Consider the following 230686-nt stretch of genomic DNA (forward strand, 5'->3'; position numbering starts at 1 on the left):
TATAAATCTGCGCCGCCGCAAACACGTCCCCGCCCGGAGAATTGATCCAGACCGTGATATCCCCCGTCCCCGCATCCAGCTCTTTCCGGAACAGCGCCGGCGTCACCTCGTCCCCGTACCAGGTCTCATCCGAAATCTCCCCGTTCAATACCAAGGTTCTCTCCCCGTCCGTCTCATTCCGTATCCAGTTCCAAAACTTCCGCTTCATCCCTGCACCTCACTTTCCGCTTCTTCCAATACTTCCCACCGATTCTCATAAACCGGCGAACAAAAAAGCCAGCAGATACATTCACCTGCCAGCTCCCAAAACACCTTTATCCAGCTATTATGCTTTTATACCCTTATGCCTTTATGCTTTCATGTTCCCATGCCTCACAGCCCCAATCCGGAGCCTCCCTGCCGAAACTGCCTCCCGTCCGGCGGCTCCTGCTCTTGCAGGCCCTTCCCCGCAAACAGCCCCGCATCTTCCAGCCTGCAAAGATTCCCGTTCACCAGATACAGATCCCCGCCTTCCTCCGCAGGAATCGGGTTCATGTCCTCCATCTCCCTGATATCATTCGTGGACAGCCACCCATTCTGCCGCCCCACAGAATACCCGTTCATACGGCTCTGGTAATCCCCCCGCAGAAGCCCATCCACATTCAGCTTCACGAAATACTCCCGCTTCTCCTGGGGCAACAATAAGGCTTTCTGTAAAGACTGCTCCCACCGGATCACCCACGGGTCCAGCGTATACTTCACAAACTCCAGCGACTGCTGCTCAATATTGCTAAAGCTGCTCTTATCCAGATCCCCCACCATATGCGGCGGAATCCGGTACAGCCTGGCAATCTCGTCCACCTGGAACTTCCTGGTCTCCAGAAACTGCGCCTCCTCCGGCGGAATCCCGATCTGCTGGTACTTCATGCCCTCTTCCAGAACAGCCACCTTCCCCGCATTCTTAGAGCCCCCGTAGACAGCGTGCCAGCTCTCCCGCACCTTCGCCGGGTCCTTCAACACCCCCGGATGCTCCAGCACGCCGCCCGGCGTGGCCCCGTTCTCAAAGAATCCCGCCCCGTATTCCTCACAGGCCAGCGTCATCCCCACCGCATTCTTCGCCATGGCAATGGGAGAATACCCCACCAGACCGTCAAACCCAAGCCCGGGGATATGCAGCACATCCTCCCGCGGAAGATACACCCTGCCGTACTCCCCAAAGTTCGGGTTCTCGTCACCGTACCGGTTATAGACATAATAAAGCTCCCCCTTACCGTCCCGGTCAACCTCCACCTTGTCCGGCAGCAGCGGGTACAGCCCCAGCACCCGGCCCCCGCCGTCCCGTATGATCTGCGCATAGGCATTCCCCCAGATCAAAAGATGGCTCATAAGCGTCTCCCGGAACACAAAAGAAGTCATCTCCGGGTTCGGCTCGTCATGCAGGAGATAATACAAAGGATGGTCATACACCCGCTCCTTCCCCCTCCCCGCATACCGGTACAGATGCACCGGCAGGGAAGCAACCGCCTCCGACAGAATCCGCACACAGGAATAGACCGCCGTGGTCTGCATGGCCGTCCGCTCATTCACAACCTTCCCGCTGCTGCTCCGCCCAAACAAAAAGGAATAAGCCGTACTCCCGTAACTGTCCCTCGGCTTATCCCTCGCCCCCCTGATACCCAAAACAGACGCCAGCTTCATACACACCTCCTAAAAATACGCAGAAGAAAAGCACCTCCAAAGAGATGCCTACTTTCCTAAAAGTCAATCTACTAACAAGTATTCCTTTGTAATTCCCTTTTTTTCAAGAGATTCTAAAATTTCTTTTTTTAATTCCTTACTAATCACTATTTTCACCAAACCATTTCCATTTTTCAACCCTTCTGGGACTTGCACTGAATGGGGATAAAATTTATTATATCCTGCATGTGAACTAATTCGTGCCACACCATCCAAAGGATGTTCAAATTTTACCCCACATAAATAAAAACATCCGTTCTGCCTTTTTAATCTTAAATTATTTTCTTTAGTAGTTTCAGAAGGAACCGCCATAAAACCATGATCTAAAAAAGAAACGATAGCAGTGTTTAAGTCTATAGCCTCCTTGAATGTATCGTTAATCTTTGGATATTTTCCAAGTATTATTTCAGATAAATCCTGTACTGACATCACGGAATCCGTCTTTATCCTGACCAACTCTGTCAAAATACATGCTGTATACCATTCTGCCTTATGTGGTGGATAACACCACATAAACAACGCACCGTCTTTATCCATATTTCCCGAACATGCAAAATAAAGTGCTACATCTTTATCGGTAGTAAAATCTATAAACCTGGTGCCAGTTTGGTAATGCTGGATATACGCAATGGTATCAAATAAATTCATATCATGCTTCGGCTTATAATCAGCCAATATATCATATTCTTGCTCTTTCGCATCTTCTATGCTGGCACGTATTTTCCATGATTCATCACTTTGTCCTCTAAAAAAGGTCTGTAAACGGTCCGATGGGTCATCATCAGCAGTTCTTCCTTGTCTCGGCAAATTATAAAAACAATTATAATCGGCAATAATTTTATCAATATCTCCAACTGTATCTATATGGATTTCCTGATATTCAAGTTTTTTCTCATACAATGACATGCTGTTTTACCTCCGGCTTCTTTGCTTTCAGTATATCATGAAATCCAACAGACTAAAAGCTCAAAATCCCCCTCTCATCATACACGCTCCCCGTGCTCCCGCCATTCCGCACCGCCCGGTCAAGCGCCATAACCGCCGCCACCGCGCCGTCAATCTTCTCCGTGGACTTCTCCTTGTCCGGCTTGATATTCCCCGCCGGATCCGTCCGCACAAAAATATTGTCCATCATCCACCGCAGCACCGGATGCCCGCCGTGGGCAACATTCCTCTCCAACACCAGCTCCATCAACCTCTTTGTAGGCGGCGACATATCCTTGAACCCCTGCCCGAACGGAACCACCGTAAACCCAAGCCCCTCCAGGTTCTGGACCATCTGCACCGCTCCCCACCGGTCAAAGGCAATCTCCTTTATGTGGAACCTCTTCCCCAAATCCTCTATAAAACTCTCAATAAACCCATAATGGATCACATCCCCCTCCGTAGTCTCCAGAAACCCCTGCTTCTCCCACACATCATACGGCACATGGTCACGCCGCACCCTCCGCACCATATTTTCCTCCGGTATCCAGAAAAACGGCAGGAACACATACCTCTCCGTATCGTCCCTGGGCGGAAACACCAGCACAAAAGCCGTGATATCAATAGAGCTTGACAAATCCAGCCCTCCGTAACACTCCCGCCCCAGAAGCTCCCCCTCGTCCACCGGGAAAGCACAGGCATCCCACTTCTCCATCTGCATCCAACGTGTGGACTGCTTCACCCACTGGTTCAGCCGGAGCTGCCGGAAAATATTTTCCTCCGCCGGATTGTCCCTGGCGCTCAAACAGGCATTCCGCACCTTCCCGATATCAATCGTATGCCCCAAAGACGGGTTCGCCCGGTACCACACTTCCTCCGAAGTCCAGTCCGCATCATCCGAAGCCCCGTAAATCACCGGATAAAACGTGGGGTCCGCCTTCCGCCCGCACAGAATATCCTCCGCCTTCTGATGCTGCTCAAAACAAACCGAATGCCGGTCCGTCCCCGCCGTAGTAATCAGGAAGAACAAAGGCTGTGTCCTGGCATCCCCGGAGCCCTTCGTCATCACGTCAAACAATTCCCGGTTCGGCTGGCTGTGCAGCTCGTCAAAAATCACCGCATGGACATTCAGCCCGTGCTTCGTATAAACCTCCGCAGAAAGCACCTGGTAAAAACTGTTCGTCGGCTTATACACCAGCCGCTTCACCGACATCACCGGCTTGATCCGCTTCTTCAACGCCGGACACTGCTCCACCATGTCCACCGCCACGTCAAACACAATGGAAGCCTGCTGCCGGTCCGAAGCGCACCCATACACCTCCGCGCCCCACTCATTGTCCCCGCAGGTCATGTAAAGCGCCACCCCCGCCGCCAGCTCCGACTTCCCGTTCTTCTTCGGAATCTCCACATAGGCCGTATTATACTGCCTGAACCCGTCCTCCTTCACCGTCCCGAACACGTCCCTGATAATCGTCTCCTGCCACGGCAGCAGGTCAAACGCCTGCCCCCGCCATCTCCCCTTCGTATGTTTCAGGCAGCGGATAAACTCCACAGCCCTCTGCGCCTTCGCCTCGTCAAACACTATCCTCCGCCTCCCTTGAACAGCAGGATCTCCATAGCGTCGCTCTCCTTATCCTCCCCGGCATCCGCCACGATCCGGCTCCGGGAAGAAGGCGTAAGCCCGAACTGCTCACAGAACCGGTTCATGATCTTCAGGTAAGTCTGCGCAATGGACACCTGCGGGACCTGCTGGCAGTACCCCGAAGGCGTCTCCATGATCGCCCCATGCTCTGAAATATATTCCTCCGCTTCCTTCCACCTGGCATACGCCTGGCAGTACCCCGCAAAAGCCGCCATGTCAATCTCCGTCAGAATCCCAAGCCGCTCCATCTGCTTCGCCATCCGCTTCCATTCCTTCTTCGCCTCCGCTTCCAGCCACGCCGGACACCTCGGAGCCTTATTTTCCGGCTTCGGCTCCCCGGCATTCAGCCCCCGCTTCCCAGGGTTCCCCTCCAGCATTTTCACCGCCGTAGGCTTCGGCTTCCGCCCTCTCTGCGCCACCGCACTCACCTCCCTCCGTACCGGCTCACGCACTTTTTAATCCAGAAAATCAAAATCCTCATCAGGCCCCGTCCCGGAATCCCCGGACAGGCCGCATGCCGTATCCCCAAAGTCCTCCCATGCCGTCCCCGGCACAAAGCCATCAGCGCCTTTCCATTCAGCCTCCCGCACGGAATCCCCAAACTCTTCCCACACAGCCTCCATCTGCGCCAGAAGCTCCCGGCTCTCCGGCAGTGCCATGGCGACCGCATAAGCCACCGTTGCCGTGACCGCATTTCCGGCCTGCTTATAAAGCTGTGTCTCCGAATTGACAGCCGCCGCCCGCTCATACAGCTCATCCGGGAACCCCTGCAGGCAAAAACACTCACGGGGAGTCAGCCTCCGGATCTTCCCGCACTTCGTCACCGTCCCCATCATGCACCCCGTATCCAGCGTCTGCGAACAGCCCTTTCCAACCCGGCCCCGCCGGGATTCACTCTTCGGGTACGACAGGCACACGCCGTCCCCCGGATAAGCCAGGTCATACCCCTGCTTCGTGCCGTTCCTCACCGGCAGCGCCGGCTCCGCATCCCCGGATACCTCTTCCGTCAGATAAACCCCGTGCTGATCCTGCGCCGTCAGCGTGAACATCGGCTCCCCGGCCTCCTTCATCCGCCTGCCGTTCTGCCGCTTCTCCATCCTGTCCGGCGTCAGTACCGCCCTGGCTTCCTGCACCGCAGAATCAGTCTCCAATATTCCGGAATTGCCATAATTCGTCAGCCCGCCATTATACTGTGCAATCAGACACCGGGCAACCTCCGTAACCTTCGGATGGTTCAGCGTCTGGTCCACAAATATCCGGCCGCCTGGCTCTGCATCGCCTACGCAGTACAGCCCGGTCTTCGCGCCCATACCCCCGCCGTTCGCCCCGATACTCACCGAAACCCCGGACGGGTCATACACCCGGTATCCCTGCATCCCGCCTATAACCTCTTTAAGAGCTCCACCGTCTTCTCCGAAGACAGGTAATATTTCCCGTCCACCTCTGCTTCTAAGAACTGCGATAAGGAATACCCTCTCCCGGTTCTGCGGGACTCCGAAGTCTTTAGAATTAAGCACCTGCCACCGCACGTCATACCCTGCCTCGTCCATTTCAGAGAGAACGGCGGCAAAATCGAATCCTGCATTGACTGATAACAGGTTCTTAACGTTCTCAACAAGTAGGTATGTGGGCTTACCGCCTTCCTCTTTGCCTTTGATGAGGTCAATAATGCTGTAATAGATTCCACTTCTTTTTCCTCTAAGCCCCCTCTGCTTTCCTGCGATGGAGATATCCTGGCAGTTGTGGGCTGCCAGCCCTCCTGCTGTGTATGAATTGTCATCTTCCACCTCCATGTTGTAGACATATCCATCAAACGGGACCTTCCTGCTGCCCCTGAAACGGCACCAGACATATCCGTCCATGAAAAAAGAGCCGTCCCTTTCAGACCGCCCTTCCTTGAACCTCACCGTATAAAAATCATGCTGCCGTACCGTCCTGCCCTCGATCACGCAGGTCTTTGGCATCTTATTTCTGTAAACCGCACAGGGCATACGGTACGCCTTATGCACACAGTCCCGGATTCCATAAGCAAGCTCCCTGGAAATCGTGGATGCCTGATGGTATTTCCCAACCATGCACCCGTCCGTCTCAAAATACCCTTCCAGAAACGCCCGCAGCAGATCCTCCGGCAGATTGAAGACCGTCTCTGTCAGCCGCTTTCCTCCCGCACCCTTTCCAAACTGCATCAAAAATACCGTCAGCTCTTTATTCGTAAAATGCACCTTATAAGCCGTCCGCTCCTTCGCCACGCTGTAACGGAACATTCTGTCCACATGCCTTTTCAGCCGTTCCAGCTTTTCCTCATTGCAGGCAATCACCACCCGGTAATTATCAGACGCATTCTTCCTCTTGGTAACACGATACCAGCCGTCACCCATATAACAGCCCACGAACCACCAGAAATCCCGGCTCCCAAGGTCAAGACCGTCCAGCCTGTACTCCCTCCCACGCCGCTCATAAGTAATCCCGTCCCACTCCGGCAGCTCCGCCTTGTTATTCACCGGAACCGCGATCAGATCACCTGCCTCCAGTTCCTGTACGGCTTTCCATTTGGCAGAATCCCCGTCTTTTACCAGAAACGGATGCTTCCCGGTCACTCTTAGATTCTCTACGCCGAAAACGTCCAGCTCATAAATCTCCCCGGCCCTATGTTTCATGGGCCTCACCACCGGGTGGAACCTGTTCTTATGCGTCAATACCCGGTCCCCGGCCTGGATATGCTCAATACACTTATATCCCCGGTCCGTCATCACCAGCGTCCCGGCCTCAAAGCAGGGGAACCCAAAGCACCACGCATCCGCATAGGGGATCTCTTCCGGCGTCAGCTTCGTCACATCCTCCGCCTTCCATTCCCCTTCCGTGTCATACATGGCCTCATAGGAAGCCCTCGCAAACTTATCATACTCACAATACCCAACGCATTTATGCCCGGCCCATTCCAGCCCCAGCCGGAACCCGCCGATCCCCGAACAGATATCCAGAAATGTAAGCCTTCCCATGGTCACTCCGCCTCCCCGTTTCCCTTTCTTCCGTCTCCCTCCGGCTCCAGGACAACGCTGCTCTCCACCTCGTTCCCCCACGCTTCCCAGCCGGGGACACGCTGCCTTGCGAACAGCTCCACTCTCGGAAGGTCTCCCATCAATTCCACGATCTTCTCCCTCGTCTCGTCCGGCTTCTTGCTGTGCGCTTCCAGTGGGGAGATGATAAACTGGTGGACACGGGCAGACCTGCGCCTCGGATGCCCTTTCACTCCCAGCAGGCAGATCTCCGCGTTCCCCCTGGTCCAGAACCCCAGCCCGTAAAACCAGCCCGGAGACTTCCGGTTCTGTTTCAGCCACACAAAAGCCACCGTCTTGTACCGGAACCCCCCAGCTTTCCATCACACGCAGGGCCTCCGGCAACTGCGGGAACGTAACCCATAAAAACAACGTACAGTCTTCCGCGCAGATATCCGCCACGGGCAGCGCACAGATATCCTCCGTGCCCATCGTCCCGTAATGCTTCTCTGCTCCGCCCTGCACCCGTTTGTTGTCATACCGCCACGGGGGATCGGCATAGACGATATTATATTTCTGTTCTGTCTCCATCCCTGCCTAACCTCCCATACAGCTCCTTAAAAAATTCCTTCCCCCGGATACGCTTTCCTTCCCGTATCCGTTCTTCCTCAAACCGGAACCTGACTTCCAACTCCTGCACGGAAAAATCCTTCCGGAAATCCCGCCATGTCTGCGTTTCCCATTCCAGAAGCCGCTCCCACAGCTCCGGAAACTCCCGGCGCAGCGTCCGCAGTTCCTCCAGCCCCTGCAGGGGGCAGCACCAGCAGGACACCCGGTCAAACAGCCGGTACAGCCCGCCCCAGTCGTACCCCCGCTCATAGCAGTAATCCAGGCAGTCCTTCTCCGTCATCCCCCATTCCACCAGAGGATACCGGTACTCCCTCACCCTCTGCGGCTCATCCGCCGCTATGCCGATATACTGCACAATCTCATATTTCTTCCTAAGCCCTGACAGATACCTGTTGATCACCGCCGTCTTCAACACGGAAGTACACCAGCGGTTCCTAGGCCCCGCCCAGCTCATGCCCGGCTTACCCGCATAGGGGGAATCCGGGTCCTTCCGCTCCGGCGTATAATGGAGCAGGTAATACTCAAAACCCTTTCCCTCTTTCAGACGCACCACCGGGACCGGCAGGGCCTTTTCCAGCCTTTCCACATGCTCATACATCTGGGGAAATTCCAGCCCCGTGTCACAGAACATCACAAAATCCAAAGGCCAGCCTTCCTCCACCAGCCGCAGGACCATAGCCGTGGAATCCTTCCCGCCGGACAGCGAAGCCGCATACAGCTTTTCCTTTCCGCCGTCCTCATGCACCCGGTTTGGCGATATCTTCCGCCATCTCTCTCTGCAAGTTCAACTTCACCGCTTCCCCATAGCCTTCCATCCCGTTCGCCCTGCAGTAATTCCGCACAATGTCACGGGACAGCCCCACGGCAGAGGCAGCGGCCTTATAGCCCTTCCCCTGCATCCGAAGCTCTTTAATCCGCTCCGCCTGTTCCTTCGTCATACCTTCACCCCCAAATAAAAAGAGCCGCAAAACCACCTTTTTCCGATAGTTTTTCAGCCCCATAATACAGGATTTATAAAGGTTCCCTGAATGACTTTATCCCCGGAAATCCTTATAAATCCTGCATTTATGTATGCCGGGATCATGCGCCGCCTATCCCCCCTGTCAATTTCTGCGAAAATTCACGTTTGAGGGGGCGGCGGTGTCCATGGATACGGCTTCTGGAGATTTCCACCGCCTCTCCCCTCCGGCTATATGCAGAACCCACAGCTCACGGGAAAAATCTTTGTGGAGATCACCGGCCAGATTTCACTGGAGATCCGCACGCTTCCACAGTAAAATAGTAGCCAGAACCACACCAAATCTAAAGGAGGCACACGTCTATGAAATCAAAGCTGATCAAAGTAATCACATCCTCACGCCTTACCTATCCCAAAAACCCTTTTGATGACACCAAGTACATCCGGACACCCAAAATCCAGATAGAGGGAAACTGGCTGGAATCCCTCGGCTTCCACATCGGGGACCGCCTGCAGGTGGACTATGAAGAAGGCTCCATACATATCCACCCCGCGCCGCCGGAATCAGAATGTCCCGCAGAACCCGCATGACAAAAAAGCATATACCGCAGAAAAGCCCTGGTAACTCCCAGGGCTTTTCTGCCGTCAGTACCTGTATTCCTGATACCGGTCCTCTGTCATGGTCTTGCTGTCATGGCATCTCTTACAAAGCGCCTGCCAGTTCCCTTCGTCCCAGAACAGCCTTCCATCCCCTCTGTGCGGCACGATATGGTCAACCACTTCCGCTTTCACGAACTGCCCCTGCTCCTTACACCTCTCACACAGCGGATGCTGTTTCAGAAAAAGTTTCCTCGCTTTCCGCCATCTGCTGCCATACCCACGCCCGGATGCATCCACACGGTCCGCCCTGTGCAGTGCCGCATGTCCCTCACAGAAATCACCGTCCGTCAGCTTCGGGCATCCCGGATGCTTACACGGCTTCTTCGGCCTTCTCGGCATGGTCACCACCGCCTCACTCCGCCGTAATATTTATCCGCTATGGCATCCTGCTGATGCTCCGGCAGGCTCCTGAGCCTCTCCCTTGCTTTCTCCAGGGATCGCTCCTGCTCCTCCTTCGTCTTATGGAACCCGCAGGACTTCCCCTGGCACATCCCGCTGCCTAAAATGCTGCATTTCCCTCTGTCATTCACAGCAAAACAATCCATCATGATCTCCCTTCCATCCTCTCAATCGCAAAAAGGGCAGCGGTGAAAGGATAAAGCCCGCTGCCCCGCAAAGACAAAAGAAAAAGCCCCATGGACATATCCACAGAGCTCCTTACAGTTCTTCGCATCCTAATCATAGCACAGACGCCGATAAACTTTCAATAAACCTTCCCTATACTCTTACTCAACCTTTACTCAACCATCACTCAACCGTATCACAGAATCAGTCCAGAAGATACTGCCCAGCCGTCCTCTCCCTCATCAGGTACAACTCCCTCATCTCCGCCAGCGCCCTCTTCCGGTACTTCCCGATCATGGCCTCGCTCACGCTGTACTTCTCGGAAAGCGCCCTCCACGTCATATCCTCCATCACCATATCCCGCACCACCTCCGGCAGCCTCCCGCTCAACTGCCCCACGGCATACTCAAAAAACTCCAGCTCTTCCTTCACCGCCTGATACCGCCCCAGCAGGTACTCAAACCAGTCATCGTCCAGACGCTCCTTCACCTGCCGGTACTTCACCGCCGCATTCCCGGTCTTATCGGAAATCCCGCCGCCCTGCACCCGCTCCCCCTGGGGCTGCCCCAGGCACATGCTCTCTATCACATCCTCACACGGCACGCCCTCAAACCGGGACAGCTCAAACTCCAGAAGCCCCATATCCTTCTTCCAGTTCCGGTATTCCTTAAACAGCTTCTCTGTCTCCATCCTTTCCGCCTCCAATCCTCGCCCTCACCGCTTCCACAAGCGCCGCCTGTCCGCAGTCCTTCCTCTCCAGGGCCGCCAGCACCCGTTCGTCCAGCGTCCCCTTCGCAATCAGATGGTGTATCACCACCGTATCCTCCTGCCCCTGTCGCCACAGCCTCGCGTTCATCTGCTGGTACAGTTCCAAAGACCAGGTAAGCCCGAACCATACCAGCGTGGAGCCTCCCGCCTGCAGGTTCAGCCCGTGCCCGGCAGATGCCGGGTGGATCACAGCCACCGGAACCTCCCCGGCATTCCACTTCCGCATATCCTCCGCCGTATCCAACTCCACGGCTTTCACCCGCTCCACAATCCTCTGTAAATCATGCTTATACCAGTAAGCCACCAGCACCGGCTTCCCGTTCGCCGCCTCTATCAAATCCTCCAGGGCTTCCAGCTTCCGGTCATGGATGCGCCTCACCCTGCCGTTCTCGTCATAGACCGCCCCGTTCGCCATCTGCAGCAGCTTGTTGGAGAGCCCTGCGGTATTCACCGCGTCAATATCTCCCTCCGCAAAAGGCAGCAACATATCTTTCTCCAGCTTCCCATACAGCTCCATCTCCCTCCCGCTCATGGCAACCTCCACCCGGTTATACACACACTCCGGCATATCCAGATAGTCACCCGCCCTCATGCTGATACAGATATCGGAGATCAGCCCGTATATAGCTTCCTCCGCCCCGTCCCTGGGCTTATAGGAGAACACCATCTGCCTGCTCCGCTTATCCGGCAGGAAGAACCGCTCCCGGTATCCGCCGATGAACCGCCCAAGCCTCTGCCCCATGTCCAGCAGCCCGATCTCCGCCCATAAATCAATCAGCCCGTTCGGCGCCGGCGTCCCAGTCAGCCCCACTATCCGCCTCACCTTCGGCCGCACCCTCTTCAACGCCTTAAACCGCTTCGCCCTGTTGGACTTGAAAGAAGACAGTTCATCGATCACCACCATGTCAAAATCCCACCTGCAGGAATCCACCAGCCACTCCACATTTTCCCGGTTGATGACATACACCTGCGCTTCCCGCTCCAAAGCCGCCAGCCGCTCTTTCTCCGAACCCAGCACCTTTGACAGCCCGATCCCGGACAGATGCTCCCACTTCTCCAGCTCGCCGCCCCAGGTATCCCTCGCCACCCGCAGAGGCGCGATCACAAGCACCTTACGAATATCAAAATAGTCAAACAGAAGCTCCCACACCGCCGTCAGCGTGATCACCGTCTTCCCAAGCCCGCAGTCCAAAAACAGCGCGCCCACCTTCTCCCTGATGATAAACTCTTTCGCATACTCCTGATACTCATGCGGAACATATCTCATCCAGCACACCTCCAATCTGTCCCAGGCTGTCTATCACATAAACCGGAAAGCCCAAACCCTCCAACTGCCTCTTCCTCTTCTCCTGCAGGGGTCTTGGCTTCTTCCCAGGGGCCTTCAACTCCACAAAAGCAATCTTCCTTCCCGGCAGCAAGACAATCCGGTCCGGCACCCCATCCAAGCCGGGGGAAACGAACTTCACCGCCATGCCTCCCATCTCCTTCACCGATACCGCCAGCCGCCGTTCAATCTCATTCTCTCTCATCCAGACACCTCCGTCCTGTCCTGAAATCCCGTCCGGAACATGGATACAAAAAATCCCTTATACCTTATACGTGTATATAACACGTACATATATGCTTCTTTTTCTTATTACCCATACCCCACTAAGAGATTCTTATTCCCTTGTTCCAGACCGCCCCGCAACCCTTGATTTTACGGAATCCCCTGTACGGGAACTACCGTCAGAACAAACTCCCTCTTGTTCCGCTCGTTCCGTTCCGGCTTGTTCCCATACAGGCAGACTTGTTCCGTCTATTTCCTGTCTTGTTCCCGCACATATGCCCGCTGTTTCCCATAGATTGAAAAGCCGGACATCCCGTTCTTCGTCTCCGTATATTTCCCCCAGCCCTCAATCTTCCGCATGATGCCGCTGATCTCATAGGAATCTATCTTTTTCAGCGCAGAGGACTCCCGCCCGAAACATTCGCACCAGATCTCCATGTTGCACACCATCATCCGGCGCACCGTACCCGTCTGCCGTTCCTCCCCAAACTCGCTGCCGCTCAAAAAATTCCTCCGGTCATATAAACTCATGGAATCCCAGTTCTCCGGCAGGAGCGTGTCAAGGTACGTCCGCACCAGCCCCTCCCGGTCATCCGTCTCCATAGCCTCCGCCTGCTCGGACGTTGCCATGGCCGCAACGTCCCCTTCCAGGTACAGCCGCTCCCCGCTCTCATAGACGGCCTTCGCCTCCGCCCATATCTGCAGCACGTCCTCCCCGGAAATCTGCCACGGCTTCCTCACACTCTCACCGTTTACCCGCACCGGCCAGAAACGCCTGTTCCCGGTAATGTCACGCAGGAACCCGCTCTCCGTATTCGTGCTCCCCACAATCACGCACTGCCTTGGGTGGCTCTCCACGTTCAGCCCATAGCTGGCGCGGTACTTGTCATCCACCCTGGACAAAAAAGATTTCACTGTCTCCACATCCGTCTTCTTCATCCCGGCAAGCTCCCCCAGCTCCAGAATCCAGTACCCCTGCAGCTTCTCCGGCCCGGACTTATCCCGCATGTCCGTAAGCGTCAGGCTGTCCGAAAACCACGCCCCCGCAAGCCTCGCAAACAGCGTGGACTTCCCAATCCCCTGCGGCCCGTTCAGGATAAGCACGCTGTCAAACTTCGTCCCTGGCTGGTAAATCCTAGCCACGGCCGCCGCCAGCGTCTTCTGGATGACCGCCCTCGTATATGCGGAATCCTCCGCCCCCAGATAGTCCGTCAGCAACGTGTCAACCCGCTTCACCCCGTCCCACTCCGGCAGGGCATCCAGATACTCCTTCACCGGATGGTATGCCCGCTCCGAAGCCACAGCCAGAAGGGCATCCTTCGTCTTCGTGGGCGCATATACCCCGTACCCTTTATTCAGATAAACCTTAAGCGACGCAAAATCCGAATCATTCCACCCCGGCTTGATCTGCTTCCAGGGCAGGCTCTCCCCGGCATCAATCCCGTCCCGGTGCAGATTAAAAGCGATGGACTGTAAACCTTCATCATGCCGGATTGCCAGCACCAGATTGTCCAGCGTGTCCTTCACCTTCCCCTGCCGGTCCAGTTCCAGCCCCTTGCGCCAGTCATCTCCCGAAGAAAACTCTTTACGGGCAGACTGCGCCCTCTCCTCCGCCAGCGTCAGCTTCACCTTTTCGTCACTGACCGCAAACTCACTCATCGCCTTAAAAGACGGCAGCCTGGAAGCCTCCGCATCCTCCGAAGCCCTCACGTCCAGCTCCCCAAACTTATGGATACGCACCATGTCAAAAGCGTTCATCAGCTTCCCGCAGGCCGGGTCCGTGGCATGGTGGGAATAGGCAAACTTCCCCTCATAGACCACCACCCCCGCCTGGGAATCCGCCGGAATATAATCATACCGCCCCTGCATGGCGCTCGGCCTGTACACGTCCGCCAGAAACACCTCCGCCGCTTCCTCAATGCTGTACGTCCGGCAGAACGCCCCCACCACGCCCTCCTTAGAAAGCGGGTCCGCCTGCTTCTTCATCTCCCTCAAGACCACCGCCTGCTGCCGCCCGCTCACCGGCCACTCCGAAGAATCCCGCCAGTCCTTATACCTGGAAAGAACCGTGTCCGGGTCCAATATCTCCCCCTCGATATCCCGGAACACAAACTCCCCGTCCGAAGACGTGGACGGCCAGTACATCAGGCGGGACGGCTCATAAGTGGTATCGTCGAACATCTCCATGCCGATGTCCTCCGCCACCTTCCGCGCCACCGCCGCGTACTCGTCCGGCGACACATTCCTGGACAGCGGGACCACCAGCCGGAACCTGGGACCCTCCGGCGTATGCTTATGCGTGGAATAGATCAGGCACCGGAAATCAAAGAACATCTCCATCCGCTCCGGGATATCCGCCTCGGCATGGTCCATGTCCAGCGTCAGGGCGGACCGGAACACCACGCAGTCCTTCTTCCGCCTGCCGCCCTTCAGCTTCCCCATCACAAAGCCGCCCACGTCCTTAATCGAATCCTGCCTCGCCTTCGACAGCTTCCGGTACTGCTCCACCGTCTCCGCCGTCCGTATCGTCCGGGAAATACGCCGGACAAAATCCTCCAGCTCCATCTCCCCGCCGTTCCACCGCTTCTCCATCCTCGAATTGCCCGTAGAAACATAAACCTTCATACACACATACCCCCTGTCCCTCTTCCTGCATCATTGTACCCCATGAAAACGTCCTCCTACTGTTTCTGATAAAACGGACACTCATACCCGTCCGCCCGCAGCGGCAGCCCCTCCGCCCAGAAAGGCTGCACCGCCATCACCTCACACATCTCTTCCACGGAACCGCTGCCCTCCGGCACCTCCGCAATGATCTCATCATGGCAGTGCATCACAATGGAATAACCCTTCCTCTCCACCCGCAGCATGGCTTCCGCCAGCAGGTCCCTGGCCGTCCCCTGCACGATATTCTCCACCAGCTTCGGCCCGTAGGTCTCAATCCGGCCCCACTTCTTATTTTCAGAAATCCCTTCATAAGTCAGGCCCTCCCGCCCGAACTTATTCACCGCCAGCCTGGGCTTCACATATGCCAGCTTCCTGCCGGACGGCAGCATGACAAACAGAATCCCGCTCCGATACTCAAACGTGATCCTCCCTGCCCGTGTCCCCGTCCTCTTCGTCACAGCCTCCACAGCCGCCTTATCCACATCCCACCAGAACTGCGTGATATGCGGGTTCGCCCTGCGCCATGCGGCCACCAGAGACGGCAGCTCATCCTCCGAAAGCCCCATCTCCAGCGCGCCCATGGAAACCAGCGCCCCCGCAGCCCCGCCATATCCCAGGCCAAGCTCCGCGATCTTCCCCTTCTGCCGCAGAGGGGAACCCTTCGTCACTTCCTCAATCGGCACATGGAACATAGCAGACGCAGAAGCCTCATAAATCTTCCCATGGGAAGAAAACACCTCCAGCCTCCACCGCTCCCCGGCAAGCCACGCCAGCACCCTTGCCTCAATGGCAGAAAAATCCGCCACCACGAACCGGCACCCCGGCTCCGGCACAAACGCCGTCCGAATCAGCTCCGAAAGCACGTTTGGCGTGGAATCATAAAGCATCTCCACGTCCTCAAACCTGCCCTCCCTCACAAGCCTTCTCGCCAGCTCCAAATCCTCAATATGGTTCTGCGGAAGATTCTGCACCTGCACCAATCTCCCCGCCCACCTGCCGGTCCTGTTCGCCCCATAAAACTGCAATAAACCATGTACCCGCCCGTCCGAACAGACAGACCGCTCCATGGCCTCATATTTCTTCACGGAAGTCTTCGCCATCAAAAGCCGGAGCCGCAGAAGTTCCTCCACCTCCCCGTCCGATTCCTCAATCAGCTCCGCCACCGCCTTCTTAGACAGGCTCTCCGCCTCCACCCCGTTCTCCCCCAGCCAGCCCTTCAACTGCGCCACGGAATTGGGATTTTCAAGCCCCGTCAGCTCATACGCCCGCCTCGTCACAACCTCCTTATGCAGCCGCTCACAGACAACCGCCTGCCGCACCAGCCCCATATCCACCAGCACGCCCCGGTCATTGATCCTCTGGTCCAGCCGGTACAGCTCCATCTCGTCCTCCGGTATCGGGAACTTACACAGCTTCCCCCGTATGGCCTTCTCCACATCCACGTCCCTCATACAGTAAGCCTTAAACAGCTCCCACTTCTCCGGCGCATGGCAGGGCAGGTTCCGCCTCCTGCCCCCGTTGGCCTTCGTCGGCTTACAAGGCACGCAGAAATACCGGATCAGCTCCTTCCCCTCCTTCATCTTCCGCTCGTCCAGCCCCAGCACCGCGCCCACGTCCTCCAAAGACCGGGGAAGCGCCAGAACCGCCGCCTGGACCGCGCTGCAGTGCCAGGACTCCGGCGGAAGATACCTCCCGAAATACTTAGAAAGACACGTCCGCTCAAAATTCGCATTGAACGCCGTCTTCACCACAGAACCGTCAAAAACCGCCTCCGCAACTTCCCCCGGCAGTTCCTCCCCCTGCGCCAGATCTATCACCCTGGTCTCCCCACCGTCAAAAGAATAGGCAAACAGCAGGACTTCAAAAGCAGGGCTGTCCGCATAAGCGTAAACCCCGCACTTAATCAAATCCACATCACTGAACGTCTCAATATCCATCTCTAAAATCCGTCCCATAACGCCACGGCTCCCTTCCTCCTGTATTTCTCCCCGCCGGGAAACAGGCGGCAGTCTCCCGCCGCCCTGATACATCTACCCAAGGAAATCTTCCTCTCCATCCATTTCCACCGCGTCAAAATCATCCTCCGCGCTGGTCCTCCCGCCCAGGGATTCCCCGTCACGCAGCTTCTGGATATTCCCCAGGCCGGCCGCAATCCCACGGTTCCCATTGCTGTTGAATCCGTAAAAATTCACGCTTATCCTACCATAGCACCCGGAATACACCTCCGACTGGTCCAGGATCGGCTGCACGTTCTTATCCACCACCTGCGGCGCCTGCCTGCTGTTGGCATTAAAGAAATAGCTGTCCGCATAAGCCTCATCCTCCGGGCGGTCAATATCCCCGTCCCGCAGCGGCAGCTTCAAATTCGCCGGGACCTTCCCGCCCCACTTGGAAACCGAATCCTTCTTCGCCTGCTCAATGGCCCTCTTGATCTTCCCAATGGTCTCCGTGTCCGACTTCGGGATGATTGCCGACACCGAATACTTCGGGTCCCCGTCGTTCACCGCATTGGGCTCCCAGCAGTGCAGATAAGAAAATCTGCAAGGTACGATCACTTTTGTCAGGTTCACATTCTCATTGCTCATGTTATTCTTCCTCCTTAAAATCCGCCTCTGCGGTTGCTGCCATTACTTCCTGCCTCTTGTCCGACTCCGGCACCAGCGTGATCTTCCCCCGGGGCTTATACACCAGCTTCCCAAGAACCTCCGCAAACCTCTTCTTTCCAAGCAGCTTCTCCATCTCCGTAATCCCGATCAGCGACTTCTTATAGATATCCGTGTACCCGGCAGCCACAGCCGCCTCCGCCGCCTCTTCCTCGTCCGTATACTTCCGATTGCTCCTGCCCTCCACCAGCTTAAAACCGTTCCATTTCTTCCCCCTGGACACCGCTTCGTCCTGGGCATAGGCATACACGTCCGCAGACCACCTGGCAAGCTCGTCCGCCACCTTCAAGACCTCCGCGATCTCGTCATCCGTCAAAAGCGCCGGAGCCTTAAACTCCATCTGTGCCAGCCTCAAATATTCCTCTGCCCTGGCCCTGCAGGTATCCTTCGCCTTGCAGAACCGGCACCAGGAACCACTCCGGAACTCGCCCTCACCATTGATGGCAAGCGCCGCCTTCGGCTTCAATTCCTTCTCCACCCACTCCATCAATTCCGGTACGGAAATCTCCCAGGTGCTCACCGATTCCAGCCGCGGCTGGTAAATCGCCATACGCACCACGTCAATATCATAGATAGCCCCGAACAGCTCCAGCGCCCCCAGGCCATACAGCATCATCTGCGGGTTCCATTCCGCCTCCACGGCAACGCCCTTCCCGTACTTCAAATCAACCACCGTCAGCACCCGGTCCGCCACGATCAGCAGGTCCCCCGTGCCGAACCCCTCCGGCACATAGGCCGAATAATCCAGCCTCTGCTCGATCAGCACCACCGGGTCCTTACACTCCTGCCCGGCAAGCTCCACCTGCTCCATGGCATAGGACACATACCCGTCCGTGCATTCCTCCATCTCGTCACACTGGTAATCCGACACCGGACGCTTGGAACGCCGTTTCAGGCTCCGTTTCAGCTTATGCTCCGCAAGGGCATGGGCGGCAGTCCCTTCCTCCGCATACACGCTGTTCCCCGCCTCTTCTGCAAACTGCTCTTCCAGCCGCGCGGACGGCGTACAGTTCAGCCACCGCTTAGAAGAAGACGCCGACAATAACGCATGTCTCCCCATATCAAAGCACCCCCGCTTCCTTCAAAAGCGCCGGGTAATGCGCCGGGTCCACCGCCGACAGCTTCACCGCCCCGTACTTCTGCAGCAGCTCCTTGATCTCCTTCGACTTCCCCTCCTGGGTCTTCTGCGCCATCACAGCCCGCACGTCCTCAATGGCAACAGCCTTCTTGGAATCCGCTGCCTTCTTATCCACCTTCTTATCCGCTTCCCCGGCCTTCTGCCCCTTCCCGGAGCCAGAATCCCCGGCCTCCGCAGCACTGGTCTCCACGGCATCCCCGGCCGCTTCCCCTTTCCCGTCTCCGTCCACGGCAACGCCGTTCTCCGGCACAGCCACATCCTTCTCCGCCATATCAGCAGCACCATTCCACTCCATACCGGCAAGCCCTCTAATCCCGTCCGCCACCATGGAAAACCCGTCCGCAATCCTCAACCATTCATTGCCCATATTACAATCCCTCCATATCTTCCAAACGCTCTATCAGTTCCTCGGAATACATAGCGCACACCAGCAGCTCCTTCCCAATCTCCGGATGGCTGAAATACTGCGCCTTCTCCCCGTACATCTTCCGTACCTTTGCCTCCATCAGCCTGCGCCGCTCGCCCCTCTCAAAGCCGAACACCCAGATCCCGTCCGCCTTCTCCATCAGCCTGGAGACCAGAATCCCCTCCACTGCGCTCCCAAGCTCATCCCTGAAAATGCCGTGGAAACATAAAAACGGACTCACCGGAATCTTCCCCTTATGGGCCGCATACCGGCAGTATTCCTCCGCCCTCTGCCGGTCCAGCTCATCACTCCCCGTCAGATGCGTCAACACCAGCACCATCTCCATGCCCGCTCCCTCCTTCCATGCTTTCTGGCTCCATGAACCGCACCTCAATCCCATGCTCCACGGCAAAGGCAATCTCCGAAGCCATCCCTTCCGTGGCCTCCCCGAACACCCACACCCCGTCACAGCAAAGGAGCAGTTCCAGCCCCATGGCAAGCCCCGCCTGCCGCTCCGCCTCGATCCCCTCGTTCAGAAACTGCGGGAACAACAGATGCGGCGCAACCGGCAGTACCCCCTTTTCCCAGGCCGTCCGGCAGTACCCGGCCGCCCTCCTCGCATTCCCCTCCATGTCCCCACGGAATGGGCTGCAGATAAACACCTTTTTCCTTTCAGCCATACCGTCACTTTCCTTTCTTCATTTTCCTTCTGCCCCGGGTCCCTTCCCCGGCGGACTCATACGCCCTGACCTCACGGTCAATCTTCATCAGCTTCACCGCAAGGCTCTTCGCCACAATGCTGATCGCCTGCAGAATCCCGATCAGCTCCTGTGAATTTTCCATAAATCCCGGCCTCCTTCCTTCCCATTTTGAAAGGCAGTAAATTTACCCCTCTACTTCCCGTAATGACACTTTTTTCAAATGTGACGAATGATTTCAAAAACTTTTTCAAAAACCATTCGACAAGCCTGTCCTTTATTGTCGAACCGCCGGCCCGCTCACACATCCAGCCCCTTCCCCCGGAAAAACTCCCGCAGCTTCCCCAGCACCGACACCTTCCGGGAAGACACCGTTGTCCTTGGCTCGCCCCGCTCCTTCGCAAACTCGCTCACCGGCACCTGCTCCCCGAACACCTTCAAGGCCAGCTCCCGCTCTTCCGGCATCAGGGAATCCAGCGCTTCCTCCAGCACCCCAAGCAGCATCTCCTTCTCCAGCAGCTCATCCATATCCGGCTGCTTCGTATCCGCAACCCCCATATCCTCCGCCGCATCGTCCCTCCACGCCTCATAAGACTCTTCCGTATACCCCTTTTCCTCCATCGCCTCACGGTTCCTCTGCTCCCTCTTCTTCTGCCTCCACCACGGGCGGAAATACCGCTGATACTCTTCCTCCGTGACCTCCATCCATACCTCTTCCCTTCCTGACTGAATCCTGATTCTCCGTTTTGACATACGGCTTCCCTTCCTTTACCCTACGGTAAAGCCAGGAAAAACCGGCTGCCACTCCTTCTAACACAAAAAAAGACCGCAAAAAGCCGGAATCCAGCCTCTTACGGTCTTCAAAACACATCTCTCCGCACGGGTGACGCCCCGGCGGAAGCATGATTCGATTCTTAACTATACTGTGACATTCAAGACAAAACTTCAAAAACACAACACTGCTTTTTTCATTGGCGATTATTCGTATGCTCACCAGCCCTTTTCCGGATGATGAAAGCAAAGGGTCAGGCATCGTCTCTCCTTCCTGGCAGCACCGCTCGTATTCATGACTTTTCATGTACTAATGCAATCTGCCCTGGGCCTGTCTTCTACGACGCAATCCCACTTTCCATAATCTACCATGTATATAAAGTCTTCCCCAAAAAACATCTCATAGTCATATATGTAAAATAGTCCAAAGAAAAACAGCCAGAATAACCTGACTGTTTCTCCCCTGACATTCCTATATTTCTTCTACTCTCTCCCTTTAACACATATCATTATTTTTGTTTCTCACCATATGGCACAGACTCTTCTGCCACCATGGAAAGCCCCGTTCCTGTCTGAAACTCATAAACTGTAGCCCTCGGTTTTATATTGCTGCTCATCAATTCCGCCTGTTTAATCACAATATCAACAGCACCCCTGGCTTTCTCCGGCGGATATTTATATTTCCTCAAAAGATGCTTCACCTGCGTCCTCATATAAGCACGGGCAGACTCCTTCTTATCCCAGTCAACCGTCCTGCTCCTACGGATCAATTCCGTCAATTCTTGCGCCATTTCAATCAAAACCTTATCCTGCATCTTTCTAAGAACTTCGGGATCTGACACCAACGCATCATAAAAAGCCAGTTCCTCCACAGACAATCCCTTTTCATCCCCAGCCTTATAAGCCTCTGTCATCTCTTTTGACAGATTCAATAATTCCTCAATCACCTCCGCACTGGTAATCAGTCTGTTATTGTACATCTTTAATAATTTCTGCATCTTCTCCGAAAAAAGCTGTGATTTCACAACCCCGGTCCTTGCAAATACACGGATATTATCCTCCAGCAGTTTCCGCAGCATCTCCGCGGCAATATTCTTGTGCTTCATCCTGCGGATTTTCTCCATATATTCCTCTGACAAAATCGAAATCTCCGGATTCTTTTTCCCCGCCTCTGCAAAGATATTATAAACGCCATCCTGCTCAATCGCCTGCTCCAGCAATTTCATAATCCTTGCGTTTATCTCATTTGTCGTAATCCCCATCCGTCCCGCAGTTTTGCAAATTCCAGCCTTCACACATTTAAAAAATTCAATTTCCTGTTTTATCCTGGCATCAAGCATACTCCGGCAAAGCGTTTCCGCCTGACTAAGGGCTGTAGCCTCCCGGATAAAACTTTTCTGTTCATCCTCTTCCATCCCAAGGGAAAAATTAACCCCGTTTGCTATCACAGCAAGACGCACCGAATCGTCTACTCCAAAAAAATCAGAATAATCAAATCCGTAGAACATATCCCGCATAATTTCCAGCTTCTCTATTGCTATAGACAATGCCTGTCCCAAATCCGGGATCTTGTCCTGGTCACGCTTGGTATACTGGCTTAACGCACTTTTCAACTCTGCCGCCATACCTATGTAATCAACAATCAATCCTGCCTCTTTATCCCTGTATACACGGTTGACACGAGCGATTGCCTGCATCAGATTATGCCCTTTCATCGGCTTATCAATATACATAGTCGCCATAGATGGAACATCAAAACCCGTCAGCCACATATCCACCACAATTGCAATTTTAAACTCACTGGTATCATCCTTAAATTCCAGCATAAGACCATCCCGATACGCTTTGTTCCCAATAATATCATGCCAGTCCTCATCATCCTGATTGCTGGATGTCAAAACCACCTTCACTTTCTGTTTCCATTCCGGCCGCTTTTCCAGAATAATCCGATAAAGATTGATAGCAATCCTCCGGCTCATACACACAATCATAGCTTTGCCCGTAAGCACATACTGTCTGTCTTCATAATGGGCAATCATATCATCCGCTAAAAGGGACAGCCTTTCCTTAGAGCCTATAATTGCCTCAATGGTAGACAAGTCTGATTTCGATTTCTCAATCGCCGTCTCTGACGCCTCACCTGCCATTTTTTCATATTCCGCATCTATCTGTTTCAGCAGTTCCTCATTCAGCTTTATCTTCGCAGTACGGTTTTCATAATAAATCGGCACAGTTGCCCCATCCTCTACCGCCTGCGTCATATCATAAATATCAATGTATTCCCCAAAAACTTCCACAGTTGACCTGTCATCAAAGTCAATGGGTGTCCCGGTAAATCCGATAAACGTGGCGTTCGGCAAAGAATCCCTCATATACTTTGCCATACCATATTTCCACTCACCTGTTTCCCTATCAAGTTTCCCATCCAGGCCATATTGAGAACGGTGCGCCTCATCTGCCATAAATATGATATTGCTCCGCTCACTCAATACTTCACTGCTTTCCTCAAATTTTTGAATCGTGGTAAAAATAATACCCCCAGCCTTTACCCGTAACAACTCTTTCAGATGCTCCCGGCTTCTTGCCTGCTTCGGTGTCTGCCGCAACAACAGCTTAGAACTGGAACAAAACGTGTCAAAAAGCTGGTTATCCAGATCATTCCTATCTGTCAAAACTATAATAGTAGGATTATTAAATTCCGGATTGCTGACGATACAGCCTGTATAGAACACCATGGACAAACTCTTCCCACTGCCCTGCGTATGCCACACTACCCCGACCTTCCTACTGTGTTCCTCCAGGGCATTCCTTGTACGCTCCACTGCTTTTCTCACCGCAAAATACTGATGATACCCGGCAATGATTTTGATTGTCCTGCCCTTACTATTCTGGAAAACAATAAAATTCCGTATCAAATCCAAAAGCCTTGCTTTGGGAAATACACCATTCAAAAGAACCGAAAAATAGTTAAGTCCTCCCTCTTCCGGTTTTTCTCCATTTTCCGATTTCCACACCATATAACGGGTAAAATCTGACGTGATTGTCCCCATGCGGGTATCCAGACCGTCACTGATTACATTAAAAGCATTATAATAAAACAAAGAGGGAATATCCATTTGGTAGTTTTTGACCTGCTTATATGCGTTTTCAATCGTAATCTCTTCATTTGTAATATTTTTCAGTTCAAACAATACCAACGGAATACCATTCACAAATACCAGAACATCCGGTCTCTTATTCTTATACTCAATCACGGTATATTGATTGACGACATAAAATTCATTTCTTTCTGGTTCTGCAAAATCAATCAACTTTACCGTATAAGTACGTAGCTCCCCACTTACACGATAATTAATAGGAACACCTTCAATCAAATACTTATGGAAAGCAGCATTCATATCCTCTAACTTAAGCAAACCAAGGTTTTTAATAAATTTGTAGGCTTCTTCCACCATGTCGGCCTTAATCCCCTGATTTATCTTAAACATAGCAGCTTCAAAAGAATCTCTAAGTATCACCTCATGATAATCTCTATTGATATCCGGCCCATAGAAATATTCGTATCCATTTTTCCGTAATTCTGTTATAATTACCTGCTCTAACGTATTTTCATTAATAGGCATAAAATCACATCTTCCTTTTATCTTTTCTTAGACATACGCCAAAAAGCAATCTTTATCTGCAAATACAGATACCAATCATCTAACAAATAATCAAACTCCACAGTATTTGCAAAATATGGCTCTATTATTTTCAGTAGCACCCTCGCCCATTCCGAATTAGTAACCTTAAATCTGTAGTTAATTTCTCTTGCAACATCCATCATTTCTTCTTCCGATAAATCAGAAGCCTGAGCTTTGGAAATAATTGAAAGCATTGAATTTAACCTATCATTTATAAAAGGCTCTCCACCTTTTTCAATCAATTTGTAGGCTTCTTCATCTGGCATACCCATAAATATATCTTCGAGATAATGCAGTTTTTCCAATGCATATCCATTAGGGATAAAATTTGTGCGATATCGAACTGGATTTTCATTAAAACAGTCATGTATATCCATATTCTGCAATTTATGGTGTATTTCCTTTATTCCCTCTTTCATTGTCTCCTGAAATTCCTGCAACTTGGATTGCATCTTTTCATCAGCAAAATGCGCCTTCATGATACCAATCCATTCTTTAATTTGATAGCATTCCTTATCGCCACATCTCTCTGCAAACGCCTCCTTCAATCCCAACAAATAACTAATATATGTATCAGATTCTTCCGGTAAGGGAATATGTTTTTCAATTAAATCTGCAATTTTAGCATCATTATATCTATCAATGGCCTGTACAATTTTCTCAATATGTTCGTACCGTTTACTCAAATACTGTATTATTTGTGACACTCTAATTGGAACATATTTATTGAACTCCATATCATTTCTATACACTACCGCATAATAATCTGCATTTTTTAATTCGGGATTTATATTCTCAAGCATTCGCATTACTACACCGGAACCTGATATATAAGGGCACCATTCTGGTTCATCCCCCTGATATATCTTATGCTGGCTTGTTTCAACCGGATGTACAGAACAAAGCGAACGGAGATATTTGAAATACTTCTCATCATTACCACTACCATCGTTGCCTTTTTGGTTAAAACACGATATATCATTCTCTGCTTCATACGGAACATTATAAATTTTTGAAATCATGCTTATGCAGTCAATTAATGTCTGTCCATAATTAAAAATATCATACAATCCAAATAGCGATTTAAGTTCCAAAGCATTGCAATGCTCAACCAGTTCATCAATACGATCCAGACAAGCACAAATACAATTATATGCTTGCGTCTTTATGCATTTCCCCCTTTTTTCAGGTGACTTAAAATTTGACGTTTTTTCACAAGTAAAGTTATCCCATTCATTTATCTTTTCACGCAAGCGCCTATTTAGTTCTGGATTTAAAGCAAGTTTCATAACACTCCTTCTATCATAAACGATAATTTAGCGGCTTAGAGTTGGATGGCAGACACATCAATCTCACCGGACATCAGCTTTGGCATAAGGGTATCCCGTAAATCTGTAAGCCTTTTGTTTTCAGCTCGATTGCAAGCAATTTGTTCAAGCATCGGTAGTACGGTTTCATTATATATGGTGAGTGACTCTTTCGATGGAATGACAATAGGATAATTCATTATCTGCTGTTTATCTCCTCGTGGCATCTTGGTTCCTTTTGAACCAGCCACCATATAATCGAAAAACCGATCAAGATAGAGGGTTCCAAAAAGAAACGCCGACAGGATGTTTTCTTTGGGAGAAAAACACAGTACATCTGTTGAGCAGCCACATTCATTAGTTGCATAGACTATTTTCTTAAAATAAGGCCTAATATTAGATATAAGAACATCACCCTTATGGCACTTAGTAGTTTGTGACATTGAGGGCAAACTCGTAGCATCTACAGCACCCAATTTATTAGGCTGCATATTCTCGGTCGAATAGTATGTCGATACTGAAAGGTCAGATACAGGCACCTTATCTGTTGAATAATGGCATATATCAGCTAAAATACCAGACGGTTTATATGCTATTGAATCATAGCTGTTACAGTAGATAGCCTGAATTTGATTCGCTAAATTATCGTTTATCTCATTATTCACTGCAATCTTCTTATCTAAATTCGCTAACAATTTTGCAATTTTTCTTTGTTTTATTAATTCTATTATAGGAATCTGTAGTTTTTTTAGATGAGGTATCCGCAAATTACTCACTGTTGTTCCGGTTCCTTCACTCCATGATATTTGATTTTGAACATATGGAGATTGCAGGGCATAAAGTAAGTAATTATTATCTACCAAATCCTTATTCGGTTTCAATAAAACCATTCGTTGTCCTAAGCAACATTCTAAATTATCAGGAATCATACATACTTCTCCCATAGGAGCTTCCCGAGTAATTATGATATCACCTACATTGGGCAATGCTCTTTTTATCCGCTTATCATAATCTTCCTGAGTGGTATATGATACTGATGATGTATCTAATCTTCCGTTTCTGATATTCTGATTCCGTATTACAATTTTACCAGCATTTGTCCATTTAGGAGTTGAATGCGGGCAATCCGTCACTGAATAACATAACTCTATTAAAGAAACTGTTTTCATAACTGTTCTTCCTTTAGCTTTAAATATTGTTTCCTCCATGATGCAGATGGTCTTTTACAAATATTATCATTTCTAACAAATGCACAAATCTCTTCCAAATTAGCATTCCCACAAATATCCGGATTAGAATGCCGACACCCATATGTCTGGTTCTCCGTATCCCCTATATTAAGCGGTGACCGAAACTTAAAACACAATTCTTTTTCAGATTTCATACCCAATCGCTCCCAAACTTTTCCTTATTTCATTCTGTAACTCCAAAGATTTATCAAACAATTGCGATAGTTCTGCAGTAAATCTTTTCATTTTTTCATCAAACGCCTCTATGTCATCTTCCTGCTCTTCTATCCCTACATATCTCCCCGGAGTCAAAATATAGTCTTGTCCATCTATCTCTTTTAATGTTGCTTCTTTACAAAATCCCTGAATATCCTCATATTCTTTCCCCTGTCTCCAATTCTGGTATGCATCCGCAATTTTCCTAATATCATCTTCTGATAATTCCCGAACCTTTCGGTCTATCATATGTCCTAATTTTCTTGCATCTATGAAAAGTACTTTATTTTGGGATTGCTCTGTTTTTCCTTTCCTCAAAATCCAAAGAGATACCGGAATCCCAGTGGAATAAAACAATTGACCCGGCATTGCCACAATACATTCGACAACATCACCTATAATCATATTTTTCCTGATATTTCCCTCATTGGATGTATTAGAACTTAAAGAACCATTTGCTAGTACTGTCCCACATACTCCGCCTGCCGGACTTAAATGATGAATCATATGCTGCAACCATGCAAAGTTAGCATTACCAACTGGCGGGACTCCATATTTCCATCGGATATCATCCTGCAGCCTCTCTCCTCCCCAATCCGATACATTAAATGGTGGATTAGCCAAAATATAATTTGCCTTTAATGTCTTATGCTGGTCATCATGAAATGAATCTGCATTATGCTTTCCAAGATTTGCCTCCAATTGCCGAATCGCCAAATTCATCTTTGCCAATTTCCATGTTGTTGGATTACTTTCTTGGCCAAAAATAGAAATATCTCTGACATTTCCCTGATGTTCTCTTACAAATCGGGCTGACTGACAAAACATACCGCCGCTCCCACATGCCGGATCAAAAATCTGCCCTTCAAATGGCTCAATCATCTCTACCAAAGTCCTTACAATGCAGGATGGTGTATAAAACTCTCCCCCTAATTTGCCCTCCGCACTTGCAAACTTACTTAAAAAATATTCATATACACGTCCCAAAACATCTCTTTCCTGCGCTGCTGTTGAACCAACCTCTATATTGGTAAACAAAGTTACCAGTTCTCCCAAGCGTGTTTTATCAAGTTCTGCTCTTGAATAATTCTTTGTCAAAACGCCTTTTAATGAGTTATTTTCATTCTCTATCGTTTCCATTGCATGGTCAATTACACTGCCTATATCCGCACTGGTAGCATGCTTCTGAATCTCTGACCACCTTGCCTCCTTTGGAACCCAGAAGATATTATCCGCCAAATACTCATCTCTGTCTTCTTCATCACCATATCCTTCCTCCAGCAAAACCTGATACTTTTCTTCAAAAGAATCCGATACATATTTCAAAAATATTAGCCCCAAGACCACATGCTTATACTCTGCTGCATCCATATTAGAACGCAACTTATCTGCCGCCTGCCATAATTTTTCTTCAAATCCGATATTAGTAGTTCCCGCTGCCATATCTACCTCCGTATTTTTTTAATCTCTATATTCCTTTATATAAACCTACTTACCTAGTTTTCTTAATCATCATTTCTTCACACAAGCTAACATTCCACACTATACCAGATACTGGTCTCATCCTATTTGATATCTTTATACACATCAAAAGAGAGAAAATATGCCCAAAAACATTCAAATATAAAATCCCAAAATATATTTTACCACAAGACCTTTTTTTCTTCAATTCACAAATAAACAAGAAGCCCACCAAATATATTCGATGAACTCCTTGTTTCCGTCATACTATCATTTTCCACAAAACATTTTACTATAATCTGCCTCTTCTTCGCCCATTTATCTGGAACACATCATGCCCCATAATACTCCGTACCGCCTGCCCCAGACTCCTGGCCCTCCCATGCTGATGATAAGGCTGGGAAGCCCTGTGCTTATGGAAAATAATACACTCCCCCTCTCCCGGATACTCCGGATTATGGATATACCAGATATGCCCCGTATTCCTGGACTGGATCGTCACATCATATTCCTCCGCCAGAATAATATTAAAATAGGACCTATCCAGCTTCTCTATCTCTTCCGCCCGGAACATCAGCCACTCCCCCTTTCCCGAACCATGCCGCCAGCGCTTCCTCCACAATCCCAGCCACATCCGCAGGCTTCACACCGGCAAAATACCTCTCGTACACATCCGCCGGCAGCCTGATAGGCTTTCCAGCAGAACCCTTCTTCCCTCTCCCGCCGTCAAGTGCCTCCAGCACCCTCTTCTCCGTCACATTTCCGGCCATGCCCCTGACGCACTTCGCCGTCTTCGCCTCCAGCTTTATCTTCCCCTTCTCCGCCAGCCCGGACACCACCTCCTGCTCCTTCCCTGACAGATAAGACAGATCCACCGCCGCCACCAGAGGCAGCGCACCCTCGTCCAGCCGCTCCTTCAAAGGTTCCTCCAACTGCTGCACCCGCATATACCTGGCAATGTTCCTCCCGGTCATCCCGTACTCTTCCCCGATGGCATCCCGGCTCTTCAACTTGTGGACATCATGTCCACAAGTCCCCGCCGTGTCCTGCCCGTTCAGCCTGGCGATCTCCTCCAGAATGTCATTCCGCCGCCCCTGGCTGCTGACCTTTTCATACCGCTCCGCCAGCACCGACGCCTTCTCGGACGGCAGAAGCTCCGCAAAACCCCTCTGTATCACATTGGTCTCAATCACATACACATAAGCATCCTCTTCCGTCAAATCCGTCTTCACAATCGCCGGAATCTCCGCCAGCCCCGCAAGCCTTCCCGCCATCTGCCGGTTATGCCCCGCAAGCATCTCATACCCGTCCCCTTCCTGCCACACAATCACCGGATTCAGGACCCCATGCTCCTTAATGCTCTCCACCATATCCTCCAGACGCTCCCCCTCATACAGCCGGAAAGGATGCTTCCGGAACGGACGGATACTGTCAATGGGCAGCATCCTGATCCCGTTCTCCACAGCAGAAACCTCTTCCGTCCCCGCCAGAAGGTCCACAGCGTCACTAAAAATCTTCCTCTTCGTCCCATTAGCCTTCATACGAAACCAGCTCCTTTGCAAACTTTCTATAAGCCACCCCTGCGCTCGCCTTCGGGCTGTACTCCGCCACCGGCAGGCTGTAATAAATACTCTCCCCCACCTTCACCGTACTGGGAATCTTCGTCTCAAACACCCGAATCTGCTCCTGGAAATTCTCCGCCACTTCCTCCGTCAGAACCCTGCACAGCTTCGTCCTGGACTCGCACATGGTCATCAGGATGCCCGCAATCCCCAGCCCCGGATTGATCCGCTTCCTTATCTTCACCACCGTCCGCAGAAAGTCCTGCATCCCCATCATGGCCAGAAGCTGGGGATTCACCGTGATAATCACCTCATCGGCAGCCGCCAACGCATTTATTGTCAAAGTCCCAAGGGACGGACAGGTATCAATCAGGATATAATCATACTTCTCCCGCAGCGGCTCCAAAATCCCGGACAGCATCTTCTCCGCCCCCATCTCCAGCCGCAGCTTCGCATCCACCACCGACAGATAAATAGACGATGGGATAAAGTCCACCCCGTCCTTCGTCCGTATGTACTTTTTCGGGGACGGCAGCTTCATATCCTCAATCTGCGCCATCATCAGATGCCCGATAGTATCATCCAAACCCCCCGTATCCTCCACGCCGAAGCACGTTGTCAAATTTGCCTGGCTGTCAAAATCCACAGCCAGAACCCTCTTCCCCATCTTCCGCAGGCAGTACGCCAGATTGAACGTAGTTGTTGTCTTCGCCGTACCCCCTTTTTGTGAACCAATCATATAAATCTTTCCCATATATCAAAACCTCACTTTCCTCTCTGCCACCATGCTTAACTGCTGTTCCTCAAACACATCAATGTAATCCACCGACTCCCTCGGCTCAATGACCAGCTTCCCTTCCTCACACCGGACCGTCAGGAGCGTCCCCGCCCCAAAGCCCAATTCCTCCAGCCAAAGCCCCTTTAACGTGATCGTAGGCGTCGGCTTATAATTATGGCCGCTCTGCTCATATACCTTAAATTTTCTGACATCCTTCTTCATCTGCTCCCTATCCTTTCAACGACCCCAGACCGGACCTGCCACTGATTCTCTGTTACTGAACTTCCCTATGGAATTTTACAGGAACCGCTCCCAGGCGCACCGGCCCGTGCCTTTCCCTGTAAAAAAGAAATATTTGTTTCCGAACGAAACGATAAGCTAATCTATAAAAAACCATCACAACAATATGGGCGCTGTAAGTTCCCCGGCTTTCCGTAAATAAATCTCATTTGTTCCCATGGTACAGAAACACAGGTTTAACCCTCCCATGGCGCCCGGTTCACATTAAACCCGGCCGAAACCTGTCAACCAATATTACAACGCCCCCGTTGCAACCCGTCAGCATTTATAAGGACTTCGGACCTTCAAATCCATCACCAGAGGATGGTATGGTTGCTTTAATCGCTATCAGACTTTCATACTGCTGGCCAGCAATATATGTACGGCTCCCGGACGGAAACCAGAAATGCGGTGATTCCGTTTGCCCTTTTAATGGCAAAAAAATAAGGGGACAAGTTAGTGCAACCCCTTGATTTTACTGGGTTCCTCTAACTTGTCCCTATTATAACACGGTCATCTGCGTCTAAAGCGTCTGGCTCTTTAATGATATTGATTTGTAAATTCTTAACATCAATCAATGTTTCTTGTTTACATTTTGGGCAAAAAAGAGGATATTTTTTTAATTCTGTATCTTCTCGTATCTTGGCACGGGTCTTACCGCCACATATAGGTAAGCGATTCAAAACCTACCGTAGTGCATAATCTCTCTTTCCCTGCTATACTGCTTCTAAAAGAGCAGAAGGAGGAATCAGTCAGTGAATGTACATTACAGCCATGAGGAATGGAGGATGATCTTTAGCCAGCGGCTCCAAAGTGGTCTCTCCGTTCGTAAGTGGTGTGAGAAGAACAACTTCAAATATGATACCTATAAATACTGGGAGAAAAAGATCCGGAGGATGGACACCGAACCAGAATCCTTTCCTGTTGCAGAACAGCCTTTCATAGAGCTCCCGCTCTTCCACCAGGAATTGCCAACGATACCGGAATCCCTTTCCCTAGAGGTCCGATACCACGAATTTCATGTGGGCATCCACAAAAACGCAGATATGGGACAGGTTTCAGGAGTACTGCGGCTCCTGCAGTCCCTATGCTGAGCATGATCACCCAGGGGGCGGAACATATCTTCCTCGCCTGTGGTGCGACGGATTTTCGAAAACAGATTGAGGGGCTCGCAGCCCTCGTTACTTTGAAATACCATTTGGATCCCTATTCCCCGGTCTGTGTATTTTTGTTCTGCAATAAAAAACGAGATTGTCTGAAAGCACTCCGTTTTGAAGGTGGAAACGGATTCCTCCTGGCAACAAAGAAGCTCCTGCCGGACATGCGTTTCCAATGGCCCAGGACACCTGACGATATCAAAGACATCACTGCGCAGCAGGTACGCTGGCTCCTGGAGGGGCTGTCTATTGAACAGAAATATGCGCATAAGCCGGTAAAGATACAGCCGGAGGATACCTGCTTCTGAGCAGAAAAAATGACGGATAACCCACGGATTATCCTTAAAAAATCAGCATTTTTCAGGTCAAAAAAAAGCCTGGAATGCTGATTTTTTCATAAAAAGATGTTAAAATGAAGGAAATGCGGGGAGGGAGGAAGAGCCATGCAGACAGCAGCACAACAGGAAGAAGTAACCAGACTGCGGGAACAGGTGGAATCTCTGAAAAAGATGCTGGGAGAACGGGATGCACAGATCGAAAGACAACGTATCCAGATCGAGAACCTGACCCAGGCAGTTTTGCATGCGCGTAAAAAGATGTATGGCCCATCCAGTGAGGCCACCCAGGTTACAGGACAGCTGAACCTGTTTCCGGAGCAGGAGCAGCTCCTGCAGGAACTGGCAAAACAACAGAAAGAGATCACAGTACCGGAGCATACACGGAAAGTACGTCAGGCAGGTGTGCGCTCAGAAATGCTCTCTTCTCTTGAAACAGAGATCGAACGCTGCGTAGTAAGTGAAGAAGAAACCTGCCCTGTATGCGGTGCACAACTGACAAAAGTAGGAGAAAAAGTAGTACGGACCGAAGTGGTATATGAACCAGCGAAGCTGAAAGTAAAACAGTATGTGCAGGAGATAAAAAAATGTACAAAATGCGGCAGCCAAGACAGTGAGAAGCTGTCCCCCACATTCGTAGCGGCCAGAGTCCCCAAAGGTTTGCTCCCACATTCGATCGCAAGTCCATCCCTGGTTGCAGGGATCCTATACCAGAAATATGATATGGGAATCCCCCTGGCAAGGCAGGAGCGGGACTGGTACCGCATTGGGCTTAGTATCTACCGTTCCACCATGTCGCATTGGGTGATCCGATGCAGTCAGGAATGGCTGGAGCCGATCTTCCTGAGGATGCACCAGGTCATCATGGAGACCTGCTCCGTATTGATGGGTGACGAAACCCGGATCCAATGCAACAAGGAACCGGGAAAGAAGGCCAGCAGCGAATCCTTCATGTGGGTGGTGCGGACCGGAAGCTTTGAAAAGATCCGCGCAGTGCTCTTCCACTATGCAAGGACCCGTTCCGGAGCAGAAGCAAAACGGCTGTATACCGGATTTGCTGGATATCTGGTAACAGATGCCTGCGACAGCTACGAAAAAGTAGAAGGAGTCAGCCGGGCTCTGTGCTGGTCGCATCTGCGTCGCTACTATATAGAGAGCATCCCGCTGGACTCTGCGGGAAAGGAGCTAAAGGGGAGCAAAGGAGCGGAGGCGCGAGAATGGTGCGACCAGCTTTTTAAAATCGAAAAAAAGATTCAGGGCCTAGAACCGCAGGAGCGGCTGGAGAAACGCAAAGAACTGAGCCAGCCGGTACTTGAGGCTTTTTGGTCATGGGTAGAAGAAACGAGCGAAAAATATACTGCCAACGAATCTTTGAAAAAGGCGCTGCAATACAGCCGGAACCAGAAAAAATATCTGAATACCTTCATGGAGGATGGAAGGCTTCCGATTTCGAATAATGAGTGCGAAGCCTGTATACGTCCCTTTGCAACCGGCCGTAAATCCTGGCTGTTTGCGGACACACCGGAAGGGGCGAGAGCCAGTGGGATTGTCTATTCACTGGTAGAATCATCGAAATTGAATCAATTGGATGTATTCCGATATCTGTCTTATCTGTTGGAAAAGATGCCGGAAATTGATTACCAGTATCAAAATGATCCAAGTATTTTGGATCCATATCTGCCATGGTCCAGGGAACTCCCGGAATACTGTAGAATTCAGAAAAAGATGAAATGATCTGTTATGGAAGTATTACCATAGCAGATCATTTTTTACAATACGGTTTCTTTTGCATCGCTTACCACATATAGGGCATAATATCCATTTTTCTTTTTTCATAATTATAATTTTTTGTCAAACAAAGCTTTCAGAAATCGTGAAGCGTATATTTTATTATTTCTCTTACAATACACGCTTCACATTGTCACATCATTTTTGTTTATTCAAACCTAAAATTTTGCTCTGGATAGACTTCGGAACTGCCTCATACCTGTCAAAAAACATAGAATAACTTCCTCTTCCTTGTGTCCTTGAACGTAAATCCGTTGCATATCCAAACATTTCAGACAGCGGCACAAACCCCCGTACCTTCTTTCCCGTTCCAATATCATCCATTCCATCGACACGCCCTCTCCGTGATGTAATATCGCCTATTACGTCCCCCATATTTTCAGTCGGGACGAAAATCTCAATCCTCATAACTGGCTCAAGCAAAATTGCATCTGCCTGTTGTAATGCTTTCTTCAAAGCCATTGAACCTGCCACATGAAAAGCCATTTCAGAAGAATCCACTTCGTGATAAGAACCATCATATACATTAGCTTTAATACCTATGACGGGATAATTGCCAAGCATTCCACATCCCATAGCTTCTTTTATCCCTTCATCTACTGCTGGTATATATTCTTTTGGAATAGCGCCGCCAACTACAGTCGATACAAATTCATAAGATTCTTCACCATTTACATCCATTGGCTCAAACCGTACTTTGCAATGACCATATTGCCCTCTGCCACCAGATTGTTTTGCATATTTACAATCTATATCTACCTGTTTTGTAATCGTTTCTTTATAGGCTACTTGCGGCGCACCTACATTAGCTTCCACTTTATACTCACGGAGCAGTCGGTCAACCATAACGTCCAATTGCAATTCGCCCATACCAGCTATAATTGTTTGTCCTGTTGTAGCATCTGTATGTGTCTGGAAAGTAGGGTCTTCTTCACCCAATTTTGCTAATGCTTCCATCAGTTTCCCTTGACTTGCTTTCGTTTTTGGCTCTATTGCCAGCTCAATTACAGGTTCTGGAATTTCCAGTGACTCCAATATGATAGGTTTACTTTCGTCACAAATTGTATCACCCGTCGTTGTATATTTACATCCTATTACAGCCGCAATATCACCCGCATATACTGCATCTAACTCTTGGCGTTTATTTGCGTGCATCTGCAAAAGCCGCCCTACACGCTCCTTTTTATCTTTTGTTGAATTCAGCACATAGGAACCCGATTTAATACTTCCAGAATAAACTCTGAAATATGCCATCTTCCCAACAAATGGGTCAACCATAATTTTGAATACCAAAGCGGAGAATGCCGCATCATCAGATATTTCTCTGATAATTTCGTTTCCATCCATGTCTGTACCAGTCATAGCAGCAATATCTGTTGGAGCTGGCATATATTCAATAATCGCATCCAACAATTTCTGCACACCTTTATTTTTATATGCAGAACCACAACAAACAGGCACGGCTTCGCAATTACATGTCCCCTTACGCAAGGCAATTTTTAATTCCGCTTCGGAAGGAATATTATCTTCCAAATATGACATCATTAAATCATCATCTAACTCACATATCTTTTCGAGCATTTTTTCATGATATTCCTTTGCCTCCTCTTTCATATCTTCAGGTATATCTGTAACTGAAATATCTTCGCCTTTCTCATCCGTATAGATATATGCTTTCATTTCAAACAAATCTATAATCCCTTGAAAATCATCTTCCTTTCCTATTGGCAACTGTATAATAACAGCATTTTTACCAAGACGATTTTCAATTTGTTCTACCGTGCCAAAAAAATCTGCTCCTAAAATGTCCATTTTGTTAATGAAAGCCATTCTCGGCACATTGTAAGTATCTGCCTGCCGCCATACATTTTCTGATTGTGGCTCAACACCGCCTTTGGCACAAAACACACCTACTGCTCCATCTAATACCCTCAAAGAACGTTCTACCTCAATGGTAAAATCAACATGCCCCGGTGTATCAATAATGTTGATTCTATGCTCTAAAGCATCTTCCTTAGTCTGATTATATTTTTGAGGCGTCCAATGACAGGTTGTAGCAGCGGAAGTTATTGTAATACCCCTTTCCTGTTCCTGCTCCATCCAGTCCATCGTTGCCGTTCCCTCATGTGTGTCACCGATTTTGTAATTAACACCTGTATAATACAAAATGCGTTCTGTCAGAGTTGTTTTACCTGCGTCTATATGAGCCATAATACCGATATTTCTTGTTTGTTCTAACGGATATTCACGTTTACTCAAAGTATTTACCTCCTATTTCTTGTTTCTGGCACACTTCTCCAGAAATTCATTTTTTTTACTTACTACAATCCCTTTATTATTAGCTGCATCAACGATGTTTCTTGTTAGCCGCAAATCAAAAGATTCCTCCATAGAATAATTGATAATCCATCGCAATGCGATTGCTTCTGCACGCTCTTTATTTGTTTGAGAGGTGCTGTCAAATAGAGGTGTGCTGTTTTTAACTGCTTTTGCATAAACCTCCAAGGCGGAATTTCCTGTCTGTGCTTCAATCTGAATCATAGCTTTTAATACAAGATTTCTTATGTCTTTTTCCTTTTTGCCTGTTATCATGACTGCCTTTTTTACAAGTTTCTCGACATCCTGATTGCCACAAATAGACTTTTTCAAATCAGAATATCTTTTATCACTCATATTATAAATATTGTGAGCCATCTGCTTATCCTCCTTTTTATTACCAAAACTCTTTTGCACATCGCTGTTCAAATTACTGTTATATTTTATATTTCTGGTTCTAATCCTCAAAGTCCCCAGAATGGTTTTAATTGTTTTTTCCGATAAAAAAAGGACTTTACTTCACCAGTAAAATCCTTTTCCTTATTCTATGCTTTAATTATTTTTCTTACGGAATCATATGACAGACTATATTTTTCCGCCACTTGACCCATAGTCATTCCATCTTTGTAATCAGACTTAATCTTTTGATTCCGCTCTTGATAATAAATCCTAGAGCCACTATTTTCACCCCATTTATGTTTATTTCTCATTATTGGGATATAAAGCAACTCGCCATTTACATATTTTAAAACTTCTATTAACAGCTTCTCTGGAAGCACATCTGCTGCATTGATATATTTCATATCTGTCCACTCCTTTACTTAATTTATTAAATAAAGTGCAGAACCAGCAGATGATGCAACTATTTTTATTTGAATCCCATACAGACTGTTGCATCTCCGCTATTCTGCATGGGACTTTGCATTATCTTTGCTATTTTTCATCTGGTGAGCCATAACAAATTTCACCTCCCTATAAATATAACAAAACTACTCCTACTTAAATTATAGATTCCTTTTAAAATCCGTCTTGATTATATCAAAAATCTCTCTTTAATTCAACTGAAATTATTGCAACACAAAACGGAAAAAATAGATATAATTGTTTTTTCCTACTCATCCTAAGAAAGAATTTATGTATGTAAAGCAAAAGAAACCAGAGAATTAATCTCTGATTTTCCTTTGCTCTTGTCCTAATATGCTGGACATCCGTAACCGTAGATAGAGCCGCTCCCGACTGGATAGCTCTGCTGTTTGCAGGCATCCCCAGAATTGCCCTCCACGGTGTAGACCGTGCCATTCTCGCTTTTCTCCACGATTCCCACATGGTCGATTGAGCCGTCGCTCCCCCAATCAAAGAAAATAAGGTCGCCTGCCTGCGGCTCATAGTTCTTGTCCTGCCACTGTCCTTTGCCCTTGAACCAGTTCACGCCGTCCGAGCAGAGGGAGAATTTCGGGATAATGCCGCTTTCCAGATAGCCGCACTGGTCGGCACACCACGATGCGAAGCAAGCGCACCATTCCACACGCCCGCCAAAGCCGTACCAGCTCCAATAAGGCTGCCCACCCTCGTTGCCGAGCTGCGTTAAGGCAACCTCTACAATGGCTTGGTTTCCTCCGCTTGTAAATGCCCGTCCGTATGGGTAGTAGCGTAATACATGGGCGGGGTACTGTGTGTCGCCGTATTTTTCCCAACCTAACCTCTGTGCCTGCATTGCGGAAAACTCCACCGCATTTGCATAGGAATAGCCGCCGTATTTGGTCTTTGCCCATGAAATATACCCATTGCCGAAGTTGTAACCCTGCAAGGCGAGCTTGATACGCTCCATGTCAATCGGGCTTTCCACTTCGGCTGATGTGAGAGCGGCTTTTAATTCCTGCACGCCGCACTCAATGGAATATTCGGGGTCTTTGATGCCGTTCGGCTCATGGGGGTACTTTTTGTTAAAGCTCCCCTCCGCCGCCTGCATCGGGTCGCCGCCCTTTCCCCCAGATTCCTGCATCATCACCGCTTTGATAAGCTCCACATATTCGGGGATGCCGTACTGCTTCGCATACTTCTGTATCAGCGGCGTGTAGGCTTCCACCTCCGCACTGACTGGGGTATAGGAAGTGCTTTCGCTGCCGCCCCCAAACAAGGAAACAGCACACCCAAGCAGGACAACGATAAGGATAATCACAATGGCAACCCAACCGCCTGCAATAAGTGCGGAAATCAACGCCTTAGTCCCTGCGATAATCGCCTTGACCGCCACAATGGTGGCTCTGACTGTCGCTTTCGTTGCTTCGGCTGTCGCCTTTGCCGTAGCTTTCGTCGTCTGTGCTGTTTTCTGGGCGGCTTTGGCAGATGCTTTTGCTGTTTTCTGTGCCGCCTTTGCGGTCTGCTCTGTGGTCTTAATCACTGTCTTGGATGTCGCCTTTGCAGTTTTCACGCCTTTTTCCGTCGCCTTGACTGTGCCTTTGGCTGTGGTCTTGACGGATTTTTCCGCATTTCTGGCGGTCGTCTTTATCGTCCGCTTTCCCTGCTGTCTGGTCTTTATCAATGAGTTTGCCGCCGTCTGGGGCGTTTCGGTCTTGGCAGGGGCAGAAACAGCGGGACGGCTTGCAGTCCCCTGTATTTCCTGCAAGCCGTCCTGTCCCATTGTACGCATGGCGTTTTGTCCTGCTTTATTCCGCATTGTTTTCTGCTCTGCGGCTTTCTTCACCCGTTTTGCCTTAAAATCGGCGATTTTTTCTTTCGCCTTACCGATGTTTTCTCTTGTAATCTGGGCGTTTTTCTGCCCCTGCTTATTGAATTGATGGATGCCCTCGTCCTTTATACGCCCCGAAGCATGTGAAACCTTGTCAGCGGCATATTCCGTAGGGGAATTTTCCTCTGCATAATACCCCTGTTCCGCCTTGTCCTTTGTCTTAGCGTAAGCAGATTTCATGCGTCTGCCTGCTATGGCGGCTTTATCAAGGGTCTTTATCGTGCCTTTGACCGCATCTCTGGTCTTAATGTCAGCCATACAAAACCTCCTTTCCCAGAGGATTTGCGGTCATGTCAGTCTGCCTTTTTCGCCACGACTACGAGCCTGCCGTTCTGTGCGGAGTATTCGCAGGTGGAGAGGGTAATGAGCTTATCACCGTATTCAGCGGTCACGCCCGTATCATACAAAGCAAGCTCTTTGCACTTCCCGACATAGGCATCAAACTCTTTTTCATTTTCCGCATTGACAAAATCATAGTAGCGGTAGCCCTGTGAGCTGTACGCAACCGTCTTAAACACGGCAATGATTTCATACTCCGCCTGCTCTGTGAGGGTATCAAATTGAATCGTCTTTTGCTTCTCATAAAAGCCCTTAGATTTGTAATCTTCCAATGCACCGAACATCCTGCCGCCTTTGATGTGGTGTCCGTAAATAATCAGATTGTCGCTTGTGAGAATGTCGCAGTCCTCTTGGATATACGGCACTCCCAAATCGCTGTATTCCTTTTCAAAGCTGTGCTTCAGATAGAAATTGGGGTTGTTCCTGCTCTGCATGACGGGGTAATTGATGGTTGTTCCACCAATGGAAATCCAACCGACCATATCCTCATTCTGCAAATACAGCTCTTTGTATTTCGCAAGAATATCCTCGCCCTCGCTGACAGGCGTATCTTTATCTCTGGGCGGTTCTTCCTCTGGCTCGGCATTCTCCACGACCTCTGCAATCTCCGCAAAGGCTTCGGTCTGCTCGTTTATCTGCTGGTAATGGCTGTAAATCTGAAAGCCGCAAAAAACCGCCGCTCCTAAAAAAGCGACAGCGGCGGCGATACAGAGAATGGTTTTATAGTTTTTTACATTCATAGGCATTTCCTTTCCTTATTTCTGCCCTGCTTCTTGGACATTTTCTTAACTTTATTTCTACCGTGTATGCTCCGTCTGTTTCTTAGGGGCAGGTAAATCCCTGCAATATTCGGGATACCTAACCTTGATGCCCTCCATGAAATACGGGGCAAACTCGCAGCAAAACAATTCTTCTGGTGTAAAGAGTTTCTCACGCCCTTCCTCGGCGTAACCGTTCCAGAGGTTAAAGGCAAGGTGGCAGACCTTGACCGTGCCGCTTGTCTGCCATCCTGCGTGCATCCCCTCTGGCTTGATGCAGTCCGTCTTAAAGTCAAACATTGCGTTGATGTTCTGCCTTGTTTCCCCCGCAATCCCCATCACATAGAAAAACGCCCTGTGGTAACAGTCGTTTACCCTGCATTTCATCATGTTCTCCAAAAAGAAATCACGGTGAGCCGCATTGCGAAATCTTATCTCTGACATAGATTTACACCTCCCCAAATTTCGTCGTCATCAGCTTATACAGCTCCGTATTGCGTGGGAACTTGTTGACGAACGGCACAAGGGAGCTGCCCACTTTCAAAAGCCCCTGCCCCGCACCGACATTCGTGATATAGCTCATCTGCAAATCGGAGATGTTAAGGAGCTTCGCAAGCTCGATACGGTCTGTGGATGCCTGGTTCAGCATAATGATAAATTCAGAGTTGGCAAGCATCGTCCTCGCCGTATGGCTCTGCAACAGGTCGTCCACGTTCTGCGTGATTCCAGTACAGTACGCCCCGTACTTACGCACACGCTTCCAGAGGGTAAAGAGGAAGTTAGCGGAATACTCATGCTGGAACAGCAGATAAATTTCATCAATGAAGATAAATGTGTTCCTGCCTTTCGCCCTGTTCTGGGTGATGCGGTTTAAGATGCTGTCAAGCACCACAAGCATACCGATAGGCTGTAACTGCTTACCCAAATCCAAAATATCGTAGCAGATAAGGCGGCTGTGGGTGTCCACGTTGGTATGCTTGGCAAAGGTATTGAGTGAGCCGTCCGTGAAAAGCTCAATCGCAAGGGCGATTTCCTGTGCTTCTGGCTCATCCTGCTTTAACAGCTCTTCACGGAAGTCCTGCAAAGTCGGCGGCGTCCCCATATAGTTCCCCTGCTGATAATAGCGGTACACACTCGCCGTACAGCGGTCAATGATGGATTTCTGCTTTGCCCCAAGGCTTGCCCCGCCGATAAGCTGCTCGCAGAGGGATAAAATAAACTCTGATTTCAAGATGACAGGGTTTGCACCGTCGCCGTAATCAGAGTTCATATCCATAGCGTTAATGTGGTTTTCGCTCGTCGCCGAGATGTGGATAACCTCACCCCGCATCGCCTTTACAAGAGGGGCGTACTCTCGTTCGGGGTCTATTACTAAGACATCGGCGTTAGGGTCAGTCAGAATGATGTTCGTCATTTCCTCCTTTGCCGTGAACGACTTGCCCGCACCAGACACGCCGAGGATAAAGGAATTGCCGTTCAAAAGATGGCGGCGGTTTGCAATAATCATGTTTTTTGAGATTACATTCTGACCGTAATACACGCCGTCCTTATGGTAGATTTCCTGCACACGGAACGGGATAAATACCGCAAGGCTCTCCGTGGTGAGGGTACGCAGGGCATCAATCTTCCTTACGCCGAACGGCAGGGCGGTATTCAGACCGTCCATCTGCTGAAATTTAAGCACGGCAAACTGGCAGAGATGCTTTCTCGCTGTCGTGAGTAATGCTTCCGTATCATTGTCAAGCTGCTCTTTGGTGTCTGCGGTATGCACCATCGTAAGCACGGCGAACATCATCCTCTGGTCGCGGGTCGTCAAATCATCGAGGAACTCCTTGCTTTCCTTTCTCTGCTGCTCCAAATCATAGGGGATAACAGCGGAAAAGTTATTGTTCTGGTTCTGTTTCCTCTGCCAGTTCGTGATATTGGTTTCCACACCTAAAAGACGATTCTCCACTTCCCTTACGGCTTCATCCGTAGGGACAGGGACGACATCAACAGAGAGCATCATGTTACGGTTCAGCTCACAAAGCTCCGCCACCATGCTGTCCTTGATATATGCCGCATACTCACGCAGGAAAATCACACGCCCGTAACGGTTGCCGATACGGAAATAGTCTTTTTCAAACTCAAAAGAGTCGGGGCAGATATAATCCTTGAAGTCGTGACCTTTCCGCATGGTCTGTGCCATGTCAAAGGAAAACGCCGTTTCTTCGCCTGTGCGGTAAAAATCATGGAAGATACGCAGCTTGTCACCCGCATCCAGTTCCGTACACTTTGAGCCAAGACGGTTAAAATGCCCGATAAGGTCAGCACCCACACGTGCAAAATAATTCCTCGCTTCCTCGATATTCTTCTTGCAGACGGAGATTGTCACATACTTATCCTGCACGATAGAATTAGCCCCCGTCGCCTTATCAAGCAGCATTTTGTTATACTCTTTACGGTATTTATCCAATTCGTCCCCCGCCATCGGGATAAGGATGGTCTGCTCAAAATCCGCCTTGTTGAGCCTGCGGTTGTTGATGGTGATTTTCGTGGTCGCCCCGCTGTCGAGGGCATTGAGAAGCTCCGAGTATTCAAGGAACATGGCTTCCTTGTCCTCACGGCTCGCCACGGCATAGTTGATGTCCTCAAACTTAAAGGTCTTTGCGTATTTGTTTCTGCCCACGAGGAAAATGCCGTCCTCCCACATGGTCTTTAACGGTATGACCGCCTGCACCGATTTCGGCACGACAAACCTTTCCTTATCCTGCTTGAACAGATTTCTGAGCGTCTTAATCATGGTCTACCTCCTTACGCTTCCTTACTTTTTTATTCTTCTTTCCTGCCTTTTCTGTTTCCCCCGTTTTTCTGCTTCTTTTCGCCCTGCGTTTCCGCTTCTTCCGCTTTTTCTGCACGGCGGGCGTTCCCTTTTCATGGGCTTCAATGGCGTTCTTCACCGCTTCGTAATATAGATTCTCTGGCACAAACAGGAGTTTCTTCGGCATAATGAACTCCGATTTTATCCACGCCCACACAAACTGCTCTGCGGTCATGCCGTTGTACCTTACAAATCCCATCACCGCAAAGGGCGAAGCACCCAGAACGCACATCCAGCTTACGGTTTCCATCCCGAACCTGCCACGGAGCAGGAAAAACAAGCCCACCGCCACGCCGCAGGCAAGGACAGAGAAAAGGAACTGCCGCATCGACAGCCCGAAAAACATACTCTCCGTGTAATTACGGATTTCCTTATTTATCTTTACTTCCAATCATAAACACCTCCTATCGTTCCAAATCCTTATGGCTTATTGTACGTTCCGATTTCGGGTTATAAATACCCATCACATCCATACCTAAATACCCGACCTTTTTTTCCAGTCGTTCTTTCGTAATACCGTTCCGCTTACAATATCCAAGATATTTCTGCATCCCTTTCTCATGTTCTATGCCGCCATCATGCCAATCCTCAATGGTATACCATACGCCCGCATGACAGTCCAATGTCATGCCTGCAATCTCATAGCCTGCCTGCAGGTTTTCAAACAGGTCACGCTCGAAATTAAATCCCCAAAGGTCAATTTCCCCACTATCTGCAATCGGATTGAACTGAATTGCAACATCTTCACATCCTGCAACAGCTATTACATCTTTGGCATGGGGATACTTCCCTTTGGCAAGGACATACATCAGCCCATAGTTTTTTTCCTTCCCCAATTCCCTGTTTTGCTGATACCCATTTGTACGCTTCAAGGCTCTCTCTGCTAAACGCCACATTTTTTCTTTGCTTAAATTCATTTGCCAGTCCCCACTTTCCTTTTTTACAAGCCCATCATTTCACGCACAACACGGTCTGCCATCTTAACCGCACCGACAAGGACGAGCATATTAAATACCAGTTCCCCGATATAACCCCATACCATTGTGACCGCTGCCGCATCGGGATTGACGACGGGCGGGGAAGCCGCAAACACCGAAAAGATGATACAGGCAAGCACGATAATCGCACCCTCTAGGCACACGGCACAATAGCTCTTGATGAAGCTCCTGCCTACACTCTGGCTCGGCTCTCCCGCAAAAGAGGAAAGAGGGACGGGAGCGATGGCAGTATAAAGGTACAGTTTGAAAAACCTGCCGTACACCGACATTATCATAATAAACGACAGCACTGTAATGAACAGCCCGCCGATAAGCGTAACCGCCCATAGGGGAATGCTCTCAAAAAAGCCGCAGTCCTCCACGGCTGTCACTATCTCCTGCGGCAATACCGTCTTTTGTGCCGTGCCGAAGCCTGCGGCTTTCATAATCGCCCCAATTACCCCCTGCACTATCTGGAACAGTGCCATCATCAGCTCCAAGCCGTAAGTCACCGCACCTTTGGCAAGTGCAAAGCGGATAAACAACTTCAATGCGTGTTCGGGCTTCTTTACGCTTGCAAAGTCGCCGCAGGTACGCATCACGCCCACGACAAAGAACAGCACGAGCAGGGCAAGCCCGATTGCCTGCAATGCACCGTGGATGTCAACGATGACTTTCCATATCGCACCGCCTTTGAAGTTCTCTGGGGATTGGGTAATGAGCTGCCATATCTCGGCTAACTTCCCATTCCAAGTGTTAAGGGCATTCTCCAAGTTCTGGACTACCCAGTTATCTGACATTCGACCACCTCCGTTCTTAAAATTGGATAGCGGGGCAAGTTCCGCAGAGCGGATCTGCCCCCGCTATCCCTGTCTTATATCAGTCTATTGTTTCTGTCTGCTGCCTTACTCTGCCTTAACCTGTGATGAGGGTCAGAATCTCTTTTGCAAAAGTAATCACAACGCCGCCTGCAAGTGTCAGAAAACCGTTCGCCCTCTGGGACGGGTCGTGGGATTTCAGCGACAAGCCCACCTGCACGATGCCGAAGCCGAGCATAATCATCCCGACCGCCTTAATCAGACCGAAGATAAAGTTTGACAGGTTGTTGACCACGGCAATCGGGTCATTGGCGGCAAAAGCTGTTGTCGTGCCAAAGACCATGCAGCATACTAAAGCGGCATACACGGCAAACGCTTTTCTTGCTTTTCTTCCCATCGGCAGTTTTACGGTTTCTTTCTTCTCATTCTTCTTAAAAAGTTTCATAGGGTAAATCCTCCTTATAAATTGAATATTTCTTCCAAGTCCTCATCGGACAGAAGCTCGTAGGATGTGCTGACCGTTTCCATGCTCTTTGCATCCATCAGCAAAGCATCGTCAAACACAAGGGTTGCGACCGCCTGTGTCGGCTCGCCGTGGAGATACGGCGGCTTCCCTCCGTCAGCGGTCAGTTTCACATTCGGGTGTTTTAGGATGTCATACTTTAAATCCATGACAGGGCGTTCCCCACGCACAAAAAGAAGTGCGTATCGGTTGTCAAGCATACGCACTTCGTCTGGGGTTAAAAGCTCACGCCCCGAAATCTGGTAATTGGTGGAATAGTTGCCGCTCCGTCCAGAGCTTTTCCCGTAGGTGTTCGTGTCGATGGTCGCCTTGCCTAAAAGCTCCGACACAAACTTATGGGTACTCTGCTCGTTGCCGCCCAGATAAAGGAACTCATCGGCATTGCCGACGATGCTTTCCCATTGTTTCTCAAACAGGGCTTTGAGCTGTGCCAGATTTTGCAGGATAATCGAAACGGACACGCCCCTTGACCGCATGACCGACAGTATCTTGTCAAAGTCATCGGGCAAACTGACGTTCGCAAATTCATCCATGATGAACTGGCAATGGACAGGCAGGCTCCCGCCGTACTTATGGTCGGCGAGGTAAAATAATTGTTGGAATAGCTGCGTGTATAATAGTGACACAAGGAAATTAAAACTGGTGTCGTTGTCTGGTATCAGAGCGAACAGTGCGACTTTCTTCTCGCCCAAAGACGGCAAATCAAGCTCGTCCGTGGCGGTCAAAGATGCAAGGCTTTCCAAATTGAACTTTTCAAGCCTTGCGGCAAGGGTTATCTGGATGCTCTTTAGTGTCTTGGCACTCCCGCTGTGGTAATCACGGTAGTATTTGAGGGCGATATGCTCTGGGTTTACCATTTCCAGACGGTCAAACAGTTCATCAAGCGGGCTTACATAGCTGTCGTCGTCCTCACGGACTTCCCCTGCACGAAGCAGCTCCATCACCATCGGGAAATTCTGTTCCTCTGGCGGGGCTTCGTATTTCAGATAGAACACAAGGGATAAGAGCAGCATACTTGCCGCCGTGTCCCAGAACGGGTCTTGCGACTGGCTTCCTTTCGGCGTGGTCGCCTTAAAAAGATTCGTCACAAGCCGCTGCACATCGTTATCATTCCGAAGATACACAAATGGATTGTAGCAATGGCTTCTGTGCATATTGATTAAATCAAGCACACGCACCTCATAGCCTTTCTTTTCCAGAAGCCCGCCCGTGTCACGGACAATCTCGCCTTTCGGGTCTAAGATTACCATTGAGGTGTTGCACTGCATCACGTTCGGCTTACAAAAAAATCTGGTCTTTCCTGCACCAGAACCGCCCACCACAAGGATATTTAAGTTTCTCCTGTGCTTCTTCCCGTCAAGCCCGATGCGGACGCTTTGGGTCAGCAGTTTGTTTTCTGATGCGTTTTTATCTCGGTACTTTTTATTGAGCGTACCTGCGTTGCCCCATTTTGCAGAGCCGTGTTCCTCCCCTTTGCGGTAGTTCCTGCGTGTGGAGAAATAAACGCCGATTCCCATGCCGTAGGCAAGCAGAAAAATAAGGACAGTCCTTATGCTGTCCTTACACACCGTTATGGAAAACGGATTCTCGATTGCCACGGATAGATTCTCTATAATCTCCACAATGCCGCCGCTGACATAAGGGGCAGTCAGCAGGGCAAGCCACACGACAGGGATAATGCCAAACAGGGAGAGGATTAGGCTCACTTTGTAATCGTCACCGTTCTTCATGGCACTTGCATGGGGCGACCTTTACTTTCTTGGTCGGGGCGTATGCCACCCTGCGTATCAGCTCGTCAACAGGCTCGGTGGGGCGTTCCTCCTGTATCTGCTGCGTCCGCAGGGTATTGAGGGCATTAAGGACAATATTTTTATCATATTTATCCAACGCCAGATGGTATCGTTCTTCTTTCATGGGCTGCACCTCCGATTAGCGTTCCTGCCCTTTGGATTTGGGCGGCTTGTTCTTCTCAAGGCTCTTATACATATCCGACTGGATTTCTCCGAGGACGTCACGCATCGAGCCAAGCTCGCCCTTGAACGCCTGCGTTTCCATGCCCTCAAATTCTTTCGGGAGCTTGTCAAAATGAAATCCCTTTGTGTCCACGCCGTAACGGGAGCTTACCATATAGGCGACGCAGAATGATTTGAAATCGGAATCATCACGGCTTTCCTTATGCTTACAGTCAAAGACCGCCGCCGACACTTCCTTTGCCATGCTGACAAAAAGCTGCTCCTCGGAAAGTCCCGTCTTGATGAAGATGGTCTGCTGTGAGCTGTCATAGAACGCAGGCAGCTCAAGGTCGTCCATTGGCACAAAGGAAACGGGGCTTGCATCAATCATCGCCGATACAAGCTCCCGCATGGTTTTAGCTTCCTGCGGCTGCTGCCTGTCCTTTGCCGAAGTCTGGGAAACGTCATATACTACTTTTGCATTGTAGCCGACCGCCTTTGAGCCGTCCTCCCGCTGGTATTCTTTCCCTGGCTCAAGGATGGTGACTTTCTGTGCGTCCTTATCCACATAGACACGGCTCTGTTTCCAACTCCCATAATCTTTTAACTGTGTCGCTTCGGGCATCTGTGCCGAAACTAAGATTGCATTGTTGACGGAGTAGCGGTCAAAATGCCCCTGCACGTCAAGATACTGACGGAAGCTGTCGCCATTTACCATCATTTCCGAGCAGGCATTATCTATCAGCTCGTAGGCTTCTTTCCGCTGCTCCTGCTTTTGGGCAGCCCATTCCTCTTTGTTAAAGACTCTGCTGCTGCCGCTGAATACATCATAGATGCTCATGCTTATCTTGCTCCTTTCGATTTTGGTTTCCGTTTCCGCTTCTGGGGCTGCTTATGCTCCGTCTTTCCTGCGGGCGGTTTCTTCGCCCTGTCGGAAGATTTTTCTTTTGCAAGGGAAACGTCCGCTTCCTGCTCCTTTCTTCCCTCCTTTATCTTCCGCAGTTCTTCCCTGACTGACGGCTTTTCTGCCTTAGTCATAGTAGCCCCCTCTGCGGGCTTCCTTTGCTGCTTTAAGGTAGGCTCGGACAGAGGGGATTTTTCTGTCTTTGCCAATGAGGGGTTTGGGGCATTTTCCTCCTTTTGGAGCGGCTTTCCCATCAAAGCATCCATGAGCCTGTCTTTCTCCGCTTTTTCCTGCACGCCGACGTCTGGCTCTGGCTGACCGTCCTTTACCCCTGCATCTTTTTCCCTTGCGGTCTTGGCATCTTTCGGCTTGCTCTTTTCCCCTTTCGATTTCTCCGCTTCGGTCACGATAGAAGCGGTGTCCACCAACGCAAGGCTGAACCGCTCCACAATACGGCTGATTTTCGATGCGTCCTCCGCACGGGCAATCACATCCACCTCCGCATTGGGGTCTTTGTTCTTACGGTCTGCCAAAACACAGTAGAGTACGCCGTATTTCTTTGCTTCCTGCGTAAACTTCTTCAAGTCGCCGCTCTTTACGGTAAAGACTTTCAGCTCCTTTCCAGAGCGGAGCATATTTGTGAGCCTTACCTTTCCTTTGGTTTTCTGTTCTTCTTTTAAGATGGAATATAAGAGGATGGCGATATTCTTCGCACCTGCCCCCGTGATTTTGGCTGCGACCTCAAATCCCTCCAAGCTCATCCTTACGATTTGCTCTGCCGCTTCGCCGCCTGTGTTCATGCTTCATCAGCTCCTTTCCTTTCTGTTCTTTTTCATCTGCCCGTATGGTCTGTAACTTCTCCTTGAGGGTATCGCTTCGGGCAAGGACACCATCGCACAATCTGACCTCCTTTCGCAAGGTTTCCATCCGCTCTGTGATTTCCGACAATCGAGCCTTGACCGCTTCTTTTTCTTCCCCGACTGATTTTCGGGATTGGGAGTAAAGCCCCTTACGCTGTTCGGTCAGCTCCTGCATCTCGGATTCCAGAGAGTCTTTATACGACAAAAGCTGCTCCGCCGTATCTATATGGCAGCGGCAGAGCAGCCTTGCTTCGTTTGTGATGGCGTCCATCTTCATCAAGTCGTCTTTCAGAAGATAATGAAGCCTTGCATAGTTCTGTTGTTTCTTCTTTGGCAGGATGCCGAGCTTGTAACAGTAATGGAGATACAGCCCTCGCAAGCCGCCGATTTTCTTTGTGGCTTTTAATGTGCCTTTTACCTTTATCACTCTGACCTGTGGCTGCTCTTTGGAAAAGCTCTGGAACTTGACTGCATAGGAGTTTTCCCGTATGCGTTCCGTTATCCGCTCATTGGTGTAATCATCGCCGAGCTTGTAGAGCCGCTTCGGTCTTTGCCATCCCTTGCCGATTATCGTCCAGTATTTTCTGTTAGGGTCAAAATTGATACAGTATCCCATTTCCGCTAACTGACGGTCAAAGTCTTTCAGCGTAAATGATTTTGAGATTGCTTCGTCCACCGCCTGCCGTGCCACGCTGTCCCTTGTAGGCAGACCGTTCTTCTCGGCTTGGTATAAAACATAAGGCTTCTTCCTGCCGCTTGGGTGTTCAATGACTGATAGGGAATACTCACGGCACAATTCATCCGAACGCTGACGGAGCAGCCGCAGGTTCTTTTTGTTATCGTGATAATGCTTGCCGTCCACATAGGAAACAGAGTTGACAACAAAATGGTTATGCAGGCACTCCGTATTCAGATGGGTCGCCACAATCACTTGAAATCTGCCGCCCCACATCTTCTCCGCCAGCTTCACGCCGACCTCATGTGCCTGCTCTGGCGTGACCTCGCCTGCCTTAAAGCTCTGGAAGCCGTGGTAGCAGACAATCTCGCTCTGGTCGTTCCATTGTGCTTTGGCTATCATCATCTCGTCCCTTGCCGTGGCAGGGTCACAATTTACGCCCGTGACAAAAAACTGCCGCTCGGTCTTGTCGCCGTTGGTGGCGTACTTCATCACATCGCCCATCGCCTGCAAGTCCGCATCCGTATATTTGGGGTTGGCGGTCTTTTCTGGATTCTCGGCATAGTCGATGGGGTGGTCGAGCCTGCCCTTTACGTCCCAGATTTCACAGACCGCCATCAGCCAGACATCTTCCTCGGAACAAGGTAGCATCTGCCCACGTCCAGACGGAAGTCCCGCCACCGCTTGGCTTCATCATAGAGCATCGGTGTGTCCACAAAGTTCAGGGCATTCGCCTTTGCCGCAAGCTGGTTGATGCGGTTGCCGATTGCGGACAGCTCCCGCATGATTTTATAAAACTCTGGGTCTGGCTTCTCGCAGAGCCGATAGCCCATGACCATCGACTGGAGCAGGGCTTGTCTGGAACGCCCCGCCCTCTCTGCAAGGGAGCAGAGGTATTCAGCTTCTTCCTCGGTCAGTCGGAACAGTATCTGCACATTCCGTTTCCGCATTGGCATCCCCCTTTCCCTCAGACAGCCTGCTAATCTGCAACACGCACATACAAGAAACGCCACACATCCCTCCGAGCGTTGTGCCGAGGATAAAATATAAGAAATTACTCATTCTTGGATTCCTTTCTGTGACCGCCGTGCCGTATACGGCAATGCGGCATACTTTGGCATTATTCTTTTTATAGGGTATTAGGGGAGCTTTCCCCTAACAAGCGAATTTTGTTTCCATCGGCAGATGGATAACCAAATTCAGTGCTTGGTAAGACGTGTCTTTAATCCCCACCCTCTTGACAGCATCCTTTACATACCATTCTGAAGCACGGACATTCCGAACAACAGCCGTCCTCAAAATCCTCTCCCTCGGATTCGCTTTCTTCCCCTGCGTCCTCCATAGGGTCGTTAATCTCGGCTTCTCCGCAGACAAAATCCCCGTCGGAAAACCTCACAAGGTCGGTGTCAAACAGGACGGTCTTTAACTTCTCCGCCGCCTGTTCGGGGCTGTCGGCATAGATGGAAACGGTCTTTGCATAGTGGGCGACAAGGGTCGCTTCATAGTTTTTCAATCGTTCTTTCCTCCCTTTCGGTCTGAAATTTTGTGATAGTTACGGTTGTTTCCAACAGAAAAATCCTCACGCAGTCAACGGGCATCCCTCCTTTCACGGCTCGGTTTCTGCCTTGCAATCCCCAGATAAGACATTAAAAAATCGTTGAAGTCTTTGCCGACTGGCGGCGGTTCATCAACGATTCGGTAGTCTTTCTGCAATAATTCTTTCAAAGCTGCGGTACATAGCCGACCTGCTTTGTCCTTATCCAGATGCAGAAATATTGTTTTAATTTGTGGGTTTGATTTTAAAAAAGTCGTGAGGGCAACGGGGATTTTGCTGTCTTTCAGCTCTTTCTTCGGCTGGTACACGCCCGACAGTGAGAGAAGATTCTCTGCCTTATAATCCCTGCCCTCGCATTTTAAATAGGTGGCATAGGAGAGTAAATCAATGGCAGCTTCAAATAAATGCACCGAAGCACACGGGCTTTCCGCCAGAAGCCGAAACGAATACCGCTTGTCGCTGCCCGATGCGTCACGCTTGAAGCTCCCCATTGTGCCACGGCAGGCGGCATACTTTGGCGTCCCGCTTTCATCTTTTCCGATAAAAACGGCGTTGTGGTAGTCGGCACTCTCGAAAATAATCCCCTCGGCAATGCACTCTTGGATAATCTGGTAGTCAATGCCACGCTCAAAAAGATACTCGGTCACCCTGTCGCAATTTTGTTCTTCGGCGGCAGGAGCAGCACCTTTGGCTCGTCTTTCTTCATGGCAGGGGGCGGCGGCTTCCAGTCCGCCATCGTCTGCCCCGTGAGGATTTCCACGGCTTCCACAAAGCCGTATTCCTTAACTTTCATCAGATAATCAAGGGCGGAATAGCCGCCGAAGCCCCTCGACCACCAGTACCATTTGCCGTTGGAAATCTTTAGGCTGTCATGTTCGGCGGTACAGTACACGTTTGTTGTGCCTTTGACCTTGACAAGGTTGCTCGGCTCGTAGGCTCGAAGATAGGAAAGCAGGTCTATCTGCCTTGCCCTCTCAAGCACGTCTGGGTCAATCTGCACATAGGGTCTACTGCTTCTCAATAGGCAATCACCTTTCTTTCCCAGACAGAATCTTTTCCGTCTTAACCATATACGACTTAAAATCAGCAACGGTCTGGCGTAATTCGTCCATGTGGGAATCCTCCCTCTCAATCCATTCCTCATAAATATCCTGCAAAAGATTCGGGGATTTCATAAGGGCTTTTGCCGCCTGTGGGGAATAATCTGCATCTGAAAAGCACTCTGCAATATCATTCTTCAAGATAATCTGATATGCAGCATCGTAAATCTCCTGCGGGCTTTTGCTTAGGATGTCCTCACGGAAATCGGCAAGCTCACGCTCTACTCTTTCAGCCAGTTTTTGATTAAGGGACTGCCTGTACTCTTGGTAATCCAATCACACACCTCCTTGAAAATAAAATAAGCCGAGGGATTTTCGTTGTGAAAACCTCTCGGCTATGTAAAATTGTTATATGTTATCTATTTGAATTTATCATCTTTAAATATTTTTCTATTTCTGGATGTTCCTTTCGCATTTTAATCTGCATCTCAATCCATTCTTTAATTTCTTTTTGTGTAGCCTCCTTGTATTCAACAGTTATTTTATCAAAATCGTATTGTGCTAATTGCATTTCCAGAGATGAAAATTCCGCTATATCCCTATAAAAATTCCAATAACGACAGATAATTTCTTCCCCATCCAAACTTTCTTCCTTATCTTTAAAATTTTGTATTATTTGATTTAGAAAACTTGAACTTCTTATTTTGCTTAACAACTCAATAAGTTCAGATGATGCTTGTACCACTGTTGCAGAAATCGCATCCATATCTTTATAAACTTTTAGAATTGATTTACCACTATTTCTAATTTCTTTAGCTCCATGAAAAACCGCCATATCCGAACGATTACTTATACCATTTCTATAAGAAATTTCTATAAAAAATTTGCTTTCATTTGTGAAATAGAAATCATCAATTTCCTCTATTTTCTCTTGCGATACGGTCGAAAAGTCTGTAACATTCATTACACACTTAAAATAACTATTAATCTCATTCATCCACATAAAAAGCGAAACAAGGTGCGGTTTAAGCAACTCAAATGCCTTTTCTTCTGCTTTCTTCTTAGGCACAAAATCTACTACCAAATAAAATATTAAAGATGCAATATACGCCAAGCTAAGACTTTCCATAATGCGGAAAAGCTCAAAAGCCATTGTTTCTTCTTGTGGTCTAAGAAAAAATGCCATCCATTTAAATAAAAGTGGTGCAGACGAAAATTTACAAATCAAAAAGATTGATATAATTAGCAGTATAATTTGAATTTTTAATTCTTTTATTGTTAATACTATTCTTCTTTTCATAGCTCTCTCTCTTTTTTATTGCAATCATATCACAAAAAGTCATTATTTTCTACCTCATATAAATATAATAACCATGAAAAGACGGCATCAGCACTCATGCCAACACCGCCTTTTTCTCGGTCAGTCCGCTATAAAATCCCTGCCTTTTTCAGATACCCCACACTGTCATAACAGCCACGGAAGTAAACCGACTGCATCTCCATATCCGTAAGTTTGTTTCTAAGCTCCATTACCTCAATCAATGCTGCACATTCTTCCTCGGTCAGTTCCGCCGATGTTTCCGTATCAAACACGCCCAAGACTTTCGGATATTTCCCATAAAGGCTCTCAATCTCGGCTCTCACGGCACGGTATTCCTCGTTTTCTCTGGACAGCTTTGCCACGACAGAGCCGAGGTATTCATTAAAAACATTGTCATGAACATCTACAAAAGTTTCAAATCTGAACGTATCAGACATTCTTCCTCACCTCCGATTTTTTCTAATCGTCCTTTATTATAATACCCCAAAAACAGCAGTACAAATGTGCAAACTGGATTTACCGCTCCCTGTCCCCACTTTTTTTCTCTGCCGGCTCATCGCTCTGCTCTGGCTCATCGTCAATCACAGCATTGTCCTTTTCATTCAGATTCAGTTCGATATTGAGGGCGTTGAGCCTTTCTGTCTTTTCTTTCAGCTCATTTTCAAAGGCAAACGGCTTCTTTACTTCCTCTTTTGCAGTTTCAAGCTGTGCAATGGTTTCCTCCTTTCTCGTCTTGGCGGCTTCCAGTCTTGCAGGGAACTTGGCAATCTCATTCTCAATTCTGGTGAGGTTGCCCAGAGCGTCCATGCCTAAATCCACCTTATATTTCCTCATTCCGCAGAGGTTTAAACAATAGTGTGCATTGACGGTATCATAGAAAACCTCCATCTGAAAGCCACGGTAGCTGCCGATTTCTATCGTCTGTGACATTGGATTTTCCCTGCAGATAGCTAAGAGCATCTCGCCTGCATCCGCCTTTTCTTTGTAGGTCACGCCGTTTAAGGTCATCGGGCAGAACTTATCCTCGCCCTGCGGCTTATGCTGACTGGCAATCTTGGCATCATTCCCATAGCCTATAATGCGTTCCTCGTAGTCTTTAATCTCCTGCGGATAGTGCTTTAATATCCTGTCCTCAAGGTCGTAATGCTCGGAAAGATAGCTCTGCTTCAAGACTTTCAGCTTCGCCACCTGCATATCCAAATCCATTTTTTCCTTGAAACGCTCGTCGCCTGTGGCAAGCATTTTCACCTCCGCAAAAGAAAGAGCCACTTCGTCCACATCCTCGGCAGAACGGACGGGGCTTTTGCTCGTCATTATCTGGGAAATAAATTTCTGCTTTCCCTCCACCAACTGAAAGAGGTAGGCATCAAAGGTCTGTTCCGTCACATAGCGGTAGACTTCCACCTCTGGGAACATATTGCCCTGCCTTTCAATTCTACCCTGCCGTTGCTCTAAGCATGATGGCTTCCACGGGCAATCCAGATTATGAATCGCAATGAGCCTGTCTTGACAGTTCGTGCCTGCACCCATTTTCTGGGTAGAGCCGAACAGCACACGCACTTCACCGCTTCTAACCTTTGCAAACATTTCTTTTTTCTGTGCGTCGGTAGTCGCTTCATGGATAAAACGAACCTGTTCCGCAGGGATTCCACGCTGTATGAGTTTCTTCCTCATGTCATCATAGACATTATCAAACTGGTCGGGCAGCATTGCAAAAACATTTTCACTGACTTCCTGCGTTTCTATTATCTTTTTATTGGTCGGTGTCGATAAATCACAAAAGACGAGCTGTGCCGCCTTTGTGTCGACGTGTCCCTCCCAGATGCGGTACACATTGTCCACGCAGGCGTTGACTTTGCTGTTCGGGTCGTCTGGCAGCATCGGGTCAATCAATCTCTGGTCGAGTGCCAGTTTCCTCCCATCGTTTGTCACTTTCAACATATTATCTGTTTGTGGTTTTACCAGTCTTGCACGGATTTTCTCTGCCCGTTTCGCAAGTCCCGCCACCATTTCCGTCTGGATTTGGCTCGGCTTTGTCTTGATGTTGTGGTAATTGACCTTTGGCACGGGCAGCTTTAACATATCGGCGGTCTGGATGTCCGCCACCTCACGGAACATCTGCATAAGCTCTGGCAGGTTATAGAACTTGGCAAACCTCGTCTTGGCTCGGTAGTTCGTCCCCTCTGGGGAAAGCTCCAGAGCCGTAACCGTTTCGCCAAATGTGGAAGCCCAACTGTCAAAATGCTGCAACCCATTCCTTACAAGGGTGTCGTACTGCAAGTACCGCTGCACGGAATACATCTCGACCATCGAGTTACTGATGGGCGTCCCCGTTGCAAAAATCACGCCACGGTTGCCCGTGATTTCATCCAGATAGCGGCACTTCATAAACAAATCGCTTGACTTCTGGGCTTCGGTCTGGGCGATGCCGCCCACATTCCGCATCTTGGTGTAAAGGTAAAGGTTCTTGTAAAAATGGCTCTCATCTATAAAGAGCCTGTCAATGCCCAATTCCTCGAAGTTTATCACGCTGTCTTTCCGCTTGGTGTCATTGAGTTTGTCGAGCTTTGCCTTGATAGCTTTCCTTGTTTTCATGAGCTGCTTGACCGTGAACTGCTCCCCGTGGGATGCCTGCACGTCGTCAATGCCACGCTCTATATCGTCAAGCTGACGCATGAGCTGTTCCCTCTGGCGTTCCTCACTAATGGGGATTTTCTCGAACTGCGAGTGACCGATAATCACCGCATCGTAAGCCCCCGTCGCAATCCTGCCGCAGAATTTTTTGCGGTTTCCCGTTTCAAAATCCCGCTTGGTCGTCACAAGGATATTAGCACTCGGATAGAGCCGCAGGTACTCCGATGCCCACTGCCCGACAAGGTGGTTCGGCACGACAAACATGGATTTCTGGCATAGCCCCAGCCGCCTGCTCTCCTGTGCGGCGGCGACCATCTCAAAGGTCTTGCCCGCCCCTACTTTATGGGCAAGGAGCGTGTTGCCGCCGTAAAGGATATGGGCGATGGCGTTCACTTGATGCGGTCTTAATTTAATCTCTGGGCTGATGCCGCCGAACGTGATGTGGCTCCCGTCATATTCACGGGGTCTGATGCTGTTAAACGTGTCATTGTAGCAGCGTACAAGCCTGTTCCTCCGCTCTGGGTCTTTCCAAACCCAGTCCCCAAACGCCTGCTTTATCACCTCCTGCTTTGCCTGCGCCGCCGTGGTTTCCTTATGGTTCAGCACCGCTTTTTTATTGTGGTGTTCATCATAAACATAGTCAAAAATGCGGGTGTCACGGAGATTCAAGGTGTCCTCCATGATGCGGTAGGCGCTCGCCCGTTTCGTTCCATAAGTGCTGTCCGCCTTGACATTCCCCACGTCAGAACTCTTATTCTCAATGAACCAGTCGCCGCTATGCGGCGTATAGCGTACTTGCAGCCTGCCCATTGCATGGCTTGACGGCGTTAAAAGCTCCACCATGAACTGCTGTATATCCTCCTGCGGTATCCACGTCGTCCCCAGACGGACGGAGATTTCACTTGCAGGCAAATCCTTTGGGATGACTTTTTCCAAAGCTGATACGTTGGCTGCAAGCTCTGGGTCTGCTTTTGCCGCTATCCCTGCGATTTTCAGTTTTTCCCGCACGTTGCCCGATAAATACTCGTCTGCGGTCACATACCTTGCAGGCTCGGAAGATGGCATTTTGAAGATAACGCCCTGCAAATCCTTTATGATTTCCTCCTGCGTCCTGCCTGTGAGCCGTGCCATATATTCTAAATCAACACGGGCTTTCTCCCCGATGGAAAGGGCAAGGGCTTCGCTGGCGGTTTCCACAAAGGTCACTTCACGGTGGGGTTTTATCGTCCGTTTCGTGAACATATCCGCCTTGCGTTTGAATTTCCCCTCATCGTCAAGCACTTCCAAAGAGCATAACAGGAAGTAGCTTTCGTCTGCCGCAAAAGCAAGGTAGTTCCCCCTGCTGTTAATCAGACCGTATTTTTTTGTAAACGCATCGTATAAGCGGTTCAGATTTTTCTGCTCGGTCTGTATCATTTCCTCTGGGTAATCGTCGGTCTGGTACTGGATGAGCTTTCTCACACAATCACGGATTTCCAACAATCCCTTAATGCGGTTCTCTGCGGTCATGGACGCCTTTGCAGGGGTCATGGTGTTATTCTCTCGGAAGTAAACCCTGCCGTCCACAAGGGCAAAAGAGAAATTCCGCACGTTCGGGTCGGCGGGGATGGATTTCTCCTGCCCGTCAGAGATTCGGTCAATCTCATCCTCCTGCTCTGGGATTTCCCCGCTTATCTGCTGCATGGCTTCATGGAGAAGCCCCGCAAGCGGCATATCGGGATAGGCTTTGCAGGCACTGTCCATGCCGAACCTTGTGCTTTCCATCTTCATCTCGCCCAAAATCATCTCTGGATTCTGGACAAAATAGCTGTTCATTGTGATGCCGTTTTCATCTGTATCAAGGTGTACCCACTCTGGATCAATGTCAATTACGCTGTCACGCTTTTGCAGGATAAGGATGTCGCTCGTGACCTCCGTGCCTGCGTTTGCCCGAAACGTGTTGTCTGGCAGACGGACAGCCCCTAAAAGTTCGGCTCTGTGTGCGATATATTTCCGCACTTCTGGGCTTGCCTTGTCCATCGTCCCCTTAGAGGTGATGAACATCACAACGCCGCCTGCCCGCACCTTGTCCAGAGCCTTTGCGATAAAATAATCATGGATTAAAAACTTCTGGGCATTATAGCGGCTGTCGTTGACTTTGAACTCCCCGAACGGGATGTTGCCAAGCACCACGTCAAAATGGTTGTCTGGGAGCTTCGTGTCCTCAAACCCCTCAATGGCGATGCTGGCTTTCTGGTAGAGCTGCTTCGCAATCCTGCCAGATATTGGGTCAATCTCAATGCCGTGCAGCTTTGATTTTTCCATGCTGTCGGGCAGCAATCCTAAAAAATTGCCCGTGCCGCAGGACGGCTCTAAAATATTCCCCTGTGAAAATCCCAGACGGTCAAGTGCTTCATACATCGCCTTGATAACGACGGGCGGCGTATAAAAAGCGGTCAGCGTGGATTCCATAGCTGCATGGTATTCCTCGTCGGAGAGTGCGGCTTTCAGTTCCTTATATTCATTTGCCCATGCCGCATTATTGCTGTCAAACGCCATTGACAGACCGCCCCACCCCACATACTTTGCAAGGGTTTCCTGTTCTTCGGGCGTGGCAAGTCGGTTTTCTATCTGAAGGTCGTGGAGAAGTCGGATTGCTGCCATATTGTTTCGGAACTTTTCTTTTGCACCGCCAACGCCTAACGCATCGTTGGCAATGCGGTAGTTGCGGCGGTCAGTGGAGAGGGCAGGGGCGGGCGGTTTCGCCGTAACGGGTGTTTCCCTCGGTTTCCCATGCTCTGGCTCGTCAAAGCGTATCTTCTCCACCACAATGTCATAAGGAAGCCCGTTCTCCACGGCGGGATATTCCGCCACGGTTTCCGTGGTCGGCTCTGTGGGAGACTCTGTTTTTTCTTCGGGCTGTGGTTCTTTTTCTGCCTGCTCCAAGAGCCTGCGGACATAGCCGACTTTCTCCACACGGTTTATCGGGAAGCCCACGTTGTCCTGAAATGTGACGTCACGCATGGAAACGTCGCCGCTGATTTTACCGACGCTTTCTATTACATAGCGGCGGTTGTCAATCATAAGCTCCTTGCCGATAAGGTCGGAATTATCCTGCTTTTCATCTGTTCCAGACGGGACAGGCTTTAACCCCTGCTTTTCCTCACGTTCCGCATGGTTCAGAGCATTAGCATATTCCTGTGCTTCCTCCTCAGTTTCAAACGTCTGATAGACACCGCCAACATCATAATACCTGTCAGCACTATCCTCTGGGACAGTGTTATCCCGTATGATAAATGGGTCGGCAAAGGCATCGGAAGTCTGCTCTACCGTGTAATGCGGCACTTGCTCTGGGCTATCAGAAGTAAGGTCTTGGCTTGGTTTTTCAGCCGCCTTTATGCTTCCCTCCCGATAGAATGGCTCAAGCTGTTCCTCTGTCAAGGACACTAAATCGTGGTAATACAGATTGGAAAGTGCGTTCTCGATAAGGTCGGCAAGGTCGCTGTACTGCGTATATTTTGCAAGAACGCCGTCCACATACGTTTCCATACGGCTCTGCAAGAGGTTGACGGATGCCTGTATCCCGTGCAAGCCATCCTCGGTAGTCTTAAAGGCAATCTTGACATTGGACAAATCCGTATAGTCCGCTTCTGCGTCAAACCCAAATTCCATATCACAATATGCGTCAATACAGCTTATCGCCTGTTTCAGAAGTTCTTCCTCGGCAGGCTCTTTTGTCCTGTGAAACCAGTCATCCCCGGTAGCCATTATCTCGTCAAACCGCTTCTCGTCCTCTGGGGTCAGCTCGGTGTTCCGCTCCAAGAATGGGATGAACACGTCATGCCCCAGACGCAGGGATTCCATTTTCTTTCGGTAGTAATCTTCCCCCTGCCGTTTCCATTCTGGGATAAACGGGCAGGCAAGGGAGAGGGAATATTCATAGAAATTTCGGATATGGGCGATTAAATCCCCCTCGCCATCGCCGATGTCAAACCTCCCCTCATAGTTAAATTCCTCGCCGCCGATGACTGCATGGATTTCAAAATCGGTCTTATGATACCAGCCGACATGGTTATCCTCATTCTCCCTTTCCCGATGCTGCTTTTCGTCCAGAACGCCAAGCAGCTTATTTCCCAGGGCGAAACTCAAATCCGTAAATCGGTCGTTCAGCTCCCTGTCATAAAAGGCGGGATGCTCGGAGAACCCGATGGAAAATGTGATGCTGTCGGGCTTTCCCTCGACAGGCGTTTCCGTTTTCTGCCTTTCGGTGATGACCGTCTTTAAATGGTCGTTAGCAGGGTTTTCACGGAGCTTTTCTTCAAAATCGGCTCGGCTGAACTCCTTGCCAAACAATGGGAACTCCGTATTTCGCAATGACACGGCATTTTCATCAAAGGCGATGACCTCATATTTATCCGCACCAATATAAACCACATCGCCCTCATGGTAGAGGTAGTGGAGAGGGTACAGCTCCGTAAGCTCCTGTGAAAAACGCCACGCATTGCTGCGGCTGTAAACATCGCTTGTCTTGCCCTGCACCAGTTTAAGGAACTCAAGGAGCTGCTGCACGGTTGCAGGCTCGGAGAAAAGCTGTTCCATCCGCCCCTCGGTCACATCGGCAAGGTCGCCACGCCCCACATTTTCAAGCAATGATTTTTCATAGCCGTCCAAGTCACGGATAAAATCAGAGAGCCGCAAAGCGAGCGTGTCCCGCTTGTCCGCAGGGGGCAGTTCCCTTTTTTCCTCAATAAAACGCTGCCTTGCCAGTTTCCTCTGGGTGTCGATTTCATACTGTGGGGCAGACACGCTTTCCAGATAATCGGCATAATGGTCTTTCTCTTTGGGATTGAAATAGCGGTTATCCTTTATCAGCTCACGCAGGCGTTTTTCTATTTTTGCCCAACTAAGCACAAGGTCGTGTTCGTTGGAAATGCCGTCACGGTCAATGGAGATGCCTTTACTGTCATGCCATGCATAACCTTTTGCCCCGTTTGAAAAAGTAACGGGAGTGCCGCCGCTGACACCATATTCTTTTTTAAGAAATTCAATATTGCTCTTTTTATCTTCCTGTTTTTGGAACTGGCGGTAGATACGGTATTTACCATCTGCGTAGCCGCTTCCTTTTACAAGGACGGCATCAATGTCCTCCTGTGAAACGGAAAAAGCAGAGGATTTTTCGTCCTCTGCTTCAGCTATCATTTCAATCTGTTCGTCCACGGTCGGGAGATTGGCGGCAACTTCTTCCTCATTGGCAACGCTGCCTTTTTCATTTTCCGTCCGTTCCTCTGGCTCTGCGGTCTGTTCCGCGGCTGCTTTTTCTTCCTGCTCGCCGCCGTCCGATTGCGGCTCTGGTTTTTCTAATTGTAAATCAGTTCGCTCAAGATGGCTTCCTCCGCTTGGCTGCGGATATTGTTCATCATGCCGAGCCACTGCATCGGGGCTTTCTCTTTCAGCTCCTCCGTCACTCCCTGCTCTTTGGCTAACTGCTTCGTCAGAAGCTCCAACCTCTGCAATGCCGTCTGCTCGGTCTGGTAAAGGTGTCCGTTCAGCCTGCCCGACGTCAGCAGGTTGAGATACGTCACCCTCTTGTGGTTTTCCAGATAATCCCTGTGCATCAAAGCGTACCTGCCAAGCGGAAGCTCTGGCTCTGTCGGTAATGTTAGGTCGGGAATAAGGTAATCCGCCTGTTTCGTGTAAGTGATTTCGCCCATTGTATTCGCTCCTTTCGGGTTGTTTCCTGCCTTTATCATACTGGCTTATAGTGTCCCTTGCAAATGTGCGGTTCTGACCTCTAGCTTCGATTTGCACATTTCGGACTGCCGCAGAGATTTCCCTTAACGCCATCTCGGAAATGTCGCTCGTGGCAATGCCGATGGCGTTTAAGGTGGCGGGCGTGTTGAAATTTGTGATGTCAGCAAAATCCTCACGCTCAAAATATCCGTCCGCATCCAGACCGCAGCGGCTCAAAAGCATATAAGCGACACTGTTTGCGGCAAGGCGTTTGTAAATCACTTCTATATTATAGTCGTCCAGTTCCTCTAAAAAGCTGTCTTTCGTACAATCCTTAAGCTGTGAAAGATAATCGGGTAAATTATCCTCCACGGCGTTCTCCGCTGTCTGCATTAGGAAATTGGCAAGGTCGCCGCCCTCCGTGCCGCCGAACCTGTCCGCAAGCCGTTCCATGACGGGCTGCTCGTACCGCTTATCCATCCGCCATATTGGGACGGGTCGGCTGCCATAATAGCCCTCATGGGTGTCGGAAACGTCAAAATAATATTTCAGCGTGTTCCTGCGTCCTTTCGGGTCAAAGACCGCTATGCCCTTGCTGTCCTTATTTACCCAACGCTTAAAGAGCCTGTTCCAAGTGCCAATCTCGGCAACTGCGACAGCGTCTGGGCGTTGGGCATAGATTAAGAGCTGCTCGTCAAAGCGGCACTTGTAATTGCGGCAGGCAGAGGATAAAAAGCCCTGCCATGCCTGCGGGTTTCTCGTGACGTCCCTACCCGTGCGGCGGTACAGCTCCGTGATAAGCTGGTACTTTGCAGCCATAGGCTCACACCTCCTTATCGTTCCAAATCTTTGTTTTTCTGCTTCCTGTCGTATTTCCCGCACCGCTCGGCAATTTCGGAATACATCTTTTCCCTCATGTCCCGCTCATAGGCTCGGTATTCCTTTGCCTTTTCCGTGGGCTTGTACCACACACTTTTCTGGTTAGCTTCATCCATCTGCCCATAGCGGTCGTCTATTTTATCCATATATTTCTGATAGACGGCACGGGCGGCGGGAGCGTCCTTTGCGTATCGGTAGCGTTCAAGGCTCTTATGCGAGCCACACAGCTCGGCATACTCGTAGAGCATACGGATAACTTCACGGTCAAGCCCTTTCTGCCCCTCGGCATCATAGATTTCCGACAAGCCCTTACATCTCCATGAATGGTAGGGAGAGGTGTCGTTGGAGCTGTGGGAAGATACATACACGCCGTCTTTCTTTACCGTGATGCGGTTGATTTGCTCCGTACTCATTCCATCCCACCTCCCAGAAATGAGATGACCTTGTTCCCCTTGATGCTTTTTTGCAGCTCATTGATGAGCGTGATGTCCGCTACCGTGATGCCCTGCATGGAGAGAATGTCGTCCATCGTCATGGCAGCAATGGCTTTTTCCTCGGTAAATCCTGCGTCCAGAACCTTGTTTAAGACTCTGACGGCTTTTGGGTTGACTGGCATATCCCATACCTCCTATCGTTCATGGTCTTTTTGCTTCGGGGCTTTCTGTGCGGACGGCGGCTCCTGCGGCTTCGGCTCATACGTTGCCCCGTTTTTCTCCATGCGCTCGGCAAACTCACAGATGTGGTAAATGTCGCCGCCCCTGCCAGAACTTAACTCTAAATGGGTTTCGTCGATATAGCGGCAGGCATGTTCAAATTTTTCTTTCCACGCCGTCGTAATGATGATTTTCCCGCCGTCTGGGATGCGGAACAGTTCTTTGTAATGGGGGTCAATAAATCGGATTCCCTTTTCTGCTCTGGATATATGCCTGTCGAGCCATTCTTTCACATAGCAGTAGCAGTAAAAGTTATAGTCGCCCTTTGTCGGGTTGCAGCGGAGCAGGAAAGCGTGTTTCTCTGTATCCACACGGAAGCCGTACTCCGTGCAATAGTTCCCATTAAAGCCACTATCGGGAAATTCCTTTGTAAATGCACCCATGTCATAGCGGTTATGCAGAAGCCCCTTATCTTCACGCAGGGCGTTGATAATATCGTCCAGACCTGTCTTGAACTCGTCCGTTTTCCATTGTTCTCTGGTATCAAACCAAGTGGTATGAAAGCCATATCCAGAGGGGGCAAAATCACCTCGGAGATGCCCAATACATCCCGTCTGCCCCTCAAGCTGCATACTCTGGGCGTAGGTGTATTTCTGTTCGGATTGCATCAAAGCCCGTACCTCCATCAGCGTTCCTCCCTGCTCTTTGATTTCTTCGCCTTTTCCTGTTCCTTGATTTTTGCGAGTGCTTCCTTTGCCCAGTCGGGCATCTTCTCTGGCTTGATTTCCCCAAGCAGGTCGCACCGTTCCCATCGGGCGTGCTTTCCGTCCGCAAGGGAAGTGCCGAACACCGCCTGCCCCCTGCCGCCCAACGCTCCGTGACCGCCGTCCGCCAATACAAGCTGGTAGGCAGAATGTCGGTATTCGTGGCGGTTGACTTCGGCATTGATGACAACGACCTTTCCCACAATGCTGCCGCATTTATTATCTGGGATGCAGTCGTCTATGGTAAACGGGGTCATGTCAAACTTGAACTGTTCCTGCTCGGCTCTTACACTTTCTATCTGTTCCTGCACCCTGTCGGTAAACATCTGCATGGCTTCCAGATAGTCGTCAGAGCCGACCGCATCCGTCACCCATTCTGCGGACAGCGGGTTATCGTAAGTGCAACAGCAGACAAGATACGGGTATTCTTCTTTCTCATCTATGCCGAACACGACTTCCTTTTTTCCGATGTGGATGCTCTGCGTGACCTCGTAGGAGCTAATCATCCGTTTTTCTTCGTTCTCCATCGGGATTCTCCTTTCTTTGCTTTTTCTCCCTCTGCCAGTCTAAAACCTTTCGGATGCAGACGTCGCAGAAGATGACACGGCTGTCCTTATATCGGGGATAAGGACAGTCCGTGCAGTCATATTTCTTGTCATTTTCATTGTTTCCCGTGCTACCGCTCACGCCCATCGTGCTGCTTCGCCTTTTTATCGTGCTGTTGGTTGTATGGCATCTGGCACTCCGACTGGTAGCGTTCGTTCAGCTTTTCCCTCGCCGCTTCAAGGGTGTTGCAGTAGCAGCCCCAATAATAGTTGTCGCCGCCCTTGCAGTACCAGCATACATAAGGGTTCGGGGCTTTCGGGTGATGCCCGATGACAAGCTCCGTGTTCCCGATAGTGCAGCCCTCTATGATTTCATAGCCCTGATTGGAGCGTGTTTCACCGTCCATAGGCGTTCCTCCTCTCTTTAAATTTTTTATTCACTTCAAGATTCTTTCGCATATCTACGGTATGCCTTTTCCCCTTTGGCTCTGATTTTCTGCATCCGCACGCTCCCTAAAAGCTCTGGGTATTTCTCCTGCAACTTGCGGCGTGTCCTGCCCACGCTCTCAAAGCTCGGCAAGCCAAGCCCCTTATGGTTCAAAAGTATCTGGGCAAGCGGCATAGCTCCCGCATCTTTCAGATACAGGTTGCAGAGGGCAAGGTACAGCACCATGTCGTCATTTCTGGCGTCCTCATTCTCTTGCAGGACAGACTTCACTTTCCCCTCTATGGTTTTCAGATTTTCCATATCTACCTCCATACATGGAAAGAGGGCGGTCATTGAAAACCGCCCCAATCCACATCAGTAAAATATTTCTCAAACTATTTCCTGCGGAGATGCAGCCACGCAGCCGCACCGCCGATAAACGCCACAAGCACAATGGCGATGATGGTTTTTCCCCTCATCCTGCTTAGTCCTCCTTTTTCTTTCTTCCGCACTGGTAGCCTGCAAACCCGAAGATTCCCGCACCGACTGTAAATGCCGCCGCAAGGCTTACCCAAAAACCGAGGCTGAAGTCGTCGCCCGTTTTCGGGGTGTCACGCAGCTCGTTGTGCATGGTTACGGTTGCCGTTTCGTCCGTCTTGACGGTCACTTTCTGGTCGGCGGGCAGGATATAGCCAGAAGATGCCTTGTCGCTGACCTCAGACACGGTGTACTCGCCGATACGCAAGCCGTCAATGACGATTTCTCCGTTCTTGTCGGTAGTAAAGGTCTGGTCGTAATCTTTGCCGATGACACGGAAAGAGAAGCCCTCCACCTTACCGTCAGAGGATGTCTTGACGATTTTGAGTGAGCCTTTCTGTGCTTCATTTAAGAAGCCCTTGCCCGCTTCATTCTCCACGTTGTAGGTCTTGCCGTTTTCCTCAATGGATACGGGATAGACGTTTTCATCAAGCACGAAGCCTGTCGGGGCGGTTTTCTCACGGACAAGGTACTTGCCGTATCTGAAGTCGTTCATCTGGTACACGCCTTTCTCCACCTCGCCCATCTCGCCGAGCAGCTCGTCCTTTTTGTCCAGTTTTCCATCTTCGTTTGTATCCGAGTAAATTTCAAATACCGCACCCGTGAGCTTGTTATCGGGATAGTCTTTATCTACCTTAGTCAGAGCGATATTTCCCGTAATAAAGTAATTGACAAGCTCTACTTCAACAACCTCGTCAACTTCACTGATTGTCACGTTGATTTCTTCCTCGGAGAGTACATATCCTTTCGGGCTTTCGATTTCACGGATAACCCATGTGCCATACGGTACTTTTTCAAAAGAAAAACTGCCGTCATCTTCGGATGTGGCAGTCGCAATCGCAGTTTCCTTTGTATATTCAGTTGTGCCTGTCTTAAAGATGCCGATAACAGCACCGCCTAAATCCTCGCCGTCCTCATTGGATTTCTTACCGCTGACCGAGCCGTAAATCAGTTCGTTTTCAATGGCTTCGCCCTCGTTTGCCGTGATGTTCACGACGGCTGTTTCCTGCCCTGCGTACTCGAAGTCAACAGGGTATTTCTCGTCGCTGACAAGGTAGGCGGCATTTGTGCTGATTTCCTGCACATAGTAGCTGCCCATCGGCAGGTCGCTGATTGCCTTTCCGTGACCGTTCTCATCAAGGAAAATAACTTCAATCAGTCCATCCGCAGGGATAGAAGAACCATCGGCGGCGGTCAGTTCCTCGGCGGCATACAGACCAAACGTAACGTCTTTGATTTCTCCGTTATTGCCTACGCCGTATGCTTCGTCAACCTCAAGGCTCTTGATTACGTCGATTTCCACACGCTGACGCTCGTTGTAAAAATCCATGCCTGCTTCCGTCACTTCGATTTCCTGTCCCGCATATACAAGCTCCACGGCGTGGACTTCCTCGCTTAATACCATGCCATACGGGGCGGTCACTTCCTTAACCTCATATCTTCCCAGATACAGTTCTTTTGATTCTGCCGTGCCGTCCTCTCCTGTGGTAAGCGTGTCTACAACCTCGCCTTTCTCGGCTCTGACCGTCCCATCCGTTGTGATAATGTCCTCGGCTGCTGTAATCTCATAAAACGCACCCTCAAGGCTGTCTACTGCAAAAATCGGCTGATACAGCCCCTTGTTTCCTGATACCCTGCTGAATACTTCGCCAGACTTTTCTACCGTGATTTTCCCTTTCTGTGCCACGTTGGAGCGTTCCACCTTGACAATCGTGATGCCGCTTTCATCCTCGGAGTTTTCCTGCTCCACGTCAAAATAAACTGGCTCGGAATCCAGCACATAACCATACGGAGCCTGCACCTCAACCAGAGAGTATCCCTTGCCATATTCCAGAGTCTGCGGCGTGATAAGCTCACCGTCTGCCGTGGTGTAGAACGTGTCAATCTTTGTCACTTCTGGATAAGTGAACGTCATCGTCACAAGCTCGCCGTTCGGGTCGTAAATCTGGAAGCCTGCACCTGCATACGGGATAGCCTTGCCTGTTTCTATATCCTTTTTCACAATCTTGATATAGCTCTCAAAATTGGCATTGTTGATAAGGTAGCGGTAGGTCTGGCTGTCTTTGCAGATGAACACGTCAAAATCTTTCATCAGCTCACGCCCGTCCCATCCCGAAGTCTGGTGAACCGTATAGATGCCGTATGGCATATCCTTCGTCTGGGCAAAGCCGTTCTCATCACAAATGAGCGTGTCACGTTCCGTTTCTTCTGCCGCATCAAAGCTGCCTGCGGATTTCAAGAACACTTCAAAAACAGCCCCCTCCTCTGGCGTTTCAATCTGGGTTTCTCCGTTGTCGGTGTGCTTGATGATGGCGATATTGCCTTTGATGACCTGCTCGTTTACATCATTCTTGGCAGAATTATATTCCACGGTGTAAAGCTGCGGCTCTGCCCCTACATGGTGTATGGTCGTGTCCAGAAGATAACCCTCGGACGGGGCAATCTCACGGATGCTCCAGTCATCGCCGCATACATAATATTTTGTTGTGAACTGCCCGTTTTCATCGGTGGTGTAAGTGTCAACCAGTTCCTCGCCCTTATAGATGCCGTAAACCGCACCTGCAAGGGAAGCATCGCCCTGCGGCTTCTTTCCTGTTTCCACGTCGGTCTTTAATACCGTGACATTGAACTTCTTTAAAATGTTGTGGAAGCTGCGGTTTGCGACCTTTTTCCACTCAATCGGGGCGGTCTGGGATGCAGGGACGACATAGCGGACTGCCGTGTCCACTTCCTCAAGGGTATAAGGCGTGCTGCCGCTGATAAGGACGTTCTCAAACTTTGCCAATCCATTCTTATCGGTTATGGCATATTCATCAACTGCCAATCCGCTTAAAGAAGTGCCGTAAAGGTGGAACTTCACGCCCTCCACAAGATTATCCTCGGATATTTTCACAACTTCCAGACTGCCACGCTTCAAGGTATTGCTGAATGTGACTGTCGATGTTTTTCCTCCGATAATCGTCACGGTCTGGGTTTTCTGTGGCTCATAGCGGTCAATGGACTGCTCCGTGACAGTATAAGTGCCAGGGAATAAGCCCTCCACCGTGATGTTTCCGTCTTTATCTGTTTTTACGGTCTTGTTGAAACCGTCGCCTTTGATGGTAAAGGAAATCCCCGAAACAACGCCGTCCTCGGAAGTCTTTTTCAGTGCGACCGTGCCTGTCGGCGTTTCCACGTTGATATACGCCGTCATGGTATCCATGTTTTCCACACCCGTAATGACGTCCTGCAAGTTGGGGTCGCCGTAGGCAATCATCATCGCACCGCTGCTGACCGTCGGCGTGTTGTTCCTCGTTGCTGTAATCCTTGCCTTGCCGTCAACCGCCTTTGATGATGTGACAGTCAGCTTGTTCCCAGACTTGGACACTTTCACGTTGCTGTCGGAACTGGTAAAGGAATACTCGGATAACACGCCGTTGCTGTCGGTCAGCGTAAGGCTGTATTTGCCGTCCTTATAGGCAAGCTCCTTTGTAATGTCTTTCTTCCCTGCCGACATGAAGCTCGGAATTGTGCTGTGCCTTGTCATCAGCGACACAATCTGGTCGTAATCCGCCACCGCCCCGCTGTTGGCATAGTTTGAGCCAAAGTGCAGGCTGTAAACGGTCGTGCTTGTCTGGCTGTACGGGCTTGTGGAATTGCGGCATCCCGTGACGAACTCCCACACAAGGGTCTGGGTGGCAAGCCACTTCTCGTCATCGCTCCCAGACAGATTCCCGCTGTTCCCCTGATACCCATAGAGCAGGGCAAGCCCCACCGCCTTCCTCTGTTCTGCGGAGAGGGCGTTCCAAGCGTTGGAAGAAGCCTTTGCCAATGTGTTCCCCGTTTTCAGCGGCACGCCTGGCTGAAGGCAGAACGCCGTTTCCCCGTCCACATACATACGGTATTTGTATTCGCCTGTCCCTCCTGCGGTGTGACCGCCGATATTGGCACTGGAATTATACCTCATGGCGTTCCCTGCACCGTCGTAGGTGTGGGTAAAGCTAATCGTTCCGATGTCACCTGCTGCAAACGCTGTCGTGGCAGGGACGGCGGACAATGCCGTGACCGCAGCAAGGGCAAACGCCGCAGCCCTTTGAAATAATTTACGAATCTTCATCGTTACCTCCTGTTCGTTCTCGTGTTGATAGTTGCTGACTGATTTTCTAACAGAAAAAGCTGCCCATCTGGACAGCCTTTAATATTTCTTTTCTCGGATAGTTACTGGCAGTATCTAGGGGGTGAGGTGTGGAGAGGGGGAAAGAGAAAAAAATTTTTTGTGTCCCAAAGGGCAGACTTCTCCCCAAGTGTACGATTATCTTTCCTGCCCCCGCTGCCTTTGCAGGTGGCGGTTATAAAACTCCAACGCCTTTACGACAAAATCCGTTTCCTGCCCTCTGGGGATGGATTTTGGTATGAGCTTGGTTATCCGCTCGTCCTTAAAGGCAGGCTTCTCTTTCTGGTTTGGCTTATCCTCCTGCATGATGGACTGGATAACCTCGTCCGTGAGTTTTCCCTCCTGCATAAACTTTTTCATTTTGATAGCCTGTGCAAGTGAGGGTGTGGCATCGTTGTAGCCCATCGCTTCTAAAAGCGTGTACTGCTGTTCCTCGGAAAGATAAGAGATTTCCACCGCAGGGCGGAAAGCAATCTGGCGTTCATCTACCATTTGCAGGATTTCGGGTACAAGCTCAGTCAAACGAATATACCTCTGGATTTGATTACGACTTTCCCCAACCTTTTCAGCAAGTTCCGCATCACTCCGTAAATGTGTCCCCAATGGGGACGAATTATCTTTCGGGGGTCTGCCCGCCTGTCTTTTCATAGCTTCAAGCCGCATCTTATACGCAAAGGCTTTCTCACTTGGCAAGATAACAGAGCGTTGGAGATTGCTCTCAACCATGACAATAATCGCTTCATCATGGGTCAGCTCCTTAACCTCGCATTTTAGTGTTTCAAGCCCTGCAAGTTCACAAGCCTTTTTCCGCCTGTGACCGCTGATAAGCTCGTACCGTCCGTCCTCTTTTTGCCGAACTGTCGCAGGGGTCATTACGCCGCTCCGACTGACACTTTCCACAAGCTGTTCCATATCCTCATTCATCAAAACCTTGAATGGGTGGTCTGGGAACTCATCAATTTCGGAAATGGGTATCTCCCTTATCTTGCTTAGATTCGCTTCTGCTCGGCTCTCGTCTGTTTCAAAGAGGTCATCGTATGCGGTCAGCTCGATTTCTGTTCTTTTGTTTCTCGCCAATCTCTGCTACCTCCTTTCCGAATTGCTCATAAGCAGCGGCTACCTTGCCGCCTTTGTCGTAGGCAAAAATGCTTTTTCCCTCTGCGGTGGCTTCTACTGCACGGATGGAATGGGGTATCTGGGTATCAAACACCTTGATTCTCTGCCCATATGCACTTTTCACCGTAGCGGTGATTTCTTTTGAAATATTTGTGCGTGGCATTACCATTGTCATTAAGATACCGTCAATCCGCAGATGGGGATTGATTTGCCGCTTGACTTTAGACACGGAGCGAAGCAACAGCTCTAAGCCCTTTGCAGAAAGATAATGGGGCTGCGTCGGGATAACCACGCTGTCAGCCGCCGCAAGAGCATTGATTGTCAGCATACCCAAGCTCGGCATACAGTCAATAAGGACAGTATCGTAATTCTTTTTTACATCATTGATGCAGGTTTTCAGCACACTTTCACGGCTTATGGCATTGATGAGCCTTACTTCCAGTCCCGACAGTTCAATGTTGGACGGGAGCAGGTCAACGCCCTCATCATGGTGCAGGATGCTTTTGGAAACATCGACGGGTTTATCGTCAATAATGTCCTGCATGATAGTGGAGAGCGTATCGGGCAAGTCGTCTGGTCGGCTGTAACCGAGCGACATGGTTAAATTTGCCTGTGCATCGGCATCAATGAGCAGGACTTTCTTACCCTGCTGTGCCAGAGTTACGCCCAGATTGACCGCCGTAGTGGTCTTGCCGACACCGCCTTTCTGGTTTGTCAGAGCGATTACTTTGCAATTTGACATAGGGTGCGTCCTCCTTTCGCATAGATTTAGCCACTTTGTCAAGGTGGCTATGTAAAGGATTCATGGCAATAAAAAAAGCCGACTGGCTGTTTTGTTTAAAACTACACCAATCGGCTATGTAAAAATTTATTCTGTTTTTTTATCCGTCTTATCTGCTCTTTCGTGATAAGGCTTCTTTTATTCTCTCTGTATCCCATTTCTCTGGGAATAATACCGCCATAATATGAAACGCATCCATCAGCCCTGCAATATACGCATGAGTGCCATATTCAAAATCCTGCTTATCCCTGCAATCTAAAAGATGTTGGCAAACCGCCCTCTGCTTCTCCGTCAAATCAAGCTGATGAAAAGCATCCTCTGCACTTCCCTCGCTATTACTATCTTTTTGATAACTTGCATCGGCTTGTAACAGTTTCAATACAGATTCGTCTTTCAATTTCTCTACTGCTATCTTCACCAGTTCTTTAAATTCCTTATCGCACATCACTTCCCCCTGCCAGTTCTACTCTTAATTTTTTTATAGGTGCATGGACAACCTTAAAAATAAGTTCGTCAACACAGTCTGTATATCTGCCTTGCTGAATGAGTTGATTTTTCAATTCCACAAGGCTATGTAATAAAATACTCCGTTCTTGGCTATCCACATATAAATGATTTTTCTTTTCTCTCATAAATGCCACCGTCCTTTTTGCTTTAATTATATAAACAAATGGCAGAATGTTCAAAGATGCAAATGGGCGAAAAAAATAAGCGTACCACTATTTCTAATGATACGCTCACAGCTTTAGATAACTTCAAAATGTTTCAAGGCATCCTTTATTGCTTCCGCTTTCTCCGCTGTCGGATGTTTCCTCGGCTGTTTCAATTCCTCTACCGCATTAGGGGCATCATACATTGGCAATCCTAACTCCCTTTTTACCTCTGCGATATATGCGGTATGTACTTTGAAGCCATACTTCGCTTCTATGTACTCCTTAATCATCTTATATGTAACCCGCTCTTTTGGCTTATACGCTTCGGCTCTCTTTGCGATATTATCAAGCAGCACTTTGCCCTCACCCTCGCCAAACTCCACTTTTACGTTGATTACGCTGTCGGGTTTTTTGTGGGAAAGCATTACAACCGTCTCAACATGAGTATCAAATTAGAACATATCCCCACGAAATCACGGAAATATGAGAAATTTTTTTACAATACTAAGACCGTTCGTGCAACCCTTTTCCCACAAAATATAAGCTCCATCAATTTTGCACCACCCTGATGCAAAATTTCAATTAATCCTTTTTTCAATATCTTCAATCGATGGCAACTTGTCCTGTAATTCCTCTGAAACATGATTGGAAAGTTTGTATTCACTTACTCCCATTGGTTTGTTTACATCTTTCAAAGCATATTCCGCTACCATTTTATCTTTACCTTTACATAATAACAATCCAATCGTAGGATTATCATTCGGAGATTTCAATTCTCCATCGACTGCTGATAAATAAAAAGATAACTTTCCAGCAAACTCCGGCTCAAATTCCACTGTTTTTAACTCTACCACAAAATAACAATGCAATTTCACATTATAAAATAATAAGTCGATGAAAAACTCTCTTTTTCCTACTTGAATCGGATACTGCCGTCCCATAAAAGCAAAGCCTGACCCAAATTCCAACAGTAACTTCGTTATTTGTTGGACAAGGGCATCTTCTAACTCAATCTCCCTAAGTTTTTTCGCGTTCGGTATAAAATCAAAAATATATGGGTCTTTAATAATTTCTTCTGCTTGCTCACTGAATGGATTAGCTAACTGTTCCTTAAAATTTGTTGTTTTATCTGCTAATGCCTGTCTGTAATACAAACCGCTTTCTATCTGATGTGAAAGAACTGTACTAGACCATCCATTTTCCAGACATTGCTGTGTATACCACATATGTTCCTCTAAATTATCCGTCTTATCTATCAGCAATTTTATTGCACGCCAACTAATTTTTGCACCACCCTGATGCAAAATTTCTTCAGATGGTATTCGTCGTGCGAACTGCTTCATATAATTAAGATTTCTAACGGAATATCCTTCTCTGCTAGGATAAGTCATTCTCAAATCTTTTGATAATGTTTCAACAAATTTATTACCCCATTGGCTGTACTGAAGAATTACCTTTCCAATGTTCCAAAACAAAATATTACGTTCAATATTTGCATTTGTCATCACCCGATACTGTGCTTGCGTAATTCGCTCTTTTATCTTTTCCAAAACACCAATATATTCGTCCATGACTATCTCTGTTCTCTTCGGCATTTTATTCACCTCCATATCCTGTTCCACTTCTTATCATCCCCCACTACAAGCTTGCTCAATATTTTTATCTTCTCCACCTCTCCAAAACATCATTTAATGTGACTGATTCATCCCTATCAATTTCTTTCCAATCTTCTTTCCAGACATCGTAAACATCAACATTTTTCGATTGAGGCTCTGGATTCGGCTTTTCTAACTGGACAATTGCTGGTATTGGGCTGGCATCTCCTACCATAAGACATTGTCCCGGTTGTAATGTAGGCAAAATTTCTGCAACTGCATTAGTATTATTAGGCAATAAATTCTTTATATAGGACTGATCTGATATATTAGTCAGTCGTAAAGCTATGAAATTATTGCATTGTGCAAAAATCGTGTTCGACACCTCACTAGTGTGCTGACCGCATTATATCCGGTAAAACTCCGCAGGATCATTTTTCATCGGCAAGGCGGCTGAATGAGGCGTAGCCGGTAGCTACGTCGATTGAAGCCAACGCAGTCCGATGGAAAATTAGACAAGGAGGTTTGTTGGAATATAATGCGGCCAGTACACTAGGTCTCTGACTAACCACCATCAAACTAATTCCGTATTTTCTTCCCTCTTTAGCAATACGTTCAATGGACTTTCTAGATGCAGCATAATCTACACTTCCACTTCTAGGTACATAATTATGTGCTTCTTCACATACAATCATAAATGGAACATCATTTACTTCATTCCTCTCATGTTTCAATTTCGAAAAATGAAAGCAAAAATCAAAAACAATACGCGAAATAAGACTAATTGTAATAGATAATACCTCAAATGGCACTCCACTTAAGTCAATAATACTAACATTCGCTTTATTTAAATATCCCAAAAATTGCTTTAATATTTCATCAAAATCATCTGAAGTATAAACATTTCCGTTTTCTTTTTGTGGTTTCATTAAAAATTCTAATCTTCGGTCATTAATTTTGTTATCTAATCTGGAAATGAATCTGTTAAATTCTCCATTAAACGGTCCATTAGATGCTTTAGAAGCAGCAGCTGTTGAAGTTGGAATAAATGTATATCTTTTTTCAAAATATCGCTTCCTATCACGAATTGCCTCCTGTTCTTTTTTATCATTAATCATTTTCGGAACCTGTTCTTCATTAGCAATTTTACTTATAACTTCATCATTCATATTGCTAATGTAATTGTATACTTCTTCTATACTGAAATAAACAGGAGTATCATATGTTACTTTCGATAATGATGGATTATATTTTTCTTTATTCAGAATTACCGCTCGTCTAAACTGTGAAATTTGATTATGTGAATTTGATTCATTACTTTCAATAAAAATAGACTCCAATTCTTCACTATTCATTAACCAATATGGCAATTTTAACTTTTCTACATCTAAATAATTCAGTGAAAATTTTTGTTCATCTGCTAACGTAAACGCAGATTTATATTCCGAATGAATATCAAAAATTATAATATGTGCATTTTTCTGCTGCATAATATTTACATTACCTGCTTCTTGTATTCCCACTACTTCCTGCAAAATTTTTGCAACTGTACACGACTTACCAGAGCCTGTGGAACCAACAATACCTATATGCTTACTAAAAAAAGTATTTCCATCAATGTTCAATTTAACTTCCTTATTTTGAACCAAATGACCTAAGGGGAAAGAATATTTCTTGTTGTCTTGAAATATTTTATCTAATACATCTTGTCCTGCAATATCAACCGGTTCCGTTGGTGATGGTAATAATGTGCTACCCGGCGAAAAACCATTATCATCAATTATTCCTATTGGTTCCGCTACCATTATATATTTTTCTTTATTATCATTGTCTGCAATAGCTTTAATTCCTTTTATAGAAGCAATCAAAGATTCATGATTTCCAATAGAAATTTGAAGATATTTTCCTATTTTCAAATTATCTTTATTCTTTTCAAAATCTTCAAACTCCATGCGCGTCGTAATTTCTAATGCAGAACTTTCTAATACTTTACCAATCATATCTCCACCTCATCCTTTATTCTTAATAAATATTCTATTTGACTAAAGCTATTTACATCTAAAATTTCCCGATTAACATCTCTTGTAGAAAATGCGTCAGATAAATGCTCCGTTATTTGAAAAATGTCATCCTGTTTATTTCTATTTATAGCCTCAATACATTCTTCATTATCAGAACAAATCTTAATTTTAAACTGTAACCAGTTTTCACTAACCTTTCTTTCAGGCTTTTTAATAAATGCTTCTGGATAAAAAACACTACCTCTGTATCCTGTTTCCGCTTCTATTCCCTTCTCATATAATCTGCTTATTAACCCATCCATTTTTTCTTTGTCGTAGCCTAGTATACAGAAAATCGCTGGAATATGTAACTTTGGCTTACAACAATATATGTCGATATAATTTTTTATAAACAGTACTATTTCTTGCTCAAAATTTTCAATTTGCGTGGGTTCAAAAACAAAACACCGCTTTCTATAATTCACATTCAAACTTTTCCCCAATTGTTTTCTTCTGCTAATTAAGAGTTCCTTATAATTTGATAACTCTCTTGTCCATCTTGAAATAGCTGTTTTTCTTATACCTTTTAACTCTTCCAACAATTCCTTTTTTGTTATGTTTCTATCTTCGTCTTCTTTCAAAATACTTAATGATGCTATTTTCTGTATTGCATTTGGAAAAGCAATGTCATTTACATCATCTTGAGAAAAACCACTCTGGCATAACAACATTTTATTTTCTTCTTCCAATTCATAATATTCTCTCCCCACAACAAAACGAAATCTATTATTAAGGAAATCATCAATATCACACAAAACTTCCAACTCATTGGCAATGAAATACTGCCTAATTTTTTCTTTTTCCTCTTTTGTTTTTCTTTCTTTTCGTACTAGATTTTTAATTTCTGGATTTTCTATTTTCTTTATATGTGCAATATAATCACATATATATTCTATATTTTTACTATTCAGCATCTCATTTAATTCATTTTTTGAAACTGCTTTCTCTCCTAATTGCTCAGATGGGAAAAACGCATACAAAACAAATGAGATATTATTTCCATCAGAATTTGTATATGTCTTTAACATTTGCAATATAGGCTTACTCACCTTTGACCATTGAAATTTTTCAACTTCCTCATGATACTTACATTGGATAGCCGTAATATTTTCCTCATTAATCCTATCAATATCTTCGATTATTCCTTCGATTTTTACAATTTCATTTGTTGATTTTAATATTTCATTCAACGACAAATTAAACTGATACATAAATCCTTTAATTGTTGAATCAGCTATTCTTCCCATCAATTTACCTTCTTTTATAATCGCTTCTTTTAGTAATTCCAAAATACTTCAAAGCATCTTTTATCGCTTCCGCTTTCTCCGCTGTCGGGTGTTTCCTCGGCTGTTTCAATTCTTCTACCGCATTAGGGGCATCATGCATCGGCAATCCTAACTCCCTTTTTACCTTTGCAATATATGCGGTATGTACTTTGAAGCCATACTTCGCTTCTATGTACTCCTTAATCATCTTGTATGTAACCCGCTCTTTCGGCTTGTACGCTTCGGCTCTCTTGGCAATATTATCAAGCGGCACTTTGCCCTCACCCTCGCCAAACTCCACTTTTACGTTGATTACACTGTCGGTTTTTTTGTGGGAAAGCATTACTACCGTCTCAACATGATTATCGTTGTCCAAACCAAATCACATACCTTTTTATTTCTTATCTGTCTTTTGTTCCAATAGTTTTATAGAGTTCAAATAATCTTCTTCTACATCACTGATGGTTCTTGCTTTATACTTTTTATATTCATCTGTCGCCTTATCAACAGCTTGCTTATGAGAAATATTTCCATTTCCCTGTAACAACTGTTCTCCACTCATTGTAAGTATACGATCCAGATGTTCTGCCCAATCCCTCATAGTCATTACCTGTTCACGTTCTGCCTGACGTTCTGCAAAATCCAAATACCCAGACACAAGCTGCCCCATTGCCCGAAGTTCCTTTTCACTCAAATAATTCTTGGCTATAACAGCTTCTTTCAAAGTTGGTTGATTTCCCACAAATGTTGTAAGCCCCATGAAATCTTTTTCAGCATCTGCCCGTGTATAAATAACCTCAGCTGCCGTTTGTCCATGAATGGCATAATGAATTTTGTTCTGTACTTTTTTAAAGAATAAAATAGATATTTCTGCTTTTGGGTCGTAATCAATACTGGTAGCGTAAATTTCCAAAACTTGTCTATAAAATACTTTTTCAGAAGCACGTATGTCTCTGATTCGTTCAAGTAATTCTTTAAAATAGCCACCGCCCCCCAGATTTTTCAACCGTTCATCATCCAGTGCAAAACCTTTTCGCATATATTCTTTCAATACATTGAGCGCCCAAATTCTGAACTGCGTACCACGCTTGGATTTCACACGATAACCCACAGAAATAATGACGTCCAAATTATAATAATCAACCTGATATGTTTTTCCATCTGCCGCAGTTGTTGCAAAATTTGCAACAACTGATTCTCTCACTAGCTCTCCTTCAGAAAAGACGTTTTTTATATGCCTCGAAATCGTTGATTTGTCTCTTTGGAATAATTCAGCCATCTGGTCAATGGATAACCATACGGTATCTTCATCAAAAGTCGTTTCGATTTTTGTTAAACCATCTTCTGTTGTATAAATGATGATGTTCGATTTCTGCTCCATAGTCTCCCAGTTATTCACCTATACACCCCATTTCTAAATTATACAACACTCGTTACACTTTTATCATATAATTACTTCTCTGTGTCTTTCGTACTCTAATATTTATGCAATTAGCAATATCAAAGATTGTACTCTTTCAATATAGTAATTTAATATAAACTTACTTTAATTCATTTAAAAACTTTTCTGTTGTATAATCGGCAGGTGTTTTTTGAATAATAGAAAAAATTCTAGATATTCTCTTAAATTCTTCCTGCCTATTATTTTGAAGTTCTTCTACAGAAATCTCAAAAAGAATTGCCCATAAAAAATAAAAATTTTGATCTGTCTTATATTGAATTCCTTTATTTGAATGATTAAATAAGGCTCTCAATTGTTCGGGATTATTCTCTATCAACATTAATATTTTATCAACAAAAATTTCTACATTTTCCAATGCCTTCACAAAAACTTTTGGATTGCTATTTGATAAATCACTTAATGTTTTTGTAACATTATCTTTGCTCATTATTCTGGCACACATTCTATCATTTCGTTTATATATATTTAAAACATTTATAATTTCTGTGTGGGGCTGATTCATCCTATAATCAATATATGCTAAAGAAGTTATTAATTCTTCAAGTTTCATTCGAGTATCTCTACCTCTAAAAACCTTCTTTTCATATCTGATAGCTATCTCTTTTACCTTAATAACTATATCTTTATCTATATATGCGTTCCACATTTCAAAAGTATTTTCTTTAATCGGATAAGGTTTTGTATTTAATCTTAGAAACAAGTCTATCTGACTAAAATCTGGATTTTGTTCCGAATCTATTTCTATTATATCCATAGGAAATTCTAAAATCTTTTCTTCAAATTCATCGTCTATTGTATCTATCGTTTTCCCATTTAATTCGGACAGAATTTTTAATTTAGATAGCTTAAACTTATCCTTATCAGAACATACACTTTCTCCACGTTCATTTATATATGTCTTTCCCAAAAAACCTAAAATTGTAAGTAAACGCTGTTGTCCATCTACAACTTCCTTTATCCTATCCTTTTTTTTATAAATAAAAAGTGGAGGAATATTGATTCCCAACAAAATACTTTCCATCAGATATGAGGCCTTTTGTAAATTTTTCACCTCTGATCTCTGATAATCTGGTCTAATTAAAAATCTAGATTTTTTCATATCAGAAATAATGTCCTCAATCGTTAAAGTTTCTGGTAAGGGTTTATTAATTTTATAATGTGAAATTTGATCTTTTTCACTTCTGCTTTCCATCATCTCTGAAAAAGCTTCTGAATTCTTTATATACTTTTGATAATCAATTTTAAATATATCTTGAAATATATTGGCTATAAATCTATATCTGTTATTGATTGCCGAATAATAATGACTGCCTGTAGACTCAAAAATTTGTTCTACACTTCTTTGTGGATTATTTATTATATTATCCCATAATTTATGATTTCCACTGGCATTACTTATATAATCAAAAACCAGTTCAATTTTATTGTCTTCAATTTCTCCTCCATTTTGTAATACAATACTTATAGCCCAATAAAGCACCTCATAAAATAATTTGCTATCATATAGATAATTGTTTCGTTCTTTACATACAGAATTGAATTTCGATATACAATTAATAACAGTCTCAAATTCTTCCATTATCTCTTCTGCGCTTTTATTTTCTAATATAAAATAATAGTATTTACAAATTATATCAGCTTTTGAACTCCCTTTCGAATAACTAAATATAGGAACAAAGGGAAGTGTTACTAAATTTCTTATTAACGAAACTATAATATTTACTTTATCCCGTTTACTTGCTTTTTTCTTGCTTCTGGGAAGAATAATTTCACACAAAAAATTATAAAGTCCAGTATTATTATATATTTTACTATATAATAAGTTCGACAACTTATCATTAATATAAGCAGCTCTATCAATATCATATTTTTGTAATGGTGTAATTCCCGAATTATATCGTCTAAATATTTCTTTTTTTATTTTTTCTTCTTTTTCTTCATCCAATTTAGGTTCATCAACTACGTTAAATTGCAAAATACGAATTCTAGTATCTTCAAATAATTCTTTTGTGTCTGAATCTAATTGACTGTATCTTTTTCCAGCAAGAACCTTTAAACTATGTAATCCTTTGTCTTTTAAAACAAGTTTATCCTCCAAAAAACGTTTTATAGTTTCATATCGCTGTCTTCCATCAATCACCTCATTCTTATCTTTAGTTTGAAATAAGACAAGCGGCGGAATTTCCGTTCCCAGCAAAATACTCTCTATAAAATATGTAGCTTTCTCCTCATCCCAAACATAATTCCTCTGAAAATACGGCTTATAATTTATTTTTCCTGCATACCTTTGATTCAGAAAAATAGACGAAACTTTTTTTACTATATTATCTATTTTTAGTTTTTCTTTAAAAATATCCATTATATCTGAATAATCTAACTGTATATTCGACATTGTAAATTTCCTCCTTAGTCTCAATTTAAATATTAAGTCACTTTTACTCTATCCTGCAACTTTTTACTTGAAAACTGTTCTACAGTATTTGAAACAATAGATCCTTGAAAAAAAAATTCATTATTATAATTTTGTCTCATTTTTACCAGTCCGTCTAATGCAAAACGAAAAACATACTGCCATGACATATTTTCAAAAGATGATACAATTTGATGAAATCCTGGTAACCATTCATAAATATATCTGCATTCATCATATACCGTAACATCTGTAAACATACAATTCGTCTTTGCAATATATTGAAATCGTTTGTTGTGTAAAATGTTATTATGCATTGGATATGATAACTGATTAAGAACAATATCAAAAAACAAATTACTATGAGGTTTATCAAGAAATTGGTATAAATTTCTATCTGAATCAAAATATTCTTTTATATTTTGTACATCTTCCTTTAATTTAATTTTTCCGTTTCTCAGCAAAACAATTATTTTTAATCCCTTTAGTAATAACTCATAGCTTCCAATCTCTCCCAAAAAGCATTGGCTCTTCTCTCCTAATAAACCACACTGTAATAGCTTTCTTGCAGTAAAGAAATACTTAGCCACAGAATTCCCATTCGATATATTCATAAACTCCTCATCATCTTTATTTATATCTGTTAAGTCAAATAGTTGATTTAAGTATGGGTTTTGTGCAATCCTTTGTAATGGTATAATAACTGCTGGTATATCGCGCAATATTGCAGATAAAAATTCGCCATAATATAATTCAAAATTCTCGGTTACTTCCTCTAAAACTTCATGATATTCCAGATTACTTATCCCATTTTCATCTATTTTTACTTCTAATGATGGATACTTCTTAAAAAATAAGTAGTGAGATACTATCTCATAATAATCATCTACAGATTCCTTCATAATATCTGGCATAGCAAAATTTGTTATTATAACTCCCGGAGAATTCAAACGGTGATTTTGACATATTGTTGACACACACCTCAATCCATGTTGTGTGGATGGGATACTTCCGCAAGCATCTATGTATATAATATCAAATTTTTTTGGGGTCTGTTGAAAAAAAGTTTCTATATTCTGTTTTAAGATTCTTGGTTGTGGATATTCCCCTTGCTCATAAGTTGCAATTGCTTTTTTATATACTTGATTATTTGACTCAAATCCCCAAATATTTTGAGGAAGTATACCAAGATTAATCAGTTCCTGAAAATCATTGTCTGGCTCTGGGCCACTCAAAAAACAAACCATTAAGTCTTCTGGTCTTTTTGTTTCCACAAAAGAATCATGTAATTTTTCCCAATTTGTTATATACGAAACATTAATTTTTTGCGCCTCTGCTTTATTCTGGCTTATGTCTTCTGATAAAGTAAAATAATCATATAATCTACGCACATAATTTCTTTCAACACAACATGACTGCCCTCTTTTAGAAGTTAAAATCTCTACCGCTTTAAATAGTGCCGAATGTCTTACATTTTGCTTCGTATATTGATTATATTTATAATGTTCTTTCGTATTGACCCACTCCTTTACAAATTTATTCAAAATTAAGTTTTTCTCCACCCAGTAGCACAAATGCCAACTCATATCACGCAAATAATTTTTCTTTTATAAAGCCACCGTCCTTTTATAGTTTCCTTACTAAGAAACTGGCGGTAACACTCAAAGGTATAAATCAAAGAAAAACCCCCACCATTCCTAATCTACCATCAAATCATCCGAAAATATTCCAACGCATCCCTTATCGCCTTTTCTTTCTCTGGCGGACATTTCGACTGTCTGGAATTTTCCGATTTTGGCAGATTATAGTTCACCCTCTTGATAATCCCACATTTCTCTTTTACTTGTGCGATATACAAACTGCTGACTTTCAATCTCGTATGCCCCAACACATAATCCTTGATTTCTTCATAAGTGGCTTTACTCTCTGCAGCCGTCAAATCCATCTCGCTCATTTCCAATTCCACTTCTATATTCTGTTTTGTATGAAGTTTTGAAAGCAACACGATACTTTCCGTATGCACACTCATCCCAAACTGATCCACAACTCTCCCCTTCTTCACCTCATACCCCCGCTCGCACAAATACCTCAAATCCCGTGCCAGCGTCGCCGAATCGCAGCTCACATACACAATCCTCTCCGGCCGCATATCCGCCATCGTCTTTAACAGCCCCTCATCGCACCCTTTCCGAGGCGGATCCACCACGATCACATCCGCATGCGGATGCTCCTTCTCATACCGCTGATAATACCCCGGCAGCACTTCCTCGGCTTTCCCGACATAAAACTCCGCATTCTCAATCCCATTAATTTCCGCGTTTCTCCTGGCGTCCTCCACCGCCTGGGGTACGATCTCCACTCCGTACACTTTCCCCGCCTTCTGCGCCAAAAACAGGGAAATCGTCCCAATCCCGCAGTACAGATCCCACACTGTCTCCTCGCCCTTCAGATCTGCATATTCCATCGCAAGCCCGTACAGCTTTTCCGTCTGCACCGGATTCACCTGGTAAAAAGACAGCGGGGAAATCTGATATTTCACCGCTCCGATATAATCTGTGATAAACGGCTGTCCCCACAGAACTTCATACCGCTCCCCCATAATCACATTCGTCTGTCTGGGGTTGGGACTCACCGTGATACTCGTCATGCCGGGAATCCGGGCCAGTTCTTCCACCAGAACCTCCTGATGCGGAATCCATCTGAGACCCATCACGCTTCCTCTCTCCAGCCCCTTCGTCCCCCTATTTCCTCGATTCCCGCAATCCAATTCCTCACAATTCCCAAACTCCGCCTTCCCCCGGTTCACCACCACGCACACCATAATCTCCTTCGTAGCAAACCCATACCGGATCAGCACATGCCGAATCAACCCTTCCCCGGTCTTTTCATCGTAGGAACGTACCCCATACTTTTTCATAAATGCAAGCACAATCTCCAGAATCTCCCGATTCACTCCTACTCCCAGTGCACAGTCCGTATTCGCTATAATATCATGCGTCCTCCCGGCATAAAACCCGGTGATGGGCTGTCCGTTTTTGTCCGTGCCGAAGGGAAACTGCGCCTTGTTCCGATAGCCGAAGGGCTTCTCCATCCCGATGATCGGCCCGAATACCTCCGACAGCAGTTCCCTGGAAAAGCCACCGATCCGTTCCAGGTTTCCCAGAACCTTGTTCTGCTTGAACTCCAACTGCTTTTCGTAGGACATTTCCTGGATCTGGCAGCCGCCGCATTTTCTGGCAAATTTACACACCGGTTTGACCCGGTGCTCAGACGGTGTAATAATATTCATCAATCTTGCATATCCGTAATTTTTCTTTGCTTTCGTCACCCTGGCTTCCACCACGTCTCCGATGACTGCATCCTTAATAAATAAGGTATAGCCATTTACTCTGCCTATACCTTCTCCATTGACGCCCATATCCTGGATCGTCACTGTCACTGATTCATTTTTCTGCATATTAATACCTCAAACCGATGTTTTTCTCAGGTTCGACTCGAACAGCCGGTTATACCCCAGCCATTCCGTCCCGCTTTTATCTTTAAAAACTTCCTTCAGCGTCTGCAGCTTTGCGTCCGCATTGTCCGCCAGGTTCAGCGCAAGCGCCTCTGCCAGCGCCGGTTTTTTCGGCGAGCCAAATTCCAGTTCCCCGTGGTGCGCCAAAATACAGTGCTTCCACTCATTTGCCAGCATAACCGGAAATCCCGGCACAGAACGGATGGCCTCTGCAAGCATCTCCGAACCGATCACGATATGTCCGATCAACTGGCCCTCGTCCGTGTAATCGTTGTCCGGAAATTCGGACAGCTCCCGAACCTTGCCGATATCATGGCAGATTGCGGAAGCAACCAGCAGATCCTTGTTCAGAATCCTGTATGCCCCTGCGAAATATTCACACAAATGCACCACGCTCAGCGTATGCTCCAAAAGCCCCCCGCAGAAGCCATGGTGCACGGTCTTGGCCGCGGAATGGGACTTAAACGCCTTGATAAACGCCTCATCCTTCACGAAGTAATATTCCACCGCCTGACGCAGATATTCATTGGAAATATTTCTGATGCAGGAGAGCAGCTCCTGGTACATCCCATCGATGTTCCGTTCCGAAACAGGCATGTAATCCGCGGGATCATACTCGCCCTCGGACGCCTTTCGGAGCTGTTTGATGTTCAGCTGCAGGTTGTTGTTGTAGGTGATCACTTCACCGTACACCTCGATAAAATCCTTTTCCTCATAGTCCGCGATCCCCTGGGAATTGGGATCCCATACCTTCCCGTCCAAAGTCCCGGTCTTATCCTGCAGAAGCAGGTTGTCATAAGGCTTCCCATTCCGCGTCTCCGCAGAACGTTTCCCTCTGCACATATAAATACTCCTGATCGTTTCGCCTCCGCGCAAATCCTTAATATACATACTGTTTGTTTATCCTCTTTCTATATAAATTTTGCAGCAAATCAGAACATGAGACATTTTTCGATCCTGCTATTCCGATTCGTTCATTTAAAAATCACCGTATCAGGTCTTTTACTCCATGCTCCCCATCGTCACCGTAAAATCCACTTCCACATAACCGCCGCTGCCCAGCCGCTGCCCTTTTACCTTCACAGCCTCCCCTGCCTTGCATTCCAGCACGGCCTTCTCATAGGAAACAATCCCGGTGACACTGTTTGCCCCTACCTCCAGGATCACATCCCCGTTCTGAATCCCGGCTTTCATGGCCGGGGAATCTGCCTGCACGTTTGTCACATACAGCCCCTTGGGAATCTTCTGTTCCTCGGAAAGCTCATCGGTTACGGCAGTGCCGAAAATACCGGTGTAGGGGACGGTTTCCCCGTTGAGCAAAAGCCCCATGACCTGTTTCATGTCCGAGACTTCAAGTGCATTTACCAAAGTGGACGCGCCTTCACCCAGGATGCCGCCCTTCACCAGTCCGATGACCTGGCCCTTCTGGTTAAATAAAACGCCGCTTGCGCCAGGGGATGCGGAAATGTCCGTGGCGATCACGCCGCATTGCCCGTCCGCATAATCGTGATCCCACTCCTTGGCGCTGATGATCCCGTATCCCAACCCGTTTTCATATCCAAACATCTGGCCCACAGCGATCACCAGGTCACCCCTTACGGAAATGTTGGAATTTCCCAGTTCTGCCACCCGGACCACATTCCACGTGCTTTCCGAAATGGACGCGCGGTCTATGCCGAACACCGCCAGCCCCCGGTTGCCGTCCTGTTTGACCAGCTTGGCCGTGTACCGCGTATGGTCGGGAAATATCACCGCCCACTGTTCCGTGCCCTCGCAGACCGAATTATCCGAAAGGATCAAAAGCTCCTGCCCGTTGTCCGCGGCCACGATTCCGGTGGTGCCGGTATGGGCGCCTGCCCCTCGCTGGTTCTCGCCCTCTTTAGCCTTTCGGACGTAGACCACACACCGATCCGCTTCCTTTGCTACGGCATACATGCTCTGCATGATCTCCCTGTAGCTGTCCGCAGTCAGCTCCGGAAAGACCACCTCCGGCTCTGGCTCCGGTTCCGGCTCCTCTTCCTTCTCCGTCAGCTCCGGTTCCTCCTCTTCGTCCCCCGGAAGCGTGACCTCCTGGGCCTCCTCGTGAAATGTCTCTTCTGCCCAGGGCCGCAGCGCATAAAAGCCGCAGCAGGCAGTCACCCCGATGATCAGGCCGTACACTGCCACTTTCACAAGCTGCAGCGCGATCTGTCCTCCGGTGACCGGTTTCGGCTTAATGGTTTCCTGTAAAAATGAAAATACTTCCCGCTCCTCTTCCTCAGAGCCGGACGGCGGCTCATCTCCCGCCGCAGATTTTTCTTCCTGCTCTCCCTGACCATAATTCGTCGAATCAACTTCGCCCGTCCCGCAGGGACGTGTATTCTGGGATTCCCTTTGGGAATACTCATCCAGGCTCTTTTGCTCTTCCGGTTTCCGCTCTTCCATACAATCCTCCGGCTCCACAATCCTTTTTTCAAACATACTGCCGGCCACCAGTCCGGCATCATTCCAGCTACAGTTCCCACCCTGACCGGGTGTAAAAAGTAACCCGTTTTTGTATACCTGCTTATCACACGCCACAATGAAAAGGGTCGGATACCCCTTTTGCTATAGTATACCTGATTCTCTGAAATTGTTCAATATATATCCTTTTTCATTAACGGTTCGTTCACGATTCGTTCACATTTTAATCCGTTTGTCACTCCCTTCATTCCGTCCGCCGTCTCAGCAATTCCATTCCGCCCTCCCATCATTTTAATCCCCCAAAAGCACTCCCCTCGCAAAGGGGACACAAAAAGAAGGGAACTGTACCGCTTTCAGGCACATTTCCCTTCCCGTTCTGAACCAATCTGCTGTTTTATATCCCCCCTGCCCCCAGGCCGCACGCCCGGGCAGAAGTGGCATTTCATAATCCCATCGTCCCTGTGCCGGTTCTCACTGCAGCGATCCTCAGCCCATAAATCCAAAAGGCTTTCGGTCAGATCAGGCTTGCCGCCCCGATCATCCCTGCATGGCTGCCCAGCACCGCCGTCCTGATCTCGGGAATCCCGCTTTTTTCTCCGCCGAAGCACCCCTGTCTAAGCTGCTCCTCCAGCGGTTTGATCAGTACATCCCCCTGTTCCGAGATCCTGCCGCCAAGGATTACCAGCCGGGGACGGAAAATATTGACCGCATTCACGATGCCTGTCCCCAGCCTGCGGATGTAGGTATCCACCACCTCTTTCACCACAGGGTCCTCCTTTGCCGCCGCAAAAATCTCTTCCGGCGTCAGCTCCTTTCCTGCAGCGGCCAGGGCTTCCCGGATCAGAGCCGGGACGGAAACATAAGCTTCCAGGCAGCCCCGGCGGCCGCAGGTGCAGGGTTCTCCGTTTTCCACGATGACCATGTGGCCCAGTTCGCTGCCGCTGATCCCGCTTCCCTCATAAATGCTGCCGTCCAGAATGACGCCGCCGCCCACGCCGGTTCCCAGGGTAAACAGGATCACATCCTCACAGCCCCGTCCGGCGCCTGCTGCCGCCTCACCCAGCGCGGCGCAGTCCGCGTCATTGGCAATATAGATGGGAATGGGCAGGCAGGCGCCCATCTCTTTTGCGATGTCCACATCTTCCCATTTGATATTGTTCGAATAACGGACAACCCCGTTTTTTCTGTCCACGGTTCCCGGCACTCCGATTCCTGCCCCGACACACTGCTCCATGGCAATGCCCTGCTCCTCCAGAAGTGAAAGCGCAGTCTGGCCGATCTCCTGGATCACTTCCTTTGCCGGGCGCATGGCATTTGTCCTGACCGTTTTCCATGCGATCAGCTTCTGATGGACGTCCACCAGGCCGATCCTCGTATCAGCGCCGCCGATATCAATGCCGATCCGCACCTGGGCCGCCTTTTCCCGGATTGTTGTGACCAGGGCGTCGCAGGAACCTTCGATGGTATAGGTTCCGCTCCCGGCCGAGAGGAAAAAGCTGTCCCCCTTGTGATAAGCCAATTCCTCCCTTTCGTCGGAAATCGTGCCCTCCCCGTCCAGGATCAGGATGCTGGCAAAGGATTCTTCGGAAACCTTTCCGCTCAGCTTCTGCATCACCCTTCCGTCCAGGTTCAGCTTATCCACCGTAAAATAATCGCAGTCCGCTGCATGGGGATAGCTGCTGTTCTTTCGGACAATGGGAATCCGGTTGGTAACGGCAAGCGCCTTTTCGATGTGCAGATCCCGCTTTTTTCCGTCCTTTCCCACCCGTCCGTAGTCATAGACCCGGTAGGTCACGTTGGAATTTTGCTGGATCTCCGCGATCAGAATGTCCTTTCCGATGGCGTGGATCGTGCCGGATTCGATGAACAGCACATCCCCTTTCTGCACCGGAACCGCATTCAGCACTTCCAGGAGCGTATCCTCCCTGATCCGCTGCGCAAATTCCTCCTTTGTGATCTCCCTCTGGAATCCATAGTACAAAAATGCGTCCTTTCCGGCATCCATCACGTACCACATCTCGGTCTTTCCGTATTGTCCTTCATTTTTCAGGGCATAACGGTTGTCAGGATGGACCTGGATGGACAGGTTGTCCCTTGCGTCGATGAATTTTGTCAGGATGGGGAAATCCCGGAATCTCCGGCAGTGCGTTCCCAGCACCTGCCGCCCCTCTCCGCTGATATATTCCGGAAGCGTCTTCCCGGCATATGCTCCATTTCGGATAACAGACGGGCCGTCCGGATGGCAGGACAGCTCCCACGTCTCCGCCAGCACTTCCCCTTCATATTCTTTTCCATATTCCTTGATCAGCCTGCTGCCGCCCCAGAGGTAATCCTTGCAGCTCGGCTTTAATTTTAAAATACTCATAACCCGGCTCCATTATTTTGAATCACACCGCGGTACCAATACGCGGAATCCTTCATGATCCGTTCCTGCGTCCGGTAATCCACGTACACCAGCCCAAAACGCTCCGAATACCCCTTTGCCCACTCAAAATTGTCCATCAGCGACCATTGGAAATATCCCCGGAGATTGATTTCCTCTGCCGCCCTCTTAAGCTGGCCCAGATACCTGGCCAGAAAGTCGATCCGGTTCGGGTCATGCACCATGCCGTCCAGCGAAACCACGTCGTGGCAGGACAGCCCGTTCTCCGTGATGTACAAAGGCTTCCGGTACCGTTCATACAAAAACTTCGGCCCCCAGTACAAAGCCTCCGGGGTCACCGGCCAGGAGGAGGCCGTCTTGGGGAATCCCTCCCCCCGTTTTACCTCCTCCGGCTTTCCCTCTGCCCCCATACGGACACAGCGCCCGTTGTAAATATTCTGTCCGTAGACATCAATGGGCTGGGCGATCAGCTTCATATCTTCATCCGTTATGTTCGGAAGCCAGGGCTCGTACCGCTTTAGCCCTTCCTCCGGATAATGCCCCAGTATCACCGGATCGGACCACCAGGCCACATTCCAGGTCCAGTTTCTGTCATCCGGATTCATGGAAAATAACATCTGCTTTGCGGCCTCCACGTCCTCCGGGCTTTCTGTTTCAGGATAGCACATCCCGCATGTGGGCGCATAGCCGATGGTCAGCGGCTGCTTTTGGTACTGACGCAGCATCTGCACCGCCCGGCCGTGGGCCTTCAATGCATTGTGGGCCATCTCAAAGGTATCCCGAAGCGGCATTTTCAGCCCTGGCGCATGCTCCCCGGTCAGAAAACCCAGTCCTACAAAGCACTGCGGTTCATTCAGGGTAAAGAAATGGCTTACACGGTCGCTGAACCTTTCTGCCGCCAGTTTCGCAAATTCCCCGAACCACTCCACAATCTGCGGGTTCATCCAGCCGCCCCTTTTATACAGCTCATAGGGAAGCTCCCAGTGGTGCAGGGTCACATAAGGCTCAATCCCCGCCTCTGACAATTCATCAATCAAGGCGTTATAAAAGGCGATCCCCTTTTCGTTGACCGCGCCCCGCCCTTCCGGCAGAACCCTGGACCAGTCGATGGAAAAACGGTACGCTTTCAGTCCCATTTCCTTCATGATCTTCACATCCCCGCGGAACCGGCGGTAATGGTCACAGGCCATATTTCCATGGTGCCCTTCATAGATGTGTCCCGGCTCCTCAGCATACACGTCCCAGATATGCAGGCCCTTTCCGTCTTCCTTCGCCGCGCCCTCGATCTGATACGCGCTTGTCGCCGCTCCCCATACAAAATTTTCTGAAAATCCCATGCTCTCCTCCAAACCATGAATCGTAACTTTCATATTTTACTGGAATCCCATCAGGCGTCAGCTCCCGAATCCCTGTACCGCCTCCGTCAGCTTCTGCAGCATCATTTCCGCGTCTTCCCCGCTTTCCCCTTTTACGCCGATGTAAAATTTGATCTTCGGCTCGGTTCCGGACGGGCGGACACAGCACCACGCAGCCTGTCCCATTTCAAAGTACAGCACATTGGATTTGGGCAGGCCGGTTTTCCCCTTTTCTTTTGTCACAGTGTTCAGCAGGACATCCTCCCTGTAATCCCGGAACTGCGTCACAGGGAAGCCTCCGATCTGCTCCGGCACGTCCTTCCGGATACGTTCCATGATTGCCGCGATCTTCCTTACGCCCTCCTGCCCTTTTAGCGTAATCGTAGACAGTCCTTCTTTAAAATAACCATATCGCCGGTACAGCGTTTCCATCTGATCCTGGAGGGTCATTCCCTGATGCCTGCACCACGCAGCCGTCTCGCACAGTGCCATCACAGCCACCACCGCATCCTTGTCCCGGGCATGGGTCCCTACCAGGCAGCCGTAGCTTTCCTCGTAGCCGAATACATACTCGTGCTCATGGTTTTGTTCAAAAAACTTGATCTGCTCGCCGATATATTTAAAACCAGTCAGCGTTTCGATCAGGTCTGTCTGATATTCTCTGGCAATCTCCCGGGACATTTTCCCGGAAACAATGGTCGTCACCACGGCGCCGTTTTCCGGCAGTGTTCCCATCGCCTTCTTCTGGGAAAGGATGTATTCCAGAATCAGCATTCCAGACATATTTCCGGTAAAGCCCACGTATTCCCCTGTGCGGGAATCCTTCGCATAGACGCCCAGCCGGTCCGCATCCGGGTCTGTGGCAAGGATGAGATCCGCGTCTTTCTCCCTGGCAAGCTCAAGAGCCAGAGTAAATGCGTTTTTGTCCTCCGGGTTGGGATAGGAAACGGTGGGAAATCTGCCGTCCGGAAGCTCCTGCTCCTCCACCACATACACCTGTGAAAATCCAAGCTCCGAGAGGACTCTGCGGACCGGGAGATTGCCGGTTCCGTGCAGTGGCGTGTAGACGATCTTCAAGTCTGCCGCTTCCTCCCGCAGGATTTCCGGATGGATCACCAACTTTTTCAGGCTCTCAATGTATGCATCGTCCATCTCCGGGCCGATCACCCTGTACAGCCCGGCCTTTTCCGCATCCTGCCGGGACATGGTCTTTACCTGCCCATAATCCTCGACAGCGTTGACCTCGCTTATGATCTCCTGATCTCTGGGAAATGTGATCTGCGCGCCGTCCTCCCAGTATACCTTATACCCGTTATATTCCGGCGGATTGTGGCTGGCCGTCACCACGATCCCGGCCGTACATCCAAGCTGACGCAGGGCAAAGGACAGCATCGGCGTGGGACGCAGGGAGGGAAAAATGTATGCCCTGATCCCGTTTGCCGCCAGGCAGAGCGCCGCTTCCTCCGCAAACTCCGGGGACATATTCCGGGAGTCAAAGGCAATGGCAGCGCCTTTTTTCTCCCCCTGCTCCTTTAAAATATAATTCGCAAGGCCCTGGGTTGCCCTCCGCACGGTGTACAGGTTCATGCGGTTTGTGCCTGCCCCGATGATCCCCCGGAGCCCGCCGGTCCCAAATTCCAGATTCCGATAAAAACGTTCTTCAATCTCAGCCGCGTCGTCTTCGATTGCCCGCAGCTCCTGTTTCGTCTCCTCATCGAAATACGGATCATTCAGCCAAAACTCATATAACTTTCTTGCATCCATTTTTTTGCTTCTCCTTCTATTTTGATCCATCTGCATCCCAGACAGGACATCGGTACTACGCGGTGATCAGCGACACCAGATAGAACGGTACCGCAGTCTCTGCCCCGTCGTCCAGGATTTCCAGTTCAATACTGTGCTTTCCATGATCCCCGTGGTGGAGGATTGGTTCCAGATACAGGCAGTCCCCCCAGTCCTCCTCAAAATTTCCGTCCAGAATGCGGGCCTCCCCGCGGTTTCCGTCCAGAACCAGCTTTGCCCGCAGAGCCGGCTTTGAGACGGATTTCCGATACTGGAGGGCAATGCAGGAGGCCGTCACCTGGAACCGGATCTTGTCCCCCGGACGCTTTCCAATCCATCCGTTTTTGAACAAATCCAGATGCCCTGTTTTTTCCTCCGTGTCTGCCCGGAAGCCTGCAAGCTCCGGTGAGATCTCACGGATCGTCAAACGGCTGGCAAATTCATACGCATTCTCTGTCATCGGAGGCGGGAGCGGGCTGTCCTCTTTCTGCGCATCCGCTTCCTGCAGACCGGCTTTTTGAGCGGCTTCTTTCTGCACGTCTTCTCTGCGCAGACCGGCTTCCTGAGCGGCTTCTTTCTGCACGTTTCCTTCCCGCGCCCGCGTCTCCTCCCAGACCTGCCGGAAAAAGGCGATGATCTCCTCTGCCACCAGTTCGTGCCCCTGATCGTTGGGATGTAGCGCGTCCCCGGTGAGTTCCTCCATGGCGTACTCCCCCGCCTCCACCTTCCGGTACAGGGTATCCCTCATGCTCACATGGGGCACATGGTACCAGTCCGCCGCCGCATTGTGGTACTGCTGGGCATTTTCCCCGGTGTCATAAAACACATGGTTCAGCACAAGCACCGCCGGCTTCGACTTCCATTCCAGAATCCTCCGCAGTATTCCTTCGTATGTCTCCTGAAAAAAATCATCCGCTCCGTCGTTTACGCTGAAATCAATGACCGCCAGATCCGGCTGGTACATCAGCAGATCCGGCACGATCCTGGCCGCCCCGAAGTGGGAGGTGGTGCCGCCGATCCCTGCATTTACATAACGAAACTCCGCCTTTGGAAATGTACGTTTCCACCATTCAAACACCCGGTATGAATAGGTTTTCTCGTGTACGGACGCGGCGCAGCCCTGGGTGATTGATCCTCCGAAAAAAGCAATCGTCAGTTCTCCGCCTTCATCGGCTCTTCGCATACATTCCCTGATCCTTGTAAGGTCTATCCTTTCCATGTGTCGCTCCATCCCTCTGTTTTCTTAATATAGGCAGCCAGTTCTTCCGCCATCTCCTCCGCTTCTGGAATCCGCAGATGCCCAGGCGTGCCTTTCCCGTTTCGCCGGAACATGTACTGCGTCACTTTCGCGTCTCCCAGCTCCTCCACAACGCGTCCAATGGCGCAGTCCCATGCCGGGTCGTGGTTTAAAAGCGTGGTGCAGCAGATGATCCGGGCATCCGGATAAGTTCCCCGCAGCTTCCTGAGAAACGCCCCGTACCGGGTACGCCATGTCCGCGCCTTTTCTCCGTCAAAATCTTCCTTCATGTAGTCCTCCGGGTGGCTGTCATTCTGACCCAGTGCCACGATCACAACCTGGGGAACATACCGGGAAAAGTCCCATTCCGATGTTTCAGCCAGCTCGGGATGGTAATGCACCTTGTCCCACGCGGTTTCCATCCCGATATAATCCGGCCCGTGAAACCACCCTGTCCCGTCCAGCAGGGCCATGCCGCCCTGTGCGATATCGTGAATCCGGGCATTCAGCTTTCTGGCAGTCATCCATGCGTAGGAATACCAGCTGTTGGAGTATTCCCCGTTGTGCTCCGGATCCTCTTTTCCCGCATATTCCACCGCTTCCGAGACTTCCCCGGCTGAGACAGAATCCCCGTAGACCTCGATCTTCCTCTCCGGCTGTTCCGGCATATCCAGAAGCTCTGCGCCGTCCTCCAGCTCCACGCCTAAAAATGTCATCTCATGGCAGGCATCCTGCCGTTTGAAAAGAAGCAGCTCATGCACCGCTTTCTCTTTTTGCTCCACCTGGATCTCCAGCTCTGCACTTCCGTCTGGCGGAAGCGCCAGGGCCGTCTGCCTGCCGTCCAGTATGCACCCGAGATAATTGTCCCAGTACGCGCTTCTGTTTCTCACATACACCTTCAAAGTATTTCCGGTAAAACGCATCCCTACCGAGGTGCAGGGATATACAAAAACCGGTTCCTTTGGACTGCGCCGGTCAATCCTTCCGCAGTAAGATAATTTTTCGTGATCGGGTTTGATCCTCATACCTCTTCTCCTTCTATTTTCTGAAAGATCCTCGTCAGCAGCAGACAGTTGATCCATACAATACAGGAAAAACCTGCCACACAGAAAAGCGGCATTGCAACCATCGTATAAAATGCCCCTGCCGCGACGCACACTGCCGGCAGACTGTTCAGCGCCGCCATCACCAGCGTCGCAGGGAAATTGCGAAACGCCAGCCGCAACGCGTTTGCCAGCGTATTCCTTACACTGTTTTGAAATCTTGCCTGCAGGGGGAAGGCATAACTGATCGTAAAGCACCACAGCGCTGCCAATATCCCGACCCCAATGTTCAACAGCCTTCCCAGGTTTTTGCCGTACAGGATATCGAACAGCAGAACCGAGCCTGCGGCCAGGAAGAACAGCCACAGCTTTGTGCCCTGCTTCCATTCCTCCCGGCACGCCTGCAGGTACTCCCTGGCCGCGTACCGGCTCTCCCCCCGCACACGGCGCAGGCCCACCCGGTAGAACGCCGTCGCGGACATTCCGATCGTAATGACCGGCAGCGATGTAAGGAGAAACAGGACATTTAATATCATCCAGTCGCCGATCCTTCCCATAAATTCAAAAAACGGATGCTCGATTGTCAGCTTTTTCATTCGCTTCCTCCCTCGTATACCGACCTGTACGGTTGGATGCCCTAAAAAGCCTCCAACCGACTCAGCCTTTCAGCAGCGCCAGATTCCGGCGGATCATTTCACACCTCTGCTTCACGCAGTCCGCGGACCGCAGCGGGTCCTTCGGTGTGGAAAACAGATATTCCTCCAGCCGGTCGATGGTTGTGGCTGCCACATGCAGCCTGGTGTCGCAGGAGGCATAGTAAATGTATACATCCCCGTTTTCCCTGACCGCGGCCCCGTTGGTGAATACCACATTGGACACGTCCCCGACCCGCTCCTCTCCCAATGGAACGAGAAAGACGCCGGAGGGCTCCGCCACGACTCTGGAGGGATCCTTAAGGTCGGTTCCGAACGCGTACAGGACATAGCGCAGCCCTGCCGCCGTATTCCGGACGCCGTGGGCAATGTGTATCCAGCATTTTTTTCCCCGGATGGGAGGCGCGCCGGCCCCGTTTTTGGACTCTGTAAGGGTATGGTAAATCCGTCTGCTGATGATCCTTTCCTCTCCGATCACCGCGTGCCGGATGTCCTCACACAGTCCGAACCCGATGCCACCGCCGCTTCCGGTCTCAATGAAACCGTCCATGGGGCGTGTATAGAACGCGTATTTCCCGTCCACAAATTCCGGGTGGAGGGCAACGTTCCTCTGCTGGGGCGACTGCAGCGTTTTCAGGTTGTCCAGCCGTTCCCAGGTCTTGAAGTCCTTCGTCCGGACGATCCCCGCCGCGGCCACCGCCGCAGACAGATCCGGGTTTTCTGCATCCTTACTTTCCGAGCAGAACAGGCCGTAGATCCAGCCGTCCTCATGCAGGGTCAGACGCATGTCGTATACATTGGTCTCCTCCGGGCAGGTATCCGGCAGCACCACCGGCTCGTCCCAGAAGCGGAATCCGTCGATTCCCGTCTTGCTTTCCGCCACCGCAAAAAACGATTTCCTGTCATTTCCTTCCACCCGCACGACCAGATAATATGTTCCGTTCAGGCAAATGGCCCCGGAGTTCATCACTGCGTTGATGCCAAGCCGTTCCATAAAATACGGGTTCGTTTCCTCATCCAGGTCATATCTCCAGTGAACCGGGGCAAACTCCCTGGTCAGCACCGGGTACTCGTATCTGTCGTAAATCCCGTTGTAAAAGCTGCTTTTCCGGTTTTTCCCGGAAACCAGCCGATCCACCTTCGCCTGTTCGACATAATATTGTTTGTGAAGCATCTCTGCATTGCCTCCTTATATACTAATCTTTTCACCTGTACGGTTGCAATCCGAAGTCACATTTTTATGCAATTTAATGCAATGAAAATGCGGCTTCGGATTAGCAACCTACCTATGATCGTTCAAACCCGCTTCATGACCTCCAGGCACATCCGCCCGTTGTGGTACGGGCATTTCCACGGGTCAACGATGGCCTTCTGAATCGGCCTGTGTTCCTCGTCCAGACCGGAAAACCACTCCGACCCCGGACGCCGGTCGATCAGATGATCCCGGATGTAGCCCCAGATGTCCTCTGCCGCCGCCAGGTACTCTTTCTTCTCCTGATGTCTCTGATATCCGTTCAGGAAACCCACTACGGCCTCTGCCTGGACCCACCAGACCCGGGTCCTATCTACCACGCCGTTTTCCGCCTCGTTGACCAGGGAATGGTCTGTGTATGCCCTGTGGAAAATATGGTCCGTGATGGTTTCCGTGATGGGCGCAAGCCGTTCCGTATAGGCTCTGTCGCCCAGTATATCCAGCCCCCGGTCTATGAGCCATGCGGCTTCAATATCGTGGCCGTAGGAGTACAGATCGATCAGCGGGTTCCAGAAACGGTCAAAGAATACTTCCTGCCGTCCCAGCCGGGGATTGTAGACCTTGTCCGCCACAATATCCAGCATTTCCCGGAGCCGGTCCGCAACCTCCCCGTCCCCGGTCACACGGTAAAGCTCCGTGTACGCTTCAAATACATGCAGCAATGTGTTCATGGTCTTCTCGGCCATAACGCCGTTTTCGGAAAGCTTGTCATTCTCCGCCGGGACAAAGTCCCTGGTGAACGCTTCCCGGTAGCCAATCCCCGGCGCAGCGTTCCTTCCCTCCGGCATAGCAATCTCCCTGTCCGGCGTTTTCACCGTCCCGTCCCCGGCCGGGCTGCTTCCCGGACCGGCTGTCCCGTCCCATACGTCCTTACATTTTTCTTCCGCCACACGGTACAGGCCGCGCGCAATCTCCAGAGCCTCCGCATCCTTGGACGCATCATAATAGGAAGAAAGCGCGTAGATGGCAAATGCCTGGTTATACGTGTGTTTCGTCTCGTCCTGGGGCTCTCCCTTGTAATCCAGCGACCAGTAGACGCCGCCGTATTCCCGATCCAGGCAGTGATCCCTCAGAAAGCGGAAGGCATGCCCCGCGCTTTCCAGAAGGTGCTCCTCCCCCAGTGCCAGATAAGCATTGGAGAAAAACCAGAGAATCCTGCTGTTCAGGATACAGCCCTTGACCGCCTTACGGTCCAGCTCCAGGCCGTAGCTCAGATAGCCGTAAAACCCTCCGTTTTCCCGGTCCGTCATGCCCTGCCAGAAGGGAATCAGGGTTTCTGTCAAATGTTGTTTCACTTCTGTTTTCAGCATGATTTTACCTGACTCCAATCTCCGTATCTTCCGGGGAAACGACACTGTGTTCTTTGATGTAAGCCACCACCTCGTCTGCCTTTGCAAACGCAAGCCCCACATACGTATCGGCAGCGCCGTAGTAGATGGCGATCCTTCCGCTTGGGGCGTCCTGGACCGTAGCGCAGGGGAAGGTTACGTTGGGCACAAACCCCCGTTCCTCATACCATTCCTCCGGCGTCAGCAGGAAGGTGCTGCAGCGGTATTTCACGATGGAAGGCTGCTCCAGATCCAGGATCGCTCCGCCGATGCTGTATACATAGCCGTTGCAGGTCCCGGTCACGCCGTGGTAGAACAAAAGCCACCCTTCGCTTGTCTCGATGGGCGCCGCTCCTCCGCCGATCTTCACATTCTGCCACCACTCGTTTCCTTTTCCCATCACATGACGGTGCCTGCCCCAATATTCCATATCCCTGCTCTCGGAAATGAAGATATCCCCGAACGGCGTGTGCCCGCTGTCACTTGGACGGGACAGCATCAAAAATTTCCCGTTCACCTTTCTCGGAAACAGCACCGCGTTTCTATTAAATGGAAGAAACGGGTTCTCAATCCGGACAAATTTTTTAAAATCCTGTGTCTTAGCGGCCCCGATCGAAGCGCCGTAAAAATCCTGGCACCAGATGATATAATACGTGTCCTCCACCCTGACCAGCCTGGGGTCGTAAGCATACCTGGGCATAAATTCATTTCCCGCTTCATCCTCAAAGCGGAGCTTCTCCTTTTCAAAATCCCAGTGGATGCCGTCCCCGCTCCGGCCGAGATAAATGTATGGAATCCCGTTGGTCTGCTCCCCCCGGAATACGCCGATAAATTCCCCGTTGCAGGGCATCACCGCACTGTTGAATATCCGTGCAACGCCCTCTGCCGGATTGCGCCCGATGACCGGATTCTCCGTGTACCTCCATACCGGCATCCCTGCTTTTCCCTGCTCCTGCCTTTCCTGCCAGGGCATATTGGGCACTGCTGCCCCGATGATCTTTACTTCACTCATATTCTTCCTCCATAATCCATATTCACTTCCCAAATCGGTGCTCCCGCCGCGGCCTCTCTGCGGTTCACGCCGCCGGTCCGCGGCGGACCTCCTCTTAACCCTTCACGGCCCCTGCTGCCAGTCCGCCGTAGATCTGCTTCTGGCAGAGGATAAATACGATCAGGGCCGGGATCATCGTGATGATGACGCCCGCGCAGATATAGTTATACTGATTTCCCAAAGGCCCTGTAAACTTAAACAATGAGGTAGCAACCGTAACCAGCCGGTTTTTATCCTGCAGATACAGGTTCGCCGTATAGTATTCGTTGTACACCCCCACGCCTTTCAGGATCATGACCGTCACGATGGCCGGTTTCAGGAGCGGGAACAGGATCCGGAAAAATACGCCGAAGTAGGTGCACCCGTCCATGATCGCCGATTCGTCCAGGGAATCCGGGATATTTTCAAAAAACTGTATAAAAATGTAGATGGAAATGATATCTGTCCCGCACATCATGATGATATATCCCGGCAGGAAGTTGATCCATCCCAGGCTGTACATGATCTGGTATACGGATACCTGCATGGCGATGCCGGGAAGGAGCGAGGCAAACAGGAACATATTGCGGATCAGTCCGTTGCCTTTGAATTTGAAACGGCTCAGCACATATGCCAGCATGGAGCCGGTCAAAATCGACCCGGTCAGCACGCACACCAGGATGATGGCGGAATTGCGGAACGCGACCCCCATATTGGCCTGCTTCCACGCCTGGATAAAGTTTTCAAAATAAGTCCAGCTCTGGGGCAGCGTCATGACATTCGTGGAGGCGTATTCCTCCGGCGTCTTAAATGCTGTGATCACGCAGACGACGATGGGAAGCACCGATACGAACGCCCCGAATATCAGTGTCATGTATTTCAAAACAGAGAGAACGTTTCTTTTTACCTTTGCCTTTGACATCACTGTGCACCTCCTCTGGCTTCCGCTTCCAGACGTTTTTTACGCTTTCTGACCTCACGGATCGACTCTGTTTCTCCCACGCCGAAGTAATACTTTTCGATGCCCTTCTGGATCAGCGTGGCGATCATGATCAGGATCAGCAGCACCACAGCCATGGCGGACGCCAGTCCTACCTTCTGGCTTTCATGGGCCAGCCTGTTCATGATGACGAAGTAGGTTCCTGTCCCGAAGTCACCGCCGGTAATAACGTAAGGCGGTTCGAATACGCTCAGGGAGCCGGTGATCGAAAGGATCATGTTCAGCACGATGATCGTCTTGATGTTCGGCAAAATGATGTAGACAAATTTCTGGAAGCTGTTCGCCCCGTCAATATCTCCTGCCTCATAGAGGGAAGCATCCACCGACATGATCGCCCCGATAAACATGACCATGCCCTGTCCCATGTACCTCCATATGGAAGTGGCCGCAACGGAAATGTTGTTGATGCTTGTATCTTTCAGCCAGTAAGGAAGCTGCTCCAGGTTGAAGCCGCACCACTGCAGGACCGTATCCAGAACGAACCCCCTGGTATAGAAAAATTTAAAAATAAATCCCACCGCGATCCCGCATACCAGGTAGGGGAAAAACATCAGCCCTTTAAACACCCCGCTGCCTTTTACCCGGAAGCTCAGCACTGACGCGAAGTACAGCGCCAGCCCAAGCTGGATAAAGGAAGCAGCAATATAGTACAGACTCAGCTTAAGCGCCTGGAAGCAGTCTTTTCTTGTGAATACCTCCACATAGTTCTGCAGCCCCACAAATTCCCGGTCGCCGATGTATTTCATATCATAAAAGCTGAATCCGATCATCTTGATAAACGGTATGTATGTAAAGATTACAAGCAATGCCACCGGTACGAGCATGAATGTAAAAATGCAGAGCTTCCGGTTGACCTTTCCCGATTGAACCCACGCTTTCAGACTCTTCTGATTACTCATTGATCCCACACTCTCCTTTCCTTATCATGTCATTCCATGCCGGCTTCTTAAAATTCCACACCGTTGGATTCCTGGGCTGCCGTCCATTTCTCATTCCATTCCGCGGCCAGCTCTTCCATGGTCTTGTTCCCGGATACCGCCTCTTCTACGATCTGTGTCGGAACCGCGCCGGATACATTGATCCCAAGCTCAGAATCGTTGTTGACGTCGTTGAACAGGTTTTCTTCTCCTGCTGCCGCGGGGCTATTGACCACCAGCTCGATTCCCTCCAAAGCCTGCAGCGCTTCCGGATATTCATCGCCCTTTACAATAGAAAGGCCGCCTTCTCCCTGCGCAAAACCTGATTCTTCCACCAGCCATTTGATATAGCACATTGCTGCGATCTGGTTATCCCGGGAGCTGTTGCAGTTGATTCCGTAGTTGTAGTCCGGGCCTGCCGCCGCATACTGTTTTCCATCTACAGTGATGGGGAATGTCATATATCCGATGTCGTCCGCATTGCTGCCCGCCTGCTGGATCTGAATGACTGACCAGGAGCCCAGCGCCATACAGCCGATCTCGCCGTTGTTCAGCCTGCCCTTGCTGCCTTCCCAGTCCGTGGTGGTCGGGTCGTCCTCCGTCAGCCCCCGCTTGACCGCCTCATACAGGGTGTTGTAGACTGCATACGGGCCGGTTCCGTCGCCCCGGTCAGCAAATGGGTCTTTTCCTTTTGTAAGCCCTGTATTGGCAAAATCCGGATCTCCCGTTGCCCCTCCGTCGATGTACGCGTCCCACGCCGTCATCGTCCAGCCTGCCGCAAAGTTTGTATACAGAGGAATGGCATCTGTTTTCTCCTTGATCGCCTCCAGCGCGTCCAGGAACTCATCCGGAGTCTTCGGCAGCTCCGTGATGCCGGCCTCCTCAAATACCGCCTTGTTGTATATCACGCCCTGTACATTTGCCATGGACGGAACGCCGTATACCGCGTCCTGGTACGCAAAATTGTTCAGCATGTTCTCCTCATAGTTCTCTGCCAGAGTTCCCTTGTCTCCCAGCTTGGTAAAATAATTTCCCAGCTCGTCCTTATCCACATTCGTAGGCACCATACAGATATCGCCCCAGTCTCCGGTCGTCAGGCGGGTGGTGATATCATTTGCATAGTCGGTGATTCCCTCATACTCAATATTGATATTGGGATACAGCTTCTGAAATTCTTCGATATACCCTTTGAAGGTCGTATCCACCACATCCGTCTTGTGGGTCAGGAATTTCAGATCCGCCTCAATATCCGTGTAGTCCTCACCCAGCTTGATCTGATCCAGAGTCACGTCCATCTCCTGCTTCTCTGCCTGTTCTGTTTCTTTGGGTCCGCACGCAGATAATGAAACTACCATTGCCGCAGCCAGTGATACCGAAAGCATCCTCCTCATTACATTGTTTTTCATTGCTTTTTCTCCTTTTTCTTTTTTATTTTAAGACCTGGTGCAGTGTCTCATTTATATTGCGCCAAATGAACTTGCCTGAATTTCCATCTGCTGCGTTGGCTTCCATCGACGATACCACCGCATCGCCTTATTGTTATTTGGCTGAAGTGGATGAGACACTGCACCAGCGGCCTTAATATCATATTTTCAGTATTTTCTTCGAATGCATCATGAAATTAATTTAATCATTGTTTTAAATTAATTTAACTATACACCAGTTAACTAAATCCGTCAATACTTTACCCCCCCCCTATATATTTTTCGTTGTTTTGTCTAATATTCACATTATTTTTTTGTATAAAGTGCATAATGAGTGATTTTTAAAAATAAAAAAACAGGAGTTAGAAATGTTTGTTAATTAATTTTAACTTCATTTTAATTAATCTAAGACTATTTTAAGAGTATTCTAAGAGTTGTGTGCAGAAACATTCAAAGGTGTTTTTAAGAATTGTGTACAGAAGCATTCAGATTGCATACAGAAATATTCAGAAAAGATTTATTCAAAAAAACGCAGTGCGCATCCCCCGGAGGGTTTTGCCGCACTGCATAAAAACGGATGCCGAAAGATCAGATTCTTGACTGAACCGTCTTTTTTTCAACGATTCTTCCGGTTATGATCTGAACTCCCTCCACATATTTTTCGTGCCGGATCTTTTTGATCAGGGACGTGACGCAGGTCTCCGCCATCCGTTCCAGATCCACGCTGTAGGAAGTGATCCGTCCCGGATCCATCCCCATACCGATGGGCAGGAAGTCATCGAAGCCCACCACCGATACGTCGTCCGGCACCGAATATCCCATGTCCTCCAGATTTTGAATCAGAATATTGGCCGTAAAATCACAGTTGCATACATAGGCGTCCAGATCCCCCTTCTCCGTCAGGATCTTATCATGGGTCTTCCCGTACTTACTCCGGTCCGAGATTTCCCATTCTTCCCTGTAGTCAATGCCGTTTTCCCGAAGGGCCTTCCTGTAGCCCCAGAACCGATCCGCAATACTGCTTGTGGCGTCAATATTTCCCACATACCCGATCCTTTTGTGCCCTCGCCGGATCAGATAGTCGGTCAGCAGGTAGGTTCCGTAATATCCGTCGGAAATAACGGTGTCAAACGCGATGGACGGCATGTAGGTGTCCAGAAAAAACACCGGCAGCATGGACTGGCTGACGATGGCGTCGATATATGTTTCCCCAAGCTGTCCCACAAGGATCAGTCCGTCTACCTTTCCGTCCTGCAGCACCTTCGGAGTATTGTTTTCCTGCTCGTCCTCTTTTTTCAGCAGCTCCAGGATGCCGTAGTAATGGTTGTCGTACAGCGCCCTGACCACCTTTTCATAAAGCTGCCCGTAAAATGAGACCGAATATCCGTAGTAATTTTCCGGCATGATCACGCCGATGTTCCCTGTGGCTGCAGGCGCGGATCTGCCTGAAGAGCCGGAGATATACCCCATCTGCTCTGCCACCTGTTTGATCCGGCCCCGCAGTTCCTCGCTGACCCCCGGCTTTCCCGACAGCGCTTTCGACACTGCAACATTGCTCACCCCGACTTTTGCTGCTATATCTGCCAATGTTACACCTTTAGCCATATTTCCCCTCCATAGGTTTATTTAATCGCTTTTATGATTAATTCTAAATATACTCAAATTTGCTGCGGTTGTCAATGTCATATATTGAGAAGGAGAGGATTCGGCAGGTCATTTGTTACTGTTCACACGGTGCTGTGCACTTGCTGCACGGCGTCGCGCACCCTGTAACTCGTTTCACGCAGTCATTACCTTTCAATAGGGCCTCCTGGTCGGATAACCGCTTTATTATATAACACTTTGCAGCGTTTCTTATGGCAGGCAATCCCAAACTTATGAATCACCTGAATCCCCTCCTGTTCCAAAGCTGCTGTATACCCTTCATCTTCAATCTGCTTCATTGCCTTCTTACATGCGGTCTCAAATGTACCGTCTTCCGCATATTTCACTTCCATAATGCATCCAATCTTTTCTGCGGGAATCCTGATCATGATATCCATATATCCAGTACCGGATTCTGCATTGGACTTCACAATCCAGCTTTCTTCCGCTCTCATCAGCCCCAGCAGCATTCCATGATAAAAATTTTCTTTCATCTCTTTCCGGATAAAAGTATCCCGAATGCTGATGGAATCATCCATAAAGCTGTTAAACAGACTTTGAAATGCCGCTCCATCCCCTTCTTTAACCGCCGAACAAAATTTCTTCCACCGTTCTGTATTGCTTACTGTTTTTGTTTCAAACCAAGACAGGATTCTCTCCTCATAGATTCCACGGATCTCTCTATTGGGAATTACAAGCCGATGAATCTTGCCGGCCGGTCTTACCGCATCTGTCAAATAACCAGTTGCAAAAAGGATACTCCATAAATGTGTCTGCCTTTTCTGCGGCTCTTCATTTTCAAAATCAGAGTATGTCAATCCGGAGATCAAGGATTTCTCCACATACTCTCCGGAAATCAATGCCTCGATCTCTGCTCTTGTAGTCTCGTTAGAATGTTCCAGAATCTCTTTCACAATACGGTTGCTGCTGCTATTCTCCCAATGGGATTCCATCCGCGCACTCCTTGATTCACAAAATTTATCGCATTGATTCAACACATCCCATGGGCAGTAAATGTGAGTCTCACCGAACCGGTATCCGTCATACCACTCCTGAAACAATTCAAACTTATCTCCCAAGTCATAGTAATCCAGCAATTCTTTCACTTCCCGATCCGTAAATCCGAAATACTCTGCAAACCGAACATCCGAGACCGTCCGTACCTTGAAATTATTAAGCCCTGTAAAAATACTTTCCTTCGCAATCTGCAGGCACCCCGTAATCACTGCAAATTCAAGATTTTCATTGGTCTTAAGTACCTGGCTTAAGACAGAGCGGATCAGATTTACCATCTGAGGGTAATATCCATTTTGATAAGCCTTATCCAGCGGCACATCATACTCGTCAATCAAGACAACAACTGATGTTCCATAGTGTCTGCGCAAAAGTCTTGTCAAAAGCTTCAGACTATTGTGGAGCTCTGACGGCTTTTCCAACCGATTCTCTGCCAGCCGTTCAAATTTTACCTTGTCATACTGCATTAACCTCTCACTTTCCAAAAGGAAATCCAGCCTTGCCGCTTCTTCACTGACAACAGTGCACAACGTTTCATATGCCGTTTGGAAATCTTCCCCTCCAACGTCTTTCAAACTGATGGAGATAACCGGATATTTCCCCATATGCTGTTCGCACAGCTCTTTTTCCGCTGCAATCCCCAGCCCCTCGAACAAAGCTGCATCTGTTCCAAACTCAAAAAAGGTTTTCAGCATATCTATATTTAAGCTCTTGCCAAAACGCCTTGGACGTGTAAAAAGATTTACACTGCCCCTGGTTTTCAGAAGCTCACTGATAAAGCCCGTCTTGTCCACATAGTAGAACCCTTTTGTTCTGATATTGCGGAAAAATTCTTCGCCTATCGGAAGTTTCTTCTTCTCAATCATAAATTCACACCCACTTTACAGTCTTTTTTCCCTGTAATACATACATTTATCAAAAACAGCATTCCTTTATCCTGCCTTATATATTATCACTTATCGGAAGTTTCCTCAATCAGATTTCTGGTTTGTCATGAACTCAAGGAAAAATTCCTTTTCATTCGCCGCCGGATAAGGTACAATGAAAAGAGCATCCTGCCGCCGAACATCCTTGCAGGCATGACTGCCTGACTCGCTGCTTCGCGGTAAAAGATTTTTCAAAAAAGGAATATACAGACTATGAATCAGAAAACATTAACCAAATTAGAATATGACAAGATCACCGCCCTCTTGGAGGAGCAGGCAACCTCCTTCCGTGGACGGCAGCTCTGCCGCCGCTTAAAGCCCATGACCGATATGGAGCGGATTGATACGGCACAGGAGCAGACGGCCGCCGCATTTACCAGGCTTATCAAGAAAGGGCGCATTTCCTTCGGGGACGCCGCTCCGGTAGAAGAATCCATGAAGCGCCTGGAGATCGGCGCTGCTTTGGGAAGCGGAGAACTGCTGCGGATCTGCAGGCTGCTGCAGAATACCGGGCGGGCGAAAGCCTACGGGCGGCACGACACCCAGGAGGAATCCGCGGACTGCCTGGACATTTATTTTGAACAACTGGAGCCATTGACCACCCTGTCCAATGAGATCGACCGCTGTATTCTCAGCGAGGAGGAGATCAGCGACGACGCAAGCCCCACGCTCAAGCGCATCCGGCGCAGCATGGACAGCATCAACGAAAAAGTCCACACCACGCTGAACGGCCTGGTCAACGGCTCCCTGCGGACTTACCTGCAGGACCCCATCATCACCATGCGGGGCGACCGCTACTGTCTCCCGGTGAAGGCGGAATACCGGAACCAGGTCAGCGGCATGATCCACGACCAGTCCGCCACCGGCTCCACCCTGTTTATGGAGCCCATGGCTGTGGTCAAGCTGAACAATGACTTAAAGGAACTGTACGCCAAAGAGCAGGAGGAGATCCAGGTCATCCTGGCCCGCCTGAGCGAGGAAACCGCGGGTTATATCGAAGAGATCCGTACCGACTACCGCTGCCTGACGGATCTGGACTTTATCTTTGCCAGAGGGCAGCTTGCCATGTCCATGAACGGAAGCCGCCCCATCCTCAACGAAGAGGGCCGGATTCATATACGGAACGGACGCCACCCCCTGCTGGATGCCCGGAAGGTGGTGCCCATCACGGTCACTCTGGGGCAGGATTTTTCCCTGCTGATCATCACCGGCCCCAATACCGGCGGAAAGACGGTCTCCTTGAAAACCGTGGGATTGTTTACGCTGATGGGACAGGCGGGTCTGCACATCCCGGCCTCCGACCGTTCGGAGCTGGCCGTATTTCACCAGGTGTACGCGGACATCGGAGACGAGCAGAGCATCGAACAGAGCCTGAGTACCTTTTCCTCCCACATGACCAATATCGTTTCTTTCTTAAAAGATGTGGACGAACGCTCCCTGGTGCTCTTCGACGAGCTGGGGGCAGGTACGGACCCCACAGAGGGAGCTGCGCTGGCTATCGCCATCCTCTCCTATCTCCATGACCGGGACATCCGCACCATGGCCACCACCCACTACAGCGAGCTGAAGGTGTTCGCCCTGTCCACTCCCGGCGTGGAAAATGCATGCTGCGAGTTTGACGTGGAAAGCCTTCGCCCCACCTACCACCTGCTCATCGGCATTCCCGGAAAGAGTAATGCATTTGCCATATCCGGAAAGCTGGGGCTGCCGGATTACATCATCGAGGATGCGAAAATGCGTCTCTCCGAGCAGGACATTTCCTTCGAAGATCTGCTGACCGACCTGGAGACGAGCAAGCGGACCATTGAGAAGGAGCAGGATGAGATCCAGGCCCACCGCCGGGAAATGGAGCGCATGAAGGCCCAGCTCCGGCAAAAGGAGGAACGCCTGGAGGAACAGAAAGAAAAGATTCTCCGGGAGGCCAACGACAAGGCCAATGCCATCCTGCGGGAGGCCAAAGAGGTTGCCGATGAAACGATCAAAAATTTCCACCGTTTCGGCAAGGAAAATATCTCTGCCGCCGATATGGAGCGGGAGCGGGAACGGCTGCGCAAAAAGATCAAGGATACGTCCTCGTCGCCTTCCCTGAAAACACAGAAGCCGAAGAAGGAGCACAAGGCATCCGACTTCAAGCTGGGCGAATCCGTGCGGGTGCTCAGCATGAACCTGACCGGAACCATCCGTTCCCTGCCCGATGCCCGTGGAAATGTCACCGTGCAGATGGGGATTTTGAGTTCCCAGGTGCATATCTCCGACCTGGAGATCATGGAGGAACAGAACCCATTTTCCACATCCCGGAAAAAACATACCGGAGGCGGAAAGATCAAGATGGGCAAATCCCTCTCCGTCAGCCCGGAGATCAACCTGCTGGGGCGCACGGTGGACGAAGCCGTCTCGGAGCTGGACAAATATCTGGACGACGCCATCCTGTCCCATCTCAATTCCGTCCGGGTAGTCCACGGCAAGGGAACCGGCGCGCTGCGAAAAGGAATCCACGAATTTCTGCGCCGCCAGAAGCATGTCAAATCCTACCATCTGGCGGAGTACGGCGAAGGGGACGCAGGGGTGACGATCGTGGAATTAAAATAGGAGGGGATATTATGGCAGCAAAACAGAAAATTTTAATAGTAGACGACGATGAAAATATTGCAGAACTGATTTCACTTTATCTGAATAAAGAGTGCTTTGACACGAAGATCGTATTCAACGGCGAGGATGCGCTGGACGCCTTCGAGACCTACCAGCCCAACCTGATCCTGCTGGACCTGATGCTCCCGGGCATGGATGGCTACCAGGTCTGCCGGGAGATCCGCGCAAAATCCTCCACCCCGGTGATCATGCTTTCCGCCAAGGGCGAGGTCTTTGACAAGGTTCTGGGGCTGGAGCTTGGGGCCGATGATTACATCATGAAGCCCTTTGATTCCAAGGAAATGGTGGCCCGCGTCCGGGCAGTCCTGCGCCGCTGCCAGCCCTCCAAGCCGGAAACACCCGCGGCGGGCAAGGCAAAATGCGTAGAATACGACGGCCTGACCATCAACCTGACCAATTATTCCGTTGTATGCGACGGGCGCCAGGTGGAAATGCCGCCCAAGGAGCTGGAGCTCCTCTATTTCCTCGCCGCCTCCCCGAACCAGGTATTCACCAGAGAGCAGCTTCTGGATCAGATCTGGGGATATGAATATATCGGCGATACCCGGACGGTGGATGTGCACATTAAAAGGCTGCGTGAAAAGATCAAGGATCACTCAGGCTGGTCCATCAGTACGGTGTGGGGCATCGGATATAAATTCGACACCAAATCCAGTACGTTGTAGGACGCTGCCTGCATCCCGCGCAGAGCGAAATTGGAAATGGAGACCGTTATGAGAAGCACCCTGCATATTAAATTTGCATTACTATATATTATATTTGCCTTTTTGGGCGTATTTACCACGGCCACATTGGGGCGGCAGCTCCTGCTGAACCGGATCGTGGCCACCAACTCGGAATCACTTTACCAGGAGGCGAACCTGATCGCCTCCAATTATCTGCCCTCCTATTTTACCGACAATACCACCTCCTGGGCGGTTCATTCCCAACTGAATGCCATGCGCATTTATCTGGATGCCTCCCTCTGGTTCGTGGCCGCCGACGGGACGCTGATCACCTCCTCCAACCTGGAAAATACATCGGCCCCGGAGGTCATTGATGCGTTCGACCCGGCGGAAACCGGCGGGAAACAATATCTCACCGGGGAGTACCACGGGTATTTCAACGAGGAGGTCATGACCGTCATCGCCCCGGTGATTCAGGGTTTCCAGACAAAAGGATATCTGCTGGTTCACCAGCCGTTTTCCGCCCTGGAAACGCGCTGCTCCCGGATGATGATTCCATTTTACATCACCCTGATGGTTCTGTTTGCCCTGTCCTTCATCTTTCTGCTGGGATTCCATTATTTCATCTACCGCCCTTTGAGCCTGATCACCGAGGCGGCCACCCAGTACGCGTCCGGCAACCTGGACTACGAGATCCCGGTCTATACCCAGGACGAGATGGGCTATCTGTCCGCGTCCCTGAACTATATGTCCGCCCAGTTGGGCGACATGGAGGACTACCAGAAAAAAATCGTGGCAAACGTATCCCATGATTTCCGTTCCCCGCTGACCTCCATCCGGGGCTATGTGGAAGCCATGACCGACGGCACCATTCCGCCGGAGCTGCATGAAAAATATCTGAATATCATTTTGTTTGAGACAGAGCGGCTCACCGACCTGACCAACGACCTGCTGACCCTCAATGAATTTGACACAAAGGAGCTTCTCCTGGACAAGACCCGTTTTGATATCCAGGAAATGATCAAAAAGACCGCAGCCTCCTTCGAGGGCGTCTGCATCGAAAAGCGGGTTTCCATCGAGCTTCTGCTTCTGCCGGAGCAGGCTTTCGTCCTGGCAGACAGCCGGAAGATCCAGCAGGTGCTCTACAACCTGATCGACAATGCCATCAAATTCAGCGAAAATGACGATGCGGTGAAGATCGAGGTGACCCAGAGGGGCGGGAAAGTCTTTGTCTCCGTAAAGGATTCGGGAATCGGGATATCCAAGCGGGAGATCAATAAGATCTGGGAGCGTTTTTATAAATCCGACGCCTCCCGCGGGAAGGATAAGAAGGGCACCGGGCTGGGGCTGTCCATCGTGAAGGAGGCCATCCTGGCCCACGACGAGCATATCAATGTGATCAGTACCGAAGGGGTCGGGACCGAGTTTATCTTCTCGCTGGCCCGGGCGGAGTGAATGCGGCAATGGGCTGGATGCCTGCTGCCGCTGTTTTACTGATTGGAATTTTTTTATCTTGTGTCTCTCCGGAAAAGGAGATCATCTTTGCATAGGTACAGAAAGGCGGCAGCGATTTTTTCGCTGCCGCCTATTGACTTTTCGGTAATTCTGATTATAATAAATCGTGTGATGTAAAACAAATGATTTAGAAAAGGAGAATTCGGATATGCCGCCGAAAGCAAAATTTACAAAAACAGAAATTATTGAAGCCGCATTAAATATTGTCAGGACAGACGGATATGAAGCCTTAACTTCCAGAGCCTTGGGCATATACCTCGGCAGTTCGGCAAGACCGATTTTTACTGTATTTAAAAATATGGAGGAAGTTCAGCAGGCTATGATTGAGGCTGCAAGAGCTTTGTATAAAGAATATGTCCATAAAGGTTTAACAGCGGCGCACCCCTTCAAAGGCGTAGGTACGCAGTATATTCTTTTTTCTGTTAATGAGTCAAAACTTTTTCAGCTCCTCTTTATGACGGAGCAAAAACAAATTCCCGATTTATCAGGCGTGCTTCCGCTGATCGATGAAAGTTATGAGCAAATTCTGTTGTCAATTCAAGATGATTACAAAATCTGCATGTCATCAGCAAAAAAGCTCTATCATCATCTTTGGATATATACACACGGAATTGCATCCCTTTGTGCCACAAAAATGTGCCGCTTTACAGACGAAGAAATCAGTACCATGATTTCGGAGGTATGTATGAGCATTTTGAAAAAGGTAAAGGAGGAAGAAAATCATGATTAATGCGAAAGATATCATAAAATCATACGGAAACGGAGAAAGTCGATTTCAAGTATTAAAGAACATCAGCCTTGATATTGAGGATCATGATTTTGTGGTTATTCTCGGTGCGTCGGGTTCTGGCAAATCAACTTTTTTGAATGTGATTTCAGGTCTTGAACGCCCTGACAGCGGCAACGTGTTTTATGACGGAAAGGATATTACAGCGTTTTCTGATCATGAAGCAACTTCATTTCGTAAGGAAAATGTCGGATTTATTTTTCAGCAGTATTATTTGCTGCCCAATTTGAACGTCGATAAAAATGTGAAAATGGGTGCTGACTTAGCAGATAACAAAAATTACAAAACTGTCATTGAGGCAGTCGGACTCGGAGAAAAACTACATAAATATCCCAGCGAACTTTCGGGCGGCGAACAGCAGAGAGTCTCTATCGCAAGAGCTTTGGCAAAAAGACCGAGCGTTTTATTTCTTGACGAACCGACAGGTGCATTAGACGAACAAACCGGACGGCAGGTTCTTGATTATATCTGTAAACTTCAAAAGGAATATGATTTTACAATCATATTGGTAACACACAATCTGAATATTGCAGAAATGGCTAACACAGTTATAAAAATGAACAGCGGAAAAATATCTGAAATTTATACAAATAAAACGAAAAAAAACGCTTATGAGATTGGATGGTGATGGTATGCTCGTTGGAATAAAAAATGCTTCAAGACTCATCGTCATTTCCATTATCGCCTGTTGTGCTGTACTTGTATGTACAATGTTTCTGAACTTTTATTTTGATATTCGGTCCATTGAGAGTGAAATAACATCTGAATTGTCAATGATTTTTTATAATGCTCAGGTTTCTACCGCAAAAGTCGTCAGCCTTGTAAGCGGCGGATGCCTGCTTTTTTCTGCGGTTGTTATGCTGTTGTTTTATGTCAAGCATTATATTGACACGCATAAGAAGGAACTTGGGATATTAAAGGCATTGGGATATTCAAATATCAAAATTGCAAAAAGCTTTTGGGTATTCGGAATCAGTTCATTTATCGGAACTGCAATCGGATATGCAGGCGCATTTCTTATAATGCCGTGGTTTTACGCTCTGCAAAATGAAGATAAAATACTTCCTGAGATCACGATCCATTTTCATCCGAGCATTTTACTTTATTTCGTGGTATTGCCGACTGTGTGTTTTTCGGCGCTTTCGGTTTTTTACGCTTGGTACAAATTAAAAAAGCCTGTGCTGCTGCTTTTGAAAGATACTCTGCAAACTGCTTCTAAAACTTCAAATCACAGACTCGAAAAAAACAGAGAATTGTCGTTTGTAGAGGATTTGAAAAGGAATACCTTGAAATCTAAAAAGGCACTTGTATTTTTCATTATTTTTGCTTCGTTTTGTTTTTCAGCTATGACACAAATGTCGTTTAGTATGAAAGATTTCTCAAGTGAAATGATGGGTGTGATGATGTTGGTCATCGGACTTGTATTAGCGTTTACTACTCTGTTTCTTGCCATAACTACAGTCATAAACGGAAATACAAAAACGATTGCTATGATGAGGGTATTCGGCTATTCGCAGAAAGAATGCTGCAGGGCAATTTTAGGAGGATACAGACCCATGTCCTATATTGGTTTTGTAATCGGAACAGTATATCAGTATGGACTGCTGAGGCTTATGGTGGATATTGTATTTAAAGATTTTGAGGATGTACCTGCATATAAATTTGACTTTCCTGTTATGCTTGTTTCCCTTGTTTGTTTTATCACAATTTATGAAATTCTGATGTATGTATATTCCGAAAAAATCAAAAAGATTTCGATCAAGGAAATTATGATTGAGTAACAGGGGGAAATGGATTGAATCCCCCCCCTGATCCCTCCGCCAAATCAATTCCCCTCACGTATAAGCCGCCAAACCGCCCCCGCCAGAATCAGGTCTGCCGAAAGCAGGACTGCCATCCTCCCTGTTTCGAAACTGCCGTTGACCACCGGAAACAGATATGCCGCGCTGCCTTCCTCTATAATCTGGAGCCGGCAAAGCGACCAGTAGCCCAGAGCGGACAGGTAGCCCGCGAGAACATGGCTGCCTATCTGAGAACATACAAGCCCCAGCAGTCCCAGAAAAACCGCATAAAATACCGCCCCCCAAACATATTTCCAAAACGGGAATGTACATTGGCCGCGCCGCATGACAAAGGCGAAGGCCGTCACCAGGACGGCGACCATCGAACAGCCGCATAAAAACCTGAGCCCAATGCTTTTCCTGTAGGGCCATGCCTTTGTGTAAATGATTTCTTTAACGCCGTTTCCCATCTCCCCCTTTGTAATCGGTATCAGGATCAGCGCCCCGATCAGAGCGACAGACTGTTCCAGGCAGTGTGCCGTGCGGGCAGCATCCAGGTTCGAGATCCCTCTGATCGCCGGAATCACCAGTAAATATGCCGCCGCCAGGAATACACTATTTTTAAACGTGATCCGGAAATCTGCCTTGAAAAAATCTACCGTGATTTTATATGAAGTATGTCTCATTTCAAAAATCTCCCTTGCCTTTTTCTGTGAACCAGGTCTTACTTCGAAAATCTCCCTTGCCTTTTCTGTGAACCAGATCCAAATTTCCTCCTTCCTATCCTGCATGAAACGGATCTCTCCCGGCCCTTTTCCGGCTGTATACAACAGCGGACAGCCCCGCAAGCAGCAGCGACAGGAGCAAAAACAGCCCCCTGTTTAGGCATATCACTGCAAAATCCCGGCGGATCAGCTCGGAGCCGTTCAGCATGTTATGGCGGATCATCAGCGTATACAGCCGCGTATCTCCGGAAAGCCCGACAGCAGACGAATCCAGAAACCACCACACAAGCTGTACCAGAACCGCAGCCGGCGCAGACGTGAAAATGGTCAGAAACATTCCCAGGGAGGTAACAATCATTGCCGTAGGCAAAAGCCACCACAGAATATATTTGATGAAGGCAAATCCATCCACTGCAATTCCCGTATCTGCAGAATATTCCATCAGCGGCAGGAGAGACTCAAAGCTCAGCAAAACCACCGGCAGCATTGCGGCCGCAAGGAGCGCAAGAAAACGTGTGAAAACAAATTTTACAGTACCGATCTGCCTGCAGTCTATCAATTCCTTCATACGGTTCCGCCGGTCCTTCAGCCAAAACAGTACAGCGGCAAAAACAGGGTACAGGCCCAGCGGCCTTGACATATAATCACAGTACAGCCTGGCGAACGCGGCGCTTACCTTGTCATCATAGATCGTCTTATCGTATTCCTCCTCCGCTTCCTCATAAGTCATCTCATCCAGTCCGTAATACTGCCGGAGACTTTCCATCGAGTAGCCTGAGCTCTTTCCGATCAATTGCTCTGCCTTTGCCATAAGTTCTATAAATCTTTCATAAGACACCTGGGATATAAATTGCTTTGTATGATCTTTTTCATTTCTTGTATCGGCGTCCTTTCCCATTTCAATGACAGCCTTTCCGTTTTCGTCCTGTTTGACACTGCTGTGATTGATGATATTTCCATTGACAGAAGGAAAATACTCATCGGGGAGATCCCGGATCTGCTTCTCGCTCAAACCGGTTATTTCGCAGAGAATCTCCAAAATCTCTGCCTGCCCCTCCTCGTCTAACACCACTTCCTTATAATAGGAAAACGGATAGGATGCATAGGAATTGTTCAAATATTCTATGATCAGAAGGTTTGTACCGCCGCACATGATCTTCTCCGGTATTTCTTTGTTTTTCATTCCGTAGCTTTGGGCATTCTTCTTTGGCTCTGCCAAAAGAGAACCGTTTGGGGATTCTGCATAAGTGGAACCCACGTCTCTTTTGGAAGCCTGGATCTCTTTTTCTGTGACCCCGTAAAAATTTTCGTGCCAGTGCAGAAACACCAGGCCGAGAAACAGCACATAAACCAAACTGCAGCAAACGTTTCTGCATTCTTTTAGGAACAGCATTTTTTCCACCCCCATTCGCTGGTCTCCCCTTCAAAGATCATCCGGCCACCGCTCAGAACCGCCGCCCTCGGGCAGACTGCCTCAATGTCTTCGTCAATATGTGTTGACAGCAAAATGATCCGATCCCCGGCAAGCTCCGAAAGTATACGATAGAAACGGGCTCGTTCCTCCTGATCCAGTCCTGCGGTCGGTTCATCCAAAATCAAAAGACCGGGATGGTTCAGCAGCGCCTGCGCGATACCGAACCGACACTTCATACCGCCTGACAGAGTCTGGAACCGCTTGTTTTTTTCCTGCTCCAAGTGGGTCTGTTTCAGCAGTTCGCGGATACGCTCTTTTCGGATATTCCGCGGAATTTCCGACAGAATCCCCAGATAATCCAACGCCGAACCGACGCTCATACCCGGATACACCGAAAATTCCTGGGGCAGATATCCGATCATTTTTCGGATTTCTTTTTTCTTCTTTATGTCAATTCCATTGATTTGCACCGTGCCTGACGACGGCTCCGACAGGGAGGCGAGAATACGCAGCAAGGTCGTCTTGCCGGCCCCGTTTCCTCCCAATATGCCATATGTCCCCGATGAAATGTGCAGTGAAATGTCATCCAAAACCGTTTGGTTTCCATACGTTTTGCTTAGATGCTCAATTTTGATTTCCATATAAAACCTCCTCATATTTCTGTTTTCTATAAGGAGATTCTCTCATACAAAAGTCAATTTTTCGAAAAAATTGCCGGCTGTTTTTGCGCATGTGGGTGAAGTGGCTGTGAATAGTAATAAAAAAATCTGATTCGAATGATTTAATCTGCGGCCCGCTCTCCGGAATCTCCGCATTTGCTTATTTTTGCCGTAACCACCGCGCCGCCGGAGCCGTTTTCCAAATGCAGCGCACCGCCCAGCTTTCCGCAGAGTATCTTACAGATTGAAAGCCCAATGCCGAAATCTCCGCCGCCGGTCCTGCCGGGACATGTATGGAGCGGTGCGCTTTGGGTATAAAAAAGTAAAGCGGCGCAGCTCAATTCCTCCTGTGCAAACCCCGCTCCGTCATCCTGTATGGAAAATGAAACGCAGTCGTCCGTTTCTTCAATTATTAAGACGATTTGCTTCTCTGAAAAGCGAAGCGCGTTGCTGAAAATATTTTCCAGCACTTTGGAAAGCATGTCCTGATCTGTCCGTATAAACGGTGTTTTGGAAAAGTCCCGTATTTCCAACTGCCTTTTATTCTGCTCTGCCAGCATTGAAAACGCGCTTGCCATATCCGCAATCCATTTTTTCAGATCCATTTGCTCTGTTCGGATTTCAATATCCTCCATCTTCTGTACGTCCCTGACGCAATCCACATATCGTTCCAGCCGGGATGCGGCGGCGGTCATATTTTCAAGGGTCGTCCGCAGAATATCGCCTGTCAGCGCGTTTTTTTCCGCCGCCTTATTCAAATAATCCAGATACCCGCCGATCACGGTGATCGGTGTTCTTAAATCGTGCGAAACGGAGGCTGTCAGGGCTTTTCGTTCCTGCAGCATGTCCCACATTTTACAATTGTTCTTATACAGCTCGTTTCTCATTTGTTCAAACGTATCGCATAGCTGCCCAAGCTCGTCCCGGGAACTGTATTCCATCCGGAAATCCAGATTCTGCCCGGAAATGTGGTGGATTCCGCTTTTCAGATCCTTAAGCGGGGCCTGCAGCTTCCATTTGTAATAAAATTTTGCCACAGCCACGGAAGCAAGAATGATATAAATAACAGGCAGCATTACCATGAAAACTGTGACAGCCCGGTAATTCCTTTGATTTTCTCTGGATAATGTTCCGTAGGCGAAGTCATTCGGCTCAACGACCATTCCCCCGCTTTCCCCATGATATTCATCCGTATAGCCGTAAATATGGAGGGGCCTGGTATCCAGGATGCTCTGCCGCATCCCCGAAAATGCCAGTACCGTAATTATGATAAGCACACTGACTATACTCAGGCAAAAAACCGCCAGCAATACCAGCGACTTCTTTAATGACATATTTTGAAATACGTTCTTTATTTTACCCATTTGTATCCCACTCCCCAGACTGTAGCAATATAATTTTTCTCCGTAAATTCCGCGAATTTCAAGCGTATTTTCCGAACATGTTCCTTGATCACCGCGCTGTCCCCGTTTCCGTCGATCCCCCAGATGCGTTCGTAGATTTTTTCCCTGTCAAATACCTGTCCCGCGTTCATGGACAGCAGTTGGATGATTTCAAATTCTTTGTTTGACAGTTCCACGGAATGCCCTTGGATATAAAGGCTTCTGTCTGAGTAATCGATAATGAGTTCTTCCGAAAATCTGCTTTTCGTTTTGCTGCGGGTTCTCATTTCCCGGCGCAGGTGGGCGGAAATCCTTGCCAGCAGTTCATCCATCGAGAACGGTTTTGTAATATAGTCGTCCCCGCCGACCATCAGCCCGTTTATTTTGTCCTGCTCCGATACTCTTGCGGTCAGAAAAAGAATGGGACAGGTTACAAACTCCCGGATGGATATACAAAGATCAATCCCGTTCATGCCGGCCATATTGATATCCAGCAAAATCAGATCCGGGCAGTGTGATAATTTTTCCATAGCTTCCTCCGCATTTCCAGCGGTATAAACCATATAATTTTCAAATTCCAGCTGCAATTTCAGCATGTCCGTGATTGACTGCTCGTCATCCACAATCAAAATTTTATATTTTTGCTCCATAAAATCTACTCCTTCTGCCTGTATCCCCAAGGGCACCCCGTTATGGCCAGTCGGCCTTTTATAATGTATACCCAAGGGCACCCCGTCATGGCCAGTCGGCCTTTCACAATGTATGTTTTATAACACTGAAAAGTCAATTTTCTGTCAAAATGTAAAACGTATACTGCTTTACACACACTCGCTCCGGAACTTTTTCTATGCGGAACAAAAAACCGGAGACTGCCCGGCCAAACGGAATATTCCGCAGACGCAAGGCAGCTCCGGCTGTTTTTTTATGAAAGGTCGGAAAATATTTCCAACTGTGCGGTTGCACGGATCTTTGCGAATTGCTGAATGGGTTGGCTGCTCCATAGAGCATCCAATCTCACAGCTTGAAATTTTTTGCCCAGATCCATATTACGATTGCAGTTGCGATAAAAAATTCAGCAAACAGGACGGGTTTTCCCCATAGTTCCCATCCGAGGGAGAAAAAGAAGTAATGCCCGGCAAAAAATGACGCGAAAAATACCAGATATACGGCAAGCGAATACAGGATATTTTTGAAAATCCGGGAACGTTTTTGTTCCCTGTCCATCATCTGTTTCTGCTGCTGTTCCAACAGGTCTGTCTTGACCGACAGTTCGTCTATTTCCGACGGTTTTAACAGATAATCCACGGTAACGTCGAATGCCCTGCTCAGTTCCACAAGCTTTTCTACCTCGGGTACGGCCTGCCCGTTTTCCCATTTGGAAACGGATTGTCTTGACACATTCAATTGTTCGGCTAACTGCTCCTGTGTCAGTTCTTTCCCTTTGCGAAGCGCTATAAGCTTTTCTGCAAATTCCATAAAATGTCCCTCCTTTATTTGTAACCGGTCTGCACAACAGATGGAATGCCTGCCGTTTTTTAACCAATCTGTACGCAGATGTTTTCATGCGGCAGTTCCAAACTGGTTTTCTGCAGTTCCCTTTGTTACTTGCAAAAATCTTACCAAAACTCCCGGTTGCATTCCAGAAAGCGCAGTTTACATCTGAAGGTCAAATTGTGGAATCCGTGCTTAATATAGCGGCACATTACTGCACTGGTGCACTATTTTAGTCATACAGCATCTTCTTTATGGACTCATCATTCAGATTATCCTTCGTCACCCAGAGATACCCGGTGCTGACCTGCGCCTCATTCCCCGCCTGCAGGACGGTCCTTGCCGCCGCCACCACCGACGCATACCCGATTCCAAACGGATTCTGCACGACCAGCCCGGCAATCTCTCCCTCTTCCAGAGCCTTTAGCTGATCCTTGCTCACATCAAATCCCATGAGGACGATCTTCGTATTCTCTGTCCACTCATTTTCCGTTGAAGTATCGTCTGTCCCGCCGTCCTCGTCATTGGAAATCTGATCCCCGGATGTATCCTTGTCCGTTCCGTCTGTTTGGGATTTTCCCTCGTTTTTATCATCATCGACCGAAGCAGGTTCGTTCTTTCCATCCCCGTTGGAGAGGGTTCCGTCATTTCCATCCTCTGCAAGGGCGGTTTCATGTTTCTGCCCTCCGTCTGCAGATGCCGGAACGGTCTTATTTCCATCCTCATTTTCCGAATCTGCCTGGGTGTCCTGTTTCTGCGCATCCTTCTCTGATTCGTTACCGCTTTCCTGAGAGTTCTGCGCAGATGCTCCGACCGTTTTCCTCGCATCTTCTCCGGATTCTCCGGGCGTCTGCCCGTCTTTACCGCTATCCTCTCCGGACTCTCCTGACGCTTGGCCGACTCCGTCGCTGCCCTCTCTGGATTCTCTGGACACTTGGTCATCCTTCCTGCTGTCCTCCCCGGATTCTCCGGACGCCTGTTCGCCTTCCTCACTGTCCTTTCCGGGCTCTTCCGGCGTCTGAGCGTCCTTCCCGCTGTCCTTTCCGGACCCTTCCGGCGTCTGAGCGTCCTTCCCGCTGTCCTTTCCGGACCCTTCCGGCGTCTGAGCGTCCTTCCCGCTGTCCTCGCCGGACTCGTCCGGCGACTGACCGTCTTCCCCGCCGCTTCTGGCCTTCTCCTCCTCTGCCTGCCTGATAGCATGCAGGCCCAGCATGGTTGTGCTGTCATTGGTTCCGAAGATTCCCTTCAGGCCCGGATGCCGTTCGATCATGTACTGGATCACGTCCGCGTCGGAGAAGCTTTCCTTCTGCACCTCACGTTCTCCCTCTTTCAGCCCTTCATTGTATTCATCCGCCATCTGCTTTCGGATGTCGTCCAGCTTGTCGCAGTAAACGACCTCCGCCACATTGACATCCGGATGCTTCTCCGTCATCTCGTCCTGGAAGCTTTTCAGACGTTCCTTGGCCGTTTCCGACTTGGAATCGTGGACAAGAACCAGCACGTCCCCTTTGCCGCCGATCTCATTCGCCAGCTTGTAAGCCCCTGTTCTGGCCGCCTCCTGGTTGTCCGTCTTGACGGTACACTGGATTCCCGGATATTTATTTCCGGAATCCAGGGCTATGATGGGAATGCCGTTCTCCGTGGCAAGATCAAACTGCACCGTGCAGGCGTCCTCGTCAATACTTGCAATCCCGATCACATCCGGGTAGCGGGACAGCTCCTCATCCAGGATATTTACCTGCTCATCAATGTCCTCCGACTTGGCAGGCCCGTTGTAAGTCACCTTTATTTTATCATTTCCCGTATAGCCCAGCTCTTTATTGAGATCCTCGGCCGCCTGCACAACGCCGCTCCGTACAGATTTCCAAAAAGCGGTTGCTTCTGATTTTCCGATGATCGAGATATAAGACCCCTTCTCCAGCTTCAGCCCGCGGACGTCCCTGTAGGCCGACGGCGTAATCGGATTTAAGCTGGACTGGTACTCCGGCTCTTCCGATGCATCCCCCGTAAATGTATCCTGGCCGCTTTCTCCGGCACATGCCCCTGCGGACACCGTAATCGCAGCGGCAAGCACAATAGCCGCAATCTTCACAAATCTCCGTCTCATAACAAAACTTCCTTTCTTCTTTTTCATTATGATTCACAGCAGCGGCAGCCCTCAAAACGCTCAAGTATTCCGGGCCGATTCCGAATGACTGCCGCTTTTCTTCTATTTTACCCACACTATAATACTATACACGATTTTCGTGAAAAAAAAAGGAATATTTTCTTAAGGTTATTATGAAATTCCTTGTATATTTATCTTTTTTGTATTAAAATAGAAAAAGCAATGGAACCCATTGCAGAAATCAAGTCACCGGAACAGCAGCCGCAGAGTCAGGCGCAGGATTCCGGGAGTACATTATAATTAAAAAGGAGGATACATATTATGGCACGTGTGATTAATGACGAATGCGTTAGCTGCGGTACTTGCGAAGCAGAATGCCCGGTAGGCGCTATTGCAGAGGGAGACGGAAAGTACGTGATTGATGCTGATGCATGTATTGACTGCGGAGCATGTGAAGGTGCCTGTCCTACAGGCGCAATTGTAGAAGCCTAATTTATTCAGTCAAATACCCCGCAGCAAAACTGGCGGGGCATCAAAATTCCAGCGCAGCAAGCTGCGGGGTATTTGGTCTACACTCCGTTTCAATCGTTGCCAAATAAGTGTCACTTACATTTGGCAGCCATCGCGGCAGTCACCGGATATCCATGCAGGCATGGCTTCTTGCCTCGTTGCTTTACGGAAATAAAACAAAAAGCGCCCCGGGATCTATTTTCCCGGGGTTGTTTTCGTCGCCGTATCTATTGTTCTCATTTTTCCAACGCAGCTTTCGTCGCCGTATCTATTATTCTCATTTCTCCAGCGCAGCCTTCGCCGCCCCGTCCGCAGTCTCCACGAATGTCTTTACAGCCGCATCCACCGGTTCACCCTTCCCTACATCCTGCAGCATATGCCACCATGCAGTCCTCGCCTGTGCCCAGCCCGGCGTTACCTGGTAGTAATCCCCCAGATACTTTGTGAAAATACTGTATTCCCGCATAATATCATCGTTTACATAGATGTCGTCCATCTCGCACACCGGCCAATACAGGGCGGTCTGAACGGATTTGACGTACTGAGCCTCATTTCCCGTCATATATCTGATAAATGTTTTAGCCGCTTCGAGCCGTTCCTCATCTCCGTTGTCAAACGCTCCGAAGCCCCAGATGCCCCCCTGCAGATTCGGCGTGCCGTCATCGGTGGGAAAAGACATAGGAAAGATATCAAAGGCCCGCTCCGGATTCATGGCCGTCTGGCTGATCTCCATAGACACATTCCAGCAAAATGCCATTGCAAGCTCTCCGCCGGCAAACATTGAAATCTCGTTTTCCCCTACCATGTCCGGTTCAAAGGAAATGCCGTCCAATTCCCGCAAAAACTCCAGCGCCCGGATATTTTCCGCGCTGTCAATCGTATATTCTTTATGCTCCGGATCCGTAAACGTACCTCCATAGAGGTTGTTGACCAAAGCGCGGGTTCCCTGGTCGCCTCCCTGCCCGCCGCAGTATACAATGCCGACCTTCTCCTGACCGTGTGCTTTCAGGGCTTTGACTGCTTCCGCAAAATCCTCGGTCGTCCACGTGCGGTTCTTTTCGTCAATGTATTGCAGCGCCCCCGCCTCTTCAAACATCTCATAATTGATGGCCATACAGTGGGTTGTCATGCAGATAGGGAACTCATAATATTCCCCGCTGCGGTGCCTGCAGGCACTGCGGACATTCTCATAGATTTTATCTGATATGCCGTCCTCCTCCCACAGGTCGGACAGGTCTGCCATCAGCCCGTCGTTCCCCCAGCCGGCAACCAGACGCTCCGGCCCTTCCAGAACCAGATCCGGAGCCTCGCCGGCCTCCACAGCTCTGGCGATTTCCTCGTCGCCGCTGATGTAATCCAAATATTTTACGGATACAAGGATTTTCGGATATTTCTGCATAAAGTCGGAAATCAGCCCCGCCACCACTACGGGATTTCCCCAGTTTCCCACCGGGTAGGTCCAAAGTGAGATCTCAATCTCCTTCCCTTTGGAATCCTCCGATGCATCCGATGAAGCATCGGCCTTCTCATCCTTTGCCGCGCTGCCGTTCGGTTCTCCCGCCGTACCTCCGCCGTCCGTACCGCCGTATGCCTTACCGCCCTTGTTTCCGGACGGAGCCCCGCAGGCGGCAAAGCTTGCGGTGAGACACACCGCCAGCAGCAAAGCCAGCATTTTCTTCATATTCTGACGACTCCTTTCCGTTTCTGGTTCATCCCTGCTATGGCTGCAGATATTTTTCCAGCAGGCGGGTTACCTCCTGCATATCAATGGGCTTGGGAACGTGGGCGTTCATGCCGCAGTCCAGACATTTCTGTACATCGTCCCGGTACGCGTCCGCGCTCATGGCAATGATCGGGATCGTGTCCGCATCCTCCCGATCCATATCCCGGATCGCCCGTGCCGCCTCATATCCGGTCATCACCGGCATCCGCAGATCCATCAGGATCACATCATAATAATGCAGCGGAGACTGTTCAAACATGTCTGCACAAATCTTGCCGTCCTCCGCCCAGTCCAGTTCAATGCCCAGATCCGAGATCAGTTCGCTTGCGATCTCCCAGTTCAGTTCATTATCCTCCGCCAGAAGCGCCCGCTTTCCCGCAAACTGGGCGGTCAGCTCCACCTCCGCCGGAGACTCTTCCTCCATCGTAACAGCCAGAGGCTTAAGTCCATAGAACAGTGTGGACTTAAACAGGGGTTTGGCAAGGAATCCATAGATCCCCACAGCCTTGGCTTCTGCCTCCACCTCACTCCAGTCGAATGCTGCCAGCAGCAGAAACGGCGTTTTGTCACCGCAGAGCGTTCGGATCTCCCGTGCTGTCTCAATACCGCTCATACCCGGCATATCATAATCCAGCAGGATGGCAAAATAGGATTCTCCTTGTTCCAAACGTTTTTTCACTGCCTCAAGCGCTTTCTGCCCGTTCAGCGCCCAGTCCGCCTTGACACCGATTGCCCTCAGCGAAGCAAGATCATTTTCACAGTGTATCTCGTCATCATCCACGATCAGCAAGTCCCAGTCCGGCAGTTCCATTTCCCGTTCCTGCACCGTCGCCTTTTCCATATCCACCGTGATGTGGAACGCACTTCCCCGGCCCGGCTCGCTTTCCACCTTGATGGAGCCGCCCATGGCCTCCACAATATGCTTGGTAATGGTCAGGCCCAGCCCGGCGCCTGCCGTTTTCTCAACCCGGGAATGATCCTCCCGGATAAAGGATTCGAAAATCCGGTCTTTTAATTCCTGAGTCATACCCACGCCGTTGTCCTTCACCCGCAGATGAACCCGGATATAAGAATCCCCCCTGGGAGAGGGCTCTTCCTGCAGTACAAGCTGAATCCGCCCCTCCTCCGGCGTAAACTTCACGGCATTGCTCAGAAGGTTGAGCAGGATCTGGTTGATGCGCACGCTGTCCCCGCATACATTTTCCACGGTCACGTCGCGCACATAGACATCCAGCTTCTGCTTCTTCTCCTTCACCTGGGGACGCATGATCCCCACAATATTCAGCATCACATCGCGCAGAGAAAGCTGTTCCACATTGAGGATCAGCTCCCCGTTTTCGATCTTGGACATATCCATGATATCGTTGATCATCCCCAGCAGATGCCCGCTGGAAAATGCGATCTTCTTCAGGCAGTTCTGTACCTGCTGCGTATCTTCTATATTGGAAATAGCAATGGTCGTCATGCCCACGATCCCGTTCATAGGCGTCCGGATGTCGTGGCTCATATTGGAAAGGAATTCGCTCTTTGCCTTGCTGGCACGCTCCGCTGCCTTCCGCGCTTCATCCAGGGAATTCATCTGCTGCCGCATCAGCCGGAAATACCCGGCAAATACCAAAAGCATGGCCAGCACGATCAGCGCGCAGTCCGCCAACGCCGTAACGGTCCACTGGTTTCCGAAACGGTCAATGGTCTCGTCCATCAGGTTATAAGACATCCCGACCAGCAGATACCATTCGGAATTGGGCAGGCGGGTGCAGTACATATGCCGCCGTTCCCCTTCCAGCGTAAACTCGATATCGTACTCTTCATTGACCTCCATGGCGTCCTGCAGTTCCTTGATAAAGTCCTCCTTCTCCATGCCCAGCACGCTGTCATAGCGTTTTCTGACCCGTTCGAAGTAATTGCCGCCGTCCAGCCCGTCTCCCCGGTAAATAAAGTCGCCGTTCTTAAAGATCATATAATATTCCATGGACGTGTCGTTGATGCTCAAAGCCAGGGTCTCGCCGATGTAGCTGATGGGAAGCCCTGCCACCAGCGCAATGCTTTCTCCGCCCTTCTTCATGGGGTAAACCGCCGGCATCCCCATCAGGATCACCATATCCCCGAGCCGGTCTGTGGCTGCCGCAATCTTGCTGTGGCCGCTGCGAAGCGACCGCATAAACGCGTCCGGGTTGGTTGGATCGGCGTCATTGCCGTAGATCATCTCATATCTCCCGTCCTCGGAGACGAGCGCAAGGCTGGAAAACTCCCGTACCCGCCCGTTGTGGGCCAGAGTCACACGCATCATATCCACATTCGACACATTGCCCGGCGGAACGGATTCTACCAGGTCTCCCACCTGGGCCAGCCGCAGTCCGATGGTGGCCCCGAAATGCTCCGCCACATGGTCACCCATCCCGGACATGTAAATTCCCCCGATATCGCTGATCGTCTCCGCGCTTTTCTCCCTCATAAGCACTGCCTGAAACGTGAAGACAAAAATACATAGGATCAGCACAAAAATCAGGCTGACAATAAGATATCGTGTGTTTTTACTCTTGCTCTCCATCTCAATCCCGGTCTCCTTCCCAAAAGTTCCATAAAGGGAAAATCTGAATAGTTATATAATATCACTTTTTTCCCCATCCGTGAAGTACGTTCTGTAATAAAAAGTATAAATAAACGCCGGAAAAGATTGTCTTTATTTGACGAACGCTTTTTTTCATTACTTCCCGCCCCGTATGGTATAATAGGGGCGAACACAGGCGGACAGGCCGAAAAAAGCGGACGAGTCTATCAACAATCTAAGGAGGTATTATATATATGGGCGAGGTCAGGTACATGATTTCTGAGGCGGCCAAAAAGCTCCAGGTAGAATCCCATGTTCTGCGCTACTGGGAGGATGAGCTTGGGCTGGAGATCGGCCGCACTGACATGGGACACCGATATTATACAGAAGAGGACATACAGCTTTTTCTCTGTATCCAGAAACTGAAGAATGAAGGCATGCTTCTGCGTGACCTGAAATTCATGATCCCCGAACTAACTGCCGCCAGAAAACGGCTGAACGCCGCAAAGGATGATGCGGACGCATCCCCCGACATGCCAGAGGAGCAGACGGAGGAAACGCTCTCCCCGGACTCGAAAACGGCCCCTTTGCAGGGACACAGTACTCCTGCGGCTTCCGCAGACAATCCGGCGGAAGACCGGTACGAGACGGATACCCGGGACACCCCTGCATTTACGGCTGCCGCATTGGCAGACTTAGCGGAACCCGCCCAGGAGGGCACACCGGACAGCTCCGAAGCAGGAAACCCGCTCCCGGAATCTGCCGCCCTGGCTTCTCCCAGCCCTACACCGCAGGAGGTAGACGTAATCCAGGTGACGCAGTTGGAGCAGGTGCGTTCCCTGATCGGAGATGTGCTCAGCGATGTAGTCACGTCCAACAACGAAACATTAAAAAAGGACATCAGCCGCAAGGTAACCGCCGATGTCATCCGCGAAATGGATTTTCTGTTTCAGGCAAATGAACGCCGGGAGGAGGAGCACTACCGCAAACTGGACGTGCTCATACGCCAGCAGCAGGCCGGCAGACGGGAAGCCGCCAGGGAAACCCCGCTTGGAAAATTAAAAAAGCTGCTTACATAAAAATCCGGGCCCCTGTCCCGGCGGCGCATCTCAAAACGAGCCTGCAAAAATGGGACAGGATACCCGGATCACAGACGGCTTTTTTTACTCCGGCTGCCGCAGTTCATTTCCAAAACGGGTATACTGCGGCATCCAGGCCAGCCGGATGGTCCCGATGGGGCCGTTCCTCTGCTTGGCAATGATAATCTCCGCAATATTCTTATCTTCCGAATCATGGTTGTAATAATCATCCCTGTAGATAAACATACATACGTCCGCGTCCTGCTCAATGGCCCCCGACTCACGCAGGTCGGAAAGCATGGGCCGCTTGTCGTTTCTGGATTCCACCGCACGGCTGAGCTGCGACAGTGCGATCACGGGCACGTTCAGCTCCCGGGCCAGACCTTTTAAGGAACGGGAAATCTCTGAGATCTCCTGCTGCCGGCTCTCATTGCTTCTCTTGCTGCTCCCGCTCATCAACTGCAGGTAGTCGATAATGATCAGGTCCAGTCCCTGTTCCAGCTTGTACTTCCGGCACTTGGAACGCATCTCCGCGATGGAAATTCCGGAAGTATCGTCTATGATGAGCTTCGATTTTCCAATGATCCCGGCTCCCTCAATCAGCTTTTCCCAATCCGTGTCTTTTAGATTTCCGGTACGCAGAAGCTGCGCGTCCACATGGGACTCCAGGGAAAACAGACGGTTCACGAGCTGCTCCTTGGACATTTCCAGACTGAACACCGCCACCGAGCGGCTCTGGCGGAAGGCTACATGCTGCGCGATATTCAGCACAAACGCGGTCTTTCCCATAGACGGCCTGGCCGCAATCAGGATGAGATCCGACCTCTGCAGGCCCGACAGTTTATAATCCAGGTCAATAAAACCGGTGGGAATGCCGGTCACATTGCCCCTGGTCTTGGACGCCTTCTCAATCACCTCAAGGGCGTTGAGCACCACCTGCTTGATGGGTACAAAGTCCTGAATATTGCCCCGCTCCACCAGCTCAAACACCCGCTTCTCCGTCATTTCCAGGATTTCTTCCAGCGGACGGCTTTCCGTATAGCAGGCATTGGCGATCTCCTCATTGATCTTAATCAGCCTGCGCATGGTGGATTTTTCCTTGATGATCTGCGCATATGCCTTTGCATTTGCCGAAGTCTGGAAACTGGTCAGGATATCCCTGGCAAATTCCAGGCTGCTGACCTCCGGCGGAACATTTTTCTCCTTCAGATATTCCTGAAGCGTGATCAGATCCACCGGCCTTCCCATATGAAATAATTCTGCCATAGCGTCAAAGAGGATGCCATATGCAGTCTGATAGAAATCCTCTCCCGTGAGGATTTCCGTTGTCTCCAAAATGGCATCCTTATTCATCAGCATCGACGCGATCACGGCCGTCTCCGCTTCTGTGCTGTGAGGCAAAATCCGTTTAATTACCGCCTCTTCCATAGATTCCGCTCCTTATTTGTACTGTTCACTCCCAGCCGTAAGCTGCATTAAGCCTCTTCTTTGATCTCCACCTTGAGCTCCGCGGTCACTTCCGGATGCAGCTTTATTGGAACGTTGTGTGTCCCCAATGTCTTCAGGGTCTCTTTGAGCTGGATCTTCTTTTTGTCCACATCCAGACCCATCTGTTCCTTGACCGCAGCGGCGATCTCCTTCGCGGAAACGGAACCAAACGCCTTTCCGCCCTCGCCCACTTTGATCTTCAGCAGGATCTGTCCTGCCTTCAATTCTCCGGCAAGCTTCTCGGCCGCTTCCTTATTCTCCTTCGCGATCTTTTCCTCGTTGCTCTTTTTCAGCTTCAGGTCGTTCAGGTTTTTATTGTTCGCCTCCACGCCCAGCTTCTTCGGAATGATAAAATTCCGCGCGTATCCGTCGTTTACATTTACAATCTCGCCCTCTTTTCCGAGAGACTTTACATCCTGCAATAAAATAACTTTCATAATATACAACTCCTTTTTTCTGTATACGAGGGCATTCAGATGTCCCCTGCTTCGATCATCTGGTCGATGGTTTCCTTCAGCTTGCGGATCGCTTCCTTCACATCCGTATGGTCAAACTGCACGCCTGCCGCGTTGATATGTCCGCCCCCGCCCAGCTTTTCCGCGATGATCTGTACGTTGACCTCATCAATGGAACGGGCGCTCAGATAAATCCGTCCATTATATATAGTAAGTACAAAGGATGCCTTGATCCCGCTGATGTCCAGCAGTTCGTTGGCCGCCTGCGCCCCCAGCACGGTGGGGCTGTCGATATCGCCCGGGCACTCCGCAATGGCATACTCGCTACGGTAAACCTCGGCCAGCCGCACGGTCTCCGCTTTGGCCCGGTAGGACTCCATATCGTCTCGGAACATCTTTCTCACGCGGGTGATATCCGCCCCGCATCTTCTCAAAAACGCCGCTGCCTCAAAGGTCCTCACCCCGGTCCGGTTCATAAAGTTCCGTGTGTCGATCATAATCCCGGCATACAGGCAGTCCGCCTCCACGGAGGGAATCCGAAGGTCGTCCACAATATACTGCAGCACTTCCGCTACCATTTCACAGGTGGAGGAAGAATAAGGCTCCACATAGGAGAGCACCGCATTTTCAATCACGATGCTGCCCTGCCTGTGGTGATCCAGCACGGCAATGGTTTTGGTGCATTTTAAAAGCTCCGGGCACTCTGTCATGGGCGGCTTGTTGGTGTCCACCACCACCACCATGGAATTTTCATTGATACGCTCCAGCGCCTTGCCCGGCGTCAGGAAAATGTCGCTTTCATAAGCGGAGCTGTCCAGGATCTCATCATACAGCGGCCGGATGGAGTTGGAAACTTCTTCCAGCACCACATGGGCCTTCTTCCCCAGTTCCTTCGCCGCACGGTAGATCCCCATGCAGGCGCCCAGGCTGTCTGCGTCTGCAAGCCGGTGCCCCATGACGAAAACCTGGTCTTTGGCTATGATAAACTCCCGCAGCGCCTCAGCCTTGACACGAGCCTTGACACGCGTATTTTTCGAGGTCTGCTCTTTTTTTCCGCCGTAATATTTGAGGCCGTGGCAATCCTTCACCACCGCCTGGTCGCCTCCCCTTGCCAGCGCCAGATCTATGGCCATGCGGGCATAATCGTAGCTTTGGGCATAGGTGCTGGTGTCCACGCCCAGGCCGATACTCAGTGTGGCCGAGCGCGCATTGCCGATGTTCACCTGCTTGACATCCTCCAGAAGTGAAAAGCGGTCTGATTCGAACTTCTGATAAGCTTCCTTCTTGATGACGATAAAGTACTTGTCCTTTTCCATTTTTTTCACAAGTCCATCGGCATCGTTGATATATTTGTTGATCTTGCGGTCGATCAGGGCTACCAGAAGAGACTGGCGCACCTCCTCCACGCTGTCCATGATCTCGTCGTAATTGTCAATGTAGATCAGGCCGGCGATCATGCGCTGGTTGTCGATCTCCCGCAGATTGGCATTGAGTTCCGTCACGTCCGTCATATAGATGACGACAAAAAATTCTTTCTCCCTGGGGATGTGCAGCACGTCCTCGGCCTCGCTGAAGCCTTCCATGGAAACCTTGCTGAGATGCACCTGGTAATCCCGTCCGTTGTGCTGGATCTCCAGCTCCGCATTCTCATCGTCCCCCGGAAATATGCTCCGGCTGATCTCCGGGATCAGCTTATTCAGATACCGCTCCCGGCGTTTGCCGCAGAACACCTCCTCAAACCGGTCGTTCTTCCATACAATCCGCCCGTCCTCCATCAAAATGGCGTAAGGAATGGCAAGCTCACGCAGAAGGGTATTCTGTATCCCTTTATACTGGGTCGAGAACTGGATCATATCGGCCAGGATCAAAGAACGGTTGTGAAAATACAGGATACCGACGATCACAGCATAGATGATGACAAACACAGACATCATACCCGCCGCCTGCCGGTCGATCTTATACATCCAGATGTTCATCGCGATCAGGAGCACCGTCATGATGATCGGCCATCGCATATACATCTTTAGCTGTCCCTTTAAACGCACATCTTTCTTTTTCATATTTTTTCCTCTTCAATCTCCAATCAATTCAGACGATATCCGCTGCTGACACGGTCCGCCCGCCCCTCCCGGGCATGTGTGAAGGCATGCCCCATGGAAATCTTCTGCCGCTGAAACCGCCTGCCCTGCCAAAACCCGGCGCCGGGCGGCTTTTACGGCCATTAACATGTCTAGTATAACACCTTTTTTTAAATTAATCCACTATAATCTGAATCTGTGCCGGGGGAGACTAAAAAAAATGGGATAGAAGAATTATGCACAGATCAATAGGATGATCAGTAAAAACAACGCCGTCAAAATAATATAGAAGCTTCTTTTAAAATAAATTTGTTTTCTCACAGTAATCTTTGAGTTTTCTGTAATTTCTTTGCAGTAGTCTAGTTCTAACTGCTGAAAATCATCCCTGTTCTGACCCGGCCTGTCCCAATATTTTTCATATAATTTCTGTAAATATTCATCCGGTTCCAGAGACGATATATACGCATAATGGAGCAAATTTTCAGATATCCCATTATTTGGAAATGTCTTTATATTGCCATTTAACGGCTTAAAAGACCAGAGCGCCGTGATCGTGGATAATATCAATCCGATCAGTACAGCGCTGGTTAACAGCAAATAATTTTTTAACAGTCCCATTTCCGTTATTGTAGCTGCCATAGTCACATTGAAGGCAATTAATGCGGCGTTTTTGCCTTCTGCAAAATGAAGCCAGGTATTGGTATTGTCAAAAATTTTCTGCAGCAATTCTATATGTTCTTTATTATTTTTGCTCATTTTAAGTATACTCCAGGGATAACGCTTTTATCCTGCTGAAAGCTTCATTAAGCGTTTGTTCAAAATCAGGTACCCTTTTTTCAAAATCTTTTTCTATATTTTGTAAATCTGATTCTGTAATCCATCGTATCCGTTCATGCTTCTTTGTCGGCTTAAAATTCTCCGGATCAAAATCCGTCGTAATCCTTGCCAGCGTAATGATGCCTTTGTCTTTCTTCTCAGGCTCATTTAACTGCGGATTATGGATAACCTGGTACAAAGCTATCGGAATCGGTTCTCTCATTTCTCTGCTGCCATCAACGACGGGTTCGATGTCAATCTGAAAGTCCTGTTTATATTCTTCTTTCAGCTTTTGCGCAATGCTCATGTCTATCACTGCTTTTGCACAGCCGAACTCCCAGGCCCCCTGGCTTTTTTCACGGCTGTCAGACCTTTTGGCAATTAAAATTCTAATGCCGTCTTCAAATTCTTTAAAACAGACTGCCACACAATGAATCTGCATTAATTCTGTGTTGATGTATTTTGTCTGATCGTGTGTTGCTGTTTTAATTAACTGCTGCAGCCGTTCAATTTTCTCTGTCAGCATTCTGTCCTGCAAGATTTTATTGACAGCATAAAGGGGATTCGTGTACATCTCATCATCCCGGATTACTTTTTCCTTTTTATCGGCTTCCCGATTATCATAATACTCTTTAATCAGGTCGCTTTCATCACATGCATCGAATACAAAGCTTTCTTTTAATTCAATTTCTTTCCCGTATAAATCCGGATAAGCTTTTGGGTCATGGTACCAGATAATCGGATATAATTTATCTTTCCATACGCCTTTAAGCTTTCTGTAGGTTATAATGTGCAGGCAGGAAAGGCTTTCTGTCTGCCGGGAGATCAAATAAGCCAATTCATAACTCAGAACCATGCGTCCTTCCTGTGTTTGCCTGGAAATCCGAAACCCCGTATCTATATCATTACCGAGAAACTCAAAAATCTCATGCCCTTCTTTTGAGTGGTACCGTTCGAAAATGTTATCGGCATTATCCTGTAGCGTATCCCTGTAACTGATATTTCCGACATCTGTTACAGCAGCTATCCAGGCGGCTGTTTTCAGAGATAAAATATTCTGCAGTTTCATCGCATGAAATTGATCGTTGCCAAACTTAAAAAATTCACCCGTTTTAAGTTTGTGTATGGTGACTACCATTATTTTGAATATACGGTTTATGTATTCGCACAGTTCATTTTCGCTGCGTACCTTAATAATAAAAATAGCTTCATCGCCGAGAACTCTCCACATCTCCGAACCAAAAAGCTGATTTTCCACCTCATTCCGCAGTTCTTTAAACAATAAATTGATGACCTGGGCCCACCCGAAATAATTAATTGTCTTATATGCAGTAGAGTTTACAATATCAAAAGAAAAAAACAGAACAACATCCGAAGAATTAATATTAGGATGTTCTTCTGTTTTTTCTTCTTCTTTTGATAATTCGTCTATTCTATTTTGTATGGATTCTAAAACCACTCTTTTGTCTTCTACCATTTTAAATACCCCAGCCATTTTCCCCTGTTTGCAGCAGCATCCACAGACACATGAAAATACTTGGCAATCTCAGAAGTATTCACCCGGCTGCCGGATGTATGCTGATCCATTATACGCTTATACTCTGTGCGGGGCATTAAAAAAGCAGCCGCAAATTCATTGGATTGGTATTCTAATTCCGAATTTCCATTGCGGTAGTAGTATATGTTGTCATGAGACTGCCATCTCTGTTGATTCGTCTGGAACCCCATATGCAAAAATAAATGCCCCAGTTCATGAGCTATTGTAAAATTCTTCCTCTCTTCTGTCTGAAACGGTGATATTTCTATTACAAATCTATCACTCCCTGCTTTTCTGATCTTACCATCAGAAAAGCCATTTATAGAAGGATCTTCCACTATGCTCCCTCCCATATTTTGTACCACTTTCTCAATGTCAGTAATGGGAATAGAAATATTATACATTTCGATTACTTCCTGTGCCATAGTATTAATCAGGTTTTTCAGTTCATTTTTCAATGCCATACAAATACCTCCTTTCCATACTGCAGAAACAATTATAAGTTATTATCTTAAATACACATAAATATTATCACTCTCTATATATAATTTTTCTAATGATGGTTACTATTCACACATACGGTACTCACAGCATAGCCGAATACTGTCTATCACAAAATTATTATATGCGAAAATACAAAATAATGCAACCCTTTATCAGAACAAATGTTCAAAATATTCAGACCGCAGTTACAGTTCACGGCCTGACCGGCCGAGAACTGTAACGCATCCAGCCCATTTTAAGTCGCCTGATGGCGAGGGGCTGGATGCCCGCCCCATCACTGAATTGGCCGGATGCCGTGCAGCAAGTGCACGACACCGTGTGAACAGTAACAGACCGCAGGCATCTTGAATATTAGATATAAATAACAGCGCCTATTTTACTAACCATTCTCGTGGGAAATGAATAAAAAAAACACAGATCGAGTCGAATTATGACAAGCTTAAAGATCGTAAATAAGAGCAAAAAAGGCCGCCGCATATCAAATCTTCCAGATTCCCGATGCGGCAGCCCATATCTCTTTTTAAATTAATCCTGAACGTAGGGCATCAAAGCGATGTGTCTTGCTCTCTTGATCGCTACGGTAAGCGCTCTCTGATGCTTCGCACAGTTGCCTGTGATCCTTCTCGGAAGGATCTTTCCTCTCTCAGAGATGTACTTCTTCAGCTTTGCCACGTCTTTGTAATCAATCTCGTTATTTTCTTTTCCGCAGAACACGCATACTTTTTTTCTTCTGCGTACGGGGCCTCTTCTCTTGAAGCCGCCTTCCGGTCTGCTTCCCTTTTCGTAAGCCATCTTCCTTTACCTCCTGATTTTATAGCTTCCGCATGAAACGCCATGCAGAATCGGTTAGGAACGTCTATCTATGCTTATCAAACAACCCGTGTTCAATAAGGTATCTCACCGGACGAAACCTGTCCTTCCGGTGAATTTAGCTGAACGGCAGTTCCTCTTCAATCCCGTCGGGGATATTCATGAATCCGTCACCCACGTCTGCTCCCGGTGAGGGTGCCGGCTGCTGGTAGGAATTTTGCTGATAAGAGTTCTGCTGGTACGAACCGCGGTTCGCTTCAAACTCAGACTTGCTCTCCGCAAACTCCTGGTCTTCCACGATCACTTCCGTTGTATAGACCTTCACGCCGTCCTTATTCGTATAGCTTCCGGTCTGAATCCGTCCGGAAATGGCTACGCGCATCCCCTGGCGGAAATACTTCTCTGCAAACTCCGCGGAACGTCCGAAGATCACGCAGGGGATAAAGTCTGCGCTGGGTTCGTTGTCCCTCTTGAATCTGCGGTCCACAGCAATCGTATATCTTGCTACTGCGGTCGCACTGTCACCCTGTGAATATCTGACTTCCGGGTCTCTTGTCAGACGACCCACCAAAACCACTTTATTCATATATACCTCTTTCTTATGCCTCTTGCTTCACGCATAAATATCTGAGCACGTGATCCATGATACGGATACGCTGTTCCACTTCACCCGGAACAGCCGCGTCAGACTCGAAGTGTATGAAGTAGTAGAATCCTTCTTTCATCTTCTGGATCTCATAAGCAAATCTTCTCTTGCCCCATTCGTCAACGTCTGTTACATTGCCGCCGAAACGGGTGATCAATGCTTTTACCTTCTCCACTACTTCCGCTCTCGCGTCATCCTCGAGCTTTGCGCTGACAACAACGGCTAACTCATACTTGTTCATGTGTCCTGCACCTCCTTCTGGTCTCTGGCCCCCGCCTGCCCGGGAGCAAGGAATATAAATATCTGTCAGATGTCAGATTTACGAAAACCTGACGCTGCTATCCGATACAGCGGACACTTCTGTCAGATGCCGCATCTGAATAGCTGTAAACCAATGTGTATGTCACACAGATACTTATAATAGCACAAGACATTGTATGATTCAAGCTTTTTTGCGAATTTCTCTCGTGTTTTTTTCCACCAATTTCCTGGATACCATCACCTGATGCCCGCATCCGCAGCATTTCAAACGGAAATCCGCCCCCACCCGGAGCACCTCCCACTCAAAATTCCCGCATGGGTGCTGCTTTTTCAGCCGAATGATGTCCCCTACCGCAAAACGATCCGCCATATGATCCCTCCTTGTGAACCGAGTCCCGCGCAGCATATGCCAAGCCGCGCCGCTGCTGTGAACACCGCACTGCAGACAGCAGCGCATAACATTTCGCCAAACGCTTTCAAAGCCCCGTCTCAGTGTTCCTCAATCAGCACGCCCTGAACCAGGAACCGTTCATCCTCCAGCACGTTGGTGCAGGTGGAAAGGCTCACAATCCGGGAACCTGCATTCAGATCCGTCTCTACCTGGTAGTTGGATGAGCTTTTGCACAGTTCCAGATAATTCGTGAAATCTTCATCCGTATTGTAGTTCAGATTGTAGTTCTCCGCCGTCGCCTTCACCACGCCGGCCGAAAATACCTGATAGACTTTGGTCGTTCCGTCGGGCGTGTAGATGAAGAAATAAGGATGCTGCCTGCAAAATTCCTCGTCGGCATAGGCGCTGAGCTGGGAAAACATCTCGCCGCCCACCTTCAGGTTGTGCCCGTAGATAAAGGAATTTCTGTCGGTAAACGAGGAGTGGCTCCGCTTATCCAGGAAAATCGCCCCCAGCTTGTTGTCATTTGCAGAAAATGTCTTCGTCAGATATTCTTCGTTGTCCCGGCTCTTGACCACCGGATAGCTGATGACCGCCGGTTCTTCCATACGAATCCACGCCACCGTGTCCGGGTTCTCCGCCAGCAGCGCGTCAAAATCAACCTGGAATCCGTCCCCCAGGCGCTGCTCCTCCCCCTCTTCTTCGGGGTCAGGCTCCTTCACCGCCATCTCCTTCACCTTGTCGTATTCCTGACCGCCGCTGTAATAAGGGAGGACCATCATCACGATCTGGTAAATGGAAACGGCAAGGATGCCAAACGCCACGATCATAATCAGCGTAGTAAACAGATTTCCGCCTTTTTTTCTCTCTTTTTTATTTCGCCCGCCCGCACCTTTTTTTGCAGGCTTCCTTCCGGCCCCGGCGGACGTTTTTCTGCCCTTTGCCCCGGCGCCTGATTTTCCGGCGGTTCTGCCGCCGGATCCTGCTGCCGGCGCCTGCCTGCTTTTCCGGTTCTTATTTTCCATCTTTGAATCCTTCAATCCTTCCTGAGGAACCCTTCTCTAAAATCCGAGATTTTCGTCTACCAGAATGACTTTTGTCCGCTTCGGAACCTTGGAAAATCTGGTGATCAGTATCTGACAGCAGATGCATTCCGGGGATTTGCAGTCAAAGCAGGTTCCGTTTTTTACACAAGGGGTCTGTATCCCGAACCGCTGCGCGTTGATCGGCGCCGCTCCATTTTTGGCACGGCTCATGGCGTCCGCCTCCGACTTCACGACCTTGTTCATGCCTACGATCAGCAGGACGGTTTTCGGGCCGTAGGAATAGGCCGCCACCCGGTTCGCATTTCCATCGATGTTGACGAGAACCCCGTCCTCGCTGAGCGCGTTGGTGCTGCCCAGGAACACGTCGCAGTTCAGTGCCTGGTGCATGACCTCCTCCTGCTCCGCCCTGGTCTCCTTCGTGCCCCGGTCAAGGACTTCATAATTGCCCCCGCGTACTGCGTCCAGCAGGCCGATCTCCTGGGCGGACATGCTGCCGCCCCAGCTGACAGAGCTGCCCTCCGGGATCAGCTCCAGGGCTTTCTCCAGGGCCTCTTCCTTTGTCTTCACATAATAAGCTTCCATGTTGCGGGATTCCAGCGCTTTGACCACACGTGCTCCCAATACTTCGTTGCGCATCTCTCTTACGTCCATTTTTTCCGCCTTTCTGCTTTTATTAACTATGAATATAAGTCAAACGATTTTTCTCATTGACATTATAGCAGTCATATCTTCAAAAAACAAGTTCCCGGCATAAGCAAATCCCCGGGATCACATAAAAATGTTACAGTTCACGGCCCAACCGGCCGCGAACTGTAACGCATCCAGCCCATTGAAAAGTCGCCTGACGGCGAGTGGCTGGATGCCCGCCCCATCACTGAATTGGCCGGATGCCGTGCAGCAAGTGCACGACACCGTGTGAACTGTAACATAAAAATGCAGTCGTGAACCCGGGAATTTGTCAAATAAGAGAAATGGGGATGATCAGGTTATTCTGGTCGAAGGCACTTAATTTGTCCGCCATGCAGAGGACGGCGCCGGCCCCCCGCTGCAGAGGGGATTTTTCGATCAGTTCGAATACCTTCGTCAGCTTCCTGGGCGGGGAGGCCATTTTCTTGATTTCCACAGGAAACAGCTTCCCATCCCGTTCCAAAATCAAGTCGATCTCCCGGGCATCCTTGTCTCGATAATAGTACAGATATGGTTCCTGCCCTGCGTTCTGGTAGGTCTTAATAATCTCCGACACGGCGTAATTTTCCAGCAGAGCTCCGCTCATAGCCCCCTCCATGGCCGTTTCCGCACTGCTCCAGCGAGTCAGGTAGCAGACCAGGCCGGTGTCGTAAAAATACAGCTTCGGAGTGGACACGGTACGCTTGAGAACATTATTTGAGTAAGGATACAGAAGAAAGATCACTCCAAGCGCTTCCAACACACGAAGCCAGCTTTTCGCCGTAGCCTGATCAATCTCCGCGTCATCCGAAATCCCTTTATAATTGACCTGCTGAGAAGCCCTGGCCGCCGACGCGCGCAGAAACCTCAAAAACTTTAAGCTGTCAATCCCATTGGACAGCCGGCGCACATCCCGTTCCAGATAGGTATCAATGTAACTGGAATAGAAAATATTGGCATCCTGATAGGCGCCGCTGACCAGCGTGGGCATCCCGCCCCGGAAGATATGCCGGAAAACTTCAGGCGTGTCCAGTATCGTACGATGCTTTTCCCGATCCGCCAGCGCTGAAAGCTCCAGACTGAACGGAGTGTTCTCAGGCTCCCCCATAATTTCACTCTGGGACAGCGGAGGCATGCTAAGCAGGGCCACCCTTCCGGCCAATGACTCCTGAACCCCTTCCATCATCTTGAACATCTGGGAACCTGTCAGCCAGAAATCGCCGGGCTGACGCCGGGTATCCGCCAGGATCTTGATATATGGAAAAAGTTCCGGGGCATACTGTACCTCATCAATCAGCAGCGGCGGCTGATGAAGCTGGAAGAACATCTTAGGGTCCGTCTTTGCCAGCTCCCGCTCCATAAGGTCGTCCAGGGATACCTTCCTGCGGCCGCGTCCCTCCGTCTCGATCAGATGCTCCAGCATGGTGGTTTTTCCCACCTGCCGCGGGCCGGTGATCAGAAGTACGGGATATTGCTGGTTGAGCGCCATGACAGGCATTTCCATGTGGCGTTTGATATACATAAAAAAATCCCTCCTTTCTCATTTCGGCCAATATAAGATCATACTCATATTTTAGCCGAATATCAAAACCTTTGCAAGTCCTGATCTCAAAAAAGGAGGGATGCCGTGCAGCAAGTGCACGGCACCATAACATTTATTCTACTTTTTCAAACGCCGGAATGGATATCACCTTTCCGTCCTGCATAGCCGACTCGTGGGCGCAGATGCCGGTGCCTGTCCAGTAGGCTCCCATGATATCGTCCATGACCGGCGGCCTTTCTTCCAGGATGGAGCGTACGAACTCGTGAACCAGGTGGGGATGGGAACCGCCGTGGCCGCCGCCCTGAGTAAATGAAAGATGCGTATTTTCATTATTATATACCGTATTTCGGGTAAACGCCGCGATCTCCTTTGGCAACAGGTGCGCATAATCCGGAATTTCGATCCGTTCCTCTTTGATCTCGCCGCCCCGGCTGGATTCTTCATTTTCATCGGTCAGGATATCCACCTTCTGCAGGGCGCCCGTCCGGGTATAGAGAACCGGCTCTTCCTTCTCAAGCTGCTGCCACTCGAAACTCTTATTCTCCCCATATATGCGGAAGCACTCGGAATAGCTCCGGGCCACGCCGTACAGGAAACGTTCCATTTCGATCGTCACGTCGCTGTCTTTGAGCGAAATAAACGCCGCCTCAAACGCGTACGGACACCCGTACTGCTCCTCCAACTCCTTTCGGATCTTCCCGGAGCCCCTTGCGTACACACGGTCCGGCAGATGTCCCGCCAGCATCAGGCAGGGCGCCACCGCATGGGTGGGATGCATCAGCGGCGGAAAGCCTTTCCAGTACTCCGGCCAGCCCTCCATATCCTGGTAGTGGGCGCAGGTCATGTACTGAAGCCTTCCAAGCTCCCCTTTCTCGTAGAGTTCCTTCATATAAAGAAATTCCCTCTGAAAGATCGTAGTCTCCATAAACATGTAATTTTTTCCGGACTGCTTCCGGGCATGGATTATATCATTCAGCTCCTGGATGCTCATTCCCATGGGAATGGTACAGCCGCAGTGCTTTCCCGCATTCAATACACGGACGGAAAAAGGAGCGTGCGTCGCCGGCGGCGTGACCAGATGCACGGCGTCGATTTCCGGATTGTCCAGAACCTCCTGCAGGTCCGTATGGCACCGCTCTTTCGGGATACTGTAGCGTTCCATCGCGATCCGCAGCAATTTTTCATTTTTGTCCACCAGATACACCTTGTCCACATCCGGATGTTTGCAGTAGATCGCGGCAAATTCCAGGCCGAAGCTCAATCCTACCAGGGCTACATTCAGTTTTTTCATATGTTTCTTCCTCCTGTTTCTTTTATCTTTTCAAAAATTGTAGGGGAAATCATAGCAAACAGGAATAAATATATTTTGCAGGTTTTCCACTGTTTTTTCAGGAAAAAAGCAAAATTTCCACTGAAGGATGAACAAAATTTATATAAATCGGAAAAATAAGTCAAAAATAGTAGAAATCGGCTCCCTCCAAAAATTTCTGACCTATTTTTTGATTTTTCCGCAGGAAACTTAAAAAATATCTTTATTTTCAATACAGCCCCGGTATGGTTTAATACAGATATAAGGAACAGCCGGCAAAACCTGAATAAAAATACGAAAGGGACGGATACAACTATGAAAAAGAAAAGAATCACCGCCTTATTATTAGCCGCATCCATGGTGCTTGGAACATCTGCCTGCGGAGGTTCCGGCGGTGCGGAAAGCGCAGACAGCACTGCAGGACAGGAACAGGAGCCGCAGCAGGAATCCGGTTCTGAAACCACGGAGCTTACCCTTCTCATGGGTAATGACTGGGTAGACGAATCCAAAGAGCTGGGGGCCGAATTTACGAAGGTAATCGGACAGTATCAGGAAGAACATCCGGAGGTCAAGATTACTCTGCAGGGCGCCTCACAGCAGGATATCAAGGAATCCTTCCAGACCGCGGCACTGGCCGGCGGCGGCGCGGATATCGTGACCATGGATAATTCCGGACATGCCATTGACCTGGCGGCTATGGGGCTGCTCTATCCATTAAGTGAGCTGACGACTGCCGAGGAGCTGACCAGCCACTATCAGGAAGGGCCACTGAATTCCGGAAAATTCCAGGGGGAATATCATTCGGTTCCATGGTATATGGACTGCTGCGGATTTTATTATAATACGGAACGCCTGAAAGAACTGGATCTGGAAGTTCCCCGCACCTGGGAAGAACTGGCCGACGCATTGAAGGTGGTAAAGGATGCCGGATACGGCGGAATCATTACCTACCAAAGCGCTTATGCGTTCTACTCCTTCTTTTATCAGAACGAATGCCCGGTCATCGATACCAGCGGGGAGATTCCGGAGGTCGTAACAGACAGCGAGGCCGGAAAAGAGGCGTGGGCTTACATCTGCGACATCGTCGAAAACGGCGGGCTGGTGGAGTCCTTCAAGGAAGCCACAACCTGGGATAAAGTATATGAAAGCTTTGCCAACGGAGAGGCAACCTTCCTCCTGGGCGGCGACTGGTGCGCTCCCGGAATCGACAAGCTCAATCCTGACCTGGATTACGGCATTACCACCATGGTAGAAGGCAAAACACAGGCAACCGTACTGGGCGGATGGACATGGAATATCAATACAAATTGTAAGAATCCCGAGGCCGCCTACGACCTGATCAGCTACCTCAATTCAGAATCCGGCGATTCCATCCTGGCTGTAGAGGGAAAGATCTCCGCCAGAAAAGATTTTGACTATGAAAAGGCTCTGGAAGGAAAAGAACGGCTTCAGGTATTTACGGATGAATTTCCATATACCTGCGCCCGCCCTGCCGTCATCAATGAAAAAGTGATTGACGAGCTAATCACAAACGCAATTCTGGAAGTAGACTATGGAAAATTGAGCGCGGACGAAGCCCTGGCTTCCCTGACGGAAAAGCTGAAGGAAAACATTCAGACAAACTATCAGTAGCCTGATCCGACCGTGTATTTCAGCGGCAGGCTTTACCCATCCTCCCATCCAATCCCCACAAGATTGCATGGGAGGATATCCATATCAGCCGAATTTTCGCCTATACGGCGCAAATCGGCATACAAAACAGGAGATCAATTTATGAAGCAAAAAAGGAGAAGAAAAAGTCTGGATTTCAAAAAGAACTGGCCCGGATATCTGTTGATTGCCCCGGCGTTTATTGCTGTATTTACGCTTTCCATCTATCCGTTGTTCCGCGGGATCTACCTCAGCTTTGTCCATTACAACCTGGTAAGGCCGGGCGACGCCATTTTCAATACCTTTGCCGGACTTGACAATTACATAAACATTTTTTCAAACAAGATTTTTCTGCAGTCCATCGGAAATACCGTAAAATGGACTGTCGTAAATCTGGTCATCCAACTGCTTGCGGCCATGCTGCTGGCACTGGCCCTGAACCAGAAGCTGAAAGGGCGTTCCCTGTACCGCACCCTGATCCTGGTGCCCTGGGCCGTCCCCCATGCCATCGCGGCGATGACCTTTACCTTTTTATTTAACGCAAACGTGGGGATCATCAACATCCTGGCGGTAAAGCTGGGAATGATCACGGAATCCGTCTCCTGGCTGGGAAATATGGGTTCCGCGTTCTGGTGCGTGATCCTGGTCGCGATCTGGAAGGGAATCCCGTTTCAGATGATCTTTATTCTGGCCGCGCTGCAGGGGATTTCCAACGACATCTATGAGAGCGCGGAGATCGACGGGGCCGGCCGCTGGCAGAGCTTCTGGACGATCACCCTGCCCATTATCAAGGAACCCCTGGCGATCGCCACCATTTTAAATCTCATCGGCATCGTTTCCTGTTTCAATACGATCTGGCTCATGACCGGGGGCGGGCCGCTGTACAGCACGGAGATTTTGTATACCTTTGCGTACAGGGAAGCTTTTATCAATCATAATTTCGGAACCGCGGCAGCGACCTCTGTCATTTTGTTTATCGTTATGACAGGATTTTCCTGGATCTATCTGCGCATGGTGCGGGAAAAAGAATAGAAAGGGGTGGGCGATTTGCTGACAAAAAAACAAGGGGAAAAGATCCGGATTTCCATTTCCTATATTTTTATATGTATCATGGTATTTTTTGCGGTCGTGCCGTTTATTTACGTCATACTGACCGCGCTGAAAAGTTCGGAACAGATCTATGATCCCGACCAGATTATTCCCACATATATCACTCTGGAAAATTTCCGGCAGGTGCTGTTCCATTCCAATTTTGTGCGGTATTTCATGAACAGTATCTTTCTCACCGTCGTGACCACGGTGATCTGCATGGTTCTGTCCGTCATGGCCGCATACGGCCTGACCAGATATTACATCATCGGGTCGGAAAAAATCAAAATGGCCGTGTTGATGACGCGGATGTTTCCGGGAATCCTGCTGTGTATTCCGTTTTATATAATTATGAAGCAGCTGCAGCTCATCGACAGCTACGTGGGGCTCATCATGATGTACTGCTCCTTTACGCTTCCCTTCGCCATCTGGAATACCTGCGCGTTTTTCAACACGATTCCCTGGGAGCTGGAGGAGGCGGCCATGATCGACGGATGCAGCCGGCTGCGTTCCTTTTTCACCGTGATTGTGTACGTGGCAAAACCGGGGCTGTTCGTAACCGCGCTCTTTTGCTTTATGTCCTCCTGGGATGAATATATGTACGCATCCATTTTCATCAATACCACATTGAAAAAAACAATCCAGGTGGGGATGCAGGACTTTGTCGGACAGTATTCCGTGGACTGGGGACTGCTGATGTCGGCTGTGGTAATCAGCCTCATTCCGCTTTTCCTCTTCTTTGCCCTGGTTCAGAAAAATCTGGTGGACGGCTTGTCCTCCGGGGCCGTCAAGGGCTGACGGAATTGCTGCTCAAAAGGCGTTTTTGCCTGCGTGTCTGCATCTGTCTGTTTTCACACTCAGATTTCTGTGTTAAACTGTAATTATCCGGAACCAATGTCATGGACTTAAGACTGCACTGTACACGTACGGAACAGATTTTGAGCGGCAGTGTAAAGCGGTATAAAAAAACAATACAGGAATTGCCTGCCGTCTGCTGCGCGGATGGCGGGCAATCCATTTGCACGGCAAACGGGTTGCAAAGTCGGGGTGGTTGAAAAATGAAGAAAAAAGAGAAATGGCTGGATTTTCATAAGAAAGGAATCCGGACGCAGATGATGGTCTATATCGGCATCCTTGTCGTGCTCCCCCTATGTCTTGGACTGATGGTCCTCAACATCTATCTTCAGAAAGTCATGAGCGACAACAAGGTCCGCTTTGACAGTTCTTCCCTGCTCCAAATCAAAAACAACGCGGATCAGATCATAGAAGTGATGAATTATTCTACCAGCATGATGATCGTCAATCAGGATGTGCTGGAAAATATCCGGCTGCTGGGCGCGTATCCGGACAGCTATGAGCTTTACCGCGCAAAAACCAGCCTGTCCACCCGGCTGGCGGATCTGGAGAGTTCCGTCTTAAATGCCGTTGACGGCAAGCTTGCCATCCTGACCACCGACGGCTATCTGATCGGTTCCTACAATATAAGCAAGACCAATCTGGATTATGAGAAGGAGGCATGGTACGGCGAAATCCTGGAAAACGGGCGGAAGATCACGTTTCAGCCGGAGCTGATCCAGTTTTTCCAGGCCATGTCCAATTATACGATCCGGGATCACCAGCACCTGTACATTGGAAGGAGCATACAGGATTACTCCGGAAGGCCCCTGGGGATCATCATGGTTCAGCTCTCCGCCTCCAAGATCTGGGGCAAATATACCCAAGCCCTGGAAAAATCCGGGCAGGAAGCGTTCTATATTCTGGATGATGATTTTCGCCGGCTGATCGATTATAATGGAAAGGACGACCGCTTTTTAGAGCGCATGTCCGAAGAAGCCGCCGGCTGGAGCCTGAATCAGAAGCATGTGCTGCGGGGCACCATGGACGCGGCGGACTATTATATGGCTATCCTGCTGGAGCAGTCGGAAAATGTGCTGCTTTATTCCATACCCGCTTCCGTTTACAGGGAAGAGCTTTCCGGAATCGCATCCGGGATATTTGTTTTGATCTTTCTGCTTGTTTTTCTGACGATCCTGACCATGATCTATTTTTCCGGAAAATTATCCCGCCCGCTGATCTATATGGTAGACATGCTGGAGCAGTCAGACAACGGGATCTTAAAGCTCAGGGACACAAAACCCTCCTTCGGGGAAATGAATAAGCTGATCGCCAGCTACAATAAAGCCGGGGAGCGGATCGAGGATCTGATCAAAAAGGTAAAGCTGGAAAGCGAGCTGAAAGAAAAGGCTCATTACGAAATGCTGATGTCGCAGATTTCCCCGCACTTTATTTTCAACACGGTGCATTCCATTCAGATCATGGCCCAAAAGGAGCAGGACACCCGGACCGAGCGGGCGCTGGAATCCCTTGGGGCCATCCTCCAGGCTGTGTACCGCAGTAAAAACGGCATGACCACGGTGGGCCAGGAAACCATTCTCCTGCAGGCATATGTGGAGATCATGCAGTTGCGGTTTGGGGATTCCTTTCATTTTTATAATACCATTCCCGCCGAATTGTACCTGTATGAGATCCCGGCATTTACCATGCAGCCCATCGTCGAAAACGCGATCCTCCATGGGGTCAGGGATATGAAAGCCGGGCAGATCATTGTATCCGCGGTGGAATACCCCCATGATTTTATGATTTCCGTATTTGACAACGGGGAATCGGCGGATAAGGAAAAGATGGACCGGCTTCTGAAAAAACCGAACAAGAGTAAGAGCGCATTTACAGGAATCGGCCTCTACAATGTAAATTCAAGATTAAAAATGCTTTACGGGGATTCCTACGGGCTGATATTCAACGAAAAGGCCCTGACTGGTTTTGAAATCTGGATTCGCATACCGAAAGGAAAATCAAATGCATAGTGTATTGATCATTGAAGATGAAATATTGGCGAGAATCGGCCTTCACCAGCTCATCAACTGGGAAAAGCATGAATTTTCCCTTCTGCCGGACGCAGCGGACGGGGAGGCGGCGCTGGATCTGATCCGCAGGCACCGCCCGGACATCCTCCTGCTGGACCTGAACATTCCCAAAATCGACGGTCTGCAGATCCTGCGGCATCTGAAAGAGGAAGGCATGGGCTGCAAGGTCATTGTAATCAGCTGCAATGAGGAATTTGATATGGTGAAGGAGGCCATGAAGCTGGGGGCCTATGATTATCTGCGGAAGCTGAACCTTTCCTCCGACGAACTGCTGGGAATCCTGAAAAAATGCCGTCAGGAGCTCCGCGCAGGCAGCGACCGGGATGAAAAGCTGTCCTCCTTTGCGTTTCATGAGATTCGCTATGATGAAATCATGAATCCCAACGGAAAAGACCTTTTTCTGAATGTAGGGACTTACCGCACGGCCATGTGCATCCTGCCCCCTGCAGGTGAAACGGCGAAAAAGTGGTCTGAGGAGCATTCCGCTTACACTGCCGCCGAAGTCTCAAAGAAATGGTTTGGAGAGCGTTCCGTGGAATATATGCAGGTCATCCGGGGGCCGCAGATCTGCTGTTTCCTTTTTGAGCGGCGTTTTTCCGGGGCATTCTTTTTACAGCTCCATCAGGAATTGACAAACCGGCTTCACGGAAGCGTCTATTTCGGCATCCATGAAACGGTTATGGGAAATGCGGATGCCGTAAACCGCGCGATCATACTGGCCGAGCAGGTTTCTGTCATCCGCTATTATGACGTAGCTCAGACAGTCCATTATTTTCCGGAAAAAATTGCCCTCCGGGAGCACAGCCCCAGGGGAACCCAGCAGATGCTGGCCGGGCTTCGGGAATCTGTGGAAACATTTTCCGGGAAGGACTCCGGGGACATGATCCGGCAGATTTTGTCCGCGATCCGAACCGACCCTTATACCCACATCAACGTGCTGCGCCGGATCTTCATGGATATGCTGGGGATCTACTCCATGACCGCTCAGAAGCTGAATGGGACGATTGAAGAGGTTCGGGTCAGGGACGACAACTGCCACTACCAGAAGCTGATGATGATGAACAGCCTGAACCTGATCGAGCGCTGGTTCCTGGAATTTCAGGATATTTTTTACAGCCGTTTTTTTGTGGCTTACAAATGCAGCCGGTCCGACCTTTTGAAAAGTATTTTCTCCTACATCGACCGCCATCTGACGACACAGGTTCATCTCTCCGAGGCCGCAGGAGAGATCGGAGTGTCCAATGCTTATCTGAGCACGGTTTTTAAAAAGGAGATGGGGGTGAATTTTATAGAATATGTGAACCAGAAAAAGGTGGATCTGGCGAAGCAGATGCTGGATGAGGGAAAGCTGGTGTATGAAGTGTCCGATGTGCTTGGATTTGAGAACTGCACGTATTTTTCCAAGGTGTTTAAGAAATATGAAGGGATCTCGCCGGATGGGTATAAGAGGAAGGAGTAGATGTGTGTGTGAGGGGGAAGGCCGGGAGCTGATGACGCTTCCGGCCTGCTGCAGATATAGGATCGGACGGGTATTAACCGAAAGGAAATGCTTAAAGCCGCCTGCTCAGCTCCTGACCAGTTTCATCAGGATCTCCGCATAAGCTTCATGGCCGGTCACGGAAGGGTGATTGATTCCATTTGCCAGAAGCGCGCCAACGGGTAGCCGGCCGCCTCATAGTTTTTCCAGGCGGCATAAGCATCAGCAAGACAAACTTTCTTTTCCTCCGCCATTGCACGAATGATTTCCACCCGTTCCTCCAAAAAAGAATGTGAAGCCGTAAACGGACCTGGAATCTCCATATTAGGCGTCAGCATTTTCATATTCTGCTCCTGCTTTTAAAAATCAGCCCTGTATCTCATCCGGCTTTGTCATTAATTCCAGCGGATAGTCACCCAGGCGTTTTACTTCGAAACCATTCTTTTTAAATTCTTCATAATCAAATGCGTCAAGTTCGTCACATGCCAGTTTATGAAACTCATAGAAATTCGGCCACCATTCATATCCGTCTCCAAGGTAGTGGCTCAGATATGCATCGGCGATATCGATTCCCATCTGCGGAGCCACGTAAAATGCTCCCATAGCCAGCACATTGACGTTGTTGCCCGTAATCGCACGAAGAGCCGCCGGAACGCTTTCCACCACTCCTGCAAATACGCCTGGGCACTTACTGGCAGCAACATGGATTCCCATACCTGTTCCACAAAATAGCAATGCCCGTTCAAATTCTTTTTCTGAAATTTTTGCCCCTGCCTTCAGGCCGATCCGGTGAAACATTTCCGGGTCATCTTCATCTGCGCTTTTCACGCCGATGTCTGTAATCTCCCATCCTTTTTTCTTCAAATGTTCCACAACCGCTTCTTTCAGCGGAAAGCCTGCAAAATCAGCTCCTACCAACAGTTCTTTGTCTTTGATCATCTTCATAGTCACTGTTCTCCTTTTCATCTGTTTTGTTCACTTTTTTTCTTAATCCAATGAACCCTTCTTTACTCAATCAACTCCAATTTCGGCGGCTCCATGATTCCCTGCGCCTGCAGTACATATGCTTTCGACCATTTTTTTCCGGATGTCAGAAAACTGTCCGGTTCACACATCTCCGGATTCGGTTCCCTCTCATGCAGCGGACCAAATGTATTTTTTCTCGTTAAAAACAGCCGGATCTCTCTTAATCCGTCACAGCAGACCGTATAAGGTGCAAAACCTGCAAAATGTTCACTCCCGCAGGCATCCATAAAGGACATCGTCCATCCCGTCCAACTGCCTGCCGTAATCCTCATTCTCCCCTGATATTCCTCTTGCTCCGGAATACAATACGTGACGATTCCAGAATAGAACGGAAATCCCTGCTGTGTAATGTCTCCCCATTCCAACTTCTTTGGAAGCTCTCCCAGTACCGGATTTTTTCCGTCCTCCAGATATACGGAAAAATCACCCTGCAGATATGCCGCCTCCAACCCATCCTGCCCGTTGAACTCCTGCAAGATTTCAATTTCGTTTTCTCCTTCCCGCAGCAGATCCTCCGAAAGCTCAATTTGCCCGAAACAGACATCAATCCACTTTTTCTGAAATGAAAGCGGCACCTCCATGCGGTTGATTCGTATCCGGAGAATTTGCTCCGTATTTTCCAATACAAGGGTAAGCATTCCCGTCTTTTTCTGTATCCGGAAAGAATACTTTATTGCAACCTGCTGCCTTTCCTTTGTATTCTTTTTATACTTCATGGAATACCATGGCTGCAGCATCTCCCCGCCGCGCATCGGATGTCTCAGAATCCTTCTCATCTCTCGGTCCGCACGAAGCACTTCCATTTTCCCAAGCCGATATTCCTTCCCGTCCACAGAATGGAAGCACACCGAGACCCGATCCAATACACATAAGTTTTTTTCGGAGAGCCGGAAGAAATTGCTTTCCGGAAGCGGGATACTCTGAACCCGTGCCTGTTTTTCCAATACCGGATTTGCGGCAGAATCACCATACTGATATGCATTTACGGCAGTTCCGCCCGGCTTCTTTTCCGAAGCATATGTTTCCCCGCCGGTTTGCAGAGTACAAGAAGCTTTTGCGCAGAGTAGTTTTTCTTCTCCTGGGGCAAAGTCCAGAATATACTCCGTATACGTTCCTGTCCTCCCCAAAACTGTACTTACCGGAATGGAAGTCACTTCTCCTGTACGGGCATTCCACTCTTCCAGCTCTTCCAGATGTTCAAACCGGATGACGATATGTTTCCGCAATTCCTTTCGATTCTGGTTGAGCATCATATAATAAGTCCTGCTGCCGTTTTTTCTCCGGCAGACCAGGATATCTTTTCTTCCCTCTCCGGAAACAATCAGCGTCCTTTCTTGTTCACAGGCTTTTACAATCCGGTTTTCTTCCATGGGTACCCGGATGCATTTTTCCGCCAGGACAGCGGCCTCCCGAGATGGCAGCACATCCATGTATGCGGGAACATCCCCGGCGAAGATCACGGTTCCTCCGGTACCCTCCATTTGCCTCAAAAGCAGAAGCGTGCTGCTGCGTATCGTCTGCATCCCGCAAATAATAACTCCGTGGTACCTGCAGGCCCCCACCTTTAAGATGCCGTCTTGCACCGACCCGTGGGAAGCCAGGATTCCTTCATCCCCATAATCAAATCCAATCTGATTGCGGGTCAAAATTTCAAACAGTTTTTCATAATCGTTTTCAATCTGATTGATCACAGCATCCCGGCTTTCCAGTCCGTCATATGCCCCGCTGCTGGATCTGGCCCATACACTTTCTACCGGGCTGATCACCAGCATCCCTTCCTTTTCCTCTCCCTGTTCTAAAAACACATGAAGCCTTGAAAAATAATCTTCCAGATATCGATATTCCTTCCAGCCCGCAAGATGGAAGGAGATGCTTGCGGGGTAATCTCTTTTGGCCTCTCCCTTCATGGTATACCACGCCAGATGGGGGCAGCGCAGATTGATGCCGAACAATGCCTGCCAGTCTCCGATCTGCTTGTACTCTTCCAGTGTGGACTTCCACCCTGTAGCTCCGTATAATTCGGAAAGCACCCAGGGCTTTTTGAACTGTTTTGCCACGGATACCGCCTGTTTTACAATCCAAAAGCAGCGGTTGTCGCGCAGCAGATGGTCAATTCCCGGGATATCCATGCATTCATAAAACCGCATCAGAGATCCCTGCATCAGCGTCTGCGCGATCAACGAATCTTCATGAAGCACATGGCCTGTCAGTTTCATCCGATGCTTTGCGCACCATTCCTGAATCGGCCTTGCAAAGCTGTCCAGAAACAATTCCTGACACAACGCGATATAGTGATATGTCACCCTGGACAAGCGCTGCCCCTTCTCCCGAAAGAAAAGTTCAGGAAGAAATTCCCTCAGATCGTATCCATACATTTCCTGGAATGTTTCAAATAGCTTTGGGGTATATGGCACCCACTCTTCCCGCCCGCCGTTAAACGATGTAAACAGAGGTCCTCTGTGAGGTTCATCCGTAAAAATGCCGCATACTTTCTCGAAATCTTCCTCTGACAGCCCGGCCGCATACCTTTCGTGGGTCAGCTCGATAAAATACTTTACTGCCTCCGGATTCATCGTATCCAGATAGGTGTTTCCGTTATACACCTCTCTGCACGGAGCTTCCACAACCGAAAAGAGCAATGCAGTCTCTCCGTCTTGCAGCGCATCTCCTGTTTCCAGCCTTCGCTTCCGTGAAAACGAACAGCCCTCCATCCGGCAGGCAAAGCAGGCGATCCGTTCTTTTCCTTTCCCGTTTGTTTCCTCTGCCTCCTTTTCCCAATCGATCCGATCTTTTTGTTCCGCCTCTAAAAAAGAGGCACGATACTTTCGTTTTGCGGTTGCCATCCCGCCGGCGCTTCCGGACGGCCAGCGGTCTTCATCATACAGCCACGGCTCCAGCTTCTTTTTTTCAGCATATCTGATACATGCCGAAGTATCCTCAAACCATTCTTTTCCAAGATACTCTGTTTCCAGGCCCGTTCTGGAATGCATGAAAAAGCCTCCGAATCCCATCTCCTGAAACACATCTATCTGACGCAGCAGTTCCTTTTCTTCCAGCCGCCCGTTCCATGCCCAAAATGGTTTTCCCCTGTATGCCGCCGGCGGATTTCTGAATAATTCTTTCTGGTCCACAATCTCTCTCCTGTCATAACTTGTAATCTCCGCTAATGTTTATATGCCGTAATCTGATAGGTGCCGCTTTTTAAATAGAGCTTCCTTCCTGTCCCTGCAGGCTCCCCGTCTTTTGACCTGATCGTTTTGAACTGCTGGCCCTGGGGCAGGATGAATACCGCCTGCGCGGAAAAAGGCACTGTAATCCGGTATTGTATGGTATTTTTTCGATTTTTCCAGCTGATCCGATATGTTCCGGCAGCGGACCGATATTCCAGCTTCACCCATTCCATCATATCATCCGGCAGCGGACTGATTCTTGCACGCACAAACCCCGGAGCCTTTTCCTCCGGATTCAGTCCGCACATCACACGGTACATCCATTCTGCAACAGATCCATAGGCATAATGGTTCAGACTGTTCATCTCTGTCTTTGAAATGGACCCGTCCGGCAGAACCGAATTCCAGCGTTCCCAGATTGTAGTCGCCCCCAGATTCACCGCATAAAGCCAGCCCGGATATTCTTCATTCAGCAGCAGATGATAGGAATCCTCATTTTTTCCGTTCTCCGATAAGGCAAGGCACAGGTAGGGTGTTCCCGCAAATCCGGTATCCAGGTGTCCGCCGTTTGCCGCTATTTTCCGGCTCAGCCTCCCTGCGAGACGGCGCCGTGATCCAGCCGGAACGAGGTCCATATGCAGAGCAAGCACCATTGCGGTCTGCGTATCGAGCCGCAGTTCTCCCTCCGCGGTAAAATATTTCTTACGAACCGCCTGCCTGATCTTCCCGGCACGTTCCTCCAATGCCGCAGCGTCCGCCCGGTATCCCAGCACATGTGCGGCTTTCGCTGTCAGCACGGTAGAATAATAATAAAACACGGAGGCAATATAAAATGGATCTGTTGCTCCAAAGGGTGTTTCTGGATTCGGCTGGTCAAGGGACAGCCAGTCCCCGAAGTGAAAGCCGGACTCCCATAACCAGGTTCCGCCGTTGTTCCGGTCGCAAGAGTACATGTAATCGGCCCATAATTTCATGGATTCATATTGCGCCTTCAGCAAAGCCTTATCTCCGTAGAACCGATACAAGGTCCATGGAATGACTGCCGCCGCATCTCCCCATACACTGGACCCCGACGGGTCTTCCTCTCCTTCGCCGGTCCTCAGACTGATCTGACGCAGAATGTCCGGGATTACATGGGGCACACTGCCTCCCCGTTTTTTCTGTTCCAGCAGCAGGTCGAACAAATATTTCCTGTAAAATGCTGACGTATCCGCATTAAAGCTGGCCGATGCACAGAACACCTGAGCGTCTCCGGTCCAGCCCATCCGCTCATCGCGCTGGGGACAATCGGTGGGCACGTCCAGGAAGTTGTCTCTCTGGCTCCACCAGATATTTTCGAATAGCTGGTTGATTTTTTCATTGGATGTCACGATCCTTCCGGTCCTCTCCATATCCGAGTGCAGAAGCTGCGCAGTAAAATCCTCCGGATTCACTTTTTCAATCCCTTCCACCCGGACATATCGAAATCCGTAAAATGTAAAATGAGGCCGGACGACTCTGTCCCTTCCGTCACCGATGCAGCAGTACTGCGCCTTTGCCGTGCGCAGATTCCGGTTATAGAAATTTCCGTTCTGAAGAATCTCACCATACTGCAGTCTCAGTATCTGCCCCTCGGCCAATTTCACACGGCACTGTACCCATCCTGTCATATTCTGCCCAAAATCCAGAACCTGCTCTCCTGCCGGCGTATGGATCAGCCGCACTGGCTTTCTCTGCCCCTGGACAGATACCGGCGTACTCAGCCGCTCCGTGAGCATTCCTTCCGGAGGCTGCATTTTTTCCACATTTTTCCAGTTCGGACCTTCTGCGCCGGACAGCGAAAATCCGGAATATTCTTTTCTGCAGTCATAGATCTCCCCGTCATAAATGCTGCTCTCGATTACCGCGGATGGACAGCACCTCCAGCTTTCATCAGACAGAACACACAGTGTACTTCCATCGGACAGCTCCACGGACAACTCACAGATGATTCCCAGAGTATCTCCATATAGCCTGTCCAATCCGTCTATGTATCCAAATCTGCCTTTGTACCAGCCATTTCCTGTCATAATCCAGATTGCATTGGTCCCTTTTTTCAACAGCGCGGTTACATCCCAGGTCAGATACTGCAGCCAGTTCGTATAATGGGTGCAGTATGGTGTCAGATACTCCTCTCCTGCTTTCCTTCCATTGATATACAATTCAAACAGCCCCAGACAGCTTATGGATACCCAGGCCCTCCGTATTTTCCGCGGAATGTCAAATATCTTCCGGAATAAAGGCTGGACCTGCTCTCCCAGCCCGGAGGTAATCCAGTCCGCTCTCCATCCGCGTTCCATTTTCCCGGTTCTAAAAAATGCCGGTTTGCTGACACCGCGGCGTCCATGCTCATCCCATACTTCCACCTTCCAATAATAGAGCCGCTCCGGTTGAAGGGGAAACTCCGGGCTGAATCCGACAGAGGATATATCCTTTTTCTTTCCGCTGTCATAGCACAGTTTTTTAAATGTTCGGTCTTCGCTGATACATAGACGGGCTTTTTTCTGCTCCTTCCCTTCCTTATTTTCTGTAATCCAGGAAAAAGTAAGTTGATCCATTCTGTATCCGCATGGATTTTTCAAATGATTCACCCGTAAATTGGTAATTCTCATAGCAATATTCTCCATTTGCGCGGCAGGCCGCAAAAGATGCCTGCTTCCCGCCCCTTTTCTCAAAGCAGCCTTACCTGATAGACACCGCTTTTAAAAATCCGTCCGCTTAGCTCTTCCTTGGAAACCTCCGCGTCATTGCACAGTATCCTGTCATGGGAGCATGTACAGTTTGACAGATCCAGTACCGCCGTCATGCCCCACGGTATTTCAAAGGAATACACAACCTCCTGCCCTTTTCTTTTCCACCCGGCAGTACACGTACCCCAGCAAAATTCATGAGACGCCTCCGCATAATCCAGCTCTTCTGTCACCGCCGGACGCAGTTGCAGCCTTCTGCTGCACGTTTCATCCAGCCGAATGCCTGCAAGCCCTTTATAAAACCAGACCGTAAATGCCCCCAGCATCGGGTGATTGTGAGAATTCATATGCTTTCCCGTCAGATTCTCCCAGCGTTCCCATATGGTAGTAGCCCCGTTTTTCAGCATAAATCCTATACTGGGATATGTATCTGCCGCAGCCACACGGCAGGCAATCCCGTCCAGCCCCTCCTGGTTGAGCACTTCGTACAGAAACTTCGTCATCTGGTTGCCGGTTGTCACATGGTACTTCCTTTTTTCCACCAGATCCTTCAGCAGATGGTCCAATACTCGTCCCTTCTGCTCCTGAGGAACGATTTTCAAAAACAGTGCAAACAAATTGCAGCCCTGGGCTCCTGTATCATAGCAGCCTTCCGCTTTTAAAAAAACGCGGTTCAGATCTGCTTTAATTTTCTCTGCCTCCTGCCAGTACATCCGTACATCCTCCATGCGTCCAAGCACGGTGCCGATTTTTTCCATGATCCTGCAGTCATAGTATAAATAGCCTGTTGTCATAAAACTATGCGTCAGGTTCTTTGGAATTGAATTTTCCCCGATTCCAAGATAAGCTTCTGTCATCGGCGGAGCCCAATCGCCCAGATATTTTTCCGGAAGCAGTCCGTTCCCGTCACGTTCGCCCAGCTTAAAGAGAAGATATTTTTTGAAACTATCATAATGTCTCTTCAAAATCTGCCGATCTTCATAAAACAAATATAGCGTCCACGGAAGCAGAAGGTATACGCTGGAAATATGACAGGCTGGATTTTCTCCGAAGAAATAAGGCGCTGTATCTGGAATTGCTCCATCCTCCCGTTGCTCAGCCGCTATGTCCTGCAGCCATTTTTCATAAAACAGCAGCATGTCAAAATTATATAAGCCTTCCTCAAAACGGACCGTCATATCATTCAGCCAGCCCAGCCGCTCATCGCGCTGCGGACAGTCGGTGGGCACGCTGTGCAGATTATTCAATTCCGTATGGCGGACCGTCTCCTGGATTCGGTTCAGCATCTGATCTGAGCAGGAGAATGCTCCGGCTCTTTTCACATCCGTATGAACCTCACATCCCGTCACTTCTTCCAGCACAATATTTTCTCCCATAACAATCTGAGCATAACGGAAGCCGTGATACGCAAAGTGCGGAAAAAAAACTGTCTTTTCTTCCCCAAGCACCAGAATATCTTCTCCTTTTGCCGCACGTAAGTTTAACTGATTTACCGAATGATCCGGATTCAGTGTTTCTCCATACAAAATCCGAAGCTTCCTGCCTTTTTCACCGGATACTGCCAGCCTGATCCAGCCTGAGAAATTCACCCCGAAGTCCACAACGATTGAAAAATTCTCTTTTTCCCCAATATATTCTATATATTGGGGTTCCCGTTCCCGCACCATTCGAATCGGCGGCATGATCTGGCTCTGCAGGCGCCCCGCCGGTCTCTGCGCTGCCGCCGCTTCCTTCCATTCTCCTTTTGCAATCTGGTATGAGGGCAGACGATATCCCCTTTTTTCTCCGGAAGCATCATAGTACTCGCCGTCATACAGATTGTGTGCGCGTACAGGTCCTTCAGCATACATCCACGTTCCATCTGCCTCCGTTGCAATGCACCGCCCGTCCAGATAAATGTTGCACAGCATTTTCGGTTCTGATGTCCACACCGGATGCCTGCCGATCAATATCTCAAATGCTTCATGGTCGAGTGCCAGCCAGCCTCCTCCAAGCTCCGCGGAAAAGATATTTTTTCCTTCACGAAGTAATTTTGTCACATCATAGACGCGGTACAGCACAGTCTTATTATAGTTTGTCCAGCCTGGATCCAGAAACGCATCTCCAAGCTTCTGTCCGTTGATCCATGCTTCGCAATATCCCAGCCCGCAAAGGTATACCCTTGCCTTTTCCGGAAGCTTTTCAACCGCAAATTCACGGCGGAATAACGGCACTGCACCGAAATCCAGCTCTTTTGCACAAATCCAGCTTCCGTTCCATTCCTCCTGATTTAAAATTCCCATTTCAAATGTATCTTCTGCCTGTATCTGAAACGTTTCTGCCCCGTCCTCTCTGTTCTCTGTCCGCAGAGCCGGTTTCTCTTGCGCATCCGGCATATCCCTGACCGGTTCACAAAATGTCTTTCCGCCATTCCCGATTTCACGCAGCCATAGTGTAACCTGCCAACGGTACCGCAGAAAACTATTCAGCGGTTTCCCTTCATATTCAATTGCCGTACAACGGTCAGAGCATACCTTTCCGCTGTCCCAGACACAATCCCCAGAATGTTCATATACCTGGATATGATATGCTTCCTGTGTGGTTCTGCAGCAGTTTCTCACTGCCCTCCATCCAAATCTCGGAGACAGGTTCTGAATTCCCAAAGGGGCCGCGAGATATTCACAGGTAAGCTGTATATCTTCATTTTTATCTCTAATCATTTTTTTATCCTTTCCTAAAGCGCCTTAGCATATGATATTTTTTCATCCCCATAAGCAAAACACGTCAGCCTTTCACTGCGCCTCCCAACATTCCCTGCACGTAATATTTCAGGCAGCTTGCCGTCGCTACCAGCAGCGGAATCGTTCCGATTATAAATGCTGCGGCAATCAATCCCAGATCATTGCTCCCTTTTCCCGCCGCATTATTAAATACAATCTGGCAGAAGGTTTTCATCTCGTCCCCGCTGGTCATCGTGATCGTTGGCCAGATATAGTCATTGTACATTGCAACACCTGCCGTAATCCCTACCGTGATCAGAATCGGCTTTGACAGCGGAAGCGCCACTCTCGTAAAGAGCTGCAGTTCGCTGGCCCCGTCAATCTTCGCCGCTTCAAAGAGGTCGCCCGGCATTTCTCTGTAAAAAGATTCTGCCAGAATAATGCCGAAAATCTGCTGGCCGGATATATACGGTATGATCAGGGACCAGAAGGAATTCAAGAGCCCCATCTTCGCAACGATTTCATAATCCGGCACGATCAGAAGCGTATATGGGATCATCATCACCACCAGCACCATTCCAAACAGTACTTTTCTCCCTTTAAACCGCATTCTTCCAAACGCATATCCGGAAAGGGAGACCACGATCAGAATTCCAATCAGAGAAACCACACAGACAAACAGTGAATTTCCGATTGGCCGGATTACAAAGTAAAAGGCTTTTACAAAATTTTGCCAGTAGATTGTCCTGGGCAATCCGAAAAAGTCATTGGTGATCATAACGCTCTGTTTGAGAGACATATTGATCATGACCAGAATCGGGAAAAAAGTGAGAAACAAAAGCAGTATCAGCAGCAGTCTGCTGAGGATGAATCCTGCCGTAATTTTTCTTTTTTTCAAGTCTATTCCTCCTTCCCGAACAGTCCTCGTGTGAATAATGTCAAAACAACAATCGCAATCATCAATAAAACACCAAGCGCCGAAGCATATCCGAATTTTCCGTCGCCAAATGCGATCTTATACATCTGCAGCGCCGGAATCATCGTGGAGTATCCGGGCCCGCCCCCTGTGGTTGCAAAGACATTTCCAAAGCCGGAAAGGCTGCTGATCATGGAGAGGGTCACAATGGTTTTTATATAAGGCTTCAGATTCGGTACATGGATAAAACGGACCACCTGCATTGGTGTTGCGCCGTCGATGACCGCAGCCTCATAAAGCTCCTCTCCGATCATATTCATCCCTGTATGCATGATCAGGAAATACATACCGGCAATGTAGGGAAATCCAATCAGTATAATGCTGATCAGAGCCGTCGAGTCATTGTTCAGCCAGTTCTGCGCATACTGCCCGAGTCCAAACGACTTTAAGATCGTATTAAATCCAAAATTCGGATTGTATAGATATTTCCACATTAAAATGATGACAATCGACGGCACCAGCATGGGTACAACAAACGCTGTTTTCACAAATTCGGCCAGCCTCTTCCGGCGAATAAAAAAGATCAGCTCCGCCGCCGTCAGCGGAAAGAACACGCTGTTGAATACCGTTGTCAGTGTGATATAGACCTGATTGCGGAAGGAGGTAATAAACATATCATCGCGGAATGCCTGGATATAATTCGCCCATCCCACCCAACTGCTTCGTATTCCAAATGTGGAATCCGTGAAAGAAGATACTACTGCTTTTCCGATTGCATAATACGAAAAAACTGCCATCAAAATAAACGTCGGCGCAATGAAAAGGTAGGGCAGCAGTTTTGAAAATAATGTTTTTTTCATATATTTTACCTCTTAATAGAAAAAGGCGAGGTCATAAATGACAGTCTCCCATTTATGGCCTCGTCTGATTTTACATACTATCGTATGCAGAAAAAGCTGCCAGTGACAGGTTTTTTGTATACCATTGTATGCAGAAAAGCTGCCGGTGACAGATTTTCTGTATTACTCCTTTGCCTGGTCTGCCGTCGTCGGGTCCAGGTCAAATCCGGCCCGGTCGATTGATTCATTATTGTAGTTCTGGTATACTGTCTCCATATTCTCCAGATATTCATCCACCGTAATCTTGCCGCTTGTAAACTGGTTCATATAATCATAATATTTTGGAGTATCTGCGGAAGTTGACCACTGCATTCCTGTTGCCCATGCCCATTCCTTGGCAGGCGCGGACACAAATCCGGCCAGAAGCGCTTCCAGCTCCTCATCCAGGGTCACTCCTTTGATAACACATGGTCCCTGTACGAAATTTCCGTTATTCAATGTCTCTTCGAAGCACATCTTCGCCCCGTCAACAGAATACCAGAACTTGTAGAAATCCTTTATGCGCGCCAGGTGATCCGCATCATCCGTATCAATAATACTCATAATATTTCCAAAATCCCAGTATCCGCGCAGGGTAGAGCCGAACCCCTCGGGCGGATCCCGAAACTCGCCGATCTGGCTGGTTCCCCAGTTAAAACTCATATCTTCCGGAAGGGCATTGATATCATTCATGATCATACCGGCGTTAAAACTTGCCTGATACAGCAATGGGCTAATCTGTCCCTCAAAATCAGCGATAGCCTGTGTACTGTCTGCCGCTATCCAGTTATCCGGAAAATATTTTCCTACCGTATAGAACTCATCATATATCTTTTTATTCGCCTCCGTAGTGATCCCGTTTTCTGATGCATATTTCATCTGACGTTCTACGCTGAACACAGTAAACTGGTCGCAAAGCGGATTGCTTTCATCAAACTCGAAGTCTTCATTGGCAGACATTGTACTTTCATCCCACAATGCGTCCCCCGGCTGAACAAGGATATCGCTGGTGTTCCCCCGATAGTATGCATCTGCAATCGTACTGCACAGGCGGAAGCTTTCCGGACCTGCGGAAATGGGGACATCATATCCGGCTGCTTTCAGTTTTTCACATGCCTCCTGAAGGTCTTCCCATGTCTCGGGAATATCTACTTTTGCTTCATCCAGAAGGTCTTTATTATAGAATAAGGCAAATCCGATCTTGTCAAACGGAAGCCACGGCATATACTTTCCTCCGGCTTCACTCAGTACCAACTGCAGGTCTTCATCCGTAAACGCATCTTTGACTTTCCCGCCGTTATATGGATTTTCTTCCTCCAGCATGTCTGTCATATCGTAGAGATATCCTTTTTCAACTGCGATTCCCACATTGTTATTCGTCAGCGCCATTCCTACAAAATTGCCATGTACGATATCCGGCGCGTTCTTGCGGTCCCCGTCCAGAGATGTCATCATCTTGGCTTTATAAGCATCATTGTCGGATACCACGTCTACCACAACCTTTGTCTCGGGATGCAGCTTCATATACTCTTCAGCCAGTTTCTTTTCCCCTGCTGTATAGAAATTATTTATCACAGAAAGCGTGATCGTATCGTCCTTGCCAGTGTCCCATTCTGCGTCAGATGTTTTCTCTTCTTCCCCCGGCGCCTCCCCTGTATCTGCCTCCTGGGTTTCCTGAGAGTTCTGAGTATTCTGAGTCTTTTGTCCACAGCCGCCGATCAGTGCGGATGCCATAACGGCTGCCAGAAGCAGAGAAATAAGTTGCCTGCGTTTTTTCATTCTTCTTTCCTCCTCATTTTGTATACTGCCTCCTCACCTGTCGTTCGGCGGCAGAGATTCCATTACTGCTTACGCTGTAAGTGGAGAATTGTGTGTTGTTTATATTTTCCACAGCCGCGCGCAAATCCGGAATATACTGTGGTAAATATCATCTTAAATACACTCAGAAATCTTTTCCAGCTGTGTGGTTGGAAATCCTTTTCTGTCGTTTGCCGTACTATCGGCAGATTCCTGTGGAATCACGTTCAATCAGTTTCAATTTGTTTTTATAATAGCCAATTGTTTCATCCTTAATACTTGCATACAGCAATTCAAACGCTTTCTTTCCAAATGCATTTTTATCAGTAGCCATCGTAGTCAGTGAAGGATGCCAGTATTGTCCAAGATCGATTCCGTCAAATCCCATGACCGATACATCCTGCGGAATGCGCAGGCCATTCTCCTGGAGCGCCTTCATGGCACCGAATGCCATCATATCATTCGTACAGATTACCGCGGTAAATTTGTTCCCCAGCTGCATTAGTTTCTTTGCTTCTTCATAGCCTTCCGTTACCCCTGTTGCATATGGATATTTTCCATTGATCAACAGATCATACCCACAGGGGAGTTCCAGATTTTCCACCATTTTTTTATACCCCACATAGCGCAGATCATTGGACATTTCTTTTCCCAGTCCGTTCAGATACGCAATGTGCCTGTGTCCCAATCCGAACAGGTATTCCATGGCGTCCCGCATGGCCTCCAGATGATCGTTTTCTATAGAAGCGATCCTGCGGTAATCTACATTCACATTTCCGCTGACAACTACCCTGACTCCATGTTCAACCAGTTTAAACAGCTTTTCATTGGAATATTTATGGGGCAGCGCGGTTAAAAAAATTCCGTCAATCCTTCTGGTAATGAAGTTGTCGAAGTACTCATCAAGCTTATGGATACCTGTACATATATTGACGAAATAATTTTGATTATTCGCTGCGCTTTCGAATCCCTTTACAATTTCTCCAAAGAACGGATTCGCCACATCCTCCGATACAATCCCAAGCTGCATAGTCTCATTTTTCGACATGCTGCGCGCAATCATATCCGGATGATAATCCAGCTCCTTGACCGCTTTCCATACTCGTTTTGCAGTCTCTTCTTTTATTTTACCGCTTCCGTTCAAAACGTAAGATACCGTCGCATTAGAGACTCCTGCTCGTTTCGCCACATCATTTCTTGTGATCTTCATCTCTCCTCCTATTTACCCGGGTAAATTTTCTTTAAAAAAGAAAGAATCGGGGTAAGACCCATATTAGAGTCTCACAACCGATCTACTGTTAATAATCTATATTTTTTCTTTGTTTTTATCATTATTATTGATATGTTTACTATATCATTTATTTATTTCATCGTCAATACAGCAATGTTTACAATTTTACCCGAGTAAATATGTGCACATTTCACAATTCAATACGATTTTACACTATTTTTTCTTTCTCAGCTTTAATAAAACGCCCTGTTTTTCTGCCGCCTTCTGAAATTGTGCGGTTAGATAAGCAGCTTTTTCTTTTAACGGAAGCGCTTCGAAGTGTTCGTCCAGCCTGGCCTGTTCTGTCACTTTTTTCACTTCTTCCAGTTCCAGAAGAATATAATTGCAAACAGATCCCCTCATTGCATCCAAAAGCAATTTGGGGATCTGTCATCCACATATATTCAGCCTTTATAACGAGTTGTTTTATTATTCTCCTTCGCAGATTTTTGCAATCTTCTGTCCTGTCGGCGTACAGCACAGTCCTCCATAGGTTCCTTTTAAACAAGTCGGCAGCTGCCTTCCTACACGGTTCATCGTCTCAATTGTTTCATCCAATGGAATTTCTACTGAAAAACCGCACAGAACCATATTTGCAGTGGAAACCGCGTTCACCGCTGCCAGTACATTCCGCGCATTACACGGCTCATACCCGACAGAAACCGCATCACAAATCTGCCCTAATATATTTTGCAGGGTTACGGTTGACGCTGTATATGCCTGGGCAGCGGTTCCTCCTAGCATCTCCACGACTCCTGCCGCAGCCATCGCGCCTGCGGACCCGCATTCTGCCTGGCATCCCGCCACCTCTCCGCCGAAAGTTGCCTGATGCGCTACAAATACACCTACACTTCCGGCCGCAAACATTGCGGACGCGATCTCATCGTCGCTGAGCTTCATATTATCCCCCAGATAAACGACCGCCGCCGGCAGAATCCCAACCGATCCAACCGTCGGAGACGCCACAACTGCTCCCGGCCTTTCGATTTCCACAGATTCCAGAACACCGATTGCCACACAGGCGATCTCATTCAAAATCCCGATGTCCGCAACCTTCGTGTTTCCTTCTCTGATATTTCGGTACATTGTTGCAGCCTTGATCGGATAGAGTCCTCCGATTTTTTCTTCAGTCATGTTGTTGATGCCGCGTTTGACTGATTCCCGCATCACATGGATTATATTTTTCATAATATCCATTACCTGCCCGCGGGAATATCCGCTTCTTGCCATTTCATAGAGAATCCCCAGCTCGCCTGCGCGTGTAATGCCGTTCTCTTTTCCAAATGCAAGCGCCTCCGCAGCGGTTCGAAACGGAATATTCTCATAACGGAACCGCGACAGAACAGGAAGCACATGTGATGTATACCGTACCTTTGCAACCTGCGGAATTTCAAGAAGCGCCTGCCGCTGTACCTCTGTCAGATTTTCTCTCGTTTCCAGATATACAATACTTCCGTCCCCTGTACTGCTTTCTTTCATCCGAAATTCTTCGATAATGATTTTTTCTGCCTGTCTCTTTATCTCTTCCAGATCTGTGTCTTTATTCAAGTAAAGAAATACAGTATTAAAATCTCCTTTGATATAGATTGGATATGTGTCGATCTCGATCAGCTCAATCGCGCCGCCCCCAATTGATGTGGAGCCCAGCACAAGCTGGCTGCCGTCTTTTCCCGTCAATTCCAAACAGGCATAATTGGGTTCTTTATTTTCCTTTGTCTCAATTGCAAAGTGTACCTCCATGCCTTTTTCCCGGGCAATTTCCAACGCATCGGTCATCCCCTCACTGTCAATCGGAATCCCCAGCAGCCCCGCCGTAAATCCTCTGTCTGACCATTGAAGCTTATAATAAGCCGCATACGAACTTCCTGGGTCAAAAGAAATACGGGCTTTACGCACCTCTTCACCCAGCAGCATTCGGGCGGCCGCCCCGATCCGGTAAGGCCCTGCCGTATGGGAACTTGACGTTCCAACCATGACTGGCCCAAATACTTCGTTAAATATACTGCCATAATACATTTCCATATCGTTCTCCTTTTCTAAGGGACTGCCGCGAAGTCAAAGGCTGCGCGGCAGTTCCTGAATATGTTCATTTATTTCTCGGATATATCATGTTCCAATGTCCGCTTTACGGACAGCATTAAAAGAAACAGCACCAGAACCAGCGGAAGCCCTGTCACGACAGACATGATTTTTACATGTTCAATCCCGCCGATCAGCATCAACGCAATGGAGAGCAGGCAAAAAACAACTGCCCAAAAAAGACGGTTCCATCTCGCCGGCTCCTGTTCCGCCCCCAGCTTTTTTGTCGTTACTCCCGCAAGCACATAAGCACAGGAATCAATTGTGGTGGCAAGGTAAATGAAGCATACGATACACAGAAACAGCATCATGAATTTTGCCATGGGAAGCGTCTTCAGGATTGCGATCATTGCGCCGCTCTGCCCTTCTCTGTTCAAAATATCGACCAGATCTGCTTTACCGCTTTTTTGAAGATATAATGAATATCCGCCGAAAACCATAAAGCTGAAGCAGCAGCCCAATGTCCCCCAGACAAGCTGCCCCCACATTACATTTTGGATCGTTCTCCCACGTGAGATTTTCCCTACGAACATGCCCATCATGGGCATAAACGCAATCCACCAGCCCCAGTAAAACACGGTCCAGCTCTTCGTAAATTCACCGCTCCCGAAAGGTTGTGTATAGGTACTCATTCTAAAAAATTCATCGGCATACAGCCCGATGCTGTTCACCTCCATCTTCAGGATATCAACCGTTGGGCCTGCAAGCAAAACAATCAGCATAAACAGGAATGCCATTCCTATATTTATATTGCTCAGCCTTTGAATCCCTTTATCAAGGCCAAGGTACACACTTGCCCCAAAAATCAGTATCCAGATAATCAGTACGATCATCTTGACCATAAAGTCATACTGCTGCGGAATTTCGAATACATTCCGTATCACGTCGGCCAGAACCGGGGTTCCGATCCCAAGAGATGTGGAAATAGACCCAACCACTCCAAAAACAACGAGGATATCAATACAGTGTCCCGGCCATCTGTCTGCAGATTTTTTCATTATAACGCTGCAGGCGGTACTCAGGCGTATACTCGGATCTTTTTTCACATACATCATGTAGGCAACTGCGATGATCGCCGGATTGTAAAGCGCCCATGCGCTGAATCCCCAGTGGAATTGGCCGTACATATGCGCATATTCATATGCCGTCTCACTGAGAGGTTCTATTTGGAATGGAGGGCTGCTCACATAATAAATCGGTTCCAGGAAGCCCAGAATCACGATACTTGTTCCGACTCCTGCCGTAAACAGCATTGCAATCCATGAAAGATTAGAATACCGCGGCTTTTCGTTCTTGTCTCCCAGCTTCATTTTCCCGAATCTGCCGAATGAAAGCCAAAACAAAAAAATGAAGCTTGCAAGGCATGCCGTAAGATATAGCCAGCCAAATTTTTCCGTACACAGGTCAAACAGATCCAGGATAACTGTTCCGGATTTTTCCGGTTGTAAAAGCAATAACAGTGTTAAAAGAATCAAAGCCAGACAGGATGGAATGAAAATTTTTATATTTATCTCATTGAATCTTTTTTTCATAGCATGCCTCAAAAACCTTTTTTATCTTTCCATGTATTTGATGATCAGGCTGTCGGCCACGCCAACGCCTTCGCCTTCCGGGTAGACAAACAACGGATTGATATCCAGTTCCTTTAATGTATCTTTGTTTGCAGCCGCAAATTTTCCAACAGATACAAGGGTTTCGCAGAGAGCGTCAATATCATAGCGTACTCCGCCCCGATATCCTTCCAACATCCTGTATGCTTTCAGAAAACGCAGCATATCCAATGCTTCTTCCTTCCCAAGCGGAGCCGGATATACCGCCGCGTCCCGGAACAGTTCCACAAATACGCCGCCCAGTCCAACCATGACCATCGGCCCGAACTGTGGATCGTTATTGACTCCAAGAATCATTTCCAATCCCGGTTTCAGCATGGGAGCCATTAAGACGCCGTTGATCCTAGCATCCGGACAGTTTTTCTTTACATTTTCCATTATCCGGATATATGCTTCCCTGGCTTTGCTGCCATCTGAAACATTCAGAATGACTCCTCCCACATCACTTTTATGCAGAATATCTGCCGATTCTATTTTCATTGCCAGCGGCCCGTTCATTGACTCTGCCGCATCCCGGGCCTCGTCGGCAGAAGTCACAACCCGTTCCGCAGCCACAGGCACCCCAAATGCTTCCAGGCACAGCTTACTTTCATGCTCCGACAATGCATACGATGTTTTTCCGGCTGTTTCCGGCAAAGCAATGTCATAATTTCCCCGTGCATGATCCGGCTTTATATGGTCAGCCAGTTTTTTCAGCATTCGGAACGCATAGAGCGGCGGCGGAAGAATCGGAACTCCGATGCCAAGCAGCTTTTCCTGATATTCCGGATTTCGTGTATTTTCCGCAAAGGGAATCACAGCAATCGGTTTACAGCTCTGCCCTTTTTCCTGAATTACTTTTTTGATTCCTTCATACATATAGTGAATCGCCGGGTCTGCAATCTCATATAGCAGCGTATAACCTATCAAGACCATTCCTACGCCCGGATCATCCATAACGGCCGTAAGCGCCTGTGCATACAAATCTGCATCATAAGATAAGCTTGCCGTCATGTCCAGCGGATTATTCGGCGTTGCATAATCCGGAAGCAATTCCTTCAATGCGCGAAGTGTCTCTTCAGCGAAATCTGGATACGAGATTCCATTCAGCCATCCCACATCCGCACATATGGCAGTCTCACCTCCCGAAAGATTCATGGATGCAAATCCCGGCCTTTGAGGCAGCTTCGGAATGGTTGACAGTAACAGGGACATTGCAATCAGTTCTTCCAGATCGTCTGCCCGGATTGCCCCGAATTTCTTTAAAAGAGCTTCGAATGACGCATCTGTTCCAGACATACTCCCTGTATGGGAGGCGGCAATTGCCTGACCTTTGCTGCTTCTTCCCGCTTTCAGAACAACGACTGTTTTTTTCATCTGTGCTGCTTTTCTGAGCGTATCGATGAATTTTTTTACATTTTTGACACCCTCCAAATACAAGCTGATCACCTTGGTATCTTTATCGTTGACCAGAAATTCCATATAATCTTCCATCTGTACGCCTTTGGCATTTCCCGCTGAAATATTATAGGAAAACCGCATGGAAGGGCTGTCCATCATAGAAAGGCAAAGCTGCCCGCTCTGGGATATGACTCCCACATTGCCTTTCCTCTCTCTTTTTTCAGAGACAAATGCAAATGCATGTATATCATCCACATAGTTTATATAGCCCGCGCAATTGGGGCCCATAACGGCAATATTCAGCTCCCTGGCCTTTTCCAGAAGCTCCTTTTCATTTCTGCGGCCCTCGTCTGTTCCGGTTTCCCCATACCCGCTGGCATAGATGACCGCCCCTCCGCATCCTTTCTTTGCCCCTTCTTCAAGAAGCGGCAGAATCGTCTTTTGGGGAGTGCAGAGAATCAGCAGATCAATCTCATCCGGGATGTCAGAAATGGACGGGAAACATTGCCGTTCAAAAACCGTAGTCCTTTTTGGATTTACAAAATAGATCCTGCTCAAGTCCTTTGTATAGGTAAGGATATTCCTGCATACGTCTCCTCCGAACCCTTCTTTTTCGCTTGCGCCTACAACAGCCATGGATCTGGGTTTCATTAGCTTAGTCAAATCCATATGATCATTCCTCCGTATTTACCGCGGCAGCGCCTCTTTGATAGCATGCCGCATTCTTTTTATTGTAGATGGATTTCCCTTTCTTCTCAAAAAATCCCAGGATTGCCTTCTCCAGATAATCTACATCAAATAAATCCGTACAGGCAGCCAATGCTCCTAACATGGCCAGATTGGCCGCTTTTAAATTTTGTTCTTCCGCCGCAATATCTGTAGCCGGAACTTTGATCACCGAAATGTCTTTCCGAAATTCCCGGTCATCCGGTACAATGGAAGAATTGACCAGCAGAATACCGCCGCTTTTTACACAGGATTCAAATTTATCAACCGCAGGCGTATTCAGCGCAAGCAGAATATCCGGGTGCTTCGATACAGGACTTGCAATCCTCTTATCGCTGATTTTTACAGTGCAATTTGCTGTCCCGCCCCGCATTTCCGAACCATAGGAGGGATAGAACAGGACGTTTTTACCGGATCTCATTCCCGCTTCAACCAGGATCATTCCGGCCGTAAGCACCCCCTGGCCTCCAAATCCGGCACAGATCATTTCATTTTTCATGACATACAACCTCTCTATTTCTTTAATTCACCTAACGGAAAATATGGAATCATCTCCTCATTGATCCTCTGCACGCATTTTACAGGCGCCATATTCATATTTGTCGGACATGGCGACAGCAGTTCCACCAGGCAGAAGCCTTCGCCGGCCATGTGTTTTTCAAAAGCAGTCTCGATATATTTTTTACTGATCCTTATTCCTTTTGCATCCGCCAGGCTTCCTCTTGCAAGATATGCAATATGTAATCCTGAAAATGCTTTTTCAATCTGAAACGGCATTCCCCATTTTGCAGGATCTTTCCCGTGGGGTGTAGAAGTCGTTACCTGTCCCGGAAGGGAGGTGGGCGCGCACTGCCCTCCGGTCATTCCGAACAGCCCGTTGTTGATCACCACGGTGAGAATATTATCGTTTCGGATGCCTGCATGCATCATTTCCGCCATTCCGATCGCGTAGGCGGCTCCGTCGCCGATATAGGCGAGCACCGGATTTTCCGGGCGCACCTTTTTGATTCCGATTGCCGTGGGAATGGGTCTGCCGTGGGCCGCCATGATGGTATCAAATTTCCACGAATTTATATTCAGTGAGCCGCAGGCCACATCCACTACAGTAATCAGCTTTTCATTTAACCCCATTTTTTCCGCCGTCTCCGCGATCAGCCTTACCGCCAGGCCATGACCGCAGCCAGGGCAGAACCCGCTTTTTGTAAAGGTTACTGTTTCAGGAGCTTTCAAGCGCATCTCAATCTCCCTCCTTATTCAGCCAGTCTTTTATTTTTTCCAACAGCCCTTCCGGTTCCGGAATCTCGAATATAGATCCATAATGTTCCACAGGTATCTTTCCGCCGACTGCAAGCCTGATATCATCTGCCATCTGCCCAAGTATATTCATTTCCACAGACAGAAACCGTTTAGCCTTAGAGGCTTTTTGGAATGCTTCCGATGGAAACGGCCATAAAGTTACCGGTCGGATCAGTCCTGCCTTCCATCCCCTTTCACGAGCCAGTTCTACCGTCTCCATACAGACCCGGGAGCTGATCCCATACGCCACCAATACAATCTCAGCGTCCTCAACCTGGATTGCTTCATAGCGCTGCTCTTTTTCCTCTATCTCCCGATACTTGTTCAGCAGATACGCTTCATAATCCGGGCAGGTATAGTAAACATTTTGTATCTTTTTGTGTTCTTCCCCTTTTTTGCAGCCCTTCACGGTCCATTCAAATTTATCAATATTGTGTTCCTGCCATTTTGGAATCTCCACCGCTTCGATCATCTGGCCGATCGCGGCATCGGATGCGATCAGGACAGGATGCCTGTATTTTTCTGCCAAATCAAATGCTTCAGCCATCAAATCCGCATTTTCCTGTACGGATGCCGGCGCCAGCACTATCGTCCGGTAGTCGCCATGACCGCCGCCTCTCGTCAGCTGCCAGTAGTCCCCCTGCCCCTGTGAAATATCTCCTAGACCGGTTCCAATCCTCATCACGTCTACAATCACCGCCGGAAGATCCGCAGCAACCAGATAGGATATCCCTTCCTGCTTTAAAGAAAATCCCGGGCCGGACGAGGATGTCAATGCACGCGCGCCTGCTGCCGCCGCTCCCAATACCATATTGATGCCGGAAAGTTCTGACTCTGCCTGAATGAAAACTCCCCCTGCCTCCTCCATACGCCATGAAAGATACTCCAGGATTTCTGTCTGCGGCGTGATCGGATAACCGCTGTAAAAACGGCAGCCAGCGGCAACTGCCGCTTCGGCAAGCGCCTCATTTCCTTTTAACAATACCTTCTCCATAACTTCCTCCACTACGATATCTCAAAAACATAATCCGGGCACACCATGTAGCAGATCCCACATGCGATGCACTTGCTTTGCTCTACCTGAATCACATTATATCCGCTCTCATTTACATGCTGCGACACCTGCACTGCCTGCTTCGGGCATGCATGGACGCAGTAGCCGCATCCTTTACATCTCGCGGTATCTGTGTATATTTTTTTGATTTTGTCTGCCATTGTTCAACCTCACTGCTATGCTTCCTTCTTTTCTGCTCCCCGTAAGCCTAAACGCCTTACTGCCTGTGCCAGAACACCGCCGATAACACAGCTTATAATCAGAAAAGTAAAAATATAGTTATAACCCTGTCCGCCGAATTTATCCAACATACCTCCAAAAATCAGGGAATACAGAGAATCCGGGGCATATCCGATAATTGAAGCGATGCCAATTGCCGTTCCAGTCAAAGCGCGCGGGATTCCGGCCTCGCTCATAACGGAGAATATGACTCCATACAGCATCATTGCCACTGCACTGGGAATTAATGTGTATACACTTGCCACTGCAGGATTCAGGGTTGAAGGCAGCAGCATAACGCTTACGAACAAAAGCGCTACAATCGCAAATGCTGTTGTAAGCCATTTGCAGGTGGACTTAAATACCTTGTCTGCCAGAAGTCCCCCGACCGGTGCAAGCAGTAAAAGCCCCATACGGATAACCGATATAAAACTGGAGTCTGACGGTGTGATTCCGATTACCTCAGTCAAATATGGGTTAAAATAGGAAACGCTGGTATATATCCCGTCTCCGCAGAAAATGACAAAGGATGCAATCCATACAACCGGATTCTTCAAAACTTTTCCTACGTCAGCAAATTTAAACTTATCGTCGTCACTCTGGGCTGAAGACGTGTCTTCTGCGCCCTTCCCATCCTTCATTAAAACCGCAAGCATGACTGCAGCAAGTACTGCAACCGAACCGCCTGAGACAACTGCCCGGAAAAATCCGGTTTCCAGATTTCCTCCCGCAGTGTTGAAAAATTTTAAGGCAAATGCATTTGTCAGCGAGTTTGTAAGTCCGTTACAGGCATAATATACGCCGTAAAGGAAACCCTGCTCTTCCTCTGTTCCGACCAGTCTGATAGCTTTCATCAAAGATGACCAGAAAACAAAGGCTGTAGAAAGGGATAACCCCAGATAAATAATCATGGACAAAACAAAATTCTTCATCGTAAACGCATAAAGATATGCCAGCAGCGACGTTGCCACCAGTGAAATAATCAATGATTTTTTCGCGGAAAGCTTGTCTGCCAGAATCCCGCCCGGTATGTACAGTATCATATTCACTACGGTATACATGGTCATCAAAATACCGGACTGCACATTTGTAATGCCCATACTCGCTATCTGTGCATCGTAAAAAACGAACTTGATATAGGGCAGAAAATAGATTGATCCCCCGGCTAGTCCAAGCGCCGCAATCGTTAAGTACTTTCTAAGCTTCGAGTTCATAGTTGCCTCCTTTTTTGAAACAATATTTTGTTTTATTGAAACGCCGTTTCTATTTTTATAAAGTAATTATAAACTACGGTAATTAAAATGTCAACCAGGCTTCTCATTTTTTCACAAAAAAAGAGACAACGCTCAAACTACGTCATCTCGTTTTGGAAATGTGATCTGCTTTTTACAGCGCAAATCCATCCATGCTTTCTGTATAAACCTCTATATAATCTTTGGCCTTTTTCAGAAGTTCTATTATCTTGTCCTTTTTTGCAACCATCCTCGAGTATCCGCCGGATGCTCCCATGCAGGCCACCAGTCCGCCCTCAGCGTTCAGGATCGGCACTGAGATACAATACAACCCTTCTTCATACTCCTGGTCGTCAAAAGCAACTCCTGTTTTCCTTATCTTTTCGCATTCCGCTTCCAGTTCTACCTGGGTTGTCAGCGTATTCGGGGTACGTTTCCGCAAGTCCTGCCGCTTAAAATAGGCTTTAAAACGTTCTTCTCCCAGATATGCAAGCGCCGCCTTTCCAATCGAAGAGCAGTACAAGGGTGAGATCGGAATACTCTTTGGCGACAGCACAAGGCTTGCAATGTTGGTTGAATAGATTGAGAGCATTGCATTTTCATATTCTATCGCCAAATTCAGATTTTCCCCTACCTCTTTTGCAATCTGCTCCATATGCGGTTTGCATACATCAATCAAGTGCGCGTCTTTGCCTGCGCTTTTTCCCAGCTTAATCAGAAAGCATCCCAGACGGTATCCGCTTCCATCCCCGCATTCCACCGCATCCCATTCTTCCAGTGAATTTAAAATTCGAAATACAGTTGCTTTCGGCAGCCCCATATCCTTCGCAATTTCAGAAATCCCCACTGCTTTATCTTTACCTGACAAATAATTCAGTATTGCCATGGCTCTGCTCACCATTAAGACGCCTGTTTTTTCTTCATTATACATAATCTTTCCTGTCGTACGTCACATCAAACCGCAACTTACTTTATAAACCTTTCTGTTTTCTAAATCCAAAACCGTTTACGGATATAAATATCTTAGAATTTTTGTGATAATTTGTCAATAATTCTTTTCAGCAGTCAAAGTTAATCCTCCGATAAAACAATTCCCTGATCTTTTCCAGCTCCTTCGTCTGCCCCAGAGCCCACATCAGCTTCGCGCTGATGGCCTCCAGCGTCATGTTGCCAGCTTCCAGGATCAGCGGGTGGTTGTGGTAGATGTGACCCACCTCGTATACGCTGAAATCGCATCCTTCCTCCGGAACCTGCGTAGTGATGACCAGGATCTTTCCGGAATGAATCCAGTCGAAGATCGCCTCCTCGTAGGAACGGTCAAAATTGGGAATCCCTCCCAGCCCGTATGCTTCCAGAATGATGCCCTGGTACTGCTCCTTGAGCAGCCGGAAAAAGTCCGGCGTCATGCCTGGAATCAGTTTTATGGATAAAATATTTCCTTCCAGATGATCGTAGAAGCGAACTGGCCCGAAAGGCTTATCCGCAGGAAATACACGGATGATCTCCTCGTCCTGAAACCGCGCCAGAAGCGGAAAGTTCATACTGGTGAACCCGTCAAAGCTCCGGGTTTTCTGCTTGCGGCTTCTTGTGCCGGCTATGACCCTGCCGCCGAACACGACGCTGACATCACAAGACCCGCTGTCCAGGGCATACAAAATACTTTGATAAAGGTTGATCTTCGCGTCCGTATAAGGGTGGGACATGGGCTTTTGCGAGCCGGTGATCACGATCGGCTTCGGGCTGTTCTGAATCAGATAGGACAGGGCCGCCGCTGTATAATCCAGGGTATCTGTGCCGTGGAGCACGACAAAACCGTCATATGTATCATAATTTTCCGCAATCGCCTTTTGAATCGCCATCCATCCGTCAGGCTTCATGTTGGTGCTGTCAATGTTCATGAGCTGCAGGACATGAAGCCTGCAGTCCTCCGGCAGACCTGCGATCTGAGAGATCAGATCGTCTCCGGTGGAAGTCGGGGAGAGCCCCTTCTTTGTCTTGTTGGAAGCGATGGTTCCGCCGGTGGCGATTATGAGTAAATTTTTCTGCATTTGTGTGGTTAACCTCTTTTCCATGCTGCAATTACATCCAGGCCGTCATCCTATTTTTACTTCTGTGCAGCCGTATCCTGTAAGCTGCGCAGTATCCGCGTCTGAATCTTTCCTGTAGTCTCCGCGGACACAGGAACCGTACAAAAAGCTGTGCTGACGCAATTTTACGTCTGCTGACGCATCTGCACAGATTGAATCATTTTCGTTATCAGTATACTCCTTATTCCTCACTTTAACAACCGTGTTTCTTACACACATATTTTCTTTGTACATTGACTTCATTGTATGAAATGGATACAATATGAATAAAATTTTGCTATCTAATAAATCAGGAGGTTTTGTTATGAATATTCGTCCATCCGCAGCAATCCGCCAAAACTACAACGAGATTGCCGATCTGTGCAGAAAGACTGCAGCGCCGATTTTCCTTACCAAGAACGGCGGGGGAAATTTAGTCGATATGGATATTGAAACTGATAACCGCAGGGAGAAAATGTTAAAGCTCCGTGAGGAACTTTTAGCGGTAGAGGAAGATAGAATTGCAGGCAGAGGCGGTTGTACACTTGATGAGCTGGACGCTTACCTTGATAATGTGATTGCAGAGGTGTAGCGTATGACAGAGAGCACGAAATACAAAATCATTGTTTCCGACAGGGCAAAGCGAATGCTGGGAATACACATCCGTTTTATGTCACAGATAAATAAAGAAGCAGCAGTGGCAAAAAAGAGAGAAAATCCTTCTTCATTTTTTTCAGTACGCCCATATCCACAAACCCGCTTAATAACCTCAGAAAATGCCTGTGGCCGATTCCGAGAAAAAGAGGAACTTCCTTTAATTCCCGAAGAGTTTCATTTTTGCTTTTCAAGGATAAGATGTACGCTGCAGCTCGGTTTTTTTCTGCGCCGCCGTAAATCCGCGGCTCACTTGAAAAACGCAGAATACTTTCATTTCCATCCGCCAGCATATGCAGAATTTTTACAGTCCCTTCCAAATGATAGTAAAAGCCATTTAAAAAATAGCCCTGAAAAAATATGAACTCATTTTTTTCATATTTTCTCAATTCCAGAAATTCTTTTAATGACGTGGGAAAAATTGAAAACAGATCATATTTTTCAACAAACATGCGCATATTTTTACTTAATTATATTCTTGTTGCAGAATCCAATAAATCTTCTTTCCCTTTATACTTCCAAATATAATGAAAACGGCAGTAATGATCAGAACCCAAAATAACTGTTTATCAAATTTTTCATAGATAATCCCATACAACCACACACCAATGGGAAGGGCACAATTATTAATAGTCGCAAAAATTGCCATTACCCGCCCCAGCATATTCTGTGGACTGACTTTTTGAATTCCTGAAACAATATATGTTCCTGCTATACTCGCCAGAAAAATAATCGCTCCTGCTGATAGACTTAATATAAAATAAGTTTTCTTAGCAGAATTATGTTTTAAAATCATTAGTGAAACTGGAATCATTGCCAAGCCCATACCAATAAATAATTTATATATATTCTTAATTTGAAATTTTCCTGTAATAGCTGTCGCTACAAATCCCCCAGCTATACCCAATATTCCAAGAAACACCTGCACACCTCCGTTCCAAACAGAATCAAGTTCCAATTTCACACTTATAATATATGGGACTCCTATGGACAAAAAAGGCTGAATCAAGAACATGAAAAATGCATTTAACAGCATAACTGCCCCTATATGTTGCTTTTCTTTCAAAATCAACCTTAAAGTATCCTTAAAAGCATATTTAAAAACATCTACCATACTATCATAACAATGTTGAATCTGTAATGGTATAGTTAAGTGCAATTCAACACTGGCAGCTAATAAAAAACATACCGTACACAGGAACATGATATAATGAAAATATTCTTTTCCAAATATGCTATAAAAAATCCCTGCCAAAAATGGTGCTAAAAGCCCTGATAATGAAGTTATTTGATTCACTATTGCATTTGCCTTTGTAAGATTCTCATTGGTTTGAATCAATGGTACACTAGATTGAACAACTGGTGCCTCGAAAGCCGATACTATAGATAACAGTATTAGAAGTCCTGCTACAATTCCAAATTCCTCCCGCCTTTGAAATGCAATTCCCATCAACAAAGTAATCATTCCATAAATACCATCAAGAGCAACCATAAGATTCTTTTTGTTTTTTCTGTCCGCTAAAATACCACCGAAGGGAGATAATATAATTGGTGGAATATAACTTGCAGCCGTTATCCATCCAAATATAGCTGCGGAAGCAGTTACCTCCAATATGTATAATGATATAGCAAATTTGATAATATTAGCTCCAAACATGGATAATGTCTGCCCTGCCAAAAAAAAGATAAAATTTTTTGAAAATACTTTATTAATCATATCGACCACCTCACACAGGGCATTATATAATAACAAGCCTGACATCTTGTGTCAGACTTGGAAATTATTTCATTATCAAATTGTACATTGAAGCAATATCCTCAGCAGCCATTTCAAATTTAGATTTTTCAATCAACAAATTCTGCCCTGTCATGATATAGGACGGTATGATACGGATACCCTTATAAAAGATCTCACTGCTCCGTAATTTGTAGGTAGAAATGCTCGGAACCGCATTTTTTCTTGTTTCTTTCTTGCTAATCATATTAAAAGCCTTTTTTGCCACATCTCCCATCAGCATGATAACTTTTACATTAGGAAACAGTGCCAGTTCCCGCTCCAGATATGGCAAACTTTTTTCTATGCTTTCCTTCGCCACTGTATATTCTGTTTTTGGCATTTTTACAGCATTTGTAATATAAATTCCTCTATCCAAAATATTCTGAATGGTTTTTACCTGTATCCCAGCTTTTTGAAACAATGGAATCGTTGTTGACAAATAAGCAGCTTCTGTTCCCCCATAAAAATCATCTTCCGGATCTGCAGGCACAATCTCATTTATCATAACTGCCTGTATCATTTTCGGATTTACTTCTACATGATTAAATTGAAATTTTTCTCCCTCTACGTTTAACTTTTGTAATTCTTCTCTTACATTCATCTTGTATCCTCCTCGAAATGTTTTAATGCAATTTTATATCTTTCTATTATCTTTTCCTTTAATGATACTGGATACAATATTGATATCTGATTACCAAAGGACATAATAAAACTATATAGCCATTCTGTTTCCGGCAAAGTGACATTTACCCTAATCTCCTGCCCATTCCACTTTATTACATCATCCTCAAATGTATCGTATACCCGATAGCTAACCTCCTTCGGAAAACTCAATTCTATTGTTATAGGCTTTCCCATTTCTTCCATCAAAGAAAATACTGACTCCTTCATTTCTGAATGGCTTTTAAAGTATTGATCTGTCACCAGAAGTTCTTTAATCCGTGAAATACGAAACAGGCGATAATCATTTCTTTTTAAACAATACGCATACAGATACCACGCTTTATCCTTGTATACCAGCTTTAAAGGCTGACACCTTCTCTGGCTGCCTTCTCCCAATGAATTATAATACAGGAACTGAATTTCCTGTCTGCCTAAAATTGAACGTTTCAACATTTCAAAATATTGTTTTTCTTTTTCAACAATACTACCCCATCGTGAAAAATCAATTTCTATCCAGTCAGATTCCGCTATCTGGAATGTTGCCTTCAATTTTGACATTACTCCATCTGTATCTGGATATTGAACAGCAGACAAGCTCTGTACACCGATTAAAATATCCTGCATTTCCTGTTCTGATAATAGAGATTTCTTCAAAACAAAATTATCAAGCAAATGGATTCCGCCCCCATGACCTGTCGTTGTATAAACGGGTATACCTGCACCGCTTAACATATCAATATCACGATAAATTGTCCTTACTGATACTTCAAATTTCTTTGCCAGTTCAGGAGCTGTTACTGTTCCCTTATCTAATAAGTAATACAAAATTTTAAACAACCTGCTTTCTGACACTCACATCCCTCCTTATATTATAATTATAGACTAAGTAACCTGACAAAGTATGGCAAGTTTCCCAAAATACTCTCCTAAATTCCCTCACCATATTTTCTGCTCAATCTTTTTCCACAGCTATATTGATATGTTAGCATCTGAATCATATAAAAACAATTGCAAATCACTTCATCTTTAGAAGTCTCTTCCAAAACCATATAGACACCGACACACCCTCCGGGAGTGGCGAAAGACAAGAATAGCAAGCACTGCCTATGTACGGACACATAGGCGAAATTCCCCATACTTCCCTACCGTCCGTATGATGAAATTTCCATAGGGAAGTATCCCTAACCCTCTTTGTTTTTCTTTCCGCTTTTTCTCTGCCAGTCCTTAACCTTCTCCCGCAGATTTGCTACAATATAACGCATGGATAATTCTATCCAAAACAACTGAACAGACCTGGAACAAAAAATCTCTGCCGCTTCCGCCACCGGAAAAGAAGCAAAACAGACCGTCCGCAAGTATGAGAGTCAGATTATCCTATATGGCGGCGCAAGGCGTATGCTGGAACAGGCGGGCATTTCCTTAAAAGGCTTGAACATCAACAAGCTGAAATCGGAATATCAGGCGCTGACCGCACAGAAAAATAGGAGTGCCGAAGCACCCCCATTTCCTAAACCCTCTTGCAAAATTCGCAGTGTTGGTTTATAATCATCTTAGAAGCCGGAGGATATGGCGTGTCCGACGGTTGTTCAATCGGAAACAATAATCAGTTTAAAAATCAAACAGATTACAAGGCTATCCTCTATTGCAGTAGAAGATAGCCTTTTCCGTTACTTGCGGTTGTGTTTATTGTCTATGTATGTCAAAGCTGCAAAAATCACCAGCACTAACGTAAGCACTTCTAACGTATTCATACCGACCTCCTTTCCGTTTCCAGAAAGGACAACCGCAGACTATCCTTACCTGCTCTAATCTGACTAAAAGAATTGTAGCACGTTACGTCGAATAATGCTATAAAAGATTTGCGTTAATCACTCCGCCGCTTCCAATGCCGTGCAGCAAGTGCACGACACCGTGTGAACAGTAACCCAATGCCACCTCTGCAAATTCCACATCGCTCATAGCTTCCAGTTTCCCCAAGACCTGTCCGGCAAGCTCCACCATGTCGCTGTCCTGTATGTAGGGGATTATATTCTTTATATCGGCAATCATGCCCGTTCTGTCGTAAGCGATGAATAACCTATCATTTTTACATTTTCTGAAATCTATGGGGTAATCTTGATTAAGAAGCAGCTTCTTATAAATGAACTAATGAATCCGAAGTGTATAAATCTATATTTCAAACGTGGGAAGGCTCCATCGGGCCTTAGTACTATCAGAAAAATATCATCTTCTATCAGAGTTCCTTTTTCCGTTACTGCCCATCTGCAAGCACCTCCTTTGTCAGAGAATCGTAAGCTGACGCCACTTTCCCCTTCGGATCATGCTTGTAGATGCTGACACCCTCCGCTGAAATCTCCGCCGCCCGGACGGAAATGGGAATGCCGAGCATCGGAATTTATTCCTATGAGCTGTTCCAGTTTTATGATGTGGATACCATTATCCGCGCCGTATCCGTGAAAGACACATCCGCTGAGGAAATGGCGGAACTGATGGTCGGCAGAAAGCTGGACACGGACTATACAAGAAAGTCTACGGTTCAGAAAGAGTCGGCTATGGAAGTATCCGGATTGACGCTTTTATCCAAAGACCACAAGAAAAAGCTTCTGAATAATATTACTTTTTCGCTCCGGCGCGGCGAGATCCTCTGCATTGCCGGAATTGACGGCAACGGCCCGAATGAACTGGTCGAGGCGCTTACCGGCCTGGTGCAGCCGGATGAAGGCGCGGTCAAAATACAGGGGATTGACGTTACCAAAATATCTATCCAGTTCCGAAACACCCACGGGTTGACCTGCATCCCGGAAGACAGGCATAAATACGGGCTTGTTCTGGGGTACACTATGGAGCAGAATCTGCTGCTGAAAAAATACCGGAACGAACCGTTTTCCAAACATGGATTTATTAATTTTAAGGCGTGCTTTTGATCTCATTTGAACTGGATGAAGTATTCAAGATCAGCGACCGCACACTGTTCATATATGAAGGAGAAATCGTCGGTGAGTTTACTCCGTCTGAAACGACGGCAGAAGAATTGGGACTGTATATGTCCGGAGCCAAAAGAATGGAGGCAATGCTGTGAATGTAAAAATATTCTGAAAAAATGTGCAATCGCATTGGCCCCGACCATAATCTGTATCGCATTAGGGCTTCTGGCCGGGTATCTGATCCTGCTTTTTTCCAATCCTGCACAGGCCGGAAATGTTTTCCGTGCGATCCTCTCCGGCGGCTTTATCGGAGGAAACCGCGGAATCGGAGATGTCTTTTATTATGCAACACCGCTTCTGATGGTTGGTTTAGGTGTCGCAGTCGGATTTAAGACCGGCGTATTTAATATCGGAGGGCCGGGGCAATTTGTGATCGGCGGTTATTTTGCAATGCTGACGGCGCATACGCTTCAGGTGCCAAGACCTTTGAGCTGGCTGATCCCTCTCGTGGCAGCAGCCGCTGCAGCAGCGCTGTTTCGTTGATTCGCATACCGTCCTTTTACACTTAAAGACGGAGGATACAGGTTCTCCCACAGTTGACGCAATGTCATTGTATAGCATGACTGGCGTTCCAATGGGCTGGATGCCGTTGCTGTGAACACCTAATTGACATTGTCTGACGCAGTGAATATATTTTTAAAACAGATCATCTTACGCGGAGGGATACCGTTTGATGTGAAGTATCCAGAGTATAAGCCTGAGGTTATAGAAGCTATGCAAGAAGCAAAATGTATAAGCCGAGATCCTGATACCAAACGATACGGCAGTTTTTCTGAGGCATTAGAGGAATTGGATCTATGAAATACGAATTAATTCTGTCTGGAAAGTTTTAAAAAAAGTCTGAAGACAGCGAAAAAACGTGGTCTGGACATCTCTCTTCTGGAATCCGTCGTAGACACGCTGCTCCTGGGACTTCCTCTTGAAAAAAAGTATAAAGATCATGCCCTGAAGGGGAAGCTGGCCGGATTTCGGGAATGCCATATCCAGCCAGACTGACTGTGAATCTATTTGATAGAAGATGATATCTTAACACTGACATTGGTCGATACTGGTACACATGCAGATTTATTTAAAATGGAATCATTTCTGACTATGCGGTTACACTCCAACGGCCTGAAGCCTTTTTTACAGCCACCATCCATCTCTACACCCTGATATACTTCGACGGCGCCACCCCATACTCCTTTTTAAAACACTTGCTGAAATACAGCGGATCAGCGAACCCGGTCAGGCGGGCGACCTCCTGCAGGTTGGTGTACCCGTCATCCAGATATTTCTTCGCGGCCTCCATCTTCTTCTGCATCATGAACTTCACCAGAGGCAGGTTCATCTCCCGGCGGAACATGCGGCTCAGGTAGTTTTCGTTCATGTAGAGCTGGGAGCTGAGCCACTTTACGGAAAGCTCGGGGGAGGACAGGTTCTGCTTGATGAGCTCCATGCATTTTTCTGTGATCCGGCGGGACGGGGACACCTTGCTGCCCCGGATGTGTTCCAGAATCCGATGAAAATAATGCTCCAGGAATGCGGCGCAGCCCTCCGGCTCATTCAGCTCCATTACTTCGGACAGGGGCGTATAATGCCGGTCAAATATATCCTGCAGGGCCAGTTTATTTTCCCGGAGGAACATCAGGCCGGTCATCACAAAATCAATCCGCAGCATGTTGAAGGTGTCAAAGGAATGCCGGGCAAAGGGCGGTTCCAGCGTATCCTGCACATGGGCGTCCAGGCCCCTTAAGTCGTCGGAACGGAGCAGGCGGAAGGTGGCGGAGCGTATGGAGTCCAGATCCATCTCCATGTCGAAAGCATTTTTCATATATTCCGCAAAGGAAATGATGCCCTTGTCCAGAACCGACTGGTTGTACCGGGACAAAAATTTTGTCTCATAATAGCAGCGGTAAATGTTGGACAGCCCCTTATACCGGCAGCTATAAAAAACGGCGGCGGAAAGGTTCAGGTCAAACAGCAGATTGTCCCGCAGCAGCCTGCAGATCAGCGGGGTACCCGGCCCCGGGCTGCCGGAATTTTTTTCATATCCCATCAGGATATTGCATTGGTAAAAGGAATCGGTGAACACCACGCAGTTGGGGTAATCGCTGAGCGTGTCCTCAATGGATTTGATGGCGGTCTGCAGCAGGTCGTCCATATTTTTCTCCATGGAAACCGGGAAATCCAGGGATTCGATGTGGACAGCAATGATTTGAAATTCCTCTCCGTGTAAGGGAATCTGGTAAAATTCGAATTTTTCCTTCAGCTGCTGCTCGTCCAGCGTCTGACGGCCGGAAACCAGCCAGTTCAGGAATTTGTCCCGGATCATCCGCTCGTTGAGCAATGCCTTGGAATACAGGGAGCTGATGTAGTTTTCCTTTTCCCGGGACGAGTCCAGCCGGGACAAAATTTTCCGAATCAGTTCCCGCAGTGATTCCGGCTCGATGGGCTTGAGCAAATAATGGGTCACGCCGATGTTCAGAGCCTGCTGGGCACAGCCGAAGCTGTCATTGACGGTCAGCAGGATGCACTGGACATCCGGATAATGTTCCTTTAGGATGGCGGCAAGCTCCAGCCCATCCATGTTGGGCATGTTGATATCACAGATGATGATGTCCGGAACCGCCGATTTCAGCAAGGCCAGGGCAGAAATGCCGTCGCACGCGTCCGGAAGGACTGCAAAGTCCATTGACTGCCAGTCCAGAATCTGGTGAAGCCTCCGCAGAATCAGAGGATCGTCGTCTACAAACATGATCTTGTACATATGCTGTTTATCCTTTCCTAAGCTTCCCGGCCTGGGGGATGTGGACTGGGGAAAATACGTCTCCGCCCTGACAGACATCGGTTACAACGGCTATAGCTGTATTGAAATCGAAGACAAGGCTTTTGAGGATTCCCAAGAAAGAGTACTGGATGCGCTCCGGCTTTCCTATCGGTATATAAGGCAATTTGTAATCTAAAATCGGGATTCAATGCCCCATAGAAATGAATTTGAAAGGAGAAAATCATATGAACCCAAAGAAAATCCATATCGGACTGATCGGCGCAGGCTTTATGGCAAAGGCGCATTCCATCGCATACGCGGGTATGCCCATGTTTTTCTGGCCTGCTCCGGCAATCCCGGTAAAGAAAATGATCGTAGATATGAACGAAGACATTGCAAGGGACGCGAAAGAAAAGCTGGCATTTGAAGCCTATTCCACGGACTGGCACGACATTATCAATGATCCGGAAATTGAGGTTGTAGACATCTGCACACCCAATAATGTGCACGCGGAAATTGCTGTTGCCGCTGCGAAAGCAGGAAAGCACATTCTCTGTGAAAAGCCTCTTGCGCTGACGCCTGAACAGGCAGGGGAGATGTACCGGGCTGCCCGGGAAAACGGCGTGAAGACCATGGTTGCCTTCAATTACCGCAAAACGCCTGCCGTACAGCTTGCGAAAAAGTATATCGACGAGGGCGCCATCGGCGACATTCTGGATTTCCGCGGCACCTATCTGCAGGATTGGTCCGCCCATCCGGATTCCCCGCTTTCCTGGCGTTTCCAGAAGAGCATCTGCGGAAGCGGCGCGCTTGGCGACATCGGAACCCATGTGGTGGATATGCTGCGTTTCCTGGTCGGGGACTTTAAGCGGGTGAATGCCAGAACCGCAACCTATATCAAAGAGCGTCCGCTGCAGTCCGGTATGACGGACAGCCTCGGCAATCTGCGCGTGGATCAGGACACCCCGAAAAAAGCGGTGGATGTGGACGACCAGTGCATGTTTATGATCGAATGCGAAAACGGCGCTTTTGGAAGCATCGAAGCTACCCGAAACGCATGGGGACGGAATAATTACATCACCTTCGAAATCCACGGCACCAAAGGCTCTATTTATTTCAATTACGAGCGGCGTGACGAGCTTCAGGTTTGTTTTGCAGACGATGCGTCGAACCGCCGGGGCTTCCGGACGGTGTACACAGGCCCCAACCATCCCTACGGCGACGGATTATGGCCGATCCCGGCGCTGGGCATCGGATACACGGAGACAAAGATCATCGAATGTTATGATTTCTTCCGCGCCCTCCAGGACGGCACCGAGGCATCCCCCAATTTCCGGGACGGATATGCCATTGAACTGATCTCGGACGCGATACTGGAATCCGCAGAGAAACGTGAATGGGTGGAGGTAAAAGAGGTCGAGTAGACGAGTGGAGTAAAACAGGGAAAGGCACTGCAAATGGTTGGTATTTGCAGTGCCTTTGGCTGTCTTATCGGTGGAATCGGATTATGAAATGGATCGCGAAAATGCTGCTTGCCCTGCGCTGACAGCCATGTTAAAATGTTTACAAACGTTTTGGGGTTCGAAAAAAAGGGGGCACCCGATGGGAAATTATATAAATACCGGTAATACGGGCTTCGTCGCGGCGGTCCGGGATACCTATGTAGACAAAACCGAATTGATCGCATTTATCAACCGCACACTGGGAACCAAGCGGAAGCTGACCTGTGTCAGCAGGCCGCGACGTTTTGGAAAATCCTATGCCGCCCAGATGCTGTGCGCTTATTATGATAAAAGCTGTGATTCAGATGCATTGTTCGCGAACCTGAAAATTGCAAAGGATAGTTCCTATAAAAAGCACCTGAATCAGCACGATGTCATTTACCTCGATATTACCTGGTTTATTTCCATTACCAGCGATATCCGAAATACAGTAACAAATCTGCAGACGAAAGTGGTGGATGAGCTTCGGAGTCTGTATCCCGATGTAAAGCAGGAAGGCACGCTTCCGGAAACCCTTGCGGCGGTCAGCGAATCCACCGGAAACCGATTTATCATTATTATTGATGAATGGGACGCACTATTCCGGGAAGCCCAAAATGATCTTACACTGCAGGAACAGTACATCCAGCTTCTGCGCGGGCTTTTCAAGAGCAGCGGCCAGACGGACAAGATGATCGAAGCGGCCTACATGACCGGCATTTTACCGATCAAAAAATACGGTACGCAGTCAGCCATGACAGATTTCAGAGAATATACCATGCTTCAGCCTGAACCCCTGGAGGAATTTGCCGGATTTACAGAAGCTGAAGTCCGTGTATTATGCGAAGGCTCAGCACTTAGCTTTTCTGCGGTACAGGAGTGGTATGATGGTTATATTCTTGGCGGCAGCACGCACATTTACAGCCCGAAATCGGTCATGGACGCGCTGGCAAGAAACCGGATCGGAAATTACTGGACCCAGACCGAAACCTATGAATCCCTGAAAATCTATATTGACCTGGATGAGGATGGTTTGAAGGAGACCATTGTCCAGATGCTGGGAGGAGCACATATCAAAATTGATACCGGAACCTTCCAGAATGACATGACCACGATAAAGCAGAAGGATGACGTCCTTACCCTGCTGGTGCATCTGGGCTATCTGGCGTATGATGCGGATATGAAATGCGTATTTATTCCAAATGAGGAAGTCCGGCAGGAATTTGTCCGTGCCGTGACATCTGGCAGGCATCAGGAGATCGCGAAACTGATTCGGAACTCCGACGTTCTTCTGGCACAGACGCTGAATATGGATGGTGAAGCCGTTGCCGCCGCAATTGAGGAAGTACACAGCATGGGGACGGCTCCTGTTTTCTACAACAATGAGCAGGCCCTGAGGAGCACCATACGTTTTGCTTATATCAGTTGTATGGATGAATATATGAAGGCAGAAGAACTGGCATCCGGAATCGGGTATGCCGATGTAGCCTATATTCCCAAAAAAGGTTCCTCCCTGCCCGTCCTTCTCATTGAATTGAAATGGAATAAAACGGATGCCGGGGCTATAAGTCAGATTAAAAAGAATGATTATCCGCAGATATTTCGGGATTATGGCGGGGATATTCTGTTAGTTGGAATCTGTTATGATGCAAAAAATAAAAAGCACACCTGCAAAATAGAGAAGTGGGACAAGAAGAAGCCATTCTGACCGGAAAGGATTTTTGGGGGCACAGACATATAATGCCGCTGTGCCAAATCCGGATACCGGTCAGAGCTGCCGCTTTCTATCGTCCTGCGGCCGCACCCCTGAATCCGCTGCTTGCCCGGCCGGATCAAACTGTTTTTTCCCCAATGTACTACTATCCCTTCCTTCGTCTCAGCATTTCCTCAATCGCATACGCCACGCCGTCCTCTTCGTTGGACTTCGTCATATACTTTGCTGCTTTTATGATCTCCGGTTCGGAATTGCCCATGGCAACGGTGGCGCCGAAATCCATGGACAGCATGGAGTAGTCATTCATACTGTCTCCGAAGGCCATGACTTCTTCCATAGTATACCCCAGAGATTCGATATAGTTTTTCAGCACCGGCCCTTTCTGGGCGCGGGCATCGGTAATCTCCAGGTTGTTGACATAGGAGGACGCCACAGCCAGCCTTTCGTCCTTCTGCAGCTTCTGTTCAATCTCCCGGAGCACCTCTGTATCACAGCAAAAAACAAAGATCTTATACACCGAGATTTCTCTGTCTTTTAATTCCTGAAAATCCCGGATCAGGCGGGTATTTTTCTTCATGTTCCGGTACATCTCTGTTTCCAGGATCTCCTCCATGGACAGGTCCGAAAAGAATACCTGGAGGTTTTGCCGCAGGTCTTCTTCCAGCTTTTCCGGGGTGCCGATGCTGTAGTCGCATTCTCCTGTCATAAAAATGACGGAAACCGGATAGTTTTTCAATACATCGTAAATCTCTCCGCATATCCCAGTGTCCATCTGCAGCCTGCTGACGATCTTCTGCTGCGGGTCGCGCACCTCCGCGCCGCTTCCCACAATATAATCGCAGACCAGCCCCATGCCGTCCAGCTCCTGCAAAGCTCCGTTGAGATCCCGGCCTGTTGCCACTATAAAACGGATTCCCGCGTCACACGCGCTGCGGATGGCCCTGGCCGTTCTGGGCGCCAGCCGGTGGTCGCCGCCCAGCAGCGTACCGTCCATGTCGCTTGCTATTACTTTTATCATAACTTGTCCACTCCTATGTTCCTTTTGGATAGCTTCCCGGTTACTGTTCACACGGTTGTGCACTTGCTGCACGACATCCGTACGATTCAGTGATGGGGCGGCATCCAGTCCGTCCTAAACAAGCGTCGCTGTCACTTAGGACCGCCGTCAGCAGTTTCCTACAAACACATGCTCCAGATATTTCCCGGCCGCGTCCGCAAGACGATGCACCCGCTCCACCTCCGTTGCCTCCCGGTCGGTCATATGGTACCGCGGGAAAAAACGGGTCACATGAAGCGGAATGTCTTTTCTCAGAGATGCGATCCACCGCGCCTCTTCCTCCATTTCCTCCGTCCCGTCGTTCATCCCCGGCACAACCAGCGTGGTCAGCTCCACATGGCAGCCTGCTGCCGCCCGGGTGATAAATGCCTTTACCGCCTCCAAATCCCCGCCCAGCTTCCGGTAAGTTTCCTCCCGAAACGCTTTCAGGTCAATGTTCATGGCGTCGATATAAGGAAGAAGTTCCTCCAGCACCTCCAGGGACGCCGTGCCGTTGGTGACCATCACATTGTCCATGCCCGTTTCCTTTATGAGCCGGGCCGAGTCGCGCACATATTCCCAGCCGACCAGCGGCTCATTGTAAGTGAATGCCGCACCGATATTTCCGATGACTCTGTATTCCCGGGCCTTTTCTGCCAAATCCTCCGGAGAAATGTATACCGTCCCTGCATCCCCCGTCCCTGCCATAGAAATCTCATGGTTTTGGCAAAAAGAACAGCGCAGATTGCAGCCATAGCTCCCCACAGACAGAACCAGACTGCCCGGCCGGTACATATTCAGTGGCTTCTTCTCAATGGGGTCTAATGCCAGAGACGTCACCTGGCCGTAATTTCCGCAGATGATCCGCCCGTTTTCGTTTTTTCTCGCCCTGCACAGTCCCGTCTGTCCTGGTTCCAGACTGCAGTGATGTATACATACCCGGCAAGTTTCTTTCATAGTGTCCTCCTGCTGTTTTCAATTACTGCCTGCATCTATCATAGTTCAAAACAGCAGGCCATACCCTGCAGCGCAGCCGCTGTTTCAAATCTCCACTAGTAATGCCGTACCACTTCAAACCGCTCCAGTTCCGCCTGTTCCTGCTCTCCGATTCCGGCCTTCTGCTTCGCGATGGCAATCTGCTCCTCCACCGTATCCACGCCTTCCAGATTGGGAAGCAGCAGCCCCCTTTTGAAACCTTTCGTCACCACCACGCCGTACCGCCTGACATCCAGCTTGTCCGGTGAATCGATTTTTTCCGTATCTCCCAGCACGTCCACGGTGATGGTCAGCTTGTCCAGTTCCTCCGGCTCTATGGGTGAAAAACGCGGGTCCCGGGTGGCCGCGCTGACTCCGTTTTCTATGATTTCCTGCGCAATGGAGGGATACACTGCCTGGATCGTGCCGATGCAGCCCCGCAGCCTGCCTTCCTTTTTAATGGAAACAAATACACCTGCCCGGCGCTCCAGCATTTCCCCGGAAAGCCCCTCCGGTATCCGGATCTTCTTTCCCGTGCGGACATATTCCTCCACGGTTTTCCTCGCAAGCTGCACATACTCGTCCTCCTGCCGCCTTAGCTCCATGATCCGGTTTTTCTCCTTTTCCTCATACTGTTCTTTGAAATTCCGCTTCATATCCAGGCTCTTAACCGTATAGGTGCAGATGCCGTAGCCCACGCCAAAAGGCCCTTCATAGGAAAGACGCTGGGTTTCCACTTCCATCCGGTCCAGCGCCCCAGCCATGACTGTAAAGGAACGGTGCCCGCACTCTCCGGCCTTTTCGCAGAAGTCCTTGGAAAATTCCAGCAGTTCCCCGAAATCGCCGCTTTCCATGACCTGCATAATGCGCCTGTCGTACTCCGGGCCCTCCTTCTGGTATCCGTAAGGGCCATCCGCTTTCAGTCTGTGGGACAAGTCGCCGCTGGCAATGATCACGATCCTCCGGCCCAACACCTCCGCCGTCTCCCGGATTCGCCTGCCCAGCTCGTAATGGTCCGTAAGCGGAAGTCCTGAAAGCCCAACCCGAACCAGTTGATAGTCTTTCCAATATTGGTTCACAAAATACAGGGGCACCATGGTTCCGTGATCCAGCCGCCTTTCTCGCTCCCCGGCGGTTCCCGCAGGCAGATCCCCGGCATCCGCCAGCTTGCACAGATTTTCCACAAATTCCCTGTCATAGCCTACCTCAAACCGCACCTGCCCGGCGCCGAACTGGCCCAAATCCCCGACCGCCCCATTTCCCGGTGAAATGTGAAAATAATCCGCATACATGATCTGGTGGGGTGAGAGCAGGACGATGGTCTCCGGCTGAAGCCCGCCGATCCTGCGTCCCACTTCGTGATATGCGTCAATGGTATCCTGAATCTTCTGCTCCTCTCCCCTGCCGACCTCCGGTACGATCAGCGGCGGGTGGGGCACCATAAATGTTCCCTGGATCATGGCATTACCTCCCTGATTCTATCCATCCCCATTTGGCTCTTTTTATACTTATTCTATCATGGGAAGTGCAGCGAATCAAGCCATGCTTTTAATGTTCCTGACAGCATACCTTTCGGATGATCCGCTTCTATTTTTTCGTCTTGCAAATGCAAATAGTTCCGCCCTAGTGTGTACCAGTGAGCCTTCCGTCAATGCTTTGAAAACATACGTATTTCGCTCGTGTTAGACATTCGATTGAACAGTACAAAAAAGCCCCAAGACTGCCTGCCGCCCCATTTCATAATGCAGCAAGCAGCCCAAAGGCTTCATACAATTCCTTATTCTTCCCCATTCCCCGTCAGCACGAAAATCTCGTGTGTCAGCACCGGAAATGCCGCCAGGATCAGCAGTACCGCCCATTCCTGCCAGACAAGCGGCGCGGTTCCGAACATGTTCACCAGATAAGGAATCTCGGTGACCGCCATCTGCAGCAGGATTCCCAGCACAAAGGCCGCCGCCATCACCGGATTGAAGGTTCGTTTTCCGGAAAATACGGAGGTCCGCACGTCCCGCATCCCCAGAGCGTGGAAGAGCTGCGACATGCCTAGCACGGTAAATGCGTAGGTCTGCGCCCGTGCCAGCACCGCCTCATCCTGCAATACTCCCGCAATGTTTGACAGGCAAAACTCTTTCTGCCCTTCTGCCAGCACTTCCCACGGGATTTTCAGAAATGCTGTCAGGCTGATGGCGGCAATGAGCAGCCCGTAAAAAATCGTGCAGGCCAGGCCGCCGTTTGCGAACATGCCCTCCTTTGCGCTCCGGGGCGGCTCCCGCATCAACGCCTCCTTATCATTTTCATCCACCCCCAGAGCCAGGGCCGGCAGCGAATCCGTGATCAGGTTGATCCATAGGATATGGCTTGCTTTCAGCGGAGCGGCAAGCCCCAGCAGCACCGCCGTGAACATGGTGATAATCTCCCCGAAATTCGAGGAAAGCAGGAACAGCACGGTTTTCTTGATATTTTGAAAAATACTCCTCCCTTCTTCGATGGCCTTTTCAATGGTGGCAAAGTTGTCATCCGTCAAGATCATGTCGGAAGCATTTTTTGCCACGTCTGTTCCTGACAATCCCATGGAAATGCCGATGTCCGCGGTGCGCAGCGACGGCGCGTCATTGACCCCGTCTCCGGTCATGGCCACGATGTTGCCGCATTCCTTCAAAAGCTTCACGATCCGCACCTTATGTTCCGGCGAAACCCTGGCAAATACGTTGGTCTCCTTTAAGCGCACCCGCAGGTTGTGATCCGACAGATTGTCCATCTGCGCCCCGGTCATGCACTGGTCCGGCTTCCTCGCGATCCCCAGCTCTTTCGCAATGGCAAATGCGGTATCCGCATGGTCTCCGGTTATCATAATGGTGCGCACCGAAGCTTTTCCAAATTTTGCAACCGCTTCCCTTGCTTCCGGGCGGATGGGATCTTTCATGCCTGCCAGCCCAAGGAATACCAGATCCCGCTCTTTGAGAAGTGCTTCCGGGTCTCCCTCCCCTTCTTTCATGGCCAGCGCCAGGACACGCAGCGCCTGAGAAGACATTTCCTCCAGGGCGGCCTGAATCTTCCGGCGTTTCATGTCATTGAGGGGCTGAACCTTTCCATTGAGGTATACTTTCGTACAGCGTTTCAGCACCACGTCTGGGGCCCCTTTTGTAAATGCAATCTGACTCTGTCCTCCTTTCAGTCCTCCTTTCAGTCCTCCATTCGAATTTCCCTGTACATATGCGCTCCGGTTCTGTCCTCCTCTCTGTTCCGTTTCCGAATTTCCTTGTGCATATGCGCTCCGGTTCTGTCCTCCTCTCTGTTCCGTTTCCGAATTTCCTTGTGCATATGCGCTCCGGTTCTGTCCTCCTCTCTGTTCTGCTTCCGAAATTCCTTGTGCGCTGCGATTCTGGCTCTGTCCCGTACTACTGGTACCGCCTTTTATGTAATGTCCCTGCTTCCGCAGATTCTGATGAACCGTGGTCATCATCTTTCTGGCGGAGTCAAACGCCCGCTCCGCAACACGCGGATACTGCGTCTCGGCCTGTGTTTTCCGAACTCCGCATTTGGAGGCCATGGACAAAAGGGCAATTTCCGTCGGGTCTCCCACTGCCTTGCCGCCTTCCGGCACCGCCGAATCACTGCATATGCCATTCGACATCGTACTGTGCCTGCGGGTACTTCCGCTCTCTGGCAGCACTGCGTCGTTGCACAGCGCGAAGCCCTGTAAAAAAAGTTCCGGAATCTCCGCCTGTTCACGGATATTACTTGTGGAAATGGAAATGCTTTGTTCATTTGTATAACACCGGGTCACAGTCATTTTGTTCTGGGTCAGTGTGCCGGTCTTATCGGAGCAGACCACGTTGACCGCTCCCAAAGTCTCCACGGAAGGCAGTTTTCTCACGATGGTATTCACCTTCACCATCCGGGACACGCTCATGGCAAGCACAATGGTCACTACCGCAGGCAGACCCTCCGGCACCGCCGCCACTGCAAGGGAAATCGCCGTGATCAGCATTTCCAGGATATCGCGCTTCTGAAGCACCGCAATACCGAACAAAAGCACACAGAGCAGAACGGACACAATACTTAAAAATTTCCCCAGCTCCGCAAGCTTTCTTTGGAGCGGAGTAAATTCCTTCGGAACCGTTTTTATAATAGAAGCGATCTTTCCGATCTCCGTCTGCATCCCCCGGGCGATCACGATACCTTCCCCCCGGCCGCCGGCCACCATGGTGGACATAAACGCTTCGTTTTTCCGCTCCCCAATCTGCAGTTCCCCATCCGACTGAAAATCTGCATCCTTCTCAACTGGAAGGGATTCCCCGGTCAGCGCGGATTCCTCGATTTTCAGATTCCAGGTTTTGATCAGCCGCAGGTCGGCGGGGACCTGCATTCCCGCTTCGAGCAGCACCACATCCCCGGGGGCCAGCTCTGCGGCGGCAATCCTGCGGATCTCTCCGCCCCGGCGGACATGCGCTTCCGGGCTTGTCAGCTTTTTCAGCGAATCAAGGGCTTTCTGGGCCTTTCCCTCCTGGATCACCCCCACCGCCGCATTGAGCACGATGACAACTCCAATGATGATTGTGTCACTAAATTCTTTTAATAGAAAGGATACGAATGCCGCCACCAGCAGCACACAGATCAATGGGTCATTCAACTGCTCCAGAAATGTTTCCGGGACGCTCTTTTTCGGCTCCCCTTCCAGCTCATTTCTCCCGTCGGCAGAAAGCCTGGTGACCGCTTCCGCCCAGGACAATCCCTGCTCCGGATCTGTATGGAAATGTTCGGTTACCTCCCCTATGGATTTCTCTTCAAACAAAAAAATCCCCCCTTTCGTGTCTTGCAGTGAATACTGCTGTCAGCGCATGTCCTAAAATCACAGGTTTTCCTTTGACTTGCGGCCCTAATTTATCGTATGCACGAGGTTGGAGGGATATTACAAAAATCTATTCTACTTCATTTCCCGTGGTTTCTCCTTTTTCAAAGGCGACTGCATTTTTCAAAGTGGTCTCGCTGATGGCTCCCAGCGCTTCCTCCGTGAAAAAGCCCTGGTGGGAGGTGATCAGCACGTTTGGGAAGGAAAGGAGCCTGGCCGTGACAGAGCTTTCCAGGATCTCGTCCGAACGGTCTTCATACACGTTCCGCTTTTCTTCCTCATACACGTCCAGCCCCACGGCAAAAAATTTTCTTGCCCGGATGCCTTCGATCAGATCCTCGGTCTTCACCAGCCCGCCCCGGGACGTGTTGACCAGCACCACGCCGTCCTTCATCTTCCGAATGGTCTCCCGGTTGATCAGGTGATACGTGTCGTCCGTCAGAGGACAGTGCAGGGAGACCAGTTCGCTCCTGGCAAGCAGTTCGTCCATGGATACGTACTCGACAAAATCCAACTCCGGATTCTGGTATTTGTCATATGCAAGCACCTCCATGCCGAACCCTTTGCAGATCCTTGCCATGGCCGCCCCGATCTTCCCGGTTCCCACGATCCCTGCGGTTTTCCTGTAAAAATTAAAGCCCAGCATACCCCCCAGGCTGAAATCATTTTCCCGGACACGCACGTATGCCTTGTGAATCCGCCGGTTTGCCGCCAATGCCAGCACCATGGCATGCTCTGCCACAGCCTCCGGGGAATAGCCGGGTACACGCATGACCTTGATGCCGAAAGCCCTTGCCTTTTCAATATCCACATGGTTGAAGCCCGCAGAACGCAGCAGAATCAGCCGCACCTGGCACTGATGAAGCAGCTCCACCGTTTCCGTCCCCACATCACAGTTGACGAAGGCGCACACCGCGTCATAGCCCTTTGCCAATTTTGCGGTGGCCGGGGTCAGCTCCGATTTCAGATAATCAATTTTCAGATTCGGGTACTGGCAGCGTTTTTCCTCGAAAGAATCCCTGTCGTAGCTTTTTGTATCATAAAATAAAATATTCATTGTTTGTCCTACCTTCCTTGTCTCAAAATAATGGTTGCTGGTTGTAGACTGTCCAGGAGGCTGCTGGTCGGAACAGTCCGCTGCATCTCATTGATAGTGTACCCAGTTTTCGGACTTTTCTGCATTTGTAGAATATTTTTCGCTTGTGAGAGGGCGATCTTGGCAGAAGGCAGGAAGAAACACCAATTTTTCGTTCCCTTGGATATTCCAGTCACAGGACTGGCTAAAGCCTGGCTGAACTGTGAACCGTATTGTTTGTCGTTTTCACTCACAGGCTCCTATGCAGCAGCCGCAGCACCGTTTCCAGTTCATTTACCCCCATCTGCCCCGGTGCGGAAGCCTTTTTCGCCGCGCCGAAAGTCAGCGCAGAGCCGAACACTTCCCCGCAGAGCCGGCTGATCACTCCGGTTCCCGCCATGGACATGGTGATGATCGGACGGTCAGCATACTTCCGGGTCATTTCCTCTGTCGCAAGAAGCAGGGTCAGCACGTCCCGTTTATTCTGCGGCATCACCGCGATCTTTGGAAGATCCGCTCCAAGCTCCTGCATCTTCCGCAGCCGGCCCACAATCTCCTCCTGAGACGGCGTCTTATGAAAATCATGGTTGGAGCCCACCACCTTCACACCATACCCATGTACGGCCTCGATGATCTCCCTGACCACCCTGTCCCCGGTAAATGCCTCCACATCCACCAGATCCGCACACCCGGTTTCTGCCACGGCCTTATTGAGCGCAGCGTAAGCCTCCGGTTCGATGGCCTTCTCCCCGCCTTCTCTGGAAGTCCGAAATGTAAACAGCAGCGGAATTTCCTTTAGAGCTGCCCGGAGTTCCTTCAGCACTTCCCTCACTTTTTCCATATCAAATACATCTTCAAACCAGTCCGCGCGCCATTCCGCCACATCCACCGGGATCGTTTCAAATGACTTTGCCTCCTGAATGATCTCCTCCTTTGTGATGCCCACGATGGGCACACATATTTTCGGGATTCCTTCCCCGATTTTCACATTTCTAACCACCACCGGGTTCATCTGCATTTCCTCCTCTGCCTTCTTTATTCCTGCATTTTTCAGATTCTCCAATAACAATACCAGCCCAGCCTGCGAATGTCAAACAGGAGATCCCAGATCCAACCTCACAATAGACTTTCCGCCCCCTATATGATATACTTACACCAACGTAACCCCCAAAACTATTTCCATTTTTTTACCGAAAAACGGGAGGGATTTTATGAATTTAAAAGGACGTGTAACCATACCCACAGACATGGATATCATTGAGGATACCATACGCCTGTCCGAACAATGGGGCGCCGATGCAGTCCGTGACTGTGACGGAACCGATTTCCCCGAGGAGTTAAAAGACGTCGGGCTCAAAGTCTATTCCACCTATTACACCACCAGAAAGGACAATGCCTGGGCAAATGCAAACCCAGACGAGATCCAGCAGATGTACCTTATGACCCCCATTTACACCGCGGCGGCGGATTCCTTACGCATCCCGCTGATGAAGGGCCTGTATAAGGACATGCTCACCCCCAACACCCGGGACGATATCACCCGCTGGTGGGAGGTCATTGACCGGAGCACCGGGGATGTGGTACCCACCGCGGACTGGCATTACGACGAAGCCGCGGGAGAGGTCGTCCTTAACACCGTCCCCTTCCACGATTATACGGTCAGCTTCCTGGCTTACATCATGTGGGACCCGGTTCATATGTACAACGCGGTGGTCAACGACTGGAAGGACGTGGAGCACCAGATCACCTTTGACGTACGCCAGCCCAAGACCCACGCATTTACCATGGAACGCCTGCGCCGGTTCATTCAGGAGCACCCTTATGTAAATGTCCTCCGCTTCACCACATTTTTCCATCAGTTCACCCTCGTATTCGATGAACTGGCCCGTGAAAAATACGTGGATTGGTACGGCTATTCCGCATCCGTCAGTCCTTATATCCTGGAGCAGTTCGAACGTGAAATGGGCTACCCGTTCCGCCCCGAATACATCATTGACCAGGGCTATTACAACAACCAGTACCGCATCCCTTCCAGGGAATTTCAGGATTTCCAGGCTTTCCAGCGCAGGGAAGTTGCAAAAATTGTTAAAGAAATGACCGATATTACCCATGAATGCGGCAAAGAAGCTATGATGTTCCTGGGCGACCACTGGATCGGCACCGAACCCTTTATGGAGGAATTTCGCAATGTGGGCCTGGACGCGGTGGTGGGAAGCGTGGGAAATGGCTCCACCCTACGGCTGATCAGCGACATCGAAGGGGTTTCCTATACGGAAGCAAGGCTGCTGCCCTATTTCTTCCCGGATACCTTCCATGAAGGCGGCGATCCGGTCAAAGAAGCGAAAGTCAACTGGGTAACTGCCCGCCGCGCCATCCTGCGCAAGCCCGTTGACCGGATCGGGTACGGCGGATACTTGAAGCTGACGCTGGATTTCCCGGAATTTGTAGATTATGTGGAGTCAGTCTGCAATGAATTTCGCGAGCTTTACGACAATGTAAAGGGCTGCGTTCCCTACTGCGTCAAACGCGTCGCTGTCCTGAACTGCTGGGGAAAAATGCGGGCCTGGGGATGTCACATGGTACACCATGCGATTTATTTCAAACAGAATTATTCCTATGCGGGAGTCATCGAGGCCCTATCCGGCGCCCCCTTTGACGTGCGGTTTATCAGCTTTGCCGATATCAAAGAAAATCCGGACATCTTAAAGGATATCGACGTCCTCATCAATGTGGGCGACGCAGACACGGCCCATACCGGCGGGGAATGGTGGTGCGACCCTCAGGTTTCCTCCGCTGTCAAGCAGTTTGTATATGAAGGAGGCGGCATCATCGGCATCGGCGAGCCCAGCGCCCACCAGGCAAACGGCCATTTCTTCCAGCTTGCCAACGTGTTCGGCGTGGAGGAGGAGCGCGGCTTTACCCTGGGCTACGACAAATACAACTGGGACAGCCACAGCCATTTTATCACCGAGGACGCGTCAGGGGAGATTGACTTCGGAGAAGGCAAGAAAAATATCTACGCCCTGGAAGGCACTGAGGTGCTGGTCGAACGTGAAAAAGAAGTGCAGCTTGCGGTCCATTCCTTCGGAAACGGACGCGCCGTATATATCAGCGGCCTTCCCTACAGCTTTGAGAACAGCCGCCTGCTCTACCGCGCCATCCTCTGGAGCACCGGAGACGAGCAGAATCTGCATAGATGGTTTTCCACTAACTATAACGTGGAGGTTCATGCCTATATTGAAAATAGAAAATACTGCGTGGTGAACAATACCTACGAACCCCAGAGTACGACCGTGTACCTCGGGGACGGGACGAGCTTCGACCTGGATCTGGAGGCCAACCAGATCGTATGGTATACTTTATAAAAGGCCGTGGGGCTTTGATAGGGTACCCTTGGATATACATTGTGAAACGGCCGAATGGCCATAATGGGATGCCCTTGGGTATACCTTGTGAAACGGCCGAATGGCCATAACGGGGTGCCCTTGGGTATACCTTGTGAAACAACATGCAGAAAACCTGCCGCATCAGATTCGATTGGTGCGGCAGGTTTTTGGTATAATTCCTTATAATTTTTCATTTTCTTTTCCAGATAGCGGATATTGCTTTCGCTGTAAAAAAGGGCCGGATCTGCGGTAATTTCAAAAGGTATTCTCCTTTCCTGTGCCACTTTCGCACAAAAAATCGCGCTTGCCGTTGTAAGGTACATTCACATTTTCCGGCAGACCTCCCGGAACCATCTCCCCATACCCTGCACGCTCCGCCAGGCGCATCAGCCCGTCATATACCTCCTCCAGCGAATAATCATGCTCCTCCAGAAAACATTCTTCCTTTTGGCTTACATACTCATAGAACAGGATTGCCGCAGCCACCTCTTCCCGCTCCTCATAATTCAAATTCTCCAGCAGCATATTTTCCGCTTCATTGATCTGCCCCCGGTCCACCATTTCTTTCAGATCCCCCAGGCTCTGGCCGGATACGGAATACTTATTCTCCCGGGGCATCTCCACCTGCGTATACTGCTTCCCAAGCATCAGTGAAAAAAGCACCCGCACCATTTCCTTGATCATCCGCATGATATAATCCTTTTCGTCCTCGTACAGCATCTCGAAACCTCCTCAATTCTTCCAGCCTGTACGGTTGGAAGCCCCGCAGGAACCTTCTAGCCGTTCAGATAGATTTATTCTCTGTATGGGTTTCATTATACTCCCCGGACGGCCTGTAATCAATAGACAGTCCGACACATAAAGCGTTCTCCAATCCATTTCCGGCGCAGAAACGATTCTCACTCCCCAATAAGATTATCCGGTATCCCAAGCCCCCGGATCTTCCTCATCGCTTTTTCGATATATGTGTATCCCCGGCTCATCAAAAACGCCCCATGGGCAGGCAGAAGGACGTCAGGATGGATCTCCTCCAGCCTCTTGCAGCTCTCAATATATTTCTGCAGATCACAGTCCCATATGGCCTGGAGCGCAATTTTTCCATAATTGAATATGCAATCCCCGGAAAATACGATTTTCTTTCCCTGCCAGATCATTTCATAGCAGGCGTGGCCGCTGCAGTGACCTTCCATACGGTATACGTTCAGACGTATATCCCCCACCTGCACCGACGTATCTTCCAATATCGGCCGTACCGGGCATGCATGAAATGTATACCCTTTCCCATACACTCCGGCCCGGATCGCTTCCTCCAGGGCAATCGCCTTTAGATTTCCTTCGGAAACATACTCCGCGGTTTCCCGCAGGGCATAAACCTCCGCCTGGCAGGCCCGGCTCAGTACAAACGCCCCACCGGAATGATCCCCATGCCCATGGGTCAGAAAAATCCCGGATATCTGCGCAGGGTGGATTCCGGCTGCTTTGATATTGTGCAGAATGGATTCCGGCTCAACCCCTGCCCCCGCGTCAATCAAAGCGTACTCCCCATCCCCGTCGATCAGGTACACCGTACAGTCCAGGTCGTGAGAAATTCCAAACCCAGAATCCCCCGACCCGACAATATAGATTCGTTCATGTATCTGCATTTTGCCTTCCTCCTGTTCACAATGAATCGCCCCCTCACCGATGGTTCGAGGGCATGTCGTCGGAAGGCATCTTTAAAAAATGCTTCGCATTTTGCCTTCCTCCTATTCACTCCTCCCCCGTGCGTCAATCTCGATCGTTCCCCGGAATTTTCCATTGTAAAATCCATATACTCGATCCACCAGATTAGTTACCACACACGCATGATTTGGAATGATCTCAATCTTATCCCCGATCTGCAGCGGGTTTTCCGCTTCGCACCGCAAAAAAGCATGCTCCTCGTTCAATGCATAGATCTCCACCTCCGGATATCCGCAGATCCATCCATACCCTTTCCGGTAATGGCACACATCCCCGGTCAGCGACTTTGTTCCTACGTCCGCGATCACCACATGTTCGTCCGGCTTGCTGACCACCGTTGCCAGAACCCGCAGGGCACAGTCATCCGGTTTTACAAGGCCCGCGTCAATCTGCCCGCAGTCGTTGAAAATATAATGGCCGCTTCGAATTTCCGTGATTCCCCGCAGCTCTTCGGGCACCTTTCCGGTAAAGCTGGAACCGGCGCTCAATACTTCCATCCGAAATCCGTCCTCTTCCAGCAGCTTCGCCGTCTGCAGCAGCGTGTCCCTCTCCTCCCTGGCATATTGCCGAATTTCTTCTATATTACGGCTGTTGTATACCAGCCCTCCGTAATACATCAGTCCCACGATCCGGATACCTGCCAGCTCCCTGATGCTGCGCGCAAACTCCAACGCAGCTTTTCCGGGTTTCACGCCGCCCCGGTTCAAACCGCCGTCTATTTCAATCAGCACATCCACCCTTTTATGTGCCTTTTCAAAAAAATCACTTAGCTGCCCTGCGCCCACGGCGCTGTTCACCAGTGTCGATACCTTCACTTTCCCGGACAGATCCAGAAGACGCTGCAATTTGTCCTCCCCGATCAGGGGATATGCTATGAAAATGTCCTGAATCCCCGCTTCCGCCATCACCTCCGCTTCCCCAAGCTTTGCCGCCGTAATTCCGCTACAGCCTGCCTCCACCTGAAGACCCGCCAGATATCCGCTGCGGTGCGTTTTGATATGGGGACGGTGCTTCAATCCGGCCCTGCAGGCCCCTTCCAGCATATCCGACACATTTTTTTCCACAATATCCATATGGATTACAACCGCAGGTGTAGGAAGCTTTTCCAACTCTCTATTCACTTTGATTCCTCTCCTTTCAAAAACTCCATGGCAATCTGGTAATAATATTTCACCGCCAGCCTGATCTGTTCTTCCTCCACATACTCCTCGCTTGTGTGCGCCTGTTTCAGGCTGCCCGGCCCGCAGATCACCGCCGGAATCCCATGCCCGACCAGAAAACACTGCTCGCAGGATGCGTCAAAGGCCGCCGGGCTCTGCGGCTCTCCCAACACCCGCTCCCCGATCTCACAGCATTTTTTTACCAGAGCATGGCCGCTGTCCATCTCCCCGCCCGGCATGAAAAAATGCTTCGACAAACTGCAGTTCTCGATTCCTTCCAATGCCTGTTCCTCCAACCGTCTGCATTCCTCATAGCCCATCCCGGGAAGCACTCTGAAATCTGTCAAAAGCCGCACATGCCCCGGCACAATATTATCCTTTTCATACCCTTCCACCATAGTCACGGCAATACCCGGAGGCGGAAGAAGCGCATGCCGGTACTGCACCAGAGCTTCATTCATCCGGAAAATCGCATTGATCGCCTTTGCCGCGTCCTGCATGGCATTGTGCTGCTGCAGGGGAAGGGCCGCATGGTAGGGCGCAGCCGCAATATCCACATAATCCCGCAGAACACCTCTGTGCGCAACCGCCACCTGCAGTTCCGTAGGCTCGCCGATCACGGCAAACGCCGCCTTTCCTTTTTCTCTGAGGAAATGCCGCATTCCCAGATTGCCGCACTCCTCGTCCGCAACCAATACAAGGGTCAATGTCCCCGAAAGCCGAATATTCTCCCTGGACAATTGCAGCAATACCGCACACATGGCGGCGACACCGCCTTTCATATCCGCAGTGCCCCTTCCGTACAGCCGCTCCCCTTTTTTTATCATCTGAAACGGCGGAAATTGCCAGTCCTCCGCCGCAGGCACCACGTCCAGATGCCCGCAGAAAATGATCTCCGGCTCCCCGTTTCCATAGGACGCTGTCAGGTTTGCCCGGTTGTTTCCCAAATCCTGTATCCGGGCAGATATTTTCTCTTCACAGAATAATTCATAAAGATACTCTGCAGCCGCTTTTTCATTGCCCGGCGGATTTGCCGTATTGATCGCGATTAATTTTTCCAGTATTTTAAATACGGTCTCTCTGTCCATCTCGCTCCTCTGAATCCGTTACAGTTCATACCTTGATCAGTATTCTAAATCCAGCCTGTGCATCATTTCATTATAGTTCAGGAAACGCTCGTAGGCTGCCTGATACAGTTCCTGATGTTCGGGATTCGGATATTTTACTTCCAAAATCCGCATCCTTTTCCGGGCGGTCTCACCTGCGTCCTCAAACATTCCGGCCGCCGTACCGCCGATTATGGCCGCTCCTGTGGTGGATACATCCGGATTTCCCGCAATTGCCGCCGGAATCCCAAATATGTCCGCGATCATGTCTGTCCACAGGTCGATATGGATTCCGCCTCCCGCCAGAGTCAGTGTCGTAAGCCTTGCCATCTCCTGAAATATCAGAAAGGACTGGCGCAGGTTGTACGTCACCCCTTCCAGTTGGCTGCGGAAGATCTCCCCCCTTGTCGTGCTGATCCGCATCCCAATCATGTGCTGCCTGTCGGCCCCGCAGAATCTGGGTGAACCGCTCCCGGCCAGAAACGGGATTGTAACCAGTCCATGGCTTCCCGGCGGCACATCCGAAGCCGCTTCCGCCAATTCCCGGATCAGCCCATAATCTGCCTCCTCTTTCTCCGACAGCCGTGCCAGAAGCCAGTTCACCGCCGCGCCTCCGTTAAAATGCGATCCCAACGCGTACATTTTTCCCTTTGTCACATGAGGGTGGAAGGTCACCTGCCCGTAATACCTGGTGTCAGCCTTCGGAACCATGGACAAAAATGTGGCGCAGGTTCCCAGCGTCAGGGCTCCGTCTCCCGGTTCGGAAAGTCCCATTCCCAGCGCGGCGCAGGCCATATCCGCACCGCCGCAGGCTACAGGAAGCCCTTCCGGAAGTCCGAACCGTGCCGCCCCTTCTGCAGACACTTTTCCCACAATATCAAACGGGCTGCATATCGGCGGAAACAGCGACTCTCTCAAGCCGCACGCCTTGACCGCCTCTTGATCCCAGTCCATTGTGCCGGGATCGATGCACAGCGCGTTGTAGGCATCCGTATAGTCCGTAACACATTTCCCGGTCAGCCGATACCGCAGAAAATCCTTTGGGGAAAGCCACGCCTTCGCCTTTTGAAAAAGCTCCGGCCTTTCTTCGGAAAGCCAGCGCAGCTTCGGCAGTGAAAACGCGTTGTTGATTGGATTTCCCGTTTTATATTTTACGGTCTCGCCCATCTGTTCCAGCAGAGCCTCGCTTTGCTTCTGGCTTCTGGAATCCGACAGCATGATGCAGGGGTGCAGCGCCGTACCGTCACAGCCCAGCAATACCACCCCGCTCATATGTCCTGAAAAAGAAAGGATTTCCACTTTTTTCAGATCTTCCCTCTCCTTCAGCCGCAAAATTCCTGACCGCAGCGCCCGCTCCCAGTCATTCGTATCCTGCTCCACTTTATGGCCGCAGGCCGTCCTTGTCGGATATTTCTCAGAAACCGTCAGAACCTCTGCCCCTGTCTCATCCATAAGCATCAGCTTTAGCTGTGTGGAACCCAGGTCTGCGGCTAAAATATATGCCATATCAGTTTTCTCCCTTCAGAATCCTCACAATATTGTCCACCACGGCATCAATGATCTGCTTTCCCTTCTCCCCGCTTGCCGCCGTCGCGTCGCCCAGCACCGCTGTTTCCATAAAATCGCTCCATCGAACCGGCGTATACTCATAATCCGCGGGAAATGTAACGTCCTGCGAAACCGCCTCCTCTATCCGTACCTTTTCCGGGCATAGGTAGAGCATATAAGACGTCTCGATCTCATCCGCATGAAAATAAACCTTGTGGGGACGTTTGGAAGTACAGACCCGCCCGATTACATCCGCGGCTCCCGGATACGTAAACTGAAATATTTTCATGTCCAGTTTTTCATATGCTTTCCGCATCATTTCCTTGACCGCACTCCCGTTTCCCACATGCCCGTTGATCACCGCCAGCCTTTTGAGTCCGGCATGCTCCAGGCTTTTTGCGATCCCGTACAGATAGTCTGTAAGCACCTCGTCCGGTATATGGATGCTGCCCGGCACATTTCCCAGGGACCACACCTGCCCGTAAGGTACGCAGGGAAGGACAAGGCAGCGCCTGCTGCCCATGCGTTCCTCCACCTGTTCCGCAACCCTCCGGGCAAGGCAGCAGTCCGTGTCCAGCGGCAGATGATCCCCGTGGACTTCCACCGCCCCGACCGGAAGCAGCGCCGTCATCTGTTCCTCATTCAAAAAAATTTTCGCTTCCTTCTGATTCAAGTCACCGTAATTCATCCGCTCACCTTCTTAAATGTAAAGCATTCCCTCGGGTTATTCACAAAAATGTCCTGTACAAGCTGTTCCCCATTGATTCCTGCATGTTCCGCTTCCTCCTGCAGACGCGGAGCCCAGGTTTCCTTTATATAAGGAAGTCCCACCGCATAAGAATAGCTGTGGTAATAGCTGCGCCTTGCCGTATCCCCGCTGACCAGGATCTGCTTCTGGTATCCCCGCTTTGCCAGCTCCAGTATGCACCGGATTCGGATGGATTCCGGGTTATACTTTACCTTGGCAATCCCGTCAAAGCAGAGAAACGCGCCCGTATCCGCCAGTTTTAAATGCATGTATGTGTCCGGATTCCGATCCATGTGTCCAAAGCTCACATTGTGCGGGTCCACTCCCTCTTCCCGAAGATACCGCAGCTGCTCCAACGCCATGGTACCGGCCTCCGTATGGGAATGCACCGGAGCCCCCGTTGCCAGATGCGCCCTGCACGCCGCGCGCAGGGTTTTGATTTCCAGGGGGCTGATGCTGTTATATCCTGTGCCGAACTTAACCTGTCCGCCTTTGATGCCCGTTTCCTGCATCCCGACGTTCACTTCCCGAATCACAAATTCTGTCAGCTCGTCCACACTGCTGCCCTCAATCCACTCCTCGTAGGTCCTGTTTTCCCCGGGCATTTTGGCGTCCCATAAAAATCCCTTGTTAAATCCCGCCGTCCCGATCACCTGCATTCCGGTACGCATGGAAATGTCATAGACTGCCTGCGGGTCCCGTCCGTAATCTATGGCAGTCGCGTCAACCAGAGTCTCCACCCCGCAGGCTTTCGCCGCCGCCACCTCCTGCCTGCTTTTTTCGGGGTCATCCAGCAGCAGGTCCTCTTCCTTTCTCTCCAGCCAGTGACCCGGCCGGCAGACAATATGCTCATGGGCATATGTAAACCCCAGCTTTTCCGGGGCAATATCTCCTGTCATCAATCTTACGAAACCCATTGCAGTCCCTCCTTCTATTATTATGCTTTTATTTATTTTTCTTCATCTGAAACTGGTTTACCGCAACCATCACCGCGATCACCAGCCCCTGGCTCAAATACTGCCCCGCGTTTGAAATTCCCAGAATGGTCATCAGGCTCTGCAGCACGACCAGGATCATAACGCCCGGAAATGTTCCCTCTAGCGAGCCGATTCCTCCTGTAAATGCCGCCCCTCCGATTACGGAAGCCGCGATGGAATTTAACGTGTACTCTGTTCCCACTCCCATGGAAGCCACCCCAACGTATGCGCTCAGCATCAGCCCCGCAAGTCCTGCCAGAAGCGAGGTAAGCACATAGGCAGAGATCAGAATCCCGTCTGCCGGATATCCGGACTGCTTCGCCACAACCGGACTTGCGCCTGTAAAATACAGCCTTCTTCCATAGGTTGTCTTCCGCAGGATCAAAGACAAAAGCCCCCACAGCGCGATCCAGATGACAAATGCCACCGGAAGACTTCCCCACCAGCCCTCCGCCAGGTAGCGGAAAGACTTCGGAATATTGCCGCTGGGGATGCCCTGTGTATACACGTAATATCCGCCCTCAATAATGATTGACATTGCCATTGTGACCAGAAACGGCTGCATTTTAAACTTGGTGATGATAATCCCGTTGGCCAGTCCGATCATGGCGCACAGCCCCAGGGAAATGAGAATGCCCGGTAAAATGCGTTCGCTTCTTCCATTCATGATCGACGCGCACACCAGATTGACCATGGAAATCGTCGCCCCCACAGACAGATCCAGCCCTCCGGCAAGAAGCGCAATCGTCTGTCCCATAGCCACGATGCCGAGGGGCGCCGCAGAACGGGCAATATTCAGTAAATGCGTTGGGGAAACCGTTCCGTTTGTAGACAGGAGAAACACAAGAATAATCGCGGCAAAAAGTGCATAAACCCCGAATGGAAAATTCGAATACCTGAATTTTTCTTTCATTGCCTGCATATCACTTTATCTCCTTTCTTTTTATCTGGAAGATCATGAGAGACGCTACCAGTACGATTCCCTTTGCAATATACTGAAAATACGGTGAAATCCCCATATTATTCATAATGTTGTTGATCAGCGTCAGGATCACCGCTCCAAAAAACGCGCCGACCACGCTGCCCACGCCGCCGTTCATGGATACGCCCCCTACAACCGCCGCTGCCACGGAGTCCATCGCGTAGCTGTCCCCCACCAGCGGGTTTCCCGTGGAGATCCTTGCAGAAAGGAGAACCCCCGCAAAAGCCGCGATCATACCGGAAATCATATACACGATCAGGATATTCTTTTTCACCTTGATGCCGGACTGCTCCGCATAGACTTCCCCGTTTCCTATGGCATAGATATTCCGTCCGAACCTGGTGTAATGCAGAATAAAGAAAGCCAGAATATACATGGCGATTGCCAGCAGGATCGATATATTCAGAATGCCGATCCGGGTTTTCAAAAATGCCGCAAATTCCGCGTTCACCTTTCCGCCGCTGCCGGGCATCAGGATCAGGCAGATCCCTTTCAAAAATGCCTGGGTGGAAATCGTAATGATCATGGCCGGAATCTGGAACGTCACAATTCCGATCCCGTTGATCAGCCCTGTCAGAGCGCCTGCTGCCAGCGCAAGCAATATACTGAACAGCGCCGTATGCATGGTATCCCTGCTGAACAGCGCAACCAGGATCGTACTGAAAGAGATCACGCTGCTGACAGACATATCAATACCGCCGATGAACAGCACCTTGCACTGGGCAATCGCCACCACGGATAGAACCGCCGCCTGGGCGGCAATATTCCGGATATTGTACGCATTTCGGAATGTCGGGGACAAAATCGCCGCTGCAGCGATCATGACCCCAAGTACCGCCATGGATGGAACCGCCTGCTTTACCTGTTTTTTTACGGATCCCGTCATACGCTCTCACTTCCTTCCCCTTCTGTTTCTGTGTGCGCTCTCTTCGCGCTGTACTGCATAATCCGTTCCTCCGTGGCCTCCCTGCCGCTGATCTGGCCGGATATCCTGCCCTCATACATAATGTAGATCTCATCAGACAATCCGATCAGTTCCATCATATCGCTGGTAAAGATGACCACGCTTACCCCCTGTCTGGTCAGTTCCCGGATCAAAGCATAAATCTCCAGTTTGCTCTGTACATCCACTCCCCTGGTAGGCTCATTCAGATATAAAATCTCCGGATTCGTTTTGATCCATTTCGAAAATACGATTTTTTGCTGGTTTCCGCCTGACAGCCTGGATACCTTCATCCTCGGATGGCCCACCTTGATCCCGAGCTGCCGGATTCCCTCTTCAGTATCCTTGTCTTCCGCCTTCTTATTCATAAATCCGAACCGGGAATTTTTTTTCAGCACCATGGACAAAATATTTTCCCTCACAGACAATGCCAGACAAAGCCCCTCCGACTTCCTGTCCTCGGGCACAAATGAGATCTTATGCCTGATCGCATCGGCCGGGGAATGGATCTTCACTTTTTTCCCATCGATGAAATAATCCCCGCCGGTAAACCGGGCCAGTCCGAACAGCGCTCTGCTCAGCTCCCGCTGCCCCTGCCCTTCCAGCCCTCCGATCCCGACAATGGTTCCCTCCGGCACATCAATATTGATCCCTCTCACACGGGTTCCCACCGCTCCGTTCCTGATCGAAACCTTTATCCTCTCCGCTTTGTCTTTTCGCCTCTCCGGGTATACATTTTTAAAATCACGTCCCACCATCTTGCTGATCAGAAGTTCCTCAGTCGTCTCTGAGAGAGGGGCCTCAAATACAAATCTTCCGTCCTTTAATACGACCACCTGGTCGCAGGTCTTATAGATATCCTCCATCCGGTGGCTGATCATGATCACCGAGATGTTCCTTTCCAGGATCTTTTTTATAAAGCCGAACAAGATCTCAGACTCTTCCTTATTCAGGCTGGATGTCGGCTCATCGAAAATAAAGATCCGCGGGTTTGACGACCATGCCTTTGCAATCTCCGTAATCTGGCATTCCGCGGGAGACAGGTCGCAGACCATGGCATATACGTCCATCTCATATCCGATCTCCTGCAGGATTTCTTTTGCCTGCTCGTGCAGCTTTTTCTGGTCGATCCAGATTCCCTTTCCCGGCTCCCTTCCCAGCATGATGTTCTCTCCCACCGTCATCTCCTCCATCAGGCTGAGCTCCTGGTGCGCGAATGCGATTCCTTTCTCCCTGGCATCCACCGAGCTGCGGAACGAGACCGCCTTCCCGTCCAGCTCGATCGTACCGTCAGAAGGCTGCAATCCGCCGCTGATCATATTCATCAGGGTCGATTTTCCGGCCCCGTTCTCCCCTACAAGGGCAATCGCGCTTCCTTCCCTGCAGGTAATCGATACATCTTCCAATACAATATTTCCGTTAAATTGCTTGGATAAATTTTTTCCTGTTAAAATCGTTCTTCCGTTTTTCACATACGCTCCCTCCATAAAAAGCCATGTAAAATCTCTGCAGCCTGCGCCGGCAATCCATTCAAAGGCTGAACTGCCGAGCAGGCTGCATGTGATAACTGTGAATCAGCAGGGATTATCTGCTGTTCACGGCCGTGAATTGCAGCAGACGATTATTTAAACACTTCTTTTAATACGTCCTCCGGCAATTCCGTTCCGCACCATACGTCGTCGGAAAGCTCCGGGAAATATGCTTCTTCCATCTCTTTGAGCCCCGCGATCGTTGCCACCGGATAGATGTTATCCTTCTTGACCTCTTCTCCATTCATCAGAGAAAGCGCGGTATCCAGTGCGACACGTGTCAGCCAGGTGGGCTTGCCTACGGCGATCCCTTCCATATTATTGTCCACACATGCCTTCAGATATCCGTTGTTATCCTCGCCGGTCATCGGCACCAGGTCTCTGCCTGCAGCCTGGAAGGATTCAATAGCTCCCAGTGTCATCGCTCCGCCCTGGGACCATACGCCGTCGATCTCCGGATATGTCGCCAGCAGGTCGGAAGCCACGGTTTTTGCTTTTGCGTAATCCCAATCCGCATCTTCATCCGCAACGATCTCAATGTCCGGATATTCTTCAAATACTTCCAGCGCGCCTTCCTGCCGGAGTGTGTTGGTGGAAAAACCGGAAATCCCTTCCAGCATGATCAGTTTTCCTTTGCCGTCCAACTGCTCTACCAGCCATTTTGCGCCGGTCGCCCCGAAATCCTTTTCGTCCACCGTGATCAGGGAATCATAGGAATCCCCGTCAATCGCTGCCGCCAGAAGAATCACCTTGATGCCCTCGTCCATTGCCTCCTGCAGTGTACTGTTCAATGCGGTGGTATCACATGGCGTCGTGATGATCACATCCACGCCCTGGGCGATCAGGTCCTCGATATTCGCAATCTGCTTCGTGATGTCATTGTCTGATTCCACATAAGTCACATCCACTTTGTCTGCATAATTGTTCTCCGCGTTCCACTTAAATTCCTGATAAAGCTGTACGGACCAGGAATTGCCAAGGAAATAAATATCATACCCGACCTTGATCTTCTCTTGTGTTCCTTCATCTGAGGAAGAGGACGCGCCCTCTCCTGACGTCTCTGCCTGGCTATCTTCCGATGAGCCTCCGCCGTTCCCTCCTGATGAACATCCCGCCAGTGACACGAGCAGCAGACAGGCCATCGCTGCCGCAAGGATTCTCTTCTTCATAATGTTTCCTCCTTTTTCTTTTTTTGTTATGTGAATTATATCATTGTATGGTTGACTAGTCAAGTACAAAATGTTATAATGTAACCATATTATTTGACATTTTAAAAAATAGTATGATTATTTTATTCCTGTAGCTGATTCATTTGTTGACCAATCAAGTTGTCAATGTTATCATTGAACCAGGCGATAAATACCGTTACTATTCGCAGTAACTAACTATCATATTTTGTGCCAGGTTCAAACTTAAAAAGGCAGGGAGAATAAAACAAATGCAGGGACAGGATAATTATTTACCACATTATGTAAAAATCAAGCAGCACTTACGGCATCTGATTACGGAAGCCCAGCCGCATGCGCAAATGCCCAGCGAGCTGGAGCTGGCAAGGCAGTTTGAGGTGAGCCGCGGCACAGCCAAACAGGCGATCATGGATCTGGTTTATGAAGGACTGTTGTATCGAAAACAGGGAAAAGGCACTTTTGTCTCCGAACGTATCGCGCGTGTCTACGATAACCTTCCTTCCTTTACCGAAGATATCAAACGCGCCGGACATGTTTCAACCAGCAGGCTGCTTGGTTTTTCACAGACTGCTCCCGCCCCCAGGGCCAAGATTTTCTTTTCATTGAATGATCAGGAACATGTCATTCGGTACAAGCGGCTGGTATCAGACAATTACCGGCCCGTCGCTCTGGTTATCAGCTTTTTGAATCCTCATCTCTACGAGGGGCTGCAGGCGTCCGACATCGGAGATTCCCTTTACGATACGCTCCGCAATAAATACGGATATGCGCCGGCCAGAGCCAAAGATACCTACAGCTTTGTAAATATCTCACCCCACACCGCGAAGCTGCTGAACTGCAATGAGAACGACTATGTATGCTACTCGGAGCGTCTTGGATACCTGGATGACAAAACCCCGGCCGAATTTGTAGAGAGTTATATTCGGTCTGATTATTTCCGGCTGGAGCTTTCATTCGGCATGGACGGCACCGCACCCGCAACCCCTCAGATTCTTTGCAGAATGCCGCCGTCCGCCTCTGATTAGATACTCTGGAAGCACGGAAGCTTCTCTTTTGCCTTCACGCTTCCTTTGTATAAAACGGTGTTCCGGAGATATTGTTCGCACGGTGCCGTGCATTCACCGCACGGCATCCGGCCAATTCCGTGATGGGGCAGACAGCTTTTCCATACAGAATGCAAAGCTTTCCGGCTGCACCGAATATAAAAGAAAAGAGGATGTATCGTATGGCAAATGTGTATGAAAAAATGAAAGAACTCGGGATTCAGCTTCCAAAACCAGGACCGGCCGGAGGGATCTATACTCCCGTCATGGAGTTCGGTTCCAATCTGTTATACATGAGCGGCTGCGGCCCCCAGGGTGAGACCACCTTCGAGGGAAAGCTTGGAGCCGATCTGACACTGGAAGAAGGCCAGCAGGCTGCCCGTAATTGTATACTCAATCTGCTGGCCAATCTGGAAGCGAAAACAGGAGACCTGAACAAAATCAAGCGTTTTGTAAAGGTACTTGCTTTCGTAGCCAGTGATGATTCCTTCACCCAGCAGCCCCAGGTAGCAAACGGCGGCAGTCAGCTTCTTTTGGACCTGTTCGGCGAATCAGCCGGAAAGCCCGCACGCAGCGCGGTCGGAGTCAATGTCCTGCCCGGAAATATCCCGGTAGAGATAGAAATGCTTGTGGAATTGAACTAAAAAATAAGGCTGTTGCACTGCTTACAGTGTTTCAGCCTTATTTTTATCTGTTCGCCGCTGTTCACATCTACGGTGTTCACAGCAGCCTATCGTAAGATCTTTTCCACTTTTTCCAGCAGAACCAATTGACATGCACCCCATAATTGCATAAAATAAGAAGGCATGCAATACGTCTGCCGGATACGGCATAAGATTGTGCAATACAGAAAAGGAGCAACCATTTATGGCAACCATTCGTCCTTTCAGAAGCGTGCGGCCGTCAGAGGAAAAAGCCTCCTCCATCGCCGCCCTCCCCTACGACGTTTACAATCGGGCAGAAGCCAAAGAGATTGTCAGGCAGAACCCCCTTTCTTTTTTAAAAATAGACCGGCCCGAGACTCAGTTTCCGGATGACACGGACATATATTCCCAGCAGGTTTACGAGCGCGCCCGGGACACCCTCCAGGAAATGCTCTCGGCCGGGGAGTTTATCGAAGATCCCCAGCCCTGCTATTATCTCTACGCCCTGACCTATGCCGGGCGCACCCAGACCGGCATTGTAGGATGTGCATCCATCGACGATTATCTGGACGGAACCATCCGCAGGCACGAGGACACCAAAGAAGAAAAAGAACTGGACCGGATTCGGCATGTAGACACCATGAGCGCCCAGACCGGCCCTATTTTTCTGACCTACCGGCCCCGGCCGGAATTAAAGCAGCTCACAGAAGCCGCGAAGAAAGCCCCGCCCCTCTATGATTTCACGGCAGAGGACGGCGTCCGTCATCAGGTATGGACACTCAGTCAGAATATAAAAACCGTTACGGAATTATTTTCCCAGGTTGGGCATATTTATATCGCAGACGGCCATCATCGGGCCGCATCCGCCGTAAAAGCCGGACTCCGGCGCAGAGAAGCCCATCCCGGCTATACCGGGGACGAGGAATTTAACTACTTCCTCTCCGTGCTGTTTCCCGCGGACGAGCTGAAGATCTGCGACTATAACCGTGTCGTAACCGGATGGAACGGACACACACGGGAAGAACTGCTGGATGCCCTCGCTGTCCGCTTTGATATCCGGGAGCTGTCCCATTCCCGTCACCCCCGGCAGAAGGGTGAGATTACTATGTATATCGGCGGCGCCTGGTACGCGCTTACGGCCCATGCAGACCTGTACACCCATGATCCGGTTCATGACCTGGACGTATCCATCCTGCAGCAAATGGTTCTCGACCCGCTGTTCGGTATTCAGGACCCCAGGACCGATCCCCGGATTCAATTCGTAGGCGGAATCCGCGGGCTGGAAGAACTTGTTCGGCTCTCAGACGAAGAAGGAGAGCATGCGGCATTTGCCATGTATCCCACTTCCATGGAGGAGCTGCTCTCAGTGGCTGATTCCGGCCGCCTGATGCCGCCGAAGTCCACCTGGTTTGAGCCCAAGCTGCGGAGCGGATTATTCATCCATCGTTTTTGATCCGCAGTCCGGACGGCCATAACAGTGTGCCCAAGGGCACCCCATTATGACCATTCGGCCGTTTCACAAGGTACAATGGGATGCACTTCTATGATACATTCAAATTAAGGAATACAGACATATGCTAAATCATATCATTCGTAAATGGAAAAGAGAGGTAATGAAAATGCAGCGAAATGATCCATGCTGGTGCGGAAGCGGCAGGAAATATAAAAAATGCCACATGCCGATTGAGGAAAGAATCTTGTTACATGCCGATCGGGGCGAGATCGTTCCTAAGAGGGAACTCTTAAAGACCCCCTTCCAGATCCAGAAGATCAAGGAAAGCGCCGCCTTAAATACGGCCGTTCTGGATGAGGTGGCAAAGCATATCCGCATCGGCATGAGCACCGCAGAGATTGACCGGATCGTATATGATTTTACCACCAGCCACGGCGGAATCCCGGCACCGCTCCACTATCAGGGCTTTCCCAAAAGCGTATGTACCTCCATCAACAACGAAGTCTGCCACGGCATCCCGGATGAAAACATCATTCTCGAGGAGGGGGACATCGTCAATGTAGACGTTTCCACCAGCCTGAACGGCTATTACTCCGACGCGTCCCGCATGTTCACCCTGGGAAAGATTTCCGAACGCGCCGAGCGCATCATCCGCGTCACTGAGGAATGCGTCCATCTGGGCCTTGCCCAGGCAAAACCCTGGGGACATTTAGGCGACATCGCCGACGCCATCAACTCCCATGCCCAGGCAAACGGCTATTCCGTGGTGGAGGAGATCGGCGGCCATGGAATCGGACTGGAATTTCACGAAGAGCCATTTGTCAGCTACGTGACCCCCAAGGGCAGCGAAATGCTCCTGGTGCCCGGCATGATGTTCACCATTGAACCCATGATCAATGAAGGCAGCCCGGATTTCTTCGTAGACGAAGACAACGACTGGACCGTGTACACCATCGACGACGGACTGTCCGCCCAGATTGAATACATGGTGCTGATCACCCAGGACGGCGCCGAAATCATCTCCAAATAGTCCTCCGCTGTGGGCATGCGGGATATGAACACCTTAAAGGGATAAATCTCCCGCATGCCAAAAAGCGGTTTTGTTGTGGCCATCCGGCCAGGAGTAAGTAGTAAGTTAAATTCCCCTTTGTCAACTACCAAAGCCAAATCCGCTACATCTCTGCTCTGCAAAAACAAAGGCAGTAATAACTGTATTTTTGCTTCTTTTGTCGATTTATCTGTATAAATATCTGCTCCATGTTCAGTAAGCAATCCTGTATTAAAGCACATGACCGATTTATCATCGGATATTTCAATTTTATTTTCTGCTTTGATTCTATCATATGTATAACAAAGATAATTATATAATATCTGTTTATCAGATGTCCCCTTGTAATCCCATTTTTCTTCCTGAGCCATATTAGACAAAAATAATAACTTTTTTTGCAGTACTTCCCTAGCTCCCAAATAAGCATCTTACAGCAAACTATATTCAGGCTGATATTTTAAATTTTCCACCATTAATCCCCCTCCGTTTTTCGACATTACACAATATAACGCCCTATTATACAAGACTTTTAAGCCGGCTGCATTGTAGATATCTTTATTCCCGAAAATGGATTTCCTGTTTTCCTGAAGCTCCCTCGTAAAATCCAGCGTTTCACCGATTATTCAATGATAACAGCCCCCTTCTTAAAACACGATACAAGCATTCATACAAGTTCCCCTCCGCCAGCTCTACACAAATTTCCTCACCCGCAGCTCCACTCCCAGCGATTCCGCCAGCTTCCGGCTGTCCTCAATCTCCTTCTCCGGCAGTACATCCACCACCGTCATCTTCACCTGCGGTATACGCTTCCCGCACTCCGCCGCAAATGCCAGCATCCCCTCAAACGCATCCTCAAACTGCGGCCTCGTAACCTCCAGATACGCCTCCTTATTCGGCGCGTTCAGACTGATCGAAATAGAATCCACCACCTCCGCAAGCAGCGGCACAATATCCCTCTTATGATACAGATTTCCCAGTCCGTTCGTATTCACCCGGATTTTCAATCCGTATTTCTCCTTCGCGTACCTGGCCGACTCCACCAGATTTTCCAATGCACAGGTCGGTTCCCCGTAGCCGCAGTAGACCATCTCCCTCCTGCCTGTAAAGTCAAATCCGTCCATCGCCGCTTTAATCTCCTCCAGCTCCGGATCTCTCTCATGCCACAGCGTATCCGCATCCCCCACCCCGTCATGATGGCTGCGGATGCAGAACCGGCAGCTGCAGTCGCACTTATTTGTCAGATTTACATACACCTGATCCTGATACTTATACAAAATCTCCGCCATTTTTCCTCACCTTTCCTCAAACTACTGCAGAATCTGCTTTGCCAGATTTTTCATATGCATTTTATCCAGTGCAGCCGCCAGTGCCAGAAAAATCACAGCACTTCCTCCCGACTGCACCGCGCTCCCCGCCAGTGATGCCAGCGGAGCCGCAAAGGAACCGAACAAAATCCCCTCCGCCAGATAATACCCTGCTGCCGAAACCACCGCCGCCAGAAACGGCGCCGCAATATTGCGCGGGCAAAGAATCCGCCCCTCCTTACAAGTAAACGGAAGCACAATCAGCATCTTGATGACCACCGTCGCCGGAGCCCATACCGGCACAGTCAGGATATCTGCCATCCCGCCCCCCACCGCAGCAGCAGCCAGCGCATAGGGCCTGGGCAGAAATACCGCCCCCAGATAGATCAGCGCATCCCCAAAATGGATGTATCCCCCGTTGGCCCCATAAGGGACGTGGAAAATATACGCCGTCATAATCGTAATCATCGCCGCAAACAGTCCCGCTGTTACCAGCTTTGAAGTTGACCCATTTACATGTCTGTTTTCCATTCCTTTCCGTCTCCCTTCCTTAAAAAATCTCATTCTCAATAACGCCCGGCCACAAAATCTACAGCCTGTAAATATCCTCAGCCGAGCGATACTCCCAGCCTGCAAATATATCCCGTCCCCTATCGCCCAGGCAGCAGCATCCCCAGATATTTCTCAAAATTAGTCCCCTGATTGCGCTCCACTCCCTCAGCCGCCGAATCCTTCATCGCCCTTTCCACAAATTCCCCTGCCAGGTCCATCGTCCGGAAAATATCATCCCCCCTGGCAATCCCGCCTGCAATAATGGACGCAAACAGATCCCCGGTTCCGGAAAAACTCCCTCCGATATAAGGAAATGCAGACAGCCTTCTGCCGCTTTGATCCACCGCCAGGTTTCCGATCATCCGCTCCCCGCTTTGTGCATCTTCAAACCGGATTCCCGTCACGACAATGGTATCCGGCCCGGATTCCATCAGCTTCTCCGCCAGTTCTCCGGCAGCCTCTGTTATCTCCTTTTCCCCCTTCATCCTCCCAAGCTCCCCATAATCGGCCCCTGTCAGCAGGCACAGCTCCGTCAAGTTAGGCGTCACCACATCTGCCCGCAGAGCCAATTCCTTCATCCGACGCAGCAATTCCGGCGTGAACAGCTTATATACCCGTCCTTCATCCCCCATAACCGGGTCCACCAGCAGAAATGTAGATTCCCTATAAAATGTATCCAAAAACCGAAAAATACGCCGGATCTGCGTTTCGCTCGCCACAAACCCCGTATAGATCCCGTCAAACTGCACTCCCATTTTCTCCCATTCCTGCCGGAAATACTCCATTTTTTCCGTATAGTCATCGCAATAGTAGCTGGGGAAACCCGTCTGCGCGCTTAAAACTGCCGTCGGCAGAGGACAGGGCTGAACCCCCATCACAGAAATCGTCGGAATTGCCGCAGTCAGCGAGCAGCGCCCAAATCCCGACAAATCATTTATAACAGCAATTTTTTTCGACATAACCCATCTCCTCCTCCGGCTCAGCCGGAAATCATTCCAAATCGCCCGGCGTCACCAGGAATCCAACCATCCTGCACCGAACAAACATATATAAGGTAGAAAAGAGAATAACACACAACTGGACATTTCAAAACATCCAGTTGTGTGTTATTCAACCAAGCCACTTTTAAAATTATCTCAACCGCAGTACTGTACCAGCCTGTAACTGCGCAGCATAGCGCACGGCCCAGAAATGAACAGAAGCCCCTCCGTCTCCCGGTTCACTTCTTCCGGTTCGCTTCTTCTTCCGGTTCACCCCTTCTTCCGATATGCCAGAAACATCGGAACCCCCACCAGCGCCATACCGCCGATCACATTTCCCGCCGTAACAAAAAGAAGGCTGACCAGTCCATTCCACCCATTCAGTGTCCCCAACTGCTCCGCAGTGATCCCATAAGCTTCCTGGGCCTTTGCGGCATATGCCGGGTTCATTGCGGCAAACATCCCGGCAGGTATATAGAACATATTCGCCACACAATGCTCAAATCCCCCGATTACAAATGCCGCGATCGGAAAAAAGGCCGCCCATATTTTCCCCGCAATTTCTCTCGCCGCCGCTGCCATCAGAATTGCGGCGCAGACCAGAAAATTACACAGGATGCCCGAAGCAATCCCCTGCACCGGGGAAATGCCCGCTTTCCCCACAGCCGTTTTAATCGTGTATGCCCCCAGCAATCCCCCGGAATAATTCTGATTGCCACTGAGCGTAAGCAGCAGTGCAGTCAAAAGCGCGCCCGCCAGGTTGCTGAGATAAACCACCGCAAGATTCCGAAGCAGCCTCCCCCAGCTTACGCGTCCATCCAGCACAGCCATGATCATCAGGCAGTTTCCTGTGAAAAGCTCCCCGCCCAGCAAAATGACCATCATAAGCCCCACCGGGAAAATCATCCCGCATACTGCCCTGGCAAGCCCCACGTCCGCAATCCCATGAGCCGCCGTGCTGCTTGCCGCGCCTCCCAGCGCGATAAATGCGCCTGCCAGTATCCCAAGCAGAACCATTCTGCTGACAGAGAGAGCCGCCTTGCCCTCCGCCCCCTTCATATTCGCTTCCACCACTTCCGCCGGACTGTTAAAATACTTTTCCACCTCATACCTCCTATAAATCGCTGCAGCTCACGGCCGGCCGCGAACTGTAACACATCATGGCCATTCGGCCGTTTCATAATGTATAAAAATAAGGAATCCGCTGCATAGGATTCCTTATTTTTGATCTTTTACAAACAAGCCGTCCGGCGATAAAAAACCGCCGGACCTATGTATTATTTTGTTCTCAGCTTAAACCGTGTTACCAGTGATTTCAGAAGCTGTGACTGGCTGGACAGCTCTTCGCTGGCCGCCGCACTCTCCTCAGACGTTGCAGAGTTGGTCTGCACAACGCTGGAAATCTGATCCATACCGGTAGTAACCTGTGAAATCGCTTCTGCCTGGCTTTCCGCCGCCGTAGAAATCTTATCCACATAGTCAACCGCACTCCTGGTACTTTCTACCGTTGCAGAAATCGCTTCCGCTGTACGGCCTGCGATCTCCGTACCATTCTCTACTGCCGCAATTGTGCCTTCGATCAATGCAGTCGTATTGCTTGCCGCCTCCGCGCTCTTGGAAGCCAGGTTGCGCACTTCATCCGCCACAACCGCAAAGCCCTTGCCTGCCTCGCCTGCACGAGCCGCCTCTACCGCGGCATTCAGCGCCAGAATATTGGTCTGGAACGCAATATCCTCAATTGTCTTGATGATCTTTCCGATATCGCCGGACTTCTGGCTGATATCGCTCATCGCATTGATCATATCCTGCATCTGCTCATTGGAAACACTCAGCTTGCTCTGTGCCTCTGATACCATGCCGCTTGCATCCTTTGCGTTCTGTGCAGTGCTGCTTACTTCTCTGGAGATCTCATTTACAGTAGCAGCCAGCTCTTCTACGGAGCTTGCCTGCTGTGTTGCGCCCTGGGAAAGAGCCTGCGCACCGGAGGATACCTGATCCGCTCCGCTTGCCACCTGGTCGGAAGCATCGTTGATCTGACGCATAACGTCACTCAGGTTGATGTTCATACGGCGGATAGATTCCAGAAGCGGAACAAAATCGCCGTTATACAGATCCTGATTCGCACGGATATCAAAGTTGCCCTTTGCCATCTCATCCAGAAGGTTGCGAAGGTCATCCACCACCGCTTCCAGATTGTCGCAGGTCACTCTGACATTCTTCACCAGAGTGCCAAACTCATCCCGTGATTCATATGACAATGTCTGGGACATATTCCCCGCAGACAGACCTTCCATCGCAGCTTCAATCTCTTTCACAGGCTTCACAATGACTGATGTCACTCTGCCGCAGATAATCAGCGCCAGAATAACTGAGATTGCTACCAGGATAATCAGCACAATCATACTGGTATTTGTGGTATTATAGCTTTCATTCAGCGACTCCGCACGCATAGCAGTAGACCTGTCGCTCAGAGGTCTTGCAAGCTGAATCACCTTTTCCAGCGCCGGAGTACATTTGTTCAGGATCGCGTTCTTCGCCGAATCCTGGTCGCCTCTTTCCAGCATGGCGATAATATCATTCGCCTCCGCAAGCCAGCTGTCAATCGCCGCCTTGTACGCCGCCACTTCGTCCTGATTCAATTCTGCTGATCCCTCAAGCACTTCAAAATTCGTCGAAATAGACGAGATATCATCCTGGATTGTCTGCTTCTCGTCCGCGCCTACTTTTCCGCTGATGTACATATCACGCACATGCTTTGCGGCCTCATTTGTAGCGATCCGGTTATTCTGTACCGCAGTATCTACCGCAACAGCTCCGTCCATGCAGGCAACCAGGTTGTTGTTCGCTTTCCGAAGCTGCAAAACAGAATATACGGAAATCAAAACCGATAATACCAAAACCATTCCAAAAGATACATATAATTTGTTTCTAATCTTTAAATTCTTCAATTTGCATGTCTCCTTCTGTCACTTCCGGTTCCGCAGCGTGCCCCTGCACTTCGTCTTCCGCAGCGTATCTCTGCGCCTCGTCTTCCGCTTCCGCGGAGTGCTCACGCACCTCGTCTTCCGGTTCTTTTTCTTCAGGCTCAGCCGGTTCTTCCGGAGCCGCTTCGCTCCTCCTCCTGACCAGACCTTTGATCTTTTCTTTTATGTCCAACATCCGAACACTGAGCCGGAACCATACCTTTTCACACTTGTTAACACACATCCTCGTGTAAATGCGTATATTCCGGATTCCCCAGCAGAAAATAAGTAAAAACGGATATTTGTCCAGTATCGGAAAAAACTGGCACATATAATCCCTTGGAGGAAACATCCACTCCTTTTTTTTCAGAAGCCACTCTTCCTCCCTGTCGCGTCGGTAAAAATCCAGCCTGACCTTTTCATTTGGCAGGAGAACCTTATCCAGGTGCTTATTCTCCTGACCCGGCACAAGAATATATTCTTCCAGTTCCAGTGCAGTCCCATACTGCTGCCTTACGCCCTCTTCGAACCAGAGCGACGAAAGCACCTCTGTCTGATGGACAAATTCCGTCCACCTGGCCTTTTCCAGAAGATCCTTTACCGCTTTCCATGGAAACGCTTCGTCCAACACCTGGCGAAACAGCCAAAATTCCAGTATGTCCCTGATCTTCAGCACCCCCGTGAGGTACAGCTCAACCAATCTTCCTGCACGGTACATATACTCTTCTTCGTCAGACAAAATATGTATATGCCGGTACTTTGCCGAAGCAAATCCGGCCAGCCACAGACTGCTCCGGCGCGGCGCATTCTGCTGGCTGCAGTTCTCCATACGCAGATACTTCCTGATCGAACCGGAAAAATAACGCCTGAGCACCTTGTTCTCTATGGGAATCTCGCCGTAAAACACGACCCTGATCCCCGGCACCCTCACGTATACATTTCCCTTTTCCAGCCGGTCGTCCTCCTGCTCATAATCCATATCCCGCATCAGTCTGTAAATCTGAGCCAGATTCTTCTTATCTACAAGAATCTCAATCTGACCGAAAGATGCCATCTCCGGCAGCGGATACAATTCCCTTACGCTCGTATCCGACAACAGAAGCGCGTCAATGCCGTGCTTCTCCAACTGCCAGAGGATCACTTCTTCTGCCTTTTGATACGATTCATACAACAGAAGCTCTTTCTTGTACTTCTGATAGAACTCTTCTCCGCACGCTTCTGAAATCTCTTTCTCCAGTCCGAGGATTCCCAGATAGACAAGATTGATCACATTCTGATAATCAGAAACGCTTAGTACCTTCTCCCAATTTACATATCTTCTCGAGGTCTGGACCGGTTTTTGATTAATTATGGCTCCCAGCAGTATCAGCATATACCTGATCTCATAATTAATAATTGGTCCCTCCTTCCAGCGTCACAAAAAATACCCCTTCTATATTTATCGGATATATCCCGACAAATATAATATATTTTCTGCTTTTTTCTTAAAAATGCGGTCTACTTTTTTCTTGCCAGTATTCTCCTTTCCTCAAATATATCTGTAGCCTTCTGATTATAGATGGAGTTCTTTTCGTCCGCCACGACCATGCCGGAAACAAGCGAAATGCACCTTTTTTTCATGATCGTTACCAAATCCCGGGCATGGCTGGCAACAACCACCGTCATCCCCTGGTAATTCACCTCCGCCAGAAGCTGCATCAGATCCCAGGAAGCGTCCGGGTCCAGGTTGGCAGTAGGCTCGTCCGCAATCAGGATATCCGGGCTGGTTGACAGCGCCCTGGCCAGAAGAACCCTGGCCCGCTCTCCGCCGGACAGCTCGTCAGGAAAAGACTCTGATTTTCCCACCAGGCCCACCAGGCCGAGTACCCGCATCGCGGTCTTTTTCATCTGGGCGCTTCCGTGTTCCGTGGCCCACAGCGCAAATAAAATATTGTCATACACGGAGCGGTCCTTCAAAAGCCCCACGTCCTGGGACACGATCCCGATCCTGCTCCGGTGCGCGGAAATCTTTCTTCTCTTCATGATGTCCAGCCGGCGGCCATTCACTGTGATCCTTCCGGAGGTCGCCTCCTCCTGCTTCATGATCAGATTCAGCAGAGTACTTTTTCCCGCCCCGCTCCTTCCGATCACAAAAACAAATTCCCCTTTTTCGATCTCAAAAGAAACATTTTCCAGTGCGGTCTCATCCCCAAACTTTTTTGTCACATGATCAAAAATAATTTGCGCCATACACTTCCTACCTTAATTTTTTTTCACAAGTTCCGATATACGATATGTGAATTTTCTTATATCATTTATATAGAAAACAGGATATAATATAAATATACTTTTTTTATTCGGAACAGTCAATAGATTATAAACATATGGAGAAAAAAATGAAAAAGAAAATATTATGCGGGATTATTTTTCTGACAATTTTATTCTGCATCTCCTTCTCTCAGACATATACCTCCGCCGCAGATGCCGCGGTCTATGGCCCACTTTCCGGGGATACCTCCGGTTCAGATGCAGTTTCGGGAGATGCTCCGAGTTCAGATACTGTTTCGGGAGATGCTCCCGGTTCAGAGCCTGTTTCAGAAGATGCTTCTGATCCAGAGCCTTTTTCCGGTAGGGTTGCCGGGGTTGATCCTTCTACCTGGAACGGACATTCCGTGGTGAGCCTGGGCGAACTCCGGGTCCCCTTGGCTGATCTTGTCTCCGGAGCCACTCCGGCGCCTTTGAACAACACGGGTGCTTCAGCGGGAGAATACACCCTTTCGCTGACTACCAGCATCGGCACCCTGACTTATTACAACCAGTCTGATTCCCGTTGGGCCGACTTCCTTTACGGCGGCACCGATCCCATGTCCGTCTACGGCTGCGGCCCCACCGTGCTGGCCATGCTGGTGAACAGCTTTACGGAAAATACCTGCCAGCCCCCGGATATGGCTGCCTGGGCGGCTGCCAACCACTATTGGTCCTCCGGCTTCGGCACAAAGCATGAATTTATCCCCGAAGGCGCAGCAGCATTCGGTCTCCGGGCAGAGCCCTTCCGCGACCTTACCGCAGAAAGCGTGATATCCGAACTGAAAAGCGGGCATATCCTTGTAGCATTGATGGGTCCCGGCCATTTTTCCGACAGCGGGCATTTTATTATCATTACAGAGGACTGGTCCGGCAATCAGGTACGCGTCGCAGACCCGGCAAGGCTGGAGCGCACTCAGACCGCGTGGGATGTGCAGCTTATCCTTGACGAGCTGCTCACCAGCGCTACGGCAGGCGGCCCGGTGTGGAGCATTACTCCAAAGTAATCCTATCTATTCCGCAAAAAAACGCGCTCACGGCGCGTTTTTTATATCCCTCAGAAAAACGGAAAAGCCGCCGGGGCAGCTTTTCCGAATCATACAGCATTTTCATATTATGAAGTTGCCTGATAGAAAGATTCCTTTCCCGCTACTTTGGAATTTAATACTTTGTCCAGATTGATCGTCCGGCTCAAAACCTGCTGTGTCTGACTGCTCAATTCGGCAATCTTCCTGGATTCAAAGCTGTCCGGCTCGTATTTCTTCCCATTCTCACCATTCAGCCAGGAACGCAGCTTCTTTTGGTCTTCGCCATCCATTGCTTCGAGAATCGTCTGAATCTCATGCTTCGAAGTACTTGCCTGATCCATTTCCTCTCCGCGCATCTTTAAGAGCAGCTCGACAGATTCCTTGTCATTCCTAGATAAAGAATCAGCCATGTCCTTTGTCAGTCTCTCAATCTCAACCATATGTACGTAATTCCGCTGTACTCTTATCAGGACTTCTGTCAGAAATTCTTCTTTATTTTCCATTGCTCTATCTGCCCTCTCCTGTTTATAGAAAGCCGTCCTTTTCTGCTGTCTACACAGCATAACAGCACATTCTATACAACTGCTGTCTTACTTGCCTCTTTGAATGCATCTCGAAGCTCCGCTACAAGGGGCTTCAGTTCCTGGATCACAGCAACCTTCCTTCCGGCCTGCAGCCGGCTCAGTTCAAAAAGGAAGAAATCATACATCCTTCTTAATTCGTAGCTGATCTTATAATTCATATTTAATGTAGTATTTAGATACTGCACAATCTCCTTTGATCTCTGAACCGATTGATTAAATAAATCATAATTTTCATCTTCTAACGCAATCTGCGCCCTGGCGAGACGCTTAAGCAGTTCATCATAAAGAAGCAGAAGCATCTCGCCGCTTGTCATCGTATTTACAGACTGCAGTTTATACTGTTCATATCCATTCTGATACATGCTTTTCCCCTTTTCGGATTAATAGCCTGACATTGAACTCAGATAACTGGACTGGCTGTTCATGTTGGCAATTAATGTCTCCAGAGTCGAGAACTGAGAAACATAACGATCCTGTTCCTTTTTCAGTTGTGCTTTCAGCTTCTCGATGATCTTATCAATACTTGATATTTCATTATAATAAGTATTCTGTGTAAGGCTCATTGCAGAACTCTTAGAACCTGCCTTACGGATCAGGATACCTTTTGATTCCATTGCACCAGTCGTATTTACATATTTGTTCATGATAGCCTTCAGGTTCGTCGCAAGGCCATTATATGTTTCCTTACCTTCTGCATCTACTCCTCCTGCCTGTGAAGTAAACAGATTTTGAACCTTCTCCGGATCAGTCTGAAGCGCTCCTCGCAGCTTCGCTTCGTCAATCGACAGCTTACCATTGTCAGAGTACGTGCTGGATACGCTGATTCCAACCTCCCTGAACTTCTCCAGGAGTCCTCCGCTGACAACAACACGCAGATCCATACTCAGTGATCTCAGGTCACTGTCACCATACAGCAGGCCAGCTTTTGCTTTCTCTTCCCACTTCTCAATCTCACTTTCGGACAGTTCACCCTTTTGTTCGGAACTAAGCGGGTCGTAGTCTTTATCGTGCTTTGTAGTCAACTGCGTATTGACCATGTCAACGATGGAATTGTACTCTTCTACGAAAGATTTGATGGTATCCATCAGTTTATCAACATCTACGGAAGCATCCACCTCAACAGCCTGGTCAGGATCGTTTTCTATTAAATTACCGTCATCGTCATATCCAAACGTGCCTTTGATGCCGATCGTAAGTCCATCTATTGTGAAGGAATTGGAATCACGCCTCAACTCTACAGACTCATCAGAGCCTGCATATTTCACTGAAACGATCGCGTCCTGTCCGCGAACCGACAAATCATTCCTCGTAATATTATTAGTATCATCCTTTTCTGCAAGATTGATTCCGAACATTTCACTTAACTTCACAAGTGTCTCATCATTATTGCCTGAAAAATCTATTACGCCGCTTGCTCCGTTATCTTTTGATGTAAATGTAAATTTGTCTGCCCCTTCTTGGTAAGTCACGTTTATGTTTGCACCGCTTTTATTAATCGCATCCATCACTTCCTTCATGGTTGCGTTTGCCCCAACTTCTATTAACACATCGTTAATTTTAAAGCCGATCTTCTTTGTTCCGTCTACATCAACGTTCAAACCGGTCATATCCATTTTTTTGTTCAGATTCAACCGGGTAGTATCTCCTGTGTGAAGAGCACTCTGTTTATCTGCACCGTCACTTTGCAGAGCCCCTTTCTTGTTGCCAATCAAAGCAATACTTCCGCCTGTAAGGGTAAATACGGATGAATCATCTGTTTTCAAATTTCCGTTTCCATCATCACTGCCTGGAATTGTTGTCCTGAAGGAAAGCTTTCCGCCTTCTCCGTCAACTTCAATTCTGCCTTTTCCAAAGGACTTGTCAAGCTGCTCCTGAATTGAATCAGCAATAGCTTCTATCGTTGCCTTATTTTTATCCTTACTTGAATCACCAGCTATTATTTCATTAACTGCTGCTTTTAAATCAGCCGCACTTGGCATTTTCACTGTTGCGGAAGTTCCATTATAAGAAAAATTCAATGTCTTTCCTGCAACATACTCATAAAAATCAACTTCCTTGATGATTTTGTCTTCTTCTATCTCTCCTGAAACCGCTGTTGCATCGCTGGTTATCTTTCCCTCATTGACTACCTTTCCTTCTTTTTCATCGCCTTCTGGTTTCTCCCTTAATCCAAGCAACTCTAATGCAGACCCGCCGGTCAGTTCCAATGTATTGCCGCCGCTGCCAATATCCTTAAATCCCAACGTACCGTCGTCATTTACAGTTGCCTCAACAATCGTAGAAAGCTTTTTATCGTTGCCTGTCGTCTGCTTTGACAGAAGGTCATTGATAGCATCTTTAATACCATCCGCAGTTGAATAATCATAATTATCCGAGTCACTCAGGTATATAGAATAAGTTGAACTGCCATACTTGATATCTATAGTTTTTCCAACCAGATTTTCTACTGTATATGCATCAGCATCAGTTGTATTAATGCTGATCCCGTCTGAACTCAGCGTCCCGCTGGAAACCTTATTCGAAGAAGACCACTTCGCATTCTCAGCCTTCTGCTTAATCCCCATGATAGTGATCGCATCCGCCCCGCTTGCTGATCCGGTAACAGACACGTACTTGCTGTTGATGCCGGAAGTTGTAATCTTATTCCTGCCCCAAAGCAGAGAACTGAATAAGTTGGTGGGGGAAGTCAATGTCTCTGTATACTTACTGTGGAATCCAATCATGGAATTGCTGATCGTCTGGATTGCCTCCTGTCTCCACTGTGCCTGCTGCTTCTTCTGCTCCTGCTTATTAATCTTTGTCGTAGTGCCAAGCGTCATGCCCTTGATCAATTCGTCTCTGTCCAGACCGCTGGCCAATCCGCCGTAACCCCGGATACTCGTGCTTGTTGAAGTGCTTAATGAACCTACTGATGACATGTCAATCCTCTCCTTTTTCTCTTCATATTCTTCATGACCTCCCGCCGAAAGACTTTATCCTCAAATCCTGCTGCAAGACACAACAAAATGTACTCGGACTGGTCTCTGAAAGACACAAGCAGTCTTCCGCCTCCCTGGTCATACGATTGCATAATAAAACCTGCTGCAATACTCTGGTTTCACGTTGGCTATATATTGCTTATGCCGCACAGCGTTCTTCACAGATGCTATATTACGAACAAACTGCTAGAACAGCGGTTATAAAGCAAATACATACTGATAAATTTTATTTTATTCTGTACTTATTTATCGGCATATAGTATACTTTAAATAATAGCGAAATGAGTTTTTTTACGAATGGAGGAATATATTTTGGCTACTATCATCGTACTCACCAATCAGAAGGGCGGCGTAGGCAAGACGACTACATCCACTGCTCTGGCGGCTGGTCTGGTCTCTTTTTATCATAAAAAAGTACTTGCAATTGATCTTGATCCACAGGGAAATATGGGCTTCAGCCTTGGGCTTGATATCGAAGATGGGCGTACGATCCACGACGTGATGACCGGACGTACCTCCGCCCGGGAAGCGATTCAGGAGACCGATTACTGCGACGTCATCACGTCAAATATTCTGCTCAGCAGCGCAGAGCTTGATTTCAACTTTTCCGACAGGGAGCTTTTGCTGAAGAAGTCGCTGGCGCCTGTCGCTGCCGATTATGATTTTATTATCATCGACACACCGCCGGCCCTGAATATTCTGACGGTAAATGCATATGCTATGGCAAATTATCTCATTATCCCGATGGCGCCGGAGATTCTGAGCCTTCTTGCCGTTACTCAGATCAAGGAGACCATTGACTCTGTACGTGAAAGCCTGAACCCTCATCTCGACGTGCTGGGGATTCTTCTTACAAAATACAACCCGCGTACGGTTCTTGCGCGCGAGGTCAAGGAAATGGCGGAAAATATTGCCGCACAGATTGGGACATGCGTATTCGATACACAGATCCGTTCCAGTGTTTCTGTTGCGGAAGCTCCCGCCCACGGTCTCAGTATATTTGATTATGCCCCCCGCGCCAAACCATCAGAGGATTATATGAGTTTTATCAAAGAAATCAGAATCATGATGAGAACCAAAACACTCCAGGAGGTAAGATAAAATGGCCAGAAAAAGCAACAAAACCGCGCATGTGCTGAACCTGATCGCAGGACATGACGCTGCAAAGGAAACGGATGAGCAGGCGTCCATAGAGCAGGAGGCTTCCGGCAGTACGGGAGCGCAGGCGGTCTCCGACGGTTCCTCTGCTCAGGCGGCGCAGACTGCTTCCGACGGTACGGATTTGCAGGCAGCACAGGCGGCTTCCGACAGCGCAGTTTCGCAGACAGCACAGGCGGCTTCCGGCGCTGCAGCTCCCCAGACAGCACAGGCAGCCCCCGGCCAGGCGACAGGACAAGCTGTCTCTTCCGGCATCGGCACAGTCTCAGGCGCCGGTAATCAGGCTGCCGGAGCTGTACCGCCCCCCATTCCTGCACAGCCCCAGGCAACTGCCGTACCGCCTCAGAACAATATTGCTATGATTGACAAAACCGGGGATGATCCGGTTGCCGAACTTATTCAGCAAAAATTATCAACCGAATTTGAAAAGCAGATACAGCAGTCCGGGACGGATGCCTCCGCCCCGGCGGAATCCGGTTCTGCACCGGAATCTTCTTCCGACCTGGGGGACAGTTCTGACTCATCCCCTGACGCAGATGCATCGGCTGATTCATCTGCAGGTACGCCCCCGGAGATTCTGCCTGTTTCCGAATCTGAAGCAGTGGTTCCTGAGATGAATACTACTTCCGATTCTGATGCTGCCTCTGTTTCCGAAGAGAACACTGCTTCCGTCTCCGATGCTTACTCTGCTCCGGAGACCCCCGCAGAAAATACGGTTGCAGAGGGTCATAACGCTGTCGATCTTACAGACAGCGCACCCGCAGAAAGTTCCGTTCCGGAGCAAGCCGTTGAACCCACGCCTGCAGCCGGGCCTATTTCGGAATACGCATCTTCACCCGATGCAGTATCCCTGCAAAATGGCGCTGATACTATGGAAGCAGCACCTGCACAGGAAACAGCATCGTCCCAGCAGTCCATTCTGGAAGCAGATCCGGAACCTGAAGAGCCCGAAGCCGATTTTGCCGCAATCAATGTTATGGAGCATATTGTAAGGGACAAAATCATCTATTATATGCGCCAGTTTGACGTCTGTACGTGTGACCGCTGCAAAGCGGATGTTACCGCGCTGACTCTCAACGGATTGATGCCAAAATACATTGTCACTATGAAAGCCGCAGTTGATCCGCTTCTCAGTTATTACACGAACCGTCTGATATCCGACGTTACTGTAGAAGCCACAAAATCCTGCATGACCGTCAAAGAAAATCCGAGGCATTAAGCTTCTTTTTTCTTCTGAACAGCAAAACAGCCCTTGCATTTCCCCATATGCCAAGGACTGTTTTGCTTATTCCAATGTTCTGGTCTGTCTCAAACCGCTGCCGTCTTCTTCCCTCCGCCCAGCTTCCTCCATATCTTCTCAATATTATAATCCGGTGCAAAATTCAACACAGTATTATAAATCGCTTCTACCTTTTCCTTATCTTCTTCCAGCAAATCCGCGATCTCTTCTGCGCTGCAGTTCTTTTTCATTTTTTTGCAGATCAGCTCTATCAGTTTCTTTTCTTCTCCTTCCTTATAACCCTGCTTTTCTCCTTCCCTATACCCTCGTTTTTCTCCTTCACTATAGCCATTGTGCCAATTACTGTACATCTGGGTATTATAGTCATTTAGTGCCTTCTGTCTTGCCTCATACAACAGGCGTTTTTCTTCATTCCCGCTCATATAGAGCAATTGATCATATGCTTTTTGAATATGCGGATCTGTCTTTGCCACCATCTCAAATTCCTCCTTCTTCTCAGCATTGAAAAATCTTGCCCATTTCAAAAGCGCTGTCTCCGGATATTCACGCTTGGCAAGCTTGGGCAGCTCTACAATATGTATCTCCAATTTGTCGCTGTATATCCTCCGCCGTTTATCCTCCCACAAATGGAAACAGGAATAATATTCCTCATCTTCCTCAAACAGGATAAAGTCCAGTATCCCTACATGGATGCATTTTTCAAGAACCTGATAGCCTTCTCCTGCGAGTATCACATCTGAATACATCTTACTCAGATAAAACAGCGACCGTTCTCTCCAAAACAGGAATTGCGCCACCTGGATTTCCATATCAATCTGAATCTCTCCATTCAAGATCACATGCACATCCAGTATCCCAAGCTTATCCTTTTGGTGCTTTACCCGTAAATGGGTCGGCTTCAATTCTGTACTGACTACTTCTTCCGGGCTGATCCCCAGCACTGCCGCTATGAATCCGCGCCGTACTTCTGCAAATTCCATCAGTTCCTTAAAACAGAAATCAATTTTCGGCTTCATTATAAATGTATTTGTGTTTGCCACTCTGCCGCTCCTTTCTTTCATTCAGAGTGAGAAAAAAGCGGCTCCATGTCTTTCCCTGGTCGCTGGTAGCCATATACCAGAATACCGGCCTGATACAGCGCCCTGAAAAATCTTTCGGCTGCCTGACTTCTGCCTATATTCATTATAACGGCATCCCCCGGATTGCACAACTTTTTTCTCCTTCTTCATTTACCCTGCTACGCTTCTCATTTCTGGAAATGCCACCCCGAATCTGGGAACATTGAAAAATCATACAGCTACCGTCAACTGTCCTATGATTTTCTAGGAATGAGGTTGCCTTACGGCTTAGAATCAACATCATCCGCAGCATCAGAAAAATGCCTGACCGGATGTGCATATTTTACTATTCAATCATCTGTCCGTCTCATACCGCCGTCTGCTTCTTCCTTCCGCCCAGCTTCTTCCATATCTTCTCAATATTATAATCCGGTGCAAAATCCAAAGCCGTATTATAAATCGTTTCCACCTTTGCCTTATCTTCTTCC

Annotated in this window: 203 protein-coding genes and 9 pseudogenes (2 of these 212 running past the window's edge); 35 read left to right on the plus strand and 177 right to left on the minus strand. The window is 48.9% G+C overall.

Annotation, left to right across the window (positions count from 1 at the left end; translation table 11 throughout):
• From EBB54_RS20225 to EBB54_RS20265, 11 genes and pseudogenes are all read right to left on the minus strand, one after another.
• Window positions 1–208: the beginning of a head maturation protease, ClpP-related gene (locus tag EBB54_RS20225; RefSeq protein ID WP_125128726.1), read on the minus strand. The gene continues 497 nt to the left of window position 1, outside the view; the window shows 208 of its 705 coding nt (coding positions 1–208); it begins with the start codon at window positions 206–208; its stop codon lies off the left edge, out of view.
• Between the two features lie 164 nt (window positions 209–372).
• On the minus strand, window positions 373–1677 hold the full coding sequence (locus EBB54_RS20230) for a phage portal protein (protein ID WP_125128727.1): 1305 nt from the start codon (window positions 1675–1677) through the stop codon (window positions 373–375).
• A gap of 63 nt (window positions 1678–1740) precedes the next feature.
• Complete coding sequence (locus EBB54_RS20235; RefSeq protein WP_125128728.1) at window positions 1741–2622, minus strand: FRG domain-containing protein; 882 nt, start codon at window positions 2620–2622, stop codon at window positions 1741–1743.
• 52 nt (window positions 2623–2674) lie between these two features.
• Window positions 2675–4222 carry a terminase large subunit gene (locus EBB54_RS20240; RefSeq protein WP_125128729.1) on the minus strand — a complete coding sequence of 516 codons (1548 nt, stop codon included), beginning with the start codon at window positions 4220–4222 and terminating at the stop codon, window positions 2675–2677.
• Complete coding sequence (locus tag EBB54_RS20245; RefSeq protein ID WP_125128730.1) at window positions 4222–4701, minus strand: phage terminase small subunit P27 family; 480 nt, start codon at window positions 4699–4701, stop codon at window positions 4222–4224. Before EBB54_RS20245 ends, EBB54_RS20240 begins: the two co-directional genes overlap by 1 nt.
• A 36-nt stretch (window positions 4702–4737) precedes the next feature.
• Complete coding sequence (dcm, locus tag EBB54_RS32520; protein WP_408640804.1) at window positions 4738–6939, minus strand: DNA (cytosine-5-)-methyltransferase; 2202 nt, start codon at window positions 6937–6939, stop codon at window positions 4738–4740.
• A 3-nt stretch (window positions 6940–6942) separates the two neighbouring features.
• Window positions 6943–7047, minus strand: a pseudogene (locus EBB54_RS32525) (Hint domain-containing protein); the annotation flags it as partial.
• Between the two features lie 6 nt (window positions 7048–7053).
• A pseudogene (locus EBB54_RS32290) lies at window positions 7054–7281 on the minus strand (DNA cytosine methyltransferase); the annotation flags it as partial.
• Window positions 7282–7283: 2 nt separating this feature from the next.
• Window positions 7284–7869: pseudogene (locus EBB54_RS20255) on the minus strand (MT-A70 family methyltransferase).
• On the minus strand, window positions 7847–8653 hold the full coding sequence (locus EBB54_RS20260) for a phosphoadenosine phosphosulfate reductase domain-containing protein (RefSeq protein ID WP_243127741.1): 807 nt from the start codon (window positions 8651–8653) through the stop codon (window positions 7847–7849). Before EBB54_RS20260 ends, EBB54_RS20255 begins: the two are co-directional and overlap by 23 nt.
• Window positions 8646–8846, minus strand: a complete 201-nt coding sequence (locus EBB54_RS20265) for a hypothetical protein (RefSeq protein WP_125128733.1) — start codon at window positions 8844–8846, stop codon at window positions 8646–8648. The genes EBB54_RS20260 and EBB54_RS20265 overlap by 8 nt, the downstream gene beginning before the upstream one ends.
• A gap of 383 nt (window positions 8847–9229) precedes the next feature.
• Here EBB54_RS20265 and EBB54_RS20270 point away from each other — a divergent pair, with 383 nt between their 5' ends.
• Window positions 9230–9457: a SymE family type I addiction module toxin gene (locus EBB54_RS20270; protein WP_004070873.1), complete on the plus strand. Its 228-nt coding sequence runs from the start codon at window positions 9230–9232 to the stop codon at window positions 9455–9457.
• 54 nt (window positions 9458–9511) lie between these two features.
• On the opposite strand, the gene EBB54_RS20275 is transcribed toward EBB54_RS20270, so the two are convergent.
• The 23 genes from EBB54_RS20275 to EBB54_RS20385 all read right to left on the minus strand — a co-directional run bounded on the left by EBB54_RS20275 (window position 9512) and on the right by EBB54_RS20385 (window position 31948).
• Window positions 9512–9865 carry an HNH endonuclease gene (locus tag EBB54_RS20275; protein WP_125128734.1) on the minus strand — a complete coding sequence of 118 codons (354 nt, stop codon included), beginning with the start codon at window positions 9863–9865 and terminating at the stop codon, window positions 9512–9514.
• A 2-nt stretch (window positions 9866–9867) separates the two neighbouring features.
• Entirely contained in the window at window positions 9868–10074 is a 207-nt protein-coding gene (locus tag EBB54_RS20280; RefSeq protein WP_243127742.1) for a hypothetical protein, read from the minus strand.
• Between the two features lie 220 nt (window positions 10075–10294).
• The gene (locus tag EBB54_RS20285; RefSeq protein WP_125128735.1) at window positions 10295–10780 is read right to left on the minus strand and encodes a hypothetical protein; all 486 of its coding nucleotides are present in this window, start codon (window positions 10778–10780) and stop codon (window positions 10295–10297) included.
• Window positions 10758–12125, minus strand: coding sequence for a DEAD/DEAH box helicase (locus EBB54_RS20290; protein WP_125128736.1), 1368 nt, complete (start codon window positions 12123–12125; stop codon window positions 10758–10760). Before EBB54_RS20290 ends, EBB54_RS20285 begins: the two co-directional genes overlap by 23 nt.
• Window positions 12106–12387: a VRR-NUC domain-containing protein gene (locus tag EBB54_RS20295; protein ID WP_125128737.1), complete on the minus strand. Its 282-nt coding sequence runs from the start codon at window positions 12385–12387 to the stop codon at window positions 12106–12108. Before EBB54_RS20295 ends, EBB54_RS20290 begins: the two co-directional genes overlap by 20 nt.
• A 269-nt stretch (window positions 12388–12656) precedes the next feature.
• Window positions 12657–15032, minus strand: coding sequence for a virulence-associated E family protein (locus EBB54_RS20300; RefSeq protein WP_125128738.1), 2376 nt, complete (start codon window positions 15030–15032; stop codon window positions 12657–12659).
• Between the two features lie 56 nt (window positions 15033–15088).
• The gene (locus EBB54_RS20305; RefSeq protein WP_125128739.1) at window positions 15089–17029 is read right to left on the minus strand and encodes a DNA polymerase; all 1941 of its coding nucleotides are present in this window, start codon (window positions 17027–17029) and stop codon (window positions 15089–15091) included.
• A gap of 75 nt (window positions 17030–17104) precedes the next feature.
• On the minus strand, window positions 17105–17659 hold the full coding sequence (locus tag EBB54_RS20310; protein WP_125128740.1) for a DUF2815 family protein: 555 nt from the start codon (window positions 17657–17659) through the stop codon (window positions 17105–17107).
• Between the two features lies 1 nt (window position 17660).
• Window positions 17661–18797 carry a DUF2800 domain-containing protein gene (locus EBB54_RS20315; protein WP_125128741.1) on the minus strand — a complete coding sequence of 379 codons (1137 nt, stop codon included), beginning with the start codon at window positions 18795–18797 and terminating at the stop codon, window positions 17661–17663.
• Between the two features lies 1 nt (window position 18798).
• A complete protein-coding gene (locus EBB54_RS20320; RefSeq protein ID WP_243127743.1) occupies window positions 18799–19242 on the minus strand; it encodes a hypothetical protein in 444 nt (147 codons plus the stop codon).
• 1 nt (window position 19243) lies between these two features.
• On the minus strand, window positions 19244–19627 hold the full coding sequence (locus EBB54_RS20325; RefSeq protein WP_125128742.1) for a DUF7768 domain-containing protein: 384 nt from the start codon (window positions 19625–19627) through the stop codon (window positions 19244–19246).
• A complete protein-coding gene (locus tag EBB54_RS20330) occupies window positions 19587–19961 on the minus strand; it encodes a DUF7768 domain-containing protein (RefSeq protein WP_125128743.1) in 375 nt (124 codons plus the stop codon). The genes EBB54_RS20325 and EBB54_RS20330 overlap by 41 nt, the downstream gene beginning before the upstream one ends.
• A gap of 4 nt (window positions 19962–19965) precedes the next feature.
• Window positions 19966–20124, minus strand: coding sequence for a hypothetical protein (locus tag EBB54_RS30585; protein WP_170178101.1), 159 nt, complete (start codon window positions 20122–20124; stop codon window positions 19966–19968).
• 155 nt (window positions 20125–20279) lie between these two features.
• Entirely contained in the window at window positions 20280–20732 is a 453-nt protein-coding gene (locus EBB54_RS20335) for a sigma-70 RNA polymerase sigma factor region 4 domain-containing protein (RefSeq protein ID WP_125128744.1), read from the minus strand.
• Between the two features lie 527 nt (window positions 20733–21259).
• Window positions 21260–24373: a type I restriction endonuclease subunit R gene (locus tag EBB54_RS20340; RefSeq protein ID WP_125128745.1), complete on the minus strand. Its 3114-nt coding sequence runs from the start codon at window positions 24371–24373 to the stop codon at window positions 21260–21262.
• A 17-nt stretch (window positions 24374–24390) separates the two neighbouring features.
• Entirely contained in the window at window positions 24391–25722 is a 1332-nt protein-coding gene (locus EBB54_RS20345; RefSeq protein WP_125128746.1) for a hypothetical protein, read from the minus strand.
• Window positions 25723–25757: 35 nt separating this feature from the next.
• Entirely contained in the window at window positions 25758–26948 is a 1191-nt protein-coding gene (locus EBB54_RS20350; protein WP_125128747.1) for a restriction endonuclease subunit S, read from the minus strand.
• Window positions 26949–27113: 165 nt separating this feature from the next.
• Window positions 27114–28628 (minus strand): type I restriction-modification system subunit M, encoded by a 1515-nt coding sequence (locus EBB54_RS20360; RefSeq protein WP_125128749.1) that lies wholly within the window; start codon window positions 28626–28628, stop codon window positions 27114–27116.
• Between the two features lie 310 nt (window positions 28629–28938).
• Window positions 28939–29220, minus strand: coding sequence for a hypothetical protein (locus EBB54_RS20365; protein ID WP_125128750.1), 282 nt, complete (start codon window positions 29218–29220; stop codon window positions 28939–28941).
• The gene (locus EBB54_RS20370) at window positions 29186–30187 is read right to left on the minus strand and encodes a ParB N-terminal domain-containing protein (RefSeq protein ID WP_125128751.1); all 1002 of its coding nucleotides are present in this window, start codon (window positions 30185–30187) and stop codon (window positions 29186–29188) included. The genes EBB54_RS20365 and EBB54_RS20370 overlap by 35 nt, the downstream gene beginning before the upstream one ends.
• Window positions 30177–30962 carry a ParA family protein gene (locus EBB54_RS20375; RefSeq protein WP_125128752.1) on the minus strand — a complete coding sequence of 262 codons (786 nt, stop codon included), beginning with the start codon at window positions 30960–30962 and terminating at the stop codon, window positions 30177–30179. The genes EBB54_RS20370 and EBB54_RS20375 overlap by 11 nt, the downstream gene beginning before the upstream one ends.
• A gap of 3 nt (window positions 30963–30965) precedes the next feature.
• Window positions 30966–31208, minus strand: a complete 243-nt coding sequence (locus EBB54_RS20380; protein WP_103241726.1) for a SymE family type I addiction module toxin — start codon at window positions 31206–31208, stop codon at window positions 30966–30968.
• A gap of 545 nt (window positions 31209–31753) precedes the next feature.
• On the minus strand, window positions 31754–31948 hold the full coding sequence (locus EBB54_RS20385; RefSeq protein ID WP_125128753.1) for a cysteine-rich KTR domain-containing protein: 195 nt from the start codon (window positions 31946–31948) through the stop codon (window positions 31754–31756).
• Between the two features lie 72 nt (window positions 31949–32020).
• Between EBB54_RS20385 and tnpA the strand changes: the two genes are divergently transcribed.
• The 3 genes from tnpA (at window position 32021) to tnpC (ending at window position 34491) form a co-directional block, all read left to right on the plus strand.
• Entirely contained in the window at window positions 32021–32359 is a 339-nt protein-coding gene (tnpA, locus tag EBB54_RS20390) for an IS66 family insertion sequence element accessory protein TnpA (protein ID WP_125126868.1), read from the plus strand.
• Window positions 32353–32730, plus strand: a complete 378-nt coding sequence (gene tnpB / locus EBB54_RS20395) for an IS66 family insertion sequence element accessory protein TnpB (RefSeq protein WP_125128754.1) — start codon at window positions 32353–32355, stop codon at window positions 32728–32730. Before tnpA ends, tnpB begins: the two co-directional genes overlap by 7 nt.
• Window positions 32731–32865: 135 nt before the next feature.
• Window positions 32866–34491: an IS66 family transposase gene (gene tnpC, locus EBB54_RS20400; RefSeq protein ID WP_243127744.1), complete on the plus strand. Its 1626-nt coding sequence runs from the start codon at window positions 32866–32868 to the stop codon at window positions 34489–34491.
• Between the two features lie 192 nt (window positions 34492–34683).
• On the opposite strand, the gene fusA is transcribed toward tnpC, so the two are convergent.
• The 62 genes and pseudogenes from fusA to EBB54_RS20710 form a co-directional block, all read right to left on the minus strand.
• Window positions 34684–36804: an elongation factor G gene (gene fusA, locus EBB54_RS20405; RefSeq protein ID WP_125128755.1), complete on the minus strand. Its 2121-nt coding sequence runs from the start codon at window positions 36802–36804 to the stop codon at window positions 34684–34686.
• 12 nt (window positions 36805–36816) lie between these two features.
• Window positions 36817–37239: an uS7 family ribosomal protein gene (locus EBB54_RS20410; protein WP_125128756.1), complete on the minus strand. Its 423-nt coding sequence runs from the start codon at window positions 37237–37239 to the stop codon at window positions 36817–36819.
• A 167-nt stretch (window positions 37240–37406) separates the two neighbouring features.
• A complete protein-coding gene (locus EBB54_RS20415) occupies window positions 37407–37664 on the minus strand; it encodes a CD3324 family protein (protein ID WP_125128757.1) in 258 nt (85 codons plus the stop codon).
• A gap of 389 nt (window positions 37665–38053) precedes the next feature.
• A complete protein-coding gene (locus EBB54_RS20420; RefSeq protein WP_125128758.1) occupies window positions 38054–39868 on the minus strand; it encodes a lysozyme family protein in 1815 nt (604 codons plus the stop codon).
• A gap of 35 nt (window positions 39869–39903) precedes the next feature.
• Window positions 39904–40689: a class B sortase gene (gene srtB, locus EBB54_RS20425; RefSeq protein ID WP_125128759.1), complete on the minus strand. Its 786-nt coding sequence runs from the start codon at window positions 40687–40689 to the stop codon at window positions 39904–39906.
• Window positions 40690–40746: 57 nt separating this feature from the next.
• Window positions 40747–41151, minus strand: coding sequence for a DUF6075 family protein (locus EBB54_RS20430; protein WP_125128760.1), 405 nt, complete (start codon window positions 41149–41151; stop codon window positions 40747–40749).
• 4 nt (window positions 41152–41155) lie between these two features.
• Window positions 41156–43489 carry a VirB4-like conjugal transfer ATPase, CD1110 family gene (locus EBB54_RS20435; RefSeq protein WP_125128761.1) on the minus strand — a complete coding sequence of 778 codons (2334 nt, stop codon included), beginning with the start codon at window positions 43487–43489 and terminating at the stop codon, window positions 41156–41158.
• Complete coding sequence (locus EBB54_RS20440; protein WP_125128762.1) at window positions 43482–43958, minus strand: PrgI family protein; 477 nt, start codon at window positions 43956–43958, stop codon at window positions 43482–43484. The genes EBB54_RS20435 and EBB54_RS20440 overlap by 8 nt, the downstream gene beginning before the upstream one ends.
• A gap of 13 nt (window positions 43959–43971) precedes the next feature.
• Window positions 43972–44484: a hypothetical protein gene (locus tag EBB54_RS20445; RefSeq protein WP_125128763.1), complete on the minus strand. Its 513-nt coding sequence runs from the start codon at window positions 44482–44484 to the stop codon at window positions 43972–43974.
• A 23-nt stretch (window positions 44485–44507) separates the two neighbouring features.
• A complete protein-coding gene (locus tag EBB54_RS20450) occupies window positions 44508–45344 on the minus strand; it encodes a hypothetical protein (RefSeq protein ID WP_125128764.1) in 837 nt (278 codons plus the stop codon).
• A gap of 115 nt (window positions 45345–45459) precedes the next feature.
• Window positions 45460–45807, minus strand: coding sequence for a glutamyl-tRNA amidotransferase (locus tag EBB54_RS20455; protein WP_125128765.1), 348 nt, complete (start codon window positions 45805–45807; stop codon window positions 45460–45462).
• 14 nt (window positions 45808–45821) lie between these two features.
• On the minus strand, window positions 45822–47615 hold the full coding sequence (locus EBB54_RS20460) for a VirD4-like conjugal transfer protein, CD1115 family (protein ID WP_125128766.1): 1794 nt from the start codon (window positions 47613–47615) through the stop codon (window positions 45822–45824).
• Window positions 47602–47799, minus strand: a complete 198-nt coding sequence (locus EBB54_RS20465) for a hypothetical protein (RefSeq protein ID WP_125128767.1) — start codon at window positions 47797–47799, stop codon at window positions 47602–47604. Before EBB54_RS20465 ends, EBB54_RS20460 begins: the two co-directional genes overlap by 14 nt.
• Before the next feature lie 15 nt (window positions 47800–47814).
• Window positions 47815–48678 carry a hypothetical protein gene (locus EBB54_RS20470; protein WP_125128768.1) on the minus strand — a complete coding sequence of 288 codons (864 nt, stop codon included), beginning with the start codon at window positions 48676–48678 and terminating at the stop codon, window positions 47815–47817.
• Window positions 48679–48680: 2 nt separating this feature from the next.
• Window positions 48681–49541, minus strand: a complete 861-nt coding sequence (locus EBB54_RS20475; RefSeq protein WP_125128769.1) for a PcfB family protein — start codon at window positions 49539–49541, stop codon at window positions 48681–48683.
• Window positions 49483–50895, minus strand: a complete 1413-nt coding sequence (locus tag EBB54_RS20480) for a relaxase/mobilization nuclease domain-containing protein (protein WP_125128770.1) — start codon at window positions 50893–50895, stop codon at window positions 49483–49485. The genes EBB54_RS20475 and EBB54_RS20480 overlap by 59 nt, the downstream gene beginning before the upstream one ends.
• Complete coding sequence (locus tag EBB54_RS20485; RefSeq protein WP_125128771.1) at window positions 50895–51227, minus strand: plasmid mobilization protein; 333 nt, start codon at window positions 51225–51227, stop codon at window positions 50895–50897. Before EBB54_RS20485 ends, EBB54_RS20480 begins: the two co-directional genes overlap by 1 nt.
• Complete coding sequence (locus EBB54_RS31655; RefSeq protein ID WP_125128772.1) at window positions 51175–51339, minus strand: DUF3789 domain-containing protein; 165 nt, start codon at window positions 51337–51339, stop codon at window positions 51175–51177. Before EBB54_RS31655 ends, EBB54_RS20485 begins: the two co-directional genes overlap by 53 nt.
• A gap of 160 nt (window positions 51340–51499) precedes the next feature.
• Window positions 51500–51790 carry a hypothetical protein gene (locus tag EBB54_RS20495; RefSeq protein WP_125128773.1) on the minus strand — a complete coding sequence of 97 codons (291 nt, stop codon included), beginning with the start codon at window positions 51788–51790 and terminating at the stop codon, window positions 51500–51502.
• Between the two features lie 74 nt (window positions 51791–51864).
• Window positions 51865–52853: pseudogene (locus EBB54_RS32295) on the minus strand (DUF3991 domain-containing protein).
• 7 nt (window positions 52854–52860) lie between these two features.
• The gene (locus EBB54_RS20505) at window positions 52861–53208 is read right to left on the minus strand and encodes a DUF3848 domain-containing protein (protein WP_125128774.1); all 348 of its coding nucleotides are present in this window, start codon (window positions 53206–53208) and stop codon (window positions 52861–52863) included.
• 79 nt (window positions 53209–53287) lie between these two features.
• Complete coding sequence (locus EBB54_RS20510) at window positions 53288–54172, minus strand: hypothetical protein (protein ID WP_125128775.1); 885 nt, start codon at window positions 54170–54172, stop codon at window positions 53288–53290.
• 128 nt (window positions 54173–54300) lie between these two features.
• Window positions 54301–54630 (minus strand): DUF6664 family protein, encoded by a 330-nt coding sequence (locus EBB54_RS20515; RefSeq protein ID WP_125128776.1) that lies wholly within the window; start codon window positions 54628–54630, stop codon window positions 54301–54303.
• A gap of 79 nt (window positions 54631–54709) precedes the next feature.
• Complete coding sequence (locus EBB54_RS20520; RefSeq protein ID WP_125128777.1) at window positions 54710–63355, minus strand: LPD25 domain-containing protein; 8646 nt, start codon at window positions 63353–63355, stop codon at window positions 54710–54712.
• Between the two features lie 14 nt (window positions 63356–63369).
• Window positions 63370–63828: a hypothetical protein gene (locus tag EBB54_RS20525; RefSeq protein WP_125128778.1), complete on the minus strand. Its 459-nt coding sequence runs from the start codon at window positions 63826–63828 to the stop codon at window positions 63370–63372.
• A complete protein-coding gene (locus EBB54_RS20530) occupies window positions 63825–64031 on the minus strand; it encodes a hypothetical protein (protein WP_016296672.1) in 207 nt (68 codons plus the stop codon). The genes EBB54_RS20525 and EBB54_RS20530 overlap by 4 nt, the downstream gene beginning before the upstream one ends.
• Window positions 64032–64043: 12 nt before the next feature.
• Window positions 64044–64754, minus strand: coding sequence for a hypothetical protein (locus EBB54_RS20535; protein ID WP_016296673.1), 711 nt, complete (start codon window positions 64752–64754; stop codon window positions 64044–64046).
• A complete protein-coding gene (locus tag EBB54_RS20540; RefSeq protein WP_016296674.1) occupies window positions 64754–65359 on the minus strand; it encodes a hypothetical protein in 606 nt (201 codons plus the stop codon). The genes EBB54_RS20535 and EBB54_RS20540 overlap by 1 nt, the downstream gene beginning before the upstream one ends.
• Window positions 65331–65525 carry a hypothetical protein gene (locus EBB54_RS20545; protein WP_016296675.1) on the minus strand — a complete coding sequence of 65 codons (195 nt, stop codon included), beginning with the start codon at window positions 65523–65525 and terminating at the stop codon, window positions 65331–65333. Before EBB54_RS20545 ends, EBB54_RS20540 begins: the two co-directional genes overlap by 29 nt.
• Window positions 65509–65784 carry a hypothetical protein gene (locus EBB54_RS20550; RefSeq protein WP_016296676.1) on the minus strand — a complete coding sequence of 92 codons (276 nt, stop codon included), beginning with the start codon at window positions 65782–65784 and terminating at the stop codon, window positions 65509–65511. Before EBB54_RS20550 ends, EBB54_RS20545 begins: the two co-directional genes overlap by 17 nt.
• Window positions 65785–65819: 35 nt before the next feature.
• Entirely contained in the window at window positions 65820–66125 is a 306-nt protein-coding gene (locus EBB54_RS20555; protein WP_044984940.1) for a hypothetical protein, read from the minus strand.
• A 163-nt stretch (window positions 66126–66288) separates the two neighbouring features.
• A complete protein-coding gene (locus tag EBB54_RS20560; RefSeq protein WP_125128779.1) occupies window positions 66289–70437 on the minus strand; it encodes a SpaA isopeptide-forming pilin-related protein in 4149 nt (1382 codons plus the stop codon).
• A gap of 195 nt (window positions 70438–70632) precedes the next feature.
• On the minus strand, window positions 70633–71571 hold the full coding sequence (locus EBB54_RS20565; protein ID WP_125128780.1) for a ParB/RepB/Spo0J family partition protein: 939 nt from the start codon (window positions 71569–71571) through the stop codon (window positions 70633–70635).
• Complete coding sequence (locus tag EBB54_RS20570; RefSeq protein ID WP_125128781.1) at window positions 71525–72352, minus strand: ParA family protein; 828 nt, start codon at window positions 72350–72352, stop codon at window positions 71525–71527. Before EBB54_RS20570 ends, EBB54_RS20565 begins: the two co-directional genes overlap by 47 nt.
• A 148-nt stretch (window positions 72353–72500) precedes the next feature.
• Entirely contained in the window at window positions 72501–72836 is a 336-nt protein-coding gene (locus EBB54_RS20575) for a hypothetical protein (RefSeq protein ID WP_125128782.1), read from the minus strand.
• Entirely contained in the window at window positions 72826–73023 is a 198-nt protein-coding gene (locus EBB54_RS20580; RefSeq protein ID WP_125128783.1) for a hypothetical protein, read from the minus strand. The genes EBB54_RS20575 and EBB54_RS20580 overlap by 11 nt, the downstream gene beginning before the upstream one ends.
• 113 nt (window positions 73024–73136) lie before the next feature.
• Window positions 73137–73487: pseudogene (locus tag EBB54_RS20585) on the minus strand (23S rRNA (uracil-5-)-methyltransferase RumA); the annotation flags it as partial.
• A 135-nt stretch (window positions 73488–73622) separates the two neighbouring features.
• A complete protein-coding gene (locus tag EBB54_RS20590; protein WP_004079847.1) occupies window positions 73623–74639 on the minus strand; it encodes a PDDEXK nuclease domain-containing protein in 1017 nt (338 codons plus the stop codon).
• Between the two features lie 64 nt (window positions 74640–74703).
• On the minus strand, window positions 74704–74874 hold the full coding sequence (locus EBB54_RS30710; RefSeq protein ID WP_193554374.1) for a hypothetical protein: 171 nt from the start codon (window positions 74872–74874) through the stop codon (window positions 74704–74706).
• A gap of 196 nt (window positions 74875–75070) precedes the next feature.
• Window positions 75071–76639, minus strand: coding sequence for an ATP-binding protein (locus tag EBB54_RS20600; RefSeq protein ID WP_205128760.1), 1569 nt, complete (start codon window positions 76637–76639; stop codon window positions 75071–75073).
• Window positions 76636–77988: a hypothetical protein gene (locus tag EBB54_RS20605; protein ID WP_148099389.1), complete on the minus strand. Its 1353-nt coding sequence runs from the start codon at window positions 77986–77988 to the stop codon at window positions 76636–76638. The genes EBB54_RS20600 and EBB54_RS20605 overlap by 4 nt, the downstream gene beginning before the upstream one ends.
• Window positions 77951–78325, minus strand: a pseudogene (locus EBB54_RS20610) (23S rRNA (uracil-5-)-methyltransferase RumA); the annotation flags it as partial. The pseudogene EBB54_RS20610 and the gene EBB54_RS20605, both read right to left, overlap by 38 nt.
• A 33-nt stretch (window positions 78326–78358) precedes the next feature.
• Window positions 78359–79345 (minus strand): virulence RhuM family protein, encoded by a 987-nt coding sequence (locus tag EBB54_RS20615; RefSeq protein WP_193554375.1) that lies wholly within the window; start codon window positions 79343–79345, stop codon window positions 78359–78361.
• Between the two features lie 160 nt (window positions 79346–79505).
• Window positions 79506–81818, minus strand: coding sequence for a DUF262 domain-containing protein (locus EBB54_RS20620; RefSeq protein WP_125128787.1), 2313 nt, complete (start codon window positions 81816–81818; stop codon window positions 79506–79508).
• Between the two features lie 32 nt (window positions 81819–81850).
• Complete coding sequence (locus EBB54_RS20625) at window positions 81851–83380, minus strand: hypothetical protein (protein WP_243127748.1); 1530 nt, start codon at window positions 83378–83380, stop codon at window positions 81851–81853.
• Window positions 83381–83544: 164 nt separating this feature from the next.
• Window positions 83545–85293, minus strand: a complete 1749-nt coding sequence (rlmD, locus tag EBB54_RS20630) for a 23S rRNA (uracil(1939)-C(5))-methyltransferase RlmD (protein WP_125128788.1) — start codon at window positions 85291–85293, stop codon at window positions 83545–83547.
• 9 nt (window positions 85294–85302) lie between these two features.
• Window positions 85303–86241, minus strand: coding sequence for a 3'-5' exoribonuclease YhaM family protein (locus tag EBB54_RS20635; protein ID WP_125128789.1), 939 nt, complete (start codon window positions 86239–86241; stop codon window positions 85303–85305).
• A 111-nt stretch (window positions 86242–86352) separates the two neighbouring features.
• Window positions 86353–87810, minus strand: a complete 1458-nt coding sequence (locus tag EBB54_RS20640) for a S1C family serine protease (protein ID WP_243127749.1) — start codon at window positions 87808–87810, stop codon at window positions 86353–86355.
• Window positions 87811–88306: 496 nt separating this feature from the next.
• Window positions 88307–90157, minus strand: a complete 1851-nt coding sequence (locus tag EBB54_RS31960; protein WP_125128790.1) for a type I phosphomannose isomerase catalytic subunit — start codon at window positions 90155–90157, stop codon at window positions 88307–88309.
• On the minus strand, window positions 90154–91512 hold the full coding sequence (locus EBB54_RS20650) for a GH1 family beta-glucosidase (RefSeq protein ID WP_125128791.1): 1359 nt from the start codon (window positions 91510–91512) through the stop codon (window positions 90154–90156). The genes EBB54_RS31960 and EBB54_RS20650 overlap by 4 nt, the downstream gene beginning before the upstream one ends.
• 57 nt (window positions 91513–91569) lie before the next feature.
• Window positions 91570–93294 (minus strand): phospho-sugar mutase, encoded by a 1725-nt coding sequence (locus EBB54_RS20655; RefSeq protein WP_125128792.1) that lies wholly within the window; start codon window positions 93292–93294, stop codon window positions 91570–91572.
• Window positions 93295–93349: 55 nt separating this feature from the next.
• Window positions 93350–94531, minus strand: coding sequence for an SGNH/GDSL hydrolase family protein (locus EBB54_RS20660; protein ID WP_125128793.1), 1182 nt, complete (start codon window positions 94529–94531; stop codon window positions 93350–93352).
• The gene (locus EBB54_RS20665; RefSeq protein ID WP_016298588.1) at window positions 94519–95574 is read right to left on the minus strand and encodes an SGNH/GDSL hydrolase family protein; all 1056 of its coding nucleotides are present in this window, start codon (window positions 95572–95574) and stop codon (window positions 94519–94521) included. Before EBB54_RS20665 ends, EBB54_RS20660 begins: the two co-directional genes overlap by 13 nt.
• Entirely contained in the window at window positions 95571–96188 is a 618-nt protein-coding gene (locus EBB54_RS20670; RefSeq protein WP_125128794.1) for a YesL family protein, read from the minus strand. The genes EBB54_RS20665 and EBB54_RS20670 overlap by 4 nt, the downstream gene beginning before the upstream one ends.
• A 61-nt stretch (window positions 96189–96249) precedes the next feature.
• Window positions 96250–97419: a glycoside hydrolase family 130 protein gene (locus tag EBB54_RS20675; protein ID WP_125128795.1), complete on the minus strand. Its 1170-nt coding sequence runs from the start codon at window positions 97417–97419 to the stop codon at window positions 96250–96252.
• A gap of 122 nt (window positions 97420–97541) precedes the next feature.
• Window positions 97542–98807, minus strand: a complete 1266-nt coding sequence (locus EBB54_RS20680) for an AGE family epimerase/isomerase (protein WP_125128796.1) — start codon at window positions 98805–98807, stop codon at window positions 97542–97544.
• A gap of 4 nt (window positions 98808–98811) precedes the next feature.
• Entirely contained in the window at window positions 98812–99837 is a 1026-nt protein-coding gene (locus EBB54_RS20685; protein WP_125128797.1) for a glycoside hydrolase family 130 protein, read from the minus strand.
• Between the two features lie 94 nt (window positions 99838–99931).
• Window positions 99932–100777: a carbohydrate ABC transporter permease gene (locus EBB54_RS20690; protein ID WP_016298583.1), complete on the minus strand. Its 846-nt coding sequence runs from the start codon at window positions 100775–100777 to the stop codon at window positions 99932–99934.
• Window positions 100777–101754 carry a carbohydrate ABC transporter permease gene (locus EBB54_RS20695; protein WP_125128798.1) on the minus strand — a complete coding sequence of 326 codons (978 nt, stop codon included), beginning with the start codon at window positions 101752–101754 and terminating at the stop codon, window positions 100777–100779. The genes EBB54_RS20690 and EBB54_RS20695 overlap by 1 nt, the downstream gene beginning before the upstream one ends.
• Before the next feature lie 47 nt (window positions 101755–101801).
• The gene (locus tag EBB54_RS20700) at window positions 101802–103178 is read right to left on the minus strand and encodes an ABC transporter substrate-binding protein (protein WP_125128799.1); all 1377 of its coding nucleotides are present in this window, start codon (window positions 103176–103178) and stop codon (window positions 101802–101804) included.
• Between the two features lie 606 nt (window positions 103179–103784).
• Complete coding sequence (locus tag EBB54_RS20705; RefSeq protein ID WP_016298580.1) at window positions 103785–104801, minus strand: LacI family DNA-binding transcriptional regulator; 1017 nt, start codon at window positions 104799–104801, stop codon at window positions 103785–103787.
• Between the two features lie 185 nt (window positions 104802–104986).
• The gene (locus EBB54_RS20710) at window positions 104987–106720 is read right to left on the minus strand and encodes an AAA family ATPase (protein WP_125128800.1); all 1734 of its coding nucleotides are present in this window, start codon (window positions 106718–106720) and stop codon (window positions 104987–104989) included.
• Between the two features lie 273 nt (window positions 106721–106993).
• Here EBB54_RS20710 and EBB54_RS20715 point away from each other — a divergent pair, with 273 nt between their 5' ends.
• The 6 genes from EBB54_RS20715 to EBB54_RS20740 all read left to right on the plus strand — a co-directional run bounded on the left by EBB54_RS20715 (window position 106994) and on the right by EBB54_RS20740 (window position 114177).
• The gene (locus tag EBB54_RS20715; RefSeq protein ID WP_004072255.1) at window positions 106994–109369 is read left to right on the plus strand and encodes an endonuclease MutS2; all 2376 of its coding nucleotides are present in this window, start codon (window positions 106994–106996) and stop codon (window positions 109367–109369) included.
• A gap of 11 nt (window positions 109370–109380) precedes the next feature.
• Entirely contained in the window at window positions 109381–110094 is a 714-nt protein-coding gene (locus EBB54_RS20720; protein WP_016298576.1) for a response regulator transcription factor, read from the plus strand.
• A gap of 48 nt (window positions 110095–110142) precedes the next feature.
• Window positions 110143–111549 carry a sensor histidine kinase gene (locus EBB54_RS20725; RefSeq protein WP_016298575.1) on the plus strand — a complete coding sequence of 469 codons (1407 nt, stop codon included), beginning with the start codon at window positions 110143–110145 and terminating at the stop codon, window positions 111547–111549.
• A gap of 208 nt (window positions 111550–111757) precedes the next feature.
• Window positions 111758–112339, plus strand: coding sequence for a TetR/AcrR family transcriptional regulator (locus tag EBB54_RS20730; protein WP_125128801.1), 582 nt, complete (start codon window positions 111758–111760; stop codon window positions 112337–112339).
• Complete coding sequence (locus EBB54_RS20735; RefSeq protein WP_125128802.1) at window positions 112332–113024, plus strand: ABC transporter ATP-binding protein; 693 nt, start codon at window positions 112332–112334, stop codon at window positions 113022–113024. The genes EBB54_RS20730 and EBB54_RS20735 overlap by 8 nt, the downstream gene beginning before the upstream one ends.
• On the plus strand, window positions 113008–114177 hold the full coding sequence (locus EBB54_RS20740; protein WP_243127750.1) for an FtsX-like permease family protein: 1170 nt from the start codon (window positions 113008–113010) through the stop codon (window positions 114175–114177). Before EBB54_RS20735 ends, EBB54_RS20740 begins: the two co-directional genes overlap by 17 nt.
• 44 nt (window positions 114178–114221) lie before the next feature.
• Here the strand turns inward: EBB54_RS20740 and EBB54_RS20745 are convergent, their stop codons facing one another.
• The 7 genes from EBB54_RS20745 to EBB54_RS20775 form a co-directional block, all read right to left on the minus strand.
• Window positions 114222–114968, minus strand: a complete 747-nt coding sequence (locus EBB54_RS20745) for a hypothetical protein (protein ID WP_125128803.1) — start codon at window positions 114966–114968, stop codon at window positions 114222–114224.
• Entirely contained in the window at window positions 114958–116310 is a 1353-nt protein-coding gene (locus EBB54_RS20750) for an ABC transporter permease (RefSeq protein WP_016298570.1), read from the minus strand. The genes EBB54_RS20745 and EBB54_RS20750 overlap by 11 nt, the downstream gene beginning before the upstream one ends.
• Window positions 116283–116957, minus strand: coding sequence for an ABC transporter ATP-binding protein (locus EBB54_RS20755; protein ID WP_125128804.1), 675 nt, complete (start codon window positions 116955–116957; stop codon window positions 116283–116285). The genes EBB54_RS20750 and EBB54_RS20755 overlap by 28 nt, the downstream gene beginning before the upstream one ends.
• A 140-nt stretch (window positions 116958–117097) precedes the next feature.
• Window positions 117098–118339, minus strand: a complete 1242-nt coding sequence (locus EBB54_RS20760; RefSeq protein WP_125128805.1) for a sensor histidine kinase — start codon at window positions 118337–118339, stop codon at window positions 117098–117100.
• Window positions 118327–119007 carry a response regulator transcription factor gene (locus EBB54_RS20765; RefSeq protein WP_016298567.1) on the minus strand — a complete coding sequence of 227 codons (681 nt, stop codon included), beginning with the start codon at window positions 119005–119007 and terminating at the stop codon, window positions 118327–118329. Before EBB54_RS20765 ends, EBB54_RS20760 begins: the two co-directional genes overlap by 13 nt.
• A 364-nt stretch (window positions 119008–119371) precedes the next feature.
• Window positions 119372–119833 carry a helix-turn-helix domain-containing protein gene (locus tag EBB54_RS20770; protein WP_125128806.1) on the minus strand — a complete coding sequence of 154 codons (462 nt, stop codon included), beginning with the start codon at window positions 119831–119833 and terminating at the stop codon, window positions 119372–119374.
• A gap of 247 nt (window positions 119834–120080) precedes the next feature.
• Complete coding sequence (locus EBB54_RS20775; RefSeq protein WP_125128807.1) at window positions 120081–121955, minus strand: substrate-binding domain-containing protein; 1875 nt, start codon at window positions 121953–121955, stop codon at window positions 120081–120083.
• Window positions 121956–122276: 321 nt separating this feature from the next.
• Here EBB54_RS20775 and EBB54_RS20780 point away from each other — a divergent pair, with 321 nt between their 5' ends.
• Complete coding sequence (locus EBB54_RS20780; RefSeq protein ID WP_004072227.1) at window positions 122277–122447, plus strand: DUF362 domain-containing protein; 171 nt, start codon at window positions 122277–122279, stop codon at window positions 122445–122447.
• A gap of 295 nt (window positions 122448–122742) precedes the next feature.
• Here EBB54_RS20780 and EBB54_RS20785 read toward each other — a convergent pair whose 3' ends face one another.
• Both EBB54_RS20785 and EBB54_RS20790 read right to left on the minus strand, forming a co-directional pair.
• Window positions 122743–124146: an ABC transporter substrate-binding protein gene (locus tag EBB54_RS20785; protein WP_125128808.1), complete on the minus strand. Its 1404-nt coding sequence runs from the start codon at window positions 124144–124146 to the stop codon at window positions 122743–122745.
• 37 nt (window positions 124147–124183) lie between these two features.
• Window positions 124184–126739: a hybrid sensor histidine kinase/response regulator gene (locus EBB54_RS20790; protein WP_125128809.1), complete on the minus strand. Its 2556-nt coding sequence runs from the start codon at window positions 126737–126739 to the stop codon at window positions 124184–124186.
• Between the two features lie 254 nt (window positions 126740–126993).
• Here EBB54_RS20790 and EBB54_RS20795 point away from each other — a divergent pair, with 254 nt between their 5' ends.
• Window positions 126994–127818, plus strand: a complete 825-nt coding sequence (locus tag EBB54_RS20795; protein WP_125128810.1) for a MerR family transcriptional regulator — start codon at window positions 126994–126996, stop codon at window positions 127816–127818.
• A gap of 84 nt (window positions 127819–127902) precedes the next feature.
• Here EBB54_RS20795 and dnaB read toward each other — a convergent pair whose 3' ends face one another.
• From dnaB to EBB54_RS20865, 14 genes are all read right to left on the minus strand, one after another.
• On the minus strand, window positions 127903–129246 hold the full coding sequence (dnaB, locus tag EBB54_RS20800; protein ID WP_004072221.1) for a replicative DNA helicase: 1344 nt from the start codon (window positions 129244–129246) through the stop codon (window positions 127903–127905).
• A gap of 47 nt (window positions 129247–129293) precedes the next feature.
• Window positions 129294–129743 carry a 50S ribosomal protein L9 gene (gene rplI, locus EBB54_RS20805; RefSeq protein WP_004072219.1) on the minus strand — a complete coding sequence of 150 codons (450 nt, stop codon included), beginning with the start codon at window positions 129741–129743 and terminating at the stop codon, window positions 129294–129296.
• Between the two features lie 35 nt (window positions 129744–129778).
• Window positions 129779–131821: a DHH family phosphoesterase gene (locus tag EBB54_RS20810; protein WP_125128811.1), complete on the minus strand. Its 2043-nt coding sequence runs from the start codon at window positions 131819–131821 to the stop codon at window positions 129779–129781.
• Between the two features lie 252 nt (window positions 131822–132073).
• Window positions 132074–132595: a hypothetical protein gene (locus tag EBB54_RS20815; protein WP_125128812.1), complete on the minus strand. Its 522-nt coding sequence runs from the start codon at window positions 132593–132595 to the stop codon at window positions 132074–132076.
• A 1-nt stretch (window position 132596) separates the two neighbouring features.
• Window positions 132597–134132 carry a hypothetical protein gene (locus EBB54_RS20820; RefSeq protein WP_125128813.1) on the minus strand — a complete coding sequence of 512 codons (1536 nt, stop codon included), beginning with the start codon at window positions 134130–134132 and terminating at the stop codon, window positions 132597–132599.
• Window positions 134126–134656, minus strand: coding sequence for an ImmA/IrrE family metallo-endopeptidase (locus EBB54_RS20825; protein WP_125128814.1), 531 nt, complete (start codon window positions 134654–134656; stop codon window positions 134126–134128). Before EBB54_RS20825 ends, EBB54_RS20820 begins: the two co-directional genes overlap by 7 nt.
• Before the next feature lie 565 nt (window positions 134657–135221).
• Window positions 135222–135488 (minus strand): 30S ribosomal protein S18, encoded by a 267-nt coding sequence (gene rpsR / locus EBB54_RS20830; RefSeq protein WP_004072209.1) that lies wholly within the window; start codon window positions 135486–135488, stop codon window positions 135222–135224.
• Between the two features lie 136 nt (window positions 135489–135624).
• On the minus strand, window positions 135625–136092 hold the full coding sequence (locus tag EBB54_RS20835) for a single-stranded DNA-binding protein (protein WP_004072207.1): 468 nt from the start codon (window positions 136090–136092) through the stop codon (window positions 135625–135627).
• 13 nt (window positions 136093–136105) lie between these two features.
• Window positions 136106–136393: a 30S ribosomal protein S6 gene (gene rpsF, locus EBB54_RS20840; RefSeq protein WP_125128815.1), complete on the minus strand. Its 288-nt coding sequence runs from the start codon at window positions 136391–136393 to the stop codon at window positions 136106–136108.
• 201 nt (window positions 136394–136594) lie between these two features.
• Window positions 136595–136783 carry a DUF951 domain-containing protein gene (locus EBB54_RS20845; RefSeq protein ID WP_004072197.1) on the minus strand — a complete coding sequence of 63 codons (189 nt, stop codon included), beginning with the start codon at window positions 136781–136783 and terminating at the stop codon, window positions 136595–136597.
• A 119-nt stretch (window positions 136784–136902) separates the two neighbouring features.
• Window positions 136903–137829, minus strand: coding sequence for a class B sortase (gene srtB / locus EBB54_RS20850; RefSeq protein ID WP_004072196.1), 927 nt, complete (start codon window positions 137827–137829; stop codon window positions 136903–136905).
• Window positions 137830–137865: 36 nt separating this feature from the next.
• Window positions 137866–138501 carry a lactate utilization protein gene (locus EBB54_RS20855; RefSeq protein ID WP_125128816.1) on the minus strand — a complete coding sequence of 212 codons (636 nt, stop codon included), beginning with the start codon at window positions 138499–138501 and terminating at the stop codon, window positions 137866–137868.
• A 307-nt stretch (window positions 138502–138808) separates the two neighbouring features.
• Entirely contained in the window at window positions 138809–140038 is a 1230-nt protein-coding gene (locus EBB54_RS20860; protein ID WP_243127751.1) for an ATP-binding protein, read from the minus strand.
• 133 nt (window positions 140039–140171) lie between these two features.
• Window positions 140172–141350 (minus strand): Gfo/Idh/MocA family protein, encoded by a 1179-nt coding sequence (locus tag EBB54_RS20865; protein ID WP_125128817.1) that lies wholly within the window; start codon window positions 141348–141350, stop codon window positions 140172–140174.
• Between the two features lie 333 nt (window positions 141351–141683).
• Between EBB54_RS20865 and EBB54_RS20870 the strand changes: the two genes are divergently transcribed.
• The 5 genes from EBB54_RS20870 to EBB54_RS20890 all read left to right on the plus strand — a co-directional run bounded on the left by EBB54_RS20870 (window position 141684) and on the right by EBB54_RS20890 (window position 148490).
• Complete coding sequence (locus tag EBB54_RS20870) at window positions 141684–143000, plus strand: sugar ABC transporter substrate-binding protein (protein ID WP_125128818.1); 1317 nt, start codon at window positions 141684–141686, stop codon at window positions 142998–143000.
• A gap of 141 nt (window positions 143001–143141) precedes the next feature.
• Window positions 143142–144050, plus strand: coding sequence for a carbohydrate ABC transporter permease (locus tag EBB54_RS20875; protein WP_125128819.1), 909 nt, complete (start codon window positions 143142–143144; stop codon window positions 144048–144050).
• A gap of 15 nt (window positions 144051–144065) precedes the next feature.
• Window positions 144066–144905, plus strand: a complete 840-nt coding sequence (locus EBB54_RS20880; RefSeq protein ID WP_125128820.1) for a carbohydrate ABC transporter permease — start codon at window positions 144066–144068, stop codon at window positions 144903–144905.
• 260 nt (window positions 144906–145165) lie between these two features.
• Window positions 145166–146971, plus strand: coding sequence for a cache domain-containing sensor histidine kinase (locus EBB54_RS20885; RefSeq protein ID WP_125128821.1), 1806 nt, complete (start codon window positions 145166–145168; stop codon window positions 146969–146971).
• Window positions 146964–148490 carry a response regulator gene (locus EBB54_RS20890; RefSeq protein WP_125128822.1) on the plus strand — a complete coding sequence of 509 codons (1527 nt, stop codon included), beginning with the start codon at window positions 146964–146966 and terminating at the stop codon, window positions 148488–148490. The genes EBB54_RS20885 and EBB54_RS20890 overlap by 8 nt, the downstream gene beginning before the upstream one ends.
• A 155-nt stretch (window positions 148491–148645) precedes the next feature.
• Here the strand turns inward: EBB54_RS20890 and EBB54_RS20895 are convergent, their stop codons facing one another.
• From EBB54_RS20895 to EBB54_RS20990, 20 genes are all read right to left on the minus strand, one after another.
• Window positions 148646–148852: a hypothetical protein gene (locus tag EBB54_RS20895; RefSeq protein ID WP_125128823.1), complete on the minus strand. Its 207-nt coding sequence runs from the start codon at window positions 148850–148852 to the stop codon at window positions 148646–148648.
• A 22-nt stretch (window positions 148853–148874) separates the two neighbouring features.
• Complete coding sequence (locus tag EBB54_RS20900; RefSeq protein WP_125128824.1) at window positions 148875–149453, minus strand: RpiB/LacA/LacB family sugar-phosphate isomerase; 579 nt, start codon at window positions 149451–149453, stop codon at window positions 148875–148877.
• 62 nt (window positions 149454–149515) lie between these two features.
• Entirely contained in the window at window positions 149516–152665 is a 3150-nt protein-coding gene (locus tag EBB54_RS20905) for a glycosyl hydrolase family 2 protein (protein ID WP_125128825.1), read from the minus strand.
• Window positions 152666–152697: 32 nt separating this feature from the next.
• The gene (locus EBB54_RS20910) at window positions 152698–155334 is read right to left on the minus strand and encodes an alpha-L-rhamnosidase (protein WP_162307176.1); all 2637 of its coding nucleotides are present in this window, start codon (window positions 155332–155334) and stop codon (window positions 152698–152700) included.
• Window positions 155335–155393: 59 nt separating this feature from the next.
• Window positions 155394–158111: an alpha-L-rhamnosidase gene (locus tag EBB54_RS20915; RefSeq protein WP_125128827.1), complete on the minus strand. Its 2718-nt coding sequence runs from the start codon at window positions 158109–158111 to the stop codon at window positions 155394–155396.
• A 64-nt stretch (window positions 158112–158175) separates the two neighbouring features.
• Entirely contained in the window at window positions 158176–159009 is an 834-nt protein-coding gene (locus tag EBB54_RS20920) for a carbohydrate ABC transporter permease (RefSeq protein WP_125128828.1), read from the minus strand.
• A gap of 2 nt (window positions 159010–159011) precedes the next feature.
• Complete coding sequence (locus tag EBB54_RS20925) at window positions 159012–159887, minus strand: carbohydrate ABC transporter permease (RefSeq protein WP_125128829.1); 876 nt, start codon at window positions 159885–159887, stop codon at window positions 159012–159014.
• A 162-nt stretch (window positions 159888–160049) separates the two neighbouring features.
• Window positions 160050–161684, minus strand: coding sequence for an ABC transporter substrate-binding protein (locus EBB54_RS20930; RefSeq protein ID WP_125128830.1), 1635 nt, complete (start codon window positions 161682–161684; stop codon window positions 160050–160052).
• A gap of 217 nt (window positions 161685–161901) precedes the next feature.
• Window positions 161902–162912: a LacI family DNA-binding transcriptional regulator gene (locus EBB54_RS20935; protein WP_125128831.1), complete on the minus strand. Its 1011-nt coding sequence runs from the start codon at window positions 162910–162912 to the stop codon at window positions 161902–161904.
• A gap of 234 nt (window positions 162913–163146) precedes the next feature.
• The gene (locus tag EBB54_RS20940) at window positions 163147–163335 is read right to left on the minus strand and encodes a hypothetical protein (RefSeq protein WP_125128832.1); all 189 of its coding nucleotides are present in this window, start codon (window positions 163333–163335) and stop codon (window positions 163147–163149) included.
• Window positions 163336–163401: 66 nt separating this feature from the next.
• Window positions 163402–164994: an L-serine ammonia-lyase, iron-sulfur-dependent, subunit alpha gene (locus EBB54_RS20945; RefSeq protein ID WP_125128833.1), complete on the minus strand. Its 1593-nt coding sequence runs from the start codon at window positions 164992–164994 to the stop codon at window positions 163402–163404.
• Window positions 164995–165062: 68 nt separating this feature from the next.
• A complete protein-coding gene (locus tag EBB54_RS20950; RefSeq protein WP_125128834.1) occupies window positions 165063–166583 on the minus strand; it encodes a BCCT family transporter in 1521 nt (506 codons plus the stop codon).
• A 21-nt stretch (window positions 166584–166604) separates the two neighbouring features.
• The gene (locus tag EBB54_RS20955; RefSeq protein WP_125128835.1) at window positions 166605–168710 is read right to left on the minus strand and encodes an acetate--CoA ligase family protein; all 2106 of its coding nucleotides are present in this window, start codon (window positions 168708–168710) and stop codon (window positions 166605–166607) included.
• Window positions 168711–168714: 4 nt separating this feature from the next.
• Window positions 168715–169266 (minus strand): 2-oxoacid:acceptor oxidoreductase family protein, encoded by a 552-nt coding sequence (locus EBB54_RS20960; RefSeq protein WP_125128836.1) that lies wholly within the window; start codon window positions 169264–169266, stop codon window positions 168715–168717.
• 14 nt (window positions 169267–169280) lie between these two features.
• Window positions 169281–170003, minus strand: a complete 723-nt coding sequence (locus tag EBB54_RS20965; protein ID WP_125128837.1) for a thiamine pyrophosphate-dependent enzyme — start codon at window positions 170001–170003, stop codon at window positions 169281–169283.
• A gap of 1 nt (window position 170004) precedes the next feature.
• Entirely contained in the window at window positions 170005–171057 is a 1053-nt protein-coding gene (vorB, locus tag EBB54_RS20970) for a 3-methyl-2-oxobutanoate dehydrogenase subunit VorB (protein ID WP_125128838.1), read from the minus strand.
• 11 nt (window positions 171058–171068) lie between these two features.
• Window positions 171069–171278, minus strand: a complete 210-nt coding sequence (locus EBB54_RS20975) for a 4Fe-4S binding protein (protein WP_125128839.1) — start codon at window positions 171276–171278, stop codon at window positions 171069–171071.
• Between the two features lie 15 nt (window positions 171279–171293).
• Window positions 171294–172550 (minus strand): MFS transporter, encoded by a 1257-nt coding sequence (locus tag EBB54_RS20980; RefSeq protein ID WP_170178102.1) that lies wholly within the window; start codon window positions 172548–172550, stop codon window positions 171294–171296.
• A gap of 172 nt (window positions 172551–172722) precedes the next feature.
• Window positions 172723–173499: an IclR family transcriptional regulator gene (locus EBB54_RS20985; protein WP_125128841.1), complete on the minus strand. Its 777-nt coding sequence runs from the start codon at window positions 173497–173499 to the stop codon at window positions 172723–172725.
• Between the two features lie 127 nt (window positions 173500–173626).
• Window positions 173627–174616, minus strand: a complete 990-nt coding sequence (locus EBB54_RS20990; protein WP_125128842.1) for an asparaginase — start codon at window positions 174614–174616, stop codon at window positions 173627–173629.
• A gap of 343 nt (window positions 174617–174959) precedes the next feature.
• Between EBB54_RS20990 and EBB54_RS20995 the strand changes: the two genes are divergently transcribed.
• On the plus strand, window positions 174960–175226 hold the full coding sequence (locus EBB54_RS20995; RefSeq protein WP_125128843.1) for a type II toxin-antitoxin system Phd/YefM family antitoxin: 267 nt from the start codon (window positions 174960–174962) through the stop codon (window positions 175224–175226).
• 76 nt (window positions 175227–175302) lie between these two features.
• Here the strand turns inward: EBB54_RS20995 and EBB54_RS32535 are convergent, their stop codons facing one another.
• The 4 genes from EBB54_RS32535 to EBB54_RS21015 all read right to left on the minus strand — a co-directional run bounded on the left by EBB54_RS32535 (window position 175303) and on the right by EBB54_RS21015 (window position 178580).
• Window positions 175303–175746, minus strand: coding sequence for a cyclic nucleotide-binding domain-containing protein (locus tag EBB54_RS32535; RefSeq protein WP_162307242.1), 444 nt, complete (start codon window positions 175744–175746; stop codon window positions 175303–175305).
• Between the two features lie 8 nt (window positions 175747–175754).
• On the minus strand, window positions 175755–177005 hold the full coding sequence (locus EBB54_RS21005) for an MFS transporter (RefSeq protein ID WP_125128844.1): 1251 nt from the start codon (window positions 177003–177005) through the stop codon (window positions 175755–175757).
• A 64-nt stretch (window positions 177006–177069) separates the two neighbouring features.
• The gene (locus EBB54_RS21010; protein WP_125128845.1) at window positions 177070–177666 is read right to left on the minus strand and encodes a uracil-DNA glycosylase family protein; all 597 of its coding nucleotides are present in this window, start codon (window positions 177664–177666) and stop codon (window positions 177070–177072) included.
• Window positions 177663–178580, minus strand: a complete 918-nt coding sequence (locus EBB54_RS21015) for a helix-turn-helix transcriptional regulator (protein WP_125128846.1) — start codon at window positions 178578–178580, stop codon at window positions 177663–177665. Before EBB54_RS21015 ends, EBB54_RS21010 begins: the two co-directional genes overlap by 4 nt.
• A gap of 543 nt (window positions 178581–179123) precedes the next feature.
• Here EBB54_RS21015 and EBB54_RS31335 point away from each other — a divergent pair.
• Window positions 179124–179273 (plus strand): hypothetical protein, encoded by a 150-nt coding sequence (locus tag EBB54_RS31335; RefSeq protein WP_243127754.1) that lies wholly within the window; start codon window positions 179124–179126, stop codon window positions 179271–179273.
• Window positions 179274–179576: 303 nt separating this feature from the next.
• Here EBB54_RS31335 and EBB54_RS32540 read toward each other — a convergent pair whose 3' ends face one another.
• Together EBB54_RS32540 and EBB54_RS21030 are read right to left on the minus strand one after the other, a co-directional pair.
• Window positions 179577–179870 carry a transposon-transfer assisting family protein gene (locus EBB54_RS32540; protein WP_330554702.1) on the minus strand — a complete coding sequence of 98 codons (294 nt, stop codon included), beginning with the start codon at window positions 179868–179870 and terminating at the stop codon, window positions 179577–179579.
• 109 nt (window positions 179871–179979) lie between these two features.
• Window positions 179980–180108 (minus strand): annotated as a pseudogene (locus EBB54_RS21030) (ParA family protein); the annotation flags it as partial.
• Between the two features lie 172 nt (window positions 180109–180280).
• Here EBB54_RS21030 and EBB54_RS31345 point away from each other — a divergent pair.
• The 5 genes from EBB54_RS31345 to EBB54_RS32545 all read left to right on the plus strand — a co-directional run bounded on the left by EBB54_RS31345 (window position 180281) and on the right by EBB54_RS32545 (window position 181708).
• Window positions 180281–180652 carry an ATP-binding cassette domain-containing protein gene (locus EBB54_RS31345; protein ID WP_243127895.1) on the plus strand — a complete coding sequence of 124 codons (372 nt, stop codon included), beginning with the start codon at window positions 180281–180283 and terminating at the stop codon, window positions 180650–180652.
• On the plus strand, window positions 180649–180807 hold the full coding sequence (locus tag EBB54_RS31350) for a hypothetical protein (protein ID WP_243127755.1): 159 nt from the start codon (window positions 180649–180651) through the stop codon (window positions 180805–180807). The genes EBB54_RS31345 and EBB54_RS31350 overlap by 4 nt, the downstream gene beginning before the upstream one ends.
• Before the next feature lie 34 nt (window positions 180808–180841).
• A complete protein-coding gene (locus tag EBB54_RS21040; protein ID WP_243127756.1) occupies window positions 180842–181195 on the plus strand; it encodes an ABC transporter permease subunit in 354 nt (117 codons plus the stop codon).
• A gap of 129 nt (window positions 181196–181324) precedes the next feature.
• On the plus strand, window positions 181325–181513 hold the full coding sequence (locus EBB54_RS32305; RefSeq protein ID WP_257904036.1) for a type II toxin-antitoxin system RelB/DinJ family antitoxin: 189 nt from the start codon (window positions 181325–181327) through the stop codon (window positions 181511–181513).
• Window positions 181514–181591: 78 nt separating this feature from the next.
• Window positions 181592–181708, plus strand: coding sequence for a type II toxin-antitoxin system mRNA interferase toxin, RelE/StbE family (locus EBB54_RS32545; RefSeq protein WP_408640806.1), 117 nt, complete (start codon window positions 181592–181594; stop codon window positions 181706–181708).
• A gap of 148 nt (window positions 181709–181856) precedes the next feature.
• Here the strand turns inward: EBB54_RS32545 and EBB54_RS21055 are convergent, their stop codons facing one another.
• Complete coding sequence (locus EBB54_RS21055) at window positions 181857–183461, minus strand: response regulator (protein ID WP_125128849.1); 1605 nt, start codon at window positions 183459–183461, stop codon at window positions 181857–181859.
• 16 nt (window positions 183462–183477) lie between these two features.
• Between EBB54_RS21055 and EBB54_RS21060 the strand changes: the two are divergent.
• The 3 genes and pseudogenes from EBB54_RS21060 to EBB54_RS21070 form a co-directional block, all read left to right on the plus strand.
• Window positions 183478–183657, plus strand: a pseudogene (locus tag EBB54_RS21060) (sugar phosphate isomerase/epimerase); the annotation flags it as partial.
• 49 nt (window positions 183658–183706) lie between these two features.
• The gene (locus EBB54_RS21065) at window positions 183707–184885 is read left to right on the plus strand and encodes a levoglucosan dehydrogenase (protein ID WP_125128850.1); all 1179 of its coding nucleotides are present in this window, start codon (window positions 183707–183709) and stop codon (window positions 184883–184885) included.
• A 178-nt stretch (window positions 184886–185063) separates the two neighbouring features.
• Window positions 185064–186650, plus strand: a complete 1587-nt coding sequence (locus EBB54_RS21070; protein WP_125128851.1) for an AAA family ATPase — start codon at window positions 185064–185066, stop codon at window positions 186648–186650.
• A 151-nt stretch (window positions 186651–186801) separates the two neighbouring features.
• On the opposite strand, the gene EBB54_RS21075 is transcribed toward EBB54_RS21070, so the two are convergent.
• From EBB54_RS21075 to aroD, 7 genes are all read right to left on the minus strand, one after another.
• Window positions 186802–187674 carry a Cof-type HAD-IIB family hydrolase gene (locus EBB54_RS21075; protein WP_125128852.1) on the minus strand — a complete coding sequence of 291 codons (873 nt, stop codon included), beginning with the start codon at window positions 187672–187674 and terminating at the stop codon, window positions 186802–186804.
• A 147-nt stretch (window positions 187675–187821) separates the two neighbouring features.
• Window positions 187822–188649: an AmmeMemoRadiSam system radical SAM enzyme gene (gene amrS / locus EBB54_RS21080; protein WP_125128853.1), complete on the minus strand. Its 828-nt coding sequence runs from the start codon at window positions 188647–188649 to the stop codon at window positions 187822–187824.
• Between the two features lie 95 nt (window positions 188650–188744).
• Window positions 188745–190127, minus strand: a complete 1383-nt coding sequence (gene amrA / locus EBB54_RS21085) for an AmmeMemoRadiSam system protein A (protein ID WP_125128854.1) — start codon at window positions 190125–190127, stop codon at window positions 188745–188747.
• A gap of 317 nt (window positions 190128–190444) precedes the next feature.
• Window positions 190445–193462, minus strand: coding sequence for a cation-translocating P-type ATPase (locus tag EBB54_RS21090; RefSeq protein ID WP_125128855.1), 3018 nt, complete (start codon window positions 193460–193462; stop codon window positions 190445–190447).
• A 127-nt stretch (window positions 193463–193589) separates the two neighbouring features.
• The gene (locus tag EBB54_RS21095; RefSeq protein WP_125128856.1) at window positions 193590–194576 is read right to left on the minus strand and encodes a 2-hydroxyacid dehydrogenase; all 987 of its coding nucleotides are present in this window, start codon (window positions 194574–194576) and stop codon (window positions 193590–193592) included.
• Between the two features lie 8 nt (window positions 194577–194584).
• Complete coding sequence (locus tag EBB54_RS21100; protein WP_125128857.1) at window positions 194585–194848, minus strand: hypothetical protein; 264 nt, start codon at window positions 194846–194848, stop codon at window positions 194585–194587.
• Window positions 194845–195606 carry a type I 3-dehydroquinate dehydratase gene (aroD, locus tag EBB54_RS21105; RefSeq protein WP_125130945.1) on the minus strand — a complete coding sequence of 254 codons (762 nt, stop codon included), beginning with the start codon at window positions 195604–195606 and terminating at the stop codon, window positions 194845–194847. Before aroD ends, EBB54_RS21100 begins: the two co-directional genes overlap by 4 nt.
• A 199-nt stretch (window positions 195607–195805) precedes the next feature.
• On the opposite strand from aroD, the gene gnpA reads away from it, so the two are divergent.
• Complete coding sequence (gene gnpA / locus EBB54_RS21110; protein WP_125128858.1) at window positions 195806–197959, plus strand: 1,3-beta-galactosyl-N-acetylhexosamine phosphorylase; 2154 nt, start codon at window positions 195806–195808, stop codon at window positions 197957–197959.
• A 276-nt stretch (window positions 197960–198235) separates the two neighbouring features.
• Here gnpA and EBB54_RS21120 read toward each other — a convergent pair whose 3' ends face one another.
• The 11 genes from EBB54_RS21120 to EBB54_RS21170 form a co-directional block, all read right to left on the minus strand.
• Window positions 198236–198700: a DUF6483 family protein gene (locus EBB54_RS21120; RefSeq protein ID WP_193554376.1), complete on the minus strand. Its 465-nt coding sequence runs from the start codon at window positions 198698–198700 to the stop codon at window positions 198236–198238.
• A 179-nt stretch (window positions 198701–198879) separates the two neighbouring features.
• A complete protein-coding gene (locus EBB54_RS21125; protein WP_125128859.1) occupies window positions 198880–199623 on the minus strand; it encodes an MBL fold metallo-hydrolase in 744 nt (247 codons plus the stop codon).
• A gap of 102 nt (window positions 199624–199725) precedes the next feature.
• Window positions 199726–200823, minus strand: a complete 1098-nt coding sequence (locus EBB54_RS21130; protein ID WP_125128860.1) for an alanine racemase — start codon at window positions 200821–200823, stop codon at window positions 199726–199728.
• Window positions 200820–201950, minus strand: a complete 1131-nt coding sequence (locus EBB54_RS21135; protein WP_125128861.1) for a M20 family metallopeptidase — start codon at window positions 201948–201950, stop codon at window positions 200820–200822. The genes EBB54_RS21130 and EBB54_RS21135 overlap by 4 nt, the downstream gene beginning before the upstream one ends.
• Window positions 201951–201986: 36 nt before the next feature.
• Window positions 201987–203474, minus strand: a complete 1488-nt coding sequence (locus EBB54_RS21140; protein WP_125128862.1) for a xylulokinase — start codon at window positions 203472–203474, stop codon at window positions 201987–201989.
• A 1-nt stretch (window position 203475) separates the two neighbouring features.
• On the minus strand, window positions 203476–204204 hold the full coding sequence (locus EBB54_RS21145) for a creatininase family protein (RefSeq protein ID WP_125128863.1): 729 nt from the start codon (window positions 204202–204204) through the stop codon (window positions 203476–203478).
• Window positions 204201–205181 (minus strand): phosphotriesterase family protein, encoded by a 981-nt coding sequence (locus EBB54_RS21150; protein ID WP_125128864.1) that lies wholly within the window; start codon window positions 205179–205181, stop codon window positions 204201–204203. Before EBB54_RS21150 ends, EBB54_RS21145 begins: the two co-directional genes overlap by 4 nt.
• 28 nt (window positions 205182–205209) lie before the next feature.
• Window positions 205210–206163, minus strand: a complete 954-nt coding sequence (locus tag EBB54_RS21155; RefSeq protein ID WP_125128865.1) for an ABC transporter permease — start codon at window positions 206161–206163, stop codon at window positions 205210–205212.
• A 1-nt stretch (window position 206164) separates the two neighbouring features.
• Window positions 206165–207109 carry an ABC transporter permease gene (locus EBB54_RS21160; RefSeq protein ID WP_125128866.1) on the minus strand — a complete coding sequence of 315 codons (945 nt, stop codon included), beginning with the start codon at window positions 207107–207109 and terminating at the stop codon, window positions 206165–206167.
• Window positions 207106–208638, minus strand: coding sequence for a sugar ABC transporter ATP-binding protein (locus EBB54_RS21165; protein ID WP_162307177.1), 1533 nt, complete (start codon window positions 208636–208638; stop codon window positions 207106–207108). The genes EBB54_RS21160 and EBB54_RS21165 overlap by 4 nt, the downstream gene beginning before the upstream one ends.
• A 149-nt stretch (window positions 208639–208787) precedes the next feature.
• A complete protein-coding gene (locus tag EBB54_RS21170; protein ID WP_125128868.1) occupies window positions 208788–209864 on the minus strand; it encodes an ABC transporter substrate-binding protein in 1077 nt (358 codons plus the stop codon).
• A 269-nt stretch (window positions 209865–210133) separates the two neighbouring features.
• Between EBB54_RS21170 and EBB54_RS21175 the strand changes: the two genes are divergently transcribed.
• The 4 genes from EBB54_RS21175 (at window position 210134) to EBB54_RS21190 (ending at window position 214052) form a co-directional block, all read left to right on the plus strand.
• Window positions 210134–210907, plus strand: coding sequence for a GntR family transcriptional regulator (locus EBB54_RS21175; protein ID WP_125128869.1), 774 nt, complete (start codon window positions 210134–210136; stop codon window positions 210905–210907).
• Between the two features lie 200 nt (window positions 210908–211107).
• Window positions 211108–211569: a RidA family protein gene (locus EBB54_RS21180; RefSeq protein ID WP_125128870.1), complete on the plus strand. Its 462-nt coding sequence runs from the start codon at window positions 211108–211110 to the stop codon at window positions 211567–211569.
• A 223-nt stretch (window positions 211570–211792) separates the two neighbouring features.
• Window positions 211793–213022, plus strand: a complete 1230-nt coding sequence (locus tag EBB54_RS21185) for a DUF1015 domain-containing protein (RefSeq protein ID WP_125128871.1) — start codon at window positions 211793–211795, stop codon at window positions 213020–213022.
• Between the two features lie 166 nt (window positions 213023–213188).
• Window positions 213189–214052 (plus strand): methionyl aminopeptidase, encoded by an 864-nt coding sequence (locus tag EBB54_RS21190; protein WP_044990090.1) that lies wholly within the window; start codon window positions 213189–213191, stop codon window positions 214050–214052.
• A gap of 221 nt (window positions 214053–214273) precedes the next feature.
• Here EBB54_RS21190 and EBB54_RS32550 read toward each other — a convergent pair.
• The 8 genes and pseudogenes from EBB54_RS32550 to EBB54_RS21230 form a co-directional block, all read right to left on the minus strand.
• Window positions 214274–214441 (minus strand): annotated as a pseudogene (locus EBB54_RS32550) (DUF3825 domain-containing protein); the annotation flags it as partial.
• A gap of 318 nt (window positions 214442–214759) precedes the next feature.
• Window positions 214760–215356, minus strand: a complete 597-nt coding sequence (locus tag EBB54_RS21200) for a TIGR04100 family radical SAM protein (protein ID WP_125128873.1) — start codon at window positions 215354–215356, stop codon at window positions 214760–214762.
• A 21-nt stretch (window positions 215357–215377) separates the two neighbouring features.
• A complete protein-coding gene (locus EBB54_RS21205) occupies window positions 215378–215905 on the minus strand; it encodes a TIGR04002 family protein (protein ID WP_125128874.1) in 528 nt (175 codons plus the stop codon).
• A gap of 119 nt (window positions 215906–216024) precedes the next feature.
• Window positions 216025–216885: a pyridoxamine kinase gene (locus tag EBB54_RS21210; protein ID WP_125128875.1), complete on the minus strand. Its 861-nt coding sequence runs from the start codon at window positions 216883–216885 to the stop codon at window positions 216025–216027.
• Window positions 216886–217176: 291 nt separating this feature from the next.
• Window positions 217177–218010 carry a formate/nitrite transporter family protein gene (locus EBB54_RS21215; protein ID WP_125128876.1) on the minus strand — a complete coding sequence of 278 codons (834 nt, stop codon included), beginning with the start codon at window positions 218008–218010 and terminating at the stop codon, window positions 217177–217179.
• A gap of 173 nt (window positions 218011–218183) precedes the next feature.
• Window positions 218184–219854 carry a methyl-accepting chemotaxis protein gene (locus EBB54_RS21220; RefSeq protein ID WP_125128877.1) on the minus strand — a complete coding sequence of 557 codons (1671 nt, stop codon included), beginning with the start codon at window positions 219852–219854 and terminating at the stop codon, window positions 218184–218186.
• A complete protein-coding gene (locus tag EBB54_RS21225; RefSeq protein WP_125128878.1) occupies window positions 219835–221241 on the minus strand; it encodes a nucleotidyltransferase family protein in 1407 nt (468 codons plus the stop codon). The genes EBB54_RS21220 and EBB54_RS21225 overlap by 20 nt, the downstream gene beginning before the upstream one ends.
• Before the next feature lie 125 nt (window positions 221242–221366).
• Window positions 221367–222098, minus strand: coding sequence for a cell division ATP-binding protein FtsE (locus EBB54_RS21230; RefSeq protein ID WP_125128879.1), 732 nt, complete (start codon window positions 222096–222098; stop codon window positions 221367–221369).
• A gap of 146 nt (window positions 222099–222244) precedes the next feature.
• On the opposite strand from EBB54_RS21230, the gene EBB54_RS21235 reads away from it, so the two are divergent.
• Window positions 222245–223159, plus strand: coding sequence for a C39 family peptidase (locus EBB54_RS21235; RefSeq protein ID WP_125128880.1), 915 nt, complete (start codon window positions 222245–222247; stop codon window positions 223157–223159).
• 107 nt (window positions 223160–223266) lie between these two features.
• On the opposite strand, the gene EBB54_RS21240 is transcribed toward EBB54_RS21235, so the two are convergent.
• The 3 genes from EBB54_RS21240 to fliD all read right to left on the minus strand — a co-directional run bounded on the left by EBB54_RS21240 (window position 223267) and on the right by fliD (window position 226682).
• Window positions 223267–223683 (minus strand): hypothetical protein, encoded by a 417-nt coding sequence (locus EBB54_RS21240; RefSeq protein ID WP_125128881.1) that lies wholly within the window; start codon window positions 223681–223683, stop codon window positions 223267–223269.
• Between the two features lie 71 nt (window positions 223684–223754).
• On the minus strand, window positions 223755–224126 hold the full coding sequence (fliS, locus tag EBB54_RS21245) for a flagellar export chaperone FliS (RefSeq protein WP_125128882.1): 372 nt from the start codon (window positions 224124–224126) through the stop codon (window positions 223755–223757).
• Window positions 224127–224144: 18 nt separating this feature from the next.
• Window positions 224145–226682: a flagellar filament capping protein FliD gene (gene fliD, locus EBB54_RS21250; protein WP_125128883.1), complete on the minus strand. Its 2538-nt coding sequence runs from the start codon at window positions 226680–226682 to the stop codon at window positions 224145–224147.
• 372 nt (window positions 226683–227054) lie between these two features.
• Between fliD and EBB54_RS21255 the strand changes: the two genes are divergently transcribed.
• Window positions 227055–227843 (plus strand): ParA family protein, encoded by a 789-nt coding sequence (locus EBB54_RS21255; protein ID WP_004072164.1) that lies wholly within the window; start codon window positions 227055–227057, stop codon window positions 227841–227843.
• 1 nt (window position 227844) lies between these two features.
• Window positions 227845–229119, plus strand: coding sequence for a late competence development ComFB family protein (locus EBB54_RS21260; RefSeq protein WP_125128884.1), 1275 nt, complete (start codon window positions 227845–227847; stop codon window positions 229117–229119).
• Window positions 229120–229208: 89 nt separating this feature from the next.
• Here the strand turns inward: EBB54_RS21260 and EBB54_RS21265 are convergent, their stop codons facing one another.
• Window positions 229209–230180, minus strand: a complete 972-nt coding sequence (locus tag EBB54_RS21265; protein WP_243127757.1) for an Rpn family recombination-promoting nuclease/putative transposase — start codon at window positions 230178–230180, stop codon at window positions 229209–229211.
• A gap of 385 nt (window positions 230181–230565) precedes the next feature.
• Window positions 230566–230686 carry the 3' end of an Rpn family recombination-promoting nuclease/putative transposase gene (locus EBB54_RS21270; RefSeq protein WP_243127758.1) on the minus strand. Its footprint extends 803 nt past the window's final position, so 121 of the gene's 924 nt are visible here — the last part of the coding sequence; its start codon lies beyond the right edge, outside the window; it ends in the stop codon at window positions 230566–230568.

Origin of the sequence: Schaedlerella arabinosiphila (assembly GCF_003885045.1) — a bacterium.
Lineage (GTDB): Bacteria > Bacillota > Clostridia > Lachnospirales > Lachnospiraceae > Schaedlerella > Schaedlerella arabinosiphila.

Bases quoted from the DNA above. Each gene is read 5' to 3' on its own strand.
- EBB54_RS21075 (WP_125128852.1), bottom strand. From the start codon at position 187,674: ATGATAAAAGTAATAGCAAGCGACATGGACGGTACGCTGCTGGGCGGC.
- EBB54_RS20295 (WP_125128737.1), bottom strand. From the start codon at position 12,387: ATGAGAGAGAATGAGATTGAACGGCGGCTGGCGGTATCGGTGAAGGAG.
- EBB54_RS20780 (WP_004072227.1), top strand. From the start codon at position 122,277: ATGGCACGTGTGATTAATGACGAATGCGTTAGCTGCGGTACTTGCGAA.
- EBB54_RS20305 (WP_125128739.1), bottom strand. From the start codon at position 17,029: ATGGGACGGATTTTAGAGATGGATATTGAGACGTTCAGTGATGTGGAT.
- EBB54_RS20960 (WP_125128836.1), bottom strand. From the start codon at position 169,266: ATGAAAAATGAAATGATCTGTGCCGGATTTGGAGGCCAGGGGGTGCTT.
- EBB54_RS31960 (WP_125128790.1), bottom strand. From the start codon at position 90,157: ATGAGTATTTTAAAATTAAAGCCGAGCTGCAAGGATTACCTCTGGGGC.
- EBB54_RS20520 (WP_125128777.1), bottom strand. From the start codon at position 63,355: ATGGCTGCAAAGTACCAGCTTATCACGGAGCTGTACCGCCGCACGGGT.
- EBB54_RS20690 (WP_016298583.1), bottom strand. From the start codon at position 100,777: ATGTCAAAGGCAAAGGTAAAAAGAAACGTTCTCTCTGTTTTGAAATAC.
- EBB54_RS20910 (WP_162307176.1), bottom strand. From the start codon at position 155,334: ATGAGAATTACCAATTTACGGGTGAATCATTTGAAAAATCCATGCGGA.
- EBB54_RS21145 (WP_125128863.1), bottom strand. From the start codon at position 204,204: ATGAATTACGGTGACTTGAATCAGAAGGAAGCGAAAATTTTTTTGAAT.
- EBB54_RS20930 (WP_125128830.1), bottom strand. From the start codon at position 161,684: ATGAAAAAACGCAGGCAACTTATTTCTCTGCTTCTGGCAGCCGTTATG.
- EBB54_RS30585 (WP_170178101.1), bottom strand. From the start codon at position 20,124: ATGGAAAATTCACAGGAGCTGATCGGGATTCTGCAGGCGATCAGCATT.
- EBB54_RS20415 (WP_125128757.1), bottom strand. From the start codon at position 37,664: ATGAAATATATCAATGCAGCAGATGTGCTTCCAGAGAAGCTGTTAATA.
- EBB54_RS21120 (WP_193554376.1), bottom strand. From the start codon at position 198,700: ATGCTGTACGAGGACGAAAAGGATTATATCATGCGGATGATCAAGGAA.
- EBB54_RS20580 (WP_125128783.1), bottom strand. From the start codon at position 73,023: ATGAGAGAAAAGAAAAATCATTTATATGTGGATAGCCAAGAACGGAGT.
- EBB54_RS20655 (WP_125128792.1), bottom strand. From the start codon at position 93,294: ATGGATGCAAGAAAGTTATATGAGTTTTGGCTGAATGATCCGTATTTC.
- EBB54_RS20680 (WP_125128796.1), bottom strand. From the start codon at position 98,807: ATGCTGAAAACAGAAGTGAAACAACATTTGACAGAAACCCTGATTCCC.
- EBB54_RS20320 (WP_243127743.1), bottom strand. From the start codon at position 19,242: ATGGGCAATGAATGGTTGAGGATTGCGGACGGGTTTTCCATGGTGGCG.
- EBB54_RS20980 (WP_170178102.1), bottom strand. From the start codon at position 172,550: ATGAACTCGAAGCTTAGAAAGTACTTAACGATTGCGGCGCTTGGACTA.
- srtB (WP_004072196.1), bottom strand. From the start codon at position 137,829: ATGGAAAATAAGAACCGGAAAAGCAGGCAGGCGCCGGCAGCAGGATCC.
- EBB54_RS20540 (WP_016296674.1), bottom strand. From the start codon at position 65,359: ATGGAGAACGAAGAAAAACGGATGATTAGCTCCTACGAGGTCACGCAG.
- EBB54_RS20345 (WP_125128746.1), bottom strand. From the start codon at position 25,722: ATGAAACTTGCTTTAAATCCAGAACTAAATAGGCGCTTGCGTGAAAAG.
- EBB54_RS21010 (WP_125128845.1), bottom strand. From the start codon at position 177,666: ATGAATGTAAGAGAAGAATTACAAAAGTTAAACGTAGAGGGAGAAAAA.
- EBB54_RS20870 (WP_125128818.1), top strand. From the start codon at position 141,684: ATGAAAAAGAAAAGAATCACCGCCTTATTATTAGCCGCATCCATGGTG.
- EBB54_RS21200 (WP_125128873.1), bottom strand. From the start codon at position 215,356: ATGGCGGAGATTTTGTATAAGTATCAGGATCAGGTGTATGTAAATCTG.
- EBB54_RS20695 (WP_125128798.1), bottom strand. From the start codon at position 101,754: ATGAGTAATCAGAAGAGTCTGAAAGCGTGGGTTCAATCGGGAAAGGTC.
- EBB54_RS20790 (WP_125128809.1), bottom strand. From the start codon at position 126,739: ATGGAGAGCAAGAGTAAAAACACACGATATCTTATTGTCAGCCTGATT.
- EBB54_RS20350 (WP_125128747.1), bottom strand. From the start codon at position 26,948: ATGGAGGAAACAATATTTAAAGCTAAAGGAAGAACAGTTATGAAAACA.
- EBB54_RS20445 (WP_125128763.1), bottom strand. From the start codon at position 44,484: ATGAATTTAAGCAAAGAAAAAATGTGGCGTTTAGCAGAGAGAGCCTTG.
- EBB54_RS20885 (WP_125128821.1), top strand. From the start codon at position 145,166: ATGAAGAAAAAAGAGAAATGGCTGGATTTTCATAAGAAAGGAATCCGG.
- EBB54_RS20785 (WP_125128808.1), bottom strand. From the start codon at position 124,146: ATGAAGAAAATGCTGGCTTTGCTGCTGGCGGTGTGTCTCACCGCAAGC.
- EBB54_RS20570 (WP_125128781.1), bottom strand. From the start codon at position 72,352: ATGTCAAATTGCAAAGTAATCGCTCTGACAAACCAGAAAGGCGGTGTC.
- EBB54_RS20710 (WP_125128800.1), bottom strand. From the start codon at position 106,720: ATGATTGAGAAGAAGAAACTTCCGATAGGCGAAGAATTTTTCCGCAAT.
- EBB54_RS20740 (WP_243127750.1), top strand. From the start codon at position 113,008: ATGAGATTGGATGGTGATGGTATGCTCGTTGGAATAAAAAATGCTTCA.
- EBB54_RS21160 (WP_125128866.1), bottom strand. From the start codon at position 207,109: ATGACGGGATCCGTAAAAAAACAGGTAAAGCAGGCGGTTCCATCCATG.
- EBB54_RS20230 (WP_125128727.1), bottom strand. From the start codon at position 1,677: ATGAAGCTGGCGTCTGTTTTGGGTATCAGGGGGGCGAGGGATAAGCCG.
- EBB54_RS20460 (WP_125128766.1), bottom strand. From the start codon at position 47,615: ATGAAGAACGGTGACGATTACAAAGTGAGCCTAATCCTCTCCCTGTTT.
- EBB54_RS21140 (WP_125128862.1), bottom strand. From the start codon at position 203,474: ATGGCATATATTTTAGCCGCAGACCTGGGTTCCACACAGCTAAAGCTG.
- EBB54_RS20995 (WP_125128843.1), top strand. From the start codon at position 174,960: ATGAATATTCGTCCATCCGCAGCAATCCGCCAAAACTACAACGAGATT.
- EBB54_RS20335 (WP_125128744.1), bottom strand. From the start codon at position 20,732: ATGTCAAAACGGAGAATCAGGATTCAGTCAGGAAGGGAAGAGGTATGG.
- EBB54_RS20435 (WP_125128761.1), bottom strand. From the start codon at position 43,489: ATGATTAAGACGCTCAGAAATCTGTTCAAGCAGGATAAGGAAAGGTTT.
- EBB54_RS21095 (WP_125128856.1), bottom strand. From the start codon at position 194,576: ATGAATATTTTATTTTATGATACAAAAAGCTACGACAGGGATTCTTTC.
- EBB54_RS20475 (WP_125128769.1), bottom strand. From the start codon at position 49,541: ATGAACACAGGCGGCGAAGCGGCAGAGCAAATCGTAAGGATGAGCTTG.
- EBB54_RS21005 (WP_125128844.1), bottom strand. From the start codon at position 177,005: ATGATTAATAAAGTATTTTCAAAAAATTTTATCTTTTTTTTGGCAGGG.
- EBB54_RS20810 (WP_125128811.1), bottom strand. From the start codon at position 131,821: ATGAAAAAGAAAGATGTGCGTTTAAAGGGACAGCTAAAGATGTATATG.
- EBB54_RS20325 (WP_125128742.1), bottom strand. From the start codon at position 19,627: ATGGAGATGGTGCTGGTGTTGACGCATCTGACGGGGAGTGATGAGCTG.
- EBB54_RS20925 (WP_125128829.1), bottom strand. From the start codon at position 159,887: ATGAAAAAAACATTATTTTCAAAACTGCTGCCCTACCTTTTCATTGCG.
- EBB54_RS20900 (WP_125128824.1), bottom strand. From the start codon at position 149,453: ATGAAGATGATCAAAGACAAAGAACTGTTGGTAGGAGCTGATTTTGCA.
- EBB54_RS20615 (WP_193554375.1), bottom strand. From the start codon at position 79,345: ATGGAGCAGAAATCGAACATCATCATTTATACAACAGAAGATGGTTTA.
- EBB54_RS20650 (WP_125128791.1), bottom strand. From the start codon at position 91,512: ATGGGATTTTCAGAAAATTTTGTATGGGGAGCGGCGACAAGCGCGTAT.
- EBB54_RS20700 (WP_125128799.1), bottom strand. From the start codon at position 103,178: ATGAAAAACAATGTAATGAGGAGGATGCTTTCGGTATCACTGGCTGCG.
- EBB54_RS21225 (WP_125128878.1), bottom strand. From the start codon at position 221,241: ATGCTGATACTGCTGGGAGCCATAATTAATCAAAAACCGGTCCAGACC.
- EBB54_RS20940 (WP_125128832.1), bottom strand. From the start codon at position 163,335: ATGAGGGGATCTGTTTGCAATTATATTCTTCTGGAACTGGAAGAAGTG.
- EBB54_RS21055 (WP_125128849.1), bottom strand. From the start codon at position 183,461: ATGTACAAGATCATGTTTGTAGACGACGATCCTCTGATTCTGCGGAGG.
- dnaB (WP_004072221.1), bottom strand. From the start codon at position 129,246: ATGGAAGAGGCGGTAATTAAACGGATTTTGCCTCACAGCACAGAAGCG.
- EBB54_RS20760 (WP_125128805.1), bottom strand. From the start codon at position 118,339: ATGGGTAAAATAAAGAACGTATTTCAAAATATGTCATTAAAGAAGTCG.
- EBB54_RS20560 (WP_125128779.1), bottom strand. From the start codon at position 70,437: ATGAAGATTCGTAAATTATTTCAAAGGGCTGCGGCGTTTGCCCTTGCT.
- EBB54_RS20835 (WP_004072207.1), bottom strand. From the start codon at position 136,092: ATGAATAAAGTGGTTTTGGTGGGTCGTCTGACAAGAGACCCGGAAGTC.
- EBB54_RS20875 (WP_125128819.1), top strand. From the start codon at position 143,142: ATGAAGCAAAAAAGGAGAAGAAAAAGTCTGGATTTCAAAAAGAACTGG.
- EBB54_RS21235 (WP_125128880.1), top strand. From the start codon at position 222,245: ATGAAAAAGAAAATATTATGCGGGATTATTTTTCTGACAATTTTATTC.
- EBB54_RS20550 (WP_016296676.1), bottom strand. From the start codon at position 65,784: ATGGACGGTGAAACACGCTCCAATCAGGGCTATGAAATCATAGAGGGC.
- EBB54_RS20620 (WP_125128787.1), bottom strand. From the start codon at position 81,818: ATGTCGAATATACAGTTAGATTATTCAGATATAATGGATATTTTTAAA.
- EBB54_RS20660 (WP_125128793.1), bottom strand. From the start codon at position 94,531: ATGGAAAGGATAGACCTTACAAGGATCAGGGAATGTATGCGAAGAGCC.
- EBB54_RS20275 (WP_125128734.1), bottom strand. From the start codon at position 9,865: ATGCCGAGAAGGCCGAAGAAGCCGTGTAAGCATCCGGGATGCCCGAAG.
- EBB54_RS20670 (WP_125128794.1), bottom strand. From the start codon at position 96,188: ATGAAAAAGCTGACAATCGAGCATCCGTTTTTTGAATTTATGGGAAGG.
- EBB54_RS21170 (WP_125128868.1), bottom strand. From the start codon at position 209,864: ATGAAGAAGAGAATCCTTGCGGCAGCGATGGCCTGTCTGCTGCTCGTG.
- EBB54_RS21210 (WP_125128875.1), bottom strand. From the start codon at position 216,885: ATGTCGAAAAAAATTGCTGTTATAAATGATTTGTCGGGATTTGGGCGC.
- EBB54_RS20430 (WP_125128760.1), bottom strand. From the start codon at position 41,151: ATGTCAGAGATAAGATTTCGCAATGCGGCTCACCGTGATTTCTTTTTG.
- EBB54_RS20750 (WP_016298570.1), bottom strand. From the start codon at position 116,310: ATGGGGGTGGAAAAAATGCTGTTCCTAAAAGAATGCAGAAACGTTTGC.
- EBB54_RS20990 (WP_125128842.1), bottom strand. From the start codon at position 174,616: ATGCAGAAAAATTTACTCATAATCGCCACCGGCGGAACCATCGCTTCC.
- EBB54_RS20915 (WP_125128827.1), bottom strand. From the start codon at position 158,111: ATGATTAGAGATAAAAATGAAGATATACAGCTTACCTGTGAATATCTC.
- vorB (WP_125128838.1), bottom strand. From the start codon at position 171,057: ATGGAGAAGGTATTGTTAAAAGGAAATGAGGCGCTTGCCGAAGCGGCA.
- EBB54_RS20715 (WP_004072255.1), top strand. From the start codon at position 106,994: ATGAATCAGAAAACATTAACCAAATTAGAATATGACAAGATCACCGCC.
- EBB54_RS20675 (WP_125128795.1), bottom strand. From the start codon at position 97,419: ATGCTTCACAAACAATATTATGTCGAACAGGCGAAGGTGGATCGGCTG.
- EBB54_RS20640 (WP_243127749.1), bottom strand. From the start codon at position 87,810: ATGTTTGAAAAAAGGATTGTGGAGCCGGAGGATTGTATGGAAGAGCGG.
- aroD (WP_125130945.1), bottom strand. From the start codon at position 195,606: ATGAACCCGGTGGTGGTTAGAAATGTGAAAATCGGGGAAGGAATCCCG.
- EBB54_RS20815 (WP_125128812.1), bottom strand. From the start codon at position 132,595: ATGAGCAAAAATAATAAAGAACATATAGAATTGCTGCAGAAAATTTTT.
- EBB54_RS20380 (WP_103241726.1), bottom strand. From the start codon at position 31,208: ATGAAGAAGGATGTCAGAAAATTTAAGGTATATGAGCAGAGCGGCCAT.
- EBB54_RS21190 (WP_044990090.1), top strand. From the start codon at position 213,189: ATGCAGCGAAATGATCCATGCTGGTGCGGAAGCGGCAGGAAATATAAA.
- EBB54_RS20600 (WP_205128760.1), bottom strand. From the start codon at position 76,639: ATGATTGGTAAAGTATTAGAAAGTTCTGCATTAGAAATTACGACGCGC.
- EBB54_RS20865 (WP_125128817.1), bottom strand. From the start codon at position 141,350: ATGAAAAAACTGAATGTAGCCCTGGTAGGATTGAGCTTCGGCCTGGAA.
- EBB54_RS20535 (WP_016296673.1), bottom strand. From the start codon at position 64,754: ATGGAGGTACGGGCTTTGATGCAATCCGAACAGAAATACACCTACGCC.
- EBB54_RS20735 (WP_125128802.1), top strand. From the start codon at position 112,332: ATGATTAATGCGAAAGATATCATAAAATCATACGGAAACGGAGAAAGT.
- EBB54_RS20530 (WP_016296672.1), bottom strand. From the start codon at position 64,031: ATGCCAGTCAACCCAAAAGCCGTCAGAGTCTTAAACAAGGTTCTGGAC.
- gnpA (WP_125128858.1), top strand. From the start codon at position 195,806: ATGAATTTAAAAGGACGTGTAACCATACCCACAGACATGGATATCATT.
- EBB54_RS32535 (WP_162307242.1), bottom strand. From the start codon at position 175,746: ATGCGCATGTTTGTTGAAAAATATGATCTGTTTTCAATTTTTCCCACG.
- rpsF (WP_125128815.1), bottom strand. From the start codon at position 136,393: ATGAACAAGTATGAGTTAGCCGTTGTTGTCAGCGCAAAGCTCGAGGAT.
- EBB54_RS20575 (WP_125128782.1), bottom strand. From the start codon at position 72,836: ATGTGCGATAAGGAATTTAAAGAACTGGTGAAGATAGCAGTAGAGAAA.
- EBB54_RS20315 (WP_125128741.1), bottom strand. From the start codon at position 18,797: ATGGGGAGACATGCGTTATTGTCGGCGTCTTCTTCTAAGCGGTGGCTG.
- EBB54_RS20945 (WP_125128833.1), bottom strand. From the start codon at position 164,994: ATGGAAATGTATTATGGCAGTATATTTAACGAAGTATTTGGGCCAGTC.
- EBB54_RS20895 (WP_125128823.1), bottom strand. From the start codon at position 148,852: ATGAAAATGCTGACGCCTAATATGGAGATTCCAGGTCCGTTTACGGCT.
- srtB (WP_125128759.1), bottom strand. From the start codon at position 40,689: ATGAATGTAAAAAACTATAAAACCATTCTCTGTATCGCCGCCGCTGTC.
- rlmD (WP_125128788.1), bottom strand. From the start codon at position 85,293: ATGCAGAAAAATGAATCAGTGACAGTGACGATCCAGGATATGGGCGTC.
- EBB54_RS21155 (WP_125128865.1), bottom strand. From the start codon at position 206,163: ATGCAGGCAATGAAAGAAAAATTCAGGTATTCGAATTTTCCATTCGGG.
- EBB54_RS20360 (WP_125128749.1), bottom strand. From the start codon at position 28,628: ATGGCAGCGGGAACTACTAATATCGGATTTGAAGAAAAATTATGGCAG.
- EBB54_RS21135 (WP_125128861.1), bottom strand. From the start codon at position 201,950: ATGGACAGAGAGACCGTATTTAAAATACTGGAAAAATTAATCGCGATC.
- fliS (WP_125128882.1), bottom strand. From the start codon at position 224,126: ATGTATCAGAATGGATATGAACAGTATAAACTGCAGTCTGTAAATACG.
- EBB54_RS21230 (WP_125128879.1), bottom strand. From the start codon at position 222,098: ATGGCGCAAATTATTTTTGATCATGTGACAAAAAAGTTTGGGGATGAG.
- dcm (WP_408640804.1), bottom strand. From the start codon at position 6,939: ATGAAACATAGGGCCGGGGAGATTTATGAGCTGGACGTTTTCGGCGTA.
- EBB54_RS20765 (WP_016298567.1), bottom strand. From the start codon at position 119,007: ATGGAGCAAAAATATAAAATTTTGATTGTGGATGACGAGCAGTCAATC.
- EBB54_RS21180 (WP_125128870.1), top strand. From the start codon at position 211,108: ATGGCAAATGTGTATGAAAAAATGAAAGAACTCGGGATTCAGCTTCCA.
- EBB54_RS20235 (WP_125128728.1), bottom strand. From the start codon at position 2,622: ATGTCATTGTATGAGAAAAAACTTGAATATCAGGAAATCCATATAGAT.
- EBB54_RS20825 (WP_125128814.1), bottom strand. From the start codon at position 134,656: ATGGCATTGAAAAATGAACTGAAAAACCTGATTAATACTATGGCACAG.
- EBB54_RS21185 (WP_125128871.1), top strand. From the start codon at position 211,793: ATGGCAACCATTCGTCCTTTCAGAAGCGTGCGGCCGTCAGAGGAAAAA.
- EBB54_RS20965 (WP_125128837.1), bottom strand. From the start codon at position 170,003: ATGCGCTTGAAAGCTCCTGAAACAGTAACCTTTACAAAAAGCGGGTTC.
- EBB54_RS20465 (WP_125128767.1), bottom strand. From the start codon at position 47,799: ATGAAAGAAGAACGATACCATCTGGCGTTGGATAAATATGATAAAAAT.
- EBB54_RS20310 (WP_125128740.1), bottom strand. From the start codon at position 17,659: ATGAGCAATGAGAATGTGAACCTGACAAAAGTGATCGTACCTTGCAGA.
- EBB54_RS21065 (WP_125128850.1), top strand. From the start codon at position 183,707: ATGAACCCAAAGAAAATCCATATCGGACTGATCGGCGCAGGCTTTATG.
- EBB54_RS20290 (WP_125128736.1), bottom strand. From the start codon at position 12,125: ATGAGATATGTTCCGCATGAGTATCAGGAGTATGCGAAAGAGTTTATC.
- EBB54_RS20545 (WP_016296675.1), bottom strand. From the start codon at position 65,525: ATGGGCGTGAGCGGTAGCACGGGAAACAATGAAAATGACAAGAAATAT.
- EBB54_RS20330 (WP_125128743.1), bottom strand. From the start codon at position 19,961: ATGGCTGAAAGGAAAAAGGTGTTTATCTGCAGCCCATTCCGTGGGGAC.
- EBB54_RS21260 (WP_125128884.1), top strand. From the start codon at position 227,845: ATGGCCAGAAAAAGCAACAAAACCGCGCATGTGCTGAACCTGATCGCA.
- EBB54_RS20515 (WP_125128776.1), bottom strand. From the start codon at position 54,630: ATGTCTGATACGTTCAGATTTGAAACTTTTGTAGATGTTCATGACAAT.
- EBB54_RS20955 (WP_125128835.1), bottom strand. From the start codon at position 168,710: ATGGATTTGACTAAGCTAATGAAACCCAGATCCATGGCTGTTGTAGGC.
- EBB54_RS20720 (WP_016298576.1), top strand. From the start codon at position 109,381: ATGGCAGCAAAACAGAAAATTTTAATAGTAGACGACGATGAAAATATT.
- amrS (WP_125128853.1), bottom strand. From the start codon at position 188,649: ATGAAAGAAACTTGCCGGGTATGTATACATCACTGCAGTCTGGAACCA.
- EBB54_RS20935 (WP_125128831.1), bottom strand. From the start codon at position 162,912: ATGAAGATCACAAGAAATGATGTGGCGAAACGAGCAGGAGTCTCTAAT.
- EBB54_RS20420 (WP_125128758.1), bottom strand. From the start codon at position 39,868: ATGGCTGACATTAAGACCAGAGATGCGGTCAAAGGCACGATAAAGACC.
- rplI (WP_004072219.1), bottom strand. From the start codon at position 129,743: ATGAAAGTTATTTTATTGCAGGATGTAAAGTCTCTCGGAAAAGAGGGC.
- EBB54_RS31335 (WP_243127754.1), top strand. From the start codon at position 179,124: ATGCTGGAACAGGCGGGCATTTCCTTAAAAGGCTTGAACATCAACAAG.
- EBB54_RS20635 (WP_125128789.1), bottom strand. From the start codon at position 86,241: ATGTATATTAAGGATTTGCGCGGAGGCGAAACGATCAGGAGTATTTAT.
- EBB54_RS20775 (WP_125128807.1), bottom strand. From the start codon at position 121,955: ATGAGACGGAGATTTGTGAAGATTGCGGCTATTGTGCTTGCCGCTGCG.
- EBB54_RS20340 (WP_125128745.1), bottom strand. From the start codon at position 24,373: ATGCCTATTAATGAAAATACGTTAGAGCAGGTAATTATAACAGAATTA.
- EBB54_RS31655 (WP_125128772.1), bottom strand. From the start codon at position 51,339: ATGAGTAATTTCTTATATTTTATCCTCGGCACAACGCTCGGAGGGATG.
- EBB54_RS20725 (WP_016298575.1), top strand. From the start codon at position 110,143: ATGAGAAGCACCCTGCATATTAAATTTGCATTACTATATATTATATTT.
- EBB54_RS30710 (WP_193554374.1), bottom strand. From the start codon at position 74,874: ATGGTAGGAGATGCCAGCCCAATACCAGCAATTGTCCAGTTAGAAAAG.
- EBB54_RS20285 (WP_125128735.1), bottom strand. From the start codon at position 10,780: ATGGAGACAGAGAAGCTGTTTAAGGAATACCGGAACTGGAAGAAGGAT.
- EBB54_RS20485 (WP_125128771.1), bottom strand. From the start codon at position 51,227: ATGCGGAAACGGAATGTGCAGATACTGTTCCGACTGACCGAGGAAGAA.
- EBB54_RS20770 (WP_125128806.1), bottom strand. From the start codon at position 119,833: ATGGAATTTGCAGAAAAGCTTATAGCGCTTCGCAAAGGGAAAGAACTG.
- EBB54_RS20370 (WP_125128751.1), bottom strand. From the start codon at position 30,187: ATGAAGGCTAATGGGACGAAGAGGAAGATTTTTAGTGACGCTGTGGAC.
- EBB54_RS20365 (WP_125128750.1), bottom strand. From the start codon at position 29,220: ATGTTCCGGGCGGAAGAGATAGAGAAGCTGGATAGGTCCTATTTTAAT.
- EBB54_RS20410 (WP_125128756.1), bottom strand. From the start codon at position 37,239: ATGGCTCACAATATTTATAATATGAGTGATAAAAGATATTCTGATTTG.
- EBB54_RS20480 (WP_125128770.1), bottom strand. From the start codon at position 50,895: ATGGCGGTCTGTGAAATCTGGGACGTAAAGGGCAGGCTCGACCACCCC.
- EBB54_RS20300 (WP_125128738.1), bottom strand. From the start codon at position 15,032: ATGAAGGTTTATGTTTCTACGGGCAATTCGAGGATGGAGAAGCGGTGG.
- EBB54_RS31345 (WP_243127895.1), top strand. From the start codon at position 180,281: ATGGAAGTATCCGGATTGACGCTTTTATCCAAAGACCACAAGAAAAAG.
- EBB54_RS20950 (WP_125128834.1), bottom strand. From the start codon at position 166,583: ATGAAAAAAAGATTCAATGAGATAAATATAAAAATTTTCATTCCATCC.
- EBB54_RS20450 (WP_125128764.1), bottom strand. From the start codon at position 45,344: ATGTCAGATAACTGGGTAGTCCAGAACTTGGAGAATGCCCTTAACACT.
- EBB54_RS20590 (WP_004079847.1), bottom strand. From the start codon at position 74,639: ATGCCGAAGAGAACAGAGATAGTCATGGACGAATATATTGGTGTTTTG.
- EBB54_RS20730 (WP_125128801.1), top strand. From the start codon at position 111,758: ATGCCGCCGAAAGCAAAATTTACAAAAACAGAAATTATTGAAGCCGCA.
- EBB54_RS21205 (WP_125128874.1), bottom strand. From the start codon at position 215,905: ATGGAAAACAGACATGTAAATGGGTCAACTTCAAAGCTGGTAACAGCG.
- EBB54_RS20845 (WP_004072197.1), bottom strand. From the start codon at position 136,783: ATGGCGGATCGTTTTGCGGTAGGGGACATCATTCGGCTGAAAAAGCAG.
- EBB54_RS20705 (WP_016298580.1), bottom strand. From the start codon at position 104,801: ATGGCTAAAGGTGTAACATTGGCAGATATAGCAGCAAAAGTCGGGGTG.
- EBB54_RS20985 (WP_125128841.1), bottom strand. From the start codon at position 173,499: ATGTATAATGAAGAAAAAACAGGCGTCTTAATGGTGAGCAGAGCCATG.
- rpsR (WP_004072209.1), bottom strand. From the start codon at position 135,488: ATGGCTTACGAAAAGGGAAGCAGACCGGAAGGCGGCTTCAAGAGAAGA.
- tnpC (WP_243127744.1), top strand. From the start codon at position 32,866: ATGCAGACAGCAGCACAACAGGAAGAAGTAACCAGACTGCGGGAACAG.
- EBB54_RS20745 (WP_125128803.1), bottom strand. From the start codon at position 114,968: ATGCAGGATAGGAAGGAGGAAATTTGGATCTGGTTCACAGAAAAGGCA.
- EBB54_RS20525 (WP_125128778.1), bottom strand. From the start codon at position 63,828: ATGAGTACGGAGCAAATCAACCGCATCACGGTAAAGAAAGACGGCGTG.
- EBB54_RS20855 (WP_125128816.1), bottom strand. From the start codon at position 138,501: ATGGACGTAAGAGAGATGCGCAACGAAGTATTGGGAGCACGTGTGGTC.
- amrA (WP_125128854.1), bottom strand. From the start codon at position 190,127: ATGATCCAGGGAACATTTATGGTGCCCCACCCGCCGCTGATCGTACCG.
- EBB54_RS20265 (WP_125128733.1), bottom strand. From the start codon at position 8,846: ATGACGAAGGAACAGGCGGAGCGGATTAAAGAGCTTCGGATGCAGGGG.
- EBB54_RS21150 (WP_125128864.1), bottom strand. From the start codon at position 205,181: ATGGGTTTCGTAAGATTGATGACAGGAGATATTGCCCCGGAAAAGCTG.
- EBB54_RS20375 (WP_125128752.1), bottom strand. From the start codon at position 30,962: ATGGGAAAGATTTATATGATTGGTTCACAAAAAGGGGGTACGGCGAAG.
- EBB54_RS21240 (WP_125128881.1), bottom strand. From the start codon at position 223,683: ATGGAAAATAAAGAAGAATTTCTGACAGAAGTCCTGATAAGAGTACAG.
- EBB54_RS20470 (WP_125128768.1), bottom strand. From the start codon at position 48,678: ATGAGCATCTATGATGTATTCAGCGGCAGCAGCAGAGTCTTTAACAAA.
- EBB54_RS21125 (WP_125128859.1), bottom strand. From the start codon at position 199,623: ATGCAGATACATGAACGAATCTATATTGTCGGGTCGGGGGATTCTGGG.
- EBB54_RS20975 (WP_125128839.1), bottom strand. From the start codon at position 171,278: ATGGCAGACAAAATCAAAAAAATATACACAGATACCGCGAGATGTAAA.
- EBB54_RS20860 (WP_243127751.1), bottom strand. From the start codon at position 140,038: ATGTATATCAAACGCCACATGGAAATGCCTGTCATGGCGCTCAACCAG.
- EBB54_RS21070 (WP_125128851.1), top strand. From the start codon at position 185,064: ATGGGAAATTATATAAATACCGGTAATACGGGCTTCGTCGCGGCGGTC.
- EBB54_RS20455 (WP_125128765.1), bottom strand. From the start codon at position 45,807: ATGAAACTTTTTAAGAAGAATGAGAAGAAAGAAACCGTAAAACTGCCG.
- tnpB (WP_125128754.1), top strand. From the start codon at position 32,353: ATGCTGAGCATGATCACCCAGGGGGCGGAACATATCTTCCTCGCCTGT.
- EBB54_RS20795 (WP_125128810.1), top strand. From the start codon at position 126,994: ATGGGCGAGGTCAGGTACATGATTTCTGAGGCGGCCAAAAAGCTCCAG.
- EBB54_RS20280 (WP_243127742.1), bottom strand. From the start codon at position 10,074: ATGATGGATTGTTTTGCTGTGAATGACAGAGGGAAATGCAGCATTTTA.
- EBB54_RS21175 (WP_125128869.1), top strand. From the start codon at position 210,134: ATGCAGGGACAGGATAATTATTTACCACATTATGTAAAAATCAAGCAG.
- EBB54_RS20890 (WP_125128822.1), top strand. From the start codon at position 146,964: ATGCATAGTGTATTGATCATTGAAGATGAAATATTGGCGAGAATCGGC.
- EBB54_RS20555 (WP_044984940.1), bottom strand. From the start codon at position 66,125: ATGGAAAATCTGAAAACCATAGAGGGGAAAGTGAAGTCTGTCCTGCAA.
- fliD (WP_125128883.1), bottom strand. From the start codon at position 226,682: ATGTCATCAGTAGGTTCATTAAGCACTTCAACAAGCACGAGTATCCGG.
- EBB54_RS20270 (WP_004070873.1), top strand. From the start codon at position 9,230: ATGAAATCAAAGCTGATCAAAGTAATCACATCCTCACGCCTTACCTAT.
- EBB54_RS20820 (WP_125128813.1), bottom strand. From the start codon at position 134,132: ATGGTAGAAGACAAAAGAGTGGTTTTAGAATCCATACAAAATAGAATA.
- EBB54_RS20665 (WP_016298588.1), bottom strand. From the start codon at position 95,574: ATGAGGATCAAACCCGATCACGAAAAATTATCTTACTGCGGAAGGATT.
- EBB54_RS20510 (WP_125128775.1), bottom strand. From the start codon at position 54,172: ATGAAAAGAAGAATAGTATTAACAATAAAAGAATTAAAAATTCAAATT.
- EBB54_RS20685 (WP_125128797.1), bottom strand. From the start codon at position 99,837: ATGAGTGAAGTAAAGATCATCGGGGCAGCAGTGCCCAATATGCCCTGG.
- EBB54_RS20755 (WP_125128804.1), bottom strand. From the start codon at position 116,957: ATGGAAATCAAAATTGAGCATCTAAGCAAAACGTATGGAAACCAAACG.